Here is a 228,857-nt window from a genome sequence, read left to right as displayed (position 1 = left end):
TCTCAGCCACAGGCACCACAGCTAAGCAGCGACACGCTACTAGGGCCGTTCAGCACCCCGCCGCCACCGGGCAATCCCGTACGTGGACCCATCGCGGGGTCCGCGCACCGCGCACACTGTCCATTGCGGACTTGAGAGAGCGGTTTCCGCAGGAAGTGTCCGGTGGCGGCGGGGTTTTTGCTGCGCGCGGCCTGGCCGGGCCGGTGCGCCGGGACGTCGAGGAATACCAAGTGTGAGGATGCGCGCCCGGCCGCCGCTTCACTAACGTTCCGACTCCGAGCCGCACCGACGCCGTTCCTCGCCGTGCGGATCGCCGGTATTCCCCGTGCCCGGAGGGTTCCCCGCATGACCGAGACCGTTGTGTTCCCGCAGGATCGCACCTGCCCCTACCAGCCCGCACCGGCCTACCTGCCGCTGGCCGACCGGAAGCCGCTCGCCCAGGTCGCGCTCTACGACGGCCGGCGCGTCTGGGCCATCACCAGCCGGGACGTGGCGCGCCGGCTGCTGATCGATCCCCGGATCTCCAGTGACCGCACCAATCCGGCGTGGCCGATGATGTTCGCGAGCATCGCCGCCACCGTCAGCGACGTCCAGCAGAAGGTGATGAAGATCGTCACCGCGCTGGTCGGCGTCGACGGCCCGGTGCACAACGCCCGGCGCAAGCTGCTGATCCCCAGCTTCACGACCCGTCGGATCAACGCCCTGCGCCCGCGGATCCAGGAGATCGTCGACCGGCAGCTGGACGAGCTGATCGCCGCCGGGCCGCCGGCGGATCTGATCCCCGCGTTCGCCGGGCCGGTGCCGGTGACCATCCTGTACCGGCTGATGGGCATCCCGGACAGCGATCACGAGTACTTCGAGAAGAAGTCCTTCCAGCTCGCGGCGGGTCCGGACGCCAACGGGGCGTACGACGAGCTCATGGCCTACATGGGCGAGCTGATCGCGCAGAGGCGGCGGAACCCCGGTGACACCGTCCTCGACGACCTCCTGGCCGAACGCGGCGCCAAGGGCGAAGTGGACGAAGAGCTGATCTCGACGCTGGTCCTGCAGGTGGCCGGCGGCCACGGCACCACCGGGACGATGATCTCGCTCAGCACGTTCGTCCTGCTCCAGAACCCGGACCGGCTTGCCGAACTGCGTGCCGACCCGTCGTTGCTGCCCATCGCCGTGGACGAGCTGCTGCGCGTACTGTCCATTCCGGACGGTGTTTCGCGGCTGGCCGTCGACGACATCGAGGTCGAGGGCGCCACCATCCGCAAGGGCGACGGCGTCTTCTTCATCACCTCGCTGATCAACCGCGACGAGGACGTCCACGAGGCGCCGGACACCCTCGGCTGGCACCGCGCCACGGCCCGGGACCACGTCTCGTTCGGGTTCGGCGCCCACCAGTGCCTCGGGCAGAACCTCGCGCGCGTCACGATGGAGATCGCCCTGGGCACGTTGCTCGAGCGCCTGCCCGGCCTGCGGCTCGCGGTTCCGGCCGAGGAGATCCCGTTCAACCCCACCGCGGGATTCCAGGTCCTGACCGAACTTCCGGTTGCCTGGTAGGAGAAGTGAACGACTCGCTCGACCGGCGCACGTTCCTCGCCGCCGCGGCGCTCGGTTCCGCGGGCGTCGTGGCGGGGGTGAACCTGCTCGGACCGGGTGCTCCGCGGACGGCGTCGGCGGCGACCACGCCACCGGCGTCTTCCGCGGCGCCGAACTTCGGGCTCACCAAGTTCCTCGACCCGCTGCGGATCCCGCCGGTGATCCAGGCGCATTCGCGGCGGAACGCCGGCGAGCTCACGATCACGATGACCACCGCGCGGACGCGGCTGCACTCCCAGCTGCCGGAAACCACGCTGTGGACCTACGAAGGCCAGTTCCCCGGCCCGACCGTCGAGGTGCGCAGCGGCAAGCGGCTGCGCGTGGCGTGGGCCAGCGAACTGCGCGGCACGGTCCCGCTCGTGGCGGTGCGGGCACCGTACGCGGTGCCGACGCCGGCGAACCGGCCCGGCTACCGCGCCGCGGACGGCAGCCTGCCCGCCGGGGTGGAGCTGGTCGAGGGCGTGGCCGAACTGCCGCCGTGGAACGTCGTGCACCTGCACGGCGCGCTGACGAACGCCGGCAACGACGGCTGGGCGCACAACGGGATTTCGCCGGGGCAGACGCAGCTCACCGAGTACCCGAACCGCCAGGCCGCCACCGCGCTCTGGTACCACGACCACGCGATGGCCGTGACGCGCTTCAACGTCCACTCCGGACTCGCGGGCCTGTACCTGCTCCGCGACGACGAGGAGGACCGGCTGCGGCTGCCCGGTGGTGACCACGAAATCCCGCTGATCCTCGCCGACCGCAATTTCGACACCGACCCGGCGACCGGCGCGCTCACCGGCCGGCTGCTGTTCAAGTTCCAGTACCTGCCCGGGTCCGGCACGACGGCGCCGGTGACCGGTCCGTTCACGCTCGTCAACGGCGGCATCTGGCCGCACCTGGACGTGGACGCGCGCTGGTACCGCTTCCGGGCGCTCAACACGGCGAACGGCCGGTTCTTCCGCCTCGACCTGGTCGACGAGGCGGGCGTCGTGCACAACGACGCGGTCCGGATCGCGGGCACGGACGCGGGTTTGCTGCCCGGGCCGGCGGCGGTGCCGGCGGGCGGGCTGACCCTGACCCCGGGTGAGCGCGCCGACCTGCTGATCGACTTCAGCCGCTTTCCGGGGCAGCGCTTGCGGCTGGTCAACACGGGGGCCTCGATCGAGCCGGACATCATGGAGTTCCGCGTCGAGAGCCGGCGCCGCCCGGATCCGTTCCGGCCACCGGCCCGGCTGTCCGCTTCGTACGTCCGGCTGGCCGAGGGGGTGAACGTGCCGGCGGCTCACGACGAGGTGTTCGTGGCGACGACCCCGCCGGGGGTGGCCGGCCGCCCGCACCCGGAAATGTGGGAGCTGAAGGAGATCACCGATCCGGCGGAGGTGCCGGCGCGCTTCCCGGAGGAGGGCGTCATCCAGCTCACCGACCCGGTGCTGGGGCACGTGCGAACGTTCCGGAGGGTGGCGAGCCTGTTCGACGACGCGACGACGATCTTCATCGACCGTGGCCGCTGGGTGGTGTGGAACCTGATCCAGCTGGGCGGCGCCCCGCATCCGATGCACATCCACCTGGCCCGGTTCCAGTTGCTGACCAGACGCAAGTTCCCCGACCTGACGGCATTCGACACGACGGCGGCCGGCACCTCCCGCCCGCTACCCACTCCCACCGACGGTCCGGCGATCGAAGGGCACGAAGAGGGCTGGAAGGACACGTTCAACGTGTGGGCGGGGGAGTGGATCCGCGTGGCGGGCCGTTTCGAGGAGGCAACGGGCGAGTTCATGTACCACTGCCACATCCTCGACCACGAGGACGAGGGAATGATGCGCCCGTTCGTGGTCCACCCCCCGGAGATAGCCCGTTTCCACATGCACCCCAAATCCCCACCAGGCCACCCCATGCCCCACCACAACGGCCATTAGAAGCGGCCCGCCACACAGGCCGCGGCCCGAACGGCCGGCGGCAGCACGGACCGAAGGTGACGGCGAGGGTGCCCAGGGCGCGAACAAGAGGGTGCGAACCCGGGGCAACCACGGCGGGGAGAGCGAATCGGAGCGCTCCAACCCAAGGTTCTGCGCGGAGTCGCGACCGCGGGGCACAGCCCGAGGCGAACCAGACGGGAGTTCACGGCGCGAAGCAACCCAGACGGGGGTCCGGGGGCAGAGCCCGCCGGGCGGGGTCTGGGGGTTGCACCCCCAGAAGGAGGAACGAAACGAGCGAGCCCGGCGGAGGCGCGAAGCGCCGAGCCGGGCTCACGAGTGTAGGGCGGGCGGGGCTCGAACCCGCGGCCAAGGGATTATGAGTCCCCTGCTCTAACCAACTGAGCTACCGCCCCCTCGCCTCGGCGCGCCGAACCGGCCCGAGGTTTGCATGTGCACAGAACACTCAGTTCGCTTCAAGTTATCACAGCGGCCATCCGGGCAGATCCGGTAGGCCAAACAGGTTGAAGTGGCCGCCGAGCGGCGCAGGCTCGTTTAGGTTGCAAGGGCGTCACCGCTGACCGGAACGGCGGGAGGAAGCAATGGGCTCTGCCACCTCGTCTCCTTACCGGGCGACCCGGCTGGCGTTGCTGGTTGCGTTCACCGCGGGGGCCGGTTCGGGGTACCTCGCGCACGAGTACCGGGAGGTCGTCGTGGCGAACCCGGGGGTCATCGGCTTGACGCTGTTGCTCGTGTTCGCGGCCGGCGGTCTGATCCGCGTTGTCGCGCGGGCGTTGCGGCGCGCGGGCTCGCGTGTCGATGCCATTTTCGCGGAGGAGCTGGGAAACAAACCTTCGCCGCGCCCGCGTTGACGGAAAGCCTTGGCGGGCCGGGTGAAAACCGCGGATTTCGCCGACGGAGAACGCTTTCCCGGTCGGCCACCGAGCCCACCGTCCACAAGGGAATGACCCGCCCGCCGGTCAAGCCGGCACGAGCTCCTGCTCGGCGGCGTACCGGCGCGCCAGGGTGGCGCAGACGATCAGCTGGATCTGGTGGAACAGCATCAGCGGCAGCACGATCAGCCCCACCTGGGCGTGCCCGAACAGCACCGTCGCCATCGGCAGGCCGCTGGCCAGGCTCTTCTTCGACCCGCAGAACACGATCGTGATCCGGTCCGCGCGGGCGAAGCCCAGCAGGCGCGCGCCCCGGCCGGTCGCCGCCAGCACCGTCGCGAGCAGTGCGCAGCACACCACAACCAGCACCAGGAGGTGACCCAGGTCGAGCCGGTGCCAGATGCCCTCCGTCATGCCCGCGCTGAACGCCGTGTAGACCACCAAAAGGATCGAGCCGCGGTCGAGGAGTTTCAGCGGCGCCGCGTGGCGCGTGATCCAGCCGCCGATCCAGCGGCGCGCCAGCTGGCCCGCCACGAACGGCGCGAGCAGCTGCAGCACGATCCCGAGCACCGCCGATCCGTCGACGCCCGCGCCGTCGCCGGCCAATAGCAGGGCCACCAGCAGCGGCGTCAGCACGATGCCGGCCAGGTTGGACAGCGACGCGCTGCAGATCGCCGCCGCGACGTTGCCGCGGGCGATCGAGGTGAACGCGATCGACGACTGCACGGTCGAGGGCAGCACCGCCAGGAACAGCACGCCGGCTGCCAGCTGGGCCGGCAGGATCGACGGCGGCAGCAGGAACAGCGCCAGGCCGAGCAGCGGGAACAGGACGAACGTCGCCGCGAGCACCACCGCGTGCAGCCGCCAGTGCCGCAGCCCTTCGAGGGCTTCCTGGGTCGACAGCCGGGCGCCGTAGAGGAAGAACAGCAGGCCGACGGCGATCGTGGTGGCGACACCGAAGCCGCCGGCCACCGCGCCCGAAGCGGGCAGCAGGGTGGCGACGCCGACGGTGGCGAGGAGCGCGAGGACGAACGGGTCGAGGCGTAACCGGGACATGGATCTCCTTCCACGGCCATTTTCGGCGATCCGACGCTCATTCGGAACCCCGATGACCGGACTGACTGTCATCGCGAATCGCGATAAGCTCGCCCGGTGCTGGACCCCCGCCTGTGCCGTTCGTTCCTCGCCGTCGCCGAGACGCGCAGCTTCACCGCGGCCGCCCGGCGGCTGGGGGTCGGCCAGCCGACGGTCAGCCAGCACGTGCGGCGGCTCGAGCGCGACTCCGGCGGGCTGCTGTTCGCCCGCGACACCCACACCGTCGAGCTCACCGCGCGCGGGCAGGCGATGCTCGCGTTCGCGCAGACCGTCGTCGACACTGAAGAGCGCGCGGAGCGGCACTTCCGCGGCGCCGAACTGCGCGGCCGGGTGCGCTTCGGCGTCTCCGAGGACTTCGCGCTGGGCGAGCTGCCGGAGATCCTGCACCGGCTGCGCCGCAGTCACCCGCTGGTGGACGTCGAGCTGACCGTCGAGCTGTCGGACGTCCTGACCCGGCGGCTGCGGTCCGGGCAGCTCGACCTGGTGCTGGGCAAACGCCGCCCGGGCGCGCACCACGGCCGGTTGCTCTGGCGGGAGCCGCTGGTCTGGATCGGGTCGGCCGCCACCCTGCTGGAGCCGGGCCGGCCGGTGCCGCTGGTGCAGTACCCGATGCCGTCGATCACGCGGCAGCTGGCGGTGGAGTGCCTCGAGCGGGCCGGTCTCGAGTGGCGCGCGGCGTGCCAGACGTCGAGCCTCACCGGCCTGCGCGCCGCGGCGGCGGCCGGCCTGGGCGTCACCCTGCACGCGCGCAGCCTGATCCCGGCCGACCTGATCGAGCTCGACGGCCTGCCGGAGCCCGGCGACATCGAGTTCATGCTGCTGGCCCGGGAGTCGATGGAAGGCCCGGCGGCGGCACTCGCGGAATTCGTCCTGGAGCGCGTCCGGCGCTAAGTCTCTTCGCCGGTGAGCAGCCGGCGCAGGCGGCCCAAAGCGCGGTGCTGGGCCACGCGCACCGCCCCGGGCGTGGACCCGACCGCCGCGGCCGTCTCTTCCGCCGACAGCCCGACCACCACCCGCAGCACGACGATCTCCCGCTGCTTCGCGGGCAGGATGTCCAGCAGCCGGGCCAGCCGCTCGTTCAGCTCGAACCGCAGCGCACGCTGCTCCGGGCCGACGGACTCGCTGACGCCGTCGGGGACCTCCGGCACCGGGTCGGTGCGGTTGCGGGCCGCGGCGCGGTGGGCGTCGGCCACCTTGTGCTGGGCGATGCCGTAGACGAACGCCAGGAACGGGCGCCCCTGGTCGTGGTAGGACGGCAGTGCGGTGAGCACGGCGAGGCAGACCTCCTGGGCGACGTCGTCCGCCGAAGTGAACGAGCGCTCGTGCCGGCCGACGCGGGCCCGGCAGTAGCGCACCACCAGCGGCCGGACGGTGGCGAGCAGGCGCGCGATCGCGGTCTCGTCGCCGGCGATCGCGGCGGCGACCGGCTCGTCGTGGCGCCGCCAGTGCGGGGGGAACGTCTCCGGGGGCGGGGTCGCGGCGATCTCCCGGACCAGGGCCCGGCTGCGCACGCGCAGCAGGGCGCCCTCGACGTCGAGCCCGGCGCGCAGCGAGTCGTGCAGGGCGGCGTTGGACTCCCGCAGCTGCTCGGTGATCGCCCGATCCCCGTACTCGGTTGCCGGCATTTCCTTCACCTTTTCCTGTCCTGCTGGTCACCGGGCCTGGTGGCCCGGAGTCGCCTGAGGCGTTCGCGCACGTGGCGGAGGGTGGAGCGGACGGTCGCGGGGGCGATCCGGAGCGCCTCCGCGATCTGCGAGGGCGTGAACCCGTCGAGCGACCACGCCAGCACCATCCGCTGCTTGCCCGGGAGGGCGGCGAGCAGCTCGATGAGCCCCGCGTGCTGCTCGACCAGCTCGGCGAGCTCCTCGTCGTCCCGCGGATCGCCGGCCAGGGTCCAGTCCGCCCGCACGTCGCCCGCGGCGTCGATCAGCCGCCCGGCGACCCGGCGCACCCAGGCCCGCGGGTCCTCGACGATCGGCCACGCCTCCAGCGCGTGCAGCATCGCCTCGGCGGCGACGTCGCGGGCCGTCTCGACCTCGAACCCGGCTTTGCAGAGGAACGCCACGAGAGCCGGGAAGTCGGCGCGGAAGAACGCGTCGAACTCGTCATGACCGCACACGGAACCCCACCACCCCTCGCCCTCACAAGGACAGGTGCACTGAGGTGACCGCTACGTGTAACGATTAGATCAAGACTGCCCGGTAGGAGTAATGGACCGCGTTGCCTCGGTGACGGCTGGTGACGACGCCCGTGGGAGCGGTCGGTGACCGGCGCCGCCGGGCCCCGCGAACGGCGGGTTCCGGACGCGCGACAGACATGGTTTCGGCGGAACGCGTTTCGATCACTCCCGACCGGAAACCCGTAGCGGACAACGCGGAAGCGGACCGGCGCCGGCCGGCTCGAGGCCCTCGGCGGCCCGCGCACGTCGCCGATCGGGTGACGTGATCGACATCGAGATCCCCGGAAGAAAGGCGTACTCTCATGTGTTGCAGTCTTGGTTGCCCGGAGGGTGAGCCGGGGACCGAAGCCAAAACCCCCTTGACCCAGGCGGATACGCTCGCGCGCCCGCCGGGGTTAAGTCGGTTGACGCGCCCCAACAATGGGAAGCAGTAACAAGTAAGGAGGTGAACGAAGGAAATGGAAGCCACGATGACGGGCTGGGCGGAACTCGCGGCCTGCAAGGACGAGGACCCGGAACTGTTCTTCCCGATCTCCGAGGTCGGCCCCGGCGCCCGGCAGACGGCGCAGGCGAAGGCCGTGTGCGCGCGCTGCCCCGTGCGCGCCGAATGCCTCGGCTACGCGCTCGACAACGGCCTCGACCACGGCGTCTTCGGCGGCAGCACCGCGGACGAACGACGCCGGCTGGTGCGCACCGCACCACAGCGGCACCGAGCAGCCTGACCGCCGCCCGGTGACCTCTTCCCGGCGGCCTCGAGCACCAGCACCGAATCCGGAAGAAAACCGATTCCGGTCGTGTGCGCGCCCGGGTGGGTGATTCCCCGTGAATCGCCCACCCGGGCTTTCTTTGTGCGCGAAATCTATGCGCCGCTTTGCATCTTTCCCGGGGACCGGTGGTCATCGTGCTCTTCCGGCCACGTCTCCGGCAGGCCCCACGCCGCCGCCGTGACCGACTCGAACGCGGCCATCGCCGTGATCGACCCGCCCTCGATCGTGAGGAGGGTGACCCCGAACCACCGGTGATCGTGCTCATTCGGGCGTCGCAGGTAAGTGGCCACCGCGGGCTGGCGGTTGGCGCGCACGGGCAGCATCCGGAACCGTCCGACACAGTCCGGTGACGCCGGGTCCATCGACAGCGAAAGCGCCCGGATGATCGAAGCGCGGTTGCCGAACCACAGCGTGTACGGCGGCATGATCGCCTGGGCGTCTTCGTGCAGCAGCCGGGCGACCGCGGCCGGGTCACCGGCTTCGTACGCGGCGATGAACCGCTTGAGCAGCGCCGCTTCCTCGGCCGTCGGATCGCCGACCGTCCACTCTGCACGCCGCGCGGGCAACCGCTCACGCAACGTCGCGCGAGCCCGCTGGAGCGCGCTGTTCGCCGACGCCACGCTCGTCTCCAGCAGCGCCGCCGTCTCCTTCGCCGACCAGCCGAGCACGTCCCGCAGGATCAGCGTCGCCCGCTGGCGCGGCGGCAGGTACTGGACGGCGGCGAGGTAGGCGAGCTCGATGGTCTCCCGCTCGACCACGGCGGCGCCCGGATCGTCGGTTCCGCCGGGAGCCGCGCCGTCGAGCAGCCGGTCCGGGTACGGCTCGAGCCACGGCAGGTCGGCGGCCGCGATCGAGCCGGCCGGCTCCCCGGCCGGGCCGAGCTGGTCGGGCAGCACCCGCCGCGGACGGCGGGCGAGGACGTCGAGGCACGCGTTCGTGGCGATCCGGTAGAGCCAGGTGCGCACGCTCGCCCGGCCCTCGAACCCGTCGCGGCCCTTCCACGCGCGCAGGAACGTCTCCTGCGCGAGGTCTTCGGCGTCGGCCAGCGAACCGAGCATCCGGTAGCAGTGCACCTGGATCTCCCGGCGGTGCCGTTCGACGAGCGTCTCGAAATCCTGTGCGTGCCCCACCCCGGCACGCTAGCGCACCCGGGCTGGGAGAATGCGGCGGTGAGCGGAACGGTGCTGGTACTGGGCGGACGCAGCGAAATCGGGTTGGCCGTGGCGAAACGCCTGGTCAGCGGGGATGTGCGTCGATTCGTGCTGGCCGCACGGCCGGGGGCGGACCTGACCGCGGAGGTCGCCGCGCTGGGCGAGGCCGGCGCCGAGGCGGTGGAGACGGCCGAGTTCGACGCCGACGACCTCGCCGCGCACGGTCCCTTCCTGGAGAAGGTGGCAGCTGAGCACGGGCCGCTCGAGACCGTCGTGCTCGCCTTCGGCGTCCTCGGCGACCAGGCGCGCGCCGAACAGGACAGCGCCCACGCCGCCGCGATCGTGCACACCGACTACGTCGCCCAGGTCGGCGTGCTCACCCACGCCGCGAACCTGCTGCGCGCGCAGGGGCACGGCCGGCTCGTCGTGTTCTCCTCGGTGGCCGGGGTGCGGGTGCGCCGCGCGAACTACGTATACGGCTCGGCCAAAGCCGGCCTCGACGGCTTCGCGTGCGGGCTCGCCGACGCGCTGCACGGCTCCGGCGTCCACCTCCTGCTCGTCCGCCCCGGCTTCGTGATCGGCCGGATGACCGAAGGCATGACGCCGGCGCCGTTCTCCAGCACCCCGGACCAGGTGGCCGAGGCGACGGTCGCCGCGCTGCGCCGCGGCCGCGGGGTCGTCTGGGTGCCCGGACTGCTCCGTCCGGTCTTCTTCGCGATGCGCCTGCTGCCGCGCGCGATCTGGCGCAAACTGCCGCGGTGACGCGATAGGGTCGGCCGGTGTGGCCGGTGCCACAGCACATCGGCGTGCACACACCCCTACCGTGTGTGGCGAAACCGGCCCAGGGCCCGGAAACGGCTCGGCCGATCGGGCAGCGTCACAGCTTTCCGACAACTTTCTCAGCTGATTCCCAGCTAACGCGGTGATCCTCGAACAGGGGAACCATCGGCGGGAAGCAAGGGGAAAGACGTGCTGTTGTCGACGCGGGGGCGCCGGATCGGCGGCCGGGTCGCGCTCGGCGTCGTCTCCACGGTGGTGCTCGGCGCCACCGGCTACCTGTGGACGCAGCTGGGCGCCCTGGACGACGGCATCGTCACCGCCGACGTCATCCCGCCGGCGGCGCAGGTCGACACCGACGACACCCCGCCGGGCGAGCCGCTGAAGGTCGCCCAGAACCTCCTGCTCGTCGGGATCGACGCCCGTACCGACGCGTACGGCAACCCGTTGCCACAGAACGTGCTCGACGCGCTCCACGCCGGCGGCGGCGACGACGGCGGCGACACCACCGACACGATGATCGTGGTCCACATCCCGGCGGGCGGCGCCGCGGCCACCGCGATCTCGATCCCGCGCGATTCCTATGTGGACATCGCGGGCGGGTACGGCAAACACAAGATCAACTCGGCGTACAGCCGCGGCAAGAACGCCGCGATGTCCGGGCTGCGCGCCCACGGGCTCGCCGGCGCGCAGCTGGAGGTGGCGGCGAACGAGGCGGGCGCGAAGACGGCGATCCAGACGGTGGAGAAGTTCACCGGGCTGACGATCAACCACTACGCGGCGATCAACCTCGCGGGCTTCGACGCGCTGTCGCAGGCCGTCGGCGGCGTCGAGGTCTGCCTCAAGGCGCCGGTGCACGACACCTACTCCGGCGCGGACTTCGCGGCCGGCCCGCAGACGCTGTCCGGGGCGCAGGCGCTCGCCTTCGTCCGGCAGCGCCACGGGCTGCTCAACGGCGACCTCGACCGCATCGCGCGGCAGCAGGCGTTCCTGTCGGGCATGGCGAAGAAGGTGCTGAGCGCGGGCACGTTCACCGACCCGGCGAAGCTGAGTTCGCTGGTCGGCGCGGTGCAGGGCTCGGTGGTGCTGGACAAGGACTGGGACATCCTGAGTTTCGCCCAGCAGCTGCGGGGGATGACCTCGGGGGCGATCGCCTTCGCCACCATCCCGGTGCAGAGCCTGTCGCTGCAGACGCCGTCGGACGGTGACGCGGTCAAGGTCGACCCGGCGCAGGTCCAGCAGTTCGTCCGCACGGCGATCAGCACCGCCGCGGTCCAGGCCGCCGGCGACGACACGACCGGCGACGTGAAGCCGGTGGCCGCCACCGGCACGAAGGCACCGGCGCCGGGCACTTCGGCTACTTCGGGTACTTCGGACGCGAAACAGCCGGCGACCAGTACGGCCGCCGGCTGCGTGAACTGAGTGCTCAGACGAACGCGCTCTGTCCGGTGATCGCCTTGCCGACGATCAGGGTGTTCATCTCGCGCGTGCCCTCGAAGGAGTAGATCGCCTCGGCGTCGGCGAAGAACCGCGCCACGTCGTACTCGAGCACGATCCCGTTGCCGCCGAAGATCTCCCGGCTCCAGGCGACGACCTCGCGCATCCGCGCGGTGACGAACGCCTTGGCCAGCGAGGAGTGCTCGTCCTGGAAGATCCCCGCGTCCTGCAGGCGGGCGAGCTGCACCAGCATGCCCCAGGAGGCGGTGATGTTGCCGAGGCTCTTGACGAGCAGGTCCTGCACCAGCTGGAAGCGGGCGATCGGCCGGCCGAACTGCGTGCGCTCCTTGGCGTAGTCCAGCGCGAGCTCGTAGGCGCCGATCATCACGCCCAGCGCCTGCCAGGCCACACCGCCGCGGGTGGCGCGCAGGATCTCGGCGACGTCGCGGAAGGAGTTGATGCCCTGCAGGCGGTTCTCTTCCGGAACGCGGACGTCGGTCAGGGTGATTTCGGCGTTTTCGACGATCCGGAACGCCGTCTTGCCCTGGATCTTCTCCGCCACGAAGCCCGGCGTGCCCTTCTCGACGACGAACCCCTTGACGTGGTTGTCGTCGAGGTCCCGGGCCCACACCACGACGTAGTCGGCGAAAGTCGCGTTGCCGATCCACTTCTTGGCGCCGTTGAGGATCCAGCTGTCACCGTCTCGCTTGGCCGTGGTGCGCATGCCACCGGCGACGTCGGAGCCGCCGAGCGGTTCGGTCATCGCGAACGCGCCGATCTTGTCCATCGCGGCCATTTCCGGGAGCCAGCGGTCGCGCTGCTCCTGGCTGCCGCCGCTCGCGATCGAGTACATCGCGAGTCCGTTGTGGACACCGAAGAACGTCGCCACCGAAGCGTCCGTGCGGCTCATCTCCATCGCCATCATGCCGGTGAGCAGGTGGCTGACCGCCGGCTTGTGCTCGCCGTAGCCCTCGTAGGGCAGGCCCGCCAGGCCCGACTCCCGGAACATCCCGATCAGTTCCTTCGGGAAGGTGCCGGCTTCCCAGTTCTCGTTCACCAGCGGCTTGACGTCGGTGCGCATGAACTCGCGCGCCTTGACGAGCAGCTTGCGCTCGTCGTCGCCCAGCAGCGTTTCGAAGTTGTAGAAGTCGGCGGTCAGCTGGCCTTCGAGTGCTTCCATGGTCATGTCAGTTCTCCTCCACTGCGTTCAACACTGCGAGCTGCTTGCGGTCGCGCGTCTCGGCGAGTTCCGAGTACGTGGAGGAGCCGTAAGCCGTTTCGACAGCTTCGATGAGCTGTTCCTGCTCTTCGGGGCTCTGGCTGGGGTTGCCCAGCCCGGCCCACATCTTCTTCATGGACTTGCCGATGTGCTCGGCCATGTGCCGGTAGCCACCCGGGCCACCGCCGAGGTGCGAGCCGAGGAACGGCCCGACCGTGGCCCAGCGGATGCCGAGCGAATTCGTGATCACCTTGTCGAGGTCCTCGGGGGTGACGACACCCTGCTCGACGAGGTAGATCGCCTCGCGGCTCAGCGCGTTCTGCAGCCGGTTGCCGACGAAGCCGGGGATCTCCTTGCGCTCCACGACCGGCGTGCGGCCGAGGAAGGTGTAGAAGCCGACGGCCCTCCGCACGGACTCTTCGCTGGTGCGCTCGCCGGGAACGACCTCGACCAGCGGGATCAGGTGCGGGGGGTTGAACGGGTGTCCGATGAGGACCCGGCTCGCGTCGGCCAGGTCGCCGGTGAACGCCGTCGACGGGATGGCGCTCGACGAGCTCAGCAGCAGCGCGTGCTTCGGCGCTTCCTCGAGGAGGGTCTTGAACAGGTCCTTTTTGAACTCGACGTTCTCGGGACCGTTCTCCTGCACGACGTCGGCGTCCCGGACCGCCTCGGCGACGTCGCCGGCGAGGATGACCCGGTCGGCCAGCCCGGTGACGTCGAGGCCGCGGGCGGCCAGGTGCGGGGTGAACTCCTCGAGAGCCTTCAGGACCGCGTCGGCGAGGTCGGGGCGGGGGTCGCTCACCCGGACGGTCAGGCCGTGGCCGGCGAACAGTGCCGTCCAGGACAGGCCGATGGTGCCGGCGCCGATGACGGCCGCGGTGCGGAATTCCTTCATGACCGCACTCCCTTCAGGTAGTCGAAGACCGGCTTGACCGGGGCGAGCGTCAGGTCGGTGCGGATGTGACTCGCGGAAACGACCTCCAGCACCGGCAGGTCGGCCAGCGGGGCCAGGACGTGCTGGAACAGCTGCAGCCGGGCCGGGGCGGTGTAGGCCTCCTTGACCACGACGTCGGTGATCTCGGTGCGGACCAGCTCCTGCACGCGCGGGGCGCCGTCGTAGCCGGGGATCGTCTTGAGCATGAACGTCGGGACGGTGATCTGGCGTTCGGCCTCGCGGACGTCCAGGGCGTGGTGCTTGTAGCCCATGGTCGCCGTGGCGACCCGCAGCGTCCCGTAGTCCAGCGTGCCGACGAGCACACCGTTGTCGACATAGAGCTTCGGGCTGCCGGCGGTCTTGGGGTAGGCGCTGACCTCACGCCCGGACGCGGTGGCCGGGAAGTTGTCGAGGTACATCGCGTGCAGGTACTCGCCGCGCTCGCCGTCGAAGCTGACCTCGATCGCCTGGCCGGACTCGGTGTAGGGGCCGTAGCCGGAGACGTCGCCCATCTTCATGACTTCGAAGCGCACCAACGGTTCCTCGACCTGCAGCGGCTCCGGCACGACCGCGCGCAGGGCGTCGGCGTCGGTGCGGTAGACGATGTTGAGGTACTCGCGGTCGGTGAACCTCGGGACCACGGGCGCGAACGCCGGGGCGGTCAGCGGGGTCGTCACGTGCTGCCGGACTTCTTCGATCTTCATTCGCCTGTCCACTTCGGAGCGCGGCGCTCGGCGAAGGCGGTCATGCCCTCGCGGACGTCGTTGGACTGCATCAGCTTTTTGGTCTCTTCGCGTTGCACGGCAAAGGCTTCGGCCTCCGAGCCGCGCACGATCTTCTTGACGGCGGCAAGCGCGAGGGGTGCGTTCTCCGCCAGCTTCTCGGCGAGGCCGACGGCGACCGCGGCGGCGTCGCCGTCGGCGGTCACGCGGTTGACCAGGCCGAGCTCGCCGGCGCGGCGGCCGGTGACGGGCTCGCCGGTGAGCAGGAACTCCATCGCGAGGTGGTGCGGGATCCGCTTCGGCAGCCGGATCACGCCGCCGCCCGCGGCGATCAGGCCGCGCTTGACCTCGGGCAGGCCGAACTGCGCGGTTTCCCCGGCGACGATCAGGTCGCAGCCCAGTGCCAGTTCGAACCCGCCGCCCATGGCGAACCCTTCGACGGCGGCGATCAGCGGCTTGGTCAGCTCGGCTTCGGTCAGGCCCCCGAACCCGCGGCCGCGGATCTCCGGGGACTCGCCCTTGAGTGCGGCCTTGAGGTCCATGCCGGCGCTGAAGGTGTTCTCCGCGCCGGTCAGGACACCCGCCCGGAGGGTGGGGTCGCTCTCGAGTTCGTCGAGGGCGGCGGCCAGCCCGGCCGCGACCGCGGCGTTGACCGCGTTGCGGGCCTGGGGCCGGTCGATGGTGATCAGCAGGGTGCTGCCGATCCGTTCGGTGCGTACTTCGGTCATGACTTGCTTCTTTCAGAGTTCCGCGAGGACTTCGGCGGTGTCCTGGCCGGCCAGCGGGGCCAGGCGGCGGATCGAGCCGGGCGTCGCGGAGAACTTCACCGGGATGCCGACCGTGCGGATGGTGCCCTCGCTCGGGTGCTCGACGGTGTCGAGCAGGTGGCCGTCGCGGACGTACGGGTCCTCGTGGGCGTGGTCCAGTTCCAGTGCCGGAGCCATCGGGATGCTGTGCTTGGCGCACACCTCGGCCCACTCCTCGGTGGTCAGCGCCGGGGCGCACACCGCGATCTGCTCGCTCAGCCACTCGTTGTCGGCCCGGTTGATGGCATCGCCGTTCACGCGCGGGTCGGCGGCGAGGTCGGGGCGCCCGGCCGCGGCGAAGAAGTCGCGGAAGTTCTGCGGGTTGTAGGGGATGACGCAGGCGAGGCCGTCCTTGGTGCGGACCGCGGCGTGGCCCTTCGTCATCGACAGCGCGAACCCGGTGGGGCCGGTGGCCGGCTCGTAGGTGTGCCCGGCGAGGTGTTCGACGAGGTTGAACGCGATGAGCGTGTCGGTCATCGGGATCTCGACCTGCTGGCCCTGGCCGGTCTTGTCGCGGTGCACCAGCGCGGCGAGCACGCTGTAGGCGATGGTCAGCGACGAGACCTTGTCGCCGATGATCGTCGGCAGGTAGACCGGCTCGCCGAGCGCGCGGTTGGCCACGTCGACCAGGCCGGAGGAGGCCTGCACGGTCTCGTCGTAGGCGGCGTTCCCGGCGCGGTCGGAGTCGCTGCGGAAGCCCTGCGCGTGGGCGTAGACCAGCCGCGGGTTGCGCGCGGCGACGTCGGCGTAGTTCAGGCCGAGCCGGGCCAGCGCGCCGGGGCGCATGTTGGTGATCAGCACGTCGGCCGTGTCGATCAGCTTGAGGGCCTGCTCGCGCTCGGTCTCGTCCTTGAGGTTGAGGGCCACGCTGCGCTTGTTGCGGTTGACGTTGAGGTTCAGCGCGGTCATGCCCGGCGTGGTGCGGTACTCGCCCACCCGCACGGTGTCCGCGGGGGACTCGATCTTGATCACGTCGGCGCCCAGGTCGCCGAGGATCTGCGCCGCGTACGGGCCCATGACCACGGTCGAGAGGTCGATCACGCGCACGCCGTCCAGAGGTCCGGTCGTCATCTTTTCGTCCTTTCGCGCCTTGCTGCTTCGCTCTACTTACGAACGTAGGCGCGTCCGGCATGAAAGGGAATGATCATGATACGAACAATGGTATGACTCTGGTGGTCATACCATTCTGTTAGCTGCTGAGCGGTTCGGCGAAGATCTCTTTCGCGGCGTCGACGAGGTCGCGCAGGTCGCCGTCGGTGCGGTCGCGCCGCCAGAGGAGGCCGGTGTCCAGCTGGGGGCGGAAATCCGTGAAGGGCAGCACGGTGACGTTGTCGAGCCGGTAGCCGTGCATCGGGCTCTTGGCGTCGAGCATGGAAATGGAAAAGGCTTCACCGCTGGAGATGATTTCCGACGTCCCGCCGTAACCGGTGTTGGTCAGTCGGATGCGTTTCTTGACACCCAATTCGTTCAATTGGTGGTCCAGCTGGTCGAAATAGGCGGGGACGATTTCACCTGGTGAGGCGACGTACGGGAATTCGGCGAGCTCGGCCAGGCTGACCGAGTCCCGGCCGGCGAACAGGTCGGCGGGCACGACGGCACCGAGCCGTTCGCTCATCACGGGCAGCTGTTCCAGCGCGGGATCGGCGACCGGCAGCCGGGCGAGGGTGAGCGCGAGCTTCCCGTCGTGCACGCCCTGCACGAGGTCGGCGGTGGTGCCGGGCCAGCGTTTGAGCTCGTAGCTTTGTTTCACCCGCTCGGCGAGAGCCTTGACCCGGTCCCGCAGATCGGGGTGCACGCCGGCGGGCATGCCGAGGAAGACGGTGCTGCGCTGCGGCTTGGTGGCTTCTGCGAGCTTCCACGGAATGGCGCTGACCTGCTCGAGAACGTCCCGCGCGAGCGGCAGCAGCGCGGCCCCGGCGTCGGTGAGCGTGACGTGGTGGGTGCTGCGGTCGAACAGCTGCTGCCCGAGTTCGTGCTCGAGGTCCTTGATCCGCTGGCTGAGCGGGGAGGCGGCCATGTGCAGCTTCCGCGCGGCCGCGGAAAAGTTCAGTTCCTCGGCGACCGCGACGAAGTAGCGCAGGTGCAGCATCTCCATCCCCCGACCCTAACCACCCGACCCGACCCCCCAGGCACGCAACCCGACCCCAGTTGCGCGAGTTGCCCCTCCAGTCACGCGTGTCGACCGTCCGCGCAGGCGAGTCGACCCTCCCGCCGAGTTCCCCCGGGTCCGGATCACCGGGCCGGGAAGATCTCCAGATCACTCCGGCCGGCCTCGGTGAAGGCCGCGACGGCGGTGCGCAGCTTTTCCCGGGCTTCGTCGTAGTCCCGGGCGAACCGCTGGTCGATGGCGCCCTGGTGGCCGGGTTTGCTCGACGTCCGGATGGTCGTGGCGAGGTCGGTGAGTTCCGTGGCCGCGCGGACCACTTCGGACACCGCGCGGCCCAGGGGTTCCGGGGCGAAGAACGCGACCTGGTGACTCCGTCCGACGAGGCGGTCGAGGTGACGTTGCCGGTCCTCCGGGGTGGTTGCCCAAAGCGGGGCGGTCACGATCTCGTACGCGCACCCGATGAAGTCGGGGTACAGCTTTTCCTTGTGCTCGCGGGAGAGCCGGCGTTGCTCGATCCGGCGCTCGGCCCGCTTCGGGAGCAGCGTCGCCAGCGCGGCCGTGAGGGCGGTGAGCAGGCCGGTGGCCAAGGCGAACACGCCGCTTCCCCACCAGGGCGTCGTCGAGGTCATCGGCCGACTTTATCCGGTCGGCGGGTGACGGAAATCCGCGAAACGGTGGCGAAAGGGCGGTGCCCGGTGAACACCGGGCACCGCCGCCGCGTCCTAACACCACCACCAGTTGCACCACCACCAGCTGGGCGGGGCGCTTTCGGCACCGGACAGTCGCAGGCGGGCGCACGCGGCTTGTGAAGAATCTTTCACTTTTTGCCTTGAGCCTTTCGTTGGAATGGGGCGGCCGGAAGGCCCGTGGGGTGCCGCTCCGACAATAGGGATTGCTCCCGGCCGAGCGAACGTTAAGGGTCGCTTCGGAAGAAGGCAAGCCCGTGGGCGAGATCGACGTCGATGGCCCCGAACGTGTGATCTTTACCGGCGCTGTCTACCAGCGCGGACGACGTGAGCGCCGGGGTGCGCGCGAAAAATCACCCGTTATGGTGACGGCGAGGCGCCGATGGCGGGGCCGGCAGGGACACCGTGTCCTCGTCGGAAATCCGGGCTTCGGGGATCTCCGCCGCCGGCGAAGAATCCGCCAGGAGCCGCTCGATCTGTTCGGCCTTCGCCCGGCGCCCCCGGTCCCGGTAGAGGTGGGCGGCGCGCTGCCACGCTACCCGCGCCTCGTCGGGTTCGCCGCGGCCGGCCAGGACGTGGCCGAGCGTGGTGAACGCGCGTGCCTCGGCCGTCGCGGTGTGGGCGCGCGAGGCCAGTTCCACGGCGTCGCGGGCGAAGGTGAGCGCTTCGTCGTGACGGCCTTCGGCGGAGGCGAGGTGGGCGCGCACCGCGGCGAGCTTCATGGTGGCGACCAGGTCGCGCACGCCTGCCGAAAGCTGGAAGGCCTGGCGGCAGTGGGTGTGGGCCGGTCCGAACTCACCCTGCTGCCGGTGGAGGTCGGTCAGTTCCGTGCGTGTGGCCAGCTGGCCGGCTTCGTCGCCGATCAACGTGCGCAGGTGCAGCGCCCGGTGGAAGTGGTGCAGGGCGTGCCGGCCCCGGCCGAGCTCGACGAGCGTCTTCCCGAGGTCGTGGCTGGCCGTCGCCTGCCGTTCCGCGTCCCCGGCGGCGCGGGCGTCTTCGAGGCATCGCTCGAACAGCCGCACGGCCTCGGGCAGTTTCCCGGCGTGCCGGCTGAACCGGGCCATGTTGAGCCGGACGGTCAGGCTGCCGACCGGCATTTCGTGCGTCGTCGCCAGGTGCAGTGCCTGCTCCAGGTAGGCCTTGCCGGCCGCGTCGTGGCCGGCGAGGAGGCTCACGTAGCCGAGGTCGTTCAGGGTCGACGCTTCCGCGGTGTGATCGCCGAGCGCGGCCGCCGAGCGGGCGGCCAGCGACAAGCCGGCGATGATGTCGTCGTAGAACCCGAACCGGTTCAGGATGCCCCCGGTGACGTGCGGCAACCGCCACGCGTAGTGGTGCAGTCCGTGTTCGGCGGCGTAGGAGCACATGGCGTTGAGGTTCGCCCGTTCCCGCAGGCACCAGCGGATCGCGCCGATCGGGTCGGTGAACCGGGTCGGCGTGCAGCCCGGTTCGGCCGGCGGCATCGGCGGCACGAGCTTGTGCGGGTACACGACCCGGTTGGCGTTGTGGGCGGTGTACAGGTAGTAGGAGGCCATCCGCCGGCGGGCGTCGTCGGCCTGCGGGCCTTCGGTGACCAAGGTCCGGGCGAAGTGGTGGAACAGGTCGTGGATGCGGTAGCGGTCGCCGTCGTTCGGCTGCTGGACGAGGTGCGCGGAAACGAGCACGTCCAGCGCGCGTCTCCCGGCCGCGACTTCGACGCCCGCCGCTGCGGCGAGGACGTCCGCGCCCACCTCGAGGCCGGGGTGGAGGCCGAAGAGGCGGAACGTTTCCTGCGCCGAAGGGTCGAGGCCGTGGTAGGACCAGGAGAAGGCGGACAGCAGGTTGCTCGCCTCGCCGTCGCCGTCGTCGCCGATCGTCAGCAGGAGGGCGGGGTCGCGCAACTGGTCGACCAGAGTGCGGAGCCGGTTGCCGGCTCGCGTGGCTGCGCGTTCGGCGACGATCGTCAACGCCAGGGGGATGCCTCCGCACAGCCGCGCGAGGTTGGCGAGGACGTCAGGCTCGCGGTCGAGCCGCGTGCCCAGCCGCCGGTCGAGCAGTTCGACGGCGGAGTCGGACGACAGCGGCTCCAGGGTGAGCACCGGGCAGTGGTGCCGGCGGGCCAGCTGCGTCAGGCGTTGCCGTGACGTGATGATCACCGCGCAGTCGGCGAGGATCCGGAGCAGCGGTTCGATGTGCGCGGTGTCCTGGGCGTTGTCCAGGACGATCAGCATGGGGCGGTCGCAGAGCAGCCCGCGCAGCCGCGTGGCGCGGGCGGCGGCGCCGACGATGCGGTCGACCGGGTAGCCCAGTGCCGACAGGAGGTTGTCGACGACGTCGGCGGATTCGACCCGCGGGGCGGGGCCCACCCCGTGCAGGTCGAGCAGGGCGACCCCGCCCGGGAACCGGTCCGCGGCCCGGTGCGCCCACCAGACGGCGGTGCTGGTCTTCCCGACGCCGGGCGGTCCGGTCAGCGTGACGACGGCGGGGGTGAACGCCGCCGGAGCGGGGCAGATGGCGGCGTCGAGCCGGGCCAGGACATCGGTCCGGCCGGTGAAGTGCCCGACGTCGCGGGGGAGTTCGCGCAGCGGTGTGGCGGCGTGGTGGGTCGTCAAGACGGTCTCGACGTCGTCGGCCGCGTCGACCAGCAGCCGTTCGGGCGTGCGGAGGTGCTCGTTCAAGGCCCGCAGATCGTCGGCCGCCTGCACGTCGTGGTCCTGGCGAAACTTCCGGTACATCTCGATGAAGTATTCGTCCCGCGATCGGTAGCGGCCGAGACCGGTCAGCGCCTGCAGCCGCAGCTTCGCGAACCACAGTTCCGCCGAGTAGGGGTCGCCCAGCTCGTCGAGGTGCCGCAACGCCTCCGCCGGCTTGCCGACGGCCAGCAACTCGGCCAGGAGAAAGGTGTTGGCGGGAATCCAATCGTTGTCCGTGACCGAGTTCCGCCAGTTCTCCGCCGGTGGGGAAGTGATTCCCGCCAGTGGTTCATCCCGCCACAGATCCAGCGCCGCGTGCGCCGCTTCGCAGGCGGCTTGGTGGTCGCCGGCGTCACTGACTTCGTGCGCGCGGCGCATCGCCTGCCGGAAGGCCTGGTAGTCGATCAGCTCGGGGTCGACTTCGAGGCGGTAGCCGCCGTTGCTCGCGACGATCTTCGCCGGGGCGTCGGCGGTGTCCAGCGCCTGCCGGATCCGGCCGGTGCACTTGTACAGTGCCCCCTTGGGGGCTCGGGGGTGCTCTTCGTCGTCGTTCCAGGCCCAGCCGACCAGGTAGTCGATCGACAGGCGACGGCCCGGATGGGTCAGCAGGGCCGACAGGATGTTGCGCTCCCGCCGGTGAGACCATTTCACGGTCAGGTTCCCGTGCATTCGCATCGTTGTCTGCCCGAGAATCCCGAACGCGATCTCCATTCTGCTTCCCCTCTCCGCAGAAGCGGCCCACCTCCGCTTCGTCGTCATTGATTTTCGCATCTGTGTGGCCGTAAAGCCAGGTAGAAGCCCATTGGACAGAATGTGCACGAACGGGGATGATCCATTGTCAGTTTTTTGTCCAGGTGTCGGCCGTGGTTTGTCCGAGCCGTATTGCACCCTCGGTTCCGTCAGTGCGACGAATAGGGGAGGGTGCGTGGAGATGGACCGATGGATTCGTGGCCCGATCGGCGCGGGAGCCGAGTTGCGGGTGACCCGGCCCGGCTGCCGGACGGCCTTGGTGGTGGTGCCGACGATGACCGCGGGGACGCGGTTGCTCGACCTGGTCCCGCTCTTGGAGACCGATCACCGGGTGCAGGCGGTGTTCACCGTTCCCCACACCCACGACAGCTGGCACGGCGTCGAGGAGTTCGTGCGTGCTCAGCACGGCTTGGTGCTGCCGTGGCAGCAGGTGCTCCAGCACCGGTTCGACCTCGTCCTCGCCGCCAGCCACCGTCACCTCGAGGAGCTGCACGGGCCGATCCTCCTGGTCGGCCACGGGGCCGGCACGGCCAAGTCGTACCGCTACAGCCGGAAGGCCGGGCCGGCGACGATTCCCGCCACCGGTCTCGACCGCGACCTGCTCGTCTACCGCGGCCGGATCCTGCCTTCGGTCCTGGCCCTCAGCACCGACGCGGAACTGGACGCCGTGCGCCGCCGGTGCCCCGAAGTGGTCTTGCGCGCGGTGGTCGCGGGGGACATCTGCGTGGACCGGATGCACGCCAGCGCGTTCCTACGGGAACGGTTCCGCGACCGCCTGGCCATCGCCCCGGACCGCCGGCTGGTCACGCTCAGCTCGACCTGGTCCGCCGACTCGTCGTTCGGCCGGCTGCCGAAGCTGGCCCGGGAGGTGCTCGACGCGTTGCCGTCGAACCGCTACACCGTCGCGGCGGTGCTGCACCCCAACGTCTGGGCCGTGCACGGCAAGCGCCAGGTGGCCGCCTGGCTTTCCGACTGCGTCCGCGACGGGCTGGCGCTGATCCCGCCGGAGGCCGGCTGGCCGGCGACCATGATCGCGTCCGACTGGGTGATCGGCGACCACGGGTCGACCACGGCGTACGCGGCGGCGATCGGCTGCCCGGTCACGCTCGCCGCGCACCCCGGCCCCGCGTTGCGGAAGGGCAGTCTCGCGGACCTGGTTCGCCGGCACGCGCCGCAGCTCCGGGAGGACCAGCCGCTCGCCGCCCAGGAGGTCCGGGCGATCGAGGCGAGCGACCGCCTCGGCTCGGTGGTTTCCGCCGCGATCTCCTCGCGACCGGGCGAAGCGGCGGCGATCCTGCGCAGTTCGATGTACCGGCTGATGGAGCTTCCCGAGCCACCCGGCCGGGCCGAACCCGCGCTCCTGCCCGCGCCAGTGCCGTGGGCGGTGGCGCCGTGACCGCATCCGGGTCCGCCGCTGGCCCACTGCCCGCGGGCGGCCTCGTGGTCGTGGTCCGCGCCCGATCGGACGTCCCCGGCGTCCTGCGGATTCGGCTCGAACACCACCGGAAAACGGTGGCCGACGTCCTGGCCGTCGTGGCCGACCGGGCGCCGTGCGCCTGGCGGCCCTGCGCTGACGTGGTGTTCTGCCCGGACGGCGGTTCCGCGGCGCACGCCGACGAGCTGATCTCGGAGGCGCTGGCCGAACACCCGGGGGCCGAGGCGGCGGTGTGCGCCTTTCCCCGCGGCTGCGCGATCGGGGTGCCGGGAACGGCGGCCCGGCGCTGGTACCGGCGGTCTTCGGCCCCCGGTGCCTGGGAGCGGCGGACGCGGTCAGTCGCCGCCGGCGACGGGCAGTTCGGCCGCTCGTGGATCTCCGATGGAGGCGTACAGGGCGCGAGCCTCGGCGAGGTGGTGGCGAGCTTCCTGGTCACGGCCTCGGTCTCGCTCGAACTGCCCGAGCGCGGTCAGTAGTTCCGCGGTGTAGTACGGGGAATCCAGGCGCCGGACGACCTCGAGCCCGGCCGACAACAGCCGTTCCGCGGCGTGGTGTTCGCCTTGGCGCGCTCGGATCGAAGCGAGCGCCATGACGGCGCGGGCGTGCTGGTTCGCGTCGCCGAGTTCGCTCATCGCCCGGGCGGCGGCCTCCAGTTCGGCGATCGCTTCGGGGGTCCGGCCCAGCTCGGCCAGGACTTCGCCGCAGCGACGCCGGCCCAGCGCGACCCCGCGGTCGTTGCCGAGCCCGGCTTGGAGGGCGACCGCTTGCCGGTAGAAGCCGAGGGCCTCGCTCAGGGTGCCCCGCCCGCGCGCGGCCCGGCCCAGCTGGGAGAGGGCCGTCGCGCGAGTCTGGTCGTCTCCGGCCTGCTCGCCCAGGCGCAGGGCGGCCAGGTTTTCCGTGACGGCTTCGTCGTACCGGTGGAGCTTGGCGTAGGCGAACCCCAGCTGCGCCCGCAGCCGGGCCTCGACCAAGGGCCGGTCACATCGCTGCGCCGCCGCGACACCGGTCACGCTCATCGACAGCCAGGACTCGTAGTCGCGATGGTGCAGGAAGTAGCCCCATGAAGCTTCGCAGAACTGCCAGACCTCGTCGTCCCACCGGTTCCGGGCCGCCTCGGCGAAGGTGGCCCGGAGCGTGGGAAGCTCCCGCCGCCACCACGCGACCGCGGCGGCCCGGTCGCCGAACGGCGGCCGGGACGAGGACGAACGGGCGAACCGCGGCCGGTGCGGGTGGATGAGGTCGTCGGCGTGCTGGGCGCGGGCCAGGTACCAGCGCGCGAAGCCCCGAGCGATGGCCTCCCGGTCGGCCGCCGGGTCCTCCCGCTCCGCCCGGACGCGGGCGTCCCGGCGCAGCAGCTCGTGCTGCTTCACCCGGTCGTCCGGGGCATCGGCCAGCAGGTTGGCGTCGAAGAGGGTCTCGACGTCGTCTTCGACCCGGTCGATCGGCGAATCGAGCACCGCGGCCAGCACCTCGATCGCCACCTCCGGCCCGGGGTGCAGGCCGCACACCCGATACAGGCGGGCGGCGCCGCCGGGCAGATCGGCGTAGGTGACGTCGAACACCGCTTGGACGTCCTGGATGTCTTCCGGGAGCCCGTTCGCTTCGCGGAGGTACCGGGCGTAGGTCCGGGCTTCCCGCTCGAGCCGCCTGAGCGGCCGTGCCCGCAGCCGGGCGGCCACCACGCCGAGGGCCAGCGGCAGGCCGCCGCACGTCGCGATGATGCTCCCGGCCGCGGCGGGTTCGGCGGCCAGCCGCTCCGCCCCGATCGCCGTGTCGAGCAACCGGGCCGACGCCCCCGGGCCGAGCGGCTCGAGGTCGACCAGCGTGGCGTCGTCGATCCCGAGGCCGGCCAGCCGACGGCGGCTGGTCACCAGGACCACGACGGAGGGCGCCGCCGGCAGGAGCACCCGGACCTGGGCCGCGGAGACCGCGTCGTCCAGCAGGAGGGCCAGTGACCGCCCGGCCGTGATCGCGCGGAAGGCCCCCGCGCGCCCGACCGGACCGGACGGGATGTCCTCGGCCGCCACGCCCAGCGAGGTCAGCAAGCCGTGCAGCGTGTTTTCGGGCGGCACCGGGCTCCCGTCCACCTCGCTCAGATTGGCGTACAGCAGGCCGTGCGGGAACTCCGCGCGGCGCCGGCTCAGCCAGTGCACCGCGACGGTCGTCTTGCCCACGCCCCCGATGCCGTTCAGGACGACCAGCGGCCGCCGGGTGCCCCGGCGGGCCCAGATCTCGTCAAGCCGTTCGAGCACGGCTTCGCGACCCACCAGGTCCCCGGCCGCGGCGGGGATCTGGACGGGGCCCGCGGCGCCGGTACCGGGCCGTCCGCCCGTGGTCGTGTCCGCCGTCGCGGACAGCTGCTTCGCCGGCTCGTTCATCCGAGATCTCCCCCGCAAGTCCCGAACTTCTCTGTCTACCGGCCGATCGGGCTCGCTCCGCGATGAGCACGGGAATTTCCACTCGAAAGCACGAACACTCCCGTGCAACTGCACAGGAGGAAAAAAATCGGTGACCTGGGCCACAATCGAGTCAGGTTTCGGGTATGGCGCGAGTCGAGGGGCGCAATGGCACTTCGTGATCGAGCAGCAGTTCGCGGACCCGTTTGTAGTAGAGGCCGTGCGTCTTGGCGAGCTGGAGAATGCTGGCGCCGGCGCGGTACTCGTCCGCCAGCTGCTCGATCGGCACCGGGCAGGCCTTCGCGACCGGCCGGGGCCGGAGCTCCGCCCCGGCGTTGATCAACCGTCTGCGCATCCACGTGTAGCTCAAGCCGGTCCGCTCGGCGAGTTCGCCGATCGACGTTCCTCGTTCGTAGGCCCGGACCAGGTCGCTGTCCCGCTCGAAACCCGCATTCTCCGAGTCGTCGTGCCGTCCTCGTTCCGCCATCGATTCCGCACTCCCGTCACACCGTTCGTGCATGGAAATTCGGTTCGCCGGATGCTGTCGACCTTGAACACCATCGCAGGGTTGAAACGCATCACTCCAGCGTTTCTGTCGCGGATCGGGGACACCAAGTTACGGACGAGTGGCCGTGGACGCCGGTGCGGTCGGCCGTGCGAGATCGCCGGTTCAGCTCGCCGGCGGTCGTCAGCCCAGGTCAGCGGCGGGGGGCGGGACCGTGGCCGTCGACGCGGCCAGCGGGAACGTGATCGTGAACGCCGCGCCGCCTTCGGGGGCCGGGCCGGCCGTCAATGTCCCGCCCATCCGGGTGACCAGGGCGTGGACCAGGGCCAGGCCGATGCCCGAGCCGACCGGACGGCGGTCGCGGTAGCGGGCGTTCAGGACCCCTCGCTCGAACGCCACCGGGTAGTCCTCCGGCGCCAGGCCCGGGCCGCCGTCGCGGACCGCCAGCGAAGCCGCCGAATCGGACACCGACAGCGAGAACACCATCGGGGCCCCCGCGGGCGTGACGCGCAGGGCGTTCTCCGCCAAGCCGTCGACCACCTGGTGCAGCCGCCGCGCGTCCGCCAGCACCGGAACCGGCCCGGCAGGAGCCGAAACCGAGAGCCGGACGTCCTCCCGGCCGCACCGCAGCTGCCACACCTCCGCACAGTCGCGGACCAACGCAGCCAGGTCCAGCACCGCGATGTCCAGCCGGAACTCGTCCGCGCCCAGGCGGGCCAGCTCCAGCAGGTCCGTGACCAGCCGCTCGAGCCGCACCGCCTCGCGCTGGATCGTCTGCCCGGCCCGGACGGCGTCCGGCCCCGTGGCGACGCCGTCCGCGATCGCCTCGGCGAAGCCCGTCACGGCGGTCAGCGGCGTCCGCAGCTCGTGCGACACCGACAGCAGGAACTCCCGCTGCCGCGCCTCGCTGACGGCCAGCGCGTCGGCCAGCGAGTTCAGCGACCCGGCCACCTCCGCCACCTCGCGGGGCCCCTGCACCGGCACCCGCACGTCGCGACGTCCCGCCCGCAGCGATCCCGCGGCCAGCGCGGCCCGGCGCAGCGGACGGCCCAGCAGCCGGCCCGAGACGAAGCCCGCCAGGGCCGCCACCAGCAGCCCGATCCCGAGCGCCAGCAAGATGTTGCGCACCAGTGCCCGTTGCGTCGCTTGTGCGTTGCGCGCGGGCAGGACCAGCGCGAACGCCGCTCCGCGTGCGCCCACCACCCGCGTCTCGACCAGGTACTGCGACCCCGCCACCGTGACGCGCCCCGAGTGGTTGCGGTCCAGCCCGAGCTTCCCGGCGGCCTGGACCGCGACGCCGTCCCCGAGCGCCTGCCCGCCTGCGCGGCGGACCACCACCGAGATGCCCTGGCCGCGCACCACGTCGGCCACCTTGCCGACGCCCAGCCGGTTGCCGATGCCCGTTTCGTCCAATTGCGACGCGACGACGTCGGCCTGCGCGGCCAGCGTCGACTGCAGCACGTTGTCCGCCGTGGTCCGGATCAGCCGGGAGGCGACCAGCCCCGCCACGATCACCGCGATGCCCGCGACGGCCAGGCACACCAGCGTGATCCGCCCGGCCAGCGTCCCCCGGAACTTCACGACGGATCCGCCGCGTACCCGATGCCCCGCACCGTCCGAATCGGACTCGACGCGCCGAGTTTCGCGCGCAGCTGAGCCACGTGGACGTCCACCGTGCGCGTGCCCGCCGCCGCGGCGTAGCCCCACACGGCACTCAGCAGCTGGTCGCGCGAAAGCACCTGCCCCGGGTGCCGGAGCAGGTGCGTGAGGAGGTCGAACTCCGTGGACGTCAGCACTATCTCGGCGTCACCCGCCCACGCCCGCCGGGAAAGCACGTCGACGCGCGCGCCGCCCACGGCGAACGTCTCCGCGGCCGGCGCCACCCCGGCGGCCCGGCGCAGCACCGTCCGGACCCGAGCCGCCAGCTCGCGCGGGCTGAACGGCTTGGTGAGGTAGTCGTCCGCGCCGATCTCCAGGCCCAGCAGCCGGTCGAGCTCGTCGTCGCGGGCGGTGACGAACAGCACCGGCGTCCAGTCCCCGGCCGCGCGCAACGCCTTGCAGATCTCGATGCCGTCCATTCCGGACAGTCCGATGTCGAGCACGATCGCCACCGGCTTGAGGCGCCGGACGGCGTCCAGGGCCCGGCCGCCGTCGGCCTCGACGTGCACACCGAAGCCGTCACGCTTGAGGTAGAGCGCCGCCAGCTCGGCGATCGCGGCCTCGTCCTCGACCACGAGGACGAGACCGCGCCCCGGTGACCCCATGCCTGCTCCCGTCTCCGCCGTGTTCAGAGGGGAGACGCTAGCCGGTCAGGGCGAGCCATCGCTGTTCATGTCCGACTCGATGCCGTTCAGTGTCGACTCGATCCCGCTCAGCTCCGACGACGACACCGACGACGGCGCGGGCGCGTCCCCGGAGGGCGAACCCATCAGGTTGTCGCGGCACGCCGAGCAGCCGAGCGCGATGACCGCGGCGGCCCCGACCGCCGCCGCGACCCTCGCGCCCCTCACTTGGCCGGCTTGCAGTGCGCGGACGCGAACGCGTCGAGCTTCTGCTTGGCCGTGTTCAGCTCGCCGAGCTTGCCCTGGCGCTTGGTGGCGCGGTCGTCGAGCTTCTTCGCGCGGTCCTCGTGCCCGGCGGCGCGCTGGTCCTGGGCCCGCGCCTTGAGGTTGGCGACCGAACCGGCGACCTCGGGGCCGCCGTTGATCCGCTTCTGCAGGTTGTCGGCCTTCTTCTGCAGCTTGGGCACCCAGTCGCCGCAGACCTGCTGCGACTCCTCGGGGCTGAGCGTGATCGGCGCGACCGGCGCCGGCGACGTCGTCTGGGCCGAGGCCAGCGGCGCCGCGACCAGCAGGCAGGCCGCGCTCGCGCCGCCCGCCAGCGCCAGCCGCGTCCAGGTGGTTCCTCGCATCGTCTCTCCTCGTATCCGTTCGGGGGTACGAGGAGAACTTTGGCCGGACGGTGTTCGGAGGGCGTGCGCCTACTGTTCGGGCTTTGTAAAGCCGACGGTGACCGACGTCCGCGCGAGGTCGAACGTCACCGTGTCGCCCAGACGCGGCAGCGCCGGGTCGAACAGCAGCCCGTCGGTGCCGCCGAGGACCAGCCCGAGCCGGTGACCGGCCGGGACGACGTGGTCGAGCGCGGTGAGGGTGAAGGTCATGGAGTACGCCCGGCCCGGGACGAGCGGTTCGCCGTGCCACAGCGACGCGTGGTGCCCGAGGTCCGCCCAGCCGGCGGCGACGATCCGGTGGTCGACGGAGACGACATCGGCAGCCGTGTCGAGGAAGTACGCACTGTCGGCGTCGGTGCCGGCGCCCCAGCACGACCGCGTGGCCAGATTCTCGACCCCGCTGCCGTACGTCGCGGTGTTGCGCGCCTCCGCCGGGCCGTAGTCGACGAGCGCGACGCCGAGCCGGGCGGCCGTCTTGTCCGACGACGCCGTGATCGTCACCGCGGGCGACCCGGCGATCCGCACCGGCGCGGGCAGGGGAGCAGCGGTGAACCGGGCCGTCCACTCCTCGCGGGTGACGGCCGGGTCGTCGGCGACGCTCACCGTGCCCGACCCGCGCCGGCCCAGGGTGCCGTCGGCCGACGGCCGGAAGGTGACCGGCGACGTCGCGGGCGGCCAGCTCCGGACGTCGGTCCACCGGTCCGGCGCGGTTTCGAGGTGCACGGCGGGCTCGCGCTCGACGCCGTTGTGCAGGCCGAGCAGCCAGCGGTCGAACCAGCGGTGCAGCGTCTCGACCCACTGCGCCCGCTGCAGGTCGAAGGGGTCGGTGTGCCCGGCCTGGCTCAGCCACGCCTTCCGCGGCACGCCGGCCCGGCCCAGCGCGTCCCAGTAGCGGGCGAACTGGTTCGGCGCCACGATCCAGTCTCCGAAGCCCTGGGCGACGAGCGCGCTCACCTGTCCGGCACGCGGGACGTGGTTCACGCTCTGCCAGTAGGCGTTGTAGTCGCCGTTCGTGCCCGCACGCGTCTTGAGGTCCGCCTCGAACGGTTTGCACAGCTCGGCGGCCCGCTCGTTGTAGGTGAAGGCCGAACTGGTGTTCTCCGGCGTGGCCAGGGGTGCGCCGTTCGCGATGACCTGGGCGTAGTTGTCCGCGACCCCTTCGATCGGCTCGAAGCAGCCGGACGACCGGTTCGTCCCGCCGACGTCGGCCAGCACGACCGCGTACCCGCGCGGCACGAAGTAGTTGTCGTAGAACAGCGGGAACTGCGCCGGGGTGCCGTCCGGCGCGTACGTCTTCTTCTGCTGTTCGTTGCCGCGGCCGCAGCACGCGTAGTACGGGCTGACGTCGAGGATCGCGGGGACGCGCACGGGCGCGTCGGGCCGGATGACGTCGGCGGCGACGCGGTCGAGCTTGCCGTCATGGTCGTGGTCGGTGCCGGTCTCCACCCACGCCGTCTCGCGGATCGCGTCCGCGTAGGAATAGACCGGCCGGCTTTCCAGCGGTGCGGCGGAAGTCACGGGCGCGAGCCCCGCCGTCGTGAGCAGCGCGGCCAAGAACCCCAGTACCAGTCGCATCGAGCCAGGAGATCACGGGTTTTCGTACATCGCCAGGAACTTCTCCATGGCGGCGTCGACCGCGCCGCGGTCGCCGGTGGTGACGAGGTCGAGCAGCAGCCCGCGGGCGACGGCGAGCCCGAGGCGGGCGTGGGCGGGCCGGTCGGCCGCCGGGACGCCGAGCTGGGCGAGCCGGGCTTCGATGGGGCCGAGCCAGTCTTCGATCACGCCATCGAGGAACTCCGCCGTGCCCGGGGTGCCGCCGAGCGCCTGGCCGTAGAGCTGGAAGAACAGCTTTTCGTTGGCCCGCAGGTCGTCGTCGGTCAGCCGGCGCCAGAACTGCGCTGGGTCGAGGCCCGCGAGCGCGGCGCGCTGCCGGGCCTCGACCTCCCGCGCCACCGCCGTGAGCAGCCCTTCCTTCGAGCCGAAGTGGTAGATCAGCATGCGGTGGCTGGTGCCGAGGTCCGCGGCCAGCGCCCGCAGGCTCCGGTCGGCCCCGCCGTGGTGGGCGATGTGGTCGATCGCCGCGGAGAGCAGCTTGGCGCGCGGGCTTGCGTCGATCATGTACCAGATGGTACACGTACCAAATGGTACAACGCATTTCGGTGCACGTCCGGACAACCGCTCCGGCTGACGCCGTCTACGCCCTGCTCCGGGACGGCAAGAGCTGGCCGGCGTGGTCGCCACTGGGGTCGTTCGAGCTGGTCCGGGAGGGGGAGGACGAGCCCGAAGGCCTGGGCGCGGTCCGGCTGTTCAAGACCAACGGCGTCCGCTCGTACGAAAGGATCGTCGCGCTCGAGCCCGGCCGCCGGTTCGGCTACGCGCTGGAGCACGGCTTGCCGCTGCGGGACTACGTGGCCTACGTCGACCTCTCGCCCCGCGACGGCGGCACCGACATCCACTGGCACTCGACGTTCACGCCGAAGATCCCCGGCACGGGCTGGTTCTACCGGTGGTTCCTCGGCTCCTTCGTCAAGCGGGTGGCCGCCGGACTGGCCGCCACCGCCTGATCGGCGCGTTACTCTCCCCGGGAGAGTGAGGAGGCGCGCCGTGGAGCCCGATCCGTACGACCGCAACTGCCCGACCCGCCAGCTGCTCGACCGCATCGGCGACCAGTGGACGGTGCTGATCGTCGGCGCCCTCTCCGGCGGCCCGCTGCGGTTCACCGAAATCGGCCGCCGGGTGGACGGGATCTCCCAGAAGGTGCTGACGCAGACCCTGCGCAGCCTGGTCCGCGACGGCATCCTCACCCGCACGGCGTACCCGACGATCCCGCCGAAGGTCGAATACGAACTGACGGCACTGGGGCGCAACCTGTCCGAGCCGCTGGACGTGCTCGACCGCTGGGCCCGGCGGCACATGTCCTCGGTCCAGGAGGCCCGCGACGCCTACGACGCGGAGCACACACCCGCGTCCGCGTAGCGTGCCACTGGACAGCTCCTGGACAATCCGGATCGATCCGGGTTCAGCCGTCCCGTCCGCGGCGACACTGTCGCGATGCTCAACGAGACCGTGCCCGCGCCGGGCTGGGGAGTCGTGGCCGTCACCGCGCTGTTCGCCTTCGCGGTGTCGCTGACCTCGGTCGTCACGCCGCCCAGCGGCCGGCGGAGTCTCCTGCGCAACGCCAACGTCCTGGGCACCCTGTTCCACGAAGGCGGCCACGCGCTGGTGATCCTGCTGACCGGCGGTGACGTCGCCCGCGTCGCCATCACCAGCGCGGGCTCCGGCCACGTCGAAGGCAAGCACGACTCGGGGCTCGGCGCCGTGCTGGCCGGTGCCGCCGGGTACGCGATGCCGCCGCTGGCCGGGCTGGGGGCGGCCGTCCTGCTGCACAGTGGGCACGTCCAGGCCGTGCTCGTCCTGACCCTCGCCGCGTTGGCGTTCCTGCTGCTGTTCGCCCGGGACCTGCTCACCGTCGTCCTGATCGTCTTGGTGGGGGCGGTCGTGTACTCGGCCCTGAGCTACGCCCCGGGCTGGCTGCGCACCGCCATCGCGTACACCGAAGCCTGGCTGCTGCTGACCAGCGAGCTCGACGGCGTGCGGATCCTGGTCGTCAACCGCAAGCAGAACGGGTACAAGACCCAGAAGGACGACGCCGCCGCGCTGGCCAAGCGCACCAAGATGCCGTCGCCCCTGTGGATCGGCGGGTGGTTCCTGCTCAACGGATGGGCGATCTGGCACGCCGCGCCGCTGCTGTTTCCCTAGCGGGCCACCAAACCCGCTTCGTGCGCCAGCAATCCGGCCTGGGTCCGGTTCGCGCAGTCCAGCTTCACCAGCATCCGCGACACGTAGCTCTTCACGGTCGCCTCGGCCAGGTGCAGCCGGGCCGCGATGTCCGCATTGGACAGTCCGGAACCGAGGCAGGCCAGTACGTCCCGCTCGCGTTCGGTGAGACCCGCCGTCCGCCGTCGGGCGTCTTCGCCGCGCTCGCGGCTGTCCGAAGACAGCGCCACCAGCCGCCGCGCGGCCGACGGCGAGAGCACCGTGTGGCCGTCCGCCGCCACCCGCACCAGGCCGATCAGGTCCTCCGGAGGTGTCGACTTCACCAGGAAGCCCGCCGCGCCCGCGCGCAGCGCCCGGATCACGTAGGTGTCCGCGTCGAACGTCGTCAGGGCGACCACCGCCGGCGGGTCGGGCAGCGCCGCGATGCGGGCGATCGCCGTCAGCCCGTCCACGCCCGGCATCCGCAGGTCCATCAGGACCACGCGCGGCCGGTGCCGGACCACGGCCTCGACGGCTTCGGCGCCGTCGGCGGCCTGGGCGACGACCTCGATGTCGTCCGCCGAACCCAGGATCGTGCGCAGGTGCGCGCACACCATCGGCTCGTCATCGACCACGAGCACCGGGATCACAGTGCGTGCCTTCCGCCGTCGGGACGTAGGCGGGCAGTATCGCACCGACCCGGAACCCGCCGCCGGGTGCCGGGGCGGCGTCGAAGCGCCCGCCGACCAGTTCGACGCGCTGCCGCAGCCCGGCCAGGCCGGCCCCGGAACCGCTGCCCGCCAGTGCCGGGTCGGGCGGGCGCGCCGCCGCCGTGTTGCCCACCGAGACGTCCACGCCGCCCGGGTGGTAGCGCAGCGAAACCGTCGCCGACGCGCCGGGCGCGTGCTTGCGCACGTTCGTCAGCGCCTCCTGCACGAGCCGGTATGCGGTGCGCGCGACGGTCGGCGACACCTGCGCCGGATCGCCGTCCACCACGAGGTCCGTCGCCACCCCGACCGAGCGGGACTCCTCGACCAGCCGGGCCGGATCGACGGGCTGGTCCGGGCTGAGCGTCCGCGGCCCGGTCTCGGCGCCGTTGCGCAGGACGCCGACGAGGTCGCGCAGCTCGTCCAGCGCCAGCGCGCCTTCCCGGCGGATGTCCTCGGCCGCCGTCCGCGCCGCCGGGTCGGCCGAGGTCACCCCGAGCGCGCCGGCGTGCAGCACCATCAGGCTCAGCCGGTGCGTGACGACGTCATGCATCTCGCCCGCGAGCCGCCGCCGTTCCGCCGCCCGGGCCTGCTCGGCGAGCAGGTGCTGCTCGCGCTCGGCGCGCTCGGCCCGGTCGCGCAGCGACTGCAGCAGCTGCTTGCGGGCTTCGAAGTACAGCGAGGCCAGCGCCGGCAGCGCGGTGTTCAGCAGGCCGAACGGCGTCGTCGCCCAGCTCGGCGTCCACGGCCGCGCGGCGATCACGGCCAGCACACCGGCCACCCACAGCACGGTCCGCTTGTCCAGCACCCGGGCCGCCTGGGACAGGATCACCGGGGTGATCGCCGGCACGGTCGACAGGGCGAGCGGGTGGACCGGCACCAGCAGGCCGGGCGCGAAGGTGTCGGACGCGAGCATCGCGAACGCCGCCGCGGTGACGAACGCGCACACCGGGCCGGGGAACCGGAACAGCAGCACCAACGTGAAGTCGCAGACGAGCTGCAGGACCAGCCCGGCCGCCGGGCCCCACGGGCCGGTCGTCCGGTCGCCGAAGACGAAAAACAGGATGTTCATCCCGGCGAACGCGAGGGCCGCGAAGATCAGCCAGGAGGCGTCGGAGCGGCTCGGCCACAGCGGCCGCCGGGCGGTGGTCACGCGGTCACGGTAACCGCTGTTCCGGGCCGCCGCCCCGGATGCGCAACCAAAGTTGCAGCCGGCCGGGGGCTCCGGCAACGTTCGTCTCCGCGAGCACCGCCGTCGTCCGGTTCCCCCCGGCGCCCTGGAACGGGTGGACTGGGGACCCGACGACGAGGGACGGAACCGAGATGACCGAGCTGTCTTTGCCCGCGCGGGCGTACCTGCTGGCGTGCGACACCGCGCGCAACCGGCTGCCGGATCGCGAGCGCGTGGCGCTGCTGGTCCGCGCGGCGGCGCTGACGGACCTGGTGCTGCGCGGCCAGGTCGCCGACGACGGCGGCCGTCCGGCGGTGACCGGCGCCGGCGGCACCGGGCACCTGGTGCTCGACGACCTGCTCGCCGAGCTCACCGCCGAACCGCACCGGAAGTGGCGCGCCTGGGTGCGCCGCGGCGCGCGCGGGACGTTGCACTCGCTGGAGGCCCAGCTGGACGCGGCCGGCGTGCTCACGCTGCGGACGTCCCGCGTGCTGGGGCTGTTCCCGCGTCGCCGTCCGGAGGTCCGCGAGCCGGCTGCCGCGGCCGCGTTGCGTGACGAGGTGCGGGCGGCGTTGCGCAGTGACGCGCCGGTGTCCGCGGACGTCGCGGCCCTGACGTCGCTGGCCGCGGCGGTCGATCTGAGCGAGGTGCTCCCGCGAGCCGAGCGCCGCCGCCACCGCGACCGGCTCGCCCGGCTGGCGGAGCAGGCGGGTGCCGCGGTCCCGGCCCTGCGCAAGGTGATCCGCGAACTCCGCGCCGCCCGAACGGCCGCGATCTCCGCGGCCTCCGGCGGCGGCGGCTGACGTCGTGTCGTCCCTCCGATCCGGCCGACCCGGCGACCGAGGCCGTCCTGCTCTGGGCGATCGCGGACTCCCAGGGCTCGGTCACCCCCTGACCGTGTCGTCCCGGCAATCACGCGTGTCGGCTCCTCAATCACGCGTGTCGACCCTTCGCGCACGAACGGCGTGTGCGGGAACGGTCGACGCGCGTGATCCCGGGGTCGACACGCGTGAAGTAGTGCTGCACCGACCCCATGGACATGCCCGCTTCGGCCGCGACCTGGCGCAGGCTGACGCCTTCCAGCCCGGCCCGCGTGGTCAGCCGCTGCAGCGCCTCGGCGATCTGCACCCGGCGCTGCCAGAGCGGACGCCGAAGCCCTGCGCGCCGAGCTCCTGCACCGGCTCCCGGCACCGGCCACCGTGGACGGTCCACTTGCGACACTCGACCCACGCTGGATCCGTTACGCGCCGGTGTCTTTCGTCGCACCGACGCTCGGCCTGGCCGCCTTCGGGACCCTGTTCAAGGTCGCGGACTGGTTCGGGGCCGGCGGCGGGCTGCTGAAGTGGCTGCTCGACCTCTTCGGCGACCTCCCGCTGACCGCGAGCACCCTGCTCCTGCCGACCCTGGCGATGGTCGCCGGCGTGGCCGGTGCCGTGGGACTGTTCGCCGAAATGTGGTGGCACTACCGGCTGGACCGCGAACCCGGTGGGACCCTGCACGTCCGCCGCGGGCTGCTCACCACCCGCTCGACCACCGTCGAAGAGCGGCGCCTGCGCGGCATCGAACTGGTCGAGCCGCTCGGGGCCCGGCTCGCCGGCGCCGCACGGCTGGACGCCATCGCCACCGGCATGCCGCGGGACGACGAGGACAAGACGGAATCCAAGACGCTCCTGCCCGCGGCGCCGCGGGCCGTGGCGCACGACCTCGCGGCGAAGGTCCTGGGCGACCGCCTCGAGGCGCTCGCGCTGGTGGCGCACCCGACGGCGGCGCGCGGACGGCGGCTGCGCTGGGCGTCGGCGGCCGTGCTCGCGCCGGTGCTCGTCCTGCTGCTGCTCGGCACGCTGCTCACCGGCGTCCTGCTCGTGCTCGGCGGGGTGCTCGCCGTCGTCGCGCTGCCGGCGGCCGTCCTGCTCGCCCTGGACGCCTACCGCGGTCTCGGGCACGGCTCGCGCGGCCGCTACCTGGTGCTGCGCGCGGGTTCGGTCCGGCGGAGCACGGCCGTGCTGACGCGGGACGAGGTGATCGGCTGGACCGTGCAGCAGTCGGTTTTCCAGCGCCGTCGCGGGCTGGCGACGTTCACCGCGACCACCGCGGCGGGCGCCGGCGCCTACGCGATCCGCGACGCCGATGCCGCCGAAGGGCTCGCCTTCGCGGTCGAGGCCGTCCCGGGTGTGCTGACCCAGTTCGCTTCGGTGCCCGCCGAAGCGACCCGGGCCTAGGTTCGGGGCATGGACGAATTCCGTGCCCTGCACGTTCCCGGATCCCCGCTGCTGCTGCCCAACGCGTGGGAGTTCGGCGTCGGCGCCTTCCTCGCCGCGCAGGGCTTCCGCGCCCTGGGCACGACCAGCCTCGGCGTCTCGGCGGCGGCAGGGGAGCCGGACGGGGCACCGTCGACGCGCGACGCGACCGTCGCCCTCGCCACCCGGCTGGCGCGGCTGGACGCGCTCGTCAGCGTCGACATCGCCGACGGCTTCAGCGCGGACCCGGCCGCGGTCGCCGACCTCGCGGCCGAGCTGGCCGAGGCGGGGGTGGTCGGCGTCAACCTCGAAGACGGCCGGGCCGACGGCTCGCTCGCCACGGTCGACGTCCAGTGCGCCCTGGTCACGGCGGTCAAGGAGCGCGTGCCCGGCCTGTTCGTCAACGCACGGGCCGACACGCACTGGGTGGGTGACCGCTCGCTCGCCGAGGCCGAGCGGCGGGTGCGGGCGTACGCGGCGGCGGGCGCGGACGGCGTCTTCGTGCCCGGTCTCGCCGAGCCGGCGGACGTCGAGTGCATCGTCGGCGCCGGCCTGCCGCTCAACCTGCTGTTCCTGCCGGGCAAGGTCACCGTGGCCGGGCTGGCGGAGCTGGGCGTCGCGCGGATCAGCCTCGGTTCGCTGCCGTACCGGATGGCCCTCGCTGCCGCGGCCGAAACGGCGCTGGCCGTGCGCGACGGCCGTGACCTGCCGCTGAACCCGCCGTCCTACGCCGACGTCACCGCGCTCCTGCCGTAATTCGGGTGAGCCGGCCCGGCCGGATCTGCTTGGCTCGGAGCATGCGTGCCTTCGGAACCGACTTCGCCGTCCCGTCCGGATACCTGAACACGCCGAGCGTGGGCATCCCGCCCGCGCCGGTGGCCGAGGCGGTGGCCGAATCGGTGGAACGGTGGCGGACCGGCGCGATCCGGCCGGACGAGTTCGACGAACACGTCGCGCGGGCGCGGGCCGGGTTCGCCCGGCTGGTCGGCGTCGAGCCCGGGCGCGTCGCGAGCGGCGCGTCGGTCTCGCAGCTCATCGCCAACGTCGCCGCGGCGCTGCCCGACGGCACCCGCGTGCTCACCGCCGAGGGCGACTTCACCAGCGTGACGTTCCCCTTCGCGGTGCACCCCGGCGTCACGGTGACCGACGTGCCCCTGGACGAGCTGCCGTCGCGGGTCGAGGGCCACGACGTCGTCGCGGTGAGCGTCGTCCAGTCCGCCGACGGCCGGATCGCCGACCTCCCGGCGCTGCGTGCCGCGGCCGACGCCGCCGGGGCGGCGGTGCTGCTCGACGCGACGCAGGCGGTCGGCTGGCTGCCGCTGAACCTCGCCTGGGCGGACTGGGTGGCCGGGACGGGCTACAAGTGGCTCGGCTCGCCGCGCGGCAGCGCATGGCTCGCGGTGCGGCCGGACGCGCAGGAGCGCACCCGCGCGGTCGCGGCGAACTGGTACGCGGGGGAGGACCCGTGGGCCACGGTCTACGGCCTCCCGCTGCGCCTGGCCGGCGACGCCCGCGCGTTCGACCTCTCGCCCGCCTGGCTGGCCCAGGTCGGCTCGGCGGTGGCCCTGGAGTACTTCGCCGGCCTCGACCTCGCCCAGGTCCAGGCGCACAACGTCGGCCTCGCGGACACACTGCTGGAGAAGCTCGGGATGCCGCCACGCGGCACCGCGATCGTGTCGCTCGAAGGCGACCCGGCCCGGGCGGCCGAGGCGGGCATCGTGTCGAGCGTCCGCGGCGGCCGGGTGCGGGTCGGCTTCCACCTCTACAACACCCCTGACGACGTCGAACGCGTCTTACCCGCATTCGAGTGAACCTCGGAACGAGGGTGGACTACCCCTCTGGGGGCCTGGGGGCGAAGCCCCCGGCGGGGGTCTGGGGGCAGAGCCCCCAGGAAGAGCACTACCGTATGACCCCGTGGTTGGTGCGCATTTCACCCCAGGCCCGTCCGACACGGCCCCGCTGGGCGCGGTGCCCCCGCGGCCCCGGCCGCCCGTGCCGGGGCCGCCGGCTCGCGACACCCGGTCCCTGCTCCTCAAGGGCGCCGGGCTGGTCGCGATCGCCGTCGTCTCCGGGCTGCTGTGGTTCCTGATCCGGCACGACTCGACGCCGGACAAGCCGGTCGCGCAGCCGCCGGCGCAGAACACCGGGCAGTTCAAGTTCACCCCGGTCGCCGGGCCGGAGAAGTCCACCGACTGCGTTGCGAAGTCCTTCGACGACACCCAGGACTTCTTCAAGGACAACCCGTGCCAGTCGCTGGTCAGGGCGCTGTACACGACGGAGTCGGGCGGCGCGAAGGCGCTGGTGTCGGTGGTGGTGGTCGGGATGCCGGACTCGGCCAAGGCGAAGGCGCTCAAGGCCCTGACCGAGAAGGACGGCACCGGCAACGTCACCGACATGGTCCGCGACAAGACGTTCGCGGCCTCGGGAACCCCGAGCGTGAGCGGCAAGGATTCGGCGTACGCGTCGAAGGTCGAGGGCACGAACACGACGATCGTGCTGGCCGACTTCTACGCCAAGCACAAGGACAAGGACCTGATCGAGAAGATCGCCGACGACGCCCTCCGCCTGTCGGCCGACCTGCACTCCTGAGCCGGGCGCCCGCTGCCGGACGCCCGGGCCGGAAGGTCAGCTCGTCCGGCCGGGCATGGCGATCGCCACCGGCTTCTCGCCCGCCTCCGCCCGCCACGGCGTGCCGCGCCGCGAAGCCGCCACCAGTGCGTGCAGCGCCGTCGTGCGCAAGCCGGCGTCGTCGGTGTGGTCGATCACCGCGAGCCACGCCGACGCGCAGTCCGCTTCGGCCGTCGCGACCACCTGGGACGCCGACTTCGCGTCCGTCACCGGGGTCTTCGGCACGTACGCCGCCTCCGGCGCGACCGGGGTCGCCCCGGCCGCCGAGAGCGTCGTCTGCAGGTAGTCGCGGCGCAGGGCGTGCTCGGCCGTGCCGCTCTTCTGCGCGTCGCCGAATTCGCCCGGCAGGAACGCGCTGACCAGCCCGTACACCCACATCGCCGCGTGTTCGGCGGCCAGCGCCACCTGCAGCGGGTCCACCGCCTCCGGGGGCACCGGGCCGGCCGGGACCGTCCCCACCTTCGGGGCGTCCTCGCCCGGGCCCAGCGCGGCGGCGGTGCGCTGCAGCGCCGCGCAGCCCGCCGCCACCGCCGCGACCAGCCCGGCGCGGTAGCGCGGCAGCCCGCCGACGAGGTCTTCGGCCTGCTTGCGCGCGGCCGCCAGCCGCTCCTTCAGCCCGCCCAGCGCCGCGGGGGGCGGTGGCGCCGGGGACGGCGACGGCTTGGGCCGGTTCAGCCGGTCCACTTCGGACTTCAGCGCGGCCGCGTGGGCCGCACGCGCCTCGGCCAGCTGGCCGGCGGCGTCGGCGTCCGCGCCCTTGGCCAGTGCCCGCGCGGCGTCGGCGTCCGCCTGGGCGGCGGCCAGCAGCGGCTGCAGCGGGTCGGGGCTTTCGTCGTAGCCGGGCCCGCAGGCGGCGAGGGGAACGGCCAGTGCGGCCAGCGCCCCAGCGCGGAGGGCGGCACGACGGGTCAGCTCGGTCGATCTTCCGGTCACGCCGCCCCATCCTGCCAGGCCCCGGGGCGGCCCCGCCGCTCGCGCGGGGTGAGCGGGCGACCGGATAAGCTGGTCCACCACCGACCCGCGTACCCAAGGAGAGCCCCACGTGCCAGGAGAACTCGCCAGCCGGCTTCAGCCGATAGTGGCCGAAGCCGTCACCGCCGCGGGTTTCGACCTCGACTCGTTCGAGGTCCAGCAGGCCGGCCGGCGCCAGCTGGTCAAGGTCGTCGTCGACTCCGACGACGGGGTCGGGCTGGACGAGATCGCCGAGATCAGCCGCACGGTCTCGGCGACGCTCGACGAAAACGAGCACGTGCTCGCGAGCGCCTACACGCTGGAGGTCACCTCGCCGGGCCTCGACCGCCCGCTGACCCAGCCGCGGCACTGGCGGCGCGCGCGGTTCCGCCTGGTGAAGATCAGCCCGGCGGAGGGCGCGCCCTTCGTCGGCCGGGTCGGTCACGCGGGCGAGGACGCCGCCCGCGTCCTGGCCGGCGGCAAGCTCCGCGACGTCCGCTACGCCGACGTGGAAAAGGCGGTCGTGGAGATCGAGTTCAAGCAGCCGCCCGCCGAGGACCTGAAACTGCTCGAAAACGACGCGTCCGGCATGATCGCTGCCGGTCAGGCCGAGACGGAGAAGGGGTCGAAGTGAACGTCGACATCGCCGCACTGCGGGCGATCGAACGGGACAAGGACATCCCCTTCGAAACGGTGATCGAGGCCATCGAGACGGCCTTGCTCACCGCTTACAAGCACACCGAGGGCCACCAGTCGCACGCCCGCATCGACATCGATCGCAAGACGGGCCTGGTGCGCGTCCTCGCGCACACGCTGACCCACGACGGCCAGGTCGACGAGGAGTGGGACGACACCCCCGAGGGCTTCGGCCGGATCGCCGCCACCACCGCGCGCCAGGTCATCCTGCAGCGGCTGCGCGACGCCGAGCACGAGAAGACCTTCGGCGAGTTCTCCACCAAGGAGGGCGAGATCGTCGCCGGCGTCATCCAGCGCGACGCCCGCGCCAACGCGCGCGGCATGGTGGTGGTCCAGGTGGGTGACACCGAGGGCGTGCTGCCCTCCGGCGAGCAGGTCGCCGGGGAGTCCTACGAGCACGGCAGCCGGATCAAGGCGTACGTGGTCACGGTGTCGCGCAGCAACCGCGGCCCGCAGATCACGCTCTCCCGCTCGCACCCCAACCTGGTGCGCAAGCTGTTCGCGCTGGAGGTGCCCGAGATCGCCGACGGGACGGTCGAGATCGCCGCCGTGGCGCGCGAGCCGGGGCACCGCACGAAGATCGCGGTCAAGTCCACCGTGCCGGGCGTGAACGCCAAGGGCGCCTGCATCGGCCCGGTCGGCGCGCGGGTGCGCAACGTGATGAGCGAGCTGGCCGGCGAGAAGATCGACATCATCGACTTCTCCGAGGATCCCGCCCGCTTCGTCGGGAATGCGCTGTCGCCCGCCAAGGTTGTTTCGGTACGAGTCGTGGACGAGCGGGCGAAGACCGCCCGCGTCGTGGTGCCCGACTTCCAGCTGTCGCTGGCGATCGGCAAGGAGGGCCAGAACGCCCGCCTGGCCGCCCGTCTGACCGGCTGGCGGATCGACATCCGCAGCGACGCCGCACCGGTGGACGACGAGGGTGATCAAGACCACGCCCGTCCGCCGCGGCCCGCCGCGACAACCGGTTCGGCTGAGTGAAGGTCGAAGCGCTAGACTCAGGAGTGGTTCGAAGCCCGCGGCGGGTAGCCGAGCACCAGCCCCACCGGATTTCCCCGGTGCGGACTTGTGTCGGCTGCAAGCGGCGGGCATTGATCGGTGAGCTGCTGCGCGTGGTCGCGGTGGCCGGGCGGGTGGTCGTCGACGAACGTCGGCGGCTGCCGGGCCGGGGAGCGTGGCTGCACCCCGACCCGGACTGCCTGGCCAAGGCCGAACGGCGGCGAGCCTTCCCGAGAGCCTTGCGGGCTCCCGGGGCGCTCGACGCCCGCGAGGTCCGCGAGCACGTCGGGCGCACCACCCCGCACCACGATCCCGGGACGTCCCCGGGGTCGCGAGGAATCAAGGAAGCAGGTCGACCCGTCATGAGTCAGCCGTGAAGCTGAAGCCATGAGCGTCAGACAATAAGGACGAGGTCAGCGGGTTTTCCGCCTGGCCTCCCCTAGATGAGGAGAGTTGTGCCAGGCAAGGCCCGCGTACACGAGCTCGCGAAAGAGCTCGGCATCACCAGCAAGGACGTGCTCGCGAAGTTGAAGGAACAGGGCGAGTTCGTCAAGTCCGCGTCGTCCACGGTCGAGGCGCCCGTCGCCCGCCGTCTTCGCGACGCGTATGCGCCCAAGGGCGCCAAGAAGCCCACCCCCGGCCCGTCGGCGCGCCCCGGGCCGCCGGCCGCCAAGCCCGGTGCGCCCGCCGCCCCGAAGCCTCCCGCGCCTGCCCAGCAGGCTCCGGCGGCCAAGGCGGCCCCGGCCCCGGCCGCTTCGGCTCCGGTGGCACCCCAGCAGCAGGCGCCCGCGGCGTCGAAGCCGGCTTCCCCGGGGCAGCGCCCCGGCCCCCGGCCCGGCCCGCGTCAGCAGCCCGCCGCGCCCGCACCCCAGGAGCAGGTCCCGGCCGCGAAAGCGGACGCGCCCGCCGCTCCCAAGCAGGACACCCCGGCCACGCCCTCCGCGGGCGGCACCGGTTCGGTCGTCCCGCCGAAGCCGCAGGGCCCCAAGCCCGGCGGTCCCAAGCCCGGCCCGCGCACCCCGCGCGTCGGCAACAACCCGTTCGGCGTCGGTTCCGGCGCCCCGCCGCGTCCGCAGGGTCCGCGCCCCGGTGGCGGCCAGGGCGGCGACAACCGGCCCCCGCGTCCCGGCGGTGGCGCCGGCGGTGACCGTCCGGCCCCGCGGCCGGGTGGTGGCGCCGGTGGCAACCGGCCGAGCCCGGGCAACATGCCCCCGCGGCCGAACCCCGGCATGATGCCGGGCCGCACGCAGCGTCCCGCCGGTCCCGGTGGCGGCGCCCGCGGTGGTCCCGGTGGCGGCGCCCGTGGCGGCCCCGGCGGTGGCGGCGGCGGTCGTCCCGGTGGCGGTGGCGGCGGTTTCCGCGGCGGTCCCGGTGGCGGTGGCGGCGGCGGTGGCTTCCGCGGCGGTCCCGGTGGCGGCGGCGGTGGCGCCGGCGGCGGCTTCCGCCCGGGTGGCGGCGGTCCCGGTGGCGGCGGCGGTGCCCCAGCCGGTGGCGGCGGTTTCCGTGGCGGCGGCGGTGGCCGTGGTGGCCCCGGTGGCCGTGGCGGTACCGCGGGTGCCTTCGGGCGTCCCGGTGGTCCCTCGCGCAAGGGCCGCAAGTCGAAGCGGCAGAAGCGCCAGGAGTACATGGACAACATGCAGGCGCCCAGCGTCGGCGGCGTCCGCCTGCCCAAGGGCCAGGGCGAGACGATCCGGCTGCCGCGTGGTGCCTCGCTGACCGACTTCGCCGAGAAGATCGACGCCAACCCGGCTTCGCTGGTGCAGGTGCTCTTCCACCTCGGCGAGATGGTCACCGCGACGCAGTCCGTGTCGGACGACATCCTCGAGCTGCTCGGCGGCGAAATGAACTACAACGTTCAGGTCGTCAGCCCCGAGGAGGAAGACCGCGAACTGCTGGGGACCTTCGACATCACCTACGGCGACGACGCGGGTGGCGAAGAGGACCTGCAGGTCAGGCCGCCGGTCGTGACCATCATGGGTCACGTCGACCACGGTAAGACCCGCCTGCTCGACACGATCCGGAAGACGAAGGTCCGCGAGAGCGAGGCCGGCGGCATCACGCAGCACATCGGTGCGTACCAGATCGAGACCGAGCTCGAGGGCAATCCGCGCCTGATCACCTTCATCGACACCCCGGGTCACGAGGCGTTCACCGCCATGCGTGCCCGTGGTGCGAACTCGACCGACATCGCGGTGATCGTGGTGGCGGCCGACGACGGTGTGATGCCGCAGACGGTCGAGGCGATCAACCACGCGCAGGCCGCCAAGGCCCCGATCGTGGTCGCGATCAACAAGATCGACAAGGAAGGCGCGAACCCAGACAAGATCCGGCAGCAGCTGACCGAGTACAACCTCGTGGCCGAGGAGTACGGCGGCGACACGATGTTCGTCGAGATCTCCGCGCGGCAGAACATCAACATCGACGGTCTGCTCGAGGCGATCCTGCTGACCGCCGACGCCGCTTTGGACCTCCGGGCCAACCCGGACATGGAGGCCCAGGGCGTCGCGATCGAGGCGCACCTCGACCGCGGCCGCGGCCCGGTGGCCACCGTCCTGGTCCAGCGCGGCACGCTGCGCGTCGGTGACTCGGTCGTGGCGGGTGACGCCTACGGCCGCGTCCGCCGGATGGTCGACGAGCACAACGTCGACGTCACCGAGGCGCTGCCGTCGCGTCCCGTCCAGGTCATCGGGTTCACCTCGGTGCCGGGTGCGGGCGACACCTTCCTGGTGGTCGACGAGGACCGCGTCGCCCGGCAGATCGCCGAGCGCCGCTCCGCTCGTACGCGCAACGCGCTCAACGCGTCGCGCCGCAAGCGGGTCAGCCTCGAGGACCTCGACTCCGCCTTGAAGGAGACGAACAGCCTCAACCTGATCATCAAGGGTGACAACTCGGGTACGGTCGAGGCCCTCGAAGCCTCACTGCTGCAGCTGGACGTCGGCGACGAGGTCGAGCTGAACGTGGTCCACCGCGGTGTCGGTGGCGTGACCGAGTCGGACATCGACCTGGCGACCGCGTCCGACGCGATCGTCCTCGGGTTCAACGTCCGCGCCCAGGGCAAGGCGACCGAGCGGGCCACCCGCGAGGGCGTCGACGTCCGGTACTACACGGTCATCTACCAGGCGATCGACGAGATCGAGCAGGCCCTCAAGGGCATGCTCAAGCCGGAGTACGAAGAGGTCGAGCTGGGCCGCGCGGAGGTTCGCGAGGTCTTCAAGTCCTCCAAGATCGGCACGATCGCGGGTTGCCTGGTCATGTCCGGCGAGATCCGGCGCAACGCCCGGGCCCGTCTGCTCCGCGACGGCACGGTCGTGGCGGAGAACCTGCCGATCAGCTCGCTGCGGCGGTTCAAGGACGACGTGGTCGAGGTCCGCGAGGGCTACGAGTGCGGTCTGACGCTCGGTTCGTACGGCGACATCAAGGTCGACGACCAGATCGAGACGTACGAGCAGCGCGAGAAGCCGCGGGCGTAAGGCGTTTGTCCCCGGGTGTGCGGTTTAGCGCCGCGCACCCGGGGACTTCGCTTCCTGTTCCTACAACCCCACCTCACTTGCCTATGTTCGTCGGAGCTTTAGAGCTCGACATCCTGCTCGGCGACGTTCACTCGCTGAAGCAGAAGCGATCCGTGGTCCGTCCGGTGCTGGCCGAGGTGCGCAAGCGCTTCGCCGTGTCGGTGGCCGAAGCCGGGCACACCGACCTGCACCGCCGGACCCTCATCGGGGTGGCCGTGGTCGCCGAAGCCGGCGAGCACGTCCGCGACGTGCTGGACTCGTGTGAGCGGTACGTGGCGAGCCGGCCGGAGTTCGAACTGCTCTCCGCGCACCGTCGGCTGCTCGGCCCAGACGATTAGACCTTTCTAGGAGAACGACATGGCTGATCCTGCTCGGGCCCGCAAGCTCGCCAAGCGGATCTCGCAGATCGTGGCGTCCGCGATCGAACACGAGGTCAAGGACACCCGGCTGGACTACGTGACCATCACGGACACGAAGGTCACCGGCGACCTGCACGACGCCACGGTGTACTACACGGTGCTCGGCGAGAAGCTGGACGTCCCCCCGGACTTCGCCGGCGCCGCCGCCGCGCTCGAATCGGCGCGCGGGATGCTCCGCACGAAGGTCGGGCAGGGCACCGGGGTCCGCTACACGCCGACGCTGACGTTCGTCGCGGACACGATCCCCGAGGAGTCGAAGCGGATCGAGGACCTGCTCGCGAAGGCCCGCGAGGCCGACGCGGAGGTCGCGCGCCGCTCGGCGGGAGCCCAGCACGCGGGCGAGCCCGACCCGTACAAGGCGCCCCGCGAAACCGAGGACGACGACGAGTTCGCGGAGGAGGAGAGCCGGGGCTGACCCGTGCTCTCCCGCCGTGGCCTGCTCGCCGGCAGCGCACTCGCGCTGCTGGCGGGCTGCTCGTCCCCACCCGCCGGGCCACCGCCCGGCCCGCCCGCCGTGCCGGAGCCGACCCACCCGGCGGCGCTACGCGACCCGGTGACGGTCCAGCGCATGCACTCGGCGGCCCGCGGCACCGACGTCGACCTGGTGCTGATCACGCCCGAAGGTGTCCCTGCCTCGGGCCTGCCGGTGTGCCTGGCCCTGCACGGCCGTGGCGCCCAGGCGCGGACGTTCCTCTCCCTGGGCCTGCCGGCTCTGCTGACGGCGGCGGTCCGCGCCGGAACACCGCCGTTCGCCTTCGCGGCCCTCGACGGTGACCACTATTGGGTGAACGTCGGTTCCGACGACCCGCAGCGCATGCTCACCGACGAAGTCCCCGGCTGGCTGGCCGCCCGCGACCTGCGTCCGCCGTCGGCGGTGTTCGGCATTTCGATGGGCGGCTTCGGCGCGCTGCGGTTCGCCCGCGCGCACCCGGACCTGAAGGCGGTGGCCACGGCGAGCGCGGCCCTGTTCGTCAGCTGGCCGGACGCCCGCAGCCGCAAGGTTTTCGCGGACGAGGCGAACTGGCGCGACTCGGAACCCCTGCTGCACACCGCCGAGCTGCGCCCCGGCTCCCTCGGAGTGTGGTGCGGCGAGTCGGACCCGTTCCTGGGGGCGGACCGCCGGCTGGTGAAGGCGGTTTCGCCCGCGGTGTCCCGGTTTTCCCCGGGCGCCCACGATGACGAATACTGGCGGGGAGTACTGCCGGAGATCGTGAAGTTCGTGGGCGAGCGCTTGCCGTGACTGAGGTGTCCGGCCTGTCCAAGGCCGTCTGGACCGACGCCGACTTCCCGCAGCTGGGCTGGCACGACTGCCGCGTCCACGCGCTCGGCTTCATCGAGGAAGACGACCCGCCACCGGGCCTGAGCGCGGCGGCCTCGGCTTCGCCGAGCAGGCCTTCGCCTAAGCCACCATCGCGAAGGCGCCGTAGTACTCCCCGTCCAGCGTCCGCGTTCCGCTGCGGTCCGGGCTCACCTCGGCGCCCACCCAGCCCTGGAACGCTCCCGCGTCGTCGATCACCTGCAACAGCGGCCGGACGTGGCTGTTGAGCAGGTAGCACCCGTCGTACGACAGGCATTCGCACCAGAACTCGTAGCTGTTGCGCCGGCCGCCCAGGTCGCCGGTCAGGTAGTAGAACCTCCGGTCGCCGCTGGTGGTGAGCTTCTTCACGCACTCCTCGTAGCCGGCGGCGTCCGGTTTCCCGCAGCACGACGCCGCGTCGCAGTGCGCCCCCTTCTGCACGTACCCCAGGCACGAGCCGTCCGTGCAGGCGTTCCAGTCGGGGCCGACGGTGAAGTTGCCGGCCGATCCCCGGGCCACCGTGGTGGCCTTGTCGTTGTTCCAGCTGTGCGCCTCGTACACGTACGGCCGTTGCGTGGCGCGGATCGTGCTCATCGACGCCTTGCTGGTCACCGCCAGCGAGGCGGTGCTGCCGTAGGCGTAGCCACCGGTGATCGAGTACGTGTCGTCGACCAGCGCCATCCGGCCCAGGCCCGGGTGCAGCTCGGAGACCGCCCAGGTCTCGCCGAGGTTCACCGCGGTCGTCGAGCCGTTGATCGTGCTGCTCGTCCAGGTGATCGTCACCTGGCCGGACGTCGAGTCGTAGGCGTAGGTGCCGGTGAAGTGGCCGTTCGGGTCACCGGTGAACCCCGGCGCCGTCTTGATCGGGCAGTTGTTGCGCGGGTTGGTGCCCGGCTGGAACTCGCCGCAGTAGTAGACGTCGCCGCTGTTGGCCGGGACCGGGAAGTCGCGCTGGCTCCACGTCCAGAAGTTGTGCTGGACGGCGTTGCTCGACGGGTCGAACACCAGGTAGCCGAGCCGCACGTAGTTGTTCCCGGGGGCGTCGGTGAACCCGGCGACGCTGACCACCCAGTTCTGCTTGCCCAGTGGTGGCGGCGCGGCGTGTGCGGCGGACGCGCCGAGCAGCAACGTCGCAGCGAGCGCGGAGAGGACGACAGTAACGAACACGCCGAACCGGCGGAAAACCCCCATCTGCATGGGGGAAGGGTAACTGATGAACCACTACTTCGCGGCGAACAAAATCGCCTGCGGCACCTTGGCCCCGGGGCTCAGCAGCCATTCGGCGTCCACGGTGAACCCGGCGTCCCGCACCCGCCGGGCCAGCCACCACGGCTGCCGGAGGTGGACGTTGACCCGCATCGGGTGCCCGCCGTAGCCCTCGGTCTTCAGCCGGGTGCCCGCGCCGACGTGGTAGCCGATCATCAGCAGGCCGCCCGGCCGCAGCACGCGGTGGAAGTGACCCAGCGTCGCCGGCACCGACTCGTCCGGGACGTGGATCAGCGACCAGGACGCCAGCACGCCCGCGACCGACCCATCGGGCAGCGCGAGGTCCGTCATCGACCCCACCTCGAACCGCAGCCCGGGGTGCGACCGTCGCGCGAGGTCGATCATCCCCGGCGACAGGTCGACGCCGGACGCCTCGACGCCCAGCGAAGCCAGGTACGCCGTGAAGTGCCCCGGCCCGCAGCCGACGTCCACCACCGGCCCGTCGACCTCCGCGGCGAACAGCTTCAGCGCCGCCTTCAGGTACGGCTCCTTCTCGAGCGCGTCCGAGACGAAGTCGGCGTAGCTCGACGCCACCGTGTCGTACGACGTGGCGGTGTCCGCGAGCCAGGTCATCGCGCGCGCAGGCCGTCGAGGACCATGCCGAGCGCGCGCCGCCAGTCCGGGGTGGCGGTGGCCGCGGCGAACACGATCGCGAGGTCGGGCCCCCGGAAGTCCGGCCGCAGCGCCCCCGCTTCCTGCGCGCGCGAGATGATCCGGTTCATCCGGGCACCGTTGGCCTGCTTGGCTTTCTCCAGCCCCGACGCCGGGTCGAAGGCCCGCGAGCACACTTCGGTGAAGCCGCGGTCGGACACCTGCATCAGCACCGAACGCTCGAGGAACAGGACGAATCCCTCCCACGGGTCCTCGCACGCGAGGGCCTCGTCCAACACGGCCTGAGCTTCTTCCAGGGTCGGCAGGAAGGCGGCTTCGACGAGGTCCGCCCGCGTCGGGAACCGGTTGTAGAGGGTGCCGATCGCGACTTCGGCGCGCCGCGCGATTTCGTCGAGCGGGGCGTCGACCCCCTTGGCGCCGAAGACTTCCCGCGCCGCCGCGACCAGTGCTTCCCGGTTGCGCCGGGCGTCCGCGCGCAGGGGACGTTGCTCGACGGTCACGCTCGGAGAGTATAGCCGTGGCTGCACGCCTGAGCGGCTCGCCCGGTTGCCTGCCTGATCGGAACCTCACAGTGCCCACGGCGGGGAGCGGCCGGGAGCACAATGGTGCCAGCGGGGGTGAACCCGCACCGAGACGGCCACCGAGGGAGGTCGGCACCATGCACTCCGACCTTTCCCCGTCCGGCCGCACCGGAGTCCTCCTGGTCGGCACCCGCGGGCAGCGGGGCCCCGGGGAGGTGCTGATCAGGATCAGGGGTGGCTTGGAAACCTTCCTGGCCTGGTCCGACACGGAGCTGCCGAAGGGCACGACCGTCCTGGTCGTGGAAACCCGGGGCCGGCGCACGGTCGACGTCGTGGCGTGGGACGCCTCGGATCCTGCTTCCTAGTGCTCGTAGAAGGAAAATCGATGTTCGGTTATCGCGTGCCGGCTCCCAACGAGGCGATGCTGATCTCCGGGGGCAACAGCAAGAGCGCGGCGCCGTTCCGGGTCGTCACCGGCCACGGTGCGTTCGTCATGCCGGTCTTCCGGAAAGTCCGGTTCCTCACGCTCGCCATGTGCGAGGCCGAAGTGACCGAAGTGTGCGTGACGAAGCAGGCCATCGCCCTCACGGTGCGGGCGGTGATCGCGTTCAAGGTCGGCAACGACACCGAGAGCATCGTCAACGCCGGCCAGCGGTTCCTCTCCGACCAGGACCAGATGTCCGTGCTGACCGGCCGGATCTTCGCCGGTCACCTGCGGTCCATCATCGGGTCGATGACCGTCGAGGAAATCATCACCGAGCGGCAGAAGCTCGCCACCGAGGTCCTGGACGGCTCCGCGGTGGAGATGGCGAAGATCGGGCTGACCGTCGACGCCCTGCAGATCCAGTCGATCGACGACATGAAGCTCGGCTACATCGCCGCGATGGCCGCGCCGCACAACGCCGCCATCCAGCGTGATGCGCAGATCGCCCAGGCCGTGGCGAACAAGGCCGCGGCGGAGGCCGAGCAGGAGTCGCAGCGGACGCAGGCCGAGTACGCCCGGCAGACGTCGATCGTGCAGGCGCAGTACCGGGCCGAAGTCGAGGCGGCGCAGGCCCAGGCGTCCCAGGCCGGCCCGCTCGCGCAGGCGAAGGCGCAGCAGGAGGTCATCGACGCGCGCACCGAGCTGGCCCAGCGCGAAGCCGAGCTGCGGCAGCAGCAGCTGGTCGCCGAGGTCATCAAGCCCGCCGACGCCGAGGCCGAGCGGATCCGCATCCTGGCGCTGGCCGAAGCGGAGAAGATGCGCGTGCAGGCGGAGGCGGCCGCGTCGAACAACCGGGTCGCGCTCGACCGGATGCTCATCGACCAGCTGCCGCAGATCGTCAAGGAAGCCGGGCGCGGCCTGTCGGGGGCGAACGTCAACATCCTCAACGGCGCCGACGGTCTCGGCGAGATGGCCGCGGGCCTCGTCGGCCAGGGACTGTCCATCTTGGACTCGGTGAAGCGCGGCCTGAACACCCCGCCCGCGCCCGCCACCGGTGCCCCGGAGGACAACGGGCACGCCCCGGCGCCCGCCCGGGGTGAGCTCACGCAGTAGCGCTTTGTCGACTCAGGACGCCGGTTTCGCCGCGACGACCAGGTCACGCAGGATGGCCTGGTCCACCCGGTGGGCGAACTCCTCCCACGGCCCGCCCTCGCGGACGTCGAGGCCGGCTTTCCGGAGCACCTCGACGAGCTCTTCGCGCGGCAGCACCGTGGTGTTCCACGAAATCCCGAGCGCCCCACCGGGTTTCAGCACCCGCGTCCACACCGGGACGGCCGCGGCGAGCAGGTCGCGCGGGCTGCGCTGCAGGCCCGTCTCGCGGTGGCTGCCGTGCTGCACGCCGTACGGCGCGTCGGTGACGATCACGTCGCAGGAGTTCGCCCGCAGCACCTCGTCGGTGGTCAGGGTGTCGGCGTTGAAGTAGGTCAGCTTGCGCTTGTCGCCCGCTTTGTACGCTTCCTTGTCCAGTGCGTACTCGATGTCGAGGCGGCGCCCGAGCCGGGCCTTGTTGCGCCGCAGCTGTCCTGACTCGGCGGTGTGCTTGACGCGCTTGTTGCGCAGCCACGTCTTGATGAACGCCTCGTAGGCCTCGAAGTCTTTGGCGTCGACGTCCAGGCCGGTCGCGTGCAGGCCGTACATCATCGCCTGGTTCAGCGTGGTCCCGCGGCCGCACAGCGGGTCGAGCAGGTACTTCGGCTGGTCCGAGAAGGGGTCCGCGGTCGCCAGCAGCGTCACGTTCACCAGCAGCTTGGTGAACAGCTCGTTCGTCTTGCCCGCGTACTTCTGGATGGTCAGCAGGTCCGAGTCGGCCTTCGCCAGCGGTGTCACGGGCACCGGACGGAGGACGCCGTCACCCAGCTCGAACAGCGCGTACAGCGACGAGACGTTCGACAAGAGCGCGAGATCGCGCTCGCCGAGGGGCGCCGAGCTGGTGAAGCGCACGTAGCCGACGCCGCCGAGCTCGACCTCGTCGATCGCGGACAGCTCGGCCGCCAGCCGCGCGCCGAACACCGCCAGCTCGGCGCGCAGCAGTGCGGGGGAGGAGGCGGCGTAGACCCGGTTGGCCGAGGGGTAGACCAGCATCGCGTACTCAGGCATCCCGCAGAGCGTAGCGTGACGCACCGTGACCCCTACTTCGGCGCAGGACATCCGGGACGCGGCGGACCTGCTCGCGACAGCCGGCGATGTGACGATCCTCGGCCACGTGCGGCCGGACGCGGACGCGCTGGGCAGCGCGCTGGCCCTCGGCCGGGCACTGCGGCAGCGCGGCGCCCGCGTCCGCGTCTCCTTCGGCGAGCCCGACGAGGCTCCGGAGACGCTGCGGTGGCTCGACGAGGACGGCCTGCTCACCCACCCGGACGCCCTCCCGGACGCCGAGGAACTGCTCGTCTGCGTCGACACGCCGACGCCGAAGCGGCTCGGCCGGCTCGCCGGGCGCGTCGAGCTCGCCGGCGCGGTGCTGGTGATCGACCACCACGCGACCAACACCTTCTACGGCACCTGCCACGTCGTCGACGAGAGCGCCGAGGCCAGCGCGGTCCTCGTGTTCCGCGTCCTGGACGAGCTGGGCGCCGAGCTGGACGAGCCGATCGCGCGCGGGCTCTACGCGGGGATCGTCACCGACACCAGCGGGTTCCGCCGGGCGAGCCCGGAGACGCACCGGATGGCGGCCCGGCTGCTCGAAGCGGGGGCCGATCCGGAAGCGATCGTGCGCCGGATCGTCGACGAGCGCCCGTTCGCCTGGCTGCCGATGCTCTCCTCGGTGCTGCGCGAGGCCCGGTTGGAGCCGGAAGCCGCGCAGGGCCGGGGGTTCGTGCACGCGGTTGTCGGTGTCGACGCCGCTCGCACCGTGCGCGGCGAAGAGGTCGAGTCGGTCATCGACGTCGTCCGCTCGGTGCGCGAAGCGGCCGTCGCGGCGGTGCTCAAACAGGACCCGGCGCACCCGGAGCAGTGGCAGATTTCGCTGCGGTCCATCGGGATCGACGTCTCGGCGGTCGCGGCCGAGTTCGGCGGCGGCGGGCACCGGCAGGCCGCGGGCTGCACGATCGCGGGCTCCGCGGACGAGGTCGTCGCCGGCCTGCGCGAGGCGTTGGAACGGGCGCCGCTGCTGTAGCGCGCCCGGTCCCGATGCAGTGAATGACTCATTCCTGACGTCCGACGCCAGGAATGAGTCATTCACTGCGTTCGGTCGTGTTCCCGCCGGTCAGAACGGTCGGTGGCGGTGGTTAGAGTCCGGATCGTGGTGAACGCGGAGGAGATCGAGCGGGTCCCGGCGAAGCGCGTGCTCGGCCTGGCCGTGCCCGCGCTGGGGGTGCTGGCCGCCGAGCCGCTGTACGTGCTGGTCGACACCGCCGTGGTAGGTCACCTCGACGCGTTGTCGCTGGCCGGGCTCGCGCTCGGCGGCGTCGTGCTGGCCCAGGTGTCGAGCCAGCTGACGTTCCTGTCCTACGGCACGACGTCCCGCACCGCCCGGCTGCACGGGGCCGGCCGCCGGACCGAGGCGGTGCGCGAAGGCGTGCAGGCGACGTGGCTGGCGGTGTTCGTCGGGCTCGTCGTGCTGGCCGCGGGGCAGCTGCTGGCCTGGCCGATCGCGCGGGTGCTTTCGGGGAGCGACCAGATCGCTTCCGCCGCCGTGTCGTGGCTGCGGATCGCGCTGTTCGGGGCGCCGCTGATCCTGATCACCATGGCCGGCAACGGCTGGATGCGCGGGGTGCAGGACGCCGCGAGGCCGTTGCGGTACGTGCTGGCGGGCAACGGGATCTCGGCCGTGCTGTGCCCGGTCCTCGTGTACTGGGCCGGGCTGGGGCTGGAAGGTTCGGCGATCGCGAACGTCGTCGCGCAGGTGATTTCGGCGTCGCTGTTCTTCCTGGCGCTGGCCCGGGAGAAGGTCGGGCTCCGGCCGGACGTCAAGGTGATGCGCGCCCAGCTCGGCCTCGGCCGCGACCTGGTGCTGCGCAGCCTGGCGTTCCAGGCGTGCTTCGTCTCGGCGGCGGCCGTCGCGGCCCGGACGTCGACCGAGGCCGTCGGGGCGCACCAGGTGGTGCTGCAGCTGTGGACGTTCCTGGCGCTGGTGCTGGACTCGGTGGCGATCGCCGCGCAGTCGCTGGTCGGGGCGGCGCTGGGGGCGAACTCGGCGCGGCAGGCGCGCGGGGTCGCGTCGCAGATCACCGGGTACGGGCTGCTGCTGGGCTGCTTCCTGTGCGTGCTGTTCGCGGCGTTGTCGTGGGTGCTGCCGCACGCGTTCACGTCCGACCCGGGCGTGCTGGCGGAGATCCCGCACGCGTGGTGGTTCTTCGTGGCCCTGCAGCCGATCGCGGGCGTGGTCTTCGCCCTGGACGGCGTCCTCCTGGGCGCGGGCGACGCGGCCTTCCTCCGCAACGCGACGCTCGGCAGCGCCGCGCTGGGCTTCCTCCCCCTGATCTGGGCCTCCCTCGCCTTCGGCTGGGGCCTCACGGGCATCTGGACCGGCCTCTCGTGCTTCATGCTCCTCCGCCTGGCCGCAGTCCTGGCCCGCTGGCGCTCCGGAAACTGGGCCCTGACCGGCGCCACCCGCCCCACCTGACGTGCGCAAACAGCCATCAAGCGTGATCAGAAGGTCAACTCGCGTGATCAGAGGGTCAACTCGCGTGATTGAAGGGTCGACACGGTGGGGCCCGCATGCCGCCGCGTGTCGTCCCTCCAATCACGAGTGATGGCTTCCCAATCACGCGTGATGTCCCCCCGATCACGAGGAATGCCCCCGCTGAGCACGGGTGATGGGGGTTACCTGTGGGGAAAACCACCCGGGTCGTGGCTATGGTTCGTGGTTGCTTAGGCGATACAAGTAGGGGGGAAGAACGCCGAAACTCTGGAGGACGCTGTGCCCGCCACCGGCCGTGCCACCGCCCGGTCCTGGCTGATCTGGCTCGCCGCCGTCACCGTCTACCTGCTCGCCGTCTTCCACCGGACGTCCTTCGGGGTCGCCGGGTTGCAGGCCGCCGAGCGCTTCGGCGTCGGCGCGGCCGCGCTCGGCACCTTCACCGTCCTGCAGGTCGGCGTCTACGCCGCGATGCAGATCCCGACCGGCGTCCTGGTCGACCGCTACGGCCCCCGCCGCGTCCTCACCGTCGCCGTGCTGGTCCTCGGGGCCGGGCAGCTCCTGCTCGGCGTCGCTCACTCCTACGGCCTCGGCCTCCTCGCCCGCGGTGTCCTCGGCCTCGGCGACGCGCTCACGTTCGTCAGCGTCCTGCGCCTGGTCGCGGCCCACTTCCCGGGCCGCCAGTACGCCCTTCTGACGTCGTTCACCGCGGCCGTCGGCTACATCGGCAACCTCGCCGCCACCGTCCCGCTCTCGCTCGTGCTCGACAGCGCCGGCTGGACCCCCACCTTCCTCGCCGCCGGCGCCGTCACGGTCCTCTACACCGTCGTCGTGGCCCTCCGGGTCCGCGACGTCCCGGCGGGCGAACTGCCGCCCGTCCGCGAAGAAGTCCGCCCGCGCGAGCTGGCCGGCCGGGTCGCCGAAGCCTGGCGGACGCCGGGAACGCGCCTGGGCTTCTGGGTCCACTTCAGCACGATGTTCGCCCCGAACGCCCTGACGCTGCTGTGGGGCGTCCCCTGGCTGGTCCAGGGCCAAGGGCAGTCGAAGGCGACGGCGAGCGCGCTGCTCACCGTGTTCGTCTTCGGCTCGATGGCGGGCGGCCCGCTGCTGGGCGGCCTGATCGGCCGCCGCCCGTCGCTGCGGATGCCGCTGGTCGGCGGCTACATCGGCGGCGCCGCGCTGGTGTGGGCGGTGCTGCTGGGCTGGCCGGGCCAGGTGCCGCTGCCGGTCCTGGTGCCCGCGTTCGCCTTCCTCGCCCTCGGCGGCCCGGCGTCGATGATCGGGTTCGCCCTCGCCCGCGACTACAACCCGCTCAGCCGCGTCGGCACGGCCACCGGCGTGGTCAACGTCGGCGGCTTCGTGGCGACGACGATCGCCGCGCTCGCCGTCGGTGTGCTCCTGCAGGTGACCGGCGGGAACTTCCGGCTGTCGCTGCTGGCGCTCGTCGCCGTGCTGGCCCTCGGGACTTCTCGCCTGCTCGTGTGGTGGCGCCGCACCCGCGCCCACCTGTTCCTCGCCGAGGCCCGCGGCGAGGAGCTGCCGGTCCGCATCACCCGCCGCCGCTGGGACGCCGCTCTCCCCGAGACGCCGATCGTCGCCGCCTGATCACCCGCGCGGGACCAGCCAGCACAGGCAGAAGGGGTGTCCGGCCGGGTCGGCGTACACCTGGAAGTCGTCCCCGGACGTGCTACCGGCCGCCGTTTTCAGCACCGTGGCACCGAGCGCCATGACCTCTTCGTGCGCTTCGGCGAAGTCCTCGACCCACAGGTCGAGGTGCACCTGCTGCTTCGACGGCCCGTCCGGCCACTGCGGCGGCGTGTGGCCGGGCGCGAGCTGGACGCCGATCCGCGGCGCCCCGTCCACCATGACCATGTGCCAGTCGCCGTCCGCACTCACCTCCCCGCCGAGGACCCCGGCCCAGAAGCGGCTTTCGGCGGCGAGGTCGGCCGCGTCGAAGGTGACGACCTGGTGCTTGATCCGCATGAGCCACAGTCTGCCGGAATCACCGCCTGACCGGCACCTGCAGCAGCTGCGGCGCCACCGAGAACCCGCGCCGCCGGTAGGCGGGCACGGCCCGCGACGACGAGTGCACGGTGACCCGCTCCAACTCGAGCTCTTCGGCCAGCCGCAGGACGCCGTCGATCAGTCGGCCGCCGAGGCCGCCGTCGCGGGCTTCCGGCACGACGTACACGCTCTGCACGTCACCGCAGGCCCGCGAGAACGCCGTCGGGGTCGGCACGCGCGCGGTGACCGCCAGGAACGCCATCCCGAGCACCCGCCCGGCGCGCACGACGACGAGGCAGTGGTGGGTGGCCGCGTTCTCCCGCATCCACGCGGCGAACTCGCGCACGAACGCCTCGCGGCCGTCGCCGGGGAGGCCGTCCTGCTCGGCCACCCAGCGCCACCGGAGCTCGGCCACCGTTTCCAGCTCCGCGGGCCGGGCGGCCCGGACTTCGATCTCCGTCACGCCTCCATCGTGGCCGTCTGAGGCATCATCCGTTCCACGACCGGCGGCCGCTAGGGTTTGCCGCGTGTCGAGCCCCAAACCGCCCCGCCGTCCCGCCCCGCCTCCCGGCCTCCTCATCGTCGACAAGCCCGCCGGCATGACGTCGCACGACGTCGTCGCGCGCGCTCGCCGGATCATGGGCACCCGCAAGGTCGGGCACGCCGGCACGCTCGACCCGATGGCGACCGGCGTGCTGGTGCTCGGCGTCGAGCGCGCCACCAAGCTGCTCGGCCACCTGGCCCTGGACCGCAAGACCTACCTGGCCACCCTGAGCCTCGGCAGCAGCACCACGACCGACGACGCCGAGGGCGAAGTCCTCACCACGGCGGACACGAAGCAGACGCAAGACGACGACATCGCCAACGGCATCGAAAAGCTGACCGGCGACATCCAGCAGGTGCCCAGCGCGGTCAGCGCGGTCAAGATCGACGGCAAGCGCGCCTACGCCCGCGTCCGCGCCGGCGAGGACGTCGTCATCCCGGCCCGCCCGGTCACCGTCTACCGCTTCGACGTCCTCGCCGTCCGCCACGAAGAGGACCACGTCGAGGTGGACGCCGTCGTCGAGTGCTCTTCCGGCACCTACGTCCGCGCGCTGGCCCGCGACCTGGGCGCGGGCCTCGGCGTCGGCGGCCACCTGAAGGCGCTCCGGCGCACCACGGTCGGCCCCTTCACCCTCGCCAAGGCGAGGACCCTCGACCAGCTCGAAGAACAGCCCGAACTGAGCCTCGACCTCGACGCCGCCGTCGCCGCCGCCTTCCCGCGGCGCGACCTCGACGCGGCCACGGCGAAAGCGGTCCGCCACGGCCAGCGCATCCCGGCGGCCGGCCTCGAAGGCACTTACGGGCTCTTCGGTCCCGACGGCCGGGTGCTCGCCCTGGCCGCCGACGAACAGGGTGTATCCCGCGCGGTGGTCGTGTTGCTGCCCGCCTAGGGTGGGCTCGAGAGACGGGAGTGTGACGTGCTTCGGTGGCGTGGGCTGGGAGATCTCCCCGGCAGCTGGGGCCGGTGCGTGGTCACCATCGGCGTGTTCGACGGTGTCCACCGCGGGCACCAGGAGCTGATCAGCCGGACGGTCGCGGCGGCGGCCGAGCGCGGCCTGCCGAGCGTCATGCTGACGTTCGACCCGCACCCGTCGGAGGTGCTGCGCCCGGGCAGCCACCCGGCGCAGCTGACGACGTTGCGGCGCAAGGCCGAGATCGTCGAGAGCCTCGGTGTCGACGTCTTCTGCGTGCTGCCGTTCACCCTCGAGCTGTCCCGGCTGCAGCCGGAGGAGTTCGTGCACGAGGTGCTGGTCGACCGGCTGCACGCGGCCGCGGTGATCGTCGGCGACAACTTCACCTTCGGCGCCAAGGCGGCCGGCGACGTCGAACTGCTCCGCACCCTCGGCCGCCGGTTCGGCTTCGCCGCGTTCGGCGCCGAGCTGCAGGGCAAGGAACTGTCCGAAGAGGACCAGTCGGCGATCACCTTCTCGAGCACGTACGTCCGGTCCTGCATCGACGCCGGTGACGTGGTCGCCGCCGCCGAAGCGCTCGGCCGCCCGCACCGGCTGGAGGGGATCGTCGTCCGCGGCGACGGCCGGGGCCACGAGCTCGGCTATCCGACGGCGAACCTGTCGACCCCGCGCTTCGCCGCCGTCCCGGCCGACGGCGTCTACAGCGCGTGGTTCACCCGTTCGGCCGACCCGGCGCGCCGGCTGCGCGCCGCGGTCTCGGTGGGCACCAACCCGACGTTCTCCGGGCGCGAGCGGACCGTCGAGGCGTTCGTCCTCGACGTCGACGAGGACTTCTACGGCCAGCACGTGGCCATCGATTTCGTGACGCGGCTGCGTGACCAGGTGCGGTTCGCCGACTCGGCCGGGCTCGTCGCGCAGATCGACGACGACGTGGTCGAGACGAGAAAGGCACTCGAACTGCCCCCGGACGCCCTGACCGGGGACGAATAGGGGATTCCGCGTCCACGCAGGTGACCGCGATGGCAAGATGCTCACGGACGGTGTGCGCAAACAGGGGAGCGGGAGACTGGTGGAGGACCACAAGATCGTCCAGCGGAACATCGCGTTGCAGCGCGAGTGGTACGGGGAGCCGCTCGGTGACCGCGTGCGCCGGCTCGTCGTCGCGTTCGACGTTTCGCAGGCGTTCCTGGCCGAGGTCCTCGGGATCAGCGCCCCCATGCTCAGCCAGGTGATGAGCGGGCGGCGGGCGAAGATCGGCAACCCGGTCGTGCTGGCCAGGATGATCATGCTCGAGCGCAAGATCCTGGTGCCCGAGGTCGCCGCCGGCAACCGCGAAGCGATGCTGGCCGCGATGGAGGACGTCCGCGACTCGCGCCCCACCGTCGGGCGCGACAACATCCCGGTGGTCAACGAAGACCAGAAGGTCCTCGCCTACCTGCGCGACCTGGCCGAGGACGAGGACCTCGGCGAGGCCGCCAAGCGCCTCGACGACGACTTCCCGGCCATCGCCGACCTGCTCCGCCGGGCGGGCAACGGCGCCTGATGCCGGTCCTGTTCAGCGCACTTCTCCCGCCGGACGACGTCGTCGAGGCGATCTCCGCGGCCCTCGGCGATCCCGGCGACGGCCTCCGCTGGGAGCCGCCGGAGCGCTGGCACATCACCCTCGCCTACTACGGGCCGGACGACGTCGGAACGCGCGCCGCCTGGCTGAGCGCGCGGCTGGCCGGGCGCCCGGCGGTCGACGTCCGGCTGGAAAAGGCCGCGACGTTCCCCGGGGTGCTGTGGTTGACTGTCGCCGGATCGGAGCTGGAGCCGCTCGCGCACGCCGCGGGCGCCGGCGCCGAACCGAGGCCCTACCGGGCCCATCTGACGCTCGCGCGGTTCCCCCGGGAAGAACCCGGGCTCGCCGCGCGTTGGACCAGACAGCTGGCCGGTTTCACGAGCCGGCGCTGGCAGGCTGCGGAAGTGGCGCTGATGACCAGCGAGCGCGACCCGGGTGGTCCCCGCTACCGGGTGGCTCGCTCGTTCGGGCTGGACCACGCCTGAAGGCCCTGCTCAGAGGCGCACGTGACCAGAATGGTAACGTCGTGGCCGGGTCCGGCTGCAGTCCGTGGCGGCCGAGACCGTCTTCCCGGCGTTCATCCACGCCCGGGGCCGCACGGCACTGATTATTTCGAGGAGCAACACAAGTGGCGCTGTCCACCGAAGAGAAGAAGTCGATCCTGGCCGAGTACGGCGTGCACGACTCGGACACGGGATCCCCCGAGGCCCAGGTCGCGCTGCTGACCAAGCGGATCGTCGGCCTCACCGAGCATCTCAAGGCTCACAAGCACGACCACCACTCCCGTCGCGGGCTCCTGCTGCTGGTCGGCCGTCGCCGCCGGCTGCTGAACTACGTGATGAAGGTGGACATCGAGCGTTACCGTGCGCTGATCCAGCGCCTCGGCCTGCGCCGATAGCTGCACCCGAGGGGGAGTGACCGCCGGTCGCTCCCCCTTGCTGCAGGAACAACACGCTGTAACAACCGCAAGAACGGCGCGAGCGCGCACGAGGGACCGTCCGCCGGTCCTCGGTAGTGGCTTCCGGGAAGAGTCCCGGGGGCTTCGATCGAAGACCGGCATCACTCCTCGAGCGTCCTCAGGCGAAACGGGTCCCAGGGTGGGAGACTCGCGTCGTATAGAAGGAACTAAAGAGGAGAAACACCCTATGACCGACTCCACCGGAGTCACCGTGCACGAGACCGAAGCCGTGATCGACAACGGCCGGTTCGGCACCCGCACCGTCCGCTTCGAGACGGGCCGCCTGGCCAAGCAGGCCGCCGGCGCCGTCGTCGCGTACCTCGACGAAGAGACCATGCTGCTCTCGGCGACGACCGCGTCGAAGCACCCGAAGGACCACTTCGACTTCTTCCCCCTGACGGTGGACGTCGAGGAGCGCATGTACGCGGCCGGCCGCATCCCCGGCGCCTTCTTCCGCCGCGAGGGCCGCCCGTCGACCGACGCGATCCTGACCTGCCGCCTGATCGACCGGCCGCTGCGCCCGTCGTTCACCGACGGTCTCCGCAACGAGATCCAGGTCGTCATCACCGTCCAGAGCCTCAACCCGGACGACCCGTACGACGTGCTGGCCATCAACGCCGCCTCGGCGTCGACCCAGATCGCCGGCCTGCCGTTCTCCGGCCCGGTCGGCGGCGTGCGCGTCGCGCTGGTCGAGGACCAGTGGGTCGCGTTCCCGACCTGGTCGCAGCTGGAGAAGGCGACCTTCAACATGGTCGTCGCCGGCCGCATCGTCGGTGATGACGTCGCGATCATGATGGTCGAGGCCGAGGGCACCGAGCACACGCTCGACCTGATCGCCGCCGGCGGCAAGGCGCCCGACGAGGCCGCGGTCGCCGCGGGCCTCGAGGCTTCGAAGCCGTTCATCAAGGTGCTGTGCGAGGCCCAGCAGCAGCTGGCCGACGTCGCCGCCAAGCCGACCGGCGAGTTCCCGGTCTTCCTGGCCTACGAGCAGGACGTCTACGACGCCGTCGCGGCGATCGCCACCGACGACCTGGCCCGCGCGCTGCAGATCCCGGGCAAGCAGGATCGCGACGCCGCGACCGACGAGGTCAAGGCCGCCGTCCTGGAGAAGATCGGCCTCGGCGAGGGCGAAGCCTTCGAGGGCCGTGACAAGGAGATCGGCGGGGCGTTCAAGGCCCTGACGAAGAAGATCATGCGCCAGCGCGTCCTCACGGAGAAGATCCGCATGGACGGCCGTGGCCTCACCGACATCCGGTCGCTCTCGGCCGAGGTCGCTGTCATTCCTCGGGCGCACGGTTCGGCACTCTTTGAACGTGGGGAAACCCAGATCCTGGGCGTCACCACGCTGAACATGCTGCGCCTGGAGCAGCAGATCGACTCGCTGTCGCCCGAGACGCACAAGCGCTACATGCACCACTACAACTTCCCGCCGTTCTCCACCGGCGAGACCGGGCGCGTCGGTTCGCCGAAGCGCCGCGAGATCGGCCACGGCATGCTCGCCGAGCGCGCCCTGGTGCCGGTGCTGCCGAAGCGGGACGAGTTCCCGTACGCGATCCGCCAGGTCTCCGAGGCGCTGGGCTCCAACGGCTCGACCTCGATGGGCTCGGTCTGCGCGTCCACCATGGCGCTGTACAACGCCGGTGTGCCGCTGAAGGCGCCGGTCGCGGGCATCGCGATGGGCCTGGTCTCCGACGAGGTCGACGGCGAGACGCGCTACGTGGCGCTCACCGACATCCTCGGCGCCGAGGACGCCCTGGGCGACATGGACTTCAAGGTCGCCGGCACCAAGGACATCATCACCGCGCTGCAGCTGGACACGAAGCTCGACGGCATCCCCTCCGAGGTCCTCGCCGCCGCGCTGAAGCAGGCGAAGGACGCCCGGCTCACCATCCTGGAGGTCATCGCCGAGGCGATCGACAGCCCGGACGAGATGAGCCCGTACTCCCCGCGCGTCACCTCGGTGAAGATCCCGGTCGACAAGATCGGCGAGGTCATCGGCCCGAAGGGCAAGATGATCAACTCGATCACCGAGCAGACCGGTGCCGACATCTCCATCGAGGACGACGGCACGATCTACGTGGGCGCGGCCGACGGCCCGTCGGCGGAGGCGGCGATCGACCTGATCAACGCCATCGCCAACCCGCAGCTGCCCAAGGTCGGCGAGCGCTTCCTCGGCACCGTGGTGAAGACGGCCGCGTTCGGCGCGTTCGTCTCGCTGCTGCCGGGCAAGGACGGCCTGGTGCACATCTCGAAGCTGGGCAACGGCAAGCGGATCGCCAAGGTCGAGGACGTGGTCAACGTGGGCGACAAGCTCCGCGTCGAGATCGCCGACATCGACAACCGCGGCAAGATCAGCCTGATCGTGGTCAAGGACGACGAGCCCGCGAAGCCGGCCGAGGGTGACGCCCCCGCCGCCGACGCCGACGCCGAGAAGGCCGACGCCAAGTAAGGCCGCAGTTCAGCGAATATCGGTCCGCGAAGGCCACCTCGGGGGACTCCCGAGGTGGCCTTCGCGGCAAGGTGAGTAAGGAACCCATGGCACGGCAGGTTTCCGGGCACGAGCAGCCCGTCGGCACCACCCGCACGCTCGAGTCCACTTCGGACGGTGCGGTCGTCAAGCGCAGCGTGCTGCCCGGCGGTCTGCGCGTGATCACCGAGCGCGTCCCCGCCTCCCGCTCGGCCACGGTCGGGCTGTGGGTCGGCATCGGCTCCCGCGACGAGCCCGCCACCGTCGCCGGCGCCGCGCACTACCTCGAGCACCTGCTGTTCAAGGGCACCAAGCACCGCGACGCCACGCAGATCGCCGAAGAGATCGACGCCGTCGGCGGCGAGTTCAACGCCTTCACGGCGAAGGAGCACACCTGCTACTACGCGCAGGTGCTCGACGCCGACCTCCCGCTCGCCGTGGACCTGGTCACCGACGTCGTGTTCGACGCGCTGTGCACCGACCGCGACATGGACATGGAGCGCAGCGTCGTCCTCGAAGAGATTTCGATGCGCGACGACGACCCCGAGGACCTGCTGCACGAGACGTTCGTGACGGCCATCCTCGGCGACCACGCGCTCGGCCGCCCGGTGCTCGGCACCGAGAAGTCGATCGTGGAAATGTCCCCGGCCGCTCTGCGGAATTTCTACAAGCGCCGGTACACGCTGCCGCGGATGGTCCTCTCCGTGGCCGGCAACATCGACCACAACCAGGTGCTGCGGCTGGTCCGCAAGGCCCTCGGCGAGCGCCTGACCGGGACCGCGACGCCGATCGCGCCCCGCGAGGGCCGCGCCCGGATCAAGACCGTGCCGAAGCTGGCCCTGCACACCGACGACACCGAGCAGGCGCACGTCATGCTCGGCCTGCGCTCGCTGTCGCGCCACGACGACCGCCGCTTCGCGCTGTCGGTGCTCAACGCGGCCCTCGGCGGCGGCATGTCCTCGCGGCTGTTCCAGGAGATCCGCGAGCAGCGCGGGCTGGCCTACCAGGTGTATTCGTCGGTCGCGAGCTACGCCGACACCGGGCACATGGCCGTGTACGCGGGCTGCCAGCCGGAGAAGCTCGGCGACGTCGCCGGCGTCATCCGCGAGGTGCTCGACAAGGTCGGCGTCGACGGCCTCACCGAAGCCGAGGTGGCCCGCGCCAAGGGTCAATTGCGCGGCGGGATCGTGCTGGGCCTGGAGGACACGTCGTCGCGGATGTCGCGGATCGGCAAGAACGAGCTCAACTACGGCCACTACCTGGGCGTCGACGACACGATCGCCCGCATCGACGCGGTGACCACCGAAGACGTGTGTGCGCTCGCTCGCACTTTGTTCGCACGGCCCGGTGGCGTCTCGGCGGCGGCGGTCGTCGGGCCGTACGCTCACGCCGACGACCTTCCTGACGACCTGCACGAGGTGATCGCTTCATGACCATCAACGTCGGTGTGCTCGGTGCGCGCGGCCGGATGGGGGCGACGGTGGTGAACGCCGTCGAAGGCGCTTCGGACCTGAAGCTCGTGGCCGCGCTGGACGCGGGCGACGACTTCGCCCCGCTGGCCGACGCCCAGGTGGTCGTCGACTTCACCCACCCCGACGCCGTCATGGACAACCTGAAGTACCTGGTGGAGCACGACATCCACGCGGTCGTCGGCACCACCGGCTTCAGCGAATCCCGGTTGGCCGAGTTGCGCGCGTTGCTGGAGCCGAAGCCGTCGCTGGGCGTGCTGATCGCGCCGAACTTCGCCCTTGGCGCGGTGCTGGCCATGCGGTTCGCGGCCCAGGCGGCGAAGTTCTACGCCTCGGCCGAGATCATCGAGCTGCACCACAACCGCAAGGCCGACGCGCCTTCGGGCACCGCCGCCCACACGGCCCGGATGATCGCCGCGGCTCGCGCGGAAGCGGGCGTGACACCGGGTCCGGACGCGACGACGTCGGAGCTCGACGGCGCCCGCGGCGCCTCGGTCGAGCAGGTCCGCGTGCACTCGGTCCGCCTGCCGGGGCTGGTCGCGCACGAGGAAATCCTGTTCGGCGGCGAGGGGGAGACCCTGACGATTCGCCACGACTCCCTCGACCGGACGTCGTTCATGCCGGGCGTGCTGCTCGGCGTGCGTGAGGTGCTGAACCGCCCCGGCCTGACGGTCGGCCTGGAAAACGTCCTCGACCTGTGAAGGCTCGCAATGTGGCGCTGCTGCTGACGGCGGCGCTGATCGTCTACCTGTTCCTGCTGGCGGATCGGGCGTTCGCCCTGTTCAAGACCGGGACGGGGGTCGGGATCGCACTGGGCGCGGGCGTGCTGCTGCTGCCCGTCCTGGGTATCTGGGTCGTCGTCGTGACCTGGCGCAACGGCCTCCAGGTCCAGCGCCTGTCCCGGCAGCTGGACACCGAGGGGGCGCTCCCCGACGTCTCCGACCTCCCGCGTCGCCCGTCGGGCCGGGTGGATCGCGAGGCGGCCGACGCGTGGTTCGGGGAGCGCCGCGCGGAGGTCGAGGCCGACCAGGAGAACTGGCGCGTCTGGTACAAGCTCGCGTACGCGTACGACATCGCGGGCGACCGCCGCCGAGCGCGCGAGACGATGAAAAAAGCGATCGAGCTGGAAGCCGCCGAACGCTCACGTGCCGAGTAGTTCCGGCGCGAAGATCTCTTCGATCTGCCACCGGCGTGACGACAAGCCCTGTTCGTGGTGGTACCGCAGGTAGGCCTCCAGCGTCGTGCGGTTGGCCGCAATGCCGTAGGGCCACCAGTCCTCGCCGAACTCGGCGAGGGTGTCGTCGACCAGCGCGTTCGTCCACGGCAGCATGGTCTGCACCTGGTAGAGCCGCCGGCCGCGGCGGTAGCGCTCGGCGGCGGCGTCCTTCGCGGTTTCGAACATCGTGTAGACGCGGCGGGCCAGGCCGGGATCGTCCCGCAGGAGATCCCGCCGGACGACGACGGTGTGCATGATCGGGAAGATCCCGGTGCGGCGGTGGTAGTCGCGTTCCCGCGCGACGAAGTCCGGGAAGAGCCGGGCGACGTCCGGGTGCCCGTCCAGCACGCACTGCGGGACGTTGGCGGAGAACAGCGCGTCGATCTCGCCGGTGGCGAGCAGGTCGTTCAGCGTCTTGCCCGCCCCCGCCGTGGTGACCTTGACAGCATCGGGATGCGGGTGCGGGATGAAATCGAAGGGCGCCGCTGGGTGTTCGAGGCCGCCGATCACCCAGCGGTTCGTCTCCGGCCGGAACCCGTGCTCGTCCATCAGGATGCCCTTGGCCCAGACGCCGGAGTCCTGCCCGTAGGTGCCGAACTCGCCGATGGTCCGGCCGGTGAGGTCACCGGGACCGGTGATCCCCGAGCGGGTGTTGACGAAGACGCAGGAGTGCCGGAAGACGCGGTTCGGGAAGATCGGCAGCGCCACGAAGGGCGTGCCTGCTTCGAGCAGCCGCAGGTAGAACGTCAGGCCGAGTTCGGCGACGTCGAACTCGCCGCGGATCGCCCGTTCGAAGATTTCGGGCAGCGTGGCGGCGGTTTCCACGCCTGAGAGGTCCCGGGTCGTGTCGTAGGTGAAGGTGCCGATTCGCATGGTTCCGATCATCGGCGCGCGCGGACGGGTGCGTCCAAGACCGGTTGCGGCAACTCGATACCGTGGGGGTATGGACTTGCGCGTACTCCGGTACTTCGTCGCGGTCGCCGAAGAGCGGCACATCGGCCGCGCGGCGGACCGGCTGCACATGGCGCAGCCGCCGCTCAGCCGGGCGGTGCGCGCGCTGGAGGACGAGCTGGGCGCGACGCTGCTCGAGCGCACGCCCAAGGGCGTCACGCTCACCGAGGCGGGCGCTGTCTTGTACGACGAGGCCGTCGCGCTGCTGGCGCAGGCCGGCCGCATCCGCGACCGCGTGACGGCGGCGGCGGGCACGGCCACGTTGACGGTCGGCACCCTGGCGGACGCCGCCGAGCAGGTCGGCGCCCGGTTGGTGGCCCTGTTCCGCGAGCAGCACCCGCACGTGGACGTGCGCGTCCACGAAGCGGACCTCGCGGATCCGACGGCCGGGCTGCGCGCCGGCCTGGTCGACGTGGCCCTGACCCGGACGCCGTTCGAAACGGCGGGCATCGGCGTCCACGTGCTGCGCCGGGTTCGCGTGGGCGTGGTGCTGCGCGACGACGACCCCCTGGCCGGCCGGACCGAGGTCGCGACGGCGGAGCTGGCCGGCCGCCGCTGGGTCCGCCTCCCGGACGGCACCGACCCGCGCTGGACGGCCTACTGGACGGGCGGCCCGCCCGGCGACGACGCCTCGGTCATGCGGACGGTCCAGGAGTGCCTGCAGGCGGTGCTGTGGAACGGCACCGCGGCCCTCGCCCCGGTCGACCAGCCGGTGCCGCCCGGGCTGCGGGTCGTGCCGGTGGCCGATCGCCCGGTGAGCGAGCTGGTGGTGGCGTGGCCGAAAGCGGTGATCAGCCCGCTCGTTCGTGGCTTCGTGCGCATCGCGGCGGCGGCGAACCGGTGACGCTGCTGCTGAAGCTCGTCCTGGCGCCGTTGCTGGTGGTCGGCTCGTCGCTGGCCGGACGGCGCTGGGGCTTGGGCGTGACGGGTCTGCTGGTGGCGATGCCCGTGGTCGCGGGCCCGATCCTGCTGATCACGTACTTGGAGCACGGGGCGGCGTTCGTCGCGCGGGCGGCGTCGGCGTCGTTGCTGGGACTGGTGTCGCTGGCCGCGTTCGCGGTGGTGTTCGCGCGGGTGTCCCGGGCACGGGGCTGGCTCGGCACGCTGCTGGTCGGCTGGCTTGTGTGCTTGTCGCTGGATTTGGCGTTGACGTTCGCGCCGGTGCCGGTGTGGGTGGCGCTCGGGCTGGCGCTGGCGGCGGCTTGGACGGGCATCCGGTTGCTGCCGGAGCCGGGGGAGGCCCGGCCGGTGCCGCTGCCGTGGTGGGACCTGCCCGCCCGCGCGGTGGCGACGGCCGGGCTCGTGGTGGCCCTGACGGCGGCGGCCGGACGTCTCGGCCCGGACCTGACGGGCGTGCTGGCCCCCTTCCCGACCGGGACGAGCGTCGTGGCGGTGTTCGCGCAGGCGCAAGGCGGCCCGCCGGCGGCCGCGGCGACCGTGCGGGGTGTGCTGCGTGGGCTCGGCGGGTTTTCGGCGTTTTGTTTTCTGGTGGCGGTGCTGGTGGAGCCGATCGGCGGGTGGGCTTTCGTGGTTGCGGTCGCCGGAACGGTGGTGTGGCAATTCGCTGACAGTTGTCGTTCATTCGGGAAATGAGTGGGCTTCGTACTATCGCCCGCATGAAACCGACTTCGTCTTCTCCTGGTTCACGGGCGTTGTCCGCGTCGCTGCGCGAAGTACGCGAAGCGCGGAAGTTCGGGTTGCGCGAGCTGGCGCGGGCACTCGAGGTGGATCCGCGGTTGCTGTCCCAGTGGGAGCTGGGGATTCGGGTGCCGCCGGTGGAGGAGGTGGCCCGGATTCTCGGGTACCTGCGGGTGGATCGAGCCGTGACCAACCGGATTCTGGCCTTGGCGCAGCACGTGAAAGACCCGAACTGGCTGGACTCCAACCCCTCGGACTTGCCCGCCGCGCTCACGGGAGTCATGCAGTGCGAACGGTCGGCCAGCTTGATCACCAACTGGTCCCCGCAGATCATTCCCGGGCTCCTGCAGACTCCTGACTATGCCCGCACTCTTCTCTCTGCCTCCGAGACCAAGGCGGAAGTGGTCGATGCGCGGCTGGTGGCCCGGCTGAAACGCCAGCGGATCCTATCCGGATATGAGCCGGTTCGACTCAAGGCCATCATCTCCGAACTGGCGATTCGTGAGGTGGTCGGAGAAGCGGGCACCATGTCCGATCAGATCGACCACCTGCTCGCCTTAGGTGTTACATCTAACATTTCAGTGCGCATCGTGCCCGCGGATGTGGGTTACCACCCCGGCAAGATCGGCATGTTCGCTCTCTACGACTTCCCCAGCGATCCGTCGATCGTGTTCCTCGAGCACCACCACGCCAGTGCCTTCGTCAACGAGTTGGAGGCTATCGCGAGCTACCGCAAGCTCGTTAAAGTCTTGCTGGACAAGGCATTGTCCGAAGATGTCTCGCGAGAACTGCTTCGGGAGGCAGCGCGATAGGTCGGAGGCAGCGTGTCGACGTGGCGGAAGTCGAGCTATACGGCAAACATCGAATGCGTCGAGGTTCTCCTCGCCGAGACCGTTGGCGTGCGGGACACGAAAGCCCGTCACCTGGGCCAGCTCACCGTCTCGCGCTCTGCTTGGACCGCGCTGATCTCAGTGGTGCAGCCAGCCCGCGAACACCGCGGGTGAAGCCGCAATCAAGCTGAAGCGGATCCACCTTCCGGCGAGACCCGTCGTCAGGAAGGTCGCGAACCGCATCCGCACCAACCCGGCCAGCACGCTCGTCGCCATGAACGGCGGCAGGCCCACGAGGGAACTCACGCCGTACGTCCCGGCCATCCAGTGTGGGTGCCGGTGGCAGCGCTCGCGCAGCGCCTCGACCCACCCGCGGATCCGCTTGGTCCGCAGCTGCCAGCGCACGCGCCTCGGCGTCATCGGGCGCTCTCGGTGCAACCGGTCGTGCAGTGGCTTGGGGAGCTTGATCGTCCCGCGCGCGGCCAGGTAGTACAGCGTCTTCCCGGCGATCTGCCCGACGGCCACCGCCGCCCCGAGCCACAGCCAGTGCAGCCCCGGCTGGCTCGCGCACAACCCGAGCAGGAAGACTTCGGCGTTGATCAGCGGCACGATGGCCGAACCGAACGCGACGCCCAGCGTCAGCAGGATCCAGCTCATCTGTCACCTCCTGAAAACCGCTCGCGTTCTTCCAAGTTATCAGTTCGAAATCTCCGCGCACGGGGGTTAACCCCCCTCTTCGGCCGGCGGTCCGCACCAGAAGATCACCTGCCGGACGGCTGCCGGTCACCTCCCGCCGGAACACTGGCCGGGTGGCCGCCGAGCAATCCCGTACGCCCGCTGACCGATTCGGCGCCCTCTGCCGGGCCGTCGTCCGTGTGCTGCCGCTGGGTCTGTCGCGGGTCGTGGCGCCGACGTTTCTCGGGTTCTGCCTGATCAACGGGCTCACGTTCGGCGTCGACCTCGCGCTGCTGACCGTCTTCCACGGCGTGCTCGGCTGGCCGGTGTGGCTGGCGATCACGCTGGCGTACGTCTGTGCGTTCGGGCTGAGCTTCGCGCTGAACCGGACGTTCAACTTCCATTCCCACGCCGCCGTCGGAATCCAGCTGGTGCTTTACATAGGTGCGATTGCTGTCAATTACGCGGCGTTTCTGCTGGGTGTGGGCGCGGGGCTGACGGCGCTGGGCGTCGAATACCACGTCTCGCGGGTGCTCGCGGGCGTGGGCGAGGGCGTGTTCATGTACGCCGTGATGCGGTGGGTGATCTTCCGCGACTCAGGACAGGGAGAGGTCGAGGGTGCCGGTGAGCCGGACCTCGCGGAGGGTGCGCTCGCCGGTGTCGAGGGTGCGGACGGTGCCGTCGGGGTTCCAGCCGGCCCGGCGGTAGAAGCCGAGGGTGGCGTGGTCGCCCTGGGCGACCCAGGCGATGCCGCGGGAGGCGCCGTCGGCCCGCAGGCCCGCGGCGGCCGTCGCGAGTAGCCGTCCGGCGTGCCCGCGGCGTCCCCAGCGCGGCTCGACGAGCAGGGTGGCGATCAGCCCGGTCGTCTCGGCGTCTTCGGGCAGGCTCCCATCGGCCTGGGCGACCTCGTCTTCGGGCGCGCGGCCGGCGACGCAGAAGCCGACGGTGAACTCGCCCTCGGTGGCGACGTAGACGAGGCTGCCGGGGTAGTCGATGGTCTCGCTCCAGGTGCCGGCGAGGTCGGTGGCGTCCAGTTGCGCGAGGGCCTGCTTGCCGAGCAGGTCCTCGTAGGCGGCGTGCCAGGTTTCGCGCTGGATGCGGGCGATCTCCGCGGCGTCGGACAGATCGGCGGGACGGACGGCGGCGTCGCTCATGGTTGCTGAACTTAGCGGTCGCGGTTTTTGTCGGTGGTGGGTGGCACCATGAGCGCACCATGCAAACGATCAGCGTCTCGACGGCCCGGAAGACGTTCCTGGCCGCACAGGGCTTCACCGACCCGCGTCCGTCCGGCGTGCCTTCGCGGCAGCACCTGAAACGCGTGCTGTCGCGGGTCCAGCTGCTGCAGCTGGACTCGGTGAACGTGGCGGTCCGGGCCCACTACATGCCGGTGTTCTCGCGGCTGGGCGCGTACGACCCGGCGCTGCTCGACGAAGCGGCGTGGGCGAATTCGGCGCGTCGCCCGCGGCTGCTGGTGGAGACGTGGGCGCACGAGGCGAGCCTGCTGCCGATCGAGGACTGGCCCCTGATCCGCTCGGGCGCGAAGCGCGACGGCTGGTGGCGGCACTACGGCCCGTTGATCGAGAAGTCACCGGGCCTGGTCGACGAGATCCTGTCGGTGGTGAAGGAGCTGGGCCCGATCGGCGCGGGCGGCATCGAGCGCGCGGTGCAGGCGGACGCCCAGCGGCGCGGCCCGGGCTCGTGGTGGGAGCGCTCGGAGGTCAAGCGCGTCTGCGAGTACCTGTTCGGCGTCGGCCAGCTGACCACGGGCACGCGGCGGTCGTTCGAGCGGCTCTACGACCTGACCGAGCGGGTGGTCCCACCGGAGATCCTCGCCCGGTCGGTGTCCGCGGAGGAGGGCGCGCGGGGCTTGATTGCGCGTTCGGCGCGAGCGCTGGGGGTGGCGACGGAGACGGATCTGCGCGACTACTACCGCCTCGGCCCGGCCCCGGCCCGCCAGGCGGTGGCGGAGCTGGTGGAGTCGGGAGAGCTGGAGCCGGTCGCGGTCCGCGGCTGGAAGCAGGTGGCCTACCGCCATGCTTTGGCTCGGAAGCCGCGGAACGTGGTGGGCCGGGCGTTGCTGTGCCCGTTCGACCCGCTGATCTGGGAGCGCGCCCGAACCGAGCGGCTGTTCGGCTTCCACTACCGGATCGAAATCTACGTCCCGGAGCCGAAGCGGGTGTACGGGTATTACGTCTTCCCGTTCCTGCTGGACGGCTCGCTCGTCGCGCGGGTGGACCTGAAGTCCGACCGAGCGGCGGGGGTGCTGCGGGTCCAGGGAGCGTTCGCGGAGGAGGGCGTGGACGTGGCCCGGGTCCTCCCGGAGCTGGCGGCGGAGCTGCGGCACATGGCGGAGTGGCTGGGTTTGTCGGGCGTGACGGTGGGCGCGCGAGGCGATTTGGCGGTGCCGCTGGCGAAGCTGGTCCGCTGACGCTCCCCTCTCCGGGTCCGGGCCCGGCAAGGTGAGCCGAGCGGGTCGAGCCCGTGGGGTCTGCCGAGCGCGGCCTTGGCGGATCAGCCGAACGTGACCACGCCGTGCCCCGTGGATGGCCCAACTTTGGGGTGTCGGGTTCACATTTGGTTGACAAGCGTTGATCGAGGACGCGAACATCTTTTAGACCTCTCCGAGCATGGATCATGATCTTTAAGGAGAGGTAGGTCCATGTCGGCAGGTATGTGGCTCGCGCTGTGTGCGTGCGTCCTGGCACTGGTGGGGCTGGGGCTGATATCTCTCCTGCTCGTCAAGCTCGACGCTCGCAGGTGTCTTCGCCAGATCAAAGTCGATGCGCGGGTCGGCCGGTGGTTCGGCCTCTTGATCCAACTCGACCGGGAAGCCGAACCCCGCGCAGCGCCGGCATCCCCGGACTCGGCGCAGTCCCGCAAGAGAAGGACCGTGGCCACCCGCCCTGCGAGGGGCAGCAATCGCCCGAGGCCCCGCTCTTGAAGTACCTCTGTCCTGGCCGGCAATCAGCTCCTACCGACCACCCTGACCGCCACCCCGGCCGATCGCCGTCCCCGCGCTCGGCGTCGTGGCCGGAGCCGGGGTCGTCCGGTCGATCCGCGGATCCGGCGAACACCCTTGCGCGATCAACCGCGACCCGGCCACCGCGCCCGCGAGCGAGGAGGGGCGGATCAGCGCGGTCACTCGGTCACCTTTCGCCAGGCCGGCGCGGTCAACCGATGGGAACGAGACAGCCTGCCGATTTGTTCAAGGCCGATCCGAGAAAATCAGCGATTCTCCGGGAGTAATCAGGTGAAACGGCGTTTCGACAGATTCATCCTTCGTTCGCCGGATTTCTGCGGGCCGCTTCCTCTGGTATTTCGCGCGAACGGGCCGTCCCCGGCACCCCCGCCGGGAACGGCCCGTTCTCCCCCTGTCTCAGCCCGCTCTTCCGGGGGTCCGGGTGGCGGAGCCCCCGGTCCGGGCCGGAGGTCCGGTTGTCTCAGCCCGCCGCGCGCGTCACCACGGCGTTGCCGGTGCCCGTGCGGGCGCGGACCTTCAGCTTCACGCCACCATCGGGGGCGCTGTCGGCGACGTCCAGCTCGCTGGAGACGCGGCCGCCGCTGGAGGTCAGGTCGACCTCGGCGGTCGTCCCGCCGCGGATGCCGATCCGGACCTCGCCCGAGCCGGTGATCAGGTCGAGCGAGCCCGACGCGGCGTCGGCCACCGACAGGTCGCCGCTGCCGGTGCGGGCCATCACCTCGCCGGAGACCGCGCCCAGCCAGACGTCGCCGGTGCCGGTGGCCAGCGTCGCGGACCCGCTGATCGACGACGCCTCGATGTGGCCGCTGCCGCTGCGCAGCTGCAGCCCGCCCAGCGTCGGGCCGAGCTTGACGGCGCCGCTGCCGGTGCGGATGGTGGCCGAGCCGTCGGCGCGGTCGAGCTTCACCTCGCCGGAGCCGGTCAGCAGGTCGACGCGGCCGGCCGAGCCGGTGACGGTGACGTCCGCCGCGCCCGCCCGGACCTCGACGTGCGAGCCCGCCGGCGCGTGCACCTTCACCGCGAGGGCGACGTTGCGCAGCTGCCACGCCTTCGGTGCCTGGACGACCAGGCGGTTGCCGAGCTTCTCGATCCGGCTCTGCCGCACGGCTTCGGCGGGGGAGGCACCCGGGTCGACGCCCAGCTGGTCGCCGAAGCGTTCGCCGACCCAGGACAGCAGGCTGTTGACCCCCGCCACCCACGGCTGCTGCTCGCCCTGGTCGTGGCGCAGCTCCACGCGGGCGCCGGAGTCGCCGTCGAGGACGACCTCGACGCGGCCGATCGTCACGCTGACGTCGAGCTCCAGCGGGACGTCGGTCTTGAACTCGTCCACCCGGACCAATTCGTCGTTCGGCTCTTCGGCCGGTGTGGTCTGTTCTTCACTCATCGTCTCGTCCCCTCAGCCTTCGACCCAGCCGTGCAGGTGCGACCCGCTTCCGCCGCGGTCGCCCTTGCCCTGGTGCTTGTGGCCGCCGCCGCCGAGCGCGCCGTGGCCCAGTGCGCCCTGCACCGCCTGCGAAACGAACGTGTTCAGCGAGACGCCCTGGGCCGCGGCCGCGCGCTCGGCCTGGCCCTTGATCTGCTCGACCAGCCGGAGGGTGATTCGGCTGATGTCACCACCGTCGATCGGCGGCGGTGGTGTGGTGTCACGTGGTGTCGCGCGTGACGTCGTCTCCTCGGCGGTGCCGGTGACGACCACCCGGACGTCCCGGCCGTCGAGCCGGACGTCCACCACCTGGCCCGGCAGCGCGGCCGTGACCTCGGCGGCGAGGTCGGCGAGGGCGTTCATCAGAGTCAGGCGGACGGCGGGCTCGAGCGCGGAGGACAGCAGCGCGGCCGCCCGCCGGGTGTGCTCGTCCCCGGCGGCAGCCGTGTTCGCGAGGTCCTCGCGAAGGTTGGCGATGTACGGCGTCAGGTCCATGACACCACTATGACGTCATCGGTGACGTCAGTCAAGGCGGGTGGTGATGTCACGTGTCCCTCGGGAGTGACTGCCCTCACGCGGTTAGGCTGCGCGGAAGCCGGAGAAGGAGTCCTGACGTGACCGGAACCGTGTCACCCAGAGTGCAGCTGATCGCGAAGACCGAGTTCTTCCCGCCCGGGGACGTGCCGTGGTCGACCGACGCGGACGGCGGGGAAGCACTCGCCGAATTCGCCGGCCGCGCCTGCTACCAGTCGTGGAAGAAGCCGAACCCCGCCACCGCGACCAACGCCGGCTACCTCGAGCACATCATCGACGTCGGCCACCTCTCGGTGCTGGAGCACGGTTCGGTGACCTTCTACATCACCGGCATCTCCCGGTCCCTGACCCACGAGCTGATCCGGCACCGCCACTTCTCCTACTCCCAGCTCTCGCAGCGGTACGTCCCGGAGTGCGACGCCGAGTTCGTCGAGCCGGAGATCATCGCGAACGACCCGGTGCTGCACGAGAAGTTCCTCGCCGCGACCCGGGCGAGCGTCGAGGCCTACACCGAGCTGCTGTCCGGGCTCGAGGAGAAGTTCGCCGACGTCCCGAGCGCGACCCTGCGCCGCAAGCAGGCCCGCCAGGCCGCCCGGGCCGTGCTGCCGAACGCGACCGAAACCCGCATCGTCGTGACCGGGAACTACCGCGCCTGGCGGCACTTCGTCGCGATGCGCGCGACCGAGCACGCCGACGTCGAAATCCGTGAGCTGGCCGTGGAATGCCTGCGGCAGCTGCAGAAGGCCGCGGCGAACGTGTTCGCGGACTTCACCATCTCGACGCTGCCGGACGGCACCGAGATCGCCACGAGCCCGAAGGTGCTGGAAGGCTGATGAAACGACTCGCGATCGACGTCCGGCCCGGCGAGTACGCCGTGGTGCGGCTGCCCGCGGACGCCAAGGTGCCCGCCGAGCTCTTCGAGCCGGGCGAAGCCCTGGTTTCGGTGACGCGGACGCCCGAAGAACTGTCGGTGATCTGCCCGGCCGGCCGCGAGCCGGGCGGGGCCATGGCCTCCGAAGACGGCTGGCGGCTGCTGTCGGTGCGCGGCCCGCTGGAGTTCACGCTCACCGGCATCATCGCCGCGCTGGCCTCGGAGCTGGCCGCGGCCGGCGTCACGCTGTTCTCGATCTCGACGTTCGACACCGACCACATCCTGGTCCGCGGCGGCGACCTCGACGACGCGGTCACGGCGCTGCGCGAATCCGGCCACGAGGTCGCCCGGCTCTGACTTTTCGCCGCCGCCGATCCGGGTACCCGCGTGCCGGGGTGGGAGCCATCACCCTTGAAAAACAAAGTTCGGCGCGCCTAAACTTCAGTTTAGGGTCCCCGACATCCGGTTTTCGAGAGGTGGGCGCATGGCTGTGACCGAGGCTGTCCGGCCGAGGCTGGTGACGCGCCTGCGCACCGGTTCGGCCTTGCTCGGTCCGGCGTTCGTCGCCGCCATCGCCTACGTCGACCCGGGGAACGTCGCCTCGAACATCAGCGCCGGCGCCCGCTACGGCTACCTGCTGGTCTGGGTGATCGTCGCGGCGAACCTGATGGCCGTGCTGGTGCAGTACCTGTCGGCGAAACTCGGGCTGGTCAGCGGGATGTCGCTGCCGGAGGCCCTGCGCGTCCGCCTGTCGCGCCCCGCGCGGCTGGCCTACTGGGCACAGGCGGAGATCGTCGCCATCGCCACCGACCTGGCCGAGGTGGTCGGCGGCGCGATCGCGCTCAACCTGCTGTTCGACCTCCCGCTCGTCGTCGGCGGGTTGATCACCGGCGCGGTGTCGCTGACGCTGCTGGCGGTCCAGGACCGCGGCGGCCAGCGCACGTTCGAGCGGGTGGTCACCGGCCTGCTGGCGGTGATCGCGGTCGGCTTCCTGGCGAGCCTGTTCGTCGAGCCGCCGTCGGCCACGGAAACCCTCGGCGGCCTGGTCCCGGGCTTCGACGGCGCGGGCAGCATCCTCATCGCGGCGGCCATGCTCGGCGCGACGGTGATGCCGCACGCCGTCTACCTGCACTCGGGCCTGGTCCGCGACCGCCACGGCCGGTCCGAGGGCCTCCAGCGCCGCCGCCTGCTGCGCGCGACGCGCGCCGACGTCGGCTTGGCGATGCTCCTGGCGGGCGCGGTGAACCTGGGCATGCTGCTGCTGGCCGCGACGAACCTCCAGGGCCAGGTGGGCGTGGACAGCATCGAGGGCGCGCACGGCGCGGTCTCCTCGGCGCTCGGCCCGGGCGTCGCGCTGCTGTTCGCGATCGGCCTATTGGCGTCGGGACTGGCTTCGACGTCGGTGGGCGCGTACGCGGGCGCGATGATCATGCAAGGGTTGCTGCACAAGCGAATTCCGCTGGTCCTGCGCCGCCTGGTGACCCTGACGCCGGCGATCGTGGTGCTCGCGCTGGGCACCGACCCGAGTGCGGCGCTGGTGGTGTCGCAGGTGGTGCTGTCGTTCGGGATTCCGTTCGCGCTGGTGCCGTTGATTCGCCTGACGGCGGACCGTGATCTGATGGGGGCGGACACGAACCGCCGCTCGACGACGGTCGCGGCCTCGGTGATCGCGGCGATCATCATCGCTCTCAACCTGGTGCTCATCTACCTCACGGTCACCGGTTGACCCACGGAACGGGGAACGCGGCCATGGCCTGGACCTTCGCCCTCAACGCCGAATGCGGGGACCGCGAGACCCACGCCCGCGACCTCGCGCGGCACTTCGACGGCTGGCCGGCGGGGGTCTTCAGCAGCGCCGGCGCCTGGTGGTGCGGGGTCGCGCCGGAAGGCCTCAGCCCCAACGGCGCGCACACCGACGAAGAAGCGGCGGCGATGACCGCGGCCGGCCGCCGGCTCTACTGGCTGCTCCGGATCGCGCCGCCGGTCTACCGCTACGCGCTCGCCGGCATCCAGACCGACCGGTTCCGCAGCTACGACGAGCTGATGGCGGAGAAGGACCTGACGATCTTCCCGGGCCTCGTCGTCGCCGAGGACATCTGGATCCGGACGGGCAAGCGCGCCGAGTTCAGCGACTTCGCCCCCGGCTACCGCTGGCTCCCCTACCGCGGCGAAAGCCGCCGCTGACCAACCGCCCGACAACCCTAGGAGTAACTGCCTCATCGATGTGGTAGTTATCGCTAGGGTTGGCGAGCGAGAGTCAGCGCCACACGCAATCTCGAACTGCTGCTGACACGAGTACCCGGGTCCGCGGCAGGGCCGCGGGATGTCCCGGTCGGCGAGCCGACCGCCAGATACACGAGTCGGCCCTTCAAACACGCGTGTCGTCCCTCCAATTACGCGTGTCGTCCCTCCAGGCACGTGAGTCGACCTTTCGGGCACGCGTGCCGGCCGGTCCAGGTCACGAATTTCGCGGAACCCGCGGCGCTCCGCGACGGTCGGACTAGCATCTGCGCGACCGCCGCCAAAGGAGCACCGTGACCGACGAACAGACCCGGCCCTACCCGCCGCAGGCGCCCAGCACGCCTGGTCAGCGGGTCGTCGCGGGCCGCTACCTCCTGCTCGGCGAACTCGGCCGGGGCGGCATGGGCGTCGTGTGGCGGGCGCAGGACCAGGTCATCGGACGGCAGGTCGCGGTCAAGGAACTGCGGCTGCCCGACGCCGAGTCCGCGGCCGTCTTCTCCGAACGCGCCCTGCGCGAGGTGCGCACCGGCGGACGGCTCAACAACCCCGCCATCGTCACCGTCTACGACGTCGTCACCGACGGCGGGACCACCTTCATCGTGATGGAGCTCGTCGAAGCCCCCAGCCTCGCCGACCTCGTGCGGCAGCGAGGTCCGATGCCCGCCGCGCAGGCCGCCCAGCTGGGGGAGCGGGTGCTCGCCGCGCTCCAGGCCGCCCACTCCGCCGGGATCGTGCACCGGGACGTCAAGCCCGCGAACATCCTCGTCGCGCCGGACGGCCGGGTGAAGCTCACCGACTTCGGCATCGCCCACGCCGTCGACGACCCCCGGCTGACCACCAGCGGCATGATCGTCGGCTCGCCGGCCTTCATGGCGCCGGAGCGCGTCGAGGGCCGGGAAGCGATGCCCGCGTCCGACCTGTGGTCGCTCGGCGCGACGCTGTTCTTCGCCGTCGAAGGCTCGATCCCGTTCGAGCGCGCGACCACCGCCGCGACGCTGCACGCGATCATGACCGAGATCCCGTACCTCACCCGCGGCCAGGGCCCGATCGCCGCGGCCATCCTCGGCCTGCTCGTCACCAACCCGGACGCGCGGCTGACCGCGGCCCAGGCCCAGAACCTGCTGACCACGGCGCAGGGCGTGCGGCCCACCCCGCCGCGCGGCACCGCGATGCTCGGCGCCAACGCGCCGCAGCCGCCGCAGAAGAAGACCCACCGCGCCCTCTGGCTCACCGCCGCCGCCGTGCTGGTCGTGGCCGCGCTGATCGGCGGCTTCTTCGCGGGCAAGGCCTACGAGACGCCCGCCGCGGACAAGCAGAAGCAGCCGGTCATGACCTACGGCGTCGGTGGGCAGCTGCGCACCGATATCAGCGGCTACAACCGGTGCTTCAACACCCCGGTGCAGGACGGCTCGATCATCAGCGACGAGGACAACAAGACCGAGTGCGGCAACGCGCACACGCTGGAGGTCTACGAGATCGGGAACCTGATCTCGGTCGAGAACTGGAGCTCCGACGACGCCAAGGTCGCGGCCTACCCCGGGCTGGAAGCCGTGAAGGCGGGCGCCGAGGCGACGTGCGCGACCGCGTTCCGGTCGTCGATCGTGCCCGAAGCCCGGCGGGCGGACCTCACCTTCCGCGCGCTCGTGCCCACCCAGACCGAGTGGGAGCGCGTCCCGTCGAAGCAGAGCGAAGAACCCAGCCGCGAGTTCTACTGCGTGCTCGCCCGCGCCGACGGCGGCCCGATCACCGCGCCGATCGTGACCAAGGTCAAGTAGAAGTTCCGCGACGAGCGGCCGGTCCCGGGAAATCCTCCTGGCGACCAGGTCGGCGCGGTTTTCGTCGGACCGGCGGGGTACCGTCTGGGCATGTCCAACCCACCTACCGCAGCGCCCGGACGGCCGTTCGGGCGCGTGCTCACCGCGATGGCCACCCCGTTCGACGCCGACGGCGCACTGGACCTGAAGCGGGCGCAGGAGCTGGCCGAGCACCTCGTGGAGCTGGGGAACGACGGCCTCGTGGTCAACGGCACCACCGGCGAGAGCCCGACCACGAGCGACGCGGAGAAGCAGCAGCTCATCCGCGCCGTGGTCGAGGCCGTCGGCGACCGCGCGACCGTCGTGGCCGGCGCGGGCACCAACAACACCGCGCACAGCCTCGAGCAGGCCAAGCAGGCCGAAGAAGCCGGGGCGCACGGCCTGCTGGTCGTCACGCCGTACTACTCGCGGCCCAGCCAGGCCGGGCTGTACGCGCACTTCACCGCCGTCGCCGACAGCACCGGGCTGCCCGTGCTGCTCTACGACATCCCGCCGCGCTCGGTCGTCCCGATCGAGGTCGACACGCTGCTGCGGCTGGCCGAGCACCCCCGGATCGTCGCGGTCAAGGACGCCAAGGGCGACCTCATCGCCGGGTCCGAGGTCATCGCCAACACCCACCTCGCCTACTACTCCGGCGACGACGGCCTGAACCTGCCGTGGATCTCGGTCGGCGGCGTCGGCGTGGTGAGTGTGATCGGTCACGTCGTCGCGGGCCGGATCCGCGCCATGATCGACGCCTACGAAAACGGCGACACCTCCACCGCGCGCACCAACCACCGCGGGATGCTGCCGGTGCTGCGCGCGATGTCGCGAGTCGGCGGGGTCGCCTTCAGCAAGGCGGCGCTGCGGCTGCGCGGCTTCGACATCGGCGACCCGCGGCTGCCGATCGTCGCGCCGACCCCCGAGCAGACGGCCCTGATCGCCGGTGATCTTGGCCAGGGCGGCGTGCCGCTGGGCGACACGGCGGCCCGGGACTGGCATGGTGAGCGGGTGGCACAAGCAGATTCGCGAGCGGCCTACATCGCGCCGACCTCGCACACCAGCGTTGGGACCCTGCCTCGGTGAGCTCACTTCCCCTAGGTCCAGGGCCCACCAACGCCCCGCCCGCACTGCCCGAGGGAGCCTTGCGCGTCGTCGCGCTGGGCGGCATCGGCGAAGTCGGGCGCAACATGACCGTCTTCGAGTTCGGCGGACGGCTGCTCATCGTCGACTGCGGGGTGCTCTTCCCCGAGGACGACCAGCCCGGCGTCGATCTGATCCTGCCCGACTTCCGCGCGATCGAGGATCGCCTCGACGACATCGAAGGCCTGGTGCTCACCCACGGGCACGAAGACCACATCGGTGCCGTCCCGTTCCTCCTGCGCCTGCGGCCGGACCTGCCGATCTACGGCTCGAAGTTCACCAACGCGCTGCTCGCGGCCAAGGCCAAGGAGCACCGGCAGCGGCCGAAGCTGATCGAGGTCCGCGAGGGCGAGCGCCGCGACGTCGGCGTGTTCAACCTCGAGTTCTTCGCGGTCAACCACTCCATCCCGGACGCGCTGGCCGTGGCCATCCGCACCCCGGCGGGCGTGGTCCTGCACACCGGCGACATCAAGCTCGACCAGCTCCCGCTCGACGGGCGCCTCACCGACCTGGCCGGCTTCTCCCGGCTCGGCGACGAGGGCGTCGACCTGTTCTGCGTCGACTCGACCAACGCCGAGGTGCCCGGGTTCGTCATGCCCGAGCGCGACATCGGCCCGGTCCTCGACGACGTCGTCCGCAAGGTCGACCAGCGCGTGATCGTGGCCTGCTTCGCCAGCCACGTCCACCGCGTCCAGCAGGTCCTCGACGCCGCCCAGCGCCACGGCCGCCGGATCGCGTTCGTCGGCCGGTCGATGGTCCGCAACATGGGCATCGCGGCCGACCTCGGCCTGCTCAACGTGCCCGATGGCCTGCTGGTCGACCTCGACCAGGCCAGCACCCTGCCGGAGAGCAAGGTCCTGTTCGTCTCGACGGGTTCGCAGGGCGAGCCGCTCTCGGCGCTGTCGCGGATGGCGCGCGGCGAGCACCGGCAGATCTCGATCCGCGCGGGCGACACCGTCGTGCTGGCCAGCTCGATGATCCCGGGCAACGAGACAGCGGTGTTCGGCGTGGTCAACGGCCTGACCCGGCTCGGCGCGAACGTCGTCCACCAGGGCAACGCCAAGGTGCACGTGTCCGGGCACGCGTCGGCGGGGGAGCTGCTTTACCTGTACAACGCGGTGCGTCCGAGCAACGTCATGCCGGTCCACGGCGAGTGGAAGCACCTGCGCGCGAACGGCGAGCTGGCGATCCGCACCGGCGTCGCGCCGGAGAACGTGGTCATCGCCGAGGACGGCGTGGTCGTCGACCTGGTCGACGGCAAGGCGTCCCGCACCGGCCGCGTCGAGGTCGGCCACGTGTACGTCGACGGCCTTTCGGTCGGCGACGTCGGCGAGTCGACGTTGTCGGATCGCCTGGTCCTCGGCGAGGGCGGGTTCATCTCGATCAGTGTCGCGGTGGACTCCAGCACCGGCCGCGCGGTCAGCAGCCCCACGGTGTCCGGCCGCGGCTTCTCCGACGACCCGAAGGCGCTCGCCGCCGTCGTGCCGCTGGTGGAGATGGAGCTGGCGCGCACGGAGGCCGAGGGCATCACCGACACGCACCGGATCGCGCAGGCGGTCCGCCGGGTCGTGGGCCGCTGGGTGGCCGACACCTACCGCCGCCGCCCGATGATCGTCCCGACGGTCATCCCGGTCTAGCGCTATCCCGAGGCGGTCTTCGGTGCGTTCAACGGACCGAAGGCCGCCTTCGGCGTGAGATCGCCCGCCTGTTAGGCCGTCCGGCCCACGAGCGGCGGCTTTGCTGCGGGATAACCTTGATCCCACCCCGCCTCGCGCAGAGAGGCCGCGCCGATGGGACGTCATTCGGACGGCAGACGACGCCGGCTGCTCGTGCCCGCCCTGGCGACCGGTCTCGTGCTCGTCCTCGGCGCTGCCGCGTGGGTGACGGTGACGACCGTGCGTGCCCGGCCGTCGTGCGAGCAGCCCGCGAAGGTCCTCGTGACCGCGTCCGCCGACATCGCGCCCGCGCTGTCGCTCGTCGCGCACGGTCTGGACCTGCAGTGCGGCAGCATCGAGATCCAGACGCGGGACGCGACGCAGGCGGCCGAGCGGCTCGCCCTGTCGGACGGCAGCCCGCGGCCGCAGGTCTGGATCCCGGATTCCACGCTCGCGCTGCGTCGAGCCCACCAGCTCGGTGCCTCCGACGTCCCCGAATCCGGGGCGTCGGTGGCGAGCTCGCCGGTGGTGCTCGCGGTCGCCGCGGACGTCGTCAAGGGCCTCGGCTGGCCCGAGCGGGTGCCTTCCTGGACGGAGGTGCTGGCCGCGCCCGGAGCCGTCCCGGGGATGTCCGACCCGGCGCGCGACGCGGTCGGCGCGCTGGCGCTGCTCGGCCTGCGGGACGGCGCCAAGGCGTCGCCCGAGCCTTCGGCCGCGTATGTGGCGATGCTGCGGCGCTTCTCGGCCAACACGCTCGGCGCGGAGACGGAGCTGATCGCACGGCTGCCGGGTTCGAGCGACGGCGGCGGGACGGCCGCGGTGACGGCGTTCCCCGCGTCGGAGAACTCCCTGCTGCGCCACAACGTCGAGGACCCGAAGTCCCCGCTGGTCGCCGTCTACTCGACGGCGGTGCCCACTTTGGACTACCCGTTCGCGGAGCTGGGCGGGATCACCCCGCAGCAGCGCCCGATCGTCGAGGCACTGCGCGACGCGGTGCTCGGTGACGCGGGAGCGGACGCGATCGCCCGGACGGGTCTGCGCGCGGCGGGCGGCCAGGCGCTGCGCAACCACGCCGACGACCCGAGGGTGCTCCCCGAGGGCATCCGGGCGGAGAGCCTCCCGCCCGCGCCGGTGATCGACGAGCTGCTCAACCAGTGGGCGGGCGTCAACCTGAGCGCGCGGGTCCAGGTGCTGATCGACGTGTCGGGGTCGATGAACGCGCAGGTCCCGGGCACGAACTTGAACCGCATGCAGGTGACGATGGAGGCGGCGGCGAAGGCGATGCACCTGTTCAAGCCGGCGACCCAGCTGCGGATGCTGGCGTTCTCGACCCGCCTGGACGGCGACAAGGACTACCGCGAGCTGCTCCCGATGGCCTCGGTCGCCCAGCACCTGGCGAGCGGCGCCCTGGAGAAGCTGGGCCAGGTGAAGGCCACCCCGGACGGCGGAACGGGCCTGTACGACAGCGTCCTGGACACGTACCGCACGGCCCGCCGCGAGTGGGAGCCGGGCCGGTTGAACCTGGTGATCGTGATGACCGACGGCCGCAACGAGGACCCGCGCGGGATTTCCCGCGCGGACCTGCTCACCGAGCTGGCCGGGCTGCAGGACGCCCGCCGCCCGATCCCCCTGATCGGCGTGGGCATCGGCCCGGACGCGGACAAGGCGGAACTGGACCAGCTGACCGCGGCCACGGGCGGGCAGGCGTTCCTGGCCCCGGACCCGGCGAAGATCACGGACGTGTTTTTCGGGGCGTTGTCCCGGCTCGCCGGCGGATGAGCGCGTAAACGCCCAGGATCACCGCCAGGCTGATCAAGCTCAAGTACAGCTGTGCCCGGGCGTCGGAGTCCACGAACAGCATCGAGGCCACCACCACGAGCGTCAGCACCAGCGTCACCCAGCTCAGCCACGGATAGCCCCACATCCGCAGCTTCAGCTTCTCCGGCGCCGAGGCTTCGAGAGAACGTCGCATCCGGATCTGGGAGCCGCAGATGATCGCGTACACGAACAGGGCCACCGCGCCCGCGGAATTGATGATGAAGTAGAAGATCTTGTCCGGGGACACGTAACTCATCACCACCGCCACGTACCCGACCGACGTCGAGGCCAGGATCGCCTTCCACGGCACACCTCGCGCGTTCGTGTCCGACACCCACGCCGGGGCCCAGCCGTGGCGCCGCAGGGCGAACAGCATCCGGGATGCCGTGTACAGCCCCGAATTCAGCACCGACAACGCGGCCGTCAGGACCACCGCCGACACGATCGTCGACGCCGCCGGGACGCCGAAACGGCCGAACGCCGCCGCGAACGGGCTCGTTTCGCTCGGGATCTCACGCCACGGCGTGATCATCACCAGCAGCGCCACCGAACCCACGTAGAACACGATCACCCGCCAGACGATCGTCGAGGTCGCCTTGCGGACCGCCGTCTCCGGCTGGTCGGATTCCGCCGCCGCGATCGTGACGATCTCCGCGCCGAAGTACGAGAAGATCACGATGACCACGCCGTGCACCACCGAAAACGGCCCCTTCGCGACGAAGCCGTCGAGGCCGATGTTGCCCACCGAGAAGTGCGCGTCCGGCCAGAGCCCGAGCACGAACAGCGTGCCGAGCAACAGGAAGACGACGATGGTGGCGACCTTGATCGACGCCAGCCAGAACTCCGTCTCGCCGAAGGAGCGCGCCGACGCGAGGTTCGTCGCCGTCAGCAGCAGCATCAGCGCGAGCGAAAACACCCACTGCGGCACGCCGGGGATCCAGCCCTGCAGGATCTTCGCGCCCGCGACGGCTTCGAACGCGACCACGCCGACCCAGAAGTACCAGTACAGCCAGCCGATCGTGAAGCCCGCCCAGCCGCCGAGCGAGTCGCGCGCGTACTCCATGAACGAGCCCAGCGCCGGCGACGCGGTCGCCATCTCGCCGAGCATCCGCATCACCAGCACGACGAGCAGCCCGCCGATGGCGTAGGACAGCACGGCGGCCGGGCCGACGGTGTGGATCACCGCGCCGCTGCCGATGAACAGGCTCGCGCCGATGATGCCGCCGAGGGCGATCATCCGGACGTGCCGCTGCCGCAGGTCGGGCCGCAGCCCGGACTTGGTCGTCAAGGTGCTTCCTCCCCGGGGGAACGTGGGTTGCGGAATTTTCGCACCCGCGGGCCGCCCGGTGCAGAATTTGCGCAAGCTCAGTGGGCGAGGATCTCCGAGTTCCGCTGCACGATGTACGCACCGCCCAGCAGGATCGCCGACCCGAGCAGCTGCGGCCAGGCGAGCTGCTCGCCGAGCAGCACCCACGCCGCAACCGTCGTGATCACCGGTTCGATCAGCCCGAGCACGCTCGCCACCGACGCCGGCAGGTGCCGCAGCGACGAAATGCCGCAGACGTACGCGAGGACCGTCGCGACCAGCACCAGGAGGGTCAGCAGCAGCCACACCGGCGGGTGCCAGGCGCCGAACCCGACGTCCGCGCCGAGCAGCCCGGCCGGCCACGTCCACGGCGGCGCGACGAAGCTGATCGCGACCGCGCCGATCACCATGCCCCAGGTGACCAGGCCCAGCGGGTCGATGTCGGCCACCGCGCGTTCGCCGAGCAGGAAGTACCCGGCCGAGCACAGCGCCGCGCCGAAGCCGGCCAGCAGGCCGAGCCCGTCGAGGGTCACGCCTTCCCAGACCTGGGCGACCAGCGCGAGCCCGGCCATGGCCAGCGCGATGCCGCCCCAGACCGCTCGCGGCAGCCGATGGCGCCGCACGAACCGCACCCACAAGGCGATGAGCACCGGCGAGACGAACTCCAGCAGGATGGCGATCCCGACCGGGATCCGGCCCGCGGCGACGAAGTAGAGCAGCTGCACGCCGGCCACGCCGAGCAGGCCGTACCCGGCCAGGACGGGCAGCTCCGCCCGGCGCACCCGCAGCTTCCGCGGCGCCACCAGCGCCACCCCGGCGAGCAGCACGACGCCGGCCAGCGCGATCCGCGCCGCCGCTACCTGCTCCGGGGCGATCCCGGCGGACATCACGGACTTGCCCAGGGTGCCGGACGTGCTGAAGAACAGGGCGGCGAGCAGGACGTAGCTGGTCCCGCGGCCCCGGTGGGCGACCCGGGGCGACGCGAGGACGGGGAGTTCAGTGGTCACCGTCGCGACTGTAGGTGGCCCGGTGTCACCGCCGAAACGATTATCCCGGTTACTCGGGGTTGCGGGCGCCGAGTCCGTTTCGTGACCTTCGGATCGCAACCGGGCCTTCGGGTGGACGTCTTCCGGATGTCGCAAGAAACAGGGGGCCCCGCGATTGATCCGGCGGGGAATGAGTTTCTTTCTTGATTCGCACACGTATTCGGCGTGCGAAGAATCCTTGGAGGGGAAAATGGCGGGGAAGATTTCTGCTGCCGTGGGTGTGGCCGCCGGGTTGGCGCTGCTGTCGCCGGTCGTGGCGTCGGCCGCGGAGGGAAACGTGGCATCGGTGCATGTCGACGTGTCGGGAAGCGTGGTGACTCTCACCGTCACGTGTGTCGCCAGTGGTGTCCCGGCTGAAGCGCACTACTTCGCTCGCTCGGGTGACCGTGCGCTCGGCGGGGGGTTCCTGGCACCGAAGGGAAACAAGCTTTCCATCATGTTCAAAGGGGTGCAGCCGGGGGACTACCGGGCGGAAATCCATTGCGACACGGCCGACAAAGACTTCGCCGGCGTTACTCGGCTCTTCGTCGTCCCCAAGCCTGCGCAGCCGGGCAAGCCCGCCCAGTCGACCCAGCCCACCAAGCCGACTCAGCCGGCGGCGAAGCCCACGCAGACCGCGCCGCAGGTCGGGGTGAAGCCGCAGGGTGCGCCGCAGACCGGGGGTGGTCCGGCCGATGACGAATCCACCGCCACGCCGCTGCTCGCGGGCGGGGCGGTCGCTCTGGTGGGTGCGGCCGGTGCCGGTGCGTGGGTACTGCGCCGCCGCGCGGCTCGGCGCTGAATCGAAGGCGCGACAGGGATCGCGCCGCAGTCAGTCGTGCATCGCATGTATTCGGCGTGCGATGAATCCTGGGAGGGGAAAGTCATGCGAAGAATTGCTGCTGCCGTGGGGGTGGCCGCCGGTTTCGTGCTGCTGTCGCCGGTTGTGGCGTCGGCCGCGGAAGCGCCGACGGGCAACCCGACGTCCATGAAGGTCGAGGTGGACGACGCCGACAACGTGACCATCGAAGGAACGTGCGTCAACAGTGCCGTCCAGGCCGAAGCTGGTTACCGTGTGCCCGGCGGGCACCGGCCGATCTTGCACGGCGACCTGATCATGCAGGGGAAAACGGGTTCCGTCACGTACAAACACGTGCCGCCGGGAAAGTACGAAGCCTACATTTACTGCTACGAGGGCGGACCCGGCGACCACCGAGGCCCCGTGCGGACCTTCACCGTCGGGAAGTCGGCCCAGTCGGCCCAGCCTGCCAAGCCCACGCAGACCGCGCCGCAGGTCGGGGTGAAGCCGCAGGGTGCGCCGCAGACGGGTGGCGGCCCGGCCGATGACGAATCCACCGCCACGCCGCTGCTCGTGGGCGGCGCGATCGCCCTCGTGGGTGCGACCGGCGCCGGCGCTTTGGTGCTGCGCCGCCGCGCGGCCCGGCGCTGAACCGACGTCCGGGTGCCACCGAAGTGGCACCCGGACGATCACTCCGCGCGCTTCAGCCCGGTCGCGACGTGCGTGGTGATCGTGGCCAGCCGCCGGCCCTGCAGGCGCAGGGCGTCGAGCGCGACGTCGTCCGGCGCCGCGGACTTGCGGGACACGAACGAGCCGCCGTACGGGTTGCCGGATTCCTTCAGGTGCGGGTCGGTGTAGCCGAGCGGGACGACGATCGCGCCCCAGTGGTAGAAGACGTTGTTGATCGCCAGCAGCGTCGACTCGAGGCCGCCGTGTGCGGTGGATGCCGTCGTGAACGACGTCGCCACCTTGTCCGCCAGCTTTCCCTGTGCCCACAAGCCACCCGTGCTGTCCAAATAGGACTTGAGCTGGGCGGCCGGGCCGCCGAACCGGGTCGGGCTGCCGACGGCCAGCCCGTCGGCCCACTCGAGGTCGCCGAGCGTGGCGAACTCGTGGTGCGGACCGGCGTCGATCCAGGCCCGCCAGCGCGGGTTCTGCGCGATGGCTTCGGCGGGCACGGTTTCCGGCACGGTCCGCACCCGCACGTCGGCCCCGGCCTCGCGCGCTCCGGTGGCGAGCGATTCGGCGAGGGCGGCGGTGTTCCCGGTCGAGCTGTAGTAGACGACGAGTATCCGTGTGCTCACGTCGCCGACTCTAGGGGCGCCGCCCCGGGTGTCTCACAGTACGGACGGCGGCTTCCAGGGGCTGACCGTGTCGGTCGGCCGGGTGGGGTCGTGGAAGCGGGGCCGGTCGAGCTCGTCGCGGCGCAGCGGGACGAGGCCGTCGGTGATGGCCTGCATGATCTTCGCGTGCGCGCGCACCCCGGCGCCCGGCCGCTGCGTGTCGATGTCCGAGAGGTCGACGGGGTCGCCGAAGTGCACCCGGAACTTCGGCCGGCGCAGGGGGGCGCTGAGCCCAGAGCGGGCCAGCGGGACCAGGTCGGCCGGGCCGTTGACGGTCTCGGTGCCCCAGTAGACGGCCTCGTGCGCGCCCCACTGGCTGATCGGGATCACCGGCACGCCCGCGGCCAGCGCCAGCCGCGCCGCGCCGGTCTTGCCGCGCTCCGGCCACAGGCCGGGGTCGTGGCTGATCCGGCCTTCCGGGTAGACGACGATCGGCTCGCGGGTGGTCTTCATCGCCTCGACGGCCTCGGCGAACTGCCCGACGGCGGTCCCGGCGTGCTTGCGGTCGACCCGCAGGTGCCCGCTGACCCGCAGCGCCGGCCCGATCACGGGCGCGTCGAGGATGCCGCCGGCCAGCATGAACCGCGGGTTGATGCCGATCCGCTTGCACGCCGCCATCAGCACGAAGGCGTCGAACACGCCGATGTGGTTCGCGGCCATCAGCAGCGGCTTGCCCCGCAGCTGCGCGGGCACCCGGCCGCTGACGGTCAGCCGCCCGACGAGGTTCACCAGCCCGCGGTCGATGTTCAGCATGGTCCGCCAGATGGCGGGAGCACGGCGGGGCGGTTCGTCGGTGCGCAGCGCGAGCATGGGGCAGAGCATGGCAGACGCCGATTTCACCCGTTTGCGCTACCACGGTCCTGAACGCAGTGAATGACTCATTCCTGTCATCCGACGACAGGAATGAGTCATTCACTGCGTCGGGCGGACCTGCCCATCACCCGGATGGCCGATCGACCGGCGGTGTGAGGCAGAAGTTCACCCTGGGCCGAGGGTGGCGCACGAGACGAACGGCGACGGCCGGTTACCGTTGACGGCATGGCTGGGTCGGCGACGAGGAAGAGAAGCACGGGAAGCGGCGCGAAGGGGGCAGCGGCGCGTAAGCCGCGTACACCCGCGAAGCCCCGGACGTCGTCCGCTCGCAAACCACCGCCACGCAGCCGGCGCAAGACCCCCGGCCTCTTCGGCAAGGGCGTCCGGGGCACCTGGAACCTGCTGGCCAAGGGCCTGGGCACGCTGGCCCGCACGGTCGGCCGCACCCGCGAGCTCGAGCCGGAGCACCGCCGAGACGGGCTCGCGCTGGGCCTGATCGGCCTGGGCATCGTCGCGGCCGTCGGCGTCTGGTGGCGGGCGGCCGGGCCGATCGGCCTCGGGGTGGAGATCGCCACCCGGACCGTCCTCGGCGCCGGGGCCGTCACGCTGCCGCTGGTGCTGATCGTCGTCGCCGTCGCGCTGATGCGGTCCGAGCCGCACCCGGAAACGCGGCCGCGGATGGTGGTCGGCACGATCATGGTCGTGCTGTCCGTGCTCGGGATGCTGCACATCTTCACCGCGCTGCCCGGCACCAACGACGGCCGGATGTACGCCGGCGGCATCGTCGGCGCCTTCTCCGGCGGCCTGCTGACCATGGGCGTCACCACCTGGGTCGCCGTGCCGCTGCTGATCCTCGCGCTGTTCTTCGGCGTGCTCGTGTTCACCGGCACGCCGGTCCGCGAGATCCCGCACCGGCTGCGCCACTGGGGCCTCGACGAAGAGGAGCTCGCCGAAGCCGAGGCCCAGCGCTCGGGCTTCGCGACCGACGAGGACACCGTCACCGAAGCCGACCCGAAGTCCGCGCGGCTGCGCAAGCCCTCGCGGCGCCGCCAGGCCGCCGAAGCCGCTCCCGAGCAGCTGGACATCGACGCGATGCTGGCCGAGGCGCCGACGCCGATCAGGCCGCCGAAGCCCAAGCCAGCGCCCGAGGTCGTCGAGAAGAAGCCGAAGAAGACCCCGGAACCGCCGCTCGCGGTCACCCGCACGGTCGAGGGTGACTACCAGCTCCCGCCGCCCGACCTGCTGAAGCTCGGCGACGCGCCGAAGTCCCGCAGCAAGGCCAACGACGCCATGATCGAGGCGATCACCGGCGTCCTGGAGCAGTTCAACGTCGACGCGCAGGTCACCGGCTTCACCCGCGGCCCGACGGTCACCCGCTACGAGGTCGAGCTCGGCCCGGGCGTGAAGGTCGAGAAGATCACCGCGCTGACCAAGAACATCGCCTACGCGGTGGCCACCGACAACGTCCGGCTGCTGGCACCGATCCCCGGCAAGTCCGCGGTCGGCATCGAGGTGCCCAACTCCGACCGCGAGATGGTCCGCCTGGGTGACGTCCTGCGCGCGCCGACCACGGTCAAGGACAACCACCCGATGGTGATCGGCCTCGGCAAGGACATCGAGGGCCACTTCGTCACCGCGAACCTGACGAAGATGCCCCACCTGCTGGTCGCCGGTTCCACCGGTTCCGGTAAGTCCAGCTTCGTCAACTCGATGCTGGTGTCGCTGCTCGCGCGCTCGACGCCGGACGAGTGCCGGATGATCCTGATCGACCCGAAGATGGTCGAGCTGACGCCGTACGAGGGCATCCCGCACCTGATCACGCCCATCATCACCCAGCCGAAGAAGGCCGCCGCCGCGCTGGCCTGGCTGGTGGAGGAGATGGAGCAGCGCTACCAGGACATGCAGGTCAACAAGGTCCGGCACATCGACGACTACAACAAGAAGGTGCGTTCGGGCGAGATCACCGCGCCGCCGGGTTCGGAGCGCGAGTACCGGCCGTACCCGTACATCATGGCGATCGTCGACGAGCTCGCCGACCTGATGATGACCGCCCCGCGCGACGTCGAGGACGCGATCGTCCGGATCACCCAGAAGGCGCGCGCCGCCGGCATCCACCTGGTCCTGGCCACGCAGCGGCCGTCGGTCGACGTCGTCACCGGCCTGATCAAGACGAACGTGCCTTCGCGGCTGGCGTTCGCGACGTCGTCGCTGACCGACTCGCGGGTCATCCTGGATCAGCCGGGCGCGGAGAAGCTGATCGGCATGGGCGACGCGCTCTACCTGCCGATGGGCGCCGGGAAACCGGTCCGCATCCAGGGCGCGTTCGTCGGCGACGAGGAGATTTCCGCGGTCGTCAACTACGCCAAGGAGCAGGCGCAGCCGGACTACCAGGACGGCGTCACGGCCCAGAAGGCGGGCGAGAAGAAGGAGATCGACCCGGACATCGGCGACGACCTCGACGTCCTGCTGCAGGCGGCGGAGCTGATCGTGACGTCCCAGTTCGGCTCGACGTCGATGCTGCAGCGCAAGCTGCGCGTCGGCTTCGCCAAGGCGGGGCGGCTGATGGACCTGCTGGAGAGCCGCGGCGTGGTGGGCCCGTCGGAGGGCTCGAAGGCCCGCGACGTGCTGATCAAGCCGGAGGAACTGGAGTCGGTCCTGTTCATGATCCGCGGCGGCGGCCCGGTGGACGCCGACGCGAGCGACGACGACGAGTAGGACCCTGACTGGTGCTTCGAGCCGTTCCGTGCGGTTTACTGGTACGGAACGGCTCGAAGGGTCGTCAGGGAGGTGGTTAGGGTGCTGCGGAGCTTCCGGCTCGGTAATCATCGCTCGTTCCGGGACGAGCAGGAGTTGCTGCTCATGCCCGCGATGCCGGGTGACGAGCGGCCCGTGGTGCCGGTGACCGCCATCTACGGGGCCAACGCTTCCGGCAAGTCGAACCTCTTCAAGGGGATCACCCTGGCAAGGTGGGCCGTGCTGAACAGGCATCTCCCGGATGCGACGGGCCGGCACGACATCGTGGCACTGCAAGACCCGTTCCGGCTCGATCCGCAGTCGCCGGACCGGCCATCGACCTTCGTCTTCGAACTGATTGCAGAAGGCATCCAGTACACCTATGGATTCCTCTTGCAGGAAACTGAGATCCTGGAAGAGTGGCTCTATGCGTATCCAGAGAAGCGAAAACGACTCATATTCGAGCGCAATCGGAGCGCGATCAAATTTGGTAGCACGGTGGCTGACCTCAAGGCCAAGTTCGAGGTTCTGGAGGAATGGATCCGTTCGACCGTTTTATTCTTGAGCGTGTGCGATCGCCTCGAACTGGGCCCACTGATTCCGGTCTATCGATGGTTCGAGGCGGGAGTACTGGCAAGTGGCTTTGACGGCCCGTCGCCAGATCCGGAATATGTGCAGTGGGTGGTCGGTGACTATCTGCTCCGGAATCCGGAGGCTCGGCAGCGAATGATCGCGCTTCTCAAGGTGGCCGATGTCGGGATCGTGGACGTCGTCGTGGCGGACCGCAAGGACCGGACCCGCCGCCGCGCCGCGCAGTCCGACCTGGAACTCAAGCTCCTTCATGGGGCTTCCTCTGAGCCTTTCGACTTCGGCGACGAGTCGTCCGGAACGCGCAATTGGATCGGTTTTCTTCCGATGGTGCTGAGGGCGCTGGACGGCGGACTCGTTCTGTTCGTCGATGAGATCGACGCCAGCCTGCATCCGCTCCTGACCGCGAAACTCGTCGGGCTCTTCCAAGATGCCGAAGTCAACACCAAGGGTGCTCAACTCATCTTCACCACACATGACACCAGCTTGCTCGGCACCATGCTCGGCGAGCAGGTGCTCGAGCGGGATCAGATCTGGTTCGTCGACCGAGGCGCCGAGGGAGCGAGTCACCTCTACCCGCTCACCGACTTCAAGCCGCGGAAAGATCAGAACACGGAACGGCGCTACCTGGCGGGCAGCTACGGTGCTGTGCCCGTATTGGGTGACTTCACAGCGGCGGTCGGCCGCGGATGACGCGACGAGAGAACAGCGGTCGCCGACGTACTGCTTTCCGGGAATCGAGGTCGAGCCTTCTCGTCGTGTGCGGCGCGGAAGCGACCGAGCCGGCTTACTTCCAAGGTCTCAAGCAGGCGAGGCGGAACCCGGCGGTGACGATCAAGCTGAAGGCGAAACCCGCAGATCCCGACACGGTCGTGCGCCACGCGGCCGGCTTGCGTGACAATGCCGCGGACACTTACGACGAGGTCTGGTGCGTCGTCGACGTGGACGAGTTCGACGTGGCGAAGGCAGTCGTCACGGCTCGACGGGTCCGGGTCAACCTGGCGATCTCGAACCCTTGCTTCGAGTACTGGCTCCTGCTCCACTTCGAGGCTTGCACCGCACCATTGACCTGTTACTCGGACGTGGCCAGGCGGCTTCGCAGGCACGTTCCCGAGTACGACAAAACGGCGTTGCGTTTCGCTGACTACGCGAGCGGTGTCGATGCGGCCGTTGAACGGTCGTTGGGACGGGGCCACGTCCTCACCACCGAGCATGAACACAATCCCGCCACCGGGGTCTGGGCTCTGGTGAAGAAGGTTCTTTGAGCCGGTGCAACCCCGGCTCGGTCCGTTCCGTCCACAGCACGTGGACCTACCGCGATTCGTAGCCGGACTGTTCGCCTTCGCCGTCGTCACGGTGGGCGCCGGGAGCGCAGCCGCCTCCGGGCCGCCCGCACCTGGGCCCGCTTCGCCGCCCGCACCGGCCGAGGACACCGTGAGTGCCCCGGCCGGGCACGACGTCACCCTGCGGCTCGGGCAGGAGGCCGCCGTGCAGGGGAAGGACCTGACCGTGCGCTACACCCGCGTCGTCGCCGACTCGCGGTGCCGGCCCGGCATGCAGTGCATCTGGCAGGGGGAGGCGACGCTGGCGTTCCTGCTGAAGGAGCCCGGCCGCGGCGAAAGCACCACGGCCGAGCTCCACAGCGGCCCCCGCACCGGCCCGCAGGCGACGTCGTTCGCCGCCAGCCGGATCGAGCTCGTGTCGGTCGGCGAGGACGCCGGGGAGGCGACCGTCCGGATCAGCTGAGCGGCGTGCCCCAGTGGTCGAGGAAAGCCACTTCGGACAGCGGCGTGCGCGGCGCCGGCTTGAAGTCCGGCACCGTCGTGTAGGCCACCGGCAGCAGCCCGACCTGCGTGTGGCCGTCCGGGATGCCGAGGATCTCCGCGGCTTCGGCCTCCCGCGCCAGGTGGTACGTGGTGAGCGTCGAGCCCAGCCCGCGCGAGCGCAGCGCCAGCTGGAAGCTCCACACCGCCGGGAAGATGCCGCCGTAGAAGGCCGCGTCGACCCCGTTGTCCCCGGCCGGGCGGCCGGCCACGACCGGGATCACGAACACCGGGACGCGCTCGATCACGTCGATCAAGTGCCGCCCGGAGGCCAGCGCCCGCGACGGCGCGGAACTCGCCCGTTCCGCCAGGTAGGCCTCGCCGACTTCGCGGAAGATCGCGCCGAGCCGGTTCTTCGCGTCCTGGTCGCGCACCACGAGCCAGCGCCAGGCCTGGACGTTGCCGGGCGTCGGCGCCTGCAGCGCCAGGTTCAGGCACTCCTCGAGGACCTCGGGTTCCACCGGCCGGTCGAGGTCGAGCTTCCGGCGGACCGCCCGGGTCGTGCTGAGCAGATGATCGATGTCCATGCACCCATCCTGGCTGGCCCGGGCCGAGCACGCGGCCCGGGCCGCCGGGCTCAGCCGCCGAACTTGCGGACCGCCTCGTAGTACGTCCACGCCGCACCCTTGCAGGCGATGTTGGAGCCGCAGACGCTCTTCAGGTCGGAGTAGAGGTTGTCGTCGATCCTCAGCCGGTTCGCCTCGGTGAACCGGCCCTGCTTCTTGTAGTTGCGGTAGCCGAAGTCGTGCCGGTGGCAGCCGGGCAGGAACTGCCACCCGAACGGGTTGTCCGGCGCCCACGAACAGCCGTCGGACGACCAGTCCAGCTGGCCGGAGTACGGCGCTTGGTTCCGGATCGTTTCGAAGCCGGACAGTGACGTCGAGAAGAGGTACTGGTCGGTGACCGCCGGGATGTCGACGGCGGCCGCGGTGCCGGTGCCCAGCAGGGCACCCGCGCCGACAGAAACGGCCACCGTCACGGTGGCCCCCAGGTTCCGCAGTGTCGTGCGCATCGCTTGCTTCCCTTGCCGATCGGTGGACAAGTGCCCGATCAGCTTCCGGCAGGCCGGTGGCGCCCGTCACCGCCCGAACGGAGGTTTTCACTCAGAGTTCGAGCAGCATCCGCGAATTGCCGAGAGTGTTCGGCTTGACGTAAGGAAGGTCGAGGAATTCGGCGACGCCGGTGTCGTGCGAACGCCGCATCTCCTCGTAGACCTCGTGCGACACCGGCGTGCCGTCGATCTCCACGAACCCGTGGCCGGTGAAGAAGCGGGTCTCGAACGTCAGGACGAACAGCCGTTTGAGACCGAGCTCACGCGCTTCGTCGACCAGCCGGGCCACCAGCAGCCGCCCGACTCCCTGGCCGCGGACGGCCTTGTCGACCACGACCGTGCGCAGCTCGGCGATGTCCTCCCAGAGCACGTGCAGCGCGGCCGCCCCGACCACTTCGTCACCCACTTCGGCGACCCAGAACTCCTGGACCGCCTCGTACAGCGTGACCAGGTCCTTCTCCAGCAGGACGCGGCCGGCGTCCGAGTCGACCAGGGCCTTGATCTTGCGGACGTCGGCGATCCGGGCGCGGCGGACGGTCGGGCGGAGCGAGTCTGACGGCACGATCGTCCACCCTGCCACATCGTCTGGCGCGCGCGGCGACACAGCCGCTTTTCGGGGGTCCGGGTGGCGGAGCCCCCGGCTCGGGGCGAAGCCCCGGTTGTCACAGCCGCTTTTCGGGGGTTCGGGTGGCGGAGTCCCCGGCTCGGGGCGAAGCCCCGGTTGTCACCACCGGGCTACGCCGTCGTCGGGCCACGCGGGACCGGCGGCTACCCTGAACGTCGTGCCTTCCCCTGCCACGGACCCAGCCGCCCCCCGACGCGTCTCCCTGCTGACCCTGGGCTGCGCCCGCAACGAGGTCGACTCGGAGGAGCTGGCGGGCCGGCTCGCGGCCGGCGGCTGGGAGCTGGCGGCCGATCCGGAGGACTCCGACGTCGTGGTGGTCAACACCTGCGGCTTCGTCGAGTCGGCCAAGAAGGACTCCGTCGACACGCTGCTCGCCGCGTCCGACACGGGCAAGAAGGTCGTCGCCGTCGGCTGCATGGCCGAGCGCTACGGGCACGAGCTCGCCGACAGCCTCCCGGAGGCCGACGCGGTGCTGGGCTTCGACCACTACGCCGACCTTTCGGCTCGGCTCGACGACGTCGTCGCCGGCCGCAAGATCGCCTCGCACACGCCGGGCGACCGCCGCAAGCTGCTCCCGATCAGCCCGGTCCAGCGGCCCGCCGCCGCGGAGACCGTGGAGGTCCCGGGCCACGCGCAGCACGGCTGGGGCCCGCGGGTGCTGCGCACGCGCCTCGACGACGCGCCGGTGGCCGCGCTGAAGATCGCTTCCGGCTGCGACCGGCGCTGCTCGTTCTGCGCGATCCCGTCGTTCCGCGGCTCGTTCGTCTCCCGGCAGCCCGACGAGATCGTCGCCGAGGCGATGTGGCTGGCCGAGCACGGCGTCAAGGAGCTGTTCCTGGTCAGCGAGAACTCGACGTCCTACGGCAAGGACTTCGGCCGCGACGGCGCCACCGCGCTGGAGCGGCTGCTGCCGCGCCTGGCGGAGATCGACGGCATCGAGCGCGTCCGCGTCTCCTACCTGCAGCCGGCCGAGACGCGCCCGCAACTGGTCAAGGCCATCGCGACCACGCCGGGCGTCGCCGAGTACTTCGACCTGTCGTTCCAGCACTCCAGCGAGCAGGTGCTGCGCCGGATGCGCCGGTTCGGCTCGACGGACTCGTTCCTGGCGCTGTGCGAGCAGATCCGCGAGTACGCGCCCGAGGCGGGCATCCGGACCAACGTGATCGTCGGGTTCCCCGGCGAGACCGAGCACGACCTGGCCGAGCTCGAGCGGTTCCTGACGGGCGCGCGCCTCGACGCCGTCGGCGTCTTCGGCTACTCGGACGAGGACGGCACCGAAGCCGAGACCTTCGACGGCAAGCTCGACCCCGAAGAGGTCGGCCGCCGCGTCACCCGGATCTCGGCGCTGGTCGAGGAGCTGACCACGCAGCGCGCCGAGGACCGGATCGGCACCTTCGTCGACGTCCTGGTGGAGCTGGACGACGACGGCGAGCTCACCGGCCGCGCGGCGCACCAGGCGCCGGAGGTCGACGGCGAGTGCATCATCCTCGACGCCCCGGAAAAGGTGCAGGTCGGTGACTTCCTGCGCTGCGAGGTCGTCGACTCGGCGGGCGTCGACCTGATCGTCCGCGCGGTACCGGACGCCGACCGGTGAGTGCGCTCCCCAGCGACGCCGCCGACGAGGGCCTGGCGCGCGACGCCCCCGCCCAGCTCCCGGAGCCGACCCCGGTCCCGACGCTCAACGTCGCGAACCTGCTGACGTTGTCGCGGCTGGTCCTGGTGCCGCTGTTCGTCGTCGCGCTGTTCGTCGGCGACGGCCACGACGAGACCTGGCGCGCGATCGCGACCGGGCTGTTCGCGATCGCCTCGGCCACCGACCAGCTCGACGGCTGGGTGGCCCGCAAGTACGGCCTGATCACCGACTTCGGCAAGATCGCCGACCCGATCGCGGACAAGGCACTGACCGGCGCCGCGCTGGTCGGGCTGAGTGTGCTGGGCGAGCTCGGCTGGTGGGTCACGATCGTCATCGCGGTTCGCGAAATCGGCGTGACGCTGCTGCGGTTCTGGGTGATCCGGCACGGCGTGATCCCGGCCAGCCGGGGCGGGAAGGCCAAGACGATGGCGCAGATCGCCGCGATCGTGGCGTACCTGCTGCCGCTGCCGGCCGGCGCGGACCCGGTGCGGTGGGCGTTGATGGGGCTGGCCCTGGTGCTGACCGTGGTCACCGGCGTCGACTACCTGGTGCGGGCGGTGCGGCTGCGGGCGGCCGGGCGCCGGGTCACCGGGAGCTGACGGTGGACGAAACGGCCCTGGTCGCGGCCCTGGCCGCGCGGGGCGAGACCGTCGCGGCGGCCGAGTCGCTGACGGCCGGGCTCGTCTGCGCCACCCTCGCGCGGGTGCCCGGGGCGAGCGCGGTCCTGCGCGGGGGACTGGTCGTCTACGCGACCGAGCTGAAAGCCGCACTGGCCGGCGTCGACCCCGAGCTGCTGGCCGAGCACGGCGCCGTCCACCCCGAGGTGGCCGCCCAGCTGGCCGAGGGCGCCCGCGACCGGTGCGGCGCCACGTGGGGCCTCGGGCTCACCGGTGTGGCCGGACCGTCGGCACAGGACGGCGTCGAGCCGGGCACCGTGCACCTCGGGCTCGCTGGGCCGGGAACACGTACAGTCCGTACGCTGGACTTGACCGGCACTCGGGACTTGATCAGGACCGAGTCGGTCTTGGCCGCGTTTGCCCTGCTCGGGGAACATTTGGCGTGAAAAACGCGTTCGCCCTTGGCGTACGGGCACACCAACTCCTGCGCCCGGGGCGCCGCTCTGGGTAACGTAGGGGGTACTTGTTCGGAAGGGAGGCGCGTGATGACCGTGCTGTTGCGTGAGGCGATCGGTGATCGGCTCCGTCATGCCCGCACCAACCAGCGTCGTACGCTGCGCGACATCTCCCGCGCCGCCAGGGTCAGCCTCGGCTACCTCTCGGAGGTGGAGCGGGGCCAGAAGGAGGCGTCGAGCGAACTGCTCGCGTCCATCTGCCAGGCTCTGGACCTTCCGCTCGGCGAGCTGCTGCACAACGTGGCGGCGGACGTTTCGGCCCTCGACCACGTCGAGGTCCCACCGGTCGACGAGCGGATCGTGGAAGGCACGCCCCGGGAGAAGCGGGGCGCCGAGGCCTCGGCGGCCGGCATCGAAGGCGGCCGCCTGATGTCGGAGCTGATCGGGAACGACCTCGCCGACCTGCGGGTTTCTCCCGCACCGAGGATGAACACGACGTTGCGGACGACGATCGGGCAGCCCAAGCTGGCGTCCACGATCGCCGCCTGATCACGAGTCGGACACGGCAATGGCCCCGGGCAACCCGCCCGGGGCCATTCGCGTGGGCTACGGGAAGTGATCAGGGGGATCCCTGAATTCGGCCGGGTCGCCTGGAACGGACGTGGCCGACCTGACACGATGGAACCCGACGCCGGGGTCGGTGCGTTGCAGATGCAGGGGAGTGACGCCCCACCCCGAGTACCAGGCCCGTGGGACGCAAGAAGGCAGGCGGAGGAGATGGCCAACCCGTTCGTGAAGTTCTGGAAGTACATGATGGCGGCGTTCTCGTCGAAGATCGACGAGCACGCCGACCCGAAGGTACAGATCCAGCAGGCCATCGAGGAGGCGCAGCGCAACCACCAGGCGCTGACGCAGCAGGCCGCCTCCGTGATCGGCAACCAGCGGCAGCTGGAGATGAAGCTCAACCGGCAGCTCGGCGAGGTCGAGAAGCTGCAGGCCTCCACCCGGCAGGCGCTCGTCCTCGCGGACGAGGCGCGCGGCAAGGGTGACGAGCAGAAGGCCACCGAGTTCGAGAACGCCGCGGAGAGCTTCGCGACGCAGCTCGTCACGGCCGAGCAGAGCATCGAGGACCTGAAGACGCTGCACGACCAGTCGTTGCAGGCCGCGGCCCAGGCCAAGAAGGCCGTGGAGCGCAACTCGCAGATGCTGCAGCAGAAGCTCGCCGAGCGCACCAAGCTGCTCTCGCAGCTGGAGCAGGCGAAGATGCAGGAGCAGGTCTCCGCCTCGCTGAACCAGATGAGCCAGCTGGCCGCGCCGGGCAACACGCCGTCGCTGGAAGAGGTCCGCGACAAGATCGAGAAGCGCTACACCACGGCGCTGGGCTCGGCGGAGCTGGCGCAGAACTCGGTCCAGGGTCGCATGATGGAGGTCCAGGCCTCCACCACGCAGATGGCCGGCCAGTCGCGGCTGCAGCAGATCCGCGCGTCGATGCACGGTGACTCGGTCGCCCAGGTGACCGACGGCGGCAAGACGGCTCCGGCGGCGAGCAGCCAGGCCGACATCCAGCGCGAGATCCAGGCGCGCGTCCAGGCCGAGCAGGGCAAGAACCCGGCCTGACCACACCGAAGGGGGCGAGCACCATGGCGCAGCAGGGCAGACGGCGTGATTTCAGCGAGCTGAGCGCGAAGCTGGAGAAGCACATCGAGAAGCTGCCCGACTACGCGGTGCGCGCCCAGGAACAGCTCCAAAAGGTGCAGAAGTACTTCCCGCCGGCCGAGCAGGCCGGCGGGAAGCCCGCCCCGCGGCGCCCGAACCCGCTGCAGCGGCCGCCGGTCCGGCGGCCCGACATGACGGCCTCGCTGTCGTCCATGGCGAGCCAGGTTCCGGCGTTCGCCGAGGCCCGGGCCAAGTGGGACCGCTGGAACCACCCGGCCGCGAAGCTCGAACGCCGCAAGCGCCGGACGTCGAAGGCGCTGACGTTGTGGATCATCCTGACGATCCTGTGTGCCGTCGTGACGGTGGCCGCCGCCGTCGGCTGGCTCAGTCCGACGAGCGCCGCGATGATGCCGCAGGCGATCACGGCGTTCGCGGGAGCCGTCATCTTCGGCACGTTCAGCGTCCGCTCCGGCCTCAAGCTGCGTGAACTCAAGCGCATCCCGATCCCGGCGGCGCCGGCCGGCCCGCCGCCGCTGCCACCCGCCCGCTCGGCGGCCCGCGAGCCGATGGAACGCCTCGCCGAGTGCGAGGCCTCGCTGACCGAGCTGCTGCGCCAGCTCTCGGTGCCGTCCTCGCTGGGGATGCCCCCGGTCTCGGAGGTGTCGGTCGCGGACGCCCGTCAGACGGCGACCGAGGCGGCAGCCGCGTTGCGCGGCCTGGCGGCCCGCATCCAGGCGATCGAGCGCGGCCGCGACTCGGCACCCGCCCGCGAGAAGGCGGCCCTCGACGCAGCGGTGGCCAAGCTCCGCGAGCAGCTCGACGACGGCCTCGAGGGCTACCGCGGCCTGGTCGCCGCGGCCGGCCACTCGGTCGCCGCGGCCGGCGACGGCCTCGTGACGTCCAAACAGGCCCTCACCGACGCCACCGACCGCCTGGCCGGCCTGGCCATGGCCCTCCGCGAACTCTCCTGACCCCGCAACCCACGTGACGGAAGGGGCATTACGCGTGTGCCAGCAGGCAGCTCGCGTAATCCGAGGGGCATCGCCGCGATGCCCCTCCAGACACGAGTGATGCCCCCTCAGACACGCGTGATGCCCCTCCAGTCACGTGAGTTCCGGGTCCGATCACGCGAGTTCCGGGGTGAATCACGCCAGTTTCGGCGTCCATCACGCGAATCGGGGCGGGATTGGGCCGTTGGGATCTCAAACTGGGCCGTTCGGGTGCCGCCGACCGGCCGATCCGGCTGGTCGTCACGCGGCGTGCGTGATCGTGCGTTTCACCCCGGCGTCGCGCCCTGTTCACCTTCCGGTGCCGAAACCCGCGCGTAATCGGAAACTGATGGCTACGGAAACGTCCACGCCCTAACGTTTCTGTCATGCATCAAGAGGTGTCACTCGCCGGGAGGCCCGCCGTGCACTGAGGATCGCCGGCGCCGACCGTACACAGTGGACTTTCTCGACCGCCGAGGAAAGGACGCCCCGTGAACACGCTCCCGCCGGACCCGGACCCCGTGCCGGACACCCCGCCCACCGCATCCCAACGCGTCATCTCGGCCTTCGAACGCCTCACCGAGGCCGGCCGCCCCGAACTCTGGACCACCCTCCGCGCCGTCGAAGACGTCCTCGTCGACGCCAAGGCCGTCGACGAACGCGTCAAAGCCGGCGAAGTCCTCCCGCTGGCCGGCACGGTCATCGCCGTCCAGGACCTGATCGACGTCGCCGCCCAGCCGTCCGGCCACGGCGTCCCCGAGACCAGCGCCGCGGTCGTCACGCGGCTCACCGCCGCCGGTGCCGTGGTGCTCGGCAAGACCGGCGCCGCGCAGATCTCCGGCGCCTGGGACCGCACCAAGGCCGGGGGCAACGGCGCCGCGGTCGCCGTCGCGCTCGGCGTCGTCGACCTGGCGCTGAGCACCGGGGGCGCCGTCCCGGCGGCGCTGAACGCCGTCGCCGCGGTGAAGCCGACGCGCGGCCTGCTGCCCGCCGCCGACAACGTCTCCGTGTACGCGAACGGCCTGGTCGCGGCCCACCGCGCCCTCACCCTGATGACCGGCGGCGACCGCCACTGGCCCGCCGACGTCCGCCTCGGCGCCGGCGAGCACCCGCGGGTCGCCTACCCCACCGATCTCCCGCTCGGCGAGGCGGCGAGCCTCGCGCTCGAGGCCGTCGTCACCCGGCTGATCGCGGCCGGTGCCGTGCTCACCCCGATCTCCGTGCTCGAGCAGGGTTTCGACGGCTTCGACGCCCTCCTCGTGCCGACCGTGCCGGAGCACCCCGGGATCGCCGAAGCGCTGGCCGACCCGGTCGGCGTGGGCCACCGCCTGGCCTCCTGCACGGCCTTCGCGAACCTCCTCGACGTGGCCTCGGTGACCGTCCCGGTGCTGCCGGGCGACCGCCGTCCCTTCGGCGTCACCTTCCTGACGCGCGCGTTCGAAGACCAGATCGCCCTCGACCTGGCCACCGTCTGCACGGACGAGCCGATGACGCCCTACCCCGAGCCGGGGGAGGACGTCATCGTCTTCGGCGCGCACCTGCGCGGCCAGCCGCTCAACGCCGACCTCACCGCGCTCGGCGCCCGCTTCACCGGACCGGTCCGGACCACCGAGTCCTACCGGATGGTGCTCCTGGACACCGAACCACCGCAGCCGGGTGTCCTCGACGGCGACACCGGCCTCGACGGCGAGCGCTGGCGGCTGTCCCCGGCCGCGTTCGAGCAGTTCGCGACGACGCTCAAGCCGCCGTTCGTCCTGGAGCGCGTCGAACTGGCGGATGGCACCACCCCGCTGGCGGTGCGCTGCGACCCGGCCGCGGAGGGTCCCGGCCTGGAGCGCTACGAGTCCTGGCGCGGCTACGTGCGCTTCGCGTCTACCGCCGGGCTGCGAGACCCCGGCTGACGCGGCGCACCAAACCCGGCCCGTGCAGCGCGAAGCCCGTGTACAGCTGCACGAGCGACGCGCCGGCGTCGACGAGCCGGATCGCGTCGTCCGGGCCCATGATCCCGCCGACGCCGATGATCGGCAGGCTCCCGCCGGTGTGGTCGTGCACGAAACGCACGACTTCGGCCGCGCGGGTGGTCAGCGGCCGGCCGGACAGTCCTCCCGCCTGTCCGGCCAGGCCGCTTTCGGCGGGGGCGATGCCGTCGCGCGCCAACGTCGTGTTCGTGGCGATGATCCCGGCGACGCCGTGCTCGAGCGCGACTTCCAGCAGCTCGGCCAGCGCGTCGTCGGTCAGGTCGGGCGCGACCTTCACCAGCACCGGCGTCGGCGAACCGCCGCCGGCGAGCTCCAGGGACGTCGAACGCAGCTCGCCGAGCAGTTCGGCGAGCGCGGTGCGGTCCTGCAGCTGCCGCAGGCCCGGCGTGTTCGGCGAGCTGACGTTGATCGCGAAGTAGTCGGCGTACGGGTGCAGCGCCCGCAGCGAGAACCGGTAGTCCTCGACGGCGTCCTCGAGCGGCGTCACCTTCGACTTGCCGATGCTGACCCCCAGCGGGACGCCCGGCTTGCCGTCGCGGGCGAGCTTGGCCGCGAGGGCCTCGGCACCGTCGTTGTTGAAGCCCATCCGGTTGATCACCGCGTCGCTCGCCGGAAGGCTGAACAGCCGCGGCTTCGGGTTTCCCGGCTGCGCCAGCCGGGTCACCGTGCCGGCCTCGACGAACCCGAACCCCAGCGCCGCCCACGCGGGCAACGCGCGGCCGTTCTTGTCCAACCCGGCGGCCAGGCCGACGCGGTTGGGGAACCGCAGGCCCAGCACGGTCACCGGGTCGTCGACGCGGAGCGCGCCACCCAGCGCGGGCGCGGCCTTGCCGAGCCGGGCCAGGACGCCGATCGTGCGCTCGTGCACCAGCTCGGGATCGTGGTAGGACAGCCGGTACAGCGCCGGGCGGACGATCTTGTCGAAGAACACGCCCCTATGCTGCCAAATCGCCCGGGAGCCGCGACCCGAGCGTCACTCCGGCGTGAAGGCGGCCACTAATCGCGGTCCTTCCACTCGTCCTCGAGCATCGCGTAGATCAGCTCGTCGGCCCACTCGCCCTTGACGATCTCGTTCTCCTTGAGGTGCGCCTCGCGGCGCATGCCGAGGCGTTCCATCAGCGCGGCGGACGCGGTGTTCCGGCCGTCGCAGCGGCCGACGATGCGGTGCAGCCCCAGATCTTCGAAGCCCAGCCGCAGCAGTTCGGTGGCCGCCTCGGCGGCCAGGCCCTTGCCGTGGTGGTCCGGGTGGAAGACGAACCCGATCTCGCCCTGGCGGTGTTCGCTGCTCAGCCACTCCAGGTTCAGGTCGCCGATGAGCTGCCCCGTCGCGGCCAGCTCGACCGCCACGGCCAGCAGCTGCCCTTCCTTCGTCAACGTCGAGCTGTGCACCCGTTTGGCGAGCGCGGCGGCCGACTCGGCGCGGCTGCGCGGGCCCCAGTAGAGGTAGCGGGCGACGTCGGCGCGGGACTGGAAGGAGTTCAGCGCGTCGAGGTCCCCGGGCGTGAACGGGCGCAGGATCAGCCGAGCCGTGGTGATCGGGTAGTCGGGCCGAAGCATGCTTCCAGGCTAGCGAGCATCAGCCGTCCGGGGGACAGAACAGCGAAATGCCGATCGCCGGACGGTCATCCTGCGACGCCGGGTGGCATGACCTGCACAAATGAGCGCATGAAGGAACCCCCGGGGTGCCTCTCAAGCGCCGTCAAACGCTTGAGTCCGAGCCGGACTGGTGCTCGGAAACCCCGGGGGCACGGTGACTGCCTGGTATTCGCTATCAGGCATCACGTGGAGCAGGCGATGAGCCGAAGGTGGCTCAGCTGTAGCGCTGCTCAAAGTCCTCCACGTGCCATCCGCTAGCGGACAGCCACCTCACGAGTCCTGTCGATATACAACTTTGGACCACCTCCTCTCTCGTGTACTTCCAAGCTAGGCGAAGTCGGTGGCGCGCGGCAACGTCATTTCTGTGATCTCGGTCCGCAGGACGGCTTTCCGCTGCTCATCGAGGAAGGAGGCGGCGACGGCGTTCTCCGCCAGGCGGACCAGTTCGGCGGTGGTGAGGCCCAGTGTTTCGGCCACGGCGACGTACTCGCCGGTGAGCGTGGCACCGAACATCGGCGGGTCGTCGGTGTTGAGCGTCACCACGAGGCCGTGGTCGAGCATGCGCCGGACCGGGTGCGCGGCGATGTCCGCGACCTGGCCGGTCCGCACGTTCGACGTCGGGCACACTTCCAGGGGGATCCGGTGCGCGGCAAGGTGTTCGAGCAGCGCCGGATCGGCCGCGCAGCTGGTGCCGTGGCCGATCCGCTCGGCGCCGAGGTCGTGCAGCGCCGACCAGATCGTGGCCGGGCCGGTGGTCTCCCCGGCGTGCGGGACGCTGTGCAGCCCGGCTTCCCGCGCGCGGGTGAAGAACGGCTCGAACTGCGCGCGCCCGACGCCGAGCTCGGGGCCGCCGAGCCCGAACGACACCAGGCCTGCGGGACGTTCGCGCAGCGCGAACACGAGCGTCTCGCGCCCGGCCCGTACGCCCTTTTCGCCCGGAATGTCGAAGCACCAGGCCAGTTCCACCCCCAGTTCGGCGGCGCGGGCCCGGCCGGTTTCGAGCCCGGCCAGCAGGTCGTCGCCGGACATCCCGTCGAGCAGGTGGTTGTACGGCGTCACGGTGACTTCGGCGTACCGGCAGTGGTGCGCGGCGAGATCCGCCGCCAGGCCCGTCACGAGCGTGTGGATGTCGTGGCGGTCGCGCACGAGCGAGGTGACCGCGAGGTAGACGGTGAGGAAGTGGGCGAAGTCGCGGAAGGTGAAGAACTCCGCGAGTTCGCGTTCATCGGTCGGGACGCCGGCGGCCGGGCGCCGCCGGGCCAGCTCGAGCACGGTCGGCAGGCTCGCCGAGCCGACCAGGTGGACGTGCAGTTCGACCTTGGGCAGGGCGTGCGCGAACGCGCGCAGCGCCTGCCCGGTCAGGATTGCGGGCATGACTGAGCTCCCTGGCGGTGCGGAAGAGGTGACGGGAAGGAGCGCGCGGCTCAGGGAGCGAGGTCGCCGCGTTCGGTGTCGGCCCCGTAGAGCGGGAGCTTGAACGTCGTCACGTGAGCCAGCTTACTGCGCCGGGTACGGGCCCGTCTGGTCCTTCGGGCAGAACCACGTCGGCCGTCGCTGGACGTCGTGGCCCTGCGTGCGGACCAGGAGCTTGCCGCCGCAGCGGAAGCAGCCCTGGCGGGTGCGCTCGTACACCCAGTTCTTGCGGTTGCGGTCGAGGTGGCCGGTGGTGCTCTGGTCGAAGCGCCCGGCGATGGCGTTGGCCAGCAGCAGTTTGCGGGCCAGCGCAACCGTGCGCCCGGCGTCCACTTCGGACACCGGCGTCCACGGCGTCACCCCGAGCAGGAAGGCGATCTCGCACTTGTAGAGGTTCCCGACGCCCGCCAGCACGTGCTGGTCGAGCAGGGCGAGCCCGAGTTCGCGCGCCGGAGCGGCGGTCAGGTTCGCGATCGCCTGCTTCAGGTGCTCGTCCGTCCACTTCGGATCCAGCAGGTCCGGGCCGAGGTGGGCGACGAGGTCGTGTTCCTTGCTCGTGGCCACGAGTTTCAGGTCGTGGACGCGGAAGCCGATCACCTGGACGTCGGCCGCGGTGAAGATCACGCGGGCGTGGTGGCCGGGCCGTCGCCACTTCGCGCCGGCCGGGTAGACGTCCCACATCCCGTCCATCAGCAGGTGCGAGTGCAGGGTCAGGTTGCCGGAGAAGCGGGTGAACAGGTGCTTGCCCACCGTCCCGACGTCGAGCACCTCGCGGCCGGACAGGTCCACAGTGGCCAGTTGCGGCACGCGGAATTCGCCGCGCAGCAACGTCTTCCCGGTCATCGCGTTGGCGAAGCGCTTGGCGACCAGGAAGACGGTGTCACCTTCGGGCACGGCTCACCCCGCGGATTCGGACACCTCGGCGGGCGCCTCGGGGGTCTCCGGGGCCGGACCTTCTGGCCAGTCCGGGCCTTCGGGTTCCTCGCCCTCGATGCGGTGCCGGCCCGCCCGGTTCGAGCGGAGGATCTTCGCCAGCACCATGTTGAACGTCAGCGCGATCTCCTGGGCGCCCGGCGAGTGCCACTCGTGGATCGGGCTGCACGCGCCCTGGGCCTGCTGCACCGCGAGCCGGTCGGTGATCGCCGTCGGCATCACCAGCGAGCCGAAGTTCTCGCGCAGCTCGGCGACCCGGAACTGGTGCTCGTAGGAGCGCACGCGCAGCTTGTTGACCAGGACGCCGATCGGGCGCAGGTCCGGGTTGAGCTCCTTGCGGATCTTCTCGATCGCCTCCAGCGCCCGGGACGCTCCGGCGACGGCGTACATCGTCGGCTCGGTGACGATGAGCGCGCTGTCCGCGGCGACGAGCGCCGACTTCGTCAGGCGGCCCAGCGACGGCGGGCAGTCCAGGATCACCAGCTCGTACGGCGTTTCACGCAGCGGCGTGCGGTGCAGCTCGTCCAGCGCGCGGGAGAAGTTCGCCAGGCGCTCGCTGTCGGCGTCCGGGTCGTTGAGCAGCTCCAGCTCTTCGGTGCCGACGAGGACGTCGACGTCCTCGCTCCAGACGCTCGGGGCGATCGCGCGTTCCAGCGTTTCCCGGGTCGGGGTCTCGAGCACGTCGGCGAGGGTGGCGTCGGTGTAGGGCGGGTCGAGCGAGGTGGTGGCGTTGCCCTGCGGGTCGAGGTCGACCACCAGCGTCCGCGTGCCCCTACGCAAGGCGGCGGACGCGATACCGAGAGCGACCGTCGTCTTGCCGACGCCTCCCTTGAGGCTGAGTACGGCGACCGTGTGCACGAAGTCCAGCCTACGGGTGCGGGCGGGAGGCGCCGCCGGGCAAGGGCCGTTCACTCGAAGGGAGGAGCTCGGGAGGCGGGCGGGAGCGGGCACTACCCTGTGCGACATGAAGACGGAGACCGTGGCCGCCCGGGGTTCGGGCGCCGTCCGCCGGGTGCTCGAGGCCGAAATCGAGGCCGCCCGTGCCCGAGGCGCCGAGCACCCCCGCGTCGTCGACGTGGGCGGCGGCAGCGGCGGCTGGGCGGTGCCGTTCGCGGCGGCCGGCTGCCGGGTGACCGTCGTCGAGCCGAGCCCGAACGCCCTGGCCACGCTGCAGCGCCGGGCCGAGGAAGAGGGCGTCTCCGAGCTGATCACGGTGGTCGCGGACGACTCGGACGCGCTGGGCCGGTACGTCGAGGCCGGCTCGGCCGACCTGGTGCTGGCGCACGGGCTGCTGGAGATCGTCGACGACCCGGCGGCGGTGCTCACGGCCCTCGCGACGGCGGTGGCGCCGGGTGGCGCGGTGTCGGTGCTGGTGGCGAACCGCCACGCGGCCGTGTTCCACCGCGCGCTGGCGGGCCGGGTCCGCGAGGCCCGGCAGCTGCTCGAGAGCGCCGACGGCGTCGCCACCGGCGATACCGTGCTGCGGCGCTTCTCCGCCTCCGGGCTGCGTGCCGAGCTGGAGGCCGCGGGCCTCGAAGTGACGCTGCTGCAGGGCGACCGGGTGATCTCGGACCTGGTCAGCGGCGACGTCCGGGACGACGAGCTGGCGGAGTTCGAGCGGGTGGCGGCGGGCACGCCGGAGCTGCGGGACATCGCCGGCCGGCTGCACGCGGTGGCGCGCCCGGCCTGAGCCGTTCCCGCGGGTTTCCGCCGTCGCGCTCCCCGGTGATCCGAAACTGGCAATGACCTCTGGGGCTTCGCCCCAGGTCGGGGGCTCCGCCACCCGAACCCCCCGAAAACTGTCGGTGGCGGCCGGTAGCGTCCGCGGTATGGGGCGAAATGCCGAGTTGCCGGGCGGGATGGGCCGGTTCCGCGTCCGGCCGGGGGAGCCGGTGCCGGACGACACCGGGTGCGGCATGCTGCACGTCGACATGGACGCGTTCTTCGTGTCGGTCGAGCTGAGGACCCGGCCCGAGCTCGCGGACAAGCCGGTCGTGGTGTCCGGGGGCGGGCCGCGGGCCGTCGTGGCCGCGGCGAACTACCCGGCGCGGAAGTTCGGGGTGCGTTCGGCCATGCCGTTCTCGACGGCGAAGCGGCTGTGCCCGCACCTGATCAACATCCCGCCGACGTCGGGCCTCTACGGCGAGGTCTCCCGCGGCGTCATGGGCATCTTCCGCGAGCTGACGCCGCTGGTCGAACCGCTCAGTCTCGATGAAGCGTTCCTGGACGTCAGCGGGGCGCTGCGACGGCTGGGCGCCACCCCGGCTTCGCTGGGCGCGCAGATCCGCTCGCGGGTCGCGGCCGAGCACGGGATCACCTGCTCGGTGGGGGTGGCGAAGGTCAAGTTCGTCGCGAAGCTGGCGTCGGGGATGGCGAAGCCGGACGGCATGGTCGTGGTGCCCGCGGCGGAGACCCTGGCGTTCCTGCACCCGCTGCCGGTGTCGGCGCTGTGGGGCGTCGGTGCGCGGACCGAGGAGCACCTGCGGCGCCTGGGTCTGGCCACGATCGCCGACGTCGCCGCGTTCCCGCCGGAGCGGCTGAAGAAGTCGCTGGGCACCGCGGCCGGCGAGCACCTGTACCGGCTGGCGCACGGGGTGGACGAGCGGTCGGTGGTGGCGGAGTCGGCGGAGAAGTCGATCGGTGCGGAGCACACCTTCGACGTCGACCGGCACGACCGGGCCTCGCTGGGGCTGGAGCTGCTGCGTCTCGCGGAGCGGGTCGGCGCGACGCTGCGGGGGCGGGGGCTGCGCGGCCGGACGGTCTCGATCAAGGTGCGGTTCGCGGACTTCCGGACGATCACCCGGGCCCGCACGCTGGTCTCGGCGACGGACGTGGCGCGCGAGATCCACGCGGTCGCCGTCGCGCTGCTGGCCGAGCACGCGCCGACCGGGGCCGTGCGGCTGATCGGCGTCCGCGTCGAAGGGCTGGATACCGGGGAGGCGGGGGAGCAGCTGGTGTTCGATTCACCGGCCCCGCGCTGGCGCGATGCGGAGGTGGCGGCCGACGTCGCGCGGTCGAAGTTCGGCCCGGCGGCGGTGCGGCCCGCGTCGTTACTGGGGCCTCGGGAGGGGTGACGGCACGGAGGGTGATCTTCGACTCGGCGGCGTTCCCCCACAACGGCGGTCGGGCGGCAAAATGGTCACGATCGGCAACGGTGACGGTCCGCAACGCCCGCCGGGCGGGATTTAGCCCAATTCGATCCCGACTGGATGCGGGATCGGGTAGTCGTGCGGGCGCGGGCCTCGTATCCTGGACAGTGCCACCCCGCCTGGGGTTGGCTGTTGGGTCCAGGACGTTGCGCGGCCCGGCGCCCGCGACAGCTGTGCCGGAGGAGGAAAGATGCCACTCTCCGAGCATGAGCAGCGGCTGCTCGATCAGATCGAGCGCGAGCTCTATGCCGAGGACCCCAAGTTCGCATCCACGGTGCGTGGCACCCGGTTGCGTCGCCCCGCTCGCCGACGGCGTATTCAGGGCATCGCCCTGTTCGTAGTGGGCGTGGCCCTGCTGGTGCTGGGCGTGGTGGTGCCGCAGTTCCGGGTGGCCGACATCCCGCTGATCAGCGTGCTCGGGTTCCTCGTGATGTTCTTCGGAGTCATGATGGCCGTCACATCGATTCGGCACGGCGCCGACGGAGACGGCAAGGCCGGTGGACCATCCCGCGGCGGCAAGCCATCGGGTGGCCGGAGTTCCTTCACCCAGAGGATGGAGGAGCGCTTCCGCCAGCGCTTCGAGGAGCAGTAGCGCCGCAAGACTGAGCAGATCCGCGTCCGCCGAACGGGGGGACGCGGATCTTCTTGTGTGCTCTGCCACCCGCGGCGGCTTCCTCAGCTGCGGTAACAGCGGGTGACCCCCACCCGGGTGACCCGGCGCGCCGCCTCGGTCTCGCCCACCCCGGCCAGAGGTATCTCGTGTGTCTGGAGGGGTCACACACGTGATCAGCGGGGCATCACGCTGATGCCCCGCTGATCACGCGAGATGCCCCGCCAAGCACGGTGATGCCCGGGGTTGCGTGGGTCAGTCGCGGTTGCGGAAGACCGATCGGGGGAACAACCTGCCCTTCCACGACAGCGGTGCGTTGCGGCGAAGGCTCCGCCGCAGTCCCTCGAAGGCCGGCGGGAGGTCCGGCTGCGCGGCGTCGTCCTCGCCGTACCACGATCTCTCCAGGACGCCGATGACCGTCCGGAGGTCTTCGCGGCCCTCGTCGTCGAGGTGGTGCTTGGCCGCCAGCTTCTGGCCCGCCACGCGGACCGTGTCGCTGCTCGGGATCGGCAGGCCGCGGTCCGCGCACTCCGCGCGCAGCTCCGCCCACGCCGCGTCGGCCGCGCCCGGCTGGTGCTGGACGATCCGCTGCAAGCGGCGTCGGCGGACGACCTCGCGCAGCAGCGCCGGGCCGGCCGCCGCGAGCTGCAGGACCACCACCAGCACCCCGAGCCACCAGGCCACCGTCGCCGCGAGCAGGCCCAGCGCGGTGATCCACAACCCCACCGCCAGCAGCGGCAGCCAGCCGAGCAGCGCCTGGAGCCGGGACGGTGCCGCCACCGGCGCCGTCGCCCGCACCAGCAGCGCGCCCTCGCTCCGGTCGCCGTCCGGCGGCCCGGGCGGTGGAGCGCCGTCCGCCGGCCGCCCTCGCCCACGGCCCAGCGTCCGCCGCAGCAGCGCCGCGACGAGCAGCGTCCCCGCGCCCAGCGCGGCGAGCACCAAGGCCAGGTCGAACAGCCAGCCGTCGCCGTCCGAAGCGTCCTTGGCCGTCTGCGCCGGGGCGTTCGCCTCGTGGTCGCGCGGGACGCCGGTCGGTGCCGCGCTCGACTGGACCGTGCTCGGCGCCACCTGGGTGTCGTCCGGCTGGTTGCCGTTCTGCGGGCCGGCCTGCAGGTACGACGGGGTGATGCCGCGGCCGTCGGACAGCGGCGTCGGGTCGAACGTCACCCAGCCCTTGTCGCCGAAGTACGCCTCGACCCACGCGTGCGCGTCCTGGGTGGTGATCGTCAGGTAGTCGTTGACCTGCACACCCGGCGTGAAGCCGATCGCCACGCGCGACGGGATGCCCGCCACCCGCAGCATCACGGCCATCGCCGACGCGAACTGCTCGCAGAAGCCGCGCTTGCCGTTGAGGATGAAGTCGGCGAGCGCGTCGGCGTCGTTCGCCGGCGCGGTCTTCGTGTCGTAGACGAACCCGTTCTGCGCCGTGAAGTAGCGCCAGATCGCCGAAGCCCGGTCGAAGTCGTTGGCCCCACCGGCGATCAGCTGCTGGGTCTTCGCGCGGACGCGGTCGTCGACCCGGTCGAGCTGGGAGTAGCGCGGCGGCAGGTCGTCGACCCGCGAGGTGACGCGCAGCTCGGCGGCCGTCGGTTCCTTCAGCGACGCGTATTCGGTGTACGCCGGCGGCGTTTCGCTGCGGGTGGTGAACACCGTGCCGCTGATCTGGTCGTAGAGGTAGCCGTTGGCCGCGCCGTCGATCACCCGCGGCGCGCCGTACACCGGCAGCCAGTTGTCCCGCCAGCTGGTCGGCTCGACGTCGATCCGGCGCGCGGTGCCGGTGCCGTCGTCGCCCGGGGCGGGCGGCAGCTGCGGCCCGACCGGGACGCCCTGCTGCGAACGGCCTTCGTCGTGCAGGCCCCAGCCCTTGTTGGGGTAGTAGGTGTCCAGCGTCATCACGCGCATCAGCCGCCGGTCGGTGCCGAGGCCGCGGACCTTGAACAGCTCGCGGTTCGCCCCTTGGTCGAGCATGCCGCGCAGCTCGGTGAACGGCTGGATGCCGAAACCGCCGGAGCCCGCACCGGGGCCGTTGCCGCCCTCGCCGAACGGCATCCGGCCGATCGTGCCGACCCAGCTGATCGCCCCGCCCAGCAGGCCGAGCACGATCGCCGCGCAGACGACCGCGACCGGCGCGGACAGCACGCCCGGCTTGCCGCTGCTCCCGGGGGCCTCCCGGGTGCGCCAGCGCCGGTGCCGGTGGTTGCCGTCGACGGCCAGCAGGCCGGCGAACGCCGCCCCGCCGAGCAGGAACGTCCACCACGGCAGCATTTCCTCGCTCAGCGCGGCCGGCACGGCGTAGACGCAGAGCAGCACGAGCCCGGTCGCCGCGGGCGCCGCGGCGGCGACGGTCAGGGTGTCGACGAGAACGGCGACCAGGCCGATCAGGATGGTGACGAGGCACAGGATCGGCTGGCTGCCCTCGACCGGCGGCAACCCGACGCGGATCTGCTCGGCGGCGGTCGAGAGCGTGGTGCCGATTTCGGAAAACGCTTCCGGGCCGGGGATGACCTGCAGGATGCCGTGCGTGGTGAAGGCGCCGGTGATGAGGAAGAGCAGGACGAGCAGCTGGCCGAAGCCGACGAGGACGGTCGGCACCTGCAGCGAGCGGAGGGCCAGCCCGGAAGCCCCGATGAGCAGGACGGCGACGAACAGGTACCCGAACCAGGCCAGCCCGGTGACAACGCTGGTGACCGAGGTCGCGGCGCAGAGGGTGGCCACCCCGGCGGCGACGGGCGCGAGAACGCTGCTGCGCCAGGCGGAAAGCGGCCGCTCCGGCCGGGGTGCGGGCCGATCGAACTTCCGCGGCGGTGCGGCGGTGCTCATCGCGACTCCCCGATCGAGGTGGTGCGGCGGGGCGCGGGCCGGGGGAGCCGGCTCGGCGAAGGGGCGGCGCTCGGCGGCGCGGGCGGCTCGATGCGCGCGCCGCGGCTGGTGCGGCCGTGGCCGGGCGCGGGCCGCGCGGTCCGCACCGCACCGCAGCTACCGCTGCGGCGCGGTGCGATGCGGCGGGTCGTGGTCGGCGACGCGGTGAGGCGCAGCGCGGATCGAAGCTCGGCTCGGCGCGGCGCGTGCGCTGGTTCGCGTGCGGCGAGGCTCACTGCGGACCGCAAGTCGGCTCGGCGCGAGACACGCGCGGCGGTGCTCATCGCGGGCCGCCGATCAGCGTGCCGCGGCGGGCTCCGCTGCGGCACAGCTCGGCCCACACCTGGGGCATCGGCGAACCGGGGCCCGCCACGATCACGCCCCAGCCGGCCGCGCGCAGCAGGGCCGCCGAGTCCTCCGTCGCCGCGGCCCTCTGCTCGGGCGCCGAAACCCCCGCCGACCAGGTCGGCGTGTCCAGCAGGACCGCCAGGCTCCTGATGCCGCGCGGGCGGTACTGGGTCAGCTCGTGCACCGCCTCCGTGCTCACCGTGCCGAGCACCGCGATCAGCTCCTGGCCGCCGGCCGGGTCGCCGGCCAGCGTGATGTCGCGCTGGTGCGCCGGCTGCAGGGCCGCCAGCGCGTCGAGCACGACGTGGTCGTAGTGGTCGCCGCCGTCGCCCGGGGTGTCCGCCAGGGTGACGCCGTGCTCGCTGACCAGCCGGACGCGGTGGCCGGACCGGCGCAGGTGCAGGGCCGCCGACGCCGCGAAGGCCACCGCCCACTCCAGGCTCGCCGCCGGGCCGGCGCCGTGGTGCGCGGCCGCGCGGTGGTCGAGCAGCACCGTCGTGCCGCCGCGCCACGGGCGTTCCTCGACGCGGACCATGATCTCGTCGCGGCGGGCCGTGGAGCGCCAGTGCACCTTCCGCAGGTCGTCGCCGTGGCGGTACTGGCGGACGATCACGTCGGCCTCGCCCTGCCCGGCGTGCAGCCGGACCGTGCCGTCGTCGCCGACGCCGATGCCCGCGCCGCTCGGCAGGCCCCACAGCGGGACCACGCGGGGCACGACGACCAGCCGCGAGTGCCCGATCAGCTCGCGCTCGAACTCGCACAGCCCGAACGGGTCGGTGATCGTCGCGCGCAGCGGCCCGACCTGCTGGACCCCGCGCAGCACCGGCTGCAGCGGGTAGCGCAGGGCGACGCGCCGGTCGTGCGGCAGCCGTTCGACGACGAACCGCGGCCGGGAACCCAGCGCGTACGGCACGCCGTCTTCGAGGAGGATCTCGCCGGCGGGCAGCCGTCCGCTGCGCCACAGTTCCAGCTGGACCTCGCCGTTGCCGCCGACCGCGACCCGCTGGGGACGCAGCGTGCGAGCGGCGCCGATGCGCAGCCGCGTCGCCGAGATGAACGCGGCGACCAGCAGCGGGAGCGCCACCACGAACACCGCGACCCGCAGCAGGTCGCGTTCGTTGAGCACGAACGAGCACACCGCGGCGGCGATCCCCGCGGCCAGGAGGCAGCGGCCGCGGGTGGTCAGGCCGGACAGGGCACGCAGCATGCCGTTCTCTTCCCCTTCGGCGGCAGGACAATTTTCGGGGGTTCGGGTGGCGAAGCCCCAGATGTCACCGGCTAGGGCCGGGTGCCCTGCGGCACCGGCACCCGGTGCAGCACCGCGCGCACGACGTCGGTCGCCGACCGGCGGGCGGCGTGGGCCTCGGTGGTCAGCACCAGGCGGTGGGCCAGGACCGGGACCGCCACCGTGTGCAGGTCGTCCGGCACGACGTAGTCGCGGCCCGACAGCGCGGCCTGCGCGCGCGCCGCCCGGACGAGGTGCAGCGTGGCCCGCGGGGACGCGCCGAGCCGGATCTCCGGGACTCCCCGGGTGGCCGCGACGACGTCGACGGCGTACCGGCGGACCTCCGGCGCGATGTGCACGGCGCGGACCGTCTCGATCAGCCGGTGCACGGTCTCTCCGTCGGACACCGGCTGCAGGTCTTCGAGGGGGTTGTGGCCGGCGTGCTCGTCGACCATGGCCAGCTCGGCCTGCTGGTCGGGGTAGCCGATGGAGACCCGCGCGGTGAACCGGTCGCGCTGGGCTTCGGGCAGCGCGTACGTGCCTTCCATCTCGATCGGGTTCTGCGTGGCGATCACCATGAACGGCTCTTCGAGCCGGTAGGTCGTGGTGTCGACGGTGACCTGGTGCTCTTCCATGCACTCGAGCAGCGCCGACTGCGTCTTCGGCGAGGCGCGGTTGATCTCGTCGCCCACCACGATGTTCGCGAACACCGGGCCGGGGCGGAAGTCGAAGTCGCCGGACTGGCGGTTGTAGATGGAGACGCCGGTGACGTCGCTCGGCAGCAAGTCGGGGGTGAACTGGATGCGGCTGACCGTGCAGTCGATCGACCGGGCGAGCGCCTTGGCCAGCGACGTCTTCCCGACGCCGGGCACGTCCTCGACCAGGAGGTGGCCTTCGGCGAGCAGGGTGACCAGCGCGATCCGGATGACGTCGGGCTTGCCGACCAGCACGCGTTCCACGTTGGCGGCGATCCGGCGTGCAGTGTCGTGCAGTTCGTCCAGCGGCACTCTGCCGGGGTGACCGGGGACCCGGCCGTTGCCCGAGGGCTCCGCCGGGTAAGGCGGCCGCCCGGATGCCTGCTCGCCCGATCCGGGCGCGGCAGACTGGATTCTCGACGTCACTCGACCTCCTGGTGGCGCATGGCCGCGCGCAGTGTGCGCACCGCCGGGCCCGACGGCCCCCTCGCTGCTGTCCGCGCGCAGCGACCAGCCTTCCACCCAGTGTGTCAAACCCGGGCGAACCTGGGGGCGGAACCCCGCGAAGGGTTTCCGATGACGCTGCGCAAGCAGCGACGATACCCCGAACGGGTGCCCCTTCACCCGATTCTGGGTGCTCCCGCTGACACCCCGCTCTGTCGTATGCTGCGGTTCGAGGTCGCCCGGCTACGGAGAGGCGTAACCGCTTATGAGCGAGGTGCGAACCCAGCCGCCCTACGACGTCCGCGGCTTCGCGGTCGCGCCCGAGCTGGCCACGGACGCCTACGCGAAGCTCGGCCGGCTGCAGGACGTCGTCGGCGAAATGGTCCGCGAAGCCAAGGTGCTCGGCCGGAGCGTGCCGCTGGGCGGCGGGTACGCCGGCGAGATCGGCGAGTTCATGGCCGAGTACGGGATCGGCGGCCAGGGTTCGGCGGTGCAGCAGCTGACCGCGTTCGGCAAGGAGCTGGAGACGCTCAAGCAGCGGATCGGCGAGGCGCTGGCGAAGTACCAGCACGCCGACGAGCAGGCGGCCGAAGGTGTGGACTGCACGGGTGGATGAGCTGGTGCGGGCACAGGCGCGCGGGCCGGCGGGTGCCGACGGCCGGGGGCCGGTTGCGCCGGGCCGGGGGCGTGGCGTGCGCCGTCTTCTCCTTGCTTCCGCTCTCCTTCTTCCCCTCACCGCGTGCGGGCAGCAGACCACACCGTCCGCCGCCGTCGGGCACTCCTCCGCGGAGGCCACCGCGACCGCCGCACCTGCGCCGTCCGCTTCGCGGATCGGCCTCGCCTCGCTCGATCCCTGCGCCTTGCTCTCCCCGCAGGACCGGTCGGCCGCCGGCGTGAACGTGCTCGGGAAGCCCAAGGACATCGCCGGGGCCCGGGCGTGCGACTGGACCGTGCCCGCCACCTTCGGCGTCACCGTCACCTTCGACGAAAAACACGGCCTCGCCGACCTCGACGTCGCCAAGAAGAACGCCACGAAGACGACGGTCGGCAGGCACCCCGGGCTGAAGGTCGCCGACAAGAAGGCCGCCGACGGCACCTGTGCCGTGCTGCTCGGCGTGGGGGACCGCAACAGCGTGCAGATCGACGTCAGCAACACCGGCTTCTCGGACACCCCGCTCGCGTGCCGCCGCGCGGGCACGGTGGCCGGGCTGGTCGAACCCAAGCTGCCCTGACCAGGAGGTGCGCCGTGCCCGAACCCCCCGTTGCCACCGCGCGGTACGAGGCCTACAGCCACGAGGCGATGGCCGCGGAGGTCGTGCGCGGCAACGACCCGGTCGCCGCGGGCGAGGTGGGTGCGCGCTGGGACGGGCTCGCCCGGCGGCTGCAGGAGTCCACCGCCGACGTCGCCGCGCTCGTCGCCTCCTCGGAGGAGCACTGGCGTGGCCAGGCGGGGGACGCGGCGCGCGCGGCGCTGGGCCGGGCCGCGCAGTGGCTTTCGCACTCCGCCGCCGTCTCGGCGTCGGTGGGCCGGGCGGTCGGTGCGCAGGCCGAGGTGGCCGCGCGGGCCCGGGCCGACATGCCGCCGCCGGTGACCTACGACCCGGCGTCGATGATCCGCGACGCGGCGTCCAGCGGGAACGTCTTCGTCCTGGCCGGGCTGGCCGGGGAGATGGCCGCCCGCCGGGCCGAAGCGGAGGCCGCGCGGCAGAAGGCCATCGACGTCCTCCGGACCCGGGACACCGCGCTGCGCGGCCACGCGCCCGCCGAGACGTTCCCCACCCCGCCGGCGCTGGGGCGGGCTTGATCCGGATTTCGGCGTCGGCGTTCGACATCCTCTGGACCGACCTCGGCCACGACCGCCCGCCGGAACCGCTGAGCGTCCGCAGCGTCGGCGGGACCGACGCCGAACGGGCCGAGGTGCGGAAAGCCGTCTACGACAACCTCGCCGAACGCGGTCTCTACGACGGGTCCCGGCTGGAGCCGGCCCTGGCGTCGCGGCTGAACCTGCTCGCGGACGCGGACGTGTTCGTCGCGTGCGAGGCACTGGCGGACATGACGGCGGCGACGCCGTTCCGCGCGGTGACCGCGGCCCGCGGCCGCCGTGGCGTCCTGGCGACCCAGCCGGAGCAGACGATCGGCCTGGATTCGATCCGCGACGGCGAGCTCGGCACGGCGATCGTCGACGTCCTGCCGGAGCTGTCGGCGGGCCCCGGCTACGGCATCAGCCTCCCGGCGTCGACGCTCTCGGGTGCCGCGGACGCCGGTTCGGGGTCGGCGTCGGCGCAGCTCGAGGAGGTCCGGGCGATCCAGGCGCGGCCGGTGTACGCGGCGGGGCAGTTCAGCGTGAGCCGTCGCTCGGGGTCGGGCCGGCCGGCGCGGGTCGGCGGCTTGACGTGGTTCGACACCGACGTCGGCGCCTATTGCGCGACGAAGACCTCGGGGCGGGGTGGGCAGGAGTGGGTGACGGTGAGCCCGGTCGACAGCACCCGCCTCGCGGCCCGCGTCACGGCTCTCCTCACCCCGGAAGACTGAGCGGTTCCGATGCAGTGAATGACTCATTCCTGGCGTCTGATGCAGTGAATGACTCATTCCTGACGTCCGGCCAGCTTGACCGGTGGGCGCGGACGGGCCGCAGCGGCGCGATAAGCCGAGACCAAGTCGGCGACTACCGCGCGTGGCTCACTGCGCAACCGGCTCGGCACAGTTTGGACCAGGGCGATTCCGGCGGCGGCGTACCGGTTGTTGCGGGCGAGAGTGGCCGCGTAGCCGGGTTGTCCGAAATGGAACTCGTAGGAATCGATCTCCCAGGCGAAAGCGACCTCGTCGCACCAGGCGTCCGGGGTGGCGATGTAACGGCCGTGCTCGTCGTGGACCTCGAAGTTCCAGACCGGCTCCGGCAGCCCCGTGCGGCGCCACAAGGCCATCGCCACGCCCTCCGCGGCGGACCGGGCTCCTCGGGCGATTTCCCGGAGGACCGCACGAGGCACCGCGGTTCCTCTGCGGCTGCCGGTCTCCAGCTCCGTGCTCAGCTCGGCCGGGTCGAGGCCGAGCTGCTGGACGGCCTCGGCCAGCAACGCCCGGACAGGAGGATGGTCAGGCAGCCGCCGGCACTCGTCCAGTACTGCTCGCGGTGCCGGGGCCAGCGGGAGTCCGTCGCGATGGACCGGAACGGGCATGCGCGTGGTTCGCTCGACGAGGACGTAGTCGCAGCTCATGGTCTTCAGGTGAGCGGGCAGGAGGAGGTGAACCGGTTCATCCGTGCGGACCTCTCGCTTCAGACCTTGGCGCCGGCAAGACTCCAGGCCCGTGATGATCGCGTCGGCGCCGCAGTAGAGAAGCGCGCCTTCGAGCAGCTGCCGGCGCGTCGGCTCACCGGTGCGGAGCAGCACCACGCCCGGGAGGAGCCGCTGCCAGGGGCGGCCGGGAAGGCACCGCCGGTAGCTGGTCTCCTGCGGCACCCCCAAAGCTTCGAGCTGGGGCACGGTGATCACGCCACGCCGGCTCGCGGCGAAGAGCATCTCCGCGTCGCGCGTCCAAGATCTTCTGGTCACCCGCCGATGGTGACGTATCCGGTCGACTCCTCAAGCGGACATTCCGTGATCTGTGGACTACTCAGGGTGTCTGCGGCTCGCTGTGGATAACTCGGTGGCGCAGTGAATGACTCATTCCTGGCGTCTGATGCAGTGAATGACTCATTCCTGACGTTGCGGCCGGGTTCCCCACCTTGACCCACCCTCCGGCCCCACGGAGCCCCACTCGAGCCGGGTGAGGGTTCTTTCGCGGCCGTTATGCGGACGCATGGGGGACAGCTGAGGTTGCTCCGGCCCCCGGTGCGGGGGATCTTGGCCACCGTGCCCCACCACGCCCCCCACCTGGCCCCACCCTGCTGACCTGCGCAAACGGAACACACGACGGAGTGGTCTGCCCGTTTGTCGCGTTGACTGTGGTGAAAAGTGGGGTACGGTGGTGGCCAGTGGGGCGGAAGGGAAGCCCCGTCGCCATCCGGGGTGGTTCGCCACCGTGGACGGTAGGGAGGTGGAGGCCGTGTTCCTCGGCACCCACACCCCGAAACTGGACGACAAAGGGCGGCTCGCGCTGCCCGCGAAGTTCCGTGACGCCTTGGCGGGTGGGCTGATGCTTACCAAGGGGCAGGACCACTGCCTCTTCGTCTTCCCCCGCGCCGAGTTCGAGCAGATGGCGCGCAAGGTCGCCGAGGCCCCGTTCACGAACGAGGCGGTTCGGGCCTACCAGCGCTACCTGTTCGCCGGCACGGACGAGCAACGTCCGGACGGCCAGGGGCGCATCACCATCGCGCCCGAGCTCCGCCGCTACGCGGGGCTCAGCAAGGAGTGCGTGGTGATCGGGGCGATCACCAGGCTGGAGATCTGGGACGCCCAAGCGTGGCAGGGCTACCTGGAGGAGCACGAAGACAGCTACGCGAAGGCTCGAGAGGAAGTACTGCCGGGCGTCTTCTAGACGTGCGGTCGCGGTGCACCTTCGTCGTCGGGGGACGAAGAGGTTCGCCGCCCGCGCTAAGAGGGGAAGCCCACCCGGATGCCGTGAGGCCTCTGTCCGCTCAATGGCCCTGGTGCACCTTCCCCGGTACCAGGTCAGCAGCGGGCGGACAGGGACCTGACGGCATCCGCCATATTTCCCCCGGGCCGCCCAGGCGAGAGAGGGGGAGGGAACGCATGACGGCACCCGAGCACGTCCCGGTACTGCTGAGCCGGATCGTCGAGCTGTTCACTCCCGTGTTCACCGACCGCGACGGCGTCCTCGTGGACGCGACGGTCGGCCTCGGCGGGCATTCCGACGCCCTCCTGGAGGCCTTCCCGCGGCTGCGGCTCGTCGCGCTGGACCGCGACCCCGCCGCGCTCGAGAAGTCCGCGGAGCGCCTGGCCCGCCACGGCGACCGCGTCGACTTCGTCCACACGGTCTACGACGGGCTCCCGGAGGCACTGGAAAGCGTCGGCCTCGAAAAAGCCGACGGCATCCTCTTCGACCTCGGCGTCTCCTCGATGCAGCTGGACCGCGCCGAGCGCGGGTTCGCCTATTCCAAGGATTCGCCGCTGGACATGCGGATGGACCCGACCACCGGGTTCACCGCCGCCGACGTGCTCAACACCTACGCGCCCGGCGAGCTGATCCGGATCCTGCGTGACTACGGCGAGGAACGGTTCGCGCAGCGGATCGTCAAGGCCGTCGTGGCCGCGCGGGAAAAGGAGCCGTTCACCACCAGCGGACGCCTGGTGGAACTGCTCTACGACGCCGTCCCGGCCGCCACCCGCCGCACCGGCGGGCACCCGGCCAAGCGCACCTTCCAGGCGCTGCGGATCGAGGTCAACGGCGAACTGGAGGTGCTGCGCCGCGCCATGCCGGCGGCGCTGGGCGCCCTGCCGGTCGGCGGCCGGATCGTCGTCGAGTCGTACCAGTCCCTGGAAGACCGGCTGGTCAAGCAAGCGCTGGCCGAGCTCGCGAAGTCCCGCACCCCGGAAGGGCTCCCGGTGGAGCTGCCGGGGCACGGACCGGAGCTGAAACTCCTGACGCGCGGCGCCGAAAAGGCCGGCGAAGAGGAGATCGAACGGAACCCGCGTGCCGCCTCGGTGCGGCTGCGGGCCGCAGAGAGGATCGGAGAGCCGCGATGACCGCTCCCGCGAAGTCCCGCCGCCGGGCCGCGCCGGCGCGAGACCGCAGCGAGGCCGCCCGCACCTCGACGACCACCGTCGAGCCGGATCCGCAGGCGCCGCAGCCGGCCAAGGCCGCGCCCCGGCGCGGGTCGCGTGGCCGCACGTCCGCGGCCGAGCGCGCCTACGCGCGCCGCGCCCAGCGCGCCGACCTGCTGAAGGAGCGCGAGGCGCGCCCGGAGCCGAAGGTCCGGCCCGCCGAGCCGCCGGAGAAGCCGAAGCTCCAGCTGAAGCTGCTGCTGCCGAAGTCGCGCGCGTCGTTCGTGCTGATGATGATGGCGCTGCTGGCCGCCGGGGTGGCGACCACGCTGTGGCTGACCACGCAGGCGATCGCCGACTCCTACCGGCTCGAGCAGCTGCGCACCACCAACGCGAAGCTGGCCGAGCAGAAGGAACAGCTGCAGCGCGACGTCGCCAAGGCCGAGTCGCCCGCTTCGCTGGCCCCCGCGGCCCAGCAGCTGGGCATGGTGCCCGGCGGTGACCCGGCGCGGATCGTCGTCGGCCCGGACGGGAAGACCTCGCTCGTCGGCGAGCCCAAGAAGGCCAAGGCGGACACCCCGGTGGTGCCGGCCGCACCGCCCGCGGCGCCCGCCGCGGGCACGCAGTCGCAGCAGGGCGCGCCGATCGAGGGTGACCAGCCCGCCGTGCCCGAGGAGCAGCCGCCTGCCCAGCCGGGAGGCGGCCAGTGATGGCTTCGGGCCGCAGCCAGGCCCGTGCGCGCGCGGCGGGCAGCGCGCGGCGGACGTACGCCGCCGGGACCCGCAGCGCGGCCGCGCGGCGGGGCAACGGCGGGCACCGCAGCCGGTTCTCCGCCGTGCGCCTGCTGCTGGTCGCCGTGCTGATCGTCGCCGGCGTGAAACTGGTGCAGGTGCAGTGGTTCGACGCCGCGGCGCTCTCGGCCGCGGCGGAACGGCAGCGCGCCCAGACCATCGACATCCCCGCCCAGCGCGGGTCCATTGTGGACCGCAACGGCGCGAAGCTGGCGTTCAGCGTCGAGGTGCGCACGCTCTCGGTGAACCTCAAGGCGCTGCACAAGAGCATGGACGACTTCGCCACGAAGAACCCGGGAACGGCGAAGACGTTCGACTCCGAGACCGCCGCGGCCGCCAAGTACATCGCGGGCAAGCTGCCGAACGCGATCGGCGAGCAGCAGCTGCTCGACCTGTTCCACAAGCAGGCGTCCTTCACCTACCTGGTGAACAACGTCGAGCCGTCCATCGCCGCCGACATCGTCAAGCACTTCGCCTGGATCGGCGTCGAGAAGCGCGCGCTGCGGGAGTACCCGGGCGGCGGACTGGCGGCCAACATCGTCGGCGCCGCGAACTGGCGCTCCGAAGACCAGGACGTGTCGAAGCACAACCTCCACGGCCTCGTCGGGCTCGAGCTGCTGCGCGACAACGACCTGGCGGGCACGCCGGGCCGGATGCTGGTCAACACCAAGAACGGCAGCGACAACGTCGTCATCCCGGGCACCGAGCGCGACCTGCAGGCCGCCGTCCCCGGCTCCGACCTCGAGCTGACCATCGACTCCGACCTGCAGTACGAGGTGCAGCGGCAGCTGGCGGACTACGTCCAGCAGTCGCACGCCAAGGGCGGGCAGGCCGTCGTCATGGACGCCAAGACCGGCGAGGTCTACGCGCTGGCCAACGACAAGACCTTCGACCCCAACGACCAGAGCACCTGGAAGACCGACGACCTGGCCAACCCGGCGGTCACCACGCCGTTCGAGCCCGGTTCGGTCAACAAGCTCGTCACCGCCACCGGGGCGATCGACTTCGGCGTCGCGACGCCGGAGTCGACGGTCGAGGTGCCGGGTGCGCTGCAAGTGGCCGACAAGACGGTGCACGACGCCTGGACCCACGGCACCCAGACGTTCACCACCACCGGGATCTTCGCCAAGTCGTCCAACATCGGCACCCTGCTGCTGGCGCAGAAGATCGGCGAGGAGCGCTACGCCAACCTGCTCAAGTCGTTCGGCCTCGGCCAGCGCACCGGCGTCGGCCTGCCCGGCGAGAGCGCGGGCGTGGTGCCCGCGCGCAGCCAGTGGTCGGCGACCACCTTCGGCAACCTGCCCATCGGGCAGGGCCTGTCGATGACCGTCCTGCAGATGGCCGGGATGTACCAGACGATCGCCAACGACGGCCTGCGCGTCGAACCCCGCATCGTCAAGGCCAAGGTGAACCCGGACGGCACGACCGTGCCCGAGCCGGCCCCGAAGTCGGTCCGGGTGGTCAACCCGCAGACCGCCAAGACGGTGCGCGACATGATGCGCGCGGTCGCCCAGAACGGCAAGGGCGTGCAGAAGGGCACCGCGCCGACCGCGGCGGTCGAGGGCTACCAGATCTCCGGGAAAACCGGCACCGGCCAGCAGGTCGACCCGCGGACGCACGCCTACAGCGACCACCTGTACAACATCACCTTCGCCGGCATCCTGCCCGCCGACCACCCGCGGTTCGTCGTCGGGATCCGGCTGGACGCGCCGGACACGACGCTGCCGGTCGGGCACTCCGCGGCGCCGCTGTTCCACACCATCGCGTCGTACGTGACGCAGCGGTACCAGATCCCGTTGTCCGACGGCCCGTCGCCGGAGGTCCCGCTCATCATCGCGCCGTAGCCAGGCACTGTCCGTCAAAGCCCCCTCACGCGGCACCGCGCGAGGGGGCTTCGGCGCGTGAGCGTCCACATCGGCCGACGACGGGGAAACCCTTGCGGCGCAACGAGGTCCGTGGCGCCGTCTAGCACATGTGCCCGGCCCGCACGCAATCGCCGTACCGCGTGCGGGTGCCCGAACCGCCCGCCGGTAGCCTCTTGGCCGTGTCCGTGTCCTCGTCCAGTTCCCAGGTGCCGGAAAGCCCGGTGAAAGCGGTCCCCGCGCCGCCCCGCCCCGCGCGCATCGACCCGGTCCCGCTGGCGACGCTGCTCGCCAGGGCGGACGCCCGCCTGATCGCCGGTTCGCCCGACGCGGCCGAGCTCACCGTCACCGGCACCACGCTGCGTGCCCAGCACGTGCTGCCCGGCGACCTCTTCGCCGCCCTCCCGGGCGCCCGCGCCCACGGCGCCGACTTCAGCGACCAGGCCGTCGCGGCCGGGGCCGTCGCCGTCCTCACCGACGCCGCCGGCGCCGAGCGCCCCGCCCTGCGCGACGCCGGCGTGCCGATCCTGGTGCACCCGGACCCGCGGGCGGCTCTCGGCGAGATCGCCGCCTGGATCTACGGCGAGCCCTCCCTGGAGCTGTCCGTGCTCGGCGTCACCGGCACCTCCGGCAAGACGACGACGTCGTACCTGGTCGACGCCGGGTTGCAGGCCGCCGGGCTGACCACCGGGCTGATCGGCACGGTGGAGACCCGGATCGCGGGCGACCGGCTGGTCAGCGGCTTCACCACGCCGGAGGCGCCCGACCTGCAGGCCCTGCTCGCGGTGATGCTCGAGCGCGGCGTCACGCACGTGCCGATGGAGGTCTCCAGCCACGCGCTCGCGCTGGGCCGCGTCAACGGCACCCGGTTCGCGGTCGGCGCGTTCACCAACCTCTCCCAGGACCACCTGGACTTCCACAAGGACATGCAGGAGTACTTCGCCGCGAAGTCCCTGCTGTTCGACGGCCGCTCGACGCACGAGGTCGTCGTGGTCGACAGCGCGTGGGGCCAGGCCCTGCTCACGCCGCAGACGATCACCGTGACCACCGATCCGGGCACCGAGGCCGCGTGGAAGGCCACCGACCTGGAGGCCACCCCGCAGGGCGAGCAGACGTTCACCCTGCACGGCCCGGACGGGGCCCGCGCGGCCGCCCGGATCCCGCTGCCCGGCGAGTTCAACGTCGCCAACGCCGTGCTGGCGGCCGCGATCCTGAGCACCGCCGGGGTGTCGCTGGAGCACATCGTCGCCGGCCTCGCCCAGGTGCAGGTCCCGGGCCGGATGGAGCGCGTCCACGTCGGCCAGGAGTTCACCGCCGTCGTCGACTACGCCCACAAGCCGGCCGCGGTCGCCCAGGGCCTCGACGCGCTGCGGGCCCGCACCGAGGGCCGGATCATCACCGTGCTCGGCTGCGGCGGCGACCGGGACACCGCCAAGCGCCCGATCATGGGCGAGGCCGCGGCCCGCCGCAGTGACGTCCTGATCGTCACCGACGACAACCCGCGCTCCGAAGATCCGGCGGCGATCCGCGCCGCCATGCTCGCCGGCGCCCGATCGGTCGGCCCCGCCGAGGGCGGCGAGATCCTCGAGATCGGCGACCGCCGCGAGGCCATCGCGCACGCCGTCTCGCTCGCCGGGCCGGGTGACATCGTCTTCCTCGCCGGCAAGGGGCACGAGTCCGGCCAGGAGGCCGGCGGCGTCGTGCACCCGTTCTCCGACCGCGACGAGCTGGCCGCGGCCATCCGCAACAAACTCGAGGTGAGTGTGTGATCGTGCTCAGCCTGGCCGAGATCGCCGACGTCGTCGGCGGCCGGCTGCACCGCGCCGACCCGGGCGCGCAGGTGACCGGCACCGTGGAGTTCGACACCCGGGAGCTCACGTCCGGCGGCCTGTTCGTCGCGCTGCCGGGGGAGAAGGTCGACGGCCACGACTTCGCCGCGCAGGCCGTCGAGGCCGGCGCCGTGGCCGTGCTGGCCGCCCGCGAGGTCGACGCGCCCGCGATCGTCGTCCCGCCGCTCGCCGCGGGCGAGGCCCACGAGCGGTCGGTCGCGCTGACCGGCGACAAGGACGGCTCCGGTGCCGCGGTGCTGGCCGCGCTGGCCAAGCTCGCCCGGTACGTCGTGCAGCGCCTGGCCGAGGGCGAGCTGACCGTCGTCGGCGTCACCGGCTCCTCCGGCAAGACCTCGACCAAGGACGTCATCGCGCAGCTGCTCGAGCCGCTCGGCCCGACGATCGCGCCGCCCGGGTCGTTCAACAACGAGCTCGGCCACCCCTGGACGGCGCTGCGGGCCGGCGCGGAGACCAGGCACCTCGTGCTGGAGCTGTCGGCGCGGGGTCCGGGGCACATCGCCCACCTCGCGGCGATCGCCCCGCCGAAGATCGGCGTCGTGCTCAACGTCGGCAGCGCGCACGTCGGCGAGTTCGGCTCGCGCGAAGGCATCGCGAAGACCAAGGGCGAGCTCGTCGAGGCACTGCCCGAAGACGGCGTCGCGGTGCTCAACCTCGACGACCCGCTGGTCGCGGCCATGGCGAGCCGCACGAAGGCCCGGGTGGTGTTCGTCGGCGAGAGCCCCTCGGCGCAGGTCCGCGCGGAGAACATCACCCTCGACGACGAGGCCCGGGCGTCCTTCCGGCTGATCACCCCGGCCGGCGAGGCCGGCGTCAAGCTGCCGCTGCACGGCGAGCACCACGTCGGCAACGCGCTGTCCGCCGCGGCGGTCGCGCTGGAGCTGGGGGCGACGCCGGAGGAGATCGCCACGAGGCTCTCGGCCCTCGAACGGCGCTCGGCGCGCCGCATGGAGGTCGTCACCCGGCCCGACGGCGTCACGATCCTCAACGACTCGTTCAACGCCAACCCCGAGTCGATGCGGGCCGGCCTGAAGGCCCTCGCGGCGATGACCCGGGAGACCGGCCGCCGCTCCTGGGCCGTGCTCGGCGTGATGGGCGAGCTCGGCGCGGACTCGGTCACCGCCCACGACGAGATCGGCCGGCTCGTCGTCCGGCTCAACATCGCCAAGCTCGTCGTCATCGGGCCCGAGGCGGCGGCCATGCACCAGGGCGCGCACCAGGAAGGCTCCTGGGGCGAGGAATCCACTTTGGTACCCGACGTCGAGGCCGCCGCCGCCCTGCTGCATGATCAGCTCCGCCCCGGGGACGTGGTGCTGGTCAAGGCCTCCAAGGCCGCCGGCCTCTGGCGGGTCGCCGAAGCTCTGCTCGAACCCCGGGAAACCGACAACTCCGAGAATCGCTCGAACGGTGGTGACGCGTGATCAGCATCCTGATCGCGGCCGCGGCGGGCCTGCTGGTCTCCATCATGCTGACGCCCTACCTGATCCGGGTGTTCTCCCGGCAGGGCTTCGGCCAGGAGATCCGTGAGGAAGGCCCCCAGGGACACAAGTCCAAGCGCGGTACCCCGACCATGGGCGGTGTCGCGATCATCATCGCGATGGTCGTCGGGTACTTCGCCGCGCACCTGATCAACTGGATGTTCAACTCCCGCAGCGGCGCGCCGACGGCCTCCGGGCTGCTCGTGCTGATGCTCGCGGTGGGCCTCGGGATCGTCGGGTTCCTCGACGACTTCATCAAGATCCGCAAGCAGCGCAACCTCGGGCTGAACAAGACCGCGAAGCTGGTCGGGCAGCTGGTCGTCACCATCGCGTTCGCGGTGCTGGCGCTGAACTTCCCGAACCAGCACGGCATCACACCGGCGTCGGAGAGCCTCTCCTACGTCCGCGACCTCGCGCTGATCACCTTCCCGTCGGTGATCTTCGTGATCTTCTGCTACGTCGTGATCTCCGGCTGGTCGAACGCGGTCAACTTCACCGACGGCCTCGACGGCCTGGCCGGTGGCGCGGCGGCGATGGTGCTGGCCACCTACGTCGTGATCTCGTTCTGGCAGGAGCGGCTGTCCTGCGCCAACGCGCCGGCCGCCGCCTGCTACGACGTCCGCGACCCGCTGGACCTGGCCGTGGTCGCCGCCGCGGCGACCGGTGCCTGCGTGGGCTTCCTCTGGTGGAACGCGGCCCCGGCGAAGATCTTCATGGGCGACACCGGCTCGCTGGCCCTCGGCGGCCTGGTCGCCGGCCTCTCCATGACGACCCGCACCGAGCTGCTCGCCATCGTCATCGGCGGCCTGTTCATGGTCGAGATGATCTCGGTGGTCGCGCAGATCGCGGTGTTCCGGACGACCCGGCGCAGGTTGTTCCGGATGGCGCCGTTCCACCACCACTTCGAGCTCGCCGGCTGGGCCGAAACCACGGTGATCATCCGGTTCTGGCTGCTCTCGGCGATCTGCTGCATGTTCGGGCTCGGCCTGTTCTACAGCGAGCAGCTGGGCCTCGGCGGCTGACATGAAAGACATCGCCGGTTCTCACGTTCTCGTCGCCGGGGCCGGGGTCACCGGCAAGTCGGTGGTGCCGGTGCTGGTCGAGCTGGGTGCGCGGGTCACCGTCACCGACGGCAACGCCGAGCGCCTGGCCGAGCTCGAGGGCCTCGGCGCCGAGCTGGTGCCGGGCCTGACCGAGCCGCCGTCCGACGTCGTCCTGGTCGTCACCAGCCCGGGCTGGCGGCCGACGTCGCCGCTGCTCGTGGCCGCCGCCGAGGCGGGCGTCGAGGTGATCGGGGACGTCGAGCTGGCCTGGCGCGTCGGCCGGCTGCGCGAGCACCCGCCGTCCTGGCTGGTGGTGACCGGCACCAACGGCAAGACGACCACCGTGGGCATGCTCGAATCGATCCTCAATGCCGCCGGCAGCAACGCCGTGGCCTGCGGGAACATCGGCTACGCGGCGCTCGACGCGGTCCGGGCGGGCTACGACGTGCTGGCCGTGGAGCTGTCGAGCTTCCAGCTGCACTGGTCCTCGACGCTGGCGCCGGACGCCGCCGCGGTGCTGAACCTGGCCGAAGACCACATCGACTGGCACGGCTCGATGGACGAGTACGCGGCCGCGAAGGGCCGGGTCTACACCCGCGCCAAGGTCGCCGTGCACAACGCCGACGACGACTGGTCCACCCGGATCGCCGCCGAGCACGCCCCAGAAGGTACCCCCCGCGTCGGCTTCCAGCTCGACACCCCGCGCGCCGGCGAGCTGGGCGTGGTCGAGGACCTGCTGGTCGACCGCGCTTTCGTCGCCGACCCGGAGAACAGCGCCGAGGCGCTGGCCACCCTCGCCGACGTCCGTCCGGCGGGCCCGCACAACGTCGCCAACGCCCTCGCCGCGGCCGCGCTCGCCCGCGCCCACGGCGTGTCGCCGGACGCCGTGGCGAAGGGCCTGCGCGAGTACCAGCCGGCCCCGCACCGGGCCGTGGAGGTCGCCGAGGTGGCCGGGGTGCGGTACGTCAACGACTCGAAGGCGACCAACCCGCACGCGGCCGCCGGGTCCCTGCGGGCCCACGCGAGCATCGTGTGGATCGCCGGGGGCCAGCTCAAGGGCGCGTCGGTCGACGAGCTGGTGAGCAGCATCGCCGGCCGTCTCCGCGGAGTCGTGCTCCTCGGCGTCGATTCACCCGTGATCGCCGCCGCGGTTGCGCGACACGCGCCGGATGTCCCGGTGAACAGCCTCCGTCCGGGTGACGATGAACCCATGACTGCGGCGGTGAGTGCGGCCAGCGCGATGGCCCGACCCGGTGACGTGGTGCTGCTGGCACCCGCCGCGGCGTCGTTGGACATGTTCTCGAGCTACGGCGAGCGCGGCGACGCGTTCGCCGCGGCCGTGCGTGTCCTCCGCGACGACGCAGCGGGGGAGCCGAGTGACGACAGCTGAAACCAAGCCGGAACCGCCGCCGAAGCGGCCGCGCCGCGAGCGCAAGGAGAGCGGCTTCGTCGCGGTCCGGACCGCGCTGACGGCGTGGCTCTCGCGGCCGCTGGCGTCGTTCCACGTCGTGCTCGCCCTCACCGGCGTGCTCACCGTCATCGGCATCGTCATGGTGCTCTCGGCGTCGTCGGTCGCCTCCTACAACCCCAAAACCGGCAGCGGGGTGTACTCGCTGTTCGTCAAGCACCTGGTGTTCGTCGCGCTCGGCTCGGTCGTCTTCTGGCTGGGCCTGCGGGTCAAGCTGGAGCGGATCCGGCGGATGTCGGCGACCGCGACGGTGATCTGCCTCGGCCTGCTGGTGCTCGTGCTCACCCCGCTCGGCTCGACGGTCAACGGCTCGCAGGGCTGGTTCAAGATCGGCGAGTTCACCTTCCAGCCGGTCGAAGCCGCGAAGGTGGCGCTGGCCTTCTGGGGCGCCCACATCCTGGTGATCAAGTACAACGTGATCCACCAGTGGCGGCACCTGCTGGTGCCGGTGGTGCCGATCGCGCTGCTGATGTTCGCGCTGGTCATGCTGCAGCCCGACCTCGGCGGCACGGTCACCCTGGCCGTGGTGCTGCTGGCGCTGCTGTGGTTCGCCGGCGCCCCGAAACGGCTGTTCGGCGTCATCCTCGCCGGCGGCCTGGCCGGGGTGCTCGTGCTCGCGATCATCGCGCCCTACCGGCTCGCCCGGGTCATGTCGTTCCTCTCGCCGGACGCCGACACCAGCGACGGGGGCTTCCAGGCCAACCAGGCGAAGCTGGCGCTCGCCGACGGCGGGCTGCTCGGCAAGGGCCTCGGCCAGGGCACGTCCAACTGGGGCTACCTGCCGAACGTGCAGAACGACTTCATCTTCGCCCTGATCGGCGAGGAGCTCGGGCTGATCGGCTGCGTCGTCGTGCTCGTCCTCTTCGGCGGGGTCGCCGTCGTCGGCCTGCGGATCGCCACCCGCAACATCGACCCGTGGATCCGGATCGTCTCCGGCACGTTGACGGTGTTCCTCGTGGCGCAGGCCGGCATCAACATCGGTTACGTCGTCGGCCTGCTGCCGGTCACCGGCGTCACGCTGCCGCTGATCTCCTACGGCGGCACCTCGCTGGTGATCACCATGCTCATCATGGGCGTGCTCGCGAACGCCGCCCGGCACGAACCGGAGGCGGTGGCCGCGCTGCGCACACAGGGGCCGGGTAAATTCGGGCGTCTGCTGCGGCTGCCCGCGCCCGACCCGTACCGTCCGCCCGCCACGCGCAAGGCGGCGGGGCGGAGTGGGGCGAAGGCGGCCAGGCCGGCGCCCCGTGCGGCCCGGCCCGCCCCGGCTCAGGAACGACGCAGGTCGGTCCGCGAACCGGTGCGCCGCAGCGCGGCACGGACGAGCGCGGCCCGCACGAGCACGTCTCGCGGCGGGGCCGCGCGGACAACAGCGAGCCGTGGTACCCGGAGTACCGCGAACCGGAGAGGTCATAGGTGAGTAAGCCCGTCAAGGGAACCGAGCGAGCCGCCGCGGGCAAGGGGCCCGTGGTCGTGGTCGCCGGAGGTGGCACCGCAGGACACATCGAACCCGCCCTCGCCCTGGCCGACGCCGTCATGCGGCTGCGCCCGGACGCGCAGGTCGTCGCGCTCGGCACCGAGCGCGGCCTGGAGAACAAGCTGGTCCCGGCCCGCGGCTACCCCCTCGAGCTGATCCCGCCGGTGCCGCTGCCGCGCAAGCCGACGCCGGAGCTGATCAAGCTGCCGCTGAAGGTCCGCGACTCGGTGCGCAAGACCCGTGAGGTGCTGGAACGCGTCGGCGCGGACGTCGTCGTCGGCTTCGGCGGCTACGTCGCCCTGCCCGCCTACCTGGCCGCGCGCGGGCGCGTCCCGATCGTCGTGCACGAGGCCAACCAGTCGCCGGGCCTGGCGAACAAGGTCGGCGCGCGGTTCGCCCGCCGCGTCGCGGTCGCCGTCGCGGGCACCCCGCTGCCGAAGGCCGAGGTCGTCGGGATCCCGCTGCGGCAGTCGATCACCACGCTCGACCGGGCCGCGCTGCGGGCCGAGGCGCGGGCGCACTTCGGCCTGGACCCGGACGCGCCGACGCTGCTGGTCTTCGGCGGTTCGCAGGGCGCGCAGTCGATCAACGCCGCCGTGTCCGGCGCGGCGAAGGACCTCGCGGACGCCGGGGTCGGCGTCCTGCACGCGCACGGACCGAAGAACACGCTGGTCGTGCAGGAGTTCCCGGGCAAGCCGGCGTACGTGCCGGTGCCGTACCTGGAGCGGATGGACCTGGCCTACGCCGCGGCCGACGTGGCGATCTGCCGCTCGGGCGCGATGACCGTCGCCGAGGTGACCTCGGTCGGGCTGCCCGCGGTGTTCGTCCCGCTGCCGATCGGCAACGGCGAGCAGGCCAGCAACGCCCGGCCCGCCGTCGACGCCGGTGCCGCGCTGATGGTCTTCGACGGCGACCTCAGCCCGGCCAAGGTCGCCGACCTGGTCGTCCCGCTGGTCACCGACGCCGACCGCGTCGCGAAGATGGGCGCGGCGGCGGTCGGCATGGGCCACCGCGAGGCCGACGAAACCCTCGCCCGCATCGTTCTGGAGGCCGCTGGTGCTTGAGTTGCCCGAAGAACTGCGCCGGGCGCACCTGATCGGGATCGGCGGCGCCGGCATGTCCGGCATCGCGCGGATCCTGCTGGCCCGGGGCGCTTTCGTGTCGGGCTCGGACGCGAAGGAGTCGCGCGCGCTGCTGTCGCTGCGCGCCCAGGGCGCCGAGCTGTTCGTCGGCCAGAGCGCCGCGAACATCTCGTCGCTGGCGGAACCGCCGTCCGCCGTGGTCGTCTCGACGGCGATCAAGGAGACCAACCCCGAGCTGGCCGCGGCGCGCGCGGCGGGGATTCCGGTGCTGCACCGGGCGCAGGCGCTGGCCGGGCTGATGGAGGGCCACCGCGTCGCCTGCATCGCGGGCACGCACGGCAAGACGTCGACGACGTCGATGCTCACCGTCGCGCTGCAGCACTGCCGGCTCGACCCGTCGTTCGCCATCGGCGGCGACCTCAACGAGTCCGGCGCCAACGCCCACCACGGCGAGGGTGGCGTGTTCGTCGCCGAGGCCGACGAGAGCGACGGCTCGTTCCTGACCTACTCGCCGTCGGTCGCGGTCGTGACGAACGTCGAGCCGGACCACCTGGACCACCACGGCACGGCCGAGGCCTACACGAAGGTGTTCACCGAGTTCGTGAGCCGGATCGTGCCGGGCGGCCTGCTCATCGTCTGCGGTGACGATCCCGCGGCGGACGACCTGGGCAGGCAGGCCGAGGACCTGGGGGTCCGGGTGCGCCGCTACGGCCGCACGGCCACCGGTCCGGGTGACGCGCGGATCCTGGAGTACGTCCCGGCGCCGGACGGCGGTGTCGTGCGGCTCGTGCTGGACGGCGAGGAAGTTTCGGTGCGCGTCGCCGTGCCGGGCGAGCACATGGCGCTGAACGCGATCGCGGCCCTGCTGGCCGGGATCGAGCTGGGCGCCCCGGTGCCGGGCCTGGTCGACGGGCTCGCGGCGTTCGGCGGGGTGCGGCGGCGGTTCGAGTTCAAGGGCCGGGCCGGCGACGTCCGCGTCTACGACGACTACGCCCACCACCCGACCGAGGTGGCCGCGCAGCTGCGCGCGGTGCGGACCGCGGCCGGGTCCGGGCGGGTGATCGTGGTGTTCCAGCCGCACCTGTACTCGCGGACCAAGACGTTCTCGGTGGAGTTCGCCGAGGCGCTGTCGCTGGCCGACGAGGTCGTCGTGCTGGACGTCTACGGCGCGCGCGAGGAGCCCGAGCCGGGTATCACCGGCGCGCTGATCGCCGACCGGGTGACCGCGGCGGTGCACTACGAGCCGGCGTTCGACGTCGCCGCGCCGCTGGCGGCGGGGCTGGCCAAGCCCGGTGACCTCGTGGTGACCATGGGCGCCGGGGACGTGACGCAGCTGGGCCCGGAGATCCTCGCCGAGCTGGACAAGCGCTGAGGCCATGAGTCCGACCAGGGAACGCCGCCGTCCGTCCTCCGAGGAGGAGGAGCTGCCGGATCGCGCTGCCCTGGTCCGGCAACGACGGGGGCGGCGCTCCGAGGAGGAGCGCCGCCGGACCCGCGCCGCGCGGCCCAAGCCGAGCGCCCGCACCCGGCCCAACCGGCAGGTGGAGATCCGCCGCCGCTGGGTCGCGCTGCTGTCCGTGCTCACCGTGGTCGCGCTGGTCTACCTGCTGTTCTTCAGCTCGATGCTCGGCGTGCAGGACGTCTCGGTCAGCGGCTCCCGCACGGTGTCGGCCGACCAGATCCGCACGGCCGCCGCGGTGCCGGCCGGCAAGCCGATGCTGCGGCTGAGCACCGACGAGATCCGCGACCGGGTGGCGGGGATGTCGGGCATCGCGACGGTCGAGGTGTCCCGCTCGTGGCCGAACACGGTCGAGATCACCGTGACCGAGCGGACGGCGATCGCGTTCTTCGACAGCGGCCCGGGCGGCGACGGCGTCCACCTCGTCGACGGCGGCGGCGTGGTGTTCAAGACGGTCGCGGCGCGTCCGCCGGGCCTGCCGGAGCTCAAGCTGCCGAAGGTGTCGGCGGACGACCCGGTGACCCGCGCGGTGACGGCGGTGCTCGGGGTGATCCCGGAGCAGCTCCTCAAGCAGGTCACGACGGCGACGGCGAAGACGCCGGCGAGCGTGGAGTTCACGCTGGCCAACGGGAAGATCGTCCGCTGGGGCACCGCGGAGCAGACGGACCGCAAGGCCAAGGTCCTGGCGGCCCTGCTGACCCAGGACGGCAAGGTCTACGACGTCGCGGCGCCGGAACTGCCGACCATCACCTCCTGATATTCCTTTTCCCGTGCACCGGGGTTCTCGTATGCCGTACGATCTCGTATGGCATACGAGAATGAGGAGGATGTCTCATGACGATCCTGGTGACGGGCGCGACCGGCAGCGTCGGCCGGTTGGTGGTCGACGAGCTGGTCGCGGCGGGGGTGCCCGTGCGGGCGCTGACCGTCGCCCCGGAACGCGCGCAGCTGCCGGCCGGGGCCGAGGTGGTCGTCGGGTCACTGGCGAGGCCGTCGACGCTGCCGGTCGCGCTCAAGGGCGTCTCGGCGGTGTACCTGGCGCCGATGGCGCGGACCGTCCGGCGGTTCTGCGAGCTGGCTTCGGCGGCCGGCGTCGAGCGGGTGGTGGCGTTGTCGGGCAGCAGCGTCGGGGACGAACACGACGGCTCCAGCGGGCACGAGTACGCCGCCGTCGAGGCCGCCGTCCGGGCCGCCGGGTTCGCCTGGACCTTCCTGCGGCCCGGCGCGTTCATGAACAACACGCTCGACTGGGCCCCGATGGTCCGGGCGGGCGAGGTCGCCATGGCCTACGACGACGCGACCCAGACCCCCATCGACCTCGGCGACATCGCGGCGGTGGCCGCCCGGGTGCTGGTTTCGGCCGGGCACACCGGCAAGACGTATGTCCTCAGTGGACCGGAAGCGATCACCCTCCGCGGACAGGTCGAGACCCTGGCCTCGGTGCTGGGCCGGGAGATCCGCTTCCGCGAGCTGACGCCGGCGGAGCAGCGCGCGCAGTGGATCGGTTACGGCGTCCCGGAAACAGCCGTCGGCTGGCTGCTCGAAGGCTTCGAGGAGACTCTGCGGCACCCGCAGGCGCCGACCGGGGTCATCGAGGAACTGCTGGGCCGGCCGGGCACGACGTACGCGGAGTGGGTGGCCGCCCGGCGCGAGGTGTTCGCCTAGCCGCGGGTGCGGGTCATCCCGGCCAGGCCGAGCAGTGGGAGCACGCCGGCGAACACGACGACCGCCGTCCAGCCGCCGAGGTGGTAGGCGATCGAACCGGCCTGGGAGCCGATGGCGCCGCCGATGAAGAACGTGCCAAGGTAAACGCTGTTGATGCGGGCTCGGGCCGAGGGGTCGAGCTGGTAGATCGTGTGCTGGCCGACCACCAGCGTGGTCTGGACCGCCATGTCGACGGCGATCGCCGCGATCGCCAGCAGGACGACGCTGTGCGCGCCGAAGCCGGCGAGCGCGAAGGCCGCGGCGCAGAGCACGAAGGCGGCCGCGGTGAGCCGACGGCCGTGGCCGTGGTCCGACCACCGCCCGGCCAGCGGCGCCACCGCGGCGCCGGCCGCGCCCGCCAGGGCGAACAGGCCCACGCCCAGCTGGGAGTAGTTGAAGGGCGGCGCGGTCAGGACGAACGCGATGGTCGTCCAGAACGCGCTGAAGGCGCCGAACATCGCCGACTGGTAGAGGGCCCGGTGGCGCAGCGGAGGGTGCTTCCGCGCCATGGCGAACGTGGAGCGGAGCAGCTCGCCGTAGCGGACGTCGGTCTTGGGCGCGCGGCGCGGCAGGATGAAGCGCAACACGAGGGCGAGCGCGGCCATCGCGCCGGCCGAAATCAGGAACACGACCCGCCAGCTGGTCACCTCGGCGAGCAGGCTGGCCACGACGCGCGAGAGCAGGATCCCGAAGAGCAGCCCGCTGACGACCCGCCCGACGATCCGGCCGCGGATGGCGTCGGGGGAGAGGTCGGCGGCGAACGGGATGAGGATCTGCACCACGACCGACGCCGCCCCGACGGCCAGCGAGGCGATGAGCAGCACGGCGAACCCGGGCGCGATCCCGGTGACGACCAGCCCGGCGCAGGCGACCGCGAGCAGCGTCGCGACGAGCCCGCGGTTTTCGAGCCGGTCGCCCAGCGGGACGAGCAGCAGCATCCCGGCGGCGTACCCGAGCTGGGTGGCGGTGACCACCCCGCCGGCGGCGGCCTCGCCGACCCCGAAGGCCTGCCGCAGCTCGGCGAGCAACGGCTGGGCGTAGTAGAGGTTCGCGACGGTCAGTCCACAGGAGACGGCCAGGAGCAGCACGAGCCAGCCGGGCGGGGCTTTCTGCTCGGTCTCGGTCATGCGCGCCCCCATCGTGGAACCGGTTTGATCGGTTCCCGACGGTACCAGTCAAACCGGTTCCGGCGTACTGTGACCCTTATGACGGACAAATTCCGCGCGGGAGCGGGCCGCCTGTGCCTCGACTTCATCCGGACGCTGCGGTACCGGGGGACCCCGTCGGAGACGGAGGAGCTGCCGGACGCGGCGGCGTGGGGAGCCTGGATCGACCGGTTCGGCCCGTTCGCCACCCCGGTCCGGCCCGTGTCGGCCGGCGATGCGCGTGCGGTCCGCGAGGCGATCCACGAGCTGCTGACGGCTTCGGCGCGCCCGTCGACGCGGCAGCGGCTGAACCGCGTCGCGGCCCAGCCGGTACCCGCCCCTTCGCTGACGCCGTCGGGCGAACTGCGTTGGCAGGCGGCGGATCCCGCGTCGGCGATGCTGGCGTTGCTGGCCCGGGACGCGCTGGAACTGGTGACGTCGCCGGAGTTCGCGAGGGTCCGCCGGTGCGAGGGCGCCCGGTGCGGGGCGCTGTTCCTCGACACGTCCCGGCCGGGAACGCGGCGGTGGTGCTCGATGGGAGTGTGCGGCAACCAGGCGAAGAAGTCGGCTCAGCGCGCGAAGGCGACTGTGTCCTGACCGGGCAACAGCACAGCTGAAGGTCTCTCCGTAAGATCAGTTTTCGTGATGACGGAGCTGCCGCTGGATCAGGTCAGGACGCTGCTCGCGGTGGTCGACGCGGGCACGTTCGACGCCGCCGCGGCGGGGCTGCACGTGACGCCGTCGGCCGTGAGCCAGCGGGTGAAGGCGCTCGAACAGCGCACCGGCAGTGTGCTGGTGACCCGCACGAAACCGGTGCGGGTCACCGACTCCGGGCAGGTCGTGGTCCGGTTCGCGCGGCGGCTCGCGGCCCTCGAGCGGGACGCGCGGGCCGAACTCGGCATGAGCGGCGAGCCCGTGCGGGTGCCGATCGCGGTCAACGCCGATTCGCTGTCCACCTGGTTCCTGCCGGCGCTCGCCGGGGTGACCGCCGACCCGCCGATCTGTTTCGAACTGCACCGCGAGGACCAGGAGCACACCACCACGTTGCTGCGGGAGGGCCGGGTGATGGCGGCGGTGACGTCTTCGGCCGCTCCGGTGCAGGGCTGCTCCGTGCGCCCGCTCGGCGACCTGCGCTACCTGCCGCTGGCCGCCCCCGCCTTCGCGGCGCGGTGGGTGACCGGCGCGCTGCGGGACGACCTGTCCGCGGCGCCGGTCGTGATGTTCGACGACCACGACGATCTGCAGGACGCCTTCGTGCGGCTGCTCGGCGGGGGCGGGGCGAGTGCCTTGCGGCACTACGTCCCGGCCTCGGAGATGGTCGTCGCCGCGGTCGAAGCCGGCCTCGGGTGGGGCATGGTGCCCGAGGTGCAGGCGGCACCGGGCCTGCGGGCCGGCACGCTGGTGCCACTCGTGCGGGACCGGCCGGTGGACGTGCCGCTCTACTGGCAACAGTGGAAACTGGACCTGCCCGCACTGTCCACAGTGGCCGAAGCGGTCGCGGCCGCGGCGGCGTCCTCGTTGCGCAGCCCCGGTTCCTGACCCGTCAGGCCGGCATCAGCCGCTCGGAGGCCACTCTCGCCGGGATCGGGGGGCCGGCCGGGGTGGAGACCGAGCGGCCGACGATGGTGGCGAGCTGGGCCCGTGAGCACAGCGCGAGCTTCTTGAAGATGCGTGCCAGGTAGGTCTCCACCGTCTTGTGGCTCAGGCCCAGTGTCCGGGCGATCTGCTGGTTCGTCCGGCCGTCGCTGACCAGGCGGGAGATCTCGCGCTCGCGGCCGCTCAGCTGGGCCAGCTCCGACGGCAGGTCCGGCAGGTCCGGGTCCGGCTCGTCCCGGCGCGGGTCCGGCACCTCCGGGATCCGGTCCCCCGAGGGGCCGTCGGTCTCCTGGTCCTGCTTCTCGTCGAAGTGCTCGAGCAGGGTGGTGAGGCCGTCGAGGACGTAGCGGTGACCGAACCGGGTGGCGATCGCCAGGGCCCGGCGCAGGTGCCGGGCGGCCTGGTCGTCGTGGGCGAGCGCGTGCTCGGCCCGCGCCAGCCAGTAGAGCGGGGTCACGTCGGGGGCCAGGTCCGCATCGGACACGTTGGCCATCAGGGTCCGGGCCTTCAGCAGCTGGTCTTCGGCGGCCCGGCCGGTGGGCTCGGTGAGGGTGGCCAGTGCCAGCAGCAGGGCGCGCGGGCCCGCGTCGGTGACCGGGTCCAGGTGCTCGGCCAGCACGCCGAGGCCGGGCACCCGCTGTGCGGACGAGAGGATCGACAGGTCGGGGACCGCGGTGGGGTGGCGGCCGTCGACGGTGGTGGCGAGCAGCTCCGCGACCAGCCGGGCCCGGGTGCGGTGGTCACCGGGATCGGCGATGCGCAGTCCGATGCGAAGCAGGTCGCCCGCGGCTTCGCGGTTGCCGTCCAGGTGCAGCGCCCGCCCGGCCCACAGCGCGGTCTCCGGGGTGTGCGCCACCTGGTCGAACAGGAGCCGGGCGTCGGACGTGCGGCCGGTGACCACGAGCGCGATGGCCAGCAGCGGCACGTGGTCGGCGCACGCCGGGCCGCGCGGGTCCAGTGCCCGGCGCAGCCAGGTGGCGGCGTCCGCCGGTCGCTCCCAGCGGACCTCGCGGGCGGCGTCGACCAGGATCCCGGCGGCGTCGTTCTCCTCGACCAGCACGCAGTGCGCCAGGTGGTAGGCGATTTCCGGGGCAGGCGCGTCGCGCTCACGCAGCGCCTCGGCGGCCCTGGCGTGCGCGCCGAGCCGCCAGGCGGCGCCGGCGGCCTGGCGGGCGGTGTCCCGCAGCAGCGCGTTGCGGAACCGGAACGTGCGCTTGCTGCCGTCCACGCGCAGGATGTCGTGCGCCACCAGTTCGTCGACCGCGGCTCTGGTCGGTACCTCGGAGTCCTCCGCCACCGCGGCCAGCAGCCCGGTGTCGAACGACTCGCGCATCAGGGCCGCCGCGTGCGCGACGGTCCAGGTGAACGGGGACAGGGTGCGGAACTCGCGCCGCGGGGACACCGGCATCCCCGGCCCGCCGGGCCGGTTCGGGGCGTACCCGGGCGCGGCGAAGGTGTCCTGGTCTTCCGCCGCGGCCAGGGCGCGCAGCAGGCCCGGGTTGCCGTCCGCGGCGTCCAGCAGGGCCCGGCGGCGGTCGGCGGGCAGGCCGGCCGGCAGCAGGGTGCCGAGGTAGTCCTCGGCGAGCGCGGGCAGTTCGACGTGCGCGACGCCGTCCACGCTCTCGTCGAGCGCTGCCAGCAGGTCACCCGCGGTTTGCCGGGGGCGCAGCGCGGTCACCAGCAGGACCGGCGCGTCCGGCGGGCGCCGGATCAGGTGGGTGAACAGGTCGACCGACGCCGGGTCCGCCCACTGCAGGTCGTCGACCACCAGCAGCAGGGGGACGCCGGCGCTGAGCCGTTCCAGCAGGGCGCGCACCGCGTGGAAGAGGTGCCGCAGTTCCGACGGGCCGGTCGGCACGGCCGCATCGGGCGAGTACTGGGCCAGCGCCGGGCAGATGCCGGCCAGCCAGGAGACGTGGTACTTCGGGAAGCCGTCGAGCAGCGCCGGGTCCCGTGACGTCAGCAGGTTTTCGAGGGCGTCGGAGAAAACGCCGAAGGGCAGCGACCCGGGCAGCGGGCCCGCTGCGCCGCAGGCGACCGTCCACCCGCGTTCCTTCGCGTGGCCGGCGAGCGCCGTGAGCAGTTCGGACTTTCCGCTCCACGGGTCACCGCTGATCCGCACCGCGCGGACGTCGGGTTCGGCGCCGTCCACGATGCCGGTGAGCCGGGCCAGCTCCGCCTCGCGGCCCCGTGCGTGGAGCCGCCAAGGGGTGACGGCACGGGGCCGGGGTACTGGCGGCCCGGGTTCGGCCGAGGCGGACATGGGCACGTCGTTGTACCCCTGAATCGATGGCATACCTTGATCCCCCAGGATGTCGGTGTCCTCCCGATCGATGCGACTCGATGGTCTGCGACCGCCATCCACTTGTACCACACGTGACATCCGGTTGTCGTGAAATGCCTCGATTTGTCCACTGTGGACTACCAAAGTTGGTAGTGCCTCACGGCAGGGGAGCTTCGAAGCGCTCACGCAGCGGGCGCAGCTCCTTCAGCTCCGCCAGCTCGGCGATCGTCGGGCTGAGGTAGAACGTGCGGGCGGGCAGCTCCACGCCGAAGTCCTGCTGCAACTGTCCGAGCAGGTCGGCCGCGACCAGCGAGTGGCCGCCCAGCTCGAAGAAGTCGTCGTCGACGCCGACGCTGTCCACCATCAAGACCTTCGCCCACAGTTCACAGAGGAACCGCTCGAGCGCATCCTCCGGGGCGCCGTTCTCGTCGAGCGCACCCTCCTCGGCGGCCGAGCCGGGCAGCGCTTCCCGGTCGAGCTTCCCGTTGGGGGTCAACGGGAAGGCGTCGAGGGCGACGATCCTGGCCGGGACCAGGAACTCCGGCAGCCGTTCGCGCAGCCAGTCGCGCAGCGCCGGCGCGGGCACACCGGGCCGGTCGCCGTCGGCGAACACGACGTAGGCGGCGAGCCGGGTGCTCCCGCCGGCACCGGGTTCCGGCAGCGCCACCGCGGCGGTGACGGCGGGGTGCGCGCCGAGCGCGGCGGCGACCTCGGCCGGCTCGACCCGGTACCCCTTGATCTTGACCTGGTCATCGGCCCGGCCGAGGAAGTCCAGCGAGCCGTCCGTGCGCCAGCGGGCCAGGTCGCCGGTGCGGTACTGGCGTTCGCCGCCGCCGGCCGGCGTGAACACGGCCGCGGTGACCGCGGGCCGGCCGAGGTAGCCGAGGGCCAGGCCCTCGCCGAGGGCGTACAGGTCGCCCACCACCCCCGGTGGCACCGGTCTGCCGAGCCGGTCGAGCACCCGGACCCGGGTGCCCCGGATCGGCCGGCCGATCGGCAGCGGGCCGGCCTCGCCGGGGCGGGCTGCCGGGCCACCGAACGTGGCGCAGGTGGTGAAGGTCGTGTTCTCGGTCGGGCCGTAGCCGTTGGTGAAGACCAGGTCCGGGTGCGCGGCCAGCAGCCGCCGCACGGCGTCGGGGGAGATGACGTCGCCGCCCGCGATCAGGTGGCGCACCCCGGCGAGGCGGTCGAGGTGGTGGTCGACCAGCTGGTGGAAGAGCCCTGCGGTCAGCCAGAGCACGGTGACCCCCTCGGCCGCGACCACCGCACCCAGCTCGGCGGGATCGACCCGGCCCGGCGGCAGCAGCACGAGCCGGGCCCCGGCGGAGAGCGACGCCCAGATTTCGAGGGTGGAGGCATCGAAGGCGATCGGGGCGGCCTGCAGGAACACATCGTCCGGGCCGGCGTCCAGCCAGTCCGGTTCGTGCACGAGCCGCGACACCGCTCGGTGCGGTACGCAGACGCCCTTGGGGGTGCCGGTGGAACCGGAGGTGTAGCTGACGTAGGCGAGGGTGCCCGGGGACAGGTCGCCGGGCAACGGTTCGGTGGCGGCCCGCCGGTTTGCGTCGAGCGGAGGCAAGGCGTGGTCGCCGAGCACGGGGCCGGGCTGCGGCTCGGCGGCCTCCGGTGCTGCCGCGTCGAGGGGACCTGTGGTGCGCTCCCCGGAGCGTGGCTCGGTGGCGGCCGTTGGTGTCGCGTCGAACGGGACCGCGGTCCGGTCGCCCCGGACCCGGCCGGCGACCTGCGCGTCGGCGAGGACGATCCGGACTCCCGCGTCGTCGAGGAGTCCGGTGAGGCGGGCGTCCGGCCAGTCCGGGGGCAGGGCCAGGTAGGCGCCGCCCGCCTTGAGCACCGCCAGCAGCCCGGCGATCAGCCCGGCGGACCGGTCGCCGAGCACGCCGACCACCTCGCCGGGGCGCACGCCCGCGCGGACCAGCCGGGCGGCCAGCGCTTCGGCGTGCTCCGCAAGCCACCGGTAGGGCACCGTTTTCCCCGCGGCGGTGAGTGCCGGGGCGTCCGGGGCCAGCCGGGCGCGCTCGTCGACCAGGTCGTGCACGAGCCGTGCCGGAGCGGGCGCAGTGCCGCCCTCGAACGTGGCGACCAGGGCGCGGTCGGCGTCCGATGCGAGGTCGAGTTCCGACACGCGGGGCGAGGGGGCCCGGGTTCCGTCGGCGAGCGCCCGGTCGACCTGCCCGGCCACCTGGGCCGGCTCGGCGCCGTGGACCTCGGCCGCGTCCCCGGTGACGCTCAGCCGGACGTCGCCGACGGTCACCGTGTACTCCGGCCCTACCAGCTTGGACACCTCGGCGCTGAGCGCGGCGAAGGTGGGGTCGGCGGACAGGTCCAGCTCGGCGGTGACGTCCCCGGTCACGGCGACCGTGTCGCTGTGCGCGCGCCGGGCGGTGACCGCCACGAGTGCGGCGAGCACCTCCGAAGGCCGTGGGGTGCGGGCCGCCGGCCCACCGACGCTGACTCCTTCGAGCATGATCGCCGATCCTCCAGACGTCGCGGGGTTGGTGCCGCCCGCGCCCTGAGCGTGTCGGGACCGCCGGGTGGCTGCCAGTCAGGGAACTCCCTGATGCGCGGACGCGACGCCGGAGGGATCCCCGACTTTCCCCGGCCGCCGGTGGCGGGAAGCCTCGGGGGCGCACCGGGCGATCCGGGTGACCGGTGCGACGAGCCGGCCTGAGGGAGACACGGGGATGACCCACGACGCCGACCGGCTGAACCAGGCCGTCAGCGAACTGTCCGAGGAACGCCGGGCCCTGCTGCTGAGCCGGCTCGGCACCCGGCAGGCCGAGCGGGCGCGGGCCGAGGAGATCCCCCGCCGGCCACCCGGCACCGACCGGCTCCCCTGCTCCGCGGGCCAGGAGCGGCTCTACTACCTGCACCAGCTCGACCCGGATTCGGTGACCTACCTGCTGCCGATCCGCCTGCGGCTGCGGGGGACCCCCGACCCGGCGGCACTGCGGGTGGCGCTGGCCGGTCTGGTGGCGCGGCACGAGCCGTTGCGCACCGGGTTCGAGGTCGACGCCGAGCACGTCCCGAGCCAGGTCGTGCGCGCGGCCGGCGAGGTGGCGGTGCCGCTCGCCGAGGGCGCGGGCACCGCCGCCGAGGTCGACGCCCACGTGCGGCGGCTGACCGGGGAACCGTTCGACCTGGCCACGCCGCCGCTGCTGCGGGCGGGGCTGTGGCGCGTCACCGACCGGCCGGACGAGTGGGTCCTCGCGCTGTGCGTGCACCACGCCGTCATCGACGGCTGGTCGCTCGGCGTGCTGGTCGAGGAGCTCGCCGAACTGTACGACGCCGCCGTGGCGGGCCGGCCGCCCGAGTTACCGGAATTGCCCGTCCAGTACGGCGATTACACGCTCTGGCAGCGCGACCGGCGGCCCGACGCCGTCGCCCGCGACCTGGACTTCTGGCGGCAGGTACTCGACGGCGCCCCGCCGCTGGAGCTGGCCGGCGACCGGCCCCGCCCGGTCCGGCCCACCTTCGGCGGCGCTTCGGTCCCGGTGCGGATCGAGCCCGAGCTGGCCGCCGCCCTGGACGTACACGCTCGCGCGGCGGAGGCCACCCCGTTCATGGGGCTGCTCGCCGCGTTCACCGTGGTGCTGCGCCGCTGGTCCGGGCAGCCGGACCTGGTGGTGGGCACCCCGGTGGCCGGGCGGTCGCGCCCGGAGCTGGAACGGCTCGTCGGGTTCTTCGTCAACACCCTGGTGCTCCGCGTCGACCTGGCCGGCGCCCGGTCGTTCGGCGAGCTGGTGGCCCGGGTCCGCACGGCCTGCCTGGCCGCCTTCGCCCACCAGGACGTGCCGTTCGAGCAGGTCGTGCGCGAAGCCGGGGTGACCCGCCAGGGTGGGCGGCCCGACCTGCCCCGGGCGTTGTTCGCCCTGCGCAACGTCCCCCTGGGCGCGCCCCGGCTGAGCGGTCTCGAGGTGGTGAACGAGGAGCTCCCGCGGGTGGGCACCGACCTCGACGTCAGCCTCGAGCTCGCCCCGGACGGCGACGGCGGCTACGCCGGCTGGCTGGTCTACGCCACCGATCTGTTCGACGCCGGCACCGCCGAACGGATGGTGTCCGGGCTGCGGGCGGTGCTCACCGCGGTCGCCGGGGACGCCGGCCTCGCGGTCGACGCCATTCCCGTTCTCCCGCCCGCCGAGCGGGACCGGGTGCTGACGGAGTCGAGCGGCGCGGCCGTGCCCGCCGTGGCGCCCACGACGATGCACGCGCTGGTGGAGGCCCAGGCCGACCGCACGCCCGACGCCGTCGCGGTGGCCGGCGCCCGGCCGCTCACCTACCGGGAGCTGGACGACCGGGCGAACCGGCTGGCCGCCACCCTCGCCGGGCAGGGAGTCCGCCGCGAGGACCGCGTCGGCGTCCACCTGCACCGCGGTCCCGACCTGCTGGTGGCCTTGCTCGGGGTGCTCAAGTCGGGGGCGGTCTACCTGCCGCTCGACCCCGACCAGCCGGCCGAGCGGCTCGACCTGATCCTCCGCGACGCCGACCCGTCCGTCGTCGTGACTTCACCCGCCCTCGCGGGCGCGCCCGCCGTGACCGGCCGCGCCACCGTGCTCGTCACGGAGACCGCCGGGGCGAGGGCGGCCCGGCCCGGCGTGCCCGTCGACCCGGCGAACGCCGCCTGCCTGCTCTACACCTCCGGCTCCACCGGCACGCCGAAGGGCACGCTGCTGACCCACCACGGCGTGGCCAACCGGATGGGGCAGATGGTCACCGGCCACGGGTTCGGCCCCGGCGACGTGGTCCTGCAGAAGACGCCGATCGGCTCCGACCCGTCGCTGTGGGAGATGCTCGTGCCGGTGTGCGCGGGCGGCCGGGTCGTCTTCGCCGAGCCCGGCAGGCACACCGACGCCGGCCACCTGCTCGCCCTGCTGCGCGAACACCGGGTCACCGCGTGCGACTTCGTGCCGTCGATGCTGGTCACCGCGCTGGCCGAGCCCCGGTTCGCCGAGTCCGCGGCGTCGCTGCGGTTCGTCGTCTGCGGCGGCGAGGAACTGCCCGCGCCGGCCGCGGAGCGGTTCCTGGAGCTGGCTCCCGGGGCGGTGCTGACCAACTACTACGGCCCCACCGAGGTCTCCTTCGACGCCACCGCGGCGGCCGTGACCCGGCCGGTGCCGACGCCGGTCCCGATCGGCCGTCCGCTCGCCGGTGTCGAGGCGTACGTGCTCGACACCGGCGGCGAACCGACGCCGGCCGGCGTCCCGGGGGAGCTGTTCCTCGGCGGCGTGCAGCTCACGCGCGGCTACCTGAACCGGCCGGGGCACACCGCGGAAACCCTGGTGCCGCACCCGTTCCGGGCCGGCGACCGGCTGTACCGCACCGGCGACCGGGTCCGCCGTCGCCCCGGCGGCGAGCTGGACTTCCTCGGCCGGCTCGACAGCCAGGTCAAGATCCGCGGCTACCGGGTCGAGCCCGGAGAGGTCGAAAGCGCGCTGCGCACGCACCCCGACGTCGAGCACGTCGCGGTGCGGGTCTTCACCGACGAGGCCGGGCCCCGGCTGGCCGGCTACCTGACGTTACGCGCGGGGGCCACTCCGCCCGACACCGGCGCGCTGCGCCGGCACCTGGCCACCCGGCTGCCCGCGCCGATGATCCCGGCCGCGTTCGTCGTCCTGGACGAGCTGCCGCTGCTGTCCAACGGCAAGGTCGACCGGAGCCGGCTGCCCGAGCCCGGCCGCACCGACGTGGTGTCCGTGCCGCCGGAGACGTCGCTGCAGAAGGTGCTCTGCCACATCTGGGAGCAGGTGCTCGACGCGAAGGGCATCGGCGTGCACGACGACTTCTTCGTGCTGGGCGGGCACTCCCTGCTGGCCACCCAGGTCGTGTCGCAGGTGCGCGAGGTCTTCCGGATGGACTTCCCGCTGCACTTCTTCGTCGAGACGCCCACGGTGGCCGCGTTCGCCACGCTGCTGCGCGAGCGCGGGGTCGCCGCCGGGGTCGACGTCGACAAGGTGGCGGGGATCGTGCTGCGGGTCCGGGCCATGTCGGCCGACGAGGTCGGCGACCACCTCGGGTCGGAAGCGAGGCACCGATGACCGCCGTGTCCGACCACCGGGTGACCGAGGGGTCGCCGGCCATTCCCCGCTGGGCGACCGGTCTGACCGGGCTCGCCGAGCACCGGTTCCCGCTGCCGGCCGCCGTCGCGGACACCGTGTTGTTCGCCGCGCACGCGGTGGTCCTGGGCGCGCTGACCGGCGAGCCGGTGGTGACCGCCGTCCACGACGGGCGGCCGCGGGTGGTCGACCTCGGGCACCGCACCTGGCGCGAGCTGATCGCCCACGTCGCCGGCGCACCGGCGGTTGCGGCGCGCTGCGACACGGTCGTCGGGGAGGGGGAGCTCGGCGGGGACGCGATTGTCCACATCGGACTCGACGGGGACGCGCTCGTCGTGCGGTGCCGTCGGGAGTGGGTCGACGACGCCTACGCCGCCCGGATCGCGGACTACCACCGCACCGCCCTGCGCCTGGCCGCGGCCGACCCGGACGCCGAACACGCCGGACAGTGCCTGCTCGGCGCCGCCGAGCTGCGGCACCAGCTCACCGCGTTCAGCGGGGCGCCGCGCGAGCTCCCCGATCGCCGGGTGCACCAGCTCATCGCGGACACCGCGGCGGCGCGGCCCGACGACGTCGCCGTCGTCGCCGGGCTCGACCAGCTCACCTACCGCCAGCTCGACGAGCGCGCCAACCAGGTCGCGCACGCCCTGCTGGCCGACGGTCTCGCCGCGGAGGACGTCGTCGCCGTCGTCAGCGAACGCGCCATCCCGTGGCTGGTGGCGGTGCTGGGCGTGCTCAAGGCCGGCGGCTGCTACCTGCCGGTCGAACCGCACTTCCCCCTCGAGCGGATCGCCGCCATGGTCACCCGGTCGGCGTGCGGGCGGGCCCTCACCGACGAAGTCGGCGCGGCCGTGACCGACCGGCTCGGCGGGCTCGTGCCGGGGCTGCGCGCCCGTGGCGTGGACGAGATCCTGCGCGGGGGCCACCCGTCGGAGGTCCCCGGGACGCCGGTGGTGGCCGGGCAGCTCGCGTACATCTACTTCACCTCCGGGTCCACCGGCGAGCCCAAGGGCGTCATGTGCGAGCACGAAGGGATGCTCAACCACATGCTCGCCAAGATCGACGACCTGGGCGTGCGGGCGGGCACGGTGGTGGCGCAGACCGCGCCGCAGTGCTTCGACATCTCCCTGTGGCAGCTGCTCGCCCCGCTCATCACCGGCGGCACCGTCGTCATCGTGTCGCAGCAGGCGCTGCTCGACGTCGAGCAGTTCGCGGCCGAGCTGGACCGCAGCCGGGTCGAGGTCGCCCAGCTGGTTCCGTCCTATGTGGAGGTCCTGCTGGGCCACCTCGAGCGCCGGCCGCGCGCCCTGCCCGCGCTGCGGTGCGTGTCCGCGACCGGTGAGGCGCTCAAGGCCGCGCTCGTCCGCCGCTGGTTCGCCGTGCTCCCGGAAGTGCTGCTGGTCAACGCCTACGGGCTCACCGAAACCTGCGACGACACCAACCACGAGGTGCTGGACCGGGCCCAGGACGGGTCCCGCGTGCCGCTGGGCCGCGCCATCGCAGGGGTCGGCGTGCACGTCGTCGACGGCAACCTGATGCCCGTCCCGCTCGGCGCGACCGGGGAGATCGTGTTCTCCGGCCGCTGCCTGGCCCGGGGCTACGTCAACGACCCGATCCGCACCGCGCTGGCCTTCACCGCGAGCCCGCTCTTCCCCGGGCAGCGGCTCTACCGCTCCGGCGACTTCGGCCGGTGGACGCCCGACGGGCGGCTGGAGTTCTCCGGGCGGCGGGACACCCAGGTCAAGATCCGCGGGTTCCGCGTCGAGATCGGGGAGATCGAAGACCGGCTGCTGCGCCTGCCGGGGGTGCGGGAGGCGACGGTGATCGTGGCCGGGGCCGCCGAATCCGCCCGGCTGGTGGCCTGCTACTCGGCCGCGCCGTCGCTGGCGCCGGGGCCGCTGGTGGAGGCGCTGGCGCGCGTGCTGCCCGACTACATGGTGCCGCGGGACTGGTACTGGCTCGACGTGCTTCCGTTGACCGGCAACGGGAAGGTGGACCGCAAGGAGCTGGCGCGCATCACCGGTGGCCTGCACCGGGCGATGACGGAGGACGAGCGGCCCCGCCCCGGCGCCGAGCGCCGGCTCGCCGCCGCGTGGGCCACCGTGCTCGGTGTCGCCCCCGACCGCGTCGGGCGCACCGACGACTTCTTCGCCTCCGGTGGCTCGTCGCTTTCGGCACTGCAGCTGGTGATCGAGCTCGACCGGGCGGTCTCGCTCGGCGACGTCACCGCGCACCCGGTGCTCGCCGACCTCGCCGGAGTCCTCGGCACCGGCGCGACCGGGACCCGCCCGGTGCTGCACCGGCTGACTCCGCCGGGCCGCCGGACTCTGGTGTGTTTCCCTTACGCGGGCGGCAATGCGGTCACCTACGTGCCGCTGGCCGGCGAGCTCGCCGCCGAAGGCTGGGCCGTGTACGGCGTGGAGCCGCCCGGCCGGGACGGCAACGAGGCCCCGGTTTCGGTGCCGGAGCTGGCCGAGCTGGTCGCCGGTGAGCTCGCCGCGCTCGACGCGGGACCGCTGACGCTGTGGGGGCACTCGACGGGCGTGGCCGCCGCGCTGGCCACCGCACGGCTGCTGCGTTCACGCGGTCACGACGTGCGCCGGGTCCTCCTCGGCGCCCAGCTCCCCGGGGACAGCGGCGCCCGCCGGGCCCAGGCCGCCGAGGTGACGGCCCTGCCGGACGAGGCGGTGGTGACCGCGCTGGTCGAAAGCGGCCGGCCGGAGCTGGCCGAGGTCGGCGACGCGCACCGGAGGCTCCTCGCGGACGCGTACCGGCACGACGTGGCGGCCGCCTGCGGGTACCTCGCGGAGGCCCTCGACGCGGGCGACCGGCTCGACGTGCCGGTGACCGTGGTGCTCGCGGCCGACGACGTCCCGGACGACCTGCCGGGTGATCCGTGGGACTGGAGCCGGCTGGCCGGTGACGTGCGGGTGGTGGAGCTGCCCGACGGCGGCCACTACTTCGCCGCGTCGCGGCCGGCGAGCGTGGCGCGGGTCATCGCCGGAACGGACTGAGGCGGGGGACTTCCGTGTCCGGCGGGCGGGCCGGGCACCGGAAGTCCACCCGGCTTCACACGTTCTGGTCGGGGAAGTAGTCCTCGCACACACCGTCGCGGCGGACGTCCCAGGTGGCGCAGTGCAGGGAGCCGCCGTACTCGTACACGTGCCGGAACGGCAGCGGGAACACCTCGAAGCCCAGGCTGCACAGCAGGTCCTGCAACGGCTTTTCCTGCTCCTCGACGATGATCTTCGACGGGGAGATGCTCAGCACGTTGATCGACACCCACTTGGACGACTGGCAGTAGCGGGGCATCTCGTCGTTGCCGGTGAGCGGCTGGGGCGCGGTCACGAACTCCCAGTCGTTGGCCAGGAACAGCTTCTCCTCGCCGCTGTTGATCGGCCGCTCCGGGTTGGTGAGCACCAGGCCCGCGCGCAGCGGGATGAACGTGGCGTCGATGTGCGAGGGGAAGTAGTCCAGCGGGAAGTGCACCGGGTGCACGCGGAAGCCCTTCGGCTCCAGGTGCCGGGTGATCCACCGGATGCCCGCGCGGTTGGTGGTCATCGACTCCTGGACGAAGATGTCCTTGCCCATCCGCGCCATGTCCGCGGCGTCGAAGACGACCTCGTCCTGCGTCACGCAGAACTCGAAGTTGTGCATTTCCTCGTGCCGCTTCGACAGCGGCCACGTCCAGAAGTCCTGGCGGTACATGTCGTCGGCCATGGACGGCTTCGGCGCCACCGACCAGGTCATGAGCGGGTCTTCGTCCCAGTACTTGTAGACCAGGCTCCGGTAGGCCTCGTACTCGAAGTACCGCGACCGCCGCGACATCGTCGCCTCGAGGATCTCGTTGCCCAGGGTGATCATCACGTCCCGGGGGCAGACCGCGCAGTACTGGTTCTCCACCTCGAACGTGGGCGTCTTCAGCGGTACCGAGTAGTCCCGCGGCGCCGGCCGGCGGACCGTGACACCCTGCGACTCGAGCAGTGACACGAGCCCGGTGAGTTCCTCTTCGGCCTTTTCGTTCAGCTCCCGGGGCTTCGGGCCGGTGGGGAAGGGGCGCGGCTCGGACAGCCCCCGCTCCTGGGGCCGGTGCCCCGGCTCGGTCGGCTCGAAGCAGGCGTTCTCCGCGGTGCCCACGACGACCTCCTGGAGAGTGTCCCACTCGTTCCAGGAGTTGACGATTCTGGTGTCAGTCCGCATCGGCTCGTCACATCTCTCTGTAGGACGGTTGCTCATCCCATTCCACCGGTCCGCCCGCGGCGGCCACAGTCCGGAGAACCCCGCATCGGCGGCTCGTGTGCGGGGAATGTCGGACTTCGCCGCGCCCGCCGCGCCGGGCACAGTGGACGGTGTGCCGCTCACCATCGAAGCCCGCTTCAACGGCCCGGACGACAGCGCCAACGGCGGCTACGCGTGCGGGCTGTTCGCCGGGGTGTGTCCGGAGCCGGTGGCGGTGACGCTGCACGCCCCGCCCCGGCTCGAGGTGCCGCTGCGCGCCGAAGTCGGTGCCCGGCGGGCCCATCTCTGGGACGGCGACGACCTCGTCGCCACCGCCGCGCCCACCCGCCACCGGGTCGTGCCACCGGCGCCGGTGCCTTTTGCGGCGGCCCGGGCGGCCGTGGCGCACTACCGCGGCCGCCGGGGACACCCGTACCCGCACTGCTTCGCCTGCGGGCCCGGCCGGGCACCCGGCGACGGCCTGCGGCTGGCGCCCGGGCCGGTGCCGGACCGGACGGGCACGGTCGCCTGCCCGTGGGTCCCGGACGCGGGGCTGCTCGCCGCGGACGGCCGGGTGCGCGCGGAGTTCGTCTGGGCGGCGCTGGACTGCCCGTCGGGCTGGACGGCGGATCTCGTCGCGGCGCCGAAGGTGCTCGGCTGGATGCGCGCCGAGCTGACCCGGCGCCCGCTCGCCGGGGAGCCGTGCGTGGTGGTGGCCACGCTGGGCAGCCTGGACAGTGCGGGCCTCGCGGCCAGCTCGGCGCTTTACGACGACGCGGGCTTGCTGCTCGCGGCGGCGACCACTCGCTGGTATGCCCCGTCGGCCGGGTGAATCCGGCCGGCGGTCCCCTACACCGGCGAGGCGCGTCCGGGGTTCTCCGGACTCATCCCGATCAGGGGGAGCGCGGTTCGATGGTCCCGGCGGCACCGCGACTGCGTGCTGTCGACGAACGGAGAGAGCGCGACATGCGGATTCCGACTTCGATCGACGCGATCGGGGACAACACCATCGACCTCGACGCCGTCGACCTCGTGGACCCTCGGACGTACTCCGAGGGCGACCCGCACCCGATCTGGGCCGAGATGCGCCGGCGTGAGCCGGTGCGCTGGCACCCCGTCGGCAGCGACCTCGGGTTCTGGTCGGTGACCACCTACGAACACGGCTCCTGGGTGCTGCGGGACCACGAGACCTTCACCTCCCAGCGCGGCACCCTGCTCAACCTGCTGGGCAAGGACGACCCGGCGGGCGGGCAGCAGATGGCCGCCACCGACCCGCCGCGGCACACCCGGATGCGCGAGCCGTTGCAGCGGGCGCTGACGATCAAGTCGGTCGAGCGCTCCGGCGACCAGATCCGCGCCCAGGTGCGCCGGCTGCTCGACCCGGCCAAGTCCGGCGAGCCCTTCGACCTCGCCCAGGCGGTCACCCGGCTGCCGATGGCGGTCACCGGGATGCTCATGGGCCTGCCGGAGGAGGACTGGCCGAGGCTGACCCAGCTGACCCTGATGTCGATCGCGCCGGACGACCCCGAGTTCAACGAGGGCGCCGACACCCAGGCCGCGCTGCAGCGCGCGCACCGGGAACTGTTCGCCTACTTCGCCGAGATCGTGCGGGCGCGGCAGAAGAACCCCGGCGGCGACGACCTGATCAGCCTGCTGCTGACCATCGACGTCGAAGGCCGCACGATGGGCCTCGGCGAGGTGCTGGCCAACTGCTACAGCCTGCTGCTCGGCGCGAACGTCACCACCCCGTACGTGCCGACGGCCGCGCTGGACGCCGTCATCGGCACCCCGATGCTGCACGAGGTCCTGGAGAGCGCGAACACCGGCACCATCCTGACCACCGTGGAGGAGGCGCTGCGCTGGGCCTCGCCGGCCAACCACTTCATGCGGCACGCGGTGCGCGACGTCGACCTCGGCGGCCGGAAGGTGCGCTCCGGCGACGCGGTCGTCGTGTGGCTCGGGTCGGCGAACCGGGACGAGACCGCGTTCGATGACCCGTTCACGTTCAACCCGAAGCGCAAGCCCAACCGGCACATCGCCTTCGGCGTCGGCGGGCACTACTGCGTCGGGCACACCGTCGCCCGGGTGACGCTGCGCGCGCTGTTCGACGAGATCGTCAGCACCTTCGCCGACCTCGACCGCGCGGGGGAGGTCGAGCACCTGTCGTCGAACTTCGTCGCGGGCATCAAGCACATGCCGGTGATCGCGAAGGTGCGCGGATGAACCGAGGGACCCTCGTCGACCTCCTGCGTCGCCGGGCCGAGGACACCCCGGACCGGACGGCGTTCGAGTTCCCCGGCGACGGCGACCGGCTGGTCGTGGACTACCGCGACCTCGACCGGCGGGCCCGGGGCGTGGCCGCGGTGTTGCACGACCGCGGGCTGGCCGGCGAACGCGCGGTGCTGCTCTACCCGCCGGGGATCGACTACGTCGCCGGGTTCTTCGGCTGCCTCTACGCCGGTGTCGTCGCGGTTCCGGTGTACCTGCCGACCGGCGCGCGCGGGGCGGCGCGGATGCTCGACGTGGCCGCCGACGCCGGGGCGCGCGTCCTGCTGTCGACGGCGGCCACGCGGGACGCGCTGGCGCCGTCCATGTCCACAATGGAGGGTCCGGACTGGCTGCTGGCGGACGACATCGGGGACGCACCCGGCTTCGACGGGCCGGGCCCCGGTCCGGACGACCTGGCTTTCCTGCAGTACACCTCCGGCTCCACGGGGACGCCGAAGGGCGTGCGGGTGCGGCACGCGAACCTGATGGCCAACCTGAGCGAGATCGGCCGGCTGCTCGGTGCCGGCGCCGGCAGCCACGCGGTCAGCTGGCTGCCGCCGTACCACGACATGGGGCTCATCGGCGGCATCCTGCAACCGGTCCACGGCGGCTTCCCGTGCACGCTGCTCTCGCCGGCCGCGTTCCTGCGCGCGCCGGTGCGCTGGCTGGCCGAGATCAGCCGGAGCCGCGCGACCTTCACCGCCGCACCGGACTTCGGCTACCGCGAGTGCGTCCGCCGGATCTCCGAAACCGACCGCGCGGGGCTGGACCTGTCGTCGTTGCGGCACGCCCTGGTGGGGGCGGAGCCGGTCCGCCGCGCCACGCTCGACGAGTTCACCCGCGCCTTCGCCGGCGCCGGGTTCCGGCGATCGGCCTTCCACCCCTGCTACGGCCTCGCCGAGGCGACGCTGCTGGTGACGGGTGGCTCCCGGCCGGACGGACCCGCCGTGGTCGAGGTGGGCCGGGCGGAACTGGCCGAGGGCACGGTGCTGCTCGATCCGCCGGCCGGGCACCCGGCGGTGACCCTGACGGGCTGCGGCTGGGCGACCGGCGAGGACCTGGTCGTGGTCGACGCCGAACCCGGTGGTGTCGGGGAGATCTGCGTCAGCGGGCCGAGCGTCACCGACGGCTACCACGGCCGGCCGGCCGAGACGGCCGCGCGGTTCGGCGCCGAGCTGCCCGGCCACCCGGCGCGGCGGTTCCTGCGCACCGGGGACCTCGGGTTCTCCTTGGCCGGGCAGTTGTACGTGACGGGCCGCGTCACGGATTTGATGGTGCTGCGCGGCCGCAACCACTACCCGGAGGACATCGAGCAGACGGCCGAGCGGGCCCACCCGGCATTGCGGCCGGGCCGGACGGTGGCCTTCTCGGTGGACGACGGCGACGACGAGCACCTGGTGCTGGTGCACGAGGTGGCGGCGGGCACGACGCCGGAGACGGCGGACGCGGTGCGGGCGGCGGTCCGGGCGGCGATCGTCACCGAGCACGGCGTGACGCCGAGGGAAGTGGCGCTGGTGCGCCAGGGCGCGATCGCCCGCACGACCAGCGGCAAGGTCCGGCGGGCCGCGACCAAGGCGAATTGGTTGGAAGGCGCGCTGACCCCGGTTGCGGGCGCCCGCGAGGCTTCGGTCCCCGGGGCGGATGTTCGCCACGCCACAGCCACCGCCGCCACCGTCGCCACTGCTGCCGAGTCGGATGATCGGCTGGCGTCGATCGTGGCCGGTGTGCTCGACCTCGACCCCGTCCCCGCTGCTGAGCCGCTCGTGGGCCTCGGCCTGGACTCGCTGCGCGCGGTCCGGCTCGCCGAAGCCGTCGCCGAGGCCTTCGGTGCCGAAATCCCCACCCCGCGCCTGCTCGACGGGCTCACCCTCACCGGACTGCGGGCCCTGCTCGCCGAACCGCCCCGAGTTCGTCCGGCCACAGTGGACATTTCGCCGTCGCGGGCGCAGGAAGCCATGTGGCTGCTGGATTCGATGGGCGCGGGTGCCGCGTACCACGTGCACGGCGGGGTCCGGCTGACCGGACCCCTCGACCCCGACCGGCTCGCCCGGTGCCTCGACGGCCTCCTCGCTCGCCACCCCTCGCTGCGCACCACCTTCGCGCCCGACGCGGACGGCACCCTCGTCACCACCGTGCGCCCGCCGGGCCCGCTGCCGCTGCGCCGGCTCACCGAGGCCGACGACGCAGAACGCGCGCTGCACGACCTCGCCACCGCCCCGTTCGACCTGGCCGCGGGGCCGCTCGTGCGGGCGGTGCTCATCCGCCGTCGCGAGGACTGGTACCTCGGGATCGCCGCGCACCACGTCGTCGTCGACGGGTGGTCTCTCGGCGTCCTTCTCCGCGAGCTCGGCGAGGCCTACCGCGGCACCCCACTTCCCGCCGTCCGGCCGGTCCCGCCGCGGCACTGGGACGGCTCCGACGCCGCGTTCTGGCGGGCCACCCTCGACGGCGCGCGCCCGCTCGACCTGCCGCTCGACGCCCCGGCCCGGCCGGCCTGGCGCGGGGGCACGGTCGACCTGGGCCTGGATGCCGCCGCCACCGCCCGCCTGACCGAGTACGGCGCCGCGCGGCAGGCGACGCCGTTCATGGTGCTGCTGACCGCTCTGGGCGTCGTCGCGGCGCGGTGGTCGGGGCAGGACGACTTCGTGCTCGGCGCCGCGGCCGCCAACCGGGACCACACCAACGCCGATGCCGTCGGGCTGTTCGTCAACGTCCTGCCGCTGCGGCTCGACACCGCCGGCGCCCCGGCGTTCGACGACCTGCTCGGCCGGGTGCGGGCCCGCGGCCTCGCCGCGCAGCGGCACCAGGCGGTGCCGCTCGACGAGATCGTCCGGCTTCTCGACCCCGACCGGTCCGACGGGCGCGCCCCGCTCGTGCGGGCGGTCCTGGCGCTGCAGAACGTGCCGCTGCAGCCGTGGCAGGTCGGTGACGTGCGCGCGGAGGCGTTCGAATTGCCCGCCCCCGGTGCCCAGTTCGAACTCTCCGTCCACCTCACCCAGCAGGCCGACGGCGGTCTCGCCGGGCACCTCACCCACGCCGACCTGTTCTCCGGTCCTGCCGCCCGCCGCTTCGCCGACGCGTTCACCCACGTGCTGCGCACCGTCGCCGACCTGGACGGCGTCCCGGTCGACGACGTCCCGCTGCTCGACGAGAGCGAACGCGCCCGCATCACCGGTCACCTCAGCGGCGCCCGGACCGCGCCCGCGGCACCAGGGCTGCTGCACGAACTGTTCGAACGGCAGGCCGACGCCGATCCGCACGCGCCGGCGGTCGTCGGCGACCGGGCGCTCGGCTACGGGGAGCTGGACGCCGAGGCCAACCGCCTCGCCTGGCTGCTGCGAGAGCGCGGCGTCGGTCCGGAAAGGACAGTCGCGGTGTGCCTGCCGCGCTCGGCCGACCTGGTCGTCGCGCTGCTCGCCGTGCTCAAGGCGGGTGGCTGCTACGTGCCGCTCGACCCCGCCAACCCCACCGCGCGGCTGGCCGGGCAGCTGCGTGACGTCCGCCCGGTCGTGGTGCTGACCGACCGCGAGCTCCCTGGCCACATCACGGTCGGCGTCGGCGACGCGGCCGCGTACCCGGCGCACCGGCCGGAGCCGGCGGCCGTCCCGGGCAACCTCGTGTACGCGATCCACACCTCCGGCACGACCGGCAGGCCCAAAGCCGTGATGAACGAGCACGCCGGGCTGGTCAACCGGATCCGCTGGATGCAGGCCGAGTACGGGCTCACCGCCGGGGAACGGGTGCTGCACAAGACGCCCATCGGGTTCGACGTGGCCGGCTGGGAGCTGTTCTGGCCGCTGTCGGCGGGCGCGACCGTCGTGCTCGCCCGCCCCGACGGCCACCGCGACGCCGCCTACCTGGCCGCCTTGATCCGCGAGAGCGGCGTGAGCACCTGCCACTTCGTGCCGTCGATGCTGCGGGCGTTCGTCGAGGAGCCCGCGGTCGCCGGGTGCGCGGCCACCCTGCGCCGGGTCGTGTGCAGCGGGGAGGAGCTGCCGCCGTCGACCGTCACCCGGCTGCGTGCGCTGCTGCCGGACGTGGCCGTGCATAACCTGTACGGGCCGACGGAAGCGGCCATCGACGTCACCGCCGTCGAGATCACCCCCGGCCACGAGACGCGGCCCCGGCTGCCGATCGGCCACCCGATCACCGGCGCCCGGTTGTACGTGCTCGACCCGCGCGGCGCCCCGGTGCCGGTCGGGGTGCCGGGGGAGCTCTTCATCGGCGGCGTGCAGGTGGCCCGCGGCTACCTCGGCCGCCCGGCGCTCACCGCCGAGCGGTTCGTCCCCGACCCGTTCGAACCCGGCGGCCGGCTCTACCGCACCGGGGACCGGGCCCGCTGGACCACCGGCGGCGCACTGGAGTTCCTCGGCCGGCTCGACCAGCAGGTCAAGATCCGCGGCGTCCGGATCGAGCCGGCCGAGGTGGAGGCCGCGCTCGCCGGGTACCCCGGGGTCACCGCCGCCGCGGTCGACGCGCGGCCCGGCCCGGACGGCGAACCGCGGCTGGTGGCCTACCTCGTCGGCGTCGACGACGCTCCCGACAGTGCCGTGCGGGCGTTCCTCGGCGAGCTGCTGCCGCCCGCGGCGGTGCCGTCGGCGTTCGTCCGGCTGCCCGCGCTGCCGACCGGGCGCACCGGCAAGCTCGACCGGTCCGCCCTGCCCGAGCCCGCCGTCGTCCAGGCCACCGGCACCGCGCCGCGGGACCCCGTCGAGCAGGTGCTCGCGGGCATCTGGGCCGAGGTGCTCGGCTTGCCGAGCGTGTCGGTGACCAGCGGGTTCTTCGAACTGGGCGGGCACTCGCTGCTCGCGACCCGGATCGTGGCCCGGGTGCGCCGCGAGTTCGGCGTCGAGCTGTCCGCCGCGGACCTGCTCGGCGGCGGATCCACCGTCGCCGACCTGGCCGCGGTGGTGCGGGCCGCCCAGCTCGAGCAGGCCGACCCGGACGAACTGCGCCGGGCACTGGAAGAACTGGCCGACCTGACCGACGACGAGGTCGCCGCGCTGCTCGCGGACGACCGGACCACACCGAGGAGGACCGATGGCTGAGGCAGCCGCGACGGAGACCGGTGAGCAGACCTTCGTGGTCGTGCTCAACGACGAGCTGCAGTACTCGATCTGGCGGGCGGACGCCGACGTGCCGGCCGGGTGGCGGGCCGAGGGCACCTCGGGCACCAAGGAGGAGTGCCTCGCCCACATCGACCGGGTGTGGACCGACATGCGGCCGCTGAGCCTGCGGCAGCGGATGGACGCGTCATGACCGGCACGCCGAAGGAGCGCCTCACCCGCGTCATCGACGACATGCGTGCCCGCTGGAGCGGCCGCGACGTCGTGCTGGCCGTGAACCACTTCAACGGTGGCATGAAGGCGCTCGCCGAAGAGCTGCGCCTTTCCGGCGCCCGCCTGAAGGCCGTCCTCATCAACACCGTGCCGCGCGCGGACGACCCGCCCGCCGAGCACGTGTGGAGCTGCGCCGAGCACGGCCTGACGATGTCGCACCGGCAGTACGAGGCCTGGCTCGCGAGCAAGCCGCCCGAGATCGTCGACTGGCTCGACGGCCTCGACCCCGCACGGCAGTGGGAGGTGCTCGGCACCACCTACGGCGAGTTCGCCGAGCTGGGCGGGCGTCCGGCCTACGGGCACTGGCGGCCGGAATGGGCGGGCTGGGAGGACAAGACCCGCATCGACGAGCTGTGGCGGCGGGTCGGCATTCCCGCGCCGCCGCACGCGATCGTCGAGGTCGACGACCCGGGCCTGGCCGCCACCGCGGTGTCCCTGGACCGCGGCCACGGCGTGATGATCGCCATCGACACCAGCCTGGACGTCCTGGGCAGCTCACAGGGGCTGCGCTGGGTCCGCTCCCGCGCCGAACTGGACCGCGCGGTCGAAGCCTTGCGCGTGCGCACGAAGCGGGTCCGGCTCGCCACCTTCGTCCCCGGCGTCCCGTGCAGCCTGATGGGCATGGTCTTCGACGACGGCGTGGCCGTCTTCGACCCGATCGAGGTCATCACCCTCCACCGGCCGAGCACCGGGCAGCTGGTGTACGGCGGCTGCTCGACGGCCTGGCGCCCGGCGACCGCCCGCACGGAGACGTTGCGCGGCTACGCCCGCCGCGTCGGGGAAGAACTGTCGGCGTCGCTGGGGTACACCGGCGTGTTCAGCGTCGACGGCCTGTCCGGCGAGGACGGGTTCGTGGCCACCGAGCTCAACCCGCGGCACGTCTCGGGCATCGGTGTCCGGCCCGGCTGGCCGGAGTTCCCGACCCGGCTGCTCAACCGGGCCGTCCAGGACCACCGCCCGGAGGCCGCCGGGGCGCGGTGGCAGGACGTGGAGGCGGCCTACCGGCAGGTCGTCCGCGACACGCCGTCGGCGTCGCTGTGGATCGAGGTGCCGGGAACGGATCTCACGCCGGCGGGCGGGGTGTCGACCACGAGGGTGGCGGTGCCGGTGGGCGGCTCGTCGGTGGAGTGCGTGGTCGAGTACCGGCCGCAGTGCGGCGGAGTGTGGATCCTCGGGGCGTCCGGAGTGGCCGCGCCGGTGCCGCACGACGGGGCACTGGGCCCGGTGACGGCGGCCCTGGCGGAGCAGTTCGGGGTGCCGGACCTGCGGTCGTTCGGCGAGATCACGGCCCGGTCGACCTTGGCGGGGTGACGCCTCAGGTACCTACCGGCTTCTCCCCGTCTTCGGCGACCGCGGTCAGGTGTGCGGTCAGCGCGTCCGCCAGGCGGCGGACCCGGGTCTCCGGGATGAGGTGGGGCCGGTAGGTGAAGGCGATCCGCAGCGTTTCCCCCGGGGTGACCAGCAGGCTCAGCGCGTAGTGCGTGTCGTCGCTGTGCCGCACGTCGGCGATCCGCGGGTCGTCGAGCAGCAGGTCGGGGTTCTCGAACACCAGCAGCGTGTCGAACTCCGCGTCCCAGGACGCCAGGCGCCGGATCGTGCCGAGGCCGAGGTGCTCGTGCGGGGCCAGGGCGAGCTGCTCGGCCCGCACCCGCCGCAGGAACGCCCGCGCCGGTTCGCCCGGAGCCACCTTCACCACCACGGGCACGGTGTTGACCAGCATCGCGACCAGGTTCTCCACCTCGGGCACGTCGGCCATCCGCCCGGACACCGTCGTCCCGAACACCGCCGGCCGCCCGCCGGTCTCGGCGGCCAGGACGACGCCCCAGAGCGCCACCACGATCGTGTTCAACGTCAGCCGATCGGTCCTCGCCAGCTCCACCAGGCGGCCCGTCACCGGGGCGGGCAGGTCGAAGACGTGGTGCGCCGACTCGGACGAGCCGGTCGAGGGCGCGGCGAGCACGGTCGGGGTGATGCCGTCCAATGTGGACTGCCAGGCCGCGGCCGCCGCCTCCCGGTCCCTGGCGCGCAGGACGCGGAACCAGTCACGCAGGGGTGGCGCCGGAGTCTCCTGGGGCGTCAGGAGTTCGCGCACCAGGAGCGTCACCGACCAGCCGTCGAGCAGGAGGTGGTGGTAGTCGAGGAGGAGGTGGGCGGCCCCACCCGGGAGGTGGACGAGGTGCAGGCGCAGGAGCGGGGGCGTGCGCACGTCGAACGGGGTGGCCTGGCTCCGGGCGGCCAGGACGTCCGCCCGGGCCCGCGCTTCGGCCGGGTCGAGCGCGCTCAGGTCGGTCTCCCGCCACGGCGCCTCGAGTTCGCCCACGATGATCTGCAAGGGTTCCGGGAGGCCGGCGACTTCGAACGCCGCCCGCAGCGGAGCGTGCCGACGCAGCACCGAAGTGGCCGCGGTACGCAGCGCCCGCGCGTCCACCGGGCCGGTCAGCTCGAGCCGCAGCTGCTCGGTGTAGCTGTCGGTTTCCTGCAGGCGGTGGAACAGGAACCCCTGCTGCACCGGGGTCACCGGCAGGATCTCCGTCAGGTCCGGGTGGACCGCCCGCAGCCGGTTGAGCTGGTGGTGGTGCAGGGCCACCAGCGGCCGCACCGGGATCGCCGGGGCCGCCGCGCCCGCCGCGGCGGCGGCGAGCTTGCGCGGGGTGCCCAGCTCGAACACCTGCCGGGTGTCGAGCGCCAGCCCGGCGCGCCGGGCCAGGACCACCAGCCGCACCGCGCCGAGGCTGTCACCGCCGAGGGCGAGGAAGTCGTCGTCCACCCCGGCGGGGACGCCGAGCGCCGCGGCGAAGGCGTCCACCAGCGTCTGCTGCTCCGGGGTCTCCGCTTCGGCGCGCCCGGTCGCGAATGCGGGTGACGGCAATGCTTTCAGGTCCACCTTGCCGTTCGGGGCGACCGGCAGTTCCGGCAGCGCCAGCACCGCGGCGGGCACCATGTGCGCGGGCAGCGTCCGCGCCAGCTCGCCTCGGATCGCCACGACGTCGAGGTCCGCGCCGACCACGTAGGCCACGAGCTGCTTGCCGCCGCTGGCCGCCGGCCGGGGCAGCACCAGGGCCTGCCGCACGCCCGGCAGCGTCCGCAGCCGGGTCGCGATCTCGCCCAGCTCCACCCGGAACCCGTTGATCTTGACCTGGTTGTCCTGGCGCCCCAGGCATTCCAGCTCACCGTCGGCGTTCCACCGCGCCAGGTCGCCGGTGCGGTACATCCGCTGCCCCGGCGCGCCGAACGGGTCGGGCAGGTAGCGTTCCGCGGTCAGCCCGGGCCGTCCCAGGTAGCCGCGGGCCAGGCCCGCGCCCGCGACGTAGAGGTCGCCCGGCTCGCCGTCCGGCACCGGCCGCAGGTCGTCGTCCAGCACGTGGACCCGGACGTTCCACAGTGGAGTGCCGATGGTCGGCACCTCGGTCCGGCCGGAGGACCACGCGGTCGCGTCCTGCATTTCGGTGGCGCCGTAGTGGTTGTGGACCCGCAGCCCGGGGTGGGTGCGGAGGAAGCCGCGCAGCGTCTCGCCGAGGACCAGGGGTTCGCCGGACTGGATGATGTCGCGCAGGTCGGCCAGTGCGACCCCGGCCACGCCCGCCGCCTCGCAGAGGGACTCGATGAGCACGTTCGGCAGGAACACCTGGTGCACCCGGTGCCGGTCGAGCCAGCGGGCCAGCCGGATCGGGTCGGTGCGGACGTCCTCGGCCGGCACGACCAGGCACTTGGCGTGCACCAGGGCGGAGAGGATCTCGTGCATGGCGAAGTCGAACCCGATGGCGGACAGGTTGGCCGTGCGCGTGCCCGGCCCGACGGCGAACCGGCCGGCGTGCCAGGCCAGCAGGTTGACCAGGCTCGCGGCGGGCATCGCGACGCCCTTGGGGACGCCGGTCGAGCCGGAGGTGTAGATCAGGTACAGCGGGTGCGCCGGGTCCAGCGGGGCGATCCGGTCGGCGTCGGCCGGGTCGGTGTCCGGGAAGTCCCCGAGCGCGAGGCTGTCCCACTCGAGCGCCGGGGCGGAGCCGAAGCCGACGCCGGCCGCGGTGAGCACGGTGACCGGGTCGGCGTCGGCGACCATCGCGGCCAGGCGTTCCGCCGGGTAGTCCGGGTTCAGCGGCAGGTAGACCGCGCCCGCCTTCAGCACCGCCACGAGCGCGACGACCGCGTCCGGTGACCGGGGCAGCGCCACCCCCACGACCCGCTCCGGCCCGGCGCCCAGGCCGATCAGCAGGTGCGCGAGCCGGTTCGCCTTCGCGTTCAGCTCCGCGAAGGTGAGGACGCCCGTCTCGTCGCTGAGCAGGGCGGGAGCCGTCGGGTGCGCCCGCACGGCGGCTTCGAAGAGTTGCGGCAGGGTCGCCTCGGGAACGGACCGGACCTCGCCGGCGGCCGGCGGGGACGACACCGGCTTGAAAGTCACAGTCATGCGGACGCGGCTCCAACCATCGCGGCGTTTTCCTCGATCCTGGAACGGCGGCCCGGGGCGGAAAAGTCGGGAGAACCGCTACTCGCGCAGCCCGCGCAGCAGCCGAGGGCCGAACGCGACCAGACCCGCCGTCGCCGCCGCCGCGACGAAGAACGGTGCCCGCAGCGTGAACTGCTGGGCGGCGAGGCCACCGGCGAAGGCACCGAGCGGGGCGAGGCCGTTGACGAACAGCCGGTAGGCGGCGTTGACCCGCCCGTAGGTCTCGGCCGGGATCAGCCGCAGCCGCAGCGTCGTGCTCACCACCCCGCCCAGCGACGCGGCCGCCCCGACCAGCAGCAACGCGGGTGCCGCGACCCAGGCGTCCGAGGTCAGCGCGGCCACCAGCAGCGGGGCGGGACAGAGCGCGAACGCCAGCAGGAGCGTCCGCCGCGCGCCGATCCGCGCGCTGAGGGCCGGGGTGACCACGAACCCGAGCAGGCCGCCCACCGCGATGAGCGCCATGAGCAGCCCGTACATCGCCGGGCTGACGTGCAGCACCTCCAGCGCGTACAGGACGGCGATGCCGAGGACCCCGACGATGGCGAAGTTCAGCACGCCCATGAGCAGGCACAGCGACCGCAGCAGCGGGTGGCGCAGCAGCCGGCGCAGGGCGTCGGCGGTGTCGGTGAGCACCGGGCGCCGCCCCGTCCGCGGTTCGCGCGGCACCGGAGGCAGCCGCCGGCCCAGTGCGGCGATCAGCAGCCCCGACAGCAGGAAGCTGACGGTGTCCACGGCGAACGGCACGGCCGCCGCCCAGGCGAACAGGAACGCCGCGATGGGCGTGCCGATGAACTCGGTGGTGACCATCTGCCCGCCGAAGAGCAGGCTGTTGGCCGAGTCCAGCGACCGCGACCCGGCCACGCTCGGCGTGATCGCCTGCGACAGGTTGTCGGCCAGCGTGTCGATGCAGCTGAGCAGGAAGGCCGTGCCGGCCAAGACCGCGATGCCGACCCCGCCGAACACGGTGACCAGGGTGAACGCGCCCATCAACGCCGTCCGGCCCAGTTCGCAGAGCCACAGCGTCCGCACCCGGTCGAACCGGTCGACGACCACCCCGGTGAACGGGCCGGCCAGCAGCCACGGGAGCTGCCCGGCCACCGTCACCAGGGCGACCAGGAGGGGGTCTCGGGTCAGCACCGCGGCGAAGAGCGCGAAGGCGGCGAAGCGCACGCCGTCGCCGAGACCGGAGATGGTCGTGGCGCTCCAGAGGTACCAGAACCTCGGGTCCGACCGCTTCGAAGTGGTCCCGGTGGCGGCCATCACCCGGCCGGATCCGGCAGGGCGGCCCGGTCGATCTTGCCGACGGCGGTGAGCGGGAACCTGTCCAGCCACACGAAAACGGCCGGGATCATCGCCGGGGGCAGCTGCCCGGCCAGCGCGCGGCGCAGCGCCGCGGCCGGTAGCTCCGGCCCGGCCGCCGAGCGGGTCAGGTAGGCCACCAGCCGCGGCCCGCCGCCGGGTGCGGCCTGCGCCAGCACCACGGCCTGGGCGACCTCGGGGCACGCGGTCAGCGCCGCCTCGACCTCGGCGGGCTCCACCCGGTGGCCGCGGATCTTGACCTGGTGGTCCAGCCGGCCGAGGAACTCCAGGGCGCCGTCCGGCCGCCACCGGGCCCGGTCCCCGGTGCGGTACAGGCGTTCCCCGGCGCGCCCGGGGTGCGGCACGAAGCGCTCCGCGGTCTGGGCCGGGCGGCCCTGGTAGCCCCGGGCCAGCTGCCCGCCCGCGATGACCAGCTCGCCGGTGACCCCGGCCGGGCACGGCGCGCCCGCAGGGTCGAGCACGAGGATCTCCGTGCCGGGAATGGGACTGCCGATCGGAATGGGGTCGGTCACCCCGGCCGCGGCGACCTGGTGCAGGGTGACCGCGATCGTCGCCTCGGTGGGCCCGTAGAGGTTGTACAGCGTGGCGCCGGGGAGCACCGCGGCGAAGCGGGTGGCCAGCTCGGCGTTGAGCTCCTCGCCGCCGCAGATCACCGTGCGCAGCGCGGCCGCGCGCTCGGCGGCGCGCGGTTCGGCCAGGAAGTGGCGCAGCAGAGAGGGGAAGAAGTCGCACGCGGTGACGCCGTAGTGGTCGTGCACGTCGAGCAGGTAGGCGGGGTCGCCGTGGTTGAGCGGCTCGGCGAGCACCAGCCGGCCCCCGCTCATCACCGGCACCAGCAGCTCCCACAGCGACGGGTCCGACGCCAGCGGGGTCTTGTGCAGGACGACGTCGGCGGGCCCGAACCCGAACCGCGCGCACAGCCACCCCAGCTGGGTGGCCAGTGCCTCGTACGGCACCACCACGCCCTTCGGCGTCCCGGTCGACCCGGACGTGTAGACGACGTAGGCGGCCGTCGCCCCCAGGTACGGCACTTCCGGCCGGGTCGCCGGGAAACTCGCCCACTCCGCGCGCACCGTTTCCACCGGGAGGGCGCCCGGCAGGTCGCCCTCGGTGAGCGTCACCGACGGGGCCGAGTCGGCCAAGACGTGCGCCAGCCGGGCGGCGGGCAGGTGCGGGTCGAGCGGCACGTAGACCGCGCCGGCCTTGAAGATGCCGAGCAGTACGGCGACCAGATCGAGGCCGCGGTCCAGGTGCACTCCGACGCGGTCCTCGGCGCCGACACCGCGGGCGCGCAGCCAGTGCGCGATCCGGTTGGCCGACTCGTCCAGCTCGCGGTAGGTGAGCGACACCGACGTCAGGTCCGTGTCGGCGAGCACCGCCACCGCGTCCGGCGTCTCGGCGGCCCGCTGCTCGACCCACCGGTGTGCCGGCCGGCTCCCGGTCCGGGTGGGGGTGTCGACTGACATGTCCGCCTCTCGTGTCTCGGCGCCGGAGGCGGCCGGATCCCTCCGGTGCCGTGGCCAGCCTCATCGCGGCGCGGTTCCCGGCGCCAGTCGGGGAAACGACCCCGGGCCCGGCGGCGTCCGGGACGTCACCGACTACCGCCGTCCCGTGGCGCCGGAAGGATGGGCGCCACCGGTACTGATCCGGCCAAAAGCAGGCCGGCCTCGCGCGGCAAGTAACCGTTGCTACCAGGCCATTCGGCCGTGGCTGTGGGTCGGATCAGTAACGATCGACACCGTATTCGTGCGCGGGACGTGCGGATCTCTTTCGGAACGAAGGTGGTTCGGCTCCATGGGGAACGACTGGCTCAGTCCGGAGCAGCGCAGGCTCCTGGACCGGATGCTCGACGAGGAGGGCGTCGACCGCGGGGAGTCCCCGATCGTGGCGCGCGGGGGCGACCGGTCGGCGCTGCCGCTGTCGTTCGCCCAGGAGCGCATGTGGTTCTTCCACCGCCTGCAGCCGGCCTCCACGATGTACAACATCGTCGGCGCGGCCACCCTGCGCGGGCACACCGACCCGGCGGTCCTGCAGCGCTGCGTCGACGAACTGGTGCGACGGCACGAGGTGCTGCGCTCGACGTTCCACCTGGTCGACGCCGGCACGTCGGTCCAGCGGGTCAACCCGCCCGGTCCGGTCCCGATGCCGGTCGTCGACCTGCGCGAGCTCGACCCGGCCGTGCGCGACGAGGCGGTGCGCGCCCGCTACTCCGACGAGGTGGACCGCCCGTTCGACCTGACGAAGGACCTGCTGCTGCGGCCGACCCTGCTGCGGGTCGCCGACGACGAGCACCTCCTGCTGCTCAGCCAGCACCACATCGCCACCGACGGCTGGTCGCTCGGCATCCTGCTGCAGGAGCTCGCTTCCCTGTACGACGCCTACGCCGCGGACCGGCCGCCCGCGCTGGCCGAACCGGAGCTGCACTACGGCGACTTCGCCCTGTGGCAGCAGGACTGGCAGGCCACCGGGGCGCTCGACGAGCACCTCGAGTACTGGCGGGCGCGGCTCACCGGCGCGCACGCCCTCGACCTGCCCACCGGCCGCCTGCGGGTCGCGGACCGCAGCTGGGACGGCGGCATGTGCGAGGTGCACATCCCCGCCGGGCTGGTCGGCGGCCTCACGGCGCTCGGCGAGTCCGAGCGGGCGACGCTGTTCATGGTGCTGCTCGCCGGGGTGTCCGCCGTGCTCTCCCGGTGGACCGGGCAGCAGGACCTGGTGGTCGGCGTGCCGGTGGCCAACCGCAATCGGAGCGAGATCGAGTCGATGGTCGGCAGCTTCGTCAACACCCTGCCGATGCGGGTCGAGCTGACCGGCGAGCCGACCTTCCTCGACCTGCTGCGGCGCTGCCGCCAGGAGGCGGTGGACGGGTACGCCCACCAGGACGTGCCGTTCGAGAAGATCATCGAGGAGATCAACCCCGAGCGGGAGGCCAGCGCGCACACCCCGCTCATCCGGCACATGCTGGGGCTGCACAACACACCGTGGCACGAGCTGCGGGTGCCCGGCCTCACCGTGGACATCCTCACCCTCGACACCGGCAAGGCCCGGTTCGACCTCGAGTTCGAGCTGACCCCCACCGACGACGGCGCCATCGCCGGGCAGCTGTGGTTCGCCGCGGACATCATGGACGAGCCGTACGTGCGGCGGCTGCTGGACTCGGTGTACGCGGTGCTCGCCGCCGCGGTCGCCGATCCGGAGACGCCGGTGTGGCGGCTGCCGCTGATGGCCGCGCCTGCCGACCTCCCGGCCGCTGAAATCCCCGACGCTCCCGTGGCTCTCCCCGCGGACGTGGTGCTGGGGGACCAAGTGCTGACCCAAGCGGAGTTCACCGCGCGCGTCACCGGACTGGCCCACGACCTGCGCGCCAACCATTGCGTGACCGACGGCAGTGTGGTCGCGCTCTGCCTCCCGCACACCGCCGAGCTGGCGGTCGCCCTGCACGCGGTCCTCGCGGCCGGGGCGGTGGCCCTGCCGCTGGACCCGGCCCTGACCCGCGCCGAGCTCACGGCGGCGATCGCGGAAGCGGCCCCGAAGCGCGTGCTCACGACCGCGGCGCTGGTGGAGGTGCTCGGCGACGCCGCCGTCGACGTGGCCACGCTCGGCTCCTCGGTCACGGATCCGCTGCCGCCACCCGCTTCGGACGCGCCCGCGGTCTGCCTGCGGTCGCGAGGCGGCACGCTGACCACCCACTCCCACGCCGAGCTGGCGGCCCGGGTCCGCGCACTGGCGGCCCGGTTCCCGGCCGCGACGGTCGCCGTGTCCCCGGGGGTCAGTCCCGACCTCCTGGTGACCGCCCTGTGGTGGCCGGTCGTGGCCGGCGGCGCCGTCGTGGTCGGGAAGTCCGGTGGGACAGCGGACTTGGTGCTGACCAACCCGGCCCGGCTGTCCACACTGGACACTCCCGCGCGCCGGGTGCTCAGCACGGGGGAGCCGCTGTGGCCGGACGCCGTCGCCGCGTTCGCCCGCGCGTTCCCGGGCACCGAGCTGGTCAACCTCTACTCCCTCGCCGAGGCGGGCCCGGTGGCCGCGCACGTGGTGGACCCGGCCGCGCCGGCGCCCTCCGGCCGGATCCCGGCCGGCTCCCCGCTGGGCGCCCGGCCCCAGGTGCGCGACGAGCGCGGCGAACCCGTGCCGGACGGGGTGGCGGGTGACCTGCACGTGTTCGCGGCCGGCGTCCTGGTGCCCACCGGTGACCGGGCTCGCTGGAACGTCCGGGGCGAGCTGGAGGTTCTCGGCAAGCCGGCGGGGCGCACGTGGGTGGCCGGGCGGCCGGCCGAACTCGGCGACGTCGTCGCGGAGCTGACCGCGCACCCGGCCGTGTCCCGCGCGCACCTCTCCCGCACCGAAAGCGGTGAGCTGATCGCGCACGTCGTGCCCCGGACCGCCCCGCAGGCCGGTGCCGACGGCGGGCGCGAGCGGTTCGTCCAGGACTACCTCGCGCGGGACCCGGAGAGCGACCCGCTGCTCAACCTCACCGGCTGGCGCAGCCCGGACAGCGGCGCGGTGCTGCCCGCGGCGGCGCTGCGCGAGTGGCTCGACGGCGGGGTGCGGCACATCCTGGACGCCGGGCCGCGGCGGGTGCTGGAGATCGGCTGCCGCAACGGGCAGCTGCTGTTCAAGCTCGCCCCCCGCTGTAACGCCTACCGGGCGACCGAGCTGTCCGGCCGCGCCCGCCGCTCCATCGAGCGGCAGCGCGACCGGCTCGCCGCCAAGGCCGGCGTCGTCGAGCTGGCCGACCTGCCCCCCGACGACCTGACCGGCCTCGGCGGGGACTTCGACACCGTCGTGGTCAACGGGCTCGCCGGGTACTGCCCCGGCCCCGGTTACCTCGAACGCGTCCTCGCCGAGGCGGTCCGGGCGACCCGCCCCGGCGGCACCGTGTTCGTCTCCGACGTGGCGGACCTGACCGCCCGGGAGGCGGCGCACCTGGCCGCCGAGGCCGCCCGCGTGCCGGCCGGCGCGCCCGCCGCCCGGCTGCGGGAGGCCGTCGCCCACCGGGCCGCCACCACCGGCGGCCTGGCCCTGCACCCGGACTGGTTCCGCGAGGCGGCCGCCCGGCTGCCCGGGGTGCGGGACGTGGCCGTCCTGCGTCGCGTGGGCACGCACCCCAGTGAGCTGACCCGGTTCCGGTTCGACGTCGTGCTGCACGTGGCTCTCGACGATCCCCTGCCCCCGGTCCGGGAAGCGGCTTGGGCGGACGTCACCACCGACGGGTTGGCCGAATTCCTCGCCGTCGCGCCGGATCTCGTTGTCCTGCACGGCATCCCGGTGGCCGGCCTGACCGGGGTCGCGGCGGCGCTCGACCGGCTCGCCACCGCGGACACCGCCGGCGAAGTGCGCCGGGTCCTCGACGATCCCGAGCCCGGGGTGGACCCGGCCGAGGTGGTGGCCGCGGCGGCCGCGCTGGGCTTCGACGCGGCCGCCGGGCCGGCCGGGGCCGGGTTCGCCGAACTGACCGTGGCCCTGCGCCGGCAGGGGAGCAGCGCCGTGCCGCTTTCGCGGGTGCTCGCCGCGACCGTCCCCGCCGGGGCGTGCCCCGGCCCGCTGGCCGCGGACACCGCCTTCGCCGAGTGGGCCAGGACGATGCCCGCCGTGGTCCGCGGCTGGCTGCGGGACCGGCTGCCGCTCAACGTCGTCCCCGCGTCGGTGGTGCCGGTCACCGCCTGGCCGCACCGTCCCGACGGCTCGACGGAGACCGCCGTCTTCACCGCGGCGGCCGGTGCGGAGCCCGAGGCCGAGACGGACACCGGCGAGCCCCGGACCGCGACGCAGAAGACCGTGCTGAACATCTGGTCGGACATCCTCGGCGTGGACCACATGGGCATCAACGACGACTTCTTCGCCCTCGGCGGCCATTCACTGATGGGGGCACTCGTCGTCGACCGGCTGCGCGAGGAGTTCGCCGTCGACCTGCCGCTGGGCCAGCTGTTCCAGACCCCCACCGTCGCCGAGGTCGCCGAGTACATCGACGGCCGGAGCAGCCCGGGACCGGACCCGGCCCCGGAGGACGAGGCGCCCGCTGTGCCTATTCGTGCGCTGGACCGCTCGGCGTTCCGCCGCAAGCGGCCCGCGTCCTCCCCGTCCGGCGCACAGGAGCGGAGCCGATGACCGACGTTCACCAGGAAGAAGAACAGGACGTCTTCGTCGTCCCGACGTCGTTCGCCCAGCAGAGCATGTGGCTGGAGAACGAGCTGGACCCCGGCCAGGCCACCTACCACGTGGTGGCCGCGGTCCGGCTGGCCGGCGCGCTCGACCGGGACGCACTCGAACGCGGCCTCAACACCGTGGTGGCCCGGCACGAGGCCCTGCACACCGTGTTCGAGCTCGACGACGACGGCCCGGTCCAGGTCATCGGGCCCGCGCCGGTGCTGACCGTCGGCGTCACCGACGTCGACCCGGCCGCCGCCGAGGCCGCGGTCGCCGCCGAAGTCCGCGTGCCGTTCGACCTCGAGCGCGGCCCGCTGGTGCGCCTGGCGCTGCTGCGCACCGCGCCCGAAGAGCACATCGCCGTGCTCACCATGCACCACATCGTCACCGACGGGCTTTCCTCGGCGATCTTCGTCGCCGAGCTGGCCGCCTGCTACGTCGCCTACCACGAGGGCCGCGAGCCGGAGCTGCCGCCGCTGCCCATCCAGTACGCCGACTTCGCGGTCTGGCAACGGGAAAACCTGACCGGCGCGAAGCTGGCCGCGCTCGAGGAGTACTGGAAAGGCAGTCTCGCCGGGGCACCCGCCCTCACGCTGGCCACGGACCGGCCGCACCCGGCCGTCCCCTCGGCCGAGGGCGCCACGCACGTGTTCGCGGTGCCGGCCGCGCTCGTCGGGGAGGTGGAGGCCTTCGCCAGGGCGGAGCGCGTCACCGCGTTCATGGTCTTCCTCACCGCCTTCGACGTGCTGCTGGCCCGCTACAGCGGCCAGCGCGACATCACGGTGGTCTCCCCGATGGCCGGGCGGGTCCGGCCGGAAGTGGAGAACCTGATCGGGTTCTTCGTCAACCCGCTGCTGCTGCGCGTCGACCTCGATGACGCGCTTCCGGCCCGCGAACTCCTCGCCCGCGTCCGCGCCACCTGCGCCGGGGCGTACGAGCACCAGGAGTTCCCGTTCGAGCTGGCCCTGGAGATCCTGCGCGCCGAGCGGGGCGCCCCAGCCGGCACCCCGCAGGCGCAGGCGATGCTGGTCCTGCAGAACCAGCCCCCGGTCGATCTGCGGGCCGCCGGGCTCGCCTTCGAGCCGCTGCGGGCGGACACCCGCACCGCGGGCTACGAGCTGGCCCTCGACCTCGAGCCGGACGGCACCGGCGCGTACCGGGCCTTCCTGGAGTACTCCCGCGACCTGTTCGACGAGGCCACCGCGAAGGAAATGGCGGACGCGTTCGTCGACGTCCTCGCCGGAATCGTTGCCGATCCCGCCGCCCCGGTGGACCTGGCCGCCGTGCGCGAGCCACCACGGCAGCGGACGGTTGAACCCCAGCCCGAGCCGGTGGCCGCCGAAGTCGCGTACCGCGCGCCGGAGACCCCGATCGAGATCGAGCTGCAGGAGGTGTTCGGCGAGCTGCTGAGCGCCGGCCGGGTCGGGATGGACGACGACTTCTTCGTCCTGGGCGGCGATTCGCTGTCGTTGATCCAGCTGCGCAACCGGATCCGCGAGCGGTTCGGGGTGGAGTTCCGCGTCCGCGACCTGACCACCCGGGTCGACATCGCCACGCTGGCGCCGATGGTGCTGCGGCGGATGCTCGAGCAGGACCCGGACGCCTCGGTGAAGGAGAACCCGTGACCGCCACCCGCGCGCCCCGCCGTCCCCGGTGGTTCCTGCGCGAACCCTCGCCCGACGCCGGCGTCCGGCTGTTCTGCCTGCCCTATTCCGGCTGCGGCGCCAGCATGTACCGGCAGTGGCCGGCGACCGTCGCCGACATCGAGATCTGCCCGGTGCAGCTGCCCGGCCGGGAGAACCGGATGCGGGAGGAACCGTTCTCTTCCTTCGGTTCCCTGGCCGAGATGCTGTGCGACGCGCTGGCGCCCCACCTCGACCGGCCGTTCGCGTTCTTCGGGCACTGCAGCTCGGCGCTCGTCGCCTACGAGACCGCGCTGCGGCTGCAGCGGCGCGGCCTCCCGGTGCCCGCTCGGCTCTTCGTGTCTTCCCAGGTCGCCCCGCACAAGGGCCCGCACGGCCGCTTCCTGGAGATGTCGGAGGACGAGCTGCGCGCGGAGGTCGTCACCCTGATCACCGCGCTCGGCGGCGTCCCGCGCCCGGACATGGTCGACCTGAGCCTCGAAGTGCTGCTGTCCGATGTGGACGCCCACAAGGCGTACGGGGTCAGCCCGCCGGAACCGTTGCCCTGCCCGGCGTCCGTGCTCGGCTGGGACGAGGACGTCGAGGTCCCGCACGAGCTGCTGCACGACTGGGCCGAGCTGGGCGAGACCACGTTCCGGCTGCTGCACGGCCCGCACTACGGCTTCATCGGGGGTCCCGAGGCGCTGCTGCGCGCGTTCGCGACGGACCTCGGCCGCACCCACCAGCCGCAGGCCGGGTGAGGCGTGCACCCCTCCGACACGACTTCGCGAGCCGAGCTGGAGGCCGCGCTGCTGCGCCGGCTGCGCGGCGGCTCCCCGGCCATCCCCCGCCTGCCGAGGCCGTCCGGCCCGGCCCGGTTCCCGGCGTCCCCGGCCCAGGCCGAGGCGTGCGCCCGGGCGTGGCGGGACCCGGCCCGGCCGGATCGGGTCGTCCTCACCGGACTCCGGCTGCGCGGCCCGCTGGACGTCCGCGCGCTCGAACGCGCCCTCGCCGCCGTCGTGCGGCGGCACGAGACCCTGCGGACCGCGTTCGAGGAGACCGCGGACGGGCTGGTGCAGGTGATCAGCCCGGTCCTCGACGTCCCGGTGACGGTCGTCGAGGCGACCGAAGACGACTTCGCCGCGCAGACCCTGGCCGCCCTGGAACCGGCGATGGACCTGCGCACCGGCCCGCTGATCCGGTTCCGGCTGCTGCGCTTGGCCGCCGACGAGCACATCGCGATCGTCGTGCTGCACCACGTCATCGCCGACGCCCGGGCCACCGAGGTGCTGCTCGCCGACCTCGCCGAGGCCTACCTCGGCGCGGACCTGGCGCCCCTGCCGATCCAGTACGCCGACTTCGTGGTGTGGCAGCGCGACCGGCCGGGGCGGGCCGCCGCCGTCACCGCGAACGTCGAGTACTGGCGGACCAGGCTCGCCGATGCGCCGGCCGTCCCGATCCCGGCGGACTTCCCGCCGTTCGACGGGCCCGCCCACCGGGGTGACCTGCTCACCGTGGGCGTCCCGGACGACCTGTTCGCCCGGCTGCGCGCGTTCGCCCGCGCCCACGACACCACGATCTTCGTCACCGCGCTCGCCGCGTTCCAGGTGCTGCTCGCCCGGCTCGGCGGCACCCGTGACGTCGCCGTCTCCGTTCCGGTCACCTTGCGCGACCGGGCCCAGGTGGAAGGCCTGATCGCCGACTTCTCCCAGGCCGTGGTGAGCCGGCTCGACCTGGCGGGTGGCCCGTCCTTCGAGACCGTGGTCGCCACCGCGCGGGACCGGTTCGCCGAGGACCTCGACCACGCCGGCGTGCCGCGCGAGCGGGTGGTGCGGGCGCTGCCGGGGCACGTCGCGGAGCTGTTCGACCGCGTGGAGTTCGGCGTCGACCGTGAGACGGCCACCGACGGTGCCGGCCTCGACCTGGAGCCCCTGCCGCCGCGCCTGCCGTACGCCGAGCGTCCCCTCACGGTGCGTCTCGGCCACGACGAGGAGCACGCGACGCTGTACGTCACCTACCGCTGCCGGGACTTCTCCCGGGCGCGCGTCGCCGAGCTGGCGGAGGACTACCTCACCGTGCTGGCCGGCGGTCTCGACCACCCCGCCGCCGGCCTCTTCGGCCCGGGCGCGCCCGCCCTGCGGATCGGGCGCCGATGAGCCGCATCTACCGCGACGCCACCGAACTCGTCTTCGACGACGTGTTCCTCGAACTGTCCGGGGTGCTGGCCGAGAGCCGGGTCATCCTCAAGATCGAGGGCCTCAACCCCGCCGGGTCGATCAAGTTCAAGACCGCGCTCGGCCTGGTGGACTCCGTCGAGCGCGACGGCAGGCTGCGGCCGGGCGGGCGGGTCGTCGAATCGTCGTCCGGCAGTCTCGGGGTGGCGCTGAGCCAGGTGTGCGCCCAGCGCGGCTACCGGTTCACCTGTGTGGTCGACCCGGTGACCAACCCGCAGGCGATCGCCCACATGCGGGCCATGGGCGCGGACGTGCTGACCGTGCGCGACCGCGACGAGAACGGCGGTTTCCTGGCCACCCGGATCCGGCTCATCGAGCGGCTGCTCCGCGAGGACCCGGAGCTGGTGTGGGTGAACCAGTACGCCAACCCGGCCAACCCCGCCGTGCACGCCAGGCTGACTGCCCGGTCGATCCTGGACGCCGTGCCGCACGTGCACTACCTGTTCGTCGGGGTCGGCACCGCGGGCACGATGATGGGCTGTGTGGCCGCGTTCCGCCGGTCGTCCCCGGCCACCCGGATCATCGCTGCCGACTCGGTCGGTTCGGTCACCTTCGGGCAGGCACCCGGCCCCCGGCACATCCCCGGCCTCGGCACCAGCAGGCACCCCGAGATCTGCGACCCCACCGCCCCCGACGACCTGGTCCGGATCCGCGAGATCGACACGATCCGCGAGTGCCGCGATCTGTCGCGCCGCACGGGCCTGCTCGTCGGCGGCTCCACCGGCACGGTGGTCCGGGCCATTCGCAGCTACGCCGACCGCATTCCCCCGGGCAGCACGGTGGTCGCGATCTCGCCCGACTTCGGCGACCGCTACCTGAGCACGATCTACGACTCGGACTGGGTCGAGCGCACCTACGGTCTCAGCCCCACCGAGCCCCTTTCCCCGAGCGAAACGGTGATGAGGTCATGAGTTCCTGGCTGACCGGTGCCCTGCCCGAGCCACGGCCCGAGTCCCTGCTCTTCCTCCGCCGGGACGAGGTGGTCGAGTGCCTCGAGGACTGCGACCCGGTCGGCATCGTCCGCGACGCACTCCTCGCCCACGGTGCCGGGAACACAACCCTGCCCGGCGAGGCGTACCTGGCGTGGCACAACGGGAAGGGCGCCTACACCCGCTCCATCGGCATGCCCGGCGCGGTGGCGGGCCGCGACTACGGCATGAAGATCATCAACGCCAGCGTCACCAACCCGGAGCTCGGCCTGGAACGCGCGGGCGGTCTCGGCCTGTGCTTCGACCCGGAGACCGCGCGGGTGACCACGGTCATGGAGGTGGGGGTCCTCAGCGCCGTCCGCACCGCGGCGGTCAGCGTGCTCGCCGTCGAGGCGGCCGGCTACGGCGCCGCGGCGCGCGTCGCCGTCGTCGGCTGCGGGACCCAGGCCCGGCTGCACCTGGCCCTGCTGCTCTCCCGCACGGACACGGTCCGGGAGGTCACCCTCTTCGACGAGCGGCCCGCCGCGGCGGAGGCCCTGGCCGAGGCGCTGACGGCCCGGCATCCCCGGTTGGCGGTCACGGTCGCCTCCGGCGTCCCGGAAGCCGTGGATGGCCAGGACATCGTCTTCTTCCTCACCACCGCGTCCGAAGGCTATGTCCGGAAGTCGTGGATCAGCCGGGGCGCACTGCTGGTGAACGTCTCCCTCGGCGACCTCACCGACGAGGTCCTGACCGGCGCCCACTCGCTGTACATCGACGACCTCCGGCTCATCGTCGAGAACCCCCGCCGCCCGCTGGGCCGGCTCATCAACGACGGCCGGGTCGCCCCGGCCGCCGCCGACGGGCCCTCCGTCACCGCCACGATCGCCGAACTGCTGGCGCATCCCGGCCGGCCCACCGAGGACGGCTACGTCGTGGTCAACCCGTTCGGCCTCGGCGTACTGGACGTGGCGTTGTTCGCCGAAGTCCGCGTCCAGGCGGAGAAAGCCGGCCGGGGCCAACGCCTCCGCCTCCTCTGAGGAGCATCCCCTGACCACCGTGAAGGAACCCGACCCCCAGTCCGCCACGCCGCGCGAGCGGACCGGCGGCGGCTCGCCCGTGCGACGCGGCTGGCCCGCGTGGGCCGCAGGCGTGCTGGTCCTGCTGCTCGCGGTGGGTTCCGTGCTCTACAGCGCGATCGCACCCGAGCCGCGCCCCGCCGACGCGCCGGCGACGGAGTTCTCCGCGACCAGGGCGCGGGCCGAACTGGACCGGATCGCCCAGCGGCCGCACCCGGCGGGATCAACGGCCAACGAGCAGGTCCGGGACCGGCTGGTGGCCCGGCTCACCGAGCTGGGGCTGCGGCCGTCGGTGCAGCGGACGAGCGCGGGAGTGGCCGGGACGGAGTCCGCGCACGCCTACGGCTGGGTGCAGAACGTGTCCGCCACCCTGCCCGGGACCGCGCACACGGGCCGCGTCCTGCTGGTGGCCCACTACGACTCGGTGGAGATCGGCCCCGGCGCCACCGACGACGGGGCCGGGGTCGTGACCCTGCTGGAGATCGCGCGGGTGCTCACCGCCGTGCCGGCGCAGCGGGCCGACGTCACCTTCGTGTTCACCGACAGCGAGGAGTTCGGGCAGCTGGGCGCCCGGGCGTTCGCCGGGGCCGGCCTGCTGGGCGACCCGGCGCGCGACGTGGTGCTGAACCTGGACGCCCGGGGCACGACGGGCCGGACCATCATGTTCGAGACCGGCGCGCACAGCGCCGCGCTCATGCCCGCGTTGCGGGCCGGCGCGCCGCTGGCGACGTCGCTGTCCCGCGAGGTGTACCGGCTGCTGCCGAACGACACCGATTTCACCGTCTTCCGCGGGGCGTCGCACACCGGGCTGAACTTCGCGATGATCGACGGCAGCGCCCCGTACCACTCCGAGCTGGACGATCTGTCCCATGTGGACTCCGCCGCGCTCCAGGACATGGGGGACACGGTGCTGGCCGCGACGAGAACGCTGGCGGCGGCCGACCTTCCGGGACTCGCCGGCGCGGGCGAGTCGGAGTACTTCACCGTGTTCGGTCTCGTGGTGGACTACCCCTCCGGAGCGGTCCTGCCGCTGGCGGCGCTCGCCCTGCTGGCGGCCGCGGTCGCGGTGTGGCTCGCCCGCCGCCGTGGCCGGCTGCGCCTCGCCGGGACCGCGCGCTGCGCCGCCGCGGCCCTGCTGGTGCCGGTCGCCGGCGCGGCGATCGGCTGGCTCGCGTGGCAGGCCGTGGTGCTCACCGGCCCGGGCAACGGCCGGTTCCTCGGCGGCGACCCCTATTCCGTGGTGCTCGCGAGAACCGGTCTGGTGCTGCTGGTTCTGGTGCCGGCGGCGTTGTGGCTGGTGTGGTTCGCCCGCCGCCGCGGCCGGCCGGCGGAGCTCGCGGCGGGTGGCTTGTTCGTCATGGCCGTGCTCGCGGTGGTGGCCGCGGTACTGGTGCCCGGCGCGGCTTACCTGTTCACGTGGCCCGCGTTCGCCGGGGCGGCCGGGCTGGTCGTGACGGCCCGGGTGCCGGTGGACTCACCGTGGCGGCCCGCGGTCGCCTGGCTGTCCGGCGTGCCTGCCGTGCTGCTGCTGGTCCCGCTCGTGTGGCTGCTGTTCGGCACGGTGGGGCTCGCGCTCGCCGCCGTCCCGCTGCTGCTGCTCGGCCTGGCCGCGGTGACGGTGTTCCCGGCGTGGCGCACCCCGCCGCGCACCCGGCCGGTGCTCGCCGCGGCGGCCGTCGTGGCACTGACGGCCACCGGCCTGGTCGTCTCCGACGCCGTGGCCGACCAGCCCGGCGCACCGGACCCCGCGCAGGTGAGCCTGGTGTACGCGCTGGACGCCGACCGGCACGAGGCGATCTGGGCCAGCGAGGGCGACGGCTCCGGCGAGTGGGCCCGCGAGCACGCCCCGGCCGACGATCCCGGTGTCGAGCAACGGTTTCCCGCGTTGTACGGGTCCGAGGGAACGCGCAGCGGGCCGGCCCCAGTGGTTACGGTGCCCGAAGCCGCCATGAAGGTGCTGGGGGAGTCCGCGGACGGCGACCTGAGAACCGTGCGGCTGCACATCTCGGTCACCGGCCGGCCCACCCAGCTGACGATCTACTCCGCCACCGACGGCGCCCCGGTCGTCCGGGCCGAGGTGGGGGGAACCACGTTCCCCGGCGGAACGAACCGGCCGTCCACGACCACCGGCTGGCGGTGGGGCCTGACGTTGTCCGCGCCACCGCCGGAAGGGGCCGAGCTGACGCTCACGGTCCGCGGTCCGGCGCCCGCGCACCTGCTCCTGGCCGCGCGCAGCCCCGACTTCCCACTGTCCGCTTTGGACGGACCCCGGCCGGACTCGGTCCGGTGGGGCGGTTACTCCAGCGGCCTGACGTTCGCGACCCGCTCGTACCGGATCTGACCCGCGCGAGGCGGTGGGCGCGCACGCTCAGCGCGGGTGACCGGGCGAGGCGGCGCGGGTGAGGTCGAGCTCGGCCCACACGGTCTTCCCCGTGGGCCGCTGCCACTGACCCCAGGACGCGCTCATCGCGGCGACCAGTTTGAGCCCGTGCCCGCCGTCGGAGGAAGGGGGCCGCGGGCAGGCCGGGTCGACGCAGGCGTCGTCGACTTCCACCGAGAGCCAGTCGCGTTTGCGCAGCAGGCGCACCTGCCGGGGTGGCTTGCCGTGCCGGAGCGCGTTCGACGTCAGTTCGTCGACCACCATGAGGGCGTCGACCCGCTGGTCTTCGGGCAGATCCTGCAGCAACCGCTCGGCCCAGGCGCGCACGGTGGCCAGCTCGGCGAGGTCGTCGGCGACTTCGAGGGCGAGCACGCGCAGCGAGTCGTCGAGGTGCGTCGTCTGCTGTTCGATCGGCATCGGGGCGGGGCCCTTCCTGATCCGCGGCTCCCCGTCCGTTTCGGGGAGCCGTCGTCGGGGGCCTGGTTACCCGGTTGCCGGGGTGTGAACCGCCTCCGGTTGTCAGCCGGCGTCGATGTGCTGCCGCAGCTGCTCCAGGGTCTTGGCCAGCAGGCGGGAGACGTGCATCTGCGAAACGCCGATCCGCTGGGCGATCTGGCTCTGGGTGAGCTCGTCGGCGAACCGCATCTTGACGATGGCGCGTTCCCGGGGCTCCAGGGTGGCCATCGCCGCGCGCAGGGCGATGTGGTTCTCGAACCGCTCGAAGCCGCTGTCGTCCTCGGCGAGGCGGCCGGCCGCGGCGAAGTCGTCTTCGCCCTCGCGCGCGGGGGTGTCGAGGGACGTGGCGCGGTAGGCCTGGGCGGCGAGCAGTCCTTCTCGGACGGTCTCGATGTCCAGGTCGAGGTGGCGGGCGAGTTCGCTGGGGGTGGGGGCCCGGCCCAGTTCGTGCGCCAGGACGTCGCTCGCCTTCGCGAGCTTCTGCTTCAGGTCCTTCAGCGCCCGCGGGACGCGCATCGACCAGCCGACGTCGCGGAAGTGCCGCCGCACCTCGCCCATGATGGTCGGCACGGCGAACGAGACGAAGTCGCTGCCGCGGTCGGCGGCGTACCGGTCGACCGCGCGGATCAACCCGGTCCGCGCGACCTGCAGCAGGTCTTCGAAGGGTTCCCCGCGGCCGCTGAACCGCCGCGCGATGTGCTCGGCGAGCGGGAGGTGCTCGGTGATCAGCCGCTCACGCAGCGCGGCGCGACGGGGGTCTTCGGCGTCGAGGCGGCTGCGCTCGGCGAAGAGGGGAGCGCAGTGGGCGTATTCGTTCGACCGTCGCGGCGTCGGGACGGTCAGCGCGTCGTTCGCCGACGCGTGGTCGGGAGCACAGACAGTCATGACTACCGGGTACCCCTGATCGTGTGAATTACACGAACGGGCTCGCGACCTGGTGTCGTAGCGGGTGGGACCGGCGGATACGCGGCCGTCAGCGAGTGGGCAGGTCGATCTCGGTGTGCCGCCCGGCCAGCGTCCGGGCGAGGTCGGCGAGCTTGACGTTGAGGTCCTGGGAGGTCCGCCGCAGGACGTCGAAGGCGGCGTCCGCGGAGACGCCTCGGCGCGCCATGATGATGCCCTTGGCCTGGCCGATCACGTCGCGGCTGTCGATGGCTTTGCGCAGGTGCGCGGCCTGCAGTTCCGCGCGCGTCACGGCGTCGGTGGCGGCCACGGCGAGGGAGGCGTGGGTGGCCAGCAGCAGCAGGACGTCGCGGTCGGCCGCGTCCAGCCCGTGCCGGGAGCGCGAGTAGACGTTGAGGGCGCCGCTGGACTCGCCGCCGGGCGGTCCGCTGATGAGGGCGGTGGAGAGGACGGAGCCCATCCCGAGCCGCGCGGCGGCCGGGGCCCATCTGGGCCAGCGCGGTTCGGCGGTCAGGTCCGGGGCGATCGCCACCGCCGGGCCACCGGGCTCGGCGGATTCGACGCAGGGGCCTTCCCGGAACCGGTACTGCAGCTGGTCGAGTTCGGTGGCGACCTCGTCGGTCTCGGCGGGGGTGTGGAAGTGGCCGTCGGTGCTGAGCAGGGTGAAGCTGGCGAGGTCGGCGGCCGGGACCATCACCGTCGTGGCCTCGAGCACGCGGTGCAGCACGTCTTCCACGGTGGGAGCGGCGAGCAGGGTGCGGGTGAGCTCCGCGAACTGCCGGACCAGGGGGCCGGTGGCCGGCCGGTCGGACGCGAAGGCTTCCTTGTCGCGCTGCCAGTCCTGGTCACTGCTCATGCCGGTCTCCCTGGGTGGCTGCGGGAAGACGGCTGCCTTTTCAACCATCGCGACGACCAACGTAACCCGCCGGGCTGCCCGGCCGCTACGAGCCCGCCACCCGGACATTTGCGTGGCGCTCCGGTGAGCGGCCGGCTGAGGGGGCACGCGCGGCGCCGGCCGCGGTCGCGCTCCGCCGGCTACGGGGTCATCGGCGGCTGCGGCGTCCGGACGGGTCGTGCGCCCGGGCGTTCGCCGCTTCCGGCCGCCGGTTTGCGCCGGGTGCCGGTTCCGGCGTGTACACCGGCTGGAGGAAGAGGCTGCCGTACCGGCTCTCCTGGGGCGCGGTGAGCGCTTCGGGGTGGGGTTCTTCGGCGGCGGGGTGGCTGAACAGCGAGCTGTCCATGGTGGAAGTGCTGATCGGGGGTCCTTTCGTGGGCGCCACCGGGCGGTGGCGCGGCCGGCGGTGCGCCGCGGAGAGCGGTGCGCTGTCGCCGGTGCTGGGTCCCCACCGGCTTCAGCCGCTGATATGGCGCGGTGAACGGCCGGATGAGGAGGCCGAGGACGGCGCAGGTTCGACCACTTGCGCACGAAATACTCTCGGACACCACTCACTCTACACGACGACCGCGGCGCCGCACGTTCCCGCGACGGGAACGAACGGCGGCTGCCGATCCACCGCCTCCCGAAATCACGCGAGCGGCGAATTTTCTTTCAGCACAACAAAAGCACGCACGCCCGGCCGGGTATCACTCGGTTCCGACGGAGAACTCCTCGGTGCCCACCACCGTGAGCAGCGCGAGCTTTTCCTGGTCTTCGGTACCCGGGGTGGCGGTGAAGATGAGCAGCGACTGGCCCTCGTCGGGCTCGAGCAGGAGCTGGCAGTAGAGGTCGAGCCGGCCGATTTCGGGGTGGACGAACCGCTTGGTCTCGCTGAGCCGGAGGCCCACTTCGTGACGTTCCCACAGCCCGTCGAACTCGTCGCCGGTGCCGCGCAGGGCCGCGACAAGCTCTGCGGCGGGCGAACGGGGGCCGTCGCGGGTGACCGCCGCGCGCAGCTGGGCGACGTTGACGCGGCTGGTCCGCGCGTGGTCGCCGGGGTGGTAGCGCTCGCGGGCGGCCGGATCGGTGAACCAGCGGTACGGCGCGCTGCGGGCGTGGCCGGTGTACTGCGTCTGCTCGCCCAGCAGCGCGACCGCGGACGGCGTCTGCAGCAGCGTCTCGCCCAGCGGCCCCATGACCTGGGCCGGGGTGTCGGCGATGCGGTCCATGACGCGCATCAGGCCGGGGCTCACGTGCCCGGCCCGCAGGTCGCGGCGAGCCGTGCGGTAGCCCGCCAGGAGGAACAGGTGATCACGTTCGCCGGGGGTGAGCCGCAGCCCCCGGGCGACGGCCGCGAGCATCGGCTCGGAGGGCTGCGGCCCGTCGCCGCGTTCGAGGCGGGCGAAGTAGTCCGCCGACATGCTGCACAGCTGCGCGACCTCTTCCCGGCGCAGGCCCGGTGCGCGCCGGCGGTGCCCGCGCCGGAGCCCGACGTCTTCCGGTTGCAGCGCCGCCCGCCGGGTGCGCAGGAAGGCGCCGAGAGTGGCCGCGTCGAACGTGCTGTCCATGACCTCATTGTCGCCACGCCGGCGTCGCTCAACCACGACCTGCCGGTCAGTGGCTGAGCGGGTCCTTCCTCGTCCGGGCCGCGGTCCGTTCACTGGAGACATGACTCAGTGGACAGAAAACGAGATCCCGGACCAGACCGGCCGGACCGTGGTGATCACCGGCGCCGGCCGCGGGCTCGGCCTGATCACGGCCCGCGCGCTGGCGGGGGCCGGAGCCCGGGTCGTGCTCGGGGTGCGCGACCTCGACCGGGGACGGCGGGCTGTCGCCGGGCTGCCCGGCCGCTTCGACGTCCGGCCGCTGGACGTCGCGGACCTCGGTTCGGTGCGGGCCTTCGCCGCCGCCTGGACGGGTGACCTCGACGTGCTGATCAACAACGCCGGCGTCATGGACACCCCCGCCGCGCGGACGGCGGACGGCTTCGACCGGCAGACCGCGACCAACTACCTCGGCCCGTTCGTGCTGACGAACCTGCTGCTCGAGCACGTCACCGACCGGGTGGTGCACGTCACCAGCCAGCTGCACCGCCAGGGCCGGATAGACCTGGCCGACCTGGACTGGCGCACCCGTCCGTACCACAGCATGGCCGCCTACCGGGCGTCCAAGCTCGCCGTCGTGCTGCACTCCCTCGAGCTGCAGCGCCGGCTGGACGCCCGGGGCAGCGTGGTCCGCTCGGTGCTCGCCAGCCCGGGGATCGCCCGCACCGGCCTGGCCGCGCACTCGCGGTCGGACATCGTCAACCGCGTCCCGTTCCTCACCAACTCGCCCGAGCAGGGTGCGTTGTCGCTGCTCTACGCCGCGACGCAGGACGTTCCCGGCAACGCCTACGTCGGGCCCGGCGGTCTCGGCGGCCTTCGCGGCTCTCCGGCCGTCGGCCGGCCGGGCAGGAACGGTCTCGACGAGGAGCTGGCCGCCCGGCTCTGGGACGTCACCGCCGAACTCGTCGGCCCGGCGCCCCGGTCTCCCGAGGCGGCCGACGGCGGCGGTGTGTACATTTGTTCTTATGACCCACTCCGGAGCCCGGGACCGGACCGGCGGCCGGCGGCCCCGCCGGCATGATCCCGGCCGCCGGATCCGCATTCTCGACGCGGCGCTGGATGTCCTGGTGGAGCGCGGGATGACCGGGATGACGCACCGGCACGTCGCCGCCCGGGCCGACGTGCCGCTCGGTTCGGTCACCTACCACTTCGCCGGCTTGGCCGAGCTGCAGGCGCAAGCGTTCGCGCGGTTCGTCGAGCTGCAGACCGCGGTGTTCGAGCGGCTCTTCGACGACGTCGGGACCCGCGAGGAGTTCGTCGAGGTGCTGGTCGACCTCGTCCACGCGAGCCCGGCCCGGCAGCGCAGTGCGGTGCTCGGGTTCGAGCTGCACCTGGCGGCCCTGCGCGACCCCGGGCTCCGCGTGCTGGCCGAGGCGTGGACGAGGAGCAGCCAAGAGGCGCTGGCCCGCTTCGTCGGCGCGGAAGCCGCCGCACGCCTGGACGCGCTGCTCGAAGGGATGATCATGCACGCACTGCTGGCGACCGGACCGCGGTCCCGGGAGGCGGCCCGGGCGGCCATCGACCCGGCTGTCGAGCGGCCCGGCCCGGACGGCTTTCCGCGAACGCAAGGAGAACACCATGTCCGATAGGCCCGTGCTCGCGGTCACCGATGCCGAACTCGGCGAGCTGCGCACTCGGCTGGCCGGCACGCGGTGGCCGGCTCGGTGGCCGGTCGCCGGCTGGTCGGCGGGCACCGATCCCGATGAGCTGCGGCGGCTGGTCGGCTACTGGGCGTCCGGCTACGACTGGCGAGCGCACGAAGCCGCCATCAACGCCCTTCCCCACCGGGTCGCGGACATCGCCGGGACGCCGGTGCACTACCTGCGGTTCGACGGCGAAGCCCCGGACGCCTTGCCGATCGTGCTGACCAACGGGTGGCCCAGCTCGTTCCTGGAGCTGACCGAGTTCGCCCGGCGGCTGGCCACGCCGTCGAAGCACGGTGGTTCCGCGGCGGATTCCTTCACCGTCATCGTCCCGTCGCTGCCCGGCTTCGCCTTTTCCCCGCAACGTCCGTCGCTCACGGATCCCGTGCAGACCCACGAACTGTGGCACCTGCTCATGCGCGAGGAACTCGGCTTCACCCGGTACGCGGCGCACGGTGGAGACCTTGGCGCGGGCATCACCTCCCGGCTGGCCGAAGCCCATCCCGAGGCCCTGCTCGGGATCCACCTGATGGCCGTCGCCGGCCCGGTCGCCTACGACGACGAGAGCCTCACCGCGGCGGAGAGGGCCTACCTGGACTCGGTGGCGGCCTGGTCGGCGCAGGAAGGCGCTTACCAGCACCAGCAGAGCACCCGGCCGCTCACCCTGGCCTACGGCTTGGCCGACTCGCCGGCCGGGCTGCTGGCCTGGATCCTGGAGAAGTACCGCGCGTGGAGCGACTGCGGCGGTGACGTGTCCTCGCGGTTCAGCGACGACTTCCTGCTGACGCAGGCGTCGCTCTACTGGTTCGCCAACACCATTTCGACCTCGTTCCGGCCGTACTACGAGTACGGCGAGAAGCTGACGCGCCGGGTCGAGCGGGTCGACGTGCCGACCGCCGTCGCCCTGTTCCCGGCCGACCTGGGCCAACCACCGCGCAGCTGGGCGGAGCGCACCTACCACGTGACCAGGTACACGACCATGCCCCGCGGTGGCCACTTCGCCGCCTACGAGGAACCCGAACTGCTCGCCCGTGACATCACCGAGTTCTTCCGCGAACTGCGGTGACAGCTGGCAGGATCGCCACGGATCGATAGGAGGCCGCCATGTCTCGGCACCGGATGGTCGTCGTCCTGCTCGAGCACGTCCTGCCCCTCGACTACGCGATCCCGGTGCACGTGTTCGGCCGGGAGGCGCCGGAGGCCTACGACCTGGTGACGGTGTCCGTGGGCGGTGGTGCCGTGCCGGTGGCCGGGGGAACCACGGTGCTCCCGGACGGCGGGCTGGAGCTGTTGCGCCGGGCGGAGACGATCGTCGTGCCGGGCTACGCCGACGCCGTGGAGCGGGAGCTGCCCGGGTCGTTGCTGCGGGCACTGGCCGGTGCGCACCGGCGGGGCGTCCGGCTGGTGTCCATCTGCTCCGGGGCGTTCGCCCTGGCGCGGGCCGGTGTCCTCGACGGCCTGACCGTGACCACCCACTGGTCCCTGTGCGCCGAGCTCGCCGAACGGTTCCCCGCGCTCACGGTCGACCAGTCGGTGCTCGTGGCCGGCACCGGGCCGGTGCTCACCTCCGGCGGCGTGACCGCCGGCGTGGATCTGTGCCTGCACCTGCTGAACACCGACCTCGGCCCGGCGGCCGCGCGGCACATCGCGCGGCGCATCGTGATGGCGCCGCGCCCGGCGGACGGGCAGCGGCAGTTCGTGGAACAGGCGGTCGTCCCGCCCGGCGACGACGTCATCGCGCGGGCCCAGCAGTGGATGCTCGTGTCGCTGGGGCAGCCCCTGTCGGTGAAGGACGTGGCCACCCGGTTCGCCATGGCGGAGCGGACGTTCCACCGGCGCTTCCGCGAGAAGGCCGGGGTGCCACCGCTGACCTGGCTGCGCGACCAGCGCATCGCGCGGGCCAAGGAACTCCTGGAGAACTCGGTACTGTCCATAGAGGACATCGCGCGGCGCGTCGGCTTCGGCACGGCGGCCAACCTGCGGGTGCAGTTCCGGCGTGCGACGAACGTCTCGCCCCGCGAACACCGGCGGTCCTTCACCTTCGACGGCGTCTGACCCTGTTGGCAGGAAGCTTTCGATAGCCGGCAGGACTGCCACTGTCCGCGAACAGCACGCGGAGCCGAGACTGAGGGCATGAACCAGCCGACCTTCGTCCTCGTCCACGGCGCCCTGACCGATGCTTCGGTGTGGCGCCGGGTCTCCGTTCGCCTGCAGGACGCCGGGCACACCGTCATCGCGCCGTCGCTGCCGATGCGCGGCTTCGACGGCGACATCGCCTACCTCGGGCAGTTCCTGGGCACGCTCACCGGCCCGCTCGTGGTCGCCGCCCACTCCTACGCCGGGTCGGTGATCTCGGCTCCCGCCGCCTTGACCGAAGCCGTCCGCTCGCTCGTGTTCGTCACGGCGTTCCAGCAGGATGCGGGGGAGACGGCGGGTGCGCTCAACGGGAAGTTCCCGGGCAGCCTGCTCATCCCGGAAAACCTGGTCGTGCGGGAGTACCCCGGCGGCGCGGAAGTTTACCTCCGGCCGGACAAGTTCGGGGAGGTCTACGCCGGTGACGCCAGTGCGCGTGACCGGAAGATCCTTGCCGCGGCCCAGAGACCCTTCGATCCGGTCACCCTGGACGGCAGCTTCGCGGACGCCGCCAGCTGGCACGAACGGCCGTCGTGGGCCGTAGTGTCCACTCGGGACAACTCCATTCCCACGGAGGCCCAACGGTGGATGGCCGAGCGGGCCGGCTCCACGGTCGTGGAGGTCGAGTCCACGCACGCCGTTCCGCTGGTGCGACCGGAGGTGGTGGCCGAAACGATTCTCGGTGCGGCGGGCTGACGGCTATCGTCGGACGACCGCACGCCGCACGCACGCGGACGTTTACCTCCGAGGGAATTGGTTTGCCGCACCCGGTGGCGTTGACTCACCGACCATGACCAGTTACCAGCTCCACACCGCAGACACCGCCGACGAAACCGCGAAGGAGCCGCTCAGGGTTCTCGAAGGCGCTTTCGGGTTCGTGCCCGCCGCGGCCGGCCTGATGGCCCACTCGCCGGCACTGATCAACACTTTCTTCGCCGCCTTCGGCCACTTCCGGGGCGGGGGCACCTTCGGCCCGGACGAACGGCAGGTCCTGCTGCTGTCCAACGCCGTCGCCAACCGCAGTGCGTGGGCGGTGGCGTTCCACACGCTGGAGTCGCTGCAGGACGGCGTCGAACCCGCCGTGGTCGAGGCGATCCGGCAGGGCGAGCGACCCGCGGACGAGCGGATGGCGGCGTTGTCGGAGTTCACCCGGTCGTTGATCGAGCGGAAGGGGCACGTCGAGGACGCGGAGGTGGTGGCGTTCAAGGCGGCGGGCTTCACCGAAGAACAGGTCTTCGAAGTGATCACCGGCGTGGCGATCTCGGCGATGACGAACTACACCGCCAACCTCGCCGGGCCGCCGCTGGAGGACGCGGTGGTGCCGCACGCCTGGAAGACGGGATACTCGACGGGTGCCTGACGTGGGTCTCCTGCTGAAAACCTGGCGCGGTACCCGGCGGCTGAGCCAGCTGGCGCTGGCCGCCGAGGCCGCCGTGTCGATCCGCCACCTGAGCTTCGTCGAAACGGGACGGGCCAACCCGAGCCGGGCCATGGTGCTGAAGCTCGCGGAGGTGCTCGACGTCCCGTTGCGCGAGCGCAACACGCTGCTGCTCAGCGCCGGCTTCGCCCCGGAATACCCGGAGTCCGAACTGGACGCACCGGGGCTGGCCGCGGTGCGGGACGCACTGGAGACCATCCTCGCCCAGCAGGAACCGTTCCCGGCCCTGGTGATGGACCGCAGCTGGGACATCCGGCACACCAACACCGCCGCCCGCCGGTTCTTCGCCTTCCTCCAGGACGGGCAGCGGGCGAGCGCACCGGAGCCGGCGAACGTGCTTCGCCGGATGTTCCACCCGGACGGCGTGCGACCTCACGTGACGAACTGGCCGGAGGTCGCCGAAGCATTGGTGCGGCGTGCCCGCCGCGAGGCGATCGGGGGCGTCCTCGACGAGCGAGCCCAGCGGATCCTCGACGAAGTGCTGGACTACCCGGACGTGCCGGCGCACCTGCGGGTGCTGGACGCGACGGCGCCGGTCCTGCCGATCGTGCCGATCCGGTACGAGCGGGGTGGCCGTCGGTTCGCCTACTTCTCCACGGTGACCACGCTGGGCACCCCGCAGGACGTGACCCTGCAGGAGCTGCGCATCGAATGCTTCTTCCCGATGAACGACGAAACCCGGGAGCACGCCCGGGAACTGGCCGGGTGACGGCCGGCCCTCCGGAACCGGCGGTCAGCGGACGAGGCGGAAGAACCCGCGCACCTGCTCGACCAGCGATTCCGGCTGCTCCAGCGCGGCGAAGTGGCCGCCGTGCGGCAGTTCCTCGAACCAGCGCAGGTCGGTGAACCGCAGCTCGGCCTCCCGCCGAGACGGGCGGGTGATGTCGCGCGGGTAGACCGACAGCCCGGACGGTGCGGTGACCTTGTCGCGGAAGCGGGCGAAGCTCTCCCAGTACAGGCGCGCCGACGACGTGGCCGACGCGGTGAACCAGTAGACCGAGATCTCGTCGAGGATCTTCTGCCGTGGCAACGCGTCCCCGGGGCGGCCCTCGTGGTCCGTCCAGGCCCGGTACTTCTCGGCGATCCAGGCGGCCTGGCCCGCCGGGGAGTCGGTGAGGCCGTAGCCGAGCGTCTGCGGCCGGGTCGCCTGGATCGCCGAATACCCCCGGCCGGTGCGCTGGAACTCCTTCTCGGCCGCAAGGTTCGCCAGCTCCGCGGGTGTCGGGTCGTCGAACGCGCCCGCCGCCACGGACCCCAGGTTCAGGTGCACGCCGGCGACCCGCTCGGGCGCCACCTCGCCCAGCGCGCCGGACACCGCCGACCCCCAGTCACCGCCCTGTGCGCCGTACCGCTCGTAACCCAGCGAAACCATCAGCGTGTCCCAGGCACGCGCGATGCGGGTGACGCCCCACCCGGTCGTCGACGGCTTGTCGCTCCAGCCGTACCCGGGCAACGACGGCGCGACCACGTGGAACGCGTCCGCCGGGTCCCCGCCGTGTGCGCGCGGGTCGGTGAGCGGGCCGATGACGTCCAGGAACTCGAGCACCGAACCCGGCCACCCGTGCGTGAGCACCAGCGGGAAGGCGTCCGGCTCCGGCGACCGGACGTGCAGGAAGTGCAGGCCCAGCCCGTCGACGGTGTCGCGGTACTGCGGGAAGACGTTCAGCCGATCGGCGAACCCGAAGTCGTAGTCCTCGGCCCAGCTGCGGCAAAGCTCCTGCGCATAAGCCAGCGGCAGCCCCTGTGACCAGTCGTCCACCGGCTCGGGCTCCGGCCACCGCGTCCGGCGCAACCGGTCGCGCAGATCCGCGATCTCGGCTTCGGTGACGCTGACCTCGAACGGCTCGGCGGTCACAGCGAGCTTCCTTTCCTCGGCACGCGGGTGCGTTGATCAGAATAAGCCGCTCAGGTGAGGCGGGCCGCGGACGGCGGCTTCGGGCGGCCTTCCCAGCCGAGGTGCGCGGACACCTTCGCCGCCGCCTTCGCGGTGACCCGGCCCGCGGTGTCGAGGTGTTCGCCGAGCCGCTCGGCGGGGGCGGAGATGTTCAGCGCGGCGACGACCCGGCCGCGGAAGTCGCGGATCGGCGCCGAGACCCCGACCAGGCCCGCTTCGAACTCCTCGCGGACCCGGGCGTAGCCGTCCCGCCGGGATTGCTCGATCTTCGCCCACAGTTCGGGCAAGGAGTGCACTTCGGACCGTGGCCGGTCGCCGGCCAGTGCCGGGAAGCGGATGTAGAGCTCGTCGGGGGTGGCGTCGAGCAGCAGGACGCGGCCGGCCGACGTGCAGTGGGCCGGCACCCCGCGGCCTTCCCAGCCGTGCACCCGGAAGGAGTGCCCGGACACCGACAGCAGCGTGAGCACCTCCTGATCGCGCAGGACGCAGAGGTGGCTGGTCTCTTCGAGCTCGGCCGACAGCTCCCGCATCACCGGCTCGGCGGTCCGGGCCAGCCGGTCCTCGACCGTCCGGGCGACCAGGGAGAACAGCCGCCAGCCCAGCCGGTAGCCCAGGGTGTCCGGGTCGCGTTCGACGATGCCTTCCGCGGCGAGGGCCTTGAGCGCCCGCGAGACCTGGCTCTTCTCCCGGCCGGTGAGCTGGGCGAGGCGGACGACACCCAGTTCGCCGGCCCGCTGCGCCTCGGGTGAGGCGAGCGCCTCCAGCAGGTCCAGGTCACGGCGCAGGCCGTGCCCCTGGTGCCGGGCACCGTCGTCCGGGTGGGTCATGCCCCCGAAATTAGCAACCGTCCGCAAGAGCACGAGTTGGCGCCAGCGCAACCCGTGTTGCAATGTCCGGCCGGACCTTGCCCGCCGTTTCCGCGCGCTCCTACCGTCGATCCCGCCGCACCCCCATCGACCTGGAGCACCCATGACTTTCGCGTCCACCGCGCTCATCGGCGAGGCCTTCGTGGGCGAGGGGGTGAACGCCGCCCACACGAACATCGTGCTGGGCCGCCGGGGCGGCCCGGTGGAAACCGCGTGGGCGACCGCGCTGGCCACGCCGAGCGCGGGTCACGTGCCCTTCGTGACGGTGCTGCGACCGTCCGTGCCGGTCCAGCCGCCGACCCTGTTCGTGCCCAAGACCGCGGCGGAGACCGACCTGCACCGGCGGGCCACCTGGGGCGCCGCGCAGGCCGGGCTCGCCCGGGGCGTGGCCGACGCCGTGGAGGCCGGGGACCTCCCGGGTGCCGAGGCCGGTGCGCTGCTGCTCATCGCCGCGATCTGGGTCGACCCCGGCGTGGCCGACCTCGACGAAGCATTCGCCAACCAGCGGCTCGCGGCCTTCCGGGCGATCCGGGCCGCGGTGCTGGGCACGCCGACGATCGACGTCGTGCTCGACGCCGCGCGCACCGGACCGGCCAACCCGTTCTACGCGCCGGACCCGGACGTCCTGGCCCGCACCGCGCCCGAGCTGGAGGCCCTCGGATGAAGATCACCGCCATCACCCTCGACCGGCTGCGGCCGGCGCTGGACCCGCCGCTCGCCGCGGCCTGGGACCCCGAACCGCGGCGGCACTTCGACGCGACGATCGTGCGGGTGCACACCGACGACGGGATCACCGGCATCGGCTCCGGCGACACCATGGCCGGCTTCGAGGCGGTCGAGCACCTGTTCCTCGGCGAGGACCCGCTGGACATCGTCCGGCACGTGAAGGCCATCGAAACCGCCAACTTCCACGGCGGGTGCTACTGGCCCCTCGAAGTCGCGCTCTGGGACGTCATCGGGCAGGTCGCGGGCCTGCCGGTGGCGACGCTGTTCGGGAACTCCGCCCGCTCGTTGCCCGCGTATGCCTCTTCGGCCGAGCTGAAGCCGCCCGCCGAACGCGTGGAGACGGCCCTGCGGGCCCGCGAAGCCGGGTTCCGGGCGATGAAGATCCGGATCGACCGGAACCGCGTGGACGAGGGTGTCGCCGCCGTGGCCGCGGTCCGGGACGCCCTCGGCGCGGACTTCGGCATCATGGTCGACCTCAACCAGTCCTGGCGGATGGCCGGCGACACCGCACCCGCGTCGGACCTGGCGAAGACCCGCAAGCTGGTGCGCCGGCTGGCCGAGCTCGACGTCTTCTGGGTCGAAGAACCATTGCCGTACAACGACATAGCCGGCTTCAAGACGCTGCGGGCGGAGAACCCGGGCCTGCGGATCGCGGCGGGGGAGATGCACCACTCGGTGCCGGAGCTGCTGCGCTACCTCGAAGAAGACGTCCTCGACGTCTACCAGATGGATGTCGTGCTGGCGGTCGGGATGCACCGGGCCCGGACGCTGGCCGAGCTCGCCCAGCTCAAGCACCGCGCGTTCACCCCGCACAGCTGGACCAACGGCATCGGCGTGCTGGCCAACCTGCACGTTTCGGCCGGGGTCGGCGGCGGGCCGTTCTTCGAATTCCCCTGGGACCCGCCCGGCTGGACCCCCGAGCGCCGCGATTTCATGCTGACCGAACCCGTGATGATCGATGCGCGGGGCGAGCTGGCCGTCCCGCAGCGGCCCGGCCTGGGCATCGAACTCGACGAGAAGGCGGTGCAGCGGTGGCGGATCTGACCCACGAAGACTGGCTCGCGGCGGCGGACCGGCTGACGCCCGAGACCCGGCCGTTCCTCGGCAGACGGCACGTGGAGTCCACTTCGGACGAAACGTTCCCGAGCGTTTCCCCTCGCGACGGCCGCGTGCTCGCGCAGATCCCGGCGGGCAGCGCCGAGGACGTCGACCGGGCCGTTCGAGCCGCGCGGGAGTCCTTCGAGGACGGACGCTGGCGCGATCTCCCACCCCGGGAGCGCAAGCGGATCCTGCTGCGCTGGGCCGACGCGATCACCGCCCACACCGCGGAGCTGGCCCTGCTCGACACGCTCGAAATGGGCAAGCCGATCAGCGAGTCGCAGCGCGTCGACGTCGCCAAGACCGCCGAGACGATCGCCTGGTACGCCGAGACGATCGACAAGACCTACGACGAGCTCGCACCGACACCGGGCGACGCGCTGGCGTGGATCACCCGCGAGCCCCTCGGCGTCATCGGCGCGGTCGTGCCGTGGAACTACGCCCTGCTCATCGCGTCCTGGAAGCTCGGCCCGGCCCTGGCCACCGGCAACTCGGTGGTGCTCAAGCCCGCCGAGCAGACGTCGCTGGCCGCGCTGCTGCTGGCCCGGCTGGCGACCGAGGCCGGCCTGCCGGACGGCGTGCTCAACGTCGTCCCCGGCCGCGGCGAGGTCGTCGGGCAGGCGCTCGGGCGGCATCCCGGCGTCGACAAGATCGCCTTCACCGGATCGGCCGAGGTCGCGCGGCTGTTCCAGGTCTACGCCGGAGAGTCGAACGGCAAGCAGGTGGCCGTCGAGGCGGGCGGCAAGTCGCCGCAGCTGATCCTGCCGGACGCGGACCTGTCCGCCGCGGCGTCGGCGGTGGCGTGGGGCATCTTCTACAACGCCGGCCAGACGTGCAACGCCGGTTCGCGGGTGATCGTGCCCGCGGCGCTGAAGGACGAGCTGCTCGCCGAGCTCGCGAAGATCACCGAGGAGACGTTCCGGCCCGGCGACCCGCTCGACCCGGCGACCGTGCTCGGCCCGCTCGTCGACGACGTCCAGCGCGATCGCGTCCTGGGCTACCTCGACGCCGCTCGCGCCGAAGGCGGGACGATCGTGCTCGGCGGCCGGTGCGAGGGCCTCGCGATGGAACCGACCATCGTCGACGACGTCCGGCCCGGCACGACCATCGAGCGCGAAGAGGTCTTCGGCCCGGTGCTGGCCGTGCTGACCTACGACGGCTCGCCGGAGGAAGGCGTCCGGCTGGCCAACGACACGGACTTCGGCCTGGTCGCGTCGGTCTGGACCCGCGACGTCACGACGGCCCACCGGGTCGCCAAGCGGCTGCGCGCCGGCACGGTGTGGATCAACACCTTCGACGCCAGCGACGTGATCACCCCGTTCGGCGGCTTCAAGGCCACCGGGGCCGGGCGCGACAAGTCGTTGCACGCCCTCGACGCCTACACCGCGCTCAAGACCACCTGGCTCAACCTTCCGGAGACCTAGCATGAAGATCGGTTTCATCGGCCTCGGCAACATGGGCCGGCACATGGCGCGGCACCTGATCCTCGCCGGCCACGACGTCACCGTCCACGATGTCCGCCCCGAAGCAGCGCTGGACCACCTCGGCCTGGGCGCCCGGTGGGTGGACAGCCCCGCCACCTGCGCCGACGGCGTCGACGTGCTCATCACGATGCTCCCGACCCCCGGCGTCGTCGAGGACGTCCTCCTGCGTGGCGGAGCGGCCGAGGCGCTCTCGCCGGGTGCCCTCTGGATCGATATGTCGACCTCCACCCCCGCGGCGGCGCAGCGCATCGCCGAAGAGGTCCTCGACGCGCGCGGCGTCCGGCGGCTCGACGCGCCGGTCAGCGGCATGGCCCGCGGCGCCGAGGCCGGCCTGCTGCAGATCTTCGTCGGCGGCGACGCGGGCGACTTCCGCGAAGTGCTGCCGCTGCTGGAAGTCCTCGGTGATCCGGCGAAGATCCTGCACGTCGGCGCGGTGGGGCACGGCTACACCGTCAAGCTGATGATCAACCTGCTGTGGTTCGGCCACCTGGTGGCGGCGGCCGAGGTCCTGGCCGTGGGCGTCAAGGCGGGCGTCGACCTCGGTGTGCTTCGCTCGGCGTTGCTGGCCGGCCCGGCCGCGTCCCACTTCCTCGAGCACGACGTGCTGTCCGTGCTGGCGGACGGCGACTACGACGACTCGTTCGCGATGGTGCTGGCGTGCAAGGACCTCGGCCTGGCCGTCGACCTCGCCCGCGATGTCGGGGTGCCGGCCGAGCTCGCCGCGCTCGTCGAGCGGATCTTCCGCCGTGCGAAGGCGGCGTACGGCGACCGCGCCGGGGAAATGAGCCCGGTCCGCCTGTACGAAAAGTGGGCCGGTCAGGACTTCCGGCTGCCGCTGCCCACCGTCCCGGCCGTCTGAAGGAGCCCGGCATGCGCCTGTCCGTCGAGCCGACCGGCCGCACCGAATACGGTCCCGGGGTCATCGCCGAGCTGCCCGGCTTCGTCGACAGCCTGGGCCACCGCCGGGCGTTCGTGGTCACCGACCGGGGGCTGCGAGCCACGGGGATCGTCGAGCGCGTCGAGAAGATCCTGGCCGCCGCCGGGATCGAGCACGCGGTCCACGAGGACATCGGCCCGAACCCGTCGACGGCGGAACTCGACCGCGGCGCCGCCCGCCTGCGCGCGTTCGGCACCGCGACCGTGCTCGCCCTCGGCGGCGGCTCGGCCCTGGACGCGGCCAAGGGCGTCTCCCTGCTCGCCGGGAACCCGGGCGCCGCGGCCGCGGACGCCGATCGGCTGTGGGACGCCGCCGCCGGCCTGCCCCTGATCGCCGTCCCCACGACGGCAGGCACCGGCGCGGAAACCAACGGGTTCGGCGTCACCGAGGACGTCTGCGCGCGCCGGAAGGTCTACATCGGACACGCCTCGGTCAAGCCGCGGATCGCCGTGCTGGACCCGGAGCTCACCCTCGGGCTGCCCGCCGGGATCACCGCGGCGACCGGCTTGGACGCCCTGGTCCACGGCATCGAATCCCTGGCTTCGCGGGGCGCCACCCCGTTCTCGGCGGCCTACGCCACGCAGGCGGTCGGCCTGGTCGGCCGGTGGCTGCCGGTCGCCTACCGCGACGGCGGCGACCTGGAAGCGCGGGCGGAGCTGATGCTCGGCGCGCACCTGGCCGGGCACGCACTGACGTTGTCCGGGCTCGGCCTGGTCCACGGCATCGGCCACGCGCTGACCGCGCACACGGGCACGCCGCACGGTGTCGCGCTGGCCGCGGTGCTGGAGGAGGTCATGCAGTTCAGCGCGGCGGCCGCGGGGGAGGCGTACGAAGCAACGGCTCGCGCGCTGCACGTCACACCGGCCGGCTCCGCCGCGGCGATCGAGGCCGTCCGGGAGATCTCGGGCGCGATCGAGATCAAACGCCCGTTGCGCGAACTCGGCGTCACCCGCGAGGAGATCCCGGAGATAGCCGCGGCCGCGGTCGCCGACGCCGTCACGAAGAACGCGCCACGCCTGCCGTCGGCAGCGGAGGTCGCCGAACTGCTGCGTTCGGTTTACTGAGCTGGAGCCGTCGCCTCGGGGTGCTCGGCCATCTCGAACTTCACTGCAACGGATCGCGTCGATGGCGGCATCTTGAGGGGTGTGCAGTTCGAAGAGTTCACCCGCGAGCAACTGCCCGGTCTGGTGCGGTTCGCCGCCGTCCTGACCGGCGACCGTGAACTGGCGCAGGACGTGGTGCAGGACGCGCTGGTGCACGCGCATCGCGCCTGGCGGCAGCTCGCGGCGGCCGATCGGCCGGACCTGTACATGCGGAAGATCGTCGTCAACGGCTACCTCGGCTGGCGGCGCCGCTGGTACCAGCGCTCGGTGCGCCCGACCTCGGACGTCGCGCGGTACCGGGAGCTGACCGAGCCGGATCCGGCCGGGCGGATCGCCGACGCCCACCAGCTCGGCGGCCTGCTCGCCGGGCTGAGCCGGGCCCAACGGGCGTCGATCGTGCTGCGGTTCTACGAAGACCGCGACGACGACGAGATCGCCGCGGTGCTCGGGTGCGCGCCCGGGACCGTGCGCAGCCACATCTCGCGCGGCCTGAGCTCGCTGCGCGTCCAGCTCAAAGAAGGCAAGGAGAGTGTGTGATGACCGATCTCGACGAGTTGCGCCGCGCGCTGCGGGCGCAGGAGACCTTGGCCCCCGATCCGGACGAAGTGCTCGCCGGCGCCACCCGCCGGATCCGGCGGCGCCGGGTGATCGGGGTCGCCGCGGTGACGTTCGCGGTGGTCGCGCTCGGGGCGGGTGCCGTCGGGGCGCTGGAGCGGGGCACCGCGGTGGTGCCTCCGGCCGCGCACCCGAGTCCCTCGTCCGCCGCGGCGACCGGGTCGCCGGACACCGGTAAGGTGCCGCCCGCCGCGCCGGCGGTGAGCCTCGAGGACAGTTCCTGGCAGCTGATGTTCTGGGCCATCCAGCCGCACTTCGCCACCGTGCACTACGGCCAGGACCATAAATACGCGTTCGAGATCGAAGTCCGGGAGAGCGCCCCGCCCAAGAGCGCGCTGCCCGCGAAGCCCACCACCGCCGGGCAGATCTCCCAGCCGCAGACGGTCATGTGGCAGGACGGACCGAATCGCTGGTTCCGGGTGCAGACCGCGAAACCGGTGACGGCCGCGGAAATGCTCGATCTGCTGGGGAAGATCCGCGCCACGCCGCCGGTGATCAAGTCGCCGCTGAAGTCCGTGCAACTCCCCGCGGGGCAGAAGGTCGACACGTTCACCAGCGAGTCCGAGGCCAACACGCTGGTGCTCTGCCCGGACATCGAGGTGCGGAAGGTGCCGCTCGACAGCCGGTGCTTCTCCCTGTTCGTGTGGATTCCCCGGAACAACGAAAGCTCGGACAGCGGCACCGAGCAGGATCCGCTGCCGGCCCGCCAATTCCGGAAGATCGGCCCGTACACCGTCGAAATCAACAGCTCGCCCGCCAACCGAGCGGCTGCGCTGACGTTGCTCAACTCCGTTCAGCTCGACCGGTAGTTCTTGTTTCCTGCGCGAGGCGGGGCGCTCTGTTCATGGTGCATGAACAGGCCCCGGCCTCGGTGACTCTCCACTGACGTGGATCTCCGGCCGCGTCCGAGTGCGTGATTTCCCCGCCTCCGGCCAGCTCTCCTGGGTGACGCCCGCCTTCCGGGCGGTTGCCGTGAAAAAGCAGCGGTCCATCGCCCGGTCGAAGGAGTTCCGATGCGTCTTTCCGTGGTCGTCGTGGTCGGAGGGGTGATTTTCGGTGCCGTCGCCGCGGCGACGTTCCTTCGTCCGGTGAACGTGCCCGCCGCCGTGGAACGGCCGGTCTTGTCGGTGTCTTCGCCGCCGGACACCGCCGCACCGGCCCCGAACGCGCGGCGGGCTGCGCCGGATCCGGCGGAGGTCAAGGTGGCCGTCGACGTCCGGGGCGACTGGTCCTGGGCGTTGCGCGAACTCGGCACCGGTGCGGTGGTCGGCGACGGGACGCTGCGCAACACGACCGAATCGATGATCAAGAGCTGGCTCGCCGTGGACTTCCTCGCTTCCCGGCGGTCCCGGATTTCGGCGGAGGACGAGGCCCGGCTGACCCGGATGATCCGGACCAGCGACGACAACGCCGCGCAGGCGCTGTACCTGCGGCTCGGCGGCGACGACTCGATCAGCCGGATGATCCGGACCTGCGGCCTGCGCGACACGCGGATCCACCCGGACTGGTGGTCCAAGACCACGATGCCCGCGACCGACGCGACCCTGCTCGGCCAGTGCGTCGCCCGCGGTCCGGGCTTGAGCCCGCAGTGGCGGACCAAGCTCCTCGATCTTATGCGCTCGGTCGACGCCGGCAACGCCTTCGGCATCCCGGAGGCGCCGGCGCTCGAGGGCAGGCGCCCGGCGGTCAAGAACGGCTGGACCCGGCACGGGACCTGGTGGACGGTCGACTGCCTGGCCATCTGGGACCACTGGGTGCTCGCGGTCATGGTGCACTACCCGGACCAAGGCGACGAGCACCGGTACGGGGCCACCGTGTGCAAGGACGTCGCCCAGCAGTTGTTCGGCCGCAGCGACATCAGCCTCGCGCCGGGCCGGTGAGCGGGCGCGCCCTGGAGACCGGCACCCCGGTCGTCATCGAGGACGGCTCCCTGCGGCCCGCGCCGCCTCGGCCGGCCGGTCGACGGCCTGGACTTCGTGGTGGGCCGGCTCGGCGGGCAGCATCGTGTGGCGGTTTCTTTCCGCCGACAACCGCAGTCTGGCGCAGTCGGCAACGTCCTTTCCGGACGCTGCCTCGTGCGCCGACGCGGTGCGGACCCTCCGGGACCGGTTGACCCTGGCGGACGTCGTCGTGCGCGACACGAACTCGTGCCCGGCGCCACCCTGGCCGGCGAGGTGCTGCCGGCCGGCGACGACATCTACGCGCCGTCGTGGAAGCTGACCGACGCCCGCCGCCGCATCGGCATGGTGTTCCAGAAGCCGAACCCGTGCCCGGCGATGTCGATCTACGACAACGTCACGGCCGGGCTGAAGCTCACCGGCACCAAGGTCAAGGCGGCCGAGCGGGACGACCTCGTCGCCGAGTGCCTGCGGAAGGCCGGGCTGTGGAAGGAGGTCCGCGACCGGCTCCGCCAGCCGGGCGGTGCGTTGTCGGGCGGCCAGCAGCAGCGGCTGTGCATCGCCCGCACGCTCGCCGTCCGGCCGAAGGTGCTGCTGATGGACGAGCCGTGCTCGGCGCTGGACCCGACGTCGACCCGCCGCATCGAGGAGACGATCGAGGACCTCAGCGGCGAGGTCACGATCGTCATCGTCACGCACAACATGCAGCAGGCGCAACGGGTTTCGGCGCAATGCGCGTTCTTCCTCGCCGAAGCGCCGGGGGTGATCGTGGAGGCGGGCCCGGCGAACGCGGTGTTCGACGAGCCCTCCGACCCCCGGACGGCCGACTACGCCCACGGCCGCTTCGGCTGATTCGGCCGTTCCGGAGTGAAGTCCCGGCGATCGGACGACGCTGGTGGCGGTCGGTGCGCGCTACGGTGGTCCGGTGCGGGTACCGGGTAGTGCCCGGCATCGACGGCCCCGGCGGTTCGTCGTGCCGGTCTTCCGCCGTCAAGGTGCAGTTCTCTCCCGGCCGGGATCGGTGGCCGGTGGGGTCGGGGAGGCTTGTGGTGGGCAGGGTGCTGGTGACCGGCGCGGCCGGGCGGGTGGGGCACATCGTGGTTCCCCGCCTGCACGCCGCGTGGGACCTGCGGCTGCTGGATCTGGCGCGGCCCGGCGACCTCCCCGGCGAGTGGGTGACCGGCTCGGTCACCGACGCCGGCGTCATGGCCGGCGCGTGCCGGGGGGTGGACGCGGTGATCCACCTCGCCGCCCTCGCCGGTGAGGACAGCTGGGATCGGCTCATGGCCGTCAACGTCAGTGGCACGCGCACGGTCTTGGACGCGGCCTTGGCTGCCGGAGTGCCCAGGGTGGTGCTGGCGTCCAGCGTGCACACGGTCGGGTTCCGGCCGGCCGGGCAGCCGGTGCCCGCGGACTGCCCGCCGTGTCCGGACACCCTCTACGGGGTCAGCAAGGCGGCGGTCGAGGCGTTGGGCAGCCTCTACCACTTCCGGTTCGGGCTGGACGTCATCTGCGTGCGGATCGGCTCGTGCTTCGTCCGGCCGGTGGACCGGCACGCCCTGAGTCTGTGGTTGTCCCCGGGCGACGCCGGCCGGATGTTCGAAGCGTGCCTGACCGCCACGGCCCCCGGCTTCCGGGTCATCTGGGGGGTCTCGGCCAATAGCCGTGGCTGCTGCTCCCTGCGGGAGGGCCGGGAACTGGGGTACCACCCGGTCGACGACGCCGAGCGGTTCGCGGCCGCGGTACCGCCCGATGAGACGGTCTCGGCACACCTGGGCGGGCGGCTGTTCACCACCACCGAACTCGGCCGGCCCATCGGGCAGGGGTGAACGCCCGACGGCTGATCGCCCTCACCGGGGCGGGGCGACGGTCGTGGCGTAGGTCAGCAGTTCGGTGCCGTTGCCCTCGTCGCCGTTGTCGGGGGCGACCCACATGGTCAGCGTGTTGCCCGCGGCGGCGATCTTGAACGGGTTGCGGTTGACGACGTGGCCGGCGGCGGACCACAGCTGGACCGGAGCCTCGTGCTCGATCTGCCGGGCGCGCAGGTCCACGAGGCCGATCCCGCCCAGCTCGTAGGTCGCGCCCGCGCCACCCGCGGCCGGCGTCTGCGGCAGGTTCGCGATGCCGCCGCAGATCATCCGGCGCTGGGGGAGGGTCTGGCAGTCCTGGTAGTCGACGAAGAAACCGGGGTTGTCCCAGGCAGCGATCCGACGGCCGTCGGTCGTCCACTCGTAGAAGCGCCGGGAACCCCAGCTCTGCCCGACCAGGTGCCCGCTGGCCGCGTCCCGGACGATCCCGCCCACGTGGTCGGCGACCTCGAACTGCTTGTGCACGGCCAGGGTCCGGGCGTCGATGCGATAGACGACGGCGCTGCTGTCCGGCCGGTACTGGGCGACCGGAACCCAGACGGAGGTGCCGTCGAAGTCCATGCCTGCCGGGTGGTACATGTCGCCTTCGCCGAGGACGATGTCGCGCTGCAGGTGACCCGCCCGGTCCATGACGAAGACGTGGCCGATGCCCTTGCCGGGGGTTCGGTCGTAGCCGCCTTGCGGAACCGGGTATTTCTTGGTCGGCTCCAGGACCTGGACGGCGGAGAGGAACATCCGGTCGCCGGCGAACGCCAGGCCTTCGGTGTGGTAGGTGGGGAACTGCAGCTTCAGCGTGCTCACCAGCTCCCACCGGGTATCACGGGTGACGGCGGCGAAGTCCGCCGAGACGGCGTCCTTCCGGACCGCACCGGCGTTCGTCATCGCGGGTGTCGTGGACGCGCTTGCGGTGGCCGCCCCGCCGACGGCCACCACCAGCGCCACGATCGTGAGCAGGGCACGCCGCAGATCGACAGTCTTCATCGGGACCTTTCGCGGTGAGGGACCCCCAGGGCCCATCGACGGTAAGCGCGCCGGATGAAGCGACGGTGGTGCGGACGCCAACACTGGCGGAACTGACCACGCGCCGTTTCGGTGATCGGGGGGAACCGCCGTCGGGATCGGATCGCCGAGGAACGCCCGGCCGCGCGATACCGTAGGGCCGACGTTGGTGTCAGGTGACCAGGAGGCTCGGTGGCGGAGCAGGACGACGTGCCGCGTCAGCCTCGCCTCCCGGTTCCCCGAGAGCTGCCTCCGGACATCTCCGGGTTCACCGGCCGGGCCGGGCAGCTCGACGAGCTGGACCGGCTGCTCGACGGCTCCCGCACGTCGACCTCGGTGGTGGTGTCCTCCCTCTCCGGCACCGCCGGCATCGGAAAGACAGCGTTGGCGGTGCATTGGGGGCACCGGGTCCGGGACCGGTTCCCGGACGGGCAGCTCTACGTCAACCTTCGGGGATATGACGTCGACGATCCCGCCGCGCCCGAGGACGTGCTGGCCGACCTGTTGCGCCCACTCGGGATAGCGGAGGCAGCCGTTCCCACCGGCTTGGATCGCCGGGCGAGCGCCTATCGGTCCCTCATCGCCGACCGGCGGATGCTGATCGTCCTGGACAACGCGCGGACACCCGATCAGGTCGAGCCCTTGCTGCCGGGAACCCGGAGCTGCTTCGTGCTCGTGACGAGCCGTGACGCACTCCCGGGTCTTTCGATCGCCCACGGCACATCCCGGATCACCGTCGACCTCCTGCCGCACGGCGAGGCGGTGGAACTCCTGCGCCGGCGGCTCGGAGACCGGGCCGACGACCAGCCCGCTGCGGCGGACGCACTGGTCGAGCAGTGCGCGTGCCTGCCCTTGGCGCTGCGTACCGTCGCCGAATTGGCGCTGGCCCGGCCGTGGACCCAGCTGCACGAGCTCGCCCGGGAGCTGGGTGACGAACGGTGGAAACTCGAGATGCTCGGCTCCAGCGGCCATGCGTGCACCGCCGTCCGCTCGGTGTTCTCGTGGTCCTACCGGCAGCTGTCCGCCCGCGAGGCGCAAGCGTTCCGGCTGCTCAGCGTGGCACCGGCACGGTGCAGCATCGACGACTACGGCCTGGCCGCTCTCGCCGGTGGTATCACCCTCGAGGAGGCTCGAGACACCCTCCGCAGCCTGATGCGCGTCCACCTGGTCCGCGAAGCGGCTGATGGGAGATTCCTGTTGCACGACCTGCTTCGCGCCTATTCCGCGGAGCTGGGTGGGGAACGTGCGCGCCGGCACGAACGAGAGCACGCTTTGGGGCGCCTGTTCGTCTACCACACCCATACGACCTGCCGTGCGCTCGAACTGATCGGCCCGCGCCACGGACGGAACCGGCCAGAGCAGCCGAAACCGGCCGGGCCGGTTCCGGCCTTGACCACCGACGCGCAGGCGCTCGCCTGGCTGATGGCGAGGAAGTTGACGAAGGCCCGGCCGGCGAGCTGGTGCGCGAGCCGGCGGAACCCGGCCCTGCGCCGGGGGCCGCCCCCGGGTCAGGTGAGCTTGCCGGTCGGCGACCACGACCACGAGCTGGGTGTCGCCAGGTAATCGCCGCCTCAGCGAGTCGACGAGCCGGCGCACTGGATGACCAGCTGCTGGCTCCGCCGGCGAAGCTGCTGGGCGACCGCGACCGCGACCGCGACCGCGAGCTCGTGATCGTGATCGTGCCGAGCGGGTCCCTGCACTCGGTCTCGTGGGGTGCGCTGCCGTCGCTGCCCAGCCGCCCGCACGTGGTCACGCCGTCCGCAACCGCGTGGCTGGCCGCTGACGGGCGACCGAGTCGCCCTCAGGCCGGCGACACGTCCTGATCAGGGGCCCGGGAGTCGAGGTCGAGCAAAGCGAATTCGACGACCTGCGCGAGCTCTACCCCGATGCGACGTCGTTGAGCGGGCCGGAGGCGACCGTGGCCGCGGTGCTGCGCCACCTGGACGGAGCGCGGATGGTGCACTTGGCGGTCCACGGCCAGCACGAGCCGGAGAATGCGTTGTTTTCGCGGCTGGAACTCGCCGACGGGCCGTTGTTCGCCCACGACGTGCTGCGCCTCGGCCGGCCACCCGCGCAGGTGGTGCCGGCGGCCAACGAACTCGCGCTCACCCACATCAGGCCGGGCGACGAACCACTCGGCTTCGCCGGTGCGCTGCTGGCCTCGGGAGTCAGCACGGTCGTCGCGGCCGTGACCCAGGTGGGGGAGCGAGCTGCCTCGCTCGCGATGAGCGACTTCCACCACAGCCTGGCGGCGGGCAGCTCGCCGGCCGACGCTCTGGCGCACTCCACGGGACGGGACCCGTACCGGCGGCCGTTCATCTGCGTGGGTGCCAGTTGACGCGAAGCGACGCTCTCCGCTCAGGAAATCACGACCACCGAGCGGCGCCGCAGTCGTACTTTCGGGTGATCTGGGCCGGCTGGGCCTTTCGTACCATCAGCGGGTGAACTCTGCGCTCCGCTCGCTGTGGGACGAACCCCGGCCGCCCGATCCGCCGTCGCGGGTGTGGCGTGACTGGGCGCTGCTCGGTGTGCTCGGGGCCGCCCTGGTGCTCGAGGGCCTGTTCCGGCCGGACATGCCGTGGCGGGTCCTGTCCGTGGTCGTCGTCGCCGCGCTGCTGCCGACGTTGCTGTGGCGCCGGAGCAGGCCGTTCCCGATGTTCCTGGCCTCGTTCGGGATCACGGCCGTGGTCACGCTGCTGACCGGCGGTGCCGCCCCGTCGGCGTATGCGATGGCCGGGCTGCTTCTCTTGCCGTACTCGCTGGCGCGGTGGGGGTCCGGGCGCGAGCTCGTGCTCGGGGTGGGGCTCGTGCTGCCCGAGACCGCCCTGTCGGTCGCCCTCGGGCAGAAGAGCGTCGCCGATGCGGTGGGCGGGCTGGTCGTGCTGTTCGCGACCGTCACGCTGGCCGCGGCGGTGCGGTACCGGGCCCGGGCGCGGCTGCGGGAGCTGGACCAGGTCAAACTGCTCGAGCGCGAGGGGCTGGCGCGGGACCTGCACGACACGGTCGCCCACCACGTCTCGGCGATGGCGATCCGGGCGCAGGCCGGTCTGGCGATGATGCCGTCGCAGCCGGAAGCCGCGGCCGAAGCGCTGCAGCTGATCGAAGCCGAAGCGGCGCGCGCCCTCGACGAGATGCGGGCCATGGTCCGCGTCCTGCGCCGCGACGAGCCGGCCGATCTCGCCCCGAACCCGCGGATCGCCGATCTCGGGAAGCTCGCGAGCCGGGCCCGGCCGTTCGTCGACGTGACCGTCTCCGGTGACCTCGACGACCTGCCGCCGTCGATCGGGAGCGCGATCTACCGCCTGGCCCAGGAATCGGTCACGAACGCCCGGCGCCACGCCCGGCACGTGACCCGGATCGAGGTCCGGGTCACCGCCGACGACACGTCGGTGCGGCTGCGCGTGAGCGATGACGGAGAGCCCGGCCTCGTGCGCCCGGCGGCGTCCCCGGGCTACGGGCTCGCCGGGATGATCGAGCGGGCCGGCCTGCTCGGCGGAACCTGCGAAGCGGGCCCGAACCCGGGGCGGGGGTGGTCGGTGACCGCGGTCCTGCCCCGTGGTGGGGTGGCGGCATGAGCATCCGCGTGATCGTCGCCGACGACCAGGAGATCGTCCGCACCGGCCTGACGATGCTGCTCGGCTCCCAGCCGGGGATCGAGGTCGTCGGCGAGGCCGCCGACGGGGAGGCCGCCGTCGAGCTGGCGCGGCGGCTGCGTCCGGACGTGTGCCTGTTCGACATCCGCATGCCCGGCATGGACGGCATCGAGGCCACCCGCCGCCTGGCCGGTCCCGGCGTCGAGAACCCCCTGGCCGTCGTCGTCATCACCACGTTCGACCTCGACGAGTACGTCTACGCGGCGTTGCGGGCGGGCGCGCGCGGGTTCCTGCTGAAGAACGCCGGCACGCAGCTGCTCGCTCAGGCCGTCCACGCCGCCGCGACCGGTGACGCCCTGATCGCGCCCAGCGTCACCGCGCGGCTGCTCGACGCCTTCGCGGGGACCGGCTCCGGCGCGCCGAGCCAGCCCATCGAACCCCTCACCGACCGCGAAGAACAGGTCCTGCTCAGCGTGGCGCGCGGGCGGACCAACCGCGAGATCACCGAGGAGCTCTACATCACGCTCAGCACGGTCAAGACCCACATCGCGAGCCTGATGGCCAAGCTCGGCGCCCGCAACCGCGTCGAAATCGCCATCTGGGCCCACGAAACCCGCCGCGTCCGCAACGCGGCAGCCGCGCCCCGCCGAAAGTACTAGAACCGGGCCGTACTTGGGGACGGGTGAGGTCCGGCCCTTCTGCCGATGAGCCGCGGGCCGCCGGTCGTCATGCTGGGCGAAGACGTTCGCGCATGACCTCCGAGAGGGGTTTTCCCTTGCTACTCAACAAAAAACCGGCGTGGCTGGTCCCGGCGGGCCTGCTCCTGCTCAGTGCGGTGCCGGTGGCCGCCGGTTCCGCGCGGGTGGCCGAGCTGACCGGCGGCGCGCGGGTCACCGCGGACAACGCGCGGTTCTTCGCCATGCCGCTGCCCGTCGTGCTGCACATCTTCGGCGCGAGCATCTTCTGCGTCCTGGGGGCGTTCCAGTTCGTGCCGTCGCTGCGCCGGCGCCGGCCCCGCTGGCACCGGGTCGCCGGGCGGGTCCTGGTTCCGTGCGGGCTTATCGCGGCGCTGTCCGGTCTGTGGATGACGCTGTTCTCCGAGCTCCCGCCGGGCGACGGTGACCTCCTCACCGTGTTCCGGTTGTTCTTCGGCACGGCGATGGCGGTGTCGATCGTGCTGGCCACAGTCGCGATCCGCCGCCGCGACGTTCGCCGCCACCGGGTCTGGATGACCCGCGGGTACGCGATCGGGCTGGGCGCGGGCACGCAGGTGCTGACGCACGTCCCGTGGACCCTGCTGGTGGGCGTGCCCGGCGAGTTCACCCGGGCGATGCTGATGGCGGCGGGCTGGGTGATCAACCTGGCCGTGGCCGAGTGGGCCCTGCGCCGGCGGACGCCTGTCCGGCACTCGTTGACCGCCGTGCTGCGCACTCCGTAGGTTCGATGCTGACCGAGGAGGTCCGGGATGAGTCACCTGGTGCGATTCGCCGACGGAGCCGGCGACATCCGCGTCGGCCTGCTCGCCGGTGAGCAGCTGCGGCCGCTCGCGGTGACGTCGATGAGCGAGCTGCTGCGCCACTCCGTGGCGGAGATCCGCGAGCTGACCGACACCGCCGGGGAACCGGTGGCCACGGCCGGGGTGCGCCTGCTGCCGCCGCTGGACGGGCGGATGGAGGTATGGGCCGCCGGGGTGACCTACCTGCGGTCCGAGGAGGCCCGCCGCGAGGAAAGCGCCGACGAGGACGTCTACGCGCGGGTCTACCGCGCGCAGCGGCCGGAGCTGTTCTTCAAGTCGGCCGCGTGGCGCGTGGTCACCGACGGTGAGCCGATCGCCATTCGCGCCGATTCCGCCAACAACGTGCCGGAGCCGGAACTCGGCCTGCTGCTCACGAGTGCCGGGGAGATCGCCGGGTACGTGGTGGTCGACGACGTCAGCTCCCGCAGCATCGAAGGCGAGAACCCGCTGTACCTCCCGCAGGCCAAGATCTACACCGGCTCGTGCGCGGTGTCGGCGCGGGTCCGGCCGGCGTGGGAGGTGCCGGACCCGCTGTCGCTCGACCTCCGCATGCGCATCCTGCGCGACGATCACGAGGTGTTCGACGGCGAATCCAGCACCGCCCAGCTCAACCGCAAACCGGCCGGACTCGTCGAATACCTGTGGCGGGACAACGACTTCCCCGACGGCGCCGTGCTCTCGACGGGCACGTCCGTCGTACCGGGCCTCGATCAAGGGCTGCAGCCGGGCGACGTGGTCGAGATCGAAATCGGCGAGGTCGGATCGCTGCGCACTCCCGTGGTGCTGGGCGCGGACGAGGTGCGCGGGGTGCTCGCCGCCCGCTGACGGCTCATTCGCCCGCTTCGATCAGCGCACCCACCCCGGCGAGGGCGTGGAAGGCGAGTGCCCTCAGTCGACGTGGTCGGCGCGGACCACGAGGGTCCGCGCCACGAGGTCGCCGATCCGCTGCCGTCGCTTGGTCGCGACGATGCTGACGAAGGCCACCAGCCCCAGCAGCAGCCCGTCGACGGTGAGGAGCACCCACCGGATCAGGTACGCGCGCGCCTTGGGCCGGCCGCCGCGCAGGGTTTGCACCCGCAGGCCCATCACCAGCATCCCCGGGGTGACCCCGTTCCGGCGCACCGGAACCCAGATCTGGATGACGATGTCGCAGGCCTGGGTGGCCACCAGGAACGTGATCGCCGGTCCCCACAGGATGAGCTTCGGCGGCACCCAACCCCACTGCACCAACGGAATGGCGATCAGGCCGGCGACGAGCGCGGCGAACACCCCGATGCCGACGGCAAGAGCCCAGTCCAGCACGGACTGGACCGCCCGGCGCCCGGCCATCCCCAGCCGCTCCGCCAGCTCACCCGCCCGGTCGGCGGCAGGCGGTTCCGGAGCCGAAGTGGTCACGGCGCTGACGGCACACTCGGCGAGTCTTGCACACCGGTCAAGCATCGCCGTCAGCCGAGCAAACCGCGCTGCCACGCCCAAATCGCGATCTCCGTGCGGTTGCGGAGCTCGAGCTTGCGCTGCACGTTCGTCAGGTGTGTCTTGACCGTCGAAAGGGAGACGCGCAGATCGTCGGCGATCTCCGCGTTGGTCCGCCCCTGTGCCACCGCGAGCACGACGTCGGACTCCCGGTCGGTCAGCAGATCCGGCGCCCCCTGCGCGCGCCGCCGGGCCCGCTCGGTGAACCGGGCCAGCAGGCGCACCGTCACCGACGGCGAGACCAGCGCTTCGCCGTTGGCCGCCGCGCGGACCGCGTCCACCAGCAGCCGCGGCCCCGCGTCCTTGAGCAGGAACCCGCACGCGCCGCCGAGCAAGGCGGCGTAGACGTTCTCGTCGGCGTCGTAGGTCGTCACCACCACGACCCGCAGCGGGTCGGCGACGGCCGGTCCGGCCAGCAGCTCGGTCGCGCGCAGACCGTCCACTCCGGGCATCCGGATGTCCATCAGCGTCACGTCGGGCCGCAACCGCCGCGCCAGCCGGACCGCGGTCTCCCCGTCCGCGGCCTCGGCGATCACTTCGATGTCCGGCGCGGCGTCGAGCACCAGCCGGAACCCGGTGCGCACCATGACCTGGTCGTCGGCCACCAGCACGCGGATGGTCATCAGATCCCCCGCGGCAGGGTGTCGAAGGGCGCGTCTTCGCCGCCGAGCGGCAAGCGGGCCGCGACCCGCCAGCGCGAGCCGGCCTCGCGCCCCGCGGTCAGGCCGCCGCCCAGCATGGCCAGCCGCTCGGTCATGCCGATGATGCCGAACCCGCCGGGGGAGGGCAACGGCGTCGCGGGCACGCCGTCGTTCCGGACTTCCAGCACCAGCTCGTCGGCCTCGACGCGCGCGGAGACGGCCACGTCGGTCGCCGCCGGCGCGTGCCGCCGGACGTTGGTCAGCGCCTCGGTCACGACGCGGTGGATGGTCGTGGCCAACTGGGCCGGCACCGGCAGCTGGTCCAGCTCCTCGGCGATGTCCACCCGCGCGAAGGAGCCGGTGGCCGCGCGCACCGCGTCACCGAGGACGGCACCGGCATGTTGCGGCACGCCTTCGGTGTCCCGCAACATGCCGACGAGCCGGCGCGCGGCGGCCAGCGCCGCACTTCCGGCCTCCTCGATCTCGCGGTAGACCGCGGCGTGGTTGTCCTCGTCGGGTTTCGCTTCGGTGATCGCACGCGCGGCCTGAACGCGCACCACGATGCCGCTGACGTGGTGGGACACCAGGTCGTGCAGCTCCCTGGCCAGCTGCAGCCGTTCCTGGCCGCGCACCCGCTCCAGCGCGTCCCGCTCCCGGCCGTCCGCCGCACGCAGGATGAGCCCGACCCCCAGGCAGGCGCCCCAGTACGCCGCAGCCGCCACGGCCAGCAGCGCCTCCGGCACGTCCGCGCCGTAGCGGAGCAGCGGCGCCGCGATCATCACGACGCCCAGCACCGGTGCCAGCACGGCCGTGCGTCTCGGCTCGAGCTTGCGGCCGGCCGAGGCGGTGAGCACCCCGGCCGCCACGATTTCGGCGATCGGCGGCTCGCTCCGCACGTCGGTGAGGATCGGCACGAGCGTGCCGATCGCCGACAGCACCGCGACGGCGCTCCCCAGGATGCCGACGTGGCGGGGAAAGCGCCGCCGCAGCACGACCAGGACCGGGACGGCCGTGCCCGTGGAGGCCAGGAGCCCGGCCAGCGGGGCGGCCCAGCCGTGCCCGCCGTGTCCGGGCACGCGCAGGGCCAGCAGCACATCGGCGACGATCGCCGCGGCCAGCACCGCGATCTCGGGTCCGAGCATGCCGCGCCGGGCCCGGGCCCCCGTTCTGCGCATGGCCGTCATGATCCACCGGCCCGGATCAGCCCGCGCGCCGGACCCCGGCGATGTAGCGGTTGGACGGGCCCAGGTAGCTGAGCACGGTCGCGACGACCGCGATCCCGCAGCTGACGTAGCCCGCCCACGACGGTTGCGTGGCCAGCAGCGAAGCGGCCTGGAGCACCGTGAACAAAGTGAGCGTGACGCGCGCCCAGTTGCGCCCGGCCTTGAGCTTGAACGACAGCCACAGGTAGACGAGCGCGATGACCCCGGCGATCGCGACCGGAATGGCCTGGGTCAGCAAGGTGAGCCGGTCGAGCTGGTCCGGCGACAACGAGGGGTTGTCGCGGCGCAAGGCCGCCGCGATTTCGTCGTGCGCGCTCAAGATGAACAGCCCACCGGCGATCGCGGAGACGGTGGACGCCAGAAACCCGAAGAAGGCGGCGATGATCGTGCTGGGCGGAGTCGCCCGTACCGTTTCAGTAGTCATACCGGGAAGTTAGAACCCGGTGCGGCCCGGCACCCGCTGAGTCGCGCCCGTCTCGTACTTTCGGCCGAGGCCGTCCTCGGGTTGACGGTGCAGGCCGGCCCCCGTCGTCACGGCGGCGGGAGGACATCCGCGACGTCGGCGACCTGCTTGAGGAACGCGTCGGAGGGGTGGCCCTTGATCGGGTCCGTTTCGGCGATGACGACCAGCTTCCCGTCCGGCCGCGACCGGTAGTGCTTTCCGGTGAAACGAAAGCCGCCCGCTGCGAGAACTTCCGATCCGAACGGAGTCACGTCACCGGATCCGTACACGTCTTCCAGCTTGCGGAGCTGTCCGGCGGATTCGGCCGACGGCATTTTCACCCACGCGACCGAACCGGCGATCGTGTTCCCGTTCCGGTCCTGCACGACGAACAGCAGCTGGTCGAGCTTGTCGCACGGATGGCGGAGGAAGAACTGCTGAACCTGGCCGAACGACTGGACGGTGCAGCGCAGGTCCTTCTTGATCTCCTTCTTGAGTTCCTTGAGAGCCAGCCGTCGCCATGCCTCGGCGCGATCGCCCTTCCGTGCGGCCTTTTTGCCGGCGGCCGCGTCCGCTTCGGACACGCTCTTGGTCGTCGCGGCGTCGAGCCCGGCGCCGACCGAAGTGACCACGTCTCCGCCGCTCGCCGCCGCCACAACCGTCGCCAAGACGGCCGCGCCGAAAACGCCACCGGTTTTGATCCACCTGCCGTCGGGACCTCTGGGCTGCTTCGGGTTGAAAGGCACGCGCTGCGCTCCTGAGTCGAGTCGGGCGACGGATCGACCTTGCCGGAACAGGAGGCGGCGGAAAAAGTGCGGGTACGAGAATCACCTGATCGTCTCAATGCGTCCGTCCGGCGGGGCTCGCGACGCCCGGCACAACTGATCAATTCGGCACGCTGCCCCGTGCGCACACCCTTTTGCGCCCGATCTTTAGCCCGTCCGGGCGACCCCCGAGCGGGTATTCCCTATCTGTCATGTATTTGTCCAGGGACACCCAGACACGGTCGGGCAGTGTTATCAGTCGCATTGACCTGCGAAAACGTGACGCGGAGGTCAGTTCCTGTGTCCGGTTGCGCAAATGCAACAGGCAGAATCCGTCGAATTCCGTATTCGAGCTGTAGTTGCTCGGCTACGGTAGCTGTGCGACTGTACGGTCCGGCACGCAGCGATGAGCGGGAGGGGTTCACGCGGCCGTGGCACAATCACACACCGGCGTCGATCCGTGGCTGGCGGGGGTCGACGTGGAGATCAGGAACACCGGCGGCACCGAGCCGTCCGCCGCGTCCGGCGCGGGGTTCAGTCTCTCCGTCACCGAAGCGAATGCGGTGCTTGCCCAAGCGCAAAACGCGCTGGCAAAGCTCGTGGAACTGCGGCAGCAAACGGGGTATCTGAAGCAGGTTCGACCGGCAGCGCACGATCCGGCGAGTATCGCGTACAACGCGCGGCTGGTGAACGGCCGAGGTGTCTTCGACACGGCCAGGGACCACGTCGATGCGGAAGTCCGGTACCTGGGCCGGCTGATCGAGAAGGTCGAGCAGGCCTTGCGGACGACTTCCGGGTATGAATCCGAGGCGGCGCACGACCTCGCTGCGACGCCGCGCGGGGGTGTCGCGGGATGAATCGTCGGCGGCTCTTCGCAGTGCTTTCCGTGGTGGGACTGGTGGTTGCGTGCTCCCCGCGCACTGGAAACGAGGGCGGCACGTCGGGGAGTGCGCTTCCGGTGTCTCCCGGGAAAAACGCGGTGTCCTCCGCCTTGCCCTATGCGGGAGCCCCCAAGGTTCCCGACCCGCTGCCCGTCTCCGTGCTGTCCGGAGACCCGTGCGCAGACGCCCTGACCCACGAGCAAGTCGTGGCGGCGGTGGGAGTCGATGTGCCGGGCAAGCGCGGTGATTTGGCGCAGATCGGTCCGGGATGCACGTGGTTCAACCGCGACACGGGCGGAGCGGTGGGCGTCTCGTACACGATCAACACCCACGTCGGACTCAGTGGCGTTTACGCCAACACCCAGCCGCAATCCGCGGTGTGGAAGGAACTTCCACCGGTGCAGGGCTTTCCCGCGGTCGCTTACGCCGGCAACAACGGCGGAGCGGTCCCCGAGGGTTTCTGCCAGGCGAGCATCGGGCTCGCGGACAGCTTCTCCGTCGATGTCAGTCTCACCTTGGGATCGAGCAAGAGACACACCGAAGACGCGTGCAGCCTGATCACTCAGATCGCGGACATGACGGTCACGACGCTGAAGGCAAAGGCGGGTTCCTGATGTTCCCCTTCGACGAGCTGGGACACGCCGCACACGCCTTGATCCGCGAAGCCGAGCAGGCGGGCACCGCGCTCGTGCAGTCGGTCGACGACGCACTGGGATGGGCCGGCGATCTCTTCTCCGGTGATGTCGGTGTCCAGGCCATGCCGGTTGCGGACGTGGTCAATTACGTCATTGACGGTGACAGCACCAGCTGGGCCGACAATGGCAGCAAATCCGGAACGATCGGCGCCGATCACCACGAACTCGCCGGCGACCTGGCGGCCGTGCTGAACAACCTCGAGCCGGCGTGGACGGGGGAGGGGGCGGATCGTGCGCGCGAGCGGATCAAAGCCTTCAGCGATCTCGTCAGCGCGGCCGCGACGACCTTGAGCTCCAACGGCGGCAACGTCACCGATGCCGCCTACGGGTTCGAGCTGGCCCGGCGCTCGATGGAGCCGATGGGCGCTCCGCCCGACAAGACCTTCTTCGACGTCGCGGTTCCCTGGAACACCGACACCGAGGAAGCCATTGCGGCCTACAACGCCAAGGCGGAGAAGAACCTCGCCATCTACAACGACTACGCGACGCACCTGAGTAGCCAAGGTCAAGGACTCTCCGGTGACTACGGACAGCTGGCGCCCGATCGGACGGCCGGTTCCACGGACAGTTTCCGCGTGACGGGCGAACGCGACGTCGTCAAGCCGGACCGTGCGCAGGCGGATACGACTTCACCGGACACGCCGGCTGAGGAACGTGACCACGCAACACCCCAAACCAATGAGGTGAGGCCGGGCGAAACTGCGAGCCGCGGGACGACGGATGACGTGCGCGAGAAGGAGCCGAGCAAGAACTTCGCTAGGCAGGACGATCTGACGACCGCGGCCGGACTCACACCGTCGCTACGCCAGGCGGGTTCTCCGGTCCTGAGTGGATCCGACCTGGCGAAGCTCGGGCGCGCTGGGGCGCAGGTTCGCGACCCGGCTGAGCTGCCGCTCGTGGAGATTTCGCCTGGGGCGGCTCAAGGTTCGCGGGGCGGCGAGGCGAATGAGCTCGGCACCAAGGCGCGCCGCGGAGCCGGATCGCCGGGCGCTGCCATCCGCGGCAGCGCGGGCAAGGAAGTCGCCGGCAAGCGGGGTGCGGCCGGAGCAACGGGCGCGGCGACCCCGGCCGGACGTGTCGCTGCCGAGGACCGGGAGCACAAGCGCAAGTACGTTCACGACGACGGCAGCGTGTTCGCCGACGCCGTCGACGAGCTGGTGGATCCTCGCACCGGCCTTCCCCCGACCCCGCCGACCATCGGCACCTGACGCCCTCCGCGTACGTCGCCATGGCCTTCCCCGCCCTGTCGTCCCGCATCACGGAGTGTGTTTCGTGGCTGTCATCGACAGACCCGTCGTTCTGCCCAAGCTCGCCTTCCTGACTGCCTGGAGCATGCTCGACATCGGGGAGCTGCCGCCGGCGTTCGGCACCGGCCTGCAGCACTGGACCAGCACGGGCGGCCGTCGCGAGCTCGAGTCGAGGACCATGGCGGCGCTGAGCGAGCTCGGCTTGGCCCGCAACAAGCGGCTGAACGAACTCTGGCGATCGACGGTCGCCGTTCTCGCCGGGGCCGGCCGCGAATACTACGCATTCAGCAACTTCGCCGGTGGACGAGCCTGCGCCGTCCTCATCGCGGCCGGGGGCGGTGACGCGATCCGCGCGATCGTCGACGAGAACGTCGTGGCCCTGGAACCCATCGAGGACAAGTGGTTCGCGACTGCGCTTCTCGACACGCTGCCCGACGTTCCAGGCGCCGCCGTACGTCGGACCGTCGTAGCGCAGGACGAGCTCGAGTCGATCAACGAAGTGATCCGGCGACCGCGCACCGCCGTGCACCAGATCTACGTCGCGCGCCGCGACCCCGACGGCGAGCGCCACCGCAGCATGCCGATCAGCGCGATCGACCTCGAAGAGTCCGGCCGCGTGCTCGTGTACACCGACGGCGACGACAACCTCGTCATGCTCCCGGGAACCGCGAGGGAGTTCGTCCTCACCTTGAACAACACGTACGCCGGCCTTGCTGAGCCTTGATGCGGGATTTCAGCGCTTGAGGGTGGCTAGGACTCCAGCGTTTCCGGTGGGTGCGTCAGTTCAGGACCAGGACGCCACCCGGCGCGTCCCTTCCGGCTGTGTCAGGTGGTAGCCCAGCGAAGTTGCGACGTGCTTGACGGCCTGCCCCATGCGCAGGCTCCGAATCAGACCGGCCCGCCGCAGCGCCGCGGCATGCCGGCTGGCTGCGGCGTCCGACACGCCGAGCCTCGCGGCCAGCTGCCGTCCGGTGACGCCGCCGGACCGGACGATCGCCTCGAGTGTTTCCGCTCGGCCGGCGCCCAGCAGGGACCTCAGCGCGGCCAGCTGACCCGGCGCGGTCCGTGGCGGCGGGCCGGCGGGGACCCGGACGGTCAGGTGATCGCCGGTGGGCTCGCCCAGGGTCACCCGCCGGCTCAGGGCGACGGCCTGGATCCGCAGCGGACGCTCGCCGAGCTCGAGGTCGGCGTCGAAGGTGGTGGGCACCTCCAGGACGCCGCGCCGGAGCCGGATGCCGTGTCCGAGCTGGTGGAGCAGCGCCGAGGCGCCGCGGGTGGCGTAGAGGTGCGACCACCCGGCTGCGCGCGCCGCGACCGCGGAGCCGATGCCCGGGGAGTCCGGCTCGACGGTGGTGCTGCGCAGGTGCTCGACGGCCTTGTCCAGGACGCGGTGGGCCTGATGGTCGCCCTCGGCGAGGGCTTTGGTGAACGGCGTGGGCAACCGGCGGGCGAACAAATGTGACAGGTACCCGGGGGTGACGCCCTCGGCGAGATCCGGTGAGGTGCTGCGCGAGTAGAGCTGCGCCAGCGGGTCCTGGCGCAGCCCACCGTGGGCGTGGGCGAACCCGGCCGCGGTCAGTTCGGCGCCGAAGTCGGGATGCGCGCAGATCCCGACGTTGCCCAGCCCTTCGGACCCCAGGTGAATGCGGATCAAGGTGTCCCCCCGTGATCTAGCCGCCCCAGCAGCGCTTTTGTCCGCGCATCACAAAAGTACCGGTCTCGCGCGTGCTCCTCGTCCCTCGCGGCCGGCGTCGGCCGCGTTCGGCTGTGTGCACAGCAAGATCCTCACGGCACGCAGCGGTCAGACTGCCCGGTCGGCGGCGGCCGGTGCCTCGGCGTGGTTGGCGCGCAGCAGCTGCAGGCGCTTGGCGGCACCTCCCGGAAGGCGGTGCAGCTTGAACGAACCAGGCTTGTGCGCCTCCGCGGCCAGGTGCTTGGGGATGCCCTTGCAGACGAATTCCTTGATCCAGGCTCCCATGCCGTCGTCGATGTGCAGCCACACCGCGACGTCGGACCTGTTGGCGAATTGGTAGATGCCCGCGCTGCGGCCCAGGCTGATGCACTGGGCGTAGGACGACTGGCGGAGGTTCTCCGGCTGCTCACCCGCGAGCCGGCTGAGCACGGTGTCGGCGGCCCGCGCGCCCAGCGGCATCGCGTTCAGGCAGCTCATCCGCAGCGGCAGGCCGGACGGTGCGGCCGAGTCGCCGGCCGCGACGATGCGTGCGTCGTCCACGCTCGTCAGCGTTTCGTCCGTGAGCAGGCGGCCCACGGCGTCGACGCTCAGCCCGCTGCGGACGGCCAGGTCCGGAACCCCGAAGCCGGCGGTCCAGACGGTGACCTCGCTCGGCAGCTCACGGCCGTCAGCGAGCCGGACGGCGTCGCGGGTCATCGCCGTCACTTTCGCGTGGGAGCCGTCGATGACGGTCACCCCGAGTTTGGCCAGCCGCTTCGCCACCGAGCGCCGGCCCCGGGTGTGCAGGTACGGGCCGAGAACGCCGCCGCAGACCAGGGTCACCCGGCGGCCCTGCTCCGCCAGCTCGGCGGCGGTCTCGATGCCGGTGGGCCCTGCGCCGACCACCGTCACCGCGGCCGTCGCGGGCGCGGCGTCGAGGATCGGGCGCAGCCGCTGGGCGTCCTCCAGCGTGGAGATCGGGTGCGCGAACTCGGCCGCACCCGGCACGCTCGGTTCGGAGCTGCCACTGCCTACGGCGTAGATCAGGTAGTCGTAGCCGAGCGTGCCGCCGGCCGCCAGCGTCACGCTGCGCTCCGCCGCGTCGATCCGGGTCACGATGCCGACCACCAGCCGGACGCGCTCGGCCAGGACGTCCTGGTAGGCGACGACCGCGTCGTCGGACCCGCCCACCAGCTGGTGCAGCCGGACCCGGTGGACGAAGTCCGGGCGCGGGTTGACCAGCGTGACCGTCACGTCGTCGCGCAGCATCAGCCGGTTCGCGGCCATCACCCCCGCGTACCCGCCACCGATCACGACCACCTGCGTGTTCCGAGTCATGGTGCCTCCTCTGTTTCCCGGTGTTCGGCCTCAAGACACCGCGCCACCGGCCGCCGTAACAGGAGGTGAGTCAGATCACTGCACTGGAGCTGTGACCGCATCGGTTCGCCGAGTTTTGGTCGGCTGCGGGTTTGAGAGGGACCCAGCAGCTCACGTGCGCTGAAGGGCCCCTTCAGCGACGCTCAATGCTGCTCGGACGCCGCATCGTCGACCGGTGGGGCGTAGATGTGCGTGGGCCGCAGCCGGCCGACCAGTCTGTGCGCACCGGGTTCGGGCGGCGGGGTCGCGCCGCCCATGTACAAGTCGTACATCACCTGGTGGAAGGCGTCTTCCGGGTCGTCGGTCAGTTCGACGACGCCGGAAATGGCGGCGTAGGTGAACTCCGCTCCGTCCGCGACCAAGCCGTGGACCAGCAGGCTCACCCGCGGATCCCGCTGCATGTTGAGGGTCTTGCGGCGGCCCTCGATCGTGCTGAACAGCAGGTCGTCGCCGTCGGGTTTCACGAAGATCACCGAGGCCTGGGGTGAGCCGTCCCGGTTGGTGGTCGAGAGAATCGACAGGTGGGGCCCGGCGAGAATCCGCGTGGCGATCTGCCGCGCCGCCGCGCGTGGACGTCCGCTCAGCCAAGGGTCGAGGTAGCTGTTATCGGTCATACCCATGTTGACTCGGCCGCCGCCTCCGAAGAGTCGGCCGGACCGCGATTCCTTTCGGCGGGAGGGCGAGTCAGCATGCGGTGTGGCCATGCGTGACGCGAAGACCGACCAGTTCGACGCGGCGACCGCGCCCTTCCGGAGGGAGCTGTTCGCCCACTGCTACCGGATGACCGGCTCGATCGGCGATGCCGAAGACCTCGTCCAGGAGACCTACCTGCGGGCCTGGCAGGCTTTCGACCGCTTCGAGCGGCGGTCGTCGGTGCGCACCTGGATGTACCGGATCGCCACCAACGCTTGCCTCAGCGCACTGCACCGCAACCGGCGGCGGCCACTTCCGTCCGGGCTGGGACCACCATCGACCGATCCCCACGCCGCGACCGCGCCGGCACCGGCCGGGGTGAGCTGGCTGGAGCCGGTCCCGGACCGCCTGGTCGTCGACGACCTGTCCGATCCCGCCGAGGTCGTGGCCGCCCGCCATCGCGTCCGCCTCGCCCTGGTGGCGATGTTGCAATTGCTGCCGCCGCGCCAGCGGGCCGCCGTGATCCTCGCCGAGGCGCTCGACCTGCCCGCGGTCGCGGCGGCCGAAATCCTGAACGTGTCGGTGACCGCGGTCAAGAGCCTGCTGCAGCGGGGCCGGGCTCGTCTGGCCGAAGCCGCCCTCAGCGAGGTCGACGTGGCCGAGCCGACCGATCAGGGTGCCCGCCGGGCTCTCGACCGGTACATGGCCGCGTTCGAGCAAGCCGATCACGCCGCCATCAAGCGCCTGCTGGCCGAGGAGGCCGTGCTCGAGATGACGGGAACCAGCACGTGGTTTTCCGGGAAGGCGACCTGCGCACCGTTCATCACCGCCCAGGCCATCGGCCACCCCGGTGATTGGGCGATGGTTCCCCTGCGGGTCAACGGACAGCTCGGCGCGGCGGCCTACCATCGCGACAGCGACCAGACCTACCGCGCCTTCGCGATCGTCGTGCTGGCCACGACGCGATCTCACCTCAACCGCATCACCTTGTTCAGCGATCCCGGGCTTTTCGGACACTTCGCGTTACCGCCCCAATGGCGGTAGCGGGCGGTCGCAACGGGCTTCGGCGCCTGGAAGCCGCCGGTTTTCGCTCGAGCAGTTCGGCCGGCTGCAGCGGGGTGCGGTCTTCGTACATCGGCCCGATGAGCTGTACGAACGGGGCTCGCCGCGCGGAGCGCGGGAAGGAACGAGACAGCTCTTCGACACAGGCAGAGGTCTCCGATGCCCGCCCATCGACCCGCACATTCGCCCCGAACTGCGCGTTACCCCGTTCGACCTTCAACGATTGGCGTGCGAAGCGGTGCGTGCCGCCCTGTGCGCGGTTGCCTAACCGGCAGTTGCGGTTCCGGCGATCCGCATTGGAGCGCTGGCTTGCCGCGCGCGAGGAGGCTTCTGCGTGACGGACACGACCTTCGATGTCCCGTATCTGGGACGTGCGGGTCAAGACCGGGCGTCCGCGCAAAGATGGCAAAACCGGGAAAGCAATCGTATGTTGTGCGCTGGGTCGTCGCTGGGCAGGAGTTCCCCAAGACCTACGCGACGTCGAAGCAGGCTGAGAGCTTCCGATCGAAACTGGTCGTGGCGCAATGCAGTGGCGAGGCGTTCCGTGTTTTCAGCGGTCTTCCGGTGTCGATGGCCCGCGCCGAGAACGACAAGCCGTGGTTCACCTTCGCGCAGGCGTATGTGGACATGAAGTGGCGCCGCGCGGCGGCGAACTCCCGTTCCAGCAACGCTGATGCGCTGGCGACGGCGACGCTGGCTCTGCCGGCAACATCAACCGGCGGAATACGAGCAGGACCCCGGATGTCGAGGCGGCGTTGGCGTGGCTGGGCACGAACGCGGTCAAGGTGTCACGCCTTGAGGACCTCACGGTGCTCGGGGGCGTGCTGGATCAGTTCGCGCTGAAGATGGACGGCACCGAGGCCGCGGCGAAGACCGTCTACCGCAAGCGGGCGGTGGTGTTCAACGCTCTCGAATACGCGGCGGAGCAGAAGCTGCTGCTGAAGAACCGGCTGCCCGAGGTGAAGTGGACGGCACCCAAGCGGGTGCGGGCGATTGACACGTGTGTGGTGGTCAACACGAAGCAGGGGCCGCAGCTGCTCGCCGCGGTGGCGGACCAGAAGGTCATGCGGGTTCCGCGGGGCTCGACGGAGCCGGTGATCGTGGAACGCCGCTCGTCCGGGCCCCGGCTGGCCGCGTGCTTCGGCACGATGTACTACTCGGCGCTGCGGCCCGAGGAAGCAGTGATGCTGCGCGACATCGACCTGAAGCTGCCGCGGAAGGGCTGGGGCGAGTTGCTGGTGTCGGAGACGGCTCCCAGTGCGGGGGCGGCGTGGACCGACAGCGGGCAACGGCGTGACCGCCGCTAGCTCAAGCAGCGCGCGAAGGGGGAGGTGCGGCCGGTGCCGTGCCCGCCGCCGCTGACCGCGATGCTGCAGCACCATATTGAGCAGTACGGCGTCGCCGAGGATGGCCGGCTATTCCGGAGCATGGACGGTGGCGACGTCGCCGAGTCGACCCTAGCCCGGGTGTGGGACAAGGCACGCAAGGCAGCGCTGGCGCCGGAGGAATACCGGTCGCCGCTCGCGCGCCGGCCGTACGATCTGCGGCACGCCTGCGTTTCGACGTGGCTTGCAGGGGGCGTGCTGCCGGCGCAGGTGGCGATCTGGGCGGGACATTCGGTGGCTGTCCTGCACGCGGTATACGCCAAGGTCCTGGCCGGGCTGGAAGAAGAATCGCTGGGCAAGATCGCCCGCATCCTCGGCCTGCCCGCCGACGACGAGGACGACCTCGATCGCGATTAACCCAACCCCGATCGGGACCATTGATCGCGGCCGGGCATCATAATCGGCTCCTGTCTAGGCCATACGAGGTCAGGGGGCCGAGTAATGCCGGTTACGTCATGCCTGGGCGGCCTTCCCCGCCGCTTCGGATGCATGATCCATCGGGGCCTTCTCGTCCCCTCTCACTCGCCGGTATCCCGCTGCCGTGACGGGACTATCGCGCGCCGTCAAATGTCCAGCGCCAGGGTGCGAGGAGCCCTACCTCACCGCGAAGCGCCGCGCCGCGGGGATCTGCTTGTCGTTCGCCACCGCCGTAGGGCCACCATGTTGCCGGCCGTCGGACCACCGACGGCAGGCGATCGGCCGAGAGAACGTGTTCCAGACTTGACGTGCGGACCGATCACGGCGAGGGCAGCCGAACATCCCGTAATGCCGATGATCGGTTCTCCGGTGATGTGCTGGGATTTTGTCGATTCTGTGGGTACCAGTGCGGTTAAGCGTGGCCCTTGCTGTTCGCCGGAATAAGCATCCGAGGGCTGCCGCGGTGCGGATCCTATGGTGAACTGCATGTCCGCTCACCAGAATGTCGTCAACACACGGCCCGCCGCGGCTGACCCGAGCCGGTCCCTCGCTCGGGGCAAACGGTGTTTCCTTCACGCCGTTTGCCACAATGGGTCTTACATCGCTTGTCATATGTGGTCAGAATCAAGGGTGTGACGGGATGGAGACAGTGGGCATCAGCCGCGGCCGCGCTCGCGGCCGGGTGCGCTGTGCTCGTCTTTGCCTTGCGTTCGTCGAACGGCCTGGCGTCGGCGGCCACGATCGGTGCGCTCATCGCCGGGTTGACGCCTCTCGTCGTGGGGTTGATCATGTGGGCGCGGCGGCCCCCGTCGGTTGCCGCGACCACCTCGACTCCCGAGCAGGTCGACGCGGCCCGGCGGCAGCTGGCCGGACTGGTGTCGAGCCAGTGGCAGACGGAGATCATCGTCCGCCAGTTGGACGACCCGGGCCCGCTCGCGGTGCGGTGGCACTTCACCGAGCTCGACGTAGCTGACCGCGCCGAGCACATCGTCAGGACAAATCCGTTGCGGTCGCTGTTCCGCCGAGGCGGGCCCCGGCTCACCGGCCGAACCGATCGCATCGGCGACATGGCCACGGAGTTCCGCAGGTTGACACGGCGACGGCTGGTGATCGCCGGGGAACCCGGGATGGGCAAGACCACGCTGGCCGTGCTGCTGGTCCGCGAACTACTGGATCACCCAGAGCCGCACGACCCGGTTCCCGTTCTGTTGTCGATGTCCGGTTGGAACCCTGACGCCGAGTCCCTGCACGAATGGATGTCCCGACGGCTCGCTGAGGACTACCCCGCGTTGCGGGCCACGGCCTTCGGCCCGGACGCTGCCCGTTCGCTGGTGACCCAGCACCGGATCCTGCCGATCTTGGACGGTCTGGACGAGCTACCGGCGCAGACCCGCCCCAAGATCATTGTCCGGCTGAACGAGGTGGCCACCGACCCGCTCGTCCTCACCTGCCGGACAGCGGAATACGAGGCAGCCGTGGCCGCGCCGGGAGGAGACGTGCTCACCGCCGGGGCGGTCATCGAATCCAGTCCCGTCATGCCCGCCGACGCCGCCGCGTACGTCGCGGGTTGCCTGCCACCGCGGACCCTCAACGACTGGCGGGACCTGCTCGCCGCGGTCAACGGCGACCGGCGGACTCCCGTCACCCAGGCGCTATCCTCTCCGTTGACGCTGTGGCTGCTGCGCAAGGTCTACGTCGACACCCGGACCAGTCCCGCCGAACTGTGCGACATGAGCCGTTTCCCCACCGCCGACTCGATTACAGATCATCTCCTCGACCACTTGGTCGAGGCCCTCATCCGCGCCAACCCACCCCGCGGCGAGGGCGACGAACACCCGTTCCGCCCTCGGCGTACCTGGGATCCTGCCGGAGCCAAGAGATCGCTGGCCTTCCTCGCCCATCATCTGACCGCGATCGGCACCCGCGACCTCGCCTGGTGGCAGCTCCGCCGTGCCGCGCCCCGTCTGATCGCGCTCGTCTCCGGCGCCGTCGCCGGGCTTGCGATGGGGCTCGTGGCTGGGCTCTACATGATGTTCGTCGTAGGGCCCGCGAACAGTCTCGCGGTGGTGCCGGCCGCGCTCGTGTTCGGTTCCGTGGTCGGCCTCACCCGGAGCCTCACGGTCGGGCTCGGGCTCGGGCTCGTGCTCGGCCTGAACTTCCTGGTCGCCGGCCTGTCGGCGTTCATCGAAGGCCAGCCTGCGACCGGGCTGATCATCACGATCCCCGGTGGGGTCATGACCGTCGCCGCCGTCCTGCTGGCACTCGAGGATGTCGGTCACCCGGCAGATCAACGGCCTGCCTACGTCGATCTACGCCTACGCGGGCGAACCCGGCTGCTCGCCCGAAAGCTCACCGGCTGGAACGAAAAACGGCCGGTACTGACACTCGGGGTCAGCCTCATCCCCGGGATCGCGGCAGGGCTCGCGACGGGACTCTCGAACGAGTTCATCCATGCCAGCACAGACGGGCTGAAGGTCGGGCTGGTGTTCGGCGCCGTCGTCGGGCTCGCGACCGGACTCGCGGCCGGGCTGATCGACTGGGCCGAAACTCCGCTCAGCGACGAGCGCCCGCAAACCCCCACCCTCACGTTCCACCGTGACCTGCAACTGCTGTGCCTCAAATCGCTCGCCGCCGGAGCCGCCGCCGCGATTGCGTTCGGGGTACTCGACGCACTCACCGTCGGGACCGGCCGCTCCTACGGTCTCGCCTACGGACTCTCCGGCGGGCTTCTCCTCACCCTCATCTTCGGGCTGCTGAACGGAGCCATCTACGCCCTCGGAATCGCGCTCGGCGCCGGACTCCACCAACCCAGCGGGCGCTACCTCATCACCGCGGCCACCTTCCGCGTCCAGGGCCGGGTTCCCGCACGTCTGCTGAGCTTCCTCGACGACGCCCACCGGCTCGGCATACTCCGCGAGGCCGGCCCGGTTTACCAGTTCCGGCATGCCAAACTGCACGACCACCTCGCCCGGGAATACGCGACCCACACATGACTCGCGCGGGTCTACCCAGGAGTCAGTGTGCGTCATCGCGATCCTGATTGATCGACACGGCGCTTTAACCTGGGCCACGACCGGCGCAACGTCCGGCCGTGCCGCATATCGGCCGTTCATGAACGCGGCGGCGGCCAACGAACCGCGTGAAAATCGCTCCACTCGTGCGCTGGAGTCGGTGGCCCCATGACCGGCGCACAGTGGTCCCTCGGCCTGCCCAAGGACAGTCTGCTCGGAGTGCGCTGTCTCGTGATGCCGGCACCAAGGCCAGCCCGGCAACGCCAACAGGGCCCCCGGTCTGGCGACACCGGAGCGCAGGCACCGAAACAGCTCTCCGTTCGGCACTGGCAGGGGACTGTCGACCAGTCCTGACACCGCCCACGCCGGGCATCGGGCGGCCAGCGTCGGCGCCGCCAGCGGGCCAGGATTACCTCCGCCCCGGCCAGGACACCGCCGCCCACTACCGTCGTCTCCGGCTCCCCGCTGCCAGAATCAGGGAGCAGCCGACCGGCCCGCGCCCCGCTCGTCCGGGGCCTCGGATCCGCCAAAAAGTAGACCGCGAATAGACCGCGACTGGCCGCAGACCGCCAGTTTCAGCCGCATACAACCGGACATCCCGGACTGGATCGCCGCTCCAAAAAGCTCTGCTCAGGAGCCTGTTTTCGCAGGTCAGGCTGAGTGCCCCCGGAGAGATTCGAACTCTCACTGGACGGGTTTTGAACGGATCTTGAAACGGCTCTCTGACCTGCGTAACAGCCCAGCTCTGTCACGACTTGGGGGCGTATTGGGGGTGGCGCCCGCGCGCCTGGGCTGTCCACTGGGTCGTGCAAGATCGCCGTATGGGATCCGAAGCGGCACATCAAGACGTTGCGGTCACCGCGGCACGTCTCGTTGCGACCACCGGTGAGGTATGGCGAGAAGGCCGAGCGCCGGGCATGGTGGTCGGCGCTTGCTAGGCGCGTTCGTGGGCGGCAGGACGTGGCTACCTCTGATGCCTCTTGGTGTGATGGCCCTTCACCTGGACGGTCCGGGTGGCGAGAGAGGTCGGCCACCGTCTGCGGGGAGCCAGTCTTCGCCGTCGACTACGTCGTGTGTGCCGACTGTGGCCTTGGCTGGGTTGAGCAGCCCTTCACGTCGCCGCGGTATCAACGGCGAGGACTAGCGCGAGCAGGGTTTGAGGAGCTGCGGAAGGAGCACCTGGGCTGGCATGGCACACGCTTGGGGTCCACTTGTCGGAGTCGCGTGGTTTCTGGCTGGCCATTGCCGACGACGCGGCCGGCGGCTATTAGCGGAAGCCGGTGTGCAGTCATCTCCGAAGTGGATAGCTCTGATGTCAGCTGGCCTTGTGCCAGCTGGATTTGGACCGGGGACCCCTTGCACTTACTCGGCAGTTTGGAGACCAGGGTGATCGGCAATCTCGGGCCGCCGTGCGGGGCAGATCTAAGTTCTTGATCATGGTTGCTTGTCATCGTTCACTGGTGCCATGTGGGCAAAATGTGGGTTAGCTGGCCGCAAGACCCTCGATGCTGGTCCAGTCGGCTGTGAGGCTGCCGCGGCGACTGTCCGCGACTCTGCGGGTACGTGTCCGGTCTGCCAGTACAAGCCACCTGCGGTGGTCAACGGCGTGCCTGCGCTGACGTCGCCGCTGGGGAGTGGTGGTTACGGGGAGCTGTCATGGTGGACCTTAGGTAGAGTGCAACTAATGATCTTGGAGGTAGAGTGATTTCGATCGAAGCCTGTCCCTTTTGTCGCATAGTGGCAGATCTTGAGCCTGCGCGCATCGTCAGGCGGTGGAATGATGCAACAGCATTTTTTCCACAGAATCCTGCAACCCTGGGACATCTTCTCGTTATCCCAAACGATCATTTTGACGACGTTTGGTCTCTTGATTCAAGTACTGCGTCTCGACTAAGTCTGTACGTCTTGGAGATAGCTAATGCTGTCAAAGCGGCCCTGGTGCCTGATGGCATGAACTTTATCAACTCGAATGGCGCGGCTGCCACGCAGACGATATTTCATGTGCATATCCATGTTGTCCCGAGGTGGAAGAATGATCGGATGGGAGCAATTTGGCCTGAAGATAAAGTGTGGAAGGAAAGTGACCTCGACGAAACATTTACATCAATCGCACGGGAGTTGGGCATTTGAGTCGCGTGTCACATATATCGCCACTAGGATCAATCCGACGGCAACTATTGGTCCGTAGAAAAAGCTGAGTGTTGTAGAGAAGAACGCTCCTCGACGGGTTACTCGCTTGTGGTATTTTCGAGCATTCAGTGAGAAAATAGGAATCGAGTTTTGCTCAGAGCGAACTTCGTCGTATAGGCACCGGTACATGCGCTCCTGGCGCAGATAATAACTATCCAGAAACCAAAAGACCACGCCAACCGCCGATCCCATGGCGCCTAATCGCCAGTCGTTCTTGTTGACGGTGAATCCGTAAAACGCCGCCGAGACGGTTAGTGTCCAACCTTTGATCAGGAACGAGTTGGAGGCTAGTCGTGTCACCACGGCTTGGATCATCTCCAGGTGCTTGATCAGCTCCGTGGTTACCTTGGCTCCGGTCTTCCGGGGGCGCGGTTTCATGATCTCGATCCTACGGGCCCGTTCTGTGGCTGGTCGCAGGGGCGGTGTGTCGGTCGTGGCTGCCTGTTGTGAGCGTGGTAACCTCTGCCCATTCCATAGGCGATGGGGAGTCGTACATGAAGAGAAAGACATTCTTCAGTTTTCACTTTAAGCCCGACAGCTGGCGCGCTGCGACTGTGCGTAACATCGGCGCCCTTGATGGCAACTCGCCGGTTTCGGATAACACGTGGGAAGAAATTAAGAAGGCGGGCGACCAGGCTATCAAGAATTGGATAGCCAAGGAGATGTCTGGAAAAACGTGTTGTGCTGTGCTTATCGGGTCGCAGACTGCGAGTAGGCCGTGGGTTACATACGAGCTGTCTAAGGCATGGAATGACAACCTTGGGGTCTTCGGCATTTATATCCATAACCTTAAGGATAGTAATGGGTGGCAGTCGACTCAGGGCATAAATCCCCTTGACAAAGTGACGTTCAAGTCAAGTGGGCAACCACTTTCGTCGGTCGCTAAGGCTTATAGTCCGCCTTATGGAAACAGTCAGCAGGTATATGGATACATTGCTGATAATATCGCTAGATGGGCCGAAGAGGCGATTGCAATCAGGAAAGCGAACTGACGCCACGCTTCTTTCTGTGGAGTGGGTGGCCTCTCGGCATCTCGTCCGCCAGAGTTTGCGGTCATCGTCAGGCAGTTGGTCAGGCAGCGAGCCGTCCCTCCGGACGAGCGTGCTGAACGGATCTTGATGGTGCGGTTCGACCTGCGCGTCAGGGTTCGCGCTAAGCCGTTTGGGGGCGTATTGGGGGTGGCTGACATCACCAAGTGACTGAAAGCGACTGTCATTCCGGCACGTCCTCGCTGTGTCCCAGCGCCTTGAGGTCGGTGGCGAGGTTGCTGGCGCTGGCGAGGGTGTCGGGGTGGTCGTCGCCGAGGAGGCGTTTTGCGGCGGGTGAGGGTGTCTTCGTTCAGTTGCCGGGCTTGCTGATGTTCGCCCAGCGCGCTGAGGCTGACGGCGAGGCTGTTGGCGCTGGCGACCGCCGTGGGAGTGGGCCTGGCGATGCGCTCGGCCAGGAAGTTCACCATGCTGGCCGGGGTCCGCGGCAAGATCCGCGCCACGGCCTACTCGTGTGCCTGGGCTTGCTGCTGCCGCTCGATCGCGGCCTGCTCGGCCGCGTTCACCGCCAGCATCGTCGTGGACGTCACCATCAGCACCAGGCCGGCCACGACGGCGGCGAGCACGTGGGGCGCGCGGTCGCCTCGCCAGCCCAGCCCAGCCGCGTCGCGGCGACCGCGGCGAAGCCCAGTACCCCGATCCCGGCCAGCAGGCCCCACCACCACGGGTTCAAGGTAGCTCAGCAAGCCGGCGTCGACCACCAGCAAAGCCGTCGCCGCGGTGTGGCCGCTCCCACCGTGCCTTGTCACGCTGCAACGCCCGACGGCCGGCCGCCTCCCACCTGTCGAAGATCGTTCCCTCACCCATGCCGTCAGGATGCACGGTGAGCTGCGACGATGCCACTACCATCGAACGCGTGAGCGAACACCCGCGGTTGGACAGAACACTCGACACAAGCGAACCCGAGGACCTGCCGGTCCGTTCGCAGCGCGATC

At 71.9% G+C, this 228,857-nt stretch carries 208 protein-coding genes, 1 tRNA gene and 3 pseudogenes (1 of these 212 cut by a window edge); 134 read left to right on the top strand and 78 right to left on the bottom strand.

From position 1 onward, the window contains the following. The first annotated feature begins 345 nt into the window (after window positions 1–345). Entirely contained in the window at window positions 346–1,548 is a 1,203-nt protein-coding gene (locus tag ISP_RS32735; protein ID WP_013228164.1) for a cytochrome P450, read from the top strand. A gap of 5 nt (window positions 1,549–1,553) precedes the next feature. Continuing rightward, window positions 1,554–3,491 carry a multicopper oxidase family protein gene (locus ISP_RS32730; protein WP_013228163.1) on the top strand — a complete coding sequence of 646 codons (1,938 nt, stop codon included), beginning with the start codon at window positions 1,554–1,556 and terminating at the stop codon, window positions 3,489–3,491. A gap of 339 nt (window positions 3,492–3,830) precedes the next feature. Here ISP_RS32730 and ISP_RS32725 read toward each other — a convergent pair. Further along, window positions 3,831–3,904: transfer RNA gene (locus ISP_RS32725), tRNA-Ile, on the bottom strand. Between the two features lie 186 nt (window positions 3,905–4,090). On the opposite strand from ISP_RS32725, the gene ISP_RS32720 reads away from it, so the two are divergent. After that, the gene (locus ISP_RS32720) at window positions 4,091–4,360 is read left to right on the top strand and encodes a hypothetical protein (protein WP_013228162.1); all 270 of its coding nucleotides are present in this window, start codon (window positions 4,091–4,093) and stop codon (window positions 4,358–4,360) included. Window positions 4,361–4,468: 108 nt separating this feature from the next. On the opposite strand, the gene ISP_RS32715 is transcribed toward ISP_RS32720, so the two are convergent. Then, window positions 4,469–5,437 carry a bile acid:sodium symporter family protein gene (locus tag ISP_RS32715; RefSeq protein WP_013228161.1) on the bottom strand — a complete coding sequence of 323 codons (969 nt, stop codon included), beginning with the start codon at window positions 5,435–5,437 and terminating at the stop codon, window positions 4,469–4,471. A gap of 96 nt (window positions 5,438–5,533) precedes the next feature. Between ISP_RS32715 and ISP_RS32710 the strand changes: the two genes are divergently transcribed. Next, window positions 5,534–6,367, top strand: coding sequence for a LysR family transcriptional regulator (locus ISP_RS32710; RefSeq protein WP_013228160.1), 834 nt, complete (start codon window positions 5,534–5,536; stop codon window positions 6,365–6,367). Here the strand turns inward: ISP_RS32710 and ISP_RS32705 are convergent. Continuing rightward, window positions 6,364–6,960 (bottom strand): sigma-70 family RNA polymerase sigma factor, encoded by a 597-nt coding sequence (locus ISP_RS32705; protein ID WP_049878264.1) that lies wholly within the window; start codon window positions 6,958–6,960, stop codon window positions 6,364–6,366. The two genes, ISP_RS32710 and ISP_RS32705, sit on opposite strands and share 4 nt — an antisense overlap. 146 nt (window positions 6,961–7,106) lie before the next feature. Further along, window positions 7,107–7,595 carry an RNA polymerase sigma factor gene (locus ISP_RS32700; RefSeq protein ID WP_013228158.1) on the bottom strand — a complete coding sequence of 163 codons (489 nt, stop codon included), beginning with the start codon at window positions 7,593–7,595 and terminating at the stop codon, window positions 7,107–7,109. Window positions 7,596–8,113: 518 nt separating this feature from the next. On the opposite strand from ISP_RS32700, the gene ISP_RS32695 reads away from it, so the two are divergent. Beyond that, window positions 8,114–8,377: a WhiB family transcriptional regulator gene (locus ISP_RS32695; RefSeq protein ID WP_013228157.1), complete on the top strand. Its 264-nt coding sequence runs from the start codon at window positions 8,114–8,116 to the stop codon at window positions 8,375–8,377. A 137-nt stretch (window positions 8,378–8,514) separates the two neighbouring features. On the opposite strand, the gene ISP_RS32690 is transcribed toward ISP_RS32695, so the two are convergent. Then, on the bottom strand, window positions 8,515–9,552 hold the full coding sequence (locus tag ISP_RS32690) for a sigma-70 family RNA polymerase sigma factor (RefSeq protein WP_013228156.1): 1,038 nt from the start codon (window positions 9,550–9,552) through the stop codon (window positions 8,515–8,517). Window positions 9,553–9,591: 39 nt separating this feature from the next. On the opposite strand from ISP_RS32690, the gene ISP_RS32685 reads away from it, so the two are divergent. Then, a complete protein-coding gene (locus tag ISP_RS32685; RefSeq protein WP_013228155.1) occupies window positions 9,592–10,335 on the top strand; it encodes an SDR family NAD(P)-dependent oxidoreductase in 744 nt (247 codons plus the stop codon). Window positions 10,336–10,542: 207 nt separating this feature from the next. After that, window positions 10,543–11,772 carry an LCP family protein gene (locus ISP_RS32680; RefSeq protein WP_013228154.1) on the top strand — a complete coding sequence of 410 codons (1,230 nt, stop codon included), beginning with the start codon at window positions 10,543–10,545 and terminating at the stop codon, window positions 11,770–11,772. A gap of 4 nt (window positions 11,773–11,776) precedes the next feature. Here the strand turns inward: ISP_RS32680 and ISP_RS32675 are convergent, their stop codons facing one another. The 8 genes from ISP_RS32675 to ISP_RS32640 all read right to left on the bottom strand — a co-directional run bounded on the left by ISP_RS32675 (window position 11,777) and on the right by ISP_RS32640 (window position 21,581). Beyond that, window positions 11,777–12,973: an acyl-CoA dehydrogenase family protein gene (locus ISP_RS32675; RefSeq protein ID WP_013228153.1), complete on the bottom strand. Its 1,197-nt coding sequence runs from the start codon at window positions 12,971–12,973 to the stop codon at window positions 11,777–11,779. Window position 12,974: 1 nt separating this feature from the next. Then, on the bottom strand, window positions 12,975–13,901 hold the full coding sequence (locus ISP_RS32670) for a 3-hydroxyacyl-CoA dehydrogenase NAD-binding domain-containing protein (protein WP_013228152.1): 927 nt from the start codon (window positions 13,899–13,901) through the stop codon (window positions 12,975–12,977). After that, a complete protein-coding gene (locus ISP_RS32665) occupies window positions 13,898–14,644 on the bottom strand; it encodes an acetoacetate decarboxylase (protein WP_013228151.1) in 747 nt (248 codons plus the stop codon). The genes ISP_RS32670 and ISP_RS32665 overlap by 4 nt, the downstream gene beginning before the upstream one ends. After that, window positions 14,641–15,390 carry a crotonase/enoyl-CoA hydratase family protein gene (locus ISP_RS32660; RefSeq protein ID WP_013228150.1) on the bottom strand — a complete coding sequence of 250 codons (750 nt, stop codon included), beginning with the start codon at window positions 15,388–15,390 and terminating at the stop codon, window positions 14,641–14,643. Before ISP_RS32660 ends, ISP_RS32665 begins: the two co-directional genes overlap by 4 nt. A gap of 12 nt (window positions 15,391–15,402) precedes the next feature. After that, window positions 15,403–16,539, bottom strand: coding sequence for a CaiB/BaiF CoA transferase family protein (locus tag ISP_RS32655; protein ID WP_013228149.1), 1,137 nt, complete (start codon window positions 16,537–16,539; stop codon window positions 15,403–15,405). A 118-nt stretch (window positions 16,540–16,657) separates the two neighbouring features. Next, the gene (locus ISP_RS32650; RefSeq protein WP_013228148.1) at window positions 16,658–17,563 is read right to left on the bottom strand and encodes a LysR family transcriptional regulator; all 906 of its coding nucleotides are present in this window, start codon (window positions 17,561–17,563) and stop codon (window positions 16,658–16,660) included. 137 nt (window positions 17,564–17,700) lie between these two features. Beyond that, the gene (locus ISP_RS32645; RefSeq protein WP_013228147.1) at window positions 17,701–18,204 is read right to left on the bottom strand and encodes a hypothetical protein; all 504 of its coding nucleotides are present in this window, start codon (window positions 18,202–18,204) and stop codon (window positions 17,701–17,703) included. A gap of 410 nt (window positions 18,205–18,614) precedes the next feature. Further along, complete coding sequence (locus tag ISP_RS32640; protein ID WP_230468463.1) at window positions 18,615–21,581, bottom strand: AfsR/SARP family transcriptional regulator; 2,967 nt, start codon at window positions 21,579–21,581, stop codon at window positions 18,615–18,617. A gap of 274 nt (window positions 21,582–21,855) precedes the next feature. On the opposite strand from ISP_RS32640, the gene ISP_RS32635 reads away from it, so the two are divergent. Beyond that, window positions 21,856–23,076, top strand: coding sequence for a hypothetical protein (locus ISP_RS32635; protein WP_013228145.1), 1,221 nt, complete (start codon window positions 21,856–21,858; stop codon window positions 23,074–23,076). Between the two features lie 374 nt (window positions 23,077–23,450). Here the strand turns inward: ISP_RS32635 and ISP_RS32630 are convergent, their stop codons facing one another. The 8 genes from ISP_RS32630 to ISP_RS32595 form a co-directional block, all read right to left on the bottom strand. Continuing rightward, window positions 23,451–25,493 (bottom strand): tetratricopeptide repeat protein, encoded by a 2,043-nt coding sequence (locus ISP_RS32630; protein ID WP_013228144.1) that lies wholly within the window; start codon window positions 25,491–25,493, stop codon window positions 23,451–23,453. Between the two features lie 151 nt (window positions 25,494–25,644). Further along, a complete protein-coding gene (locus tag ISP_RS32625; protein WP_013228143.1) occupies window positions 25,645–25,998 on the bottom strand; it encodes a helix-turn-helix domain-containing protein in 354 nt (117 codons plus the stop codon). Between the two features lie 201 nt (window positions 25,999–26,199). Then, on the bottom strand, window positions 26,200–27,597 hold the full coding sequence (locus tag ISP_RS32620) for a sensor histidine kinase (protein WP_013228142.1): 1,398 nt from the start codon (window positions 27,595–27,597) through the stop codon (window positions 26,200–26,202). Further along, a complete protein-coding gene (locus ISP_RS32615) occupies window positions 27,594–28,280 on the bottom strand; it encodes a response regulator transcription factor (protein ID WP_013228141.1) in 687 nt (228 codons plus the stop codon). The genes ISP_RS32620 and ISP_RS32615 overlap by 4 nt, the downstream gene beginning before the upstream one ends. 45 nt (window positions 28,281–28,325) lie before the next feature. Then, the gene (locus ISP_RS32610; RefSeq protein ID WP_013228140.1) at window positions 28,326–28,526 is read right to left on the bottom strand and encodes a hypothetical protein; all 201 of its coding nucleotides are present in this window, start codon (window positions 28,524–28,526) and stop codon (window positions 28,326–28,328) included. Next, entirely contained in the window at window positions 28,523–28,927 is a 405-nt protein-coding gene (locus ISP_RS32605) for a hypothetical protein (RefSeq protein WP_013228139.1), read from the bottom strand. Before ISP_RS32605 ends, ISP_RS32610 begins: the two co-directional genes overlap by 4 nt. Window positions 28,928–28,996: 69 nt before the next feature. Next, entirely contained in the window at window positions 28,997–30,541 is a 1,545-nt protein-coding gene (locus tag ISP_RS32600; protein WP_013228138.1) for a CocE/NonD family hydrolase C-terminal non-catalytic domain-containing protein, read from the bottom strand. Window positions 30,542–30,553: 12 nt separating this feature from the next. Further along, window positions 30,554–31,084, bottom strand: a complete 531-nt coding sequence (locus ISP_RS32595) for a TetR/AcrR family transcriptional regulator (protein WP_013228137.1) — start codon at window positions 31,082–31,084, stop codon at window positions 30,554–30,556. A gap of 23 nt (window positions 31,085–31,107) precedes the next feature. Here ISP_RS32595 and ISP_RS32590 point away from each other — a divergent pair, with 23 nt between their 5' ends. From ISP_RS32590 to ISP_RS32580, 3 genes are all read left to right on the top strand, one after another. Continuing rightward, window positions 31,108–31,530: an SRPBCC family protein gene (locus ISP_RS32590; protein ID WP_013228136.1), complete on the top strand. Its 423-nt coding sequence runs from the start codon at window positions 31,108–31,110 to the stop codon at window positions 31,528–31,530. A gap of 40 nt (window positions 31,531–31,570) precedes the next feature. Then, a complete protein-coding gene (locus ISP_RS32585; protein WP_013228135.1) occupies window positions 31,571–31,942 on the top strand; it encodes a winged helix-turn-helix transcriptional regulator in 372 nt (123 codons plus the stop codon). Window positions 31,943–32,017: 75 nt separating this feature from the next. Then, window positions 32,018–32,725 (top strand): M50 family metallopeptidase, encoded by a 708-nt coding sequence (locus ISP_RS32580; protein WP_013228134.1) that lies wholly within the window; start codon window positions 32,018–32,020, stop codon window positions 32,723–32,725. Here the strand turns inward: ISP_RS32580 and ISP_RS32575 are convergent. Next, on the bottom strand, window positions 32,722–33,372 hold the full coding sequence (locus ISP_RS32575; RefSeq protein ID WP_013228133.1) for a response regulator: 651 nt from the start codon (window positions 33,370–33,372) through the stop codon (window positions 32,722–32,724). The genes ISP_RS32580 and ISP_RS32575 overlap by 4 nt on opposite strands. Further along, window positions 33,347–34,582, bottom strand: a complete 1,236-nt coding sequence (locus ISP_RS32570) for a sensor histidine kinase (protein WP_013228132.1) — start codon at window positions 34,580–34,582, stop codon at window positions 33,347–33,349. Before ISP_RS32570 ends, ISP_RS32575 begins: the two co-directional genes overlap by 26 nt. Before the next feature lie 170 nt (window positions 34,583–34,752). On the opposite strand from ISP_RS32570, the gene ISP_RS32565 reads away from it, so the two are divergent. Beyond that, window positions 34,753–35,403, top strand: coding sequence for a GOLPH3/VPS74 family protein (locus ISP_RS32565; RefSeq protein WP_013228131.1), 651 nt, complete (start codon window positions 34,753–34,755; stop codon window positions 35,401–35,403). A 196-nt stretch (window positions 35,404–35,599) separates the two neighbouring features. On the opposite strand, the pseudogene ISP_RS32560 reads toward ISP_RS32565, so the two are convergent. Further along, window positions 35,600–35,791: pseudogene (locus tag ISP_RS32560) on the bottom strand (TetR family transcriptional regulator); the annotation flags it as partial. 59 nt (window positions 35,792–35,850) lie between these two features. Here ISP_RS32560 and ISP_RS32555 point away from each other — a divergent pair. The 4 genes from ISP_RS32555 (at window position 35,851) to ISP_RS32540 (ending at window position 39,426) form a co-directional block, all read left to right on the top strand. Further along, complete coding sequence (locus tag ISP_RS32555) at window positions 35,851–36,819, top strand: PH domain-containing protein (RefSeq protein WP_013228129.1); 969 nt, start codon at window positions 35,851–35,853, stop codon at window positions 36,817–36,819. Window positions 36,820–36,828: 9 nt separating this feature from the next. Further along, complete coding sequence (locus ISP_RS32550; protein ID WP_013228128.1) at window positions 36,829–37,593, top strand: isocitrate lyase/PEP mutase family protein; 765 nt, start codon at window positions 36,829–36,831, stop codon at window positions 37,591–37,593. Between the two features lie 41 nt (window positions 37,594–37,634). Beyond that, window positions 37,635–38,648: an aminotransferase class V-fold PLP-dependent enzyme gene (locus ISP_RS32545; protein ID WP_013228127.1), complete on the top strand. Its 1,014-nt coding sequence runs from the start codon at window positions 37,635–37,637 to the stop codon at window positions 38,646–38,648. Between the two features lie 181 nt (window positions 38,649–38,829). Continuing rightward, window positions 38,830–39,426, top strand: a complete 597-nt coding sequence (locus ISP_RS32540; protein ID WP_013228126.1) for a hypothetical protein — start codon at window positions 38,830–38,832, stop codon at window positions 39,424–39,426. 36 nt (window positions 39,427–39,462) lie between these two features. Here the strand turns inward: ISP_RS32540 and ISP_RS32535 are convergent, their stop codons facing one another. After that, entirely contained in the window at window positions 39,463–40,398 is a 936-nt protein-coding gene (locus tag ISP_RS32535) for a ferritin-like domain-containing protein (RefSeq protein WP_013228125.1), read from the bottom strand. Window positions 40,399–40,507: 109 nt separating this feature from the next. On the opposite strand from ISP_RS32535, the gene rimP reads away from it, so the two are divergent. The 7 genes from rimP (at window position 40,508) to ISP_RS32500 (ending at window position 47,279) form a co-directional block, all read left to right on the top strand. Beyond that, the gene (gene rimP, locus ISP_RS32530; RefSeq protein WP_034285696.1) at window positions 40,508–41,050 is read left to right on the top strand and encodes a ribosome maturation factor RimP; all 543 of its coding nucleotides are present in this window, start codon (window positions 40,508–40,510) and stop codon (window positions 41,048–41,050) included. After that, window positions 41,047–42,093, top strand: a complete 1,047-nt coding sequence (gene nusA / locus ISP_RS32525; protein ID WP_013228123.1) for a transcription termination factor NusA — start codon at window positions 41,047–41,049, stop codon at window positions 42,091–42,093. The genes rimP and nusA overlap by 4 nt, the downstream gene beginning before the upstream one ends. A 77-nt stretch (window positions 42,094–42,170) precedes the next feature. Then, window positions 42,171–42,488, top strand: coding sequence for a YlxR family protein (locus tag ISP_RS32520; protein WP_080582936.1), 318 nt, complete (start codon window positions 42,171–42,173; stop codon window positions 42,486–42,488). Window positions 42,489–42,566: 78 nt separating this feature from the next. Beyond that, window positions 42,567–45,581, top strand: a complete 3,015-nt coding sequence (gene infB / locus ISP_RS32515) for a translation initiation factor IF-2 (protein ID WP_013228121.1) — start codon at window positions 42,567–42,569, stop codon at window positions 45,579–45,581. An 83-nt stretch (window positions 45,582–45,664) separates the two neighbouring features. Further along, the gene (locus tag ISP_RS32510) at window positions 45,665–45,958 is read left to right on the top strand and encodes a DUF503 domain-containing protein (protein ID WP_013228120.1); all 294 of its coding nucleotides are present in this window, start codon (window positions 45,665–45,667) and stop codon (window positions 45,956–45,958) included. A gap of 19 nt (window positions 45,959–45,977) precedes the next feature. Beyond that, entirely contained in the window at window positions 45,978–46,454 is a 477-nt protein-coding gene (gene rbfA, locus ISP_RS32505) for a 30S ribosome-binding factor RbfA (RefSeq protein ID WP_013228119.1), read from the top strand. Window positions 46,455–46,457: 3 nt separating this feature from the next. Continuing rightward, a complete protein-coding gene (locus tag ISP_RS32500) occupies window positions 46,458–47,279 on the top strand; it encodes an alpha/beta hydrolase (RefSeq protein WP_013228118.1) in 822 nt (273 codons plus the stop codon). A gap of 159 nt (window positions 47,280–47,438) precedes the next feature. Here ISP_RS32500 and ISP_RS32495 read toward each other — a convergent pair whose 3' ends face one another. Genes ISP_RS32495 through ISP_RS32485 form a run of 3 tightly spaced genes read right to left on the bottom strand, consistent with a single transcriptional unit; the run spans window position 47,439 to window position 49,714 of the window. Further along, window positions 47,439–48,533, bottom strand: coding sequence for a hypothetical protein (locus ISP_RS32495; protein ID WP_013228117.1), 1,095 nt, complete (start codon window positions 48,531–48,533; stop codon window positions 47,439–47,441). 24 nt (window positions 48,534–48,557) lie between these two features. Next, window positions 48,558–49,175, bottom strand: coding sequence for a class I SAM-dependent DNA methyltransferase (locus tag ISP_RS32490; RefSeq protein WP_013228116.1), 618 nt, complete (start codon window positions 49,173–49,175; stop codon window positions 48,558–48,560). After that, window positions 49,172–49,714, bottom strand: coding sequence for a TetR/AcrR family transcriptional regulator (locus tag ISP_RS32485; protein ID WP_013228115.1), 543 nt, complete (start codon window positions 49,712–49,714; stop codon window positions 49,172–49,174). The genes ISP_RS32490 and ISP_RS32485 overlap by 4 nt, the downstream gene beginning before the upstream one ends. Before the next feature lie 158 nt (window positions 49,715–49,872). On the opposite strand from ISP_RS32485, the gene ISP_RS32480 reads away from it, so the two are divergent. After that, window positions 49,873–50,100, top strand: a complete 228-nt coding sequence (locus ISP_RS32480) for a hypothetical protein (RefSeq protein ID WP_003084005.1) — start codon at window positions 49,873–49,875, stop codon at window positions 50,098–50,100. Window positions 50,101–50,120: 20 nt separating this feature from the next. Beyond that, on the top strand, window positions 50,121–51,272 hold the full coding sequence (locus ISP_RS32475) for an SPFH domain-containing protein (RefSeq protein WP_013228114.1): 1,152 nt from the start codon (window positions 50,121–50,123) through the stop codon (window positions 51,270–51,272). A gap of 12 nt (window positions 51,273–51,284) precedes the next feature. On the opposite strand, the gene ISP_RS32470 is transcribed toward ISP_RS32475, so the two are convergent. Next, window positions 51,285–52,316 carry a TRM11 family SAM-dependent methyltransferase gene (locus tag ISP_RS32470; protein WP_176742064.1) on the bottom strand — a complete coding sequence of 344 codons (1,032 nt, stop codon included), beginning with the start codon at window positions 52,314–52,316 and terminating at the stop codon, window positions 51,285–51,287. A gap of 25 nt (window positions 52,317–52,341) precedes the next feature. Between ISP_RS32470 and ISP_RS32465 the strand changes: the two genes are divergently transcribed. The 3 genes from ISP_RS32465 to ISP_RS32455 all read left to right on the top strand — a co-directional run bounded on the left by ISP_RS32465 (window position 52,342) and on the right by ISP_RS32455 (window position 56,400). Further along, complete coding sequence (locus ISP_RS32465) at window positions 52,342–53,331, top strand: DHH family phosphoesterase (protein WP_013228112.1); 990 nt, start codon at window positions 52,342–52,344, stop codon at window positions 53,329–53,331. Window positions 53,332–53,460: 129 nt separating this feature from the next. Then, on the top strand, window positions 53,461–54,780 hold the full coding sequence (locus ISP_RS32460; protein ID WP_013228111.1) for an MATE family efflux transporter: 1,320 nt from the start codon (window positions 53,461–53,463) through the stop codon (window positions 54,778–54,780). Between the two features lie 297 nt (window positions 54,781–55,077). Then, the gene (locus ISP_RS32455) at window positions 55,078–56,400 is read left to right on the top strand and encodes an MFS transporter (protein ID WP_013228110.1); all 1,323 of its coding nucleotides are present in this window, start codon (window positions 55,078–55,080) and stop codon (window positions 56,398–56,400) included. Here ISP_RS32455 and ISP_RS32450 read toward each other — a convergent pair whose 3' ends face one another. Next, a complete protein-coding gene (locus ISP_RS32450) occupies window positions 56,401–56,778 on the bottom strand; it encodes a VOC family protein (RefSeq protein WP_013228109.1) in 378 nt (125 codons plus the stop codon). Between the two features lie 19 nt (window positions 56,779–56,797). Then, window positions 56,798–57,262, bottom strand: a complete 465-nt coding sequence (locus ISP_RS32445; RefSeq protein ID WP_013228108.1) for a GNAT family N-acetyltransferase — start codon at window positions 57,260–57,262, stop codon at window positions 56,798–56,800. Between the two features lie 64 nt (window positions 57,263–57,326). On the opposite strand from ISP_RS32445, the gene truB reads away from it, so the two are divergent. From truB to ISP_RS32400, 9 genes are all read left to right on the top strand, one after another. Continuing rightward, entirely contained in the window at window positions 57,327–58,232 is a 906-nt protein-coding gene (gene truB, locus ISP_RS32440; RefSeq protein WP_071831433.1) for a tRNA pseudouridine(55) synthase TruB, read from the top strand. A 27-nt stretch (window positions 58,233–58,259) separates the two neighbouring features. After that, window positions 58,260–59,243 carry a bifunctional riboflavin kinase/FAD synthetase gene (locus ISP_RS32435; RefSeq protein ID WP_161790919.1) on the top strand — a complete coding sequence of 328 codons (984 nt, stop codon included), beginning with the start codon at window positions 58,260–58,262 and terminating at the stop codon, window positions 59,241–59,243. A gap of 79 nt (window positions 59,244–59,322) precedes the next feature. Further along, the gene (locus ISP_RS32430) at window positions 59,323–59,796 is read left to right on the top strand and encodes a helix-turn-helix domain-containing protein (RefSeq protein WP_013228105.1); all 474 of its coding nucleotides are present in this window, start codon (window positions 59,323–59,325) and stop codon (window positions 59,794–59,796) included. Further along, window positions 59,796–60,299 (top strand): RNA 2',3'-cyclic phosphodiesterase, encoded by a 504-nt coding sequence (gene thpR / locus ISP_RS32425; protein WP_013228104.1) that lies wholly within the window; start codon window positions 59,796–59,798, stop codon window positions 60,297–60,299. The genes ISP_RS32430 and thpR overlap by 1 nt, the downstream gene beginning before the upstream one ends. Window positions 60,300–60,442: 143 nt before the next feature. Beyond that, on the top strand, window positions 60,443–60,712 hold the full coding sequence (gene rpsO, locus ISP_RS32420; RefSeq protein WP_003084034.1) for a 30S ribosomal protein S15: 270 nt from the start codon (window positions 60,443–60,445) through the stop codon (window positions 60,710–60,712). A 247-nt stretch (window positions 60,713–60,959) separates the two neighbouring features. Then, a complete protein-coding gene (locus ISP_RS32415; protein WP_013228103.1) occupies window positions 60,960–63,221 on the top strand; it encodes a polyribonucleotide nucleotidyltransferase in 2,262 nt (753 codons plus the stop codon). A gap of 86 nt (window positions 63,222–63,307) precedes the next feature. Further along, window positions 63,308–64,672: a M16 family metallopeptidase gene (locus ISP_RS32410; protein WP_013228102.1), complete on the top strand. Its 1,365-nt coding sequence runs from the start codon at window positions 63,308–63,310 to the stop codon at window positions 64,670–64,672. Next, on the top strand, window positions 64,669–65,409 hold the full coding sequence (gene dapB, locus ISP_RS32405; RefSeq protein ID WP_013228101.1) for a 4-hydroxy-tetrahydrodipicolinate reductase: 741 nt from the start codon (window positions 64,669–64,671) through the stop codon (window positions 65,407–65,409). Before ISP_RS32410 ends, dapB begins: the two co-directional genes overlap by 4 nt. Further along, entirely contained in the window at window positions 65,406–65,864 is a 459-nt protein-coding gene (locus tag ISP_RS32400; RefSeq protein ID WP_034285688.1) for a tetratricopeptide repeat protein, read from the top strand. Before dapB ends, ISP_RS32400 begins: the two co-directional genes overlap by 4 nt. Here ISP_RS32400 and ISP_RS32395 read toward each other — a convergent pair. Continuing rightward, window positions 65,850–66,809 carry a substrate-binding domain-containing protein gene (locus tag ISP_RS32395; protein ID WP_013228099.1) on the bottom strand — a complete coding sequence of 320 codons (960 nt, stop codon included), beginning with the start codon at window positions 66,807–66,809 and terminating at the stop codon, window positions 65,850–65,852. The two genes, ISP_RS32400 and ISP_RS32395, sit on opposite strands and share 15 nt — an antisense overlap. 58 nt (window positions 66,810–66,867) lie before the next feature. Between ISP_RS32395 and ISP_RS32390 the strand changes: the two genes are divergently transcribed. From ISP_RS32390 to ISP_RS32375, 4 genes are read left to right on the top strand one after another with little or no spacing between them, the layout of a single operon-like run. Next, window positions 66,868–67,719, top strand: coding sequence for a LysR family transcriptional regulator (locus ISP_RS32390; protein ID WP_013228098.1), 852 nt, complete (start codon window positions 66,868–66,870; stop codon window positions 67,717–67,719). After that, window positions 67,716–68,468, top strand: a complete 753-nt coding sequence (locus ISP_RS32385; RefSeq protein ID WP_013228097.1) for a hypothetical protein — start codon at window positions 67,716–67,718, stop codon at window positions 68,466–68,468. Before ISP_RS32390 ends, ISP_RS32385 begins: the two co-directional genes overlap by 4 nt. 23 nt (window positions 68,469–68,491) lie before the next feature. Beyond that, on the top strand, window positions 68,492–69,325 hold the full coding sequence (locus ISP_RS32380) for a helix-turn-helix domain-containing protein (protein ID WP_034285685.1): 834 nt from the start codon (window positions 68,492–68,494) through the stop codon (window positions 69,323–69,325). 12 nt (window positions 69,326–69,337) lie between these two features. Then, a complete protein-coding gene (locus ISP_RS32375; RefSeq protein WP_071831436.1) occupies window positions 69,338–69,517 on the top strand; it encodes a DUF397 domain-containing protein in 180 nt (59 codons plus the stop codon). On the opposite strand, the gene ISP_RS32370 is transcribed toward ISP_RS32375, so the two are convergent. Beyond that, window positions 69,482–70,000, bottom strand: a complete 519-nt coding sequence (locus tag ISP_RS32370) for a YqaA family protein (RefSeq protein WP_013228095.1) — start codon at window positions 69,998–70,000, stop codon at window positions 69,482–69,484. The two genes, ISP_RS32375 and ISP_RS32370, sit on opposite strands and share 36 nt — an antisense overlap. A 152-nt stretch (window positions 70,001–70,152) precedes the next feature. Here ISP_RS32370 and ISP_RS32365 point away from each other — a divergent pair. Next, window positions 70,153–70,548 (top strand): annotated as a pseudogene (locus ISP_RS32365) (GtrA family protein); the annotation flags it as partial. Window positions 70,549–70,614: 66 nt separating this feature from the next. Here ISP_RS32365 and ISP_RS32360 read toward each other — a convergent pair. Further along, a complete protein-coding gene (locus tag ISP_RS32360) occupies window positions 70,615–71,172 on the bottom strand; it encodes a GNAT family N-acetyltransferase (protein WP_013228094.1) in 558 nt (185 codons plus the stop codon). Between the two features lie 59 nt (window positions 71,173–71,231). Here ISP_RS32360 and ISP_RS32355 point away from each other — a divergent pair, with 59 nt between their 5' ends. Beyond that, the gene (locus ISP_RS32355; protein ID WP_013228093.1) at window positions 71,232–72,446 is read left to right on the top strand and encodes a winged helix-turn-helix domain-containing protein; all 1,215 of its coding nucleotides are present in this window, start codon (window positions 71,232–71,234) and stop codon (window positions 72,444–72,446) included. Between the two features lie 543 nt (window positions 72,447–72,989). Here the strand turns inward: ISP_RS32355 and ISP_RS32350 are convergent. The 3 genes from ISP_RS32350 to ISP_RS32340 form a co-directional block, all read right to left on the bottom strand. Next, window positions 72,990–73,160: a hypothetical protein gene (locus ISP_RS32350; RefSeq protein ID WP_155258937.1), complete on the bottom strand. Its 171-nt coding sequence runs from the start codon at window positions 73,158–73,160 to the stop codon at window positions 72,990–72,992. 298 nt (window positions 73,161–73,458) lie between these two features. After that, the gene (locus tag ISP_RS32345) at window positions 73,459–74,382 is read right to left on the bottom strand and encodes a DUF4097 family beta strand repeat-containing protein (protein WP_013228092.1); all 924 of its coding nucleotides are present in this window, start codon (window positions 74,380–74,382) and stop codon (window positions 73,459–73,461) included. A 12-nt stretch (window positions 74,383–74,394) separates the two neighbouring features. Beyond that, window positions 74,395–74,916, bottom strand: coding sequence for a toxin-antitoxin system HicB family antitoxin (locus tag ISP_RS32340; protein ID WP_013228091.1), 522 nt, complete (start codon window positions 74,914–74,916; stop codon window positions 74,395–74,397). 119 nt (window positions 74,917–75,035) lie between these two features. Here ISP_RS32340 and thyX point away from each other — a divergent pair, with 119 nt between their 5' ends. The 8 genes from thyX (at window position 75,036) to ISP_RS32300 (ending at window position 84,437) form a co-directional block, all read left to right on the top strand. Next, window positions 75,036–75,788 (top strand): FAD-dependent thymidylate synthase, encoded by a 753-nt coding sequence (gene thyX, locus ISP_RS32335; protein WP_013228090.1) that lies wholly within the window; start codon window positions 75,036–75,038, stop codon window positions 75,786–75,788. After that, window positions 75,788–76,183, top strand: a complete 396-nt coding sequence (locus tag ISP_RS32330) for an ACT domain-containing protein (protein ID WP_013228089.1) — start codon at window positions 75,788–75,790, stop codon at window positions 76,181–76,183. Before thyX ends, ISP_RS32330 begins: the two co-directional genes overlap by 1 nt. 127 nt (window positions 76,184–76,310) lie before the next feature. Then, entirely contained in the window at window positions 76,311–77,552 is a 1,242-nt protein-coding gene (locus ISP_RS32325) for an Nramp family divalent metal transporter (protein WP_034285682.1), read from the top strand. Further along, entirely contained in the window at window positions 77,549–78,010 is a 462-nt protein-coding gene (locus ISP_RS32320) for a hypothetical protein (protein WP_230468460.1), read from the top strand. Before ISP_RS32325 ends, ISP_RS32320 begins: the two co-directional genes overlap by 4 nt. Window positions 78,011–78,360: 350 nt before the next feature. Further along, entirely contained in the window at window positions 78,361–79,842 is a 1,482-nt protein-coding gene (locus tag ISP_RS32315; protein ID WP_013228086.1) for a serine/threonine-protein kinase, read from the top strand. A 90-nt stretch (window positions 79,843–79,932) separates the two neighbouring features. Then, a complete protein-coding gene (gene dapA / locus ISP_RS32310; RefSeq protein ID WP_049878175.1) occupies window positions 79,933–80,946 on the top strand; it encodes a 4-hydroxy-tetrahydrodipicolinate synthase in 1,014 nt (337 codons plus the stop codon). Continuing rightward, window positions 80,943–82,640: a ribonuclease J gene (locus ISP_RS32305; RefSeq protein ID WP_034285679.1), complete on the top strand. Its 1,698-nt coding sequence runs from the start codon at window positions 80,943–80,945 to the stop codon at window positions 82,638–82,640. The genes dapA and ISP_RS32305 overlap by 4 nt, the downstream gene beginning before the upstream one ends. A gap of 153 nt (window positions 82,641–82,793) precedes the next feature. Beyond that, entirely contained in the window at window positions 82,794–84,437 is a 1,644-nt protein-coding gene (locus ISP_RS32300; RefSeq protein WP_176742065.1) for a VWA domain-containing protein, read from the top strand. Here the strand turns inward: ISP_RS32300 and ISP_RS32295 are convergent. Together ISP_RS32295 and ISP_RS32290 are read right to left on the bottom strand one after the other, a co-directional pair. Further along, a complete protein-coding gene (locus ISP_RS32295) occupies window positions 84,391–85,764 on the bottom strand; it encodes an amino acid permease (RefSeq protein ID WP_013228082.1) in 1,374 nt (457 codons plus the stop codon). The two genes, ISP_RS32300 and ISP_RS32295, sit on opposite strands and share 47 nt — an antisense overlap. A gap of 77 nt (window positions 85,765–85,841) precedes the next feature. After that, entirely contained in the window at window positions 85,842–86,789 is a 948-nt protein-coding gene (locus tag ISP_RS32290) for an EamA family transporter (RefSeq protein WP_013228081.1), read from the bottom strand. Between the two features lie 169 nt (window positions 86,790–86,958). Between ISP_RS32290 and ISP_RS32285 the strand changes: the two genes are divergently transcribed. Beyond that, window positions 86,959–87,609: a hypothetical protein gene (locus ISP_RS32285; protein WP_230468459.1), complete on the top strand. Its 651-nt coding sequence runs from the start codon at window positions 86,959–86,961 to the stop codon at window positions 87,607–87,609. Window positions 87,610–87,654: 45 nt separating this feature from the next. Beyond that, complete coding sequence (locus ISP_RS32280; RefSeq protein WP_230468458.1) at window positions 87,655–88,257, top strand: hypothetical protein; 603 nt, start codon at window positions 87,655–87,657, stop codon at window positions 88,255–88,257. 38 nt (window positions 88,258–88,295) lie between these two features. Here ISP_RS32280 and wrbA read toward each other — a convergent pair whose 3' ends face one another. Continuing rightward, complete coding sequence (gene wrbA / locus ISP_RS32275) at window positions 88,296–88,910, bottom strand: NAD(P)H:quinone oxidoreductase (RefSeq protein WP_013228078.1); 615 nt, start codon at window positions 88,908–88,910, stop codon at window positions 88,296–88,298. Between the two features lie 33 nt (window positions 88,911–88,943). After that, the gene (locus ISP_RS32270) at window positions 88,944–89,759 is read right to left on the bottom strand and encodes a lysophospholipid acyltransferase family protein (protein ID WP_034285675.1); all 816 of its coding nucleotides are present in this window, start codon (window positions 89,757–89,759) and stop codon (window positions 88,944–88,946) included. A gap of 228 nt (window positions 89,760–89,987) precedes the next feature. On the opposite strand from ISP_RS32270, the gene ISP_RS32265 reads away from it, so the two are divergent. The 4 genes from ISP_RS32265 to ISP_RS32250 all read left to right on the top strand — a co-directional run bounded on the left by ISP_RS32265 (window position 89,988) and on the right by ISP_RS32250 (window position 94,829). Beyond that, entirely contained in the window at window positions 89,988–92,477 is a 2,490-nt protein-coding gene (locus tag ISP_RS32265; RefSeq protein ID WP_013228076.1) for an FtsK/SpoIIIE family DNA translocase, read from the top strand. Between the two features lie 81 nt (window positions 92,478–92,558). Then, window positions 92,559–93,776 (top strand): AAA family ATPase, encoded by a 1,218-nt coding sequence (locus ISP_RS32260; RefSeq protein ID WP_013228075.1) that lies wholly within the window; start codon window positions 92,559–92,561, stop codon window positions 93,774–93,776. A 65-nt stretch (window positions 93,777–93,841) separates the two neighbouring features. Next, on the top strand, window positions 93,842–94,348 hold the full coding sequence (locus tag ISP_RS32255) for an RloB family protein (protein ID WP_013228074.1): 507 nt from the start codon (window positions 93,842–93,844) through the stop codon (window positions 94,346–94,348). A gap of 169 nt (window positions 94,349–94,517) precedes the next feature. Beyond that, window positions 94,518–94,829: a hypothetical protein gene (locus tag ISP_RS32250; protein WP_013228073.1), complete on the top strand. Its 312-nt coding sequence runs from the start codon at window positions 94,518–94,520 to the stop codon at window positions 94,827–94,829. On the opposite strand, the gene ISP_RS32245 is transcribed toward ISP_RS32250, so the two are convergent. From ISP_RS32245 to ISP_RS32235, 3 genes are all read right to left on the bottom strand, one after another. Next, the gene (locus ISP_RS32245; RefSeq protein ID WP_013228072.1) at window positions 94,822–95,433 is read right to left on the bottom strand and encodes a nitroreductase family protein; all 612 of its coding nucleotides are present in this window, start codon (window positions 95,431–95,433) and stop codon (window positions 94,822–94,824) included. The genes ISP_RS32250 and ISP_RS32245 overlap by 8 nt on opposite strands. A 50-nt stretch (window positions 95,434–95,483) precedes the next feature. Continuing rightward, entirely contained in the window at window positions 95,484–95,918 is a 435-nt protein-coding gene (locus ISP_RS32240; protein WP_013228071.1) for a phospholipase, read from the bottom strand. 91 nt (window positions 95,919–96,009) lie between these two features. Continuing rightward, a complete protein-coding gene (locus ISP_RS32235) occupies window positions 96,010–96,519 on the bottom strand; it encodes an amino-acid N-acetyltransferase (protein ID WP_013228070.1) in 510 nt (169 codons plus the stop codon). Between the two features lie 220 nt (window positions 96,520–96,739). Between ISP_RS32235 and rimO the strand changes: the two genes are divergently transcribed. The 7 genes from rimO (at window position 96,740) to ISP_RS32200 (ending at window position 103,833) form a co-directional block, all read left to right on the top strand. Then, entirely contained in the window at window positions 96,740–98,176 is a 1,437-nt protein-coding gene (rimO, locus tag ISP_RS32230; RefSeq protein ID WP_013228069.1) for a 30S ribosomal protein S12 methylthiotransferase RimO, read from the top strand. Continuing rightward, a complete protein-coding gene (gene pgsA / locus ISP_RS32225; protein ID WP_013228068.1) occupies window positions 98,173–98,814 on the top strand; it encodes a CDP-diacylglycerol--glycerol-3-phosphate 3-phosphatidyltransferase in 642 nt (213 codons plus the stop codon). The genes rimO and pgsA overlap by 4 nt, the downstream gene beginning before the upstream one ends. 2 nt (window positions 98,815–98,816) lie before the next feature. Beyond that, a complete protein-coding gene (locus ISP_RS32220) occupies window positions 98,817–99,278 on the top strand; it encodes a CinA family protein (protein WP_013228067.1) in 462 nt (153 codons plus the stop codon). 99 nt (window positions 99,279–99,377) lie between these two features. Then, entirely contained in the window at window positions 99,378–99,836 is a 459-nt protein-coding gene (locus ISP_RS32215) for a helix-turn-helix domain-containing protein (RefSeq protein WP_014467438.1), read from the top strand. A 228-nt stretch (window positions 99,837–100,064) separates the two neighbouring features. Continuing rightward, entirely contained in the window at window positions 100,065–100,904 is an 840-nt protein-coding gene (locus ISP_RS32210) for a PspA/IM30 family protein (RefSeq protein ID WP_013228065.1), read from the top strand. 23 nt (window positions 100,905–100,927) lie between these two features. Then, the gene (gene pspM, locus ISP_RS32205) at window positions 100,928–101,914 is read left to right on the top strand and encodes a phage shock envelope stress response protein PspM (RefSeq protein WP_013228064.1); all 987 of its coding nucleotides are present in this window, start codon (window positions 100,928–100,930) and stop codon (window positions 101,912–101,914) included. 509 nt (window positions 101,915–102,423) lie between these two features. Beyond that, the gene (locus tag ISP_RS32200; RefSeq protein ID WP_013228063.1) at window positions 102,424–103,833 is read left to right on the top strand and encodes an allophanate hydrolase-related protein; all 1,410 of its coding nucleotides are present in this window, start codon (window positions 102,424–102,426) and stop codon (window positions 103,831–103,833) included. Here ISP_RS32200 and ISP_RS32195 read toward each other — a convergent pair. The 5 genes from ISP_RS32195 to ISP_RS32175 form a co-directional block, all read right to left on the bottom strand. Continuing rightward, a complete protein-coding gene (locus tag ISP_RS32195; RefSeq protein WP_013228062.1) occupies window positions 103,805–104,842 on the bottom strand; it encodes a quinone-dependent dihydroorotate dehydrogenase in 1,038 nt (345 codons plus the stop codon). The genes ISP_RS32200 and ISP_RS32195 overlap by 29 nt on opposite strands. Before the next feature lie 65 nt (window positions 104,843–104,907). Then, window positions 104,908–105,468, bottom strand: coding sequence for a GNAT family N-acetyltransferase (locus ISP_RS32190; protein WP_013228061.1), 561 nt, complete (start codon window positions 105,466–105,468; stop codon window positions 104,908–104,910). Window positions 105,469–105,834: 366 nt separating this feature from the next. Further along, window positions 105,835–106,881 carry an adenosine deaminase gene (add, locus tag ISP_RS32185; protein ID WP_013228060.1) on the bottom strand — a complete coding sequence of 349 codons (1,047 nt, stop codon included), beginning with the start codon at window positions 106,879–106,881 and terminating at the stop codon, window positions 105,835–105,837. A gap of 123 nt (window positions 106,882–107,004) precedes the next feature. Then, the gene (locus ISP_RS32180; RefSeq protein ID WP_013228059.1) at window positions 107,005–107,814 is read right to left on the bottom strand and encodes an endonuclease VIII; all 810 of its coding nucleotides are present in this window, start codon (window positions 107,812–107,814) and stop codon (window positions 107,005–107,007) included. 3 nt (window positions 107,815–107,817) lie between these two features. Further along, window positions 107,818–108,711 carry a ParA family protein gene (locus ISP_RS32175; protein WP_013228058.1) on the bottom strand — a complete coding sequence of 298 codons (894 nt, stop codon included), beginning with the start codon at window positions 108,709–108,711 and terminating at the stop codon, window positions 107,818–107,820. Between the two features lie 106 nt (window positions 108,712–108,817). On the opposite strand from ISP_RS32175, the gene ISP_RS32170 reads away from it, so the two are divergent. From ISP_RS32170 to ISP_RS32160, 3 genes are all read left to right on the top strand, one after another. After that, window positions 108,818–109,543 (top strand): methyltransferase domain-containing protein, encoded by a 726-nt coding sequence (locus tag ISP_RS32170; RefSeq protein WP_013228057.1) that lies wholly within the window; start codon window positions 108,818–108,820, stop codon window positions 109,541–109,543. Between the two features lie 169 nt (window positions 109,544–109,712). After that, window positions 109,713–110,927, top strand: a complete 1,215-nt coding sequence (gene dinB, locus ISP_RS32165; RefSeq protein WP_013228056.1) for a DNA polymerase IV — start codon at window positions 109,713–109,715, stop codon at window positions 110,925–110,927. Window positions 110,928–111,192: 265 nt separating this feature from the next. Then, on the top strand, window positions 111,193–111,594 hold the full coding sequence (locus ISP_RS32160; protein WP_014467437.1) for a DUF3040 domain-containing protein: 402 nt from the start codon (window positions 111,193–111,195) through the stop codon (window positions 111,592–111,594). A gap of 273 nt (window positions 111,595–111,867) precedes the next feature. On the opposite strand, the gene ISP_RS32155 is transcribed toward ISP_RS32160, so the two are convergent. The 3 genes from ISP_RS32155 to ISP_RS32145 form a co-directional block, all read right to left on the bottom strand. After that, the gene (locus tag ISP_RS32155; RefSeq protein WP_013228054.1) at window positions 111,868–114,432 is read right to left on the bottom strand and encodes a transglutaminase TgpA family protein; all 2,565 of its coding nucleotides are present in this window, start codon (window positions 114,430–114,432) and stop codon (window positions 111,868–111,870) included. 319 nt (window positions 114,433–114,751) lie between these two features. Next, window positions 114,752–116,026: a DUF58 domain-containing protein gene (locus ISP_RS32150; protein WP_013228053.1), complete on the bottom strand. Its 1,275-nt coding sequence runs from the start codon at window positions 116,024–116,026 to the stop codon at window positions 114,752–114,754. A 71-nt stretch (window positions 116,027–116,097) separates the two neighbouring features. Further along, window positions 116,098–117,165 carry an AAA family ATPase gene (locus ISP_RS32145; protein WP_200876238.1) on the bottom strand — a complete coding sequence of 356 codons (1,068 nt, stop codon included), beginning with the start codon at window positions 117,163–117,165 and terminating at the stop codon, window positions 116,098–116,100. Window positions 117,166–117,448: 283 nt separating this feature from the next. On the opposite strand from ISP_RS32145, the gene ISP_RS32140 reads away from it, so the two are divergent. From ISP_RS32140 to ISP_RS32125, 4 genes are all read left to right on the top strand, one after another. Continuing rightward, window positions 117,449–117,799: a hypothetical protein gene (locus ISP_RS32140; protein WP_013228051.1), complete on the top strand. Its 351-nt coding sequence runs from the start codon at window positions 117,449–117,451 to the stop codon at window positions 117,797–117,799. A 76-nt stretch (window positions 117,800–117,875) separates the two neighbouring features. Further along, window positions 117,876–118,415, top strand: a complete 540-nt coding sequence (locus ISP_RS32135; RefSeq protein ID WP_071831438.1) for a DUF3558 domain-containing protein — start codon at window positions 117,876–117,878, stop codon at window positions 118,413–118,415. A 14-nt stretch (window positions 118,416–118,429) separates the two neighbouring features. Further along, window positions 118,430–118,987: a PPE domain-containing protein gene (locus tag ISP_RS32130; protein WP_013228049.1), complete on the top strand. Its 558-nt coding sequence runs from the start codon at window positions 118,430–118,432 to the stop codon at window positions 118,985–118,987. Beyond that, a complete protein-coding gene (locus tag ISP_RS32125) occupies window positions 118,984–119,715 on the top strand; it encodes an ESX secretion-associated protein EspG (RefSeq protein ID WP_013228048.1) in 732 nt (243 codons plus the stop codon). Before ISP_RS32130 ends, ISP_RS32125 begins: the two co-directional genes overlap by 4 nt. A 53-nt stretch (window positions 119,716–119,768) precedes the next feature. On the opposite strand, the gene ISP_RS32120 is transcribed toward ISP_RS32125, so the two are convergent. Beyond that, window positions 119,769–120,701, bottom strand: coding sequence for a hypothetical protein (locus ISP_RS32120; protein ID WP_013228047.1), 933 nt, complete (start codon window positions 120,699–120,701; stop codon window positions 119,769–119,771). A 526-nt stretch (window positions 120,702–121,227) separates the two neighbouring features. Here ISP_RS32120 and mraZ point away from each other — a divergent pair. From mraZ to ISP_RS32055, 13 genes are all read left to right on the top strand, one after another. Further along, on the top strand, window positions 121,228–121,659 hold the full coding sequence (gene mraZ / locus ISP_RS32115; protein WP_014467434.1) for a division/cell wall cluster transcriptional repressor MraZ: 432 nt from the start codon (window positions 121,228–121,230) through the stop codon (window positions 121,657–121,659). Between the two features lie 215 nt (window positions 121,660–121,874). Then, on the top strand, window positions 121,875–122,828 hold the full coding sequence (rsmH, locus tag ISP_RS32110) for a 16S rRNA (cytosine(1402)-N(4))-methyltransferase RsmH (protein ID WP_013228045.1): 954 nt from the start codon (window positions 121,875–121,877) through the stop codon (window positions 122,826–122,828). Beyond that, the gene (gene ftsL, locus ISP_RS32105; protein ID WP_013228044.1) at window positions 122,825–123,556 is read left to right on the top strand and encodes a cell division protein FtsL; all 732 of its coding nucleotides are present in this window, start codon (window positions 122,825–122,827) and stop codon (window positions 123,554–123,556) included. Before rsmH ends, ftsL begins: the two co-directional genes overlap by 4 nt. After that, window positions 123,556–125,481: a peptidoglycan D,D-transpeptidase FtsI family protein gene (locus tag ISP_RS32100; protein ID WP_014467433.1), complete on the top strand. Its 1,926-nt coding sequence runs from the start codon at window positions 123,556–123,558 to the stop codon at window positions 125,479–125,481. The genes ftsL and ISP_RS32100 overlap by 1 nt, the downstream gene beginning before the upstream one ends. Before the next feature lie 242 nt (window positions 125,482–125,723). After that, a complete protein-coding gene (locus ISP_RS32095; protein WP_013228042.1) occupies window positions 125,724–127,268 on the top strand; it encodes a UDP-N-acetylmuramoyl-L-alanyl-D-glutamate--2,6-diaminopimelate ligase in 1,545 nt (514 codons plus the stop codon). Next, on the top strand, window positions 127,265–128,767 hold the full coding sequence (locus ISP_RS32090; protein ID WP_013228041.1) for a UDP-N-acetylmuramoyl-tripeptide--D-alanyl-D-alanine ligase: 1,503 nt from the start codon (window positions 127,265–127,267) through the stop codon (window positions 128,765–128,767). Before ISP_RS32095 ends, ISP_RS32090 begins: the two co-directional genes overlap by 4 nt. Continuing rightward, window positions 128,764–129,846 (top strand): phospho-N-acetylmuramoyl-pentapeptide-transferase, encoded by a 1,083-nt coding sequence (mraY, locus tag ISP_RS32085; RefSeq protein WP_013228040.1) that lies wholly within the window; start codon window positions 128,764–128,766, stop codon window positions 129,844–129,846. Before ISP_RS32090 ends, mraY begins: the two co-directional genes overlap by 4 nt. Before the next feature lies 1 nt (window position 129,847). Beyond that, the gene (gene murD / locus ISP_RS32080) at window positions 129,848–131,257 is read left to right on the top strand and encodes a UDP-N-acetylmuramoyl-L-alanine--D-glutamate ligase (RefSeq protein ID WP_013228039.1); all 1,410 of its coding nucleotides are present in this window, start codon (window positions 129,848–129,850) and stop codon (window positions 131,255–131,257) included. Then, window positions 131,244–132,755 (top strand): putative lipid II flippase FtsW, encoded by a 1,512-nt coding sequence (gene ftsW / locus ISP_RS32075; RefSeq protein WP_013228038.1) that lies wholly within the window; start codon window positions 131,244–131,246, stop codon window positions 132,753–132,755. The genes murD and ftsW overlap by 14 nt, the downstream gene beginning before the upstream one ends. Continuing rightward, entirely contained in the window at window positions 132,752–133,876 is a 1,125-nt protein-coding gene (murG, locus tag ISP_RS32070) for an undecaprenyldiphospho-muramoylpentapeptide beta-N-acetylglucosaminyltransferase (protein ID WP_013228037.1), read from the top strand. Before ftsW ends, murG begins: the two co-directional genes overlap by 4 nt. Further along, entirely contained in the window at window positions 133,869–135,266 is a 1,398-nt protein-coding gene (gene murC / locus ISP_RS32065; protein WP_013228036.1) for a UDP-N-acetylmuramate--L-alanine ligase, read from the top strand. The genes murG and murC overlap by 8 nt, the downstream gene beginning before the upstream one ends. 4 nt (window positions 135,267–135,270) lie before the next feature. Further along, window positions 135,271–136,110 (top strand): cell division protein FtsQ/DivIB, encoded by an 840-nt coding sequence (locus ISP_RS32060; protein ID WP_013228035.1) that lies wholly within the window; start codon window positions 135,271–135,273, stop codon window positions 136,108–136,110. A 77-nt stretch (window positions 136,111–136,187) separates the two neighbouring features. Then, window positions 136,188–137,018 (top strand): NAD(P)H-binding protein, encoded by an 831-nt coding sequence (locus tag ISP_RS32055; protein WP_013228034.1) that lies wholly within the window; start codon window positions 136,188–136,190, stop codon window positions 137,016–137,018. On the opposite strand, the gene ISP_RS32050 is transcribed toward ISP_RS32055, so the two are convergent. Further along, a complete protein-coding gene (locus tag ISP_RS32050; RefSeq protein ID WP_013228033.1) occupies window positions 137,015–138,184 on the bottom strand; it encodes an MFS transporter in 1,170 nt (389 codons plus the stop codon). The two genes, ISP_RS32055 and ISP_RS32050, sit on opposite strands and share 4 nt — an antisense overlap. Before the next feature lie 78 nt (window positions 138,185–138,262). Between ISP_RS32050 and ISP_RS32045 the strand changes: the two genes are divergently transcribed. Together ISP_RS32045 and ISP_RS32040 are read left to right on the top strand one after the other, a co-directional pair. Beyond that, entirely contained in the window at window positions 138,263–138,799 is a 537-nt protein-coding gene (locus tag ISP_RS32045) for a CGNR zinc finger domain-containing protein (RefSeq protein ID WP_013228032.1), read from the top strand. 48 nt (window positions 138,800–138,847) lie between these two features. Continuing rightward, the gene (locus ISP_RS32040; RefSeq protein WP_014467431.1) at window positions 138,848–139,741 is read left to right on the top strand and encodes a LysR family transcriptional regulator ArgP; all 894 of its coding nucleotides are present in this window, start codon (window positions 138,848–138,850) and stop codon (window positions 139,739–139,741) included. Between the two features lie 4 nt (window positions 139,742–139,745). Here ISP_RS32040 and ISP_RS32035 read toward each other — a convergent pair whose 3' ends face one another. Continuing rightward, window positions 139,746–142,094 carry a helix-turn-helix transcriptional regulator gene (locus tag ISP_RS32035; protein WP_230468457.1) on the bottom strand — a complete coding sequence of 783 codons (2,349 nt, stop codon included), beginning with the start codon at window positions 142,092–142,094 and terminating at the stop codon, window positions 139,746–139,748. A 145-nt stretch (window positions 142,095–142,239) separates the two neighbouring features. Further along, complete coding sequence (locus ISP_RS32030) at window positions 142,240–144,567, bottom strand: non-ribosomal peptide synthetase (RefSeq protein WP_013228029.1); 2,328 nt, start codon at window positions 144,565–144,567, stop codon at window positions 142,240–142,242. Window positions 144,568–144,784: 217 nt separating this feature from the next. Between ISP_RS32030 and ISP_RS32025 the strand changes: the two genes are divergently transcribed. Next, on the top strand, window positions 144,785–148,135 hold the full coding sequence (locus tag ISP_RS32025) for a non-ribosomal peptide synthetase (RefSeq protein ID WP_013228028.1): 3,351 nt from the start codon (window positions 144,785–144,787) through the stop codon (window positions 148,133–148,135). Further along, entirely contained in the window at window positions 148,132–151,167 is a 3,036-nt protein-coding gene (locus ISP_RS32020; RefSeq protein ID WP_013228027.1) for a non-ribosomal peptide synthetase family protein, read from the top strand. The genes ISP_RS32025 and ISP_RS32020 overlap by 4 nt, the downstream gene beginning before the upstream one ends. 55 nt (window positions 151,168–151,222) lie before the next feature. Here the strand turns inward: ISP_RS32020 and ISP_RS32015 are convergent, their stop codons facing one another. Continuing rightward, complete coding sequence (locus tag ISP_RS32015) at window positions 151,223–152,353, bottom strand: glycine amidinotransferase (RefSeq protein ID WP_013228026.1); 1,131 nt, start codon at window positions 152,351–152,353, stop codon at window positions 151,223–151,225. 106 nt (window positions 152,354–152,459) lie between these two features. On the opposite strand from ISP_RS32015, the gene ISP_RS32010 reads away from it, so the two are divergent. From ISP_RS32010 to ISP_RS31990, 5 genes are all read left to right on the top strand, one after another. Beyond that, window positions 152,460–153,203, top strand: coding sequence for a hypothetical protein (locus tag ISP_RS32010; RefSeq protein WP_013228025.1), 744 nt, complete (start codon window positions 152,460–152,462; stop codon window positions 153,201–153,203). A 134-nt stretch (window positions 153,204–153,337) separates the two neighbouring features. Continuing rightward, entirely contained in the window at window positions 153,338–154,594 is a 1,257-nt protein-coding gene (locus tag ISP_RS32005) for a cytochrome P450 (RefSeq protein ID WP_013228024.1), read from the top strand. Then, entirely contained in the window at window positions 154,591–159,687 is a 5,097-nt protein-coding gene (locus ISP_RS32000) for a non-ribosomal peptide synthetase (RefSeq protein WP_013228023.1), read from the top strand. The genes ISP_RS32005 and ISP_RS32000 overlap by 4 nt, the downstream gene beginning before the upstream one ends. After that, window positions 159,680–159,898, top strand: coding sequence for an MbtH family protein (locus ISP_RS31995; RefSeq protein ID WP_013228022.1), 219 nt, complete (start codon window positions 159,680–159,682; stop codon window positions 159,896–159,898). The genes ISP_RS32000 and ISP_RS31995 overlap by 8 nt, the downstream gene beginning before the upstream one ends. Continuing rightward, window positions 159,895–161,289, top strand: a complete 1,395-nt coding sequence (locus ISP_RS31990) for an ATP-grasp domain-containing protein (RefSeq protein ID WP_013228021.1) — start codon at window positions 159,895–159,897, stop codon at window positions 161,287–161,289. The genes ISP_RS31995 and ISP_RS31990 overlap by 4 nt, the downstream gene beginning before the upstream one ends. 4 nt (window positions 161,290–161,293) lie before the next feature. On the opposite strand, the gene ISP_RS31985 is transcribed toward ISP_RS31990, so the two are convergent. The 3 genes from ISP_RS31985 to ISP_RS31975 form a co-directional block, all read right to left on the bottom strand. Next, window positions 161,294–164,383, bottom strand: a complete 3,090-nt coding sequence (locus ISP_RS31985; RefSeq protein WP_013228020.1) for a non-ribosomal peptide synthetase — start codon at window positions 164,381–164,383, stop codon at window positions 161,294–161,296. A 78-nt stretch (window positions 164,384–164,461) separates the two neighbouring features. After that, window positions 164,462–165,682, bottom strand: coding sequence for an MFS transporter (locus tag ISP_RS31980; RefSeq protein ID WP_014467429.1), 1,221 nt, complete (start codon window positions 165,680–165,682; stop codon window positions 164,462–164,464). Continuing rightward, a complete protein-coding gene (locus ISP_RS31975; protein WP_013228018.1) occupies window positions 165,682–167,208 on the bottom strand; it encodes an amino acid adenylation domain-containing protein in 1,527 nt (508 codons plus the stop codon). Before ISP_RS31975 ends, ISP_RS31980 begins: the two co-directional genes overlap by 1 nt. A 328-nt stretch (window positions 167,209–167,536) precedes the next feature. Here ISP_RS31975 and ISP_RS31970 point away from each other — a divergent pair, with 328 nt between their 5' ends. From ISP_RS31970 to ISP_RS31940, 7 genes are read left to right on the top strand one after another with little or no spacing between them, the layout of a single operon-like run. Further along, a complete protein-coding gene (locus ISP_RS31970; RefSeq protein WP_013228017.1) occupies window positions 167,537–171,850 on the top strand; it encodes a condensation domain-containing protein in 4,314 nt (1,437 codons plus the stop codon). Beyond that, on the top strand, window positions 171,847–173,514 hold the full coding sequence (locus ISP_RS31965; protein ID WP_013228016.1) for a condensation domain-containing protein: 1,668 nt from the start codon (window positions 171,847–171,849) through the stop codon (window positions 173,512–173,514). Before ISP_RS31970 ends, ISP_RS31965 begins: the two co-directional genes overlap by 4 nt. After that, window positions 173,511–174,272 (top strand): thioesterase II family protein, encoded by a 762-nt coding sequence (locus ISP_RS31960; protein WP_013228015.1) that lies wholly within the window; start codon window positions 173,511–173,513, stop codon window positions 174,270–174,272. The genes ISP_RS31965 and ISP_RS31960 overlap by 4 nt, the downstream gene beginning before the upstream one ends. A 3-nt stretch (window positions 174,273–174,275) precedes the next feature. Next, entirely contained in the window at window positions 174,276–175,667 is a 1,392-nt protein-coding gene (locus tag ISP_RS31955; protein WP_013228014.1) for a condensation domain-containing protein, read from the top strand. Next, the gene (gene sbnA, locus ISP_RS31950; protein ID WP_013228013.1) at window positions 175,664–176,656 is read left to right on the top strand and encodes a 2,3-diaminopropionate biosynthesis protein SbnA; all 993 of its coding nucleotides are present in this window, start codon (window positions 175,664–175,666) and stop codon (window positions 176,654–176,656) included. Before ISP_RS31955 ends, sbnA begins: the two co-directional genes overlap by 4 nt. Beyond that, window positions 176,653–177,693, top strand: coding sequence for an ornithine cyclodeaminase family protein (locus tag ISP_RS31945; RefSeq protein ID WP_013228012.1), 1,041 nt, complete (start codon window positions 176,653–176,655; stop codon window positions 177,691–177,693). Before sbnA ends, ISP_RS31945 begins: the two co-directional genes overlap by 4 nt. 19 nt (window positions 177,694–177,712) lie before the next feature. After that, entirely contained in the window at window positions 177,713–180,073 is a 2,361-nt protein-coding gene (locus tag ISP_RS31940) for a M20/M25/M40 family metallo-hydrolase (RefSeq protein ID WP_013228011.1), read from the top strand. A 27-nt stretch (window positions 180,074–180,100) separates the two neighbouring features. On the opposite strand, the gene ISP_RS31935 is transcribed toward ISP_RS31940, so the two are convergent. The 5 genes from ISP_RS31935 to ISP_RS31915 all read right to left on the bottom strand — a co-directional run bounded on the left by ISP_RS31935 (window position 180,101) and on the right by ISP_RS31915 (window position 183,916). Continuing rightward, window positions 180,101–180,529 carry an ATP-binding protein gene (locus ISP_RS31935; protein WP_013228010.1) on the bottom strand — a complete coding sequence of 143 codons (429 nt, stop codon included), beginning with the start codon at window positions 180,527–180,529 and terminating at the stop codon, window positions 180,101–180,103. 102 nt (window positions 180,530–180,631) lie between these two features. Continuing rightward, on the bottom strand, window positions 180,632–181,453 hold the full coding sequence (locus ISP_RS31930; RefSeq protein WP_013228009.1) for a SigB/SigF/SigG family RNA polymerase sigma factor: 822 nt from the start codon (window positions 181,451–181,453) through the stop codon (window positions 180,632–180,634). An 88-nt stretch (window positions 181,454–181,541) separates the two neighbouring features. Beyond that, entirely contained in the window at window positions 181,542–182,327 is a 786-nt protein-coding gene (locus ISP_RS31925) for a GAF and ANTAR domain-containing protein (RefSeq protein ID WP_013228008.1), read from the bottom strand. A gap of 187 nt (window positions 182,328–182,514) precedes the next feature. Then, window positions 182,515–182,712 carry a hypothetical protein gene (locus tag ISP_RS31920; RefSeq protein ID WP_013228007.1) on the bottom strand — a complete coding sequence of 66 codons (198 nt, stop codon included), beginning with the start codon at window positions 182,710–182,712 and terminating at the stop codon, window positions 182,515–182,517. A 343-nt stretch (window positions 182,713–183,055) separates the two neighbouring features. Next, window positions 183,056–183,916: a helix-turn-helix transcriptional regulator gene (locus ISP_RS31915; RefSeq protein ID WP_013228006.1), complete on the bottom strand. Its 861-nt coding sequence runs from the start codon at window positions 183,914–183,916 to the stop codon at window positions 183,056–183,058. Between the two features lie 100 nt (window positions 183,917–184,016). Between ISP_RS31915 and ISP_RS31910 the strand changes: the two genes are divergently transcribed. The 7 genes from ISP_RS31910 to ISP_RS31880 all read left to right on the top strand — a co-directional run bounded on the left by ISP_RS31910 (window position 184,017) and on the right by ISP_RS31880 (window position 189,875). After that, on the top strand, window positions 184,017–184,973 hold the full coding sequence (locus ISP_RS31910; RefSeq protein ID WP_013228005.1) for an SDR family NAD(P)-dependent oxidoreductase: 957 nt from the start codon (window positions 184,017–184,019) through the stop codon (window positions 184,971–184,973). Then, window positions 184,918–185,541: a TetR/AcrR family transcriptional regulator gene (locus ISP_RS31905; protein ID WP_013228004.1), complete on the top strand. Its 624-nt coding sequence runs from the start codon at window positions 184,918–184,920 to the stop codon at window positions 185,539–185,541. The genes ISP_RS31910 and ISP_RS31905 overlap by 56 nt, the downstream gene beginning before the upstream one ends. Continuing rightward, window positions 185,531–186,661, top strand: a complete 1,131-nt coding sequence (locus ISP_RS31900) for an epoxide hydrolase family protein (RefSeq protein WP_176742067.1) — start codon at window positions 185,531–185,533, stop codon at window positions 186,659–186,661. Before ISP_RS31905 ends, ISP_RS31900 begins: the two co-directional genes overlap by 11 nt. A 38-nt stretch (window positions 186,662–186,699) precedes the next feature. After that, entirely contained in the window at window positions 186,700–187,650 is a 951-nt protein-coding gene (locus ISP_RS31895) for a GlxA family transcriptional regulator (RefSeq protein ID WP_230468456.1), read from the top strand. Between the two features lie 78 nt (window positions 187,651–187,728). After that, a complete protein-coding gene (locus ISP_RS31890; protein WP_013228001.1) occupies window positions 187,729–188,424 on the top strand; it encodes an alpha/beta fold hydrolase in 696 nt (231 codons plus the stop codon). Between the two features lie 94 nt (window positions 188,425–188,518). After that, window positions 188,519–189,088: a carboxymuconolactone decarboxylase family protein gene (locus ISP_RS31885; protein WP_013228000.1), complete on the top strand. Its 570-nt coding sequence runs from the start codon at window positions 188,519–188,521 to the stop codon at window positions 189,086–189,088. Next, on the top strand, window positions 189,081–189,875 hold the full coding sequence (locus tag ISP_RS31880) for a helix-turn-helix domain-containing protein (protein ID WP_013227999.1): 795 nt from the start codon (window positions 189,081–189,083) through the stop codon (window positions 189,873–189,875). Before ISP_RS31885 ends, ISP_RS31880 begins: the two co-directional genes overlap by 8 nt. A gap of 24 nt (window positions 189,876–189,899) precedes the next feature. Here the strand turns inward: ISP_RS31880 and ISP_RS31875 are convergent, their stop codons facing one another. Together ISP_RS31875 and ISP_RS31870 are read right to left on the bottom strand one after the other, a co-directional pair. Next, complete coding sequence (locus ISP_RS31875) at window positions 189,900–191,021, bottom strand: epoxide hydrolase family protein (RefSeq protein ID WP_013227998.1); 1,122 nt, start codon at window positions 191,019–191,021, stop codon at window positions 189,900–189,902. A 50-nt stretch (window positions 191,022–191,071) separates the two neighbouring features. Further along, the gene (locus tag ISP_RS31870) at window positions 191,072–191,887 is read right to left on the bottom strand and encodes an IclR family transcriptional regulator (protein WP_013227997.1); all 816 of its coding nucleotides are present in this window, start codon (window positions 191,885–191,887) and stop codon (window positions 191,072–191,074) included. A 142-nt stretch (window positions 191,888–192,029) separates the two neighbouring features. Between ISP_RS31870 and fae the strand changes: the two genes are divergently transcribed. The 10 genes and pseudogenes from fae to ISP_RS31820 all read left to right on the top strand — a co-directional run bounded on the left by fae (window position 192,030) and on the right by ISP_RS31820 (window position 201,616). Next, window positions 192,030–192,590 (top strand): formaldehyde-activating enzyme, encoded by a 561-nt coding sequence (gene fae, locus ISP_RS31865; protein WP_013227996.1) that lies wholly within the window; start codon window positions 192,030–192,032, stop codon window positions 192,588–192,590. Then, window positions 192,587–193,696 (top strand): mandelate racemase/muconate lactonizing enzyme family protein, encoded by a 1,110-nt coding sequence (locus tag ISP_RS31860; RefSeq protein WP_013227995.1) that lies wholly within the window; start codon window positions 192,587–192,589, stop codon window positions 193,694–193,696. The genes fae and ISP_RS31860 overlap by 4 nt, the downstream gene beginning before the upstream one ends. Beyond that, window positions 193,684–195,174: an aldehyde dehydrogenase family protein gene (locus ISP_RS31855; protein WP_013227994.1), complete on the top strand. Its 1,491-nt coding sequence runs from the start codon at window positions 193,684–193,686 to the stop codon at window positions 195,172–195,174. Before ISP_RS31860 ends, ISP_RS31855 begins: the two co-directional genes overlap by 13 nt. Window position 195,175: 1 nt before the next feature. After that, on the top strand, window positions 195,176–196,093 hold the full coding sequence (locus tag ISP_RS31850; RefSeq protein ID WP_013227993.1) for an NAD(P)-dependent oxidoreductase: 918 nt from the start codon (window positions 195,176–195,178) through the stop codon (window positions 196,091–196,093). Window positions 196,094–196,104: 11 nt separating this feature from the next. Then, entirely contained in the window at window positions 196,105–197,235 is a 1,131-nt protein-coding gene (locus ISP_RS31845) for an iron-containing alcohol dehydrogenase family protein (RefSeq protein ID WP_013227992.1), read from the top strand. Window positions 197,236–197,316: 81 nt separating this feature from the next. Continuing rightward, a complete protein-coding gene (locus tag ISP_RS31840) occupies window positions 197,317–197,811 on the top strand; it encodes a SigE family RNA polymerase sigma factor (RefSeq protein ID WP_013227991.1) in 495 nt (164 codons plus the stop codon). Further along, on the top strand, window positions 197,811–198,698 hold the full coding sequence (locus tag ISP_RS31835) for a hypothetical protein (protein WP_014467428.1): 888 nt from the start codon (window positions 197,811–197,813) through the stop codon (window positions 198,696–198,698). The genes ISP_RS31840 and ISP_RS31835 overlap by 1 nt, the downstream gene beginning before the upstream one ends. A 204-nt stretch (window positions 198,699–198,902) precedes the next feature. Beyond that, on the top strand, window positions 198,903–199,769 hold the full coding sequence (locus ISP_RS31830; RefSeq protein WP_013227989.1) for a serine hydrolase: 867 nt from the start codon (window positions 198,903–198,905) through the stop codon (window positions 199,767–199,769). Between the two features lie 258 nt (window positions 199,770–200,027). Then, window positions 200,028–200,639: pseudogene (locus ISP_RS31825) on the top strand (phosphate ABC transporter ATP-binding protein); the annotation flags it as partial. 197 nt (window positions 200,640–200,836) lie between these two features. After that, window positions 200,837–201,616 (top strand): NAD-dependent epimerase/dehydratase family protein, encoded by a 780-nt coding sequence (locus ISP_RS31820; RefSeq protein WP_013227987.1) that lies wholly within the window; start codon window positions 200,837–200,839, stop codon window positions 201,614–201,616. A gap of 21 nt (window positions 201,617–201,637) precedes the next feature. Here ISP_RS31820 and ISP_RS31815 read toward each other — a convergent pair whose 3' ends face one another. Next, window positions 201,638–202,636 carry a DUF6454 family protein gene (locus ISP_RS31815; RefSeq protein ID WP_013227986.1) on the bottom strand — a complete coding sequence of 333 codons (999 nt, stop codon included), beginning with the start codon at window positions 202,634–202,636 and terminating at the stop codon, window positions 201,638–201,640. A 210-nt stretch (window positions 202,637–202,846) separates the two neighbouring features. On the opposite strand from ISP_RS31815, the gene ISP_RS31810 reads away from it, so the two are divergent. The 6 genes from ISP_RS31810 to ISP_RS31785 all read left to right on the top strand — a co-directional run bounded on the left by ISP_RS31810 (window position 202,847) and on the right by ISP_RS31785 (window position 208,588). Then, window positions 202,847–204,217, top strand: coding sequence for an NB-ARC domain-containing protein (locus tag ISP_RS31810; protein WP_013227985.1), 1,371 nt, complete (start codon window positions 202,847–202,849; stop codon window positions 204,215–204,217). Window positions 204,218–204,551: 334 nt separating this feature from the next. Then, window positions 204,552–204,992, top strand: a complete 441-nt coding sequence (locus ISP_RS31805) for a CHAT domain-containing protein (RefSeq protein ID WP_230468455.1) — start codon at window positions 204,552–204,554, stop codon at window positions 204,990–204,992. Window positions 204,993–205,095: 103 nt separating this feature from the next. Continuing rightward, window positions 205,096–206,229 (top strand): sensor histidine kinase, encoded by a 1,134-nt coding sequence (locus ISP_RS31800; RefSeq protein ID WP_013227983.1) that lies wholly within the window; start codon window positions 205,096–205,098, stop codon window positions 206,227–206,229. Further along, window positions 206,226–206,906 (top strand): response regulator, encoded by a 681-nt coding sequence (locus tag ISP_RS31795; RefSeq protein ID WP_013227982.1) that lies wholly within the window; start codon window positions 206,226–206,228, stop codon window positions 206,904–206,906. The genes ISP_RS31800 and ISP_RS31795 overlap by 4 nt, the downstream gene beginning before the upstream one ends. A 116-nt stretch (window positions 206,907–207,022) precedes the next feature. After that, window positions 207,023–207,685: a DUF2306 domain-containing protein gene (locus ISP_RS31790; RefSeq protein ID WP_013227981.1), complete on the top strand. Its 663-nt coding sequence runs from the start codon at window positions 207,023–207,025 to the stop codon at window positions 207,683–207,685. Between the two features lie 27 nt (window positions 207,686–207,712). Further along, window positions 207,713–208,588 (top strand): fumarylacetoacetate hydrolase family protein, encoded by an 876-nt coding sequence (locus ISP_RS31785; protein WP_013227980.1) that lies wholly within the window; start codon window positions 207,713–207,715, stop codon window positions 208,586–208,588. Between the two features lie 63 nt (window positions 208,589–208,651). Here the strand turns inward: ISP_RS31785 and ISP_RS31780 are convergent, their stop codons facing one another. The 5 genes from ISP_RS31780 to ISP_RS31760 all read right to left on the bottom strand — a co-directional run bounded on the left by ISP_RS31780 (window position 208,652) and on the right by ISP_RS31760 (window position 212,174). After that, window positions 208,652–209,158 (bottom strand): RDD family protein, encoded by a 507-nt coding sequence (locus ISP_RS31780; RefSeq protein WP_013227979.1) that lies wholly within the window; start codon window positions 209,156–209,158, stop codon window positions 208,652–208,654. Between the two features lie 50 nt (window positions 209,159–209,208). After that, window positions 209,209–209,859 (bottom strand): response regulator, encoded by a 651-nt coding sequence (locus ISP_RS31775; RefSeq protein WP_013227978.1) that lies wholly within the window; start codon window positions 209,857–209,859, stop codon window positions 209,209–209,211. Continuing rightward, entirely contained in the window at window positions 209,859–211,052 is a 1,194-nt protein-coding gene (locus ISP_RS31770; protein ID WP_230468454.1) for a sensor histidine kinase, read from the bottom strand. Before ISP_RS31770 ends, ISP_RS31775 begins: the two co-directional genes overlap by 1 nt. Before the next feature lie 25 nt (window positions 211,053–211,077). Beyond that, the gene (locus ISP_RS31765; RefSeq protein ID WP_013227976.1) at window positions 211,078–211,524 is read right to left on the bottom strand and encodes a hypothetical protein; all 447 of its coding nucleotides are present in this window, start codon (window positions 211,522–211,524) and stop codon (window positions 211,078–211,080) included. Between the two features lie 107 nt (window positions 211,525–211,631). Beyond that, window positions 211,632–212,174: a hypothetical protein gene (locus tag ISP_RS31760; protein WP_230468453.1), complete on the bottom strand. Its 543-nt coding sequence runs from the start codon at window positions 212,172–212,174 to the stop codon at window positions 211,632–211,634. A gap of 563 nt (window positions 212,175–212,737) precedes the next feature. Here ISP_RS31760 and ISP_RS31755 point away from each other — a divergent pair. The 4 genes from ISP_RS31755 (at window position 212,738) to ISP_RS31740 (ending at window position 215,853) form a co-directional block, all read left to right on the top strand. Beyond that, entirely contained in the window at window positions 212,738–213,163 is a 426-nt protein-coding gene (locus tag ISP_RS31755; RefSeq protein ID WP_013227974.1) for a hypothetical protein, read from the top strand. Next, the gene (locus ISP_RS31750) at window positions 213,160–213,801 is read left to right on the top strand and encodes a DUF3558 domain-containing protein (RefSeq protein ID WP_071831442.1); all 642 of its coding nucleotides are present in this window, start codon (window positions 213,160–213,162) and stop codon (window positions 213,799–213,801) included. The genes ISP_RS31755 and ISP_RS31750 overlap by 4 nt, the downstream gene beginning before the upstream one ends. Continuing rightward, complete coding sequence (locus ISP_RS31745; RefSeq protein WP_013227972.1) at window positions 213,801–215,090, top strand: hypothetical protein; 1,290 nt, start codon at window positions 213,801–213,803, stop codon at window positions 215,088–215,090. The genes ISP_RS31750 and ISP_RS31745 overlap by 1 nt, the downstream gene beginning before the upstream one ends. 64 nt (window positions 215,091–215,154) lie before the next feature. Then, window positions 215,155–215,853, top strand: a complete 699-nt coding sequence (locus ISP_RS31740; RefSeq protein WP_013227971.1) for an ESX secretion-associated protein EspG — start codon at window positions 215,155–215,157, stop codon at window positions 215,851–215,853. A 60-nt stretch (window positions 215,854–215,913) separates the two neighbouring features. Here ISP_RS31740 and ISP_RS31735 read toward each other — a convergent pair whose 3' ends face one another. The 3 genes from ISP_RS31735 to ISP_RS31725 all read right to left on the bottom strand — a co-directional run bounded on the left by ISP_RS31735 (window position 215,914) and on the right by ISP_RS31725 (window position 218,792). Then, complete coding sequence (locus tag ISP_RS31735; protein WP_013227970.1) at window positions 215,914–216,783, bottom strand: MarR family transcriptional regulator; 870 nt, start codon at window positions 216,781–216,783, stop codon at window positions 215,914–215,916. Between the two features lie 147 nt (window positions 216,784–216,930). Then, the gene (locus ISP_RS31730) at window positions 216,931–218,139 is read right to left on the bottom strand and encodes an NAD(P)/FAD-dependent oxidoreductase (RefSeq protein WP_013227969.1); all 1,209 of its coding nucleotides are present in this window, start codon (window positions 218,137–218,139) and stop codon (window positions 216,931–216,933) included. A 182-nt stretch (window positions 218,140–218,321) separates the two neighbouring features. Continuing rightward, complete coding sequence (locus ISP_RS31725; RefSeq protein ID WP_013227968.1) at window positions 218,322–218,792, bottom strand: PPOX class F420-dependent oxidoreductase; 471 nt, start codon at window positions 218,790–218,792, stop codon at window positions 218,322–218,324. Between the two features lie 88 nt (window positions 218,793–218,880). Here ISP_RS31725 and ISP_RS31720 point away from each other — a divergent pair, with 88 nt between their 5' ends. From ISP_RS31720 to ISP_RS31695, 5 genes are all read left to right on the top strand, one after another. Then, window positions 218,881–219,855: an RNA polymerase subunit sigma-70 gene (locus ISP_RS31720; RefSeq protein ID WP_014467423.1), complete on the top strand. Its 975-nt coding sequence runs from the start codon at window positions 218,881–218,883 to the stop codon at window positions 219,853–219,855. An 803-nt stretch (window positions 219,856–220,658) separates the two neighbouring features. Beyond that, a complete protein-coding gene (locus ISP_RS31710; RefSeq protein ID WP_230468452.1) occupies window positions 220,659–221,180 on the top strand; it encodes a hypothetical protein in 522 nt (173 codons plus the stop codon). 33 nt (window positions 221,181–221,213) lie between these two features. Beyond that, the gene (locus ISP_RS31705) at window positions 221,214–221,615 is read left to right on the top strand and encodes a site-specific integrase (RefSeq protein ID WP_013227965.1); all 402 of its coding nucleotides are present in this window, start codon (window positions 221,214–221,216) and stop codon (window positions 221,613–221,615) included. A 749-nt stretch (window positions 221,616–222,364) separates the two neighbouring features. Beyond that, entirely contained in the window at window positions 222,365–224,668 is a 2,304-nt protein-coding gene (locus ISP_RS31700; RefSeq protein ID WP_014467422.1) for an NACHT domain-containing protein, read from the top strand. A gap of 1,719 nt (window positions 224,669–226,387) precedes the next feature. After that, the gene (locus ISP_RS31695) at window positions 226,388–226,816 is read left to right on the top strand and encodes an HIT family protein (RefSeq protein ID WP_014467420.1); all 429 of its coding nucleotides are present in this window, start codon (window positions 226,388–226,390) and stop codon (window positions 226,814–226,816) included. Here the strand turns inward: ISP_RS31695 and ISP_RS31690 are convergent. Next, window positions 226,790–227,254 carry a hypothetical protein gene (locus ISP_RS31690; RefSeq protein ID WP_141748445.1) on the bottom strand — a complete coding sequence of 155 codons (465 nt, stop codon included), beginning with the start codon at window positions 227,252–227,254 and terminating at the stop codon, window positions 226,790–226,792. The genes ISP_RS31695 and ISP_RS31690 overlap by 27 nt on opposite strands. 116 nt (window positions 227,255–227,370) lie before the next feature. On the opposite strand from ISP_RS31690, the gene ISP_RS31685 reads away from it, so the two are divergent. Further along, window positions 227,371–227,868 (top strand): TIR domain-containing protein, encoded by a 498-nt coding sequence (locus ISP_RS31685; RefSeq protein WP_014467419.1) that lies wholly within the window; start codon window positions 227,371–227,373, stop codon window positions 227,866–227,868. A gap of 500 nt (window positions 227,869–228,368) precedes the next feature. On the opposite strand, the gene ISP_RS31680 is transcribed toward ISP_RS31685, so the two are convergent. Next, window positions 228,369–228,671, bottom strand: a complete 303-nt coding sequence (locus ISP_RS31680; protein WP_230468451.1) for a hypothetical protein — start codon at window positions 228,669–228,671, stop codon at window positions 228,369–228,371. 107 nt (window positions 228,672–228,778) lie between these two features. Here ISP_RS31680 and ISP_RS31675 point away from each other — a divergent pair, with 107 nt between their 5' ends. Beyond that, a protein-coding gene (locus tag ISP_RS31675) for a GNAT family N-acetyltransferase (protein ID WP_230468450.1) crosses the window boundary here: on the top strand, window positions 228,779–228,857 show its start. 551 nt of this gene lie beyond the right edge of the window; the window shows 79 of its 630 coding nt (coding positions 1–79); it begins with the start codon at window positions 228,779–228,781; its stop codon lies off the right edge, out of view.

Origin of the sequence: Amycolatopsis mediterranei (assembly GCF_026017845.1) — a bacterium.
In the GTDB taxonomy this organism is placed as follows: Bacteria; Actinomycetota; Actinomycetes; order Mycobacteriales; family Pseudonocardiaceae; genus Amycolatopsis; species Amycolatopsis mediterranei.
This window is presented reverse-complemented; position numbering and strand designations above follow the sequence as displayed.

What these genes read in the sequence shown, in the direction of transcription:
- ISP_RS32735 (WP_013228164.1), top strand. Translation starts at nt 346, where the DNA reads ATGACCGAGACCGTTGTGTTCCCGCAGGATCGCACCTGCCCCTACCAG.
- ISP_RS32720 (WP_013228162.1), top strand. Translation starts at nt 4,091, where the DNA reads ATGGGCTCTGCCACCTCGTCTCCTTACCGGGCGACCCGGCTGGCGTTG.
- ISP_RS32715 (WP_013228161.1), bottom strand. Translation starts at nt 5,437, where the DNA reads ATGTCCCGGTTACGCCTCGACCCGTTCGTCCTCGCGCTCCTCGCCACC.
- ISP_RS32695 (WP_013228157.1), top strand. Translation starts at nt 8,114, where the DNA reads ATGGAAGCCACGATGACGGGCTGGGCGGAACTCGCGGCCTGCAAGGAC.
- ISP_RS32675 (WP_013228153.1), bottom strand. Translation starts at nt 12,973, where the DNA reads ATGACCATGGAAGCACTCGAAGGCCAGCTGACCGCCGACTTCTACAAC.
- ISP_RS32670 (WP_013228152.1), bottom strand. Translation starts at nt 13,901, where the DNA reads ATGAAGGAATTCCGCACCGCGGCCGTCATCGGCGCCGGCACCATCGGC.
- ISP_RS32665 (WP_013228151.1), bottom strand. Translation starts at nt 14,644, where the DNA reads ATGAAGATCGAAGAAGTCCGGCAGCACGTGACGACCCCGCTGACCGCC.
- ISP_RS32660 (WP_013228150.1), bottom strand. Translation starts at nt 15,390, where the DNA reads ATGACCGAAGTACGCACCGAACGGATCGGCAGCACCCTGCTGATCACC.
- ISP_RS32655 (WP_013228149.1), bottom strand. Translation starts at nt 16,539, where the DNA reads ATGACGACCGGACCTCTGGACGGCGTGCGCGTGATCGACCTCTCGACC.
- ISP_RS32650 (WP_013228148.1), bottom strand. Translation starts at nt 17,563, where the DNA reads ATGGAGATGCTGCACCTGCGCTACTTCGTCGCGGTCGCCGAGGAACTG.
- ISP_RS32645 (WP_013228147.1), bottom strand. Translation starts at nt 18,204, where the DNA reads ATGACCTCGACGACGCCCTGGTGGGGAAGCGGCGTGTTCGCCTTGGCC.
- ISP_RS32630 (WP_013228144.1), bottom strand. Translation starts at nt 25,493, where the DNA reads ATGAACGAGCCGGCGAAGCAGCTGTCCGCGACGGCGGACACGACCACG.
- ISP_RS32625 (WP_013228143.1), bottom strand. Translation starts at nt 25,998, where the DNA reads ATGGCGGAACGAGGACGGCACGACGACTCGGAGAATGCGGGTTTCGAG.
- ISP_RS32615 (WP_013228141.1), bottom strand. Translation starts at nt 28,280, where the DNA reads ATGGGGTCACCGGGGCGCGGTCTCGTCCTCGTGGTCGAGGACGAGGCC.
- ISP_RS32605 (WP_013228139.1), bottom strand. Translation starts at nt 28,927, where the DNA reads ATGCGAGGAACCACCTGGACGCGGCTGGCGCTGGCGGGCGGCGCGAGC.
- ISP_RS32600 (WP_013228138.1), bottom strand. Translation starts at nt 30,541, where the DNA reads ATGCGACTGGTACTGGGGTTCTTGGCCGCGCTGCTCACGACGGCGGGG.
- ISP_RS32595 (WP_013228137.1), bottom strand. Translation starts at nt 31,084, where the DNA reads ATGATCGACGCAAGCCCGCGCGCCAAGCTGCTCTCCGCGGCGATCGAC.
- ISP_RS32590 (WP_013228136.1), top strand. Translation starts at nt 31,108, where the DNA reads ATGGTACAACGCATTTCGGTGCACGTCCGGACAACCGCTCCGGCTGAC.
- ISP_RS32580 (WP_013228134.1), top strand. Translation starts at nt 32,018, where the DNA reads ATGCTCAACGAGACCGTGCCCGCGCCGGGCTGGGGAGTCGTGGCCGTC.
- ISP_RS32565 (WP_013228131.1), top strand. Translation starts at nt 34,753, where the DNA reads ATGACCGAGCTGTCTTTGCCCGCGCGGGCGTACCTGCTGGCGTGCGAC.
- ISP_RS32550 (WP_013228128.1), top strand. Translation starts at nt 36,829, where the DNA reads ATGGACGAATTCCGTGCCCTGCACGTTCCCGGATCCCCGCTGCTGCTG.
- ISP_RS32545 (WP_013228127.1), top strand. Translation starts at nt 37,635, where the DNA reads ATGCGTGCCTTCGGAACCGACTTCGCCGTCCCGTCCGGATACCTGAAC.
- ISP_RS32510 (WP_013228120.1), top strand. Translation starts at nt 45,665, where the DNA reads ATGTTCGTCGGAGCTTTAGAGCTCGACATCCTGCTCGGCGACGTTCAC.
- rbfA (WP_013228119.1), top strand. Translation starts at nt 45,978, where the DNA reads ATGGCTGATCCTGCTCGGGCCCGCAAGCTCGCCAAGCGGATCTCGCAG.
- ISP_RS32495 (WP_013228117.1), bottom strand. Translation starts at nt 48,533, where the DNA reads ATGCAGATGGGGGTTTTCCGCCGGTTCGGCGTGTTCGTTACTGTCGTC.
- ISP_RS32490 (WP_013228116.1), bottom strand. Translation starts at nt 49,175, where the DNA reads ATGACCTGGCTCGCGGACACCGCCACGTCGTACGACACGGTGGCGTCG.
- ISP_RS32480 (WP_003084005.1), top strand. Translation starts at nt 49,873, where the DNA reads ATGCACTCCGACCTTTCCCCGTCCGGCCGCACCGGAGTCCTCCTGGTC.
- ISP_RS32475 (WP_013228114.1), top strand. Translation starts at nt 50,121, where the DNA reads ATGTTCGGTTATCGCGTGCCGGCTCCCAACGAGGCGATGCTGATCTCC.
- ISP_RS32470 (WP_176742064.1), bottom strand. Translation starts at nt 52,316, where the DNA reads ATGCCTGAGTACGCGATGCTGGTCTACCCCTCGGCCAACCGGGTCTAC.
- ISP_RS32450 (WP_013228109.1), bottom strand. Translation starts at nt 56,778, where the DNA reads ATGCGGATCAAGCACCAGGTCGTCACCTTCGACGCGGCCGACCTCGCC.
- thpR (WP_013228104.1), top strand. Translation starts at nt 59,796, where the DNA reads ATGCCGGTCCTGTTCAGCGCACTTCTCCCGCCGGACGACGTCGTCGAG.
- ISP_RS32415 (WP_013228103.1), top strand. Translation starts at nt 60,960, where the DNA reads ATGACCGACTCCACCGGAGTCACCGTGCACGAGACCGAAGCCGTGATC.
- ISP_RS32410 (WP_013228102.1), top strand. Translation starts at nt 63,308, where the DNA reads ATGGCACGGCAGGTTTCCGGGCACGAGCAGCCCGTCGGCACCACCCGC.
- dapB (WP_013228101.1), top strand. Translation starts at nt 64,669, where the DNA reads ATGACCATCAACGTCGGTGTGCTCGGTGCGCGCGGCCGGATGGGGGCG.
- ISP_RS32395 (WP_013228099.1), bottom strand. Translation starts at nt 66,809, where the DNA reads ATGATCGGAACCATGCGAATCGGCACCTTCACCTACGACACGACCCGG.
- ISP_RS32390 (WP_013228098.1), top strand. Translation starts at nt 66,868, where the DNA reads ATGGACTTGCGCGTACTCCGGTACTTCGTCGCGGTCGCCGAAGAGCGG.
- ISP_RS32380 (WP_034285685.1), top strand. Translation starts at nt 68,492, where the DNA reads ATGAAACCGACTTCGTCTTCTCCTGGTTCACGGGCGTTGTCCGCGTCG.
- ISP_RS32370 (WP_013228095.1), bottom strand. Translation starts at nt 70,000, where the DNA reads ATGAGCTGGATCCTGCTGACGCTGGGCGTCGCGTTCGGTTCGGCCATC.
- ISP_RS32360 (WP_013228094.1), bottom strand. Translation starts at nt 71,172, where the DNA reads ATGAGCGACGCCGCCGTCCGTCCCGCCGATCTGTCCGACGCCGCGGAG.
- ISP_RS32355 (WP_013228093.1), top strand. Translation starts at nt 71,232, where the DNA reads ATGCAAACGATCAGCGTCTCGACGGCCCGGAAGACGTTCCTGGCCGCA.
- ISP_RS32345 (WP_013228092.1), bottom strand. Translation starts at nt 74,382, where the DNA reads ATGAGTGAAGAACAGACCACACCGGCCGAAGAGCCGAACGACGAATTG.
- ISP_RS32340 (WP_013228091.1), bottom strand. Translation starts at nt 74,916, where the DNA reads ATGGACCTGACGCCGTACATCGCCAACCTTCGCGAGGACCTCGCGAAC.
- ISP_RS32330 (WP_013228089.1), top strand. Translation starts at nt 75,788, where the DNA reads ATGAAACGACTCGCGATCGACGTCCGGCCCGGCGAGTACGCCGTGGTG.
- ISP_RS32325 (WP_034285682.1), top strand. Translation starts at nt 76,311, where the DNA reads ATGGCTGTGACCGAGGCTGTCCGGCCGAGGCTGGTGACGCGCCTGCGC.
- dapA (WP_049878175.1), top strand. Translation starts at nt 79,933, where the DNA reads ATGTCCAACCCACCTACCGCAGCGCCCGGACGGCCGTTCGGGCGCGTG.
- ISP_RS32300 (WP_176742065.1), top strand. Translation starts at nt 82,794, where the DNA reads ATGGGACGTCATTCGGACGGCAGACGACGCCGGCTGCTCGTGCCCGCC.
- ISP_RS32285 (WP_230468459.1), top strand. Translation starts at nt 86,959, where the DNA reads ATGAGTTTCTTTCTTGATTCGCACACGTATTCGGCGTGCGAAGAATCC.
- ISP_RS32280 (WP_230468458.1), top strand. Translation starts at nt 87,655, where the DNA reads ATGTATTCGGCGTGCGATGAATCCTGGGAGGGGAAAGTCATGCGAAGA.
- ISP_RS32270 (WP_034285675.1), bottom strand. Translation starts at nt 89,759, where the DNA reads ATGCTCGCGCTGCGCACCGACGAACCGCCCCGCCGTGCTCCCGCCATC.
- ISP_RS32265 (WP_013228076.1), top strand. Translation starts at nt 89,988, where the DNA reads ATGGCTGGGTCGGCGACGAGGAAGAGAAGCACGGGAAGCGGCGCGAAG.
- ISP_RS32245 (WP_013228072.1), bottom strand. Translation starts at nt 95,433, where the DNA reads ATGGACATCGATCATCTGCTCAGCACGACCCGGGCGGTCCGCCGGAAG.
- ISP_RS32240 (WP_013228071.1), bottom strand. Translation starts at nt 95,918, where the DNA reads ATGCGCACGACACTGCGGAACCTGGGGGCCACCGTGACGGTGGCCGTT.
- ISP_RS32215 (WP_014467438.1), top strand. Translation starts at nt 99,378, where the DNA reads ATGACCGTGCTGTTGCGTGAGGCGATCGGTGATCGGCTCCGTCATGCC.
- ISP_RS32210 (WP_013228065.1), top strand. Translation starts at nt 100,065, where the DNA reads ATGGCCAACCCGTTCGTGAAGTTCTGGAAGTACATGATGGCGGCGTTC.
- pspM (WP_013228064.1), top strand. Translation starts at nt 100,928, where the DNA reads ATGGCGCAGCAGGGCAGACGGCGTGATTTCAGCGAGCTGAGCGCGAAG.
- ISP_RS32190 (WP_013228061.1), bottom strand. Translation starts at nt 105,468, where the DNA reads ATGCTTCGGCCCGACTACCCGATCACCACGGCTCGGCTGATCCTGCGC.
- add (WP_013228060.1), bottom strand. Translation starts at nt 106,881, where the DNA reads ATGCCCGCAATCCTGACCGGGCAGGCGCTGCGCGCGTTCGCGCACGCC.
- ISP_RS32170 (WP_013228057.1), top strand. Translation starts at nt 108,818, where the DNA reads ATGAAGACGGAGACCGTGGCCGCCCGGGGTTCGGGCGCCGTCCGCCGG.
- dinB (WP_013228056.1), top strand. Translation starts at nt 109,713, where the DNA reads ATGGGCCGGTTCCGCGTCCGGCCGGGGGAGCCGGTGCCGGACGACACC.
- ISP_RS32160 (WP_014467437.1), top strand. Translation starts at nt 111,193, where the DNA reads ATGCCACTCTCCGAGCATGAGCAGCGGCTGCTCGATCAGATCGAGCGC.
- ISP_RS32155 (WP_013228054.1), bottom strand. Translation starts at nt 114,432, where the DNA reads ATGAGCACCGCCGCACCGCCGCGGAAGTTCGATCGGCCCGCACCCCGG.
- ISP_RS32150 (WP_013228053.1), bottom strand. Translation starts at nt 116,026, where the DNA reads ATGCTGCGTGCCCTGTCCGGCCTGACCACCCGCGGCCGCTGCCTCCTG.
- ISP_RS32140 (WP_013228051.1), top strand. Translation starts at nt 117,449, where the DNA reads ATGAGCGAGGTGCGAACCCAGCCGCCCTACGACGTCCGCGGCTTCGCG.
- ISP_RS32120 (WP_013228047.1), bottom strand. Translation starts at nt 120,701, where the DNA reads ATGCTCTTCGCCGCGAGCCGGCGTGGCGTGATCACCGTGCCCCAGCTC.
- rsmH (WP_013228045.1), top strand. Translation starts at nt 121,875, where the DNA reads ATGACGGCACCCGAGCACGTCCCGGTACTGCTGAGCCGGATCGTCGAG.
- ftsL (WP_013228044.1), top strand. Translation starts at nt 122,825, where the DNA reads ATGACCGCTCCCGCGAAGTCCCGCCGCCGGGCCGCGCCGGCGCGAGAC.
- ISP_RS32100 (WP_014467433.1), top strand. Translation starts at nt 123,556, where the DNA reads ATGGCTTCGGGCCGCAGCCAGGCCCGTGCGCGCGCGGCGGGCAGCGCG.
- murD (WP_013228039.1), top strand. Translation starts at nt 129,848, where the DNA reads ATGAAAGACATCGCCGGTTCTCACGTTCTCGTCGCCGGGGCCGGGGTC.
- ISP_RS32060 (WP_013228035.1), top strand. Translation starts at nt 135,271, where the DNA reads ATGAGTCCGACCAGGGAACGCCGCCGTCCGTCCTCCGAGGAGGAGGAG.
- ISP_RS32055 (WP_013228034.1), top strand. Translation starts at nt 136,188, where the DNA reads ATGACGATCCTGGTGACGGGCGCGACCGGCAGCGTCGGCCGGTTGGTG.
- ISP_RS32050 (WP_013228033.1), bottom strand. Translation starts at nt 138,184, where the DNA reads ATGACCGAGACCGAGCAGAAAGCCCCGCCCGGCTGGCTCGTGCTGCTC.
- ISP_RS32045 (WP_013228032.1), top strand. Translation starts at nt 138,263, where the DNA reads ATGACGGACAAATTCCGCGCGGGAGCGGGCCGCCTGTGCCTCGACTTC.
- ISP_RS32040 (WP_014467431.1), top strand. Translation starts at nt 138,848, where the DNA reads ATGACGGAGCTGCCGCTGGATCAGGTCAGGACGCTGCTCGCGGTGGTC.
- ISP_RS32035 (WP_230468457.1), bottom strand. Translation starts at nt 142,094, where the DNA reads ATGCCATCGATTCAGGGGTACAACGACGTGCCCATGTCCGCCTCGGCC.
- ISP_RS32030 (WP_013228029.1), bottom strand. Translation starts at nt 144,567, where the DNA reads ATGCTCGAAGGAGTCAGCGTCGGTGGGCCGGCGGCCCGCACCCCACGG.
- ISP_RS32025 (WP_013228028.1), top strand. Translation starts at nt 144,785, where the DNA reads ATGACCCACGACGCCGACCGGCTGAACCAGGCCGTCAGCGAACTGTCC.
- ISP_RS32020 (WP_013228027.1), top strand. Translation starts at nt 148,132, where the DNA reads ATGACCGCCGTGTCCGACCACCGGGTGACCGAGGGGTCGCCGGCCATT.
- ISP_RS32015 (WP_013228026.1), bottom strand. Translation starts at nt 152,353, where the DNA reads ATGCGGACTGACACCAGAATCGTCAACTCCTGGAACGAGTGGGACACT.
- ISP_RS32010 (WP_013228025.1), top strand. Translation starts at nt 152,460, where the DNA reads ATGTCGGACTTCGCCGCGCCCGCCGCGCCGGGCACAGTGGACGGTGTG.
- ISP_RS32005 (WP_013228024.1), top strand. Translation starts at nt 153,338, where the DNA reads ATGCGGATTCCGACTTCGATCGACGCGATCGGGGACAACACCATCGAC.
- ISP_RS32000 (WP_013228023.1), top strand. Translation starts at nt 154,591, where the DNA reads ATGAACCGAGGGACCCTCGTCGACCTCCTGCGTCGCCGGGCCGAGGAC.
- ISP_RS31995 (WP_013228022.1), top strand. Translation starts at nt 159,680, where the DNA reads ATGGCTGAGGCAGCCGCGACGGAGACCGGTGAGCAGACCTTCGTGGTC.
- ISP_RS31990 (WP_013228021.1), top strand. Translation starts at nt 159,895, where the DNA reads ATGACCGGCACGCCGAAGGAGCGCCTCACCCGCGTCATCGACGACATG.
- ISP_RS31985 (WP_013228020.1), bottom strand. Translation starts at nt 164,383, where the DNA reads ATGACTGTGACTTTCAAGCCGGTGTCGTCCCCGCCGGCCGCCGGCGAG.
- ISP_RS31980 (WP_014467429.1), bottom strand. Translation starts at nt 165,682, where the DNA reads ATGGCCGCCACCGGGACCACTTCGAAGCGGTCGGACCCGAGGTTCTGG.
- ISP_RS31975 (WP_013228018.1), bottom strand. Translation starts at nt 167,208, where the DNA reads ATGTCAGTCGACACCCCCACCCGGACCGGGAGCCGGCCGGCACACCGG.
- ISP_RS31970 (WP_013228017.1), top strand. Translation starts at nt 167,537, where the DNA reads ATGGGGAACGACTGGCTCAGTCCGGAGCAGCGCAGGCTCCTGGACCGG.
- ISP_RS31965 (WP_013228016.1), top strand. Translation starts at nt 171,847, where the DNA reads ATGACCGACGTTCACCAGGAAGAAGAACAGGACGTCTTCGTCGTCCCG.
- sbnA (WP_013228013.1), top strand. Translation starts at nt 175,664, where the DNA reads ATGAGCCGCATCTACCGCGACGCCACCGAACTCGTCTTCGACGACGTG.
- ISP_RS31945 (WP_013228012.1), top strand. Translation starts at nt 176,653, where the DNA reads ATGAGTTCCTGGCTGACCGGTGCCCTGCCCGAGCCACGGCCCGAGTCC.
- ISP_RS31935 (WP_013228010.1), bottom strand. Translation starts at nt 180,529, where the DNA reads ATGCCGATCGAACAGCAGACGACGCACCTCGACGACTCGCTGCGCGTG.
- ISP_RS31930 (WP_013228009.1), bottom strand. Translation starts at nt 181,453, where the DNA reads ATGACTGTCTGTGCTCCCGACCACGCGTCGGCGAACGACGCGCTGACC.
- ISP_RS31925 (WP_013228008.1), bottom strand. Translation starts at nt 182,327, where the DNA reads ATGAGCAGTGACCAGGACTGGCAGCGCGACAAGGAAGCCTTCGCGTCC.
- ISP_RS31920 (WP_013228007.1), bottom strand. Translation starts at nt 182,712, where the DNA reads ATGGACAGCTCGCTGTTCAGCCACCCCGCCGCCGAAGAACCCCACCCC.
- ISP_RS31915 (WP_013228006.1), bottom strand. Translation starts at nt 183,916, where the DNA reads ATGGACAGCACGTTCGACGCGGCCACTCTCGGCGCCTTCCTGCGCACC.
- ISP_RS31910 (WP_013228005.1), top strand. Translation starts at nt 184,017, where the DNA reads ATGACTCAGTGGACAGAAAACGAGATCCCGGACCAGACCGGCCGGACC.
- ISP_RS31905 (WP_013228004.1), top strand. Translation starts at nt 184,918, where the DNA reads ATGACCCACTCCGGAGCCCGGGACCGGACCGGCGGCCGGCGGCCCCGC.
- ISP_RS31900 (WP_176742067.1), top strand. Translation starts at nt 185,531, where the DNA reads ATGTCCGATAGGCCCGTGCTCGCGGTCACCGATGCCGAACTCGGCGAG.
- ISP_RS31895 (WP_230468456.1), top strand. Translation starts at nt 186,700, where the DNA reads ATGTCTCGGCACCGGATGGTCGTCGTCCTGCTCGAGCACGTCCTGCCC.
- ISP_RS31890 (WP_013228001.1), top strand. Translation starts at nt 187,729, where the DNA reads ATGAACCAGCCGACCTTCGTCCTCGTCCACGGCGCCCTGACCGATGCT.
- ISP_RS31885 (WP_013228000.1), top strand. Translation starts at nt 188,519, where the DNA reads ATGACCAGTTACCAGCTCCACACCGCAGACACCGCCGACGAAACCGCG.
- ISP_RS31870 (WP_013227997.1), bottom strand. Translation starts at nt 191,887, where the DNA reads ATGACCCACCCGGACGACGGTGCCCGGCACCAGGGGCACGGCCTGCGC.
- fae (WP_013227996.1), top strand. Translation starts at nt 192,030, where the DNA reads ATGACTTTCGCGTCCACCGCGCTCATCGGCGAGGCCTTCGTGGGCGAG.
- ISP_RS31860 (WP_013227995.1), top strand. Translation starts at nt 192,587, where the DNA reads ATGAAGATCACCGCCATCACCCTCGACCGGCTGCGGCCGGCGCTGGAC.
- ISP_RS31850 (WP_013227993.1), top strand. Translation starts at nt 195,176, where the DNA reads ATGAAGATCGGTTTCATCGGCCTCGGCAACATGGGCCGGCACATGGCG.
- ISP_RS31845 (WP_013227992.1), top strand. Translation starts at nt 196,105, where the DNA reads ATGCGCCTGTCCGTCGAGCCGACCGGCCGCACCGAATACGGTCCCGGG.
- ISP_RS31835 (WP_014467428.1), top strand. Translation starts at nt 197,811, where the DNA reads ATGACCGATCTCGACGAGTTGCGCCGCGCGCTGCGGGCGCAGGAGACC.
- ISP_RS31830 (WP_013227989.1), top strand. Translation starts at nt 198,903, where the DNA reads ATGCGTCTTTCCGTGGTCGTCGTGGTCGGAGGGGTGATTTTCGGTGCC.
- ISP_RS31815 (WP_013227986.1), bottom strand. Translation starts at nt 202,636, where the DNA reads ATGAAGACTGTCGATCTGCGGCGTGCCCTGCTCACGATCGTGGCGCTG.
- ISP_RS31795 (WP_013227982.1), top strand. Translation starts at nt 206,226, where the DNA reads ATGAGCATCCGCGTGATCGTCGCCGACGACCAGGAGATCGTCCGCACC.
- ISP_RS31785 (WP_013227980.1), top strand. Translation starts at nt 207,713, where the DNA reads ATGAGTCACCTGGTGCGATTCGCCGACGGAGCCGGCGACATCCGCGTC.
- ISP_RS31775 (WP_013227978.1), bottom strand. Translation starts at nt 209,859, where the DNA reads ATGACCATCCGCGTGCTGGTGGCCGACGACCAGGTCATGGTGCGCACC.
- ISP_RS31770 (WP_230468454.1), bottom strand. Translation starts at nt 211,052, where the DNA reads ATGCGCAGAACGGGGGCCCGGGCCCGGCGCGGCATGCTCGGACCCGAG.
- ISP_RS31765 (WP_013227976.1), bottom strand. Translation starts at nt 211,524, where the DNA reads ATGACTACTGAAACGGTACGGGCGACTCCGCCCAGCACGATCATCGCC.
- ISP_RS31750 (WP_071831442.1), top strand. Translation starts at nt 213,160, where the DNA reads ATGAATCGTCGGCGGCTCTTCGCAGTGCTTTCCGTGGTGGGACTGGTG.
- ISP_RS31745 (WP_013227972.1), top strand. Translation starts at nt 213,801, where the DNA reads ATGTTCCCCTTCGACGAGCTGGGACACGCCGCACACGCCTTGATCCGC.
- ISP_RS31730 (WP_013227969.1), bottom strand. Translation starts at nt 218,139, where the DNA reads ATGACTCGGAACACGCAGGTGGTCGTGATCGGTGGCGGGTACGCGGGG.
- ISP_RS31725 (WP_013227968.1), bottom strand. Translation starts at nt 218,792, where the DNA reads ATGACCGATAACAGCTACCTCGACCCTTGGCTGAGCGGACGTCCACGC.
- ISP_RS31720 (WP_014467423.1), top strand. Translation starts at nt 218,881, where the DNA reads ATGCGTGACGCGAAGACCGACCAGTTCGACGCGGCGACCGCGCCCTTC.
- ISP_RS31690 (WP_141748445.1), bottom strand. Translation starts at nt 227,254, where the DNA reads ATGAAACCGCGCCCCCGGAAGACCGGAGCCAAGGTAACCACGGAGCTG.
- ISP_RS31685 (WP_014467419.1), top strand. Translation starts at nt 227,371, where the DNA reads ATGAAGAGAAAGACATTCTTCAGTTTTCACTTTAAGCCCGACAGCTGG.